Annotated in this window: 192 protein-coding genes, 4 tRNA genes and 8 pseudogenes (1 of these 204 only partly in view); 147 read left to right on the forward strand and 57 right to left on the reverse strand. The window is 64.4% G+C overall.

Going from position 1 to position 230686, the window contains the following annotated elements; translation table 11 throughout:
* Positions 1-12 precede the first annotated feature (12 nt).
* Both D3880_RS07625 and D3880_RS23325 read left to right on the forward strand, forming a co-directional pair.
* The gene (locus tag D3880_RS07625) at positions 13-1428 is read left to right on the forward strand and encodes an amino acid permease (protein WP_119892877.1); all 1416 of its coding nucleotides are present in this window, start codon (positions 13-15) and stop codon (positions 1426-1428) included.
* A gap of 275 nt (positions 1429-1703) precedes the next feature.
* The gene (locus D3880_RS23325; protein WP_162934956.1) at positions 1704-2087 is read left to right on the forward strand and encodes a VOC family protein; all 384 of its coding nucleotides are present in this window, start codon (positions 1704-1706) and stop codon (positions 2085-2087) included.
* On the opposite strand, the gene D3880_RS07635 is transcribed toward D3880_RS23325, so the two are convergent.
* Together D3880_RS07635 and D3880_RS07640 are read right to left on the reverse strand one after the other, a co-directional pair.
* A complete protein-coding gene (locus D3880_RS07635) occupies positions 2026-4458 on the reverse strand; it encodes a spermine/spermidine synthase domain-containing protein (RefSeq protein ID WP_119892879.1) in 2433 nt (810 codons plus the stop codon). The genes D3880_RS23325 and D3880_RS07635 overlap by 62 nt on opposite strands.
* A gap of 2 nt (positions 4459-4460) precedes the next feature.
* A complete protein-coding gene (locus D3880_RS07640; RefSeq protein ID WP_119892880.1) occupies positions 4461-5204 on the reverse strand; it encodes a protein-L-isoaspartate(D-aspartate) O-methyltransferase in 744 nt (247 codons plus the stop codon).
* A gap of 319 nt (positions 5205-5523) precedes the next feature.
* Here D3880_RS07640 and D3880_RS07645 point away from each other — a divergent pair, with 319 nt between their 5' ends.
* A complete protein-coding gene (locus D3880_RS07645) occupies positions 5524-5808 on the forward strand; it encodes a type II toxin-antitoxin system HigB family toxin (protein ID WP_119892881.1) in 285 nt (94 codons plus the stop codon).
* A gap of 8 nt (positions 5809-5816) precedes the next feature.
* Positions 5817-6218: a helix-turn-helix domain-containing protein gene (locus tag D3880_RS07650; protein ID WP_119892882.1), complete on the forward strand. Its 402-nt coding sequence runs from the start codon at positions 5817-5819 to the stop codon at positions 6216-6218.
* Between the two features lie 85 nt (positions 6219-6303).
* Here D3880_RS07650 and D3880_RS07655 read toward each other — a convergent pair whose 3' ends face one another.
* Positions 6304-7341 (reverse strand): metal-dependent hydrolase, encoded by a 1038-nt coding sequence (locus D3880_RS07655; RefSeq protein WP_119892883.1) that lies wholly within the window; start codon positions 7339-7341, stop codon positions 6304-6306.
* Positions 7342-7481: 140 nt separating this feature from the next.
* Between D3880_RS07655 and D3880_RS07660 the strand changes: the two genes are divergently transcribed.
* From D3880_RS07660 to D3880_RS07675, 4 genes are all read left to right on the forward strand, one after another.
* A complete protein-coding gene (locus D3880_RS07660; RefSeq protein ID WP_119892884.1) occupies positions 7482-7910 on the forward strand; it encodes an acyl-CoA thioesterase in 429 nt (142 codons plus the stop codon).
* A 55-nt stretch (positions 7911-7965) separates the two neighbouring features.
* A complete protein-coding gene (arfB, locus tag D3880_RS07665) occupies positions 7966-8379 on the forward strand; it encodes an alternative ribosome rescue aminoacyl-tRNA hydrolase ArfB (RefSeq protein WP_119892885.1) in 414 nt (137 codons plus the stop codon).
* 312 nt (positions 8380-8691) lie between these two features.
* Positions 8692-8961: a ubiquitin family protein gene (locus D3880_RS07670; RefSeq protein ID WP_119892886.1), complete on the forward strand. Its 270-nt coding sequence runs from the start codon at positions 8692-8694 to the stop codon at positions 8959-8961.
* Positions 8962-8974: 13 nt separating this feature from the next.
* Complete coding sequence (locus D3880_RS07675; RefSeq protein WP_119892887.1) at positions 8975-10093, forward strand: WD40/YVTN/BNR-like repeat-containing protein; 1119 nt, start codon at positions 8975-8977, stop codon at positions 10091-10093.
* A 242-nt stretch (positions 10094-10335) separates the two neighbouring features.
* On the opposite strand, the gene phnE is transcribed toward D3880_RS07675, so the two are convergent.
* Genes phnE through D3880_RS07695 form a run of 4 tightly spaced genes read right to left on the reverse strand, consistent with a single transcriptional unit; the run spans position 10336 to position 13566 of the window.
* Positions 10336-11103: a phosphonate ABC transporter, permease protein PhnE gene (phnE, locus tag D3880_RS07680; protein ID WP_119892888.1), complete on the reverse strand. Its 768-nt coding sequence runs from the start codon at positions 11101-11103 to the stop codon at positions 10336-10338.
* A complete protein-coding gene (locus D3880_RS07685; RefSeq protein WP_119892889.1) occupies positions 11100-11927 on the reverse strand; it encodes a PhnE/PtxC family ABC transporter permease in 828 nt (275 codons plus the stop codon). Before D3880_RS07685 ends, phnE begins: the two co-directional genes overlap by 4 nt.
* Positions 11921-12718 carry a phosphonate ABC transporter ATP-binding protein gene (locus D3880_RS07690; RefSeq protein WP_119892890.1) on the reverse strand — a complete coding sequence of 266 codons (798 nt, stop codon included), beginning with the start codon at positions 12716-12718 and terminating at the stop codon, positions 11921-11923. The genes D3880_RS07685 and D3880_RS07690 overlap by 7 nt, the downstream gene beginning before the upstream one ends.
* Positions 12715-13566, reverse strand: a complete 852-nt coding sequence (locus D3880_RS07695; RefSeq protein ID WP_119892891.1) for a putative selenate ABC transporter substrate-binding protein — start codon at positions 13564-13566, stop codon at positions 12715-12717. The genes D3880_RS07690 and D3880_RS07695 overlap by 4 nt, the downstream gene beginning before the upstream one ends.
* Before the next feature lie 130 nt (positions 13567-13696).
* Between D3880_RS07695 and selD the strand changes: the two genes are divergently transcribed.
* Positions 13697-14731: a selenide, water dikinase SelD gene (gene selD, locus D3880_RS07700; RefSeq protein ID WP_119892892.1), complete on the forward strand. Its 1035-nt coding sequence runs from the start codon at positions 13697-13699 to the stop codon at positions 14729-14731.
* Entirely contained in the window at positions 14731-15831 is a 1101-nt protein-coding gene (mnmH, locus tag D3880_RS07705; RefSeq protein ID WP_119892893.1) for a tRNA 2-selenouridine(34) synthase MnmH, read from the forward strand. Before selD ends, mnmH begins: the two co-directional genes overlap by 1 nt.
* Positions 15832-16031: 200 nt before the next feature.
* On the opposite strand, the gene D3880_RS07710 is transcribed toward mnmH, so the two are convergent.
* From D3880_RS07710 to phhA, 3 genes are all read right to left on the reverse strand, one after another.
* Positions 16032-16451, reverse strand: coding sequence for an anti-virulence regulator CigR family protein (locus D3880_RS07710; protein WP_119892894.1), 420 nt, complete (start codon positions 16449-16451; stop codon positions 16032-16034).
* A gap of 76 nt (positions 16452-16527) precedes the next feature.
* Positions 16528-16884 (reverse strand): 4a-hydroxytetrahydrobiopterin dehydratase, encoded by a 357-nt coding sequence (locus D3880_RS07715; RefSeq protein ID WP_119892895.1) that lies wholly within the window; start codon positions 16882-16884, stop codon positions 16528-16530.
* A gap of 111 nt (positions 16885-16995) precedes the next feature.
* Positions 16996-17781 (reverse strand): phenylalanine 4-monooxygenase, encoded by a 786-nt coding sequence (phhA, locus tag D3880_RS07720; RefSeq protein ID WP_119892896.1) that lies wholly within the window; start codon positions 17779-17781, stop codon positions 16996-16998.
* A 282-nt stretch (positions 17782-18063) separates the two neighbouring features.
* Here phhA and D3880_RS07725 point away from each other — a divergent pair, with 282 nt between their 5' ends.
* The 5 genes from D3880_RS07725 to D3880_RS07745 all read left to right on the forward strand — a co-directional run bounded on the left by D3880_RS07725 (position 18064) and on the right by D3880_RS07745 (position 23905).
* On the forward strand, positions 18064-19617 hold the full coding sequence (locus tag D3880_RS07725; RefSeq protein WP_119892897.1) for a sigma-54-dependent transcriptional regulator: 1554 nt from the start codon (positions 18064-18066) through the stop codon (positions 19615-19617).
* 173 nt (positions 19618-19790) lie between these two features.
* Positions 19791-20585, forward strand: coding sequence for a PP2C family protein-serine/threonine phosphatase (locus D3880_RS07730; protein WP_119892898.1), 795 nt, complete (start codon positions 19791-19793; stop codon positions 20583-20585).
* Positions 20586-20609: 24 nt separating this feature from the next.
* The gene (locus D3880_RS07735; protein ID WP_119892899.1) at positions 20610-22139 is read left to right on the forward strand and encodes a serine/threonine-protein kinase; all 1530 of its coding nucleotides are present in this window, start codon (positions 20610-20612) and stop codon (positions 22137-22139) included.
* Positions 22140-22256: 117 nt separating this feature from the next.
* The gene (locus D3880_RS07740) at positions 22257-23111 is read left to right on the forward strand and encodes an FHA domain-containing protein (protein WP_119892900.1); all 855 of its coding nucleotides are present in this window, start codon (positions 22257-22259) and stop codon (positions 23109-23111) included.
* 209 nt (positions 23112-23320) lie between these two features.
* The gene (locus D3880_RS07745; protein ID WP_119892901.1) at positions 23321-23905 is read left to right on the forward strand and encodes a hypothetical protein; all 585 of its coding nucleotides are present in this window, start codon (positions 23321-23323) and stop codon (positions 23903-23905) included.
* Between the two features lie 410 nt (positions 23906-24315).
* Here D3880_RS07745 and D3880_RS07750 read toward each other — a convergent pair whose 3' ends face one another.
* Together D3880_RS07750 and D3880_RS07760 are read right to left on the reverse strand one after the other, a co-directional pair.
* A complete protein-coding gene (locus D3880_RS07750; RefSeq protein WP_119892902.1) occupies positions 24316-24579 on the reverse strand; it encodes a DUF2790 domain-containing protein in 264 nt (87 codons plus the stop codon).
* Positions 24580-24984: 405 nt separating this feature from the next.
* Positions 24985-27141, reverse strand: a complete 2157-nt coding sequence (locus D3880_RS07760; RefSeq protein ID WP_119892904.1) for an FUSC family protein — start codon at positions 27139-27141, stop codon at positions 24985-24987.
* 299 nt (positions 27142-27440) lie between these two features.
* Between D3880_RS07760 and D3880_RS07765 the strand changes: the two genes are divergently transcribed.
* The 14 genes from D3880_RS07765 to D3880_RS07830 all read left to right on the forward strand — a co-directional run bounded on the left by D3880_RS07765 (position 27441) and on the right by D3880_RS07830 (position 44758).
* The gene (locus tag D3880_RS07765) at positions 27441-28388 is read left to right on the forward strand and encodes a LysR family transcriptional regulator (RefSeq protein ID WP_119892905.1); all 948 of its coding nucleotides are present in this window, start codon (positions 27441-27443) and stop codon (positions 28386-28388) included.
* 149 nt (positions 28389-28537) lie between these two features.
* The gene (gene acs / locus D3880_RS07770) at positions 28538-30493 is read left to right on the forward strand and encodes an acetate--CoA ligase (RefSeq protein WP_119892906.1); all 1956 of its coding nucleotides are present in this window, start codon (positions 28538-28540) and stop codon (positions 30491-30493) included.
* A gap of 825 nt (positions 30494-31318) precedes the next feature.
* The gene (locus tag D3880_RS07775) at positions 31319-32098 is read left to right on the forward strand and encodes an ABC transporter substrate-binding protein (RefSeq protein WP_119892907.1); all 780 of its coding nucleotides are present in this window, start codon (positions 31319-31321) and stop codon (positions 32096-32098) included.
* Positions 32099-32316: 218 nt separating this feature from the next.
* Complete coding sequence (locus D3880_RS07780; RefSeq protein WP_119892908.1) at positions 32317-33006, forward strand: ABC transporter permease; 690 nt, start codon at positions 32317-32319, stop codon at positions 33004-33006.
* 15 nt (positions 33007-33021) lie between these two features.
* On the forward strand, positions 33022-33720 hold the full coding sequence (locus tag D3880_RS07785) for an ABC transporter permease (RefSeq protein WP_119892909.1): 699 nt from the start codon (positions 33022-33024) through the stop codon (positions 33718-33720).
* A 15-nt stretch (positions 33721-33735) separates the two neighbouring features.
* Positions 33736-34500, forward strand: a complete 765-nt coding sequence (locus tag D3880_RS07790) for an ABC transporter ATP-binding protein (RefSeq protein ID WP_119892910.1) — start codon at positions 33736-33738, stop codon at positions 34498-34500.
* Positions 34501-34625: 125 nt separating this feature from the next.
* The gene (locus tag D3880_RS07795; protein WP_119892911.1) at positions 34626-35606 is read left to right on the forward strand and encodes a GlxA family transcriptional regulator; all 981 of its coding nucleotides are present in this window, start codon (positions 34626-34628) and stop codon (positions 35604-35606) included.
* A gap of 76 nt (positions 35607-35682) precedes the next feature.
* The gene (locus D3880_RS07800; RefSeq protein ID WP_119892912.1) at positions 35683-36180 is read left to right on the forward strand and encodes an Lrp/AsnC family transcriptional regulator; all 498 of its coding nucleotides are present in this window, start codon (positions 35683-35685) and stop codon (positions 36178-36180) included.
* Between the two features lie 126 nt (positions 36181-36306).
* Positions 36307-36837, forward strand: coding sequence for a peptidylprolyl isomerase (locus D3880_RS07805; RefSeq protein WP_162934957.1), 531 nt, complete (start codon positions 36307-36309; stop codon positions 36835-36837).
* 8 nt (positions 36838-36845) lie between these two features.
* The gene (locus tag D3880_RS07810) at positions 36846-38627 is read left to right on the forward strand and encodes an aminopeptidase P family protein (RefSeq protein ID WP_119892914.1); all 1782 of its coding nucleotides are present in this window, start codon (positions 36846-36848) and stop codon (positions 38625-38627) included.
* 163 nt (positions 38628-38790) lie between these two features.
* Entirely contained in the window at positions 38791-40083 is a 1293-nt protein-coding gene (locus D3880_RS07815) for a purine-cytosine permease family protein (protein ID WP_119892915.1), read from the forward strand.
* Positions 40084-40266: 183 nt separating this feature from the next.
* Positions 40267-40980: a TorF family putative porin gene (locus tag D3880_RS07820; protein ID WP_162934958.1), complete on the forward strand. Its 714-nt coding sequence runs from the start codon at positions 40267-40269 to the stop codon at positions 40978-40980.
* Between the two features lie 56 nt (positions 40981-41036).
* The gene (locus D3880_RS07825; RefSeq protein WP_177412160.1) at positions 41037-43082 is read left to right on the forward strand and encodes a hydantoinase/oxoprolinase family protein; all 2046 of its coding nucleotides are present in this window, start codon (positions 41037-41039) and stop codon (positions 43080-43082) included.
* 2 nt (positions 43083-43084) lie between these two features.
* Positions 43085-44758, forward strand: a complete 1674-nt coding sequence (locus tag D3880_RS07830) for a hydantoinase B/oxoprolinase family protein (protein WP_119892917.1) — start codon at positions 43085-43087, stop codon at positions 44756-44758.
* Between the two features lie 9 nt (positions 44759-44767).
* Here the strand turns inward: D3880_RS07830 and D3880_RS07835 are convergent, their stop codons facing one another.
* Entirely contained in the window at positions 44768-45328 is a 561-nt protein-coding gene (locus D3880_RS07835) for a sensor histidine kinase (protein WP_162934959.1), read from the reverse strand.
* A 545-nt stretch (positions 45329-45873) separates the two neighbouring features.
* Between D3880_RS07835 and D3880_RS07840 the strand changes: the two genes are divergently transcribed.
* The 13 genes from D3880_RS07840 (at position 45874) to D3880_RS07900 (ending at position 58516) form a co-directional block, all read left to right on the forward strand.
* The gene (locus D3880_RS07840) at positions 45874-47094 is read left to right on the forward strand and encodes an aspartate aminotransferase family protein (protein ID WP_119892918.1); all 1221 of its coding nucleotides are present in this window, start codon (positions 45874-45876) and stop codon (positions 47092-47094) included.
* 126 nt (positions 47095-47220) lie between these two features.
* Positions 47221-48243: an arginine/ornithine succinyltransferase subunit alpha gene (aruF, locus tag D3880_RS07845; protein WP_119892919.1), complete on the forward strand. Its 1023-nt coding sequence runs from the start codon at positions 47221-47223 to the stop codon at positions 48241-48243.
* Between the two features lie 106 nt (positions 48244-48349).
* Positions 48350-49372, forward strand: coding sequence for an arginine N-succinyltransferase (astA, locus tag D3880_RS07850; protein WP_119892920.1), 1023 nt, complete (start codon positions 48350-48352; stop codon positions 49370-49372).
* Entirely contained in the window at positions 49373-50836 is a 1464-nt protein-coding gene (astD, locus tag D3880_RS07855; RefSeq protein WP_119892921.1) for a succinylglutamate-semialdehyde dehydrogenase, read from the forward strand.
* Entirely contained in the window at positions 50833-52179 is a 1347-nt protein-coding gene (gene astB / locus D3880_RS07860) for an N-succinylarginine dihydrolase (RefSeq protein ID WP_119892922.1), read from the forward strand. The genes astD and astB overlap by 4 nt, the downstream gene beginning before the upstream one ends.
* 13 nt (positions 52180-52192) lie before the next feature.
* Positions 52193-52480, forward strand: a complete 288-nt coding sequence (locus D3880_RS07865) for a topoisomerase II (protein WP_119892923.1) — start codon at positions 52193-52195, stop codon at positions 52478-52480.
* A gap of 9 nt (positions 52481-52489) precedes the next feature.
* Positions 52490-53494 carry a succinylglutamate desuccinylase gene (astE, locus tag D3880_RS07870; RefSeq protein ID WP_119892924.1) on the forward strand — a complete coding sequence of 335 codons (1005 nt, stop codon included), beginning with the start codon at positions 52490-52492 and terminating at the stop codon, positions 53492-53494.
* Between the two features lie 199 nt (positions 53495-53693).
* Positions 53694-56318 carry an alanine--tRNA ligase gene (gene alaS / locus D3880_RS07875; RefSeq protein ID WP_119892925.1) on the forward strand — a complete coding sequence of 875 codons (2625 nt, stop codon included), beginning with the start codon at positions 53694-53696 and terminating at the stop codon, positions 56316-56318.
* A gap of 97 nt (positions 56319-56415) precedes the next feature.
* Complete coding sequence (locus tag D3880_RS07880; protein WP_119892926.1) at positions 56416-57651, forward strand: aspartate kinase; 1236 nt, start codon at positions 56416-56418, stop codon at positions 57649-57651.
* 192 nt (positions 57652-57843) lie between these two features.
* A complete protein-coding gene (gene csrA, locus D3880_RS07885; RefSeq protein WP_003085981.1) occupies positions 57844-58029 on the forward strand; it encodes a carbon storage regulator CsrA in 186 nt (61 codons plus the stop codon).
* A gap of 62 nt (positions 58030-58091) precedes the next feature.
* Positions 58092-58182 (forward strand) — tRNA-Ser (locus D3880_RS07890).
* A 106-nt stretch (positions 58183-58288) separates the two neighbouring features.
* Positions 58289-58365: transfer RNA gene (locus D3880_RS07895), tRNA-Arg, on the forward strand.
* A gap of 74 nt (positions 58366-58439) precedes the next feature.
* Positions 58440-58516 (forward strand) — tRNA-Arg (locus D3880_RS07900).
* Between the two features lie 48 nt (positions 58517-58564).
* Here the strand turns inward: D3880_RS07900 and D3880_RS07905 are convergent.
* A complete protein-coding gene (locus D3880_RS07905; RefSeq protein ID WP_119892927.1) occupies positions 58565-59098 on the reverse strand; it encodes a DUF4124 domain-containing protein in 534 nt (177 codons plus the stop codon).
* A gap of 304 nt (positions 59099-59402) precedes the next feature.
* Here D3880_RS07905 and mgtE point away from each other — a divergent pair, with 304 nt between their 5' ends.
* Positions 59403-60845, forward strand: a complete 1443-nt coding sequence (mgtE, locus tag D3880_RS07910; RefSeq protein ID WP_119892928.1) for a magnesium transporter — start codon at positions 59403-59405, stop codon at positions 60843-60845.
* An 80-nt stretch (positions 60846-60925) separates the two neighbouring features.
* On the opposite strand, the gene D3880_RS07915 is transcribed toward mgtE, so the two are convergent.
* Positions 60926-61252, reverse strand: a complete 327-nt coding sequence (locus tag D3880_RS07915; protein ID WP_119892929.1) for an Arc family DNA-binding protein — start codon at positions 61250-61252, stop codon at positions 60926-60928.
* A 352-nt stretch (positions 61253-61604) separates the two neighbouring features.
* Here D3880_RS07915 and phnN point away from each other — a divergent pair.
* Positions 61605-62179: pseudogene (gene phnN, locus D3880_RS07920) on the forward strand (phosphonate metabolism protein/1,5-bisphosphokinase (PRPP-forming) PhnN).
* Here phnN and D3880_RS07925 read toward each other — a convergent pair.
* Positions 62154-62636 carry a GNAT family N-acetyltransferase gene (locus D3880_RS07925; RefSeq protein WP_119892930.1) on the reverse strand — a complete coding sequence of 161 codons (483 nt, stop codon included), beginning with the start codon at positions 62634-62636 and terminating at the stop codon, positions 62154-62156. The pseudogene phnN and the gene D3880_RS07925 sit on opposite strands and share 26 nt — an antisense overlap.
* Before the next feature lie 126 nt (positions 62637-62762).
* Here D3880_RS07925 and D3880_RS07930 point away from each other — a divergent pair.
* Positions 62763-62839 (forward strand) — tRNA-Arg (locus D3880_RS07930).
* A 148-nt stretch (positions 62840-62987) separates the two neighbouring features.
* Here D3880_RS07930 and D3880_RS07935 read toward each other — a convergent pair.
* Positions 62988-63170, reverse strand: a pseudogene (locus tag D3880_RS07935) (OprD family outer membrane porin); the annotation flags it as partial.
* Positions 63171-63637: 467 nt separating this feature from the next.
* Between D3880_RS07935 and D3880_RS07940 the strand changes: the two are divergent.
* The 9 genes and pseudogenes from D3880_RS07940 (at position 63638) to D3880_RS07975 (ending at position 72776) form a co-directional block, all read left to right on the forward strand.
* Positions 63638-63859: a helix-turn-helix transcriptional regulator gene (locus D3880_RS07940; RefSeq protein WP_119892932.1), complete on the forward strand. Its 222-nt coding sequence runs from the start codon at positions 63638-63640 to the stop codon at positions 63857-63859.
* A 2-nt stretch (positions 63860-63861) separates the two neighbouring features.
* The gene (locus D3880_RS07945) at positions 63862-66192 is read left to right on the forward strand and encodes an AAA family ATPase (RefSeq protein ID WP_119892933.1); all 2331 of its coding nucleotides are present in this window, start codon (positions 63862-63864) and stop codon (positions 66190-66192) included.
* Positions 66193-66495: 303 nt separating this feature from the next.
* Positions 66496-67143: an HD domain-containing protein gene (locus tag D3880_RS07950; protein ID WP_218567603.1), complete on the forward strand. Its 648-nt coding sequence runs from the start codon at positions 66496-66498 to the stop codon at positions 67141-67143.
* A gap of 2 nt (positions 67144-67145) precedes the next feature.
* Entirely contained in the window at positions 67146-67631 is a 486-nt protein-coding gene (locus D3880_RS07955) for a hypothetical protein (protein ID WP_119892934.1), read from the forward strand.
* Between the two features lie 234 nt (positions 67632-67865).
* A pseudogene (locus tag D3880_RS23045) lies at positions 67866-67983 on the forward strand (hydrolase); the annotation flags it as partial.
* 426 nt (positions 67984-68409) lie between these two features.
* Positions 68410-69660 (forward strand): FAD-dependent oxidoreductase, encoded by a 1251-nt coding sequence (locus D3880_RS07965; RefSeq protein ID WP_119892935.1) that lies wholly within the window; start codon positions 68410-68412, stop codon positions 69658-69660.
* 846 nt (positions 69661-70506) lie between these two features.
* A pseudogene (locus tag D3880_RS23330) lies at positions 70507-70755 on the forward strand (methyl-accepting chemotaxis protein); the annotation flags it as partial.
* 201 nt (positions 70756-70956) lie between these two features.
* Positions 70957-71661 carry a methyl-accepting chemotaxis protein gene (locus D3880_RS23335; protein WP_420800862.1) on the forward strand — a complete coding sequence of 235 codons (705 nt, stop codon included), beginning with the start codon at positions 70957-70959 and terminating at the stop codon, positions 71659-71661.
* A 182-nt stretch (positions 71662-71843) separates the two neighbouring features.
* Positions 71844-72776: a LysR family transcriptional regulator gene (locus D3880_RS07975; protein ID WP_119892937.1), complete on the forward strand. Its 933-nt coding sequence runs from the start codon at positions 71844-71846 to the stop codon at positions 72774-72776.
* Here D3880_RS07975 and D3880_RS07980 read toward each other — a convergent pair.
* Together D3880_RS07980 and D3880_RS07985 are read right to left on the reverse strand one after the other, a co-directional pair.
* Positions 72764-73210, reverse strand: coding sequence for a GlcG/HbpS family heme-binding protein (locus tag D3880_RS07980; RefSeq protein ID WP_119892938.1), 447 nt, complete (start codon positions 73208-73210; stop codon positions 72764-72766). The genes D3880_RS07975 and D3880_RS07980 overlap by 13 nt on opposite strands.
* A 2-nt stretch (positions 73211-73212) precedes the next feature.
* A complete protein-coding gene (locus D3880_RS07985) occupies positions 73213-74562 on the reverse strand; it encodes a metal-dependent hydrolase family protein (RefSeq protein WP_119892939.1) in 1350 nt (449 codons plus the stop codon).
* Between the two features lie 270 nt (positions 74563-74832).
* Between D3880_RS07985 and D3880_RS07990 the strand changes: the two genes are divergently transcribed.
* On the forward strand, positions 74833-75210 hold the full coding sequence (locus D3880_RS07990; RefSeq protein WP_119892940.1) for a nuclear transport factor 2 family protein: 378 nt from the start codon (positions 74833-74835) through the stop codon (positions 75208-75210).
* Between the two features lie 80 nt (positions 75211-75290).
* Here D3880_RS07990 and D3880_RS07995 read toward each other — a convergent pair whose 3' ends face one another.
* On the reverse strand, positions 75291-76448 hold the full coding sequence (locus D3880_RS07995) for an alpha/beta hydrolase family protein (RefSeq protein WP_119892941.1): 1158 nt from the start codon (positions 76446-76448) through the stop codon (positions 75291-75293).
* Positions 76449-76717: 269 nt separating this feature from the next.
* Positions 76718-77632 (reverse strand): LysR family transcriptional regulator, encoded by a 915-nt coding sequence (locus D3880_RS08000; RefSeq protein ID WP_119892942.1) that lies wholly within the window; start codon positions 77630-77632, stop codon positions 76718-76720.
* A 331-nt stretch (positions 77633-77963) separates the two neighbouring features.
* On the opposite strand from D3880_RS08000, the gene D3880_RS08005 reads away from it, so the two are divergent.
* The 23 genes from D3880_RS08005 to D3880_RS08110 all read left to right on the forward strand — a co-directional run bounded on the left by D3880_RS08005 (position 77964) and on the right by D3880_RS08110 (position 101071).
* Complete coding sequence (locus D3880_RS08005; RefSeq protein WP_119892943.1) at positions 77964-78902, forward strand: VOC family protein; 939 nt, start codon at positions 77964-77966, stop codon at positions 78900-78902.
* Positions 78903-78916: 14 nt separating this feature from the next.
* Positions 78917-79279, forward strand: a complete 363-nt coding sequence (locus D3880_RS08010; RefSeq protein WP_119892944.1) for a Rieske (2Fe-2S) protein — start codon at positions 78917-78919, stop codon at positions 79277-79279.
* Between the two features lie 178 nt (positions 79280-79457).
* Entirely contained in the window at positions 79458-80582 is a 1125-nt protein-coding gene (locus tag D3880_RS08015) for an FAD-dependent oxidoreductase (protein WP_119892945.1), read from the forward strand.
* A gap of 131 nt (positions 80583-80713) precedes the next feature.
* Positions 80714-82411 carry a DUF1302 domain-containing protein gene (locus D3880_RS08020; RefSeq protein WP_119892946.1) on the forward strand — a complete coding sequence of 566 codons (1698 nt, stop codon included), beginning with the start codon at positions 80714-80716 and terminating at the stop codon, positions 82409-82411.
* Positions 82412-82423: 12 nt separating this feature from the next.
* A complete protein-coding gene (locus D3880_RS08025) occupies positions 82424-83788 on the forward strand; it encodes a DUF1329 domain-containing protein (RefSeq protein WP_119892947.1) in 1365 nt (454 codons plus the stop codon).
* A 72-nt stretch (positions 83789-83860) separates the two neighbouring features.
* Positions 83861-84964: a WD40/YVTN/BNR-like repeat-containing protein gene (locus D3880_RS08030; RefSeq protein ID WP_119892948.1), complete on the forward strand. Its 1104-nt coding sequence runs from the start codon at positions 83861-83863 to the stop codon at positions 84962-84964.
* Positions 84965-84968: 4 nt separating this feature from the next.
* The gene (locus tag D3880_RS08035; protein WP_119892949.1) at positions 84969-87446 is read left to right on the forward strand and encodes an efflux RND transporter permease subunit; all 2478 of its coding nucleotides are present in this window, start codon (positions 84969-84971) and stop codon (positions 87444-87446) included.
* A 46-nt stretch (positions 87447-87492) separates the two neighbouring features.
* On the forward strand, positions 87493-87624 hold the full coding sequence (locus tag D3880_RS23180; RefSeq protein WP_274381176.1) for a hypothetical protein: 132 nt from the start codon (positions 87493-87495) through the stop codon (positions 87622-87624).
* Positions 87614-88810, forward strand: a complete 1197-nt coding sequence (locus tag D3880_RS08040) for an MFS transporter (RefSeq protein WP_119892950.1) — start codon at positions 87614-87616, stop codon at positions 88808-88810. The genes D3880_RS23180 and D3880_RS08040 overlap by 11 nt, the downstream gene beginning before the upstream one ends.
* A 74-nt stretch (positions 88811-88884) precedes the next feature.
* Positions 88885-89928, forward strand: a complete 1044-nt coding sequence (locus D3880_RS08045) for an aromatic ring-hydroxylating oxygenase subunit alpha (protein WP_119892951.1) — start codon at positions 88885-88887, stop codon at positions 89926-89928.
* Complete coding sequence (locus D3880_RS08050) at positions 89928-90878, forward strand: PDR/VanB family oxidoreductase (RefSeq protein ID WP_119892952.1); 951 nt, start codon at positions 89928-89930, stop codon at positions 90876-90878. Before D3880_RS08045 ends, D3880_RS08050 begins: the two co-directional genes overlap by 1 nt.
* 10 nt (positions 90879-90888) lie before the next feature.
* Positions 90889-91479, forward strand: coding sequence for a malonic semialdehyde reductase (locus D3880_RS08055; RefSeq protein ID WP_119892953.1), 591 nt, complete (start codon positions 90889-90891; stop codon positions 91477-91479).
* Positions 91480-91499: 20 nt separating this feature from the next.
* Positions 91500-92576 (forward strand): aromatic ring-hydroxylating oxygenase subunit alpha, encoded by a 1077-nt coding sequence (locus D3880_RS08060; RefSeq protein WP_119892954.1) that lies wholly within the window; start codon positions 91500-91502, stop codon positions 92574-92576.
* A complete protein-coding gene (locus D3880_RS08065) occupies positions 92573-93346 on the forward strand; it encodes an SDR family NAD(P)-dependent oxidoreductase (RefSeq protein ID WP_119892955.1) in 774 nt (257 codons plus the stop codon). Before D3880_RS08060 ends, D3880_RS08065 begins: the two co-directional genes overlap by 4 nt.
* Positions 93347-93360: 14 nt before the next feature.
* Positions 93361-93942 (forward strand): cupin domain-containing protein, encoded by a 582-nt coding sequence (locus D3880_RS08070; protein ID WP_119892956.1) that lies wholly within the window; start codon positions 93361-93363, stop codon positions 93940-93942.
* Positions 93939-94922 carry a fumarylacetoacetate hydrolase family protein gene (locus D3880_RS08075; protein WP_119892957.1) on the forward strand — a complete coding sequence of 328 codons (984 nt, stop codon included), beginning with the start codon at positions 93939-93941 and terminating at the stop codon, positions 94920-94922. Before D3880_RS08070 ends, D3880_RS08075 begins: the two co-directional genes overlap by 4 nt.
* A gap of 10 nt (positions 94923-94932) precedes the next feature.
* Positions 94933-95937, forward strand: a complete 1005-nt coding sequence (locus D3880_RS08080; protein ID WP_119892958.1) for an NAD-dependent epimerase/dehydratase family protein — start codon at positions 94933-94935, stop codon at positions 95935-95937.
* Positions 95924-96709, forward strand: coding sequence for a cyclase family protein (locus tag D3880_RS08085; protein WP_177412161.1), 786 nt, complete (start codon positions 95924-95926; stop codon positions 96707-96709). The genes D3880_RS08080 and D3880_RS08085 overlap by 14 nt, the downstream gene beginning before the upstream one ends.
* Before the next feature lie 3 nt (positions 96710-96712).
* Positions 96713-97408 (forward strand): CoA transferase subunit A, encoded by a 696-nt coding sequence (locus tag D3880_RS08090; protein ID WP_119892960.1) that lies wholly within the window; start codon positions 96713-96715, stop codon positions 97406-97408.
* A 2-nt stretch (positions 97409-97410) separates the two neighbouring features.
* Positions 97411-98040 carry a CoA transferase subunit B gene (locus tag D3880_RS08095; RefSeq protein WP_119892961.1) on the forward strand — a complete coding sequence of 210 codons (630 nt, stop codon included), beginning with the start codon at positions 97411-97413 and terminating at the stop codon, positions 98038-98040.
* A gap of 166 nt (positions 98041-98206) precedes the next feature.
* Entirely contained in the window at positions 98207-99862 is a 1656-nt protein-coding gene (locus D3880_RS08100; RefSeq protein ID WP_119892962.1) for an arylsulfatase, read from the forward strand.
* Positions 99863-99921: 59 nt separating this feature from the next.
* On the forward strand, positions 99922-100773 hold the full coding sequence (locus D3880_RS08105) for a cache domain-containing protein (protein ID WP_119892963.1): 852 nt from the start codon (positions 99922-99924) through the stop codon (positions 100771-100773).
* A gap of 10 nt (positions 100774-100783) precedes the next feature.
* Complete coding sequence (locus tag D3880_RS08110; RefSeq protein ID WP_119892964.1) at positions 100784-101071, forward strand: DUF2218 domain-containing protein; 288 nt, start codon at positions 100784-100786, stop codon at positions 101069-101071.
* Positions 101072-101074: 3 nt separating this feature from the next.
* On the opposite strand, the gene D3880_RS08115 is transcribed toward D3880_RS08110, so the two are convergent.
* From D3880_RS08115 to pobA, 3 genes are all read right to left on the reverse strand, one after another.
* Entirely contained in the window at positions 101075-102532 is a 1458-nt protein-coding gene (locus D3880_RS08115; protein WP_119892965.1) for an MFS transporter, read from the reverse strand.
* 9 nt (positions 102533-102541) lie between these two features.
* Complete coding sequence (locus D3880_RS08120; RefSeq protein ID WP_119892966.1) at positions 102542-103267, reverse strand: hypothetical protein; 726 nt, start codon at positions 103265-103267, stop codon at positions 102542-102544.
* Positions 103268-103581: 314 nt separating this feature from the next.
* Positions 103582-104766 (reverse strand): 4-hydroxybenzoate 3-monooxygenase, encoded by a 1185-nt coding sequence (pobA, locus tag D3880_RS08125; protein ID WP_119892967.1) that lies wholly within the window; start codon positions 104764-104766, stop codon positions 103582-103584.
* A gap of 127 nt (positions 104767-104893) precedes the next feature.
* Here pobA and D3880_RS08130 point away from each other — a divergent pair, with 127 nt between their 5' ends.
* From D3880_RS08130 to D3880_RS08245, 25 genes and pseudogenes are all read left to right on the forward strand, one after another.
* The gene (locus D3880_RS08130) at positions 104894-105769 is read left to right on the forward strand and encodes a helix-turn-helix domain-containing protein (RefSeq protein ID WP_119895697.1); all 876 of its coding nucleotides are present in this window, start codon (positions 104894-104896) and stop codon (positions 105767-105769) included.
* 229 nt (positions 105770-105998) lie between these two features.
* Positions 105999-107111: a glycine oxidase ThiO gene (gene thiO, locus D3880_RS08135; protein WP_119892968.1), complete on the forward strand. Its 1113-nt coding sequence runs from the start codon at positions 105999-106001 to the stop codon at positions 107109-107111.
* Positions 107112-107922: 811 nt separating this feature from the next.
* On the forward strand, positions 107923-108915 hold the full coding sequence (moaA, locus tag D3880_RS08140) for a GTP 3',8-cyclase MoaA (RefSeq protein ID WP_119892969.1): 993 nt from the start codon (positions 107923-107925) through the stop codon (positions 108913-108915).
* 458 nt (positions 108916-109373) lie between these two features.
* On the forward strand, positions 109374-110333 hold the full coding sequence (gene mhpB, locus D3880_RS08145; protein ID WP_119892970.1) for a 3-carboxyethylcatechol 2,3-dioxygenase: 960 nt from the start codon (positions 109374-109376) through the stop codon (positions 110331-110333).
* 1 nt (position 110334) lies between these two features.
* Entirely contained in the window at positions 110335-111192 is an 858-nt protein-coding gene (locus tag D3880_RS08150; RefSeq protein WP_119892971.1) for an alpha/beta fold hydrolase, read from the forward strand.
* A 25-nt stretch (positions 111193-111217) separates the two neighbouring features.
* Positions 111218-112012 (forward strand): 2-keto-4-pentenoate hydratase, encoded by a 795-nt coding sequence (mhpD, locus tag D3880_RS08155; RefSeq protein WP_119892972.1) that lies wholly within the window; start codon positions 111218-111220, stop codon positions 112010-112012.
* 21 nt (positions 112013-112033) lie between these two features.
* The gene (locus D3880_RS08160; RefSeq protein WP_119892973.1) at positions 112034-112972 is read left to right on the forward strand and encodes an acetaldehyde dehydrogenase (acetylating); all 939 of its coding nucleotides are present in this window, start codon (positions 112034-112036) and stop codon (positions 112970-112972) included.
* Between the two features lie 11 nt (positions 112973-112983).
* The gene (dmpG, locus tag D3880_RS08165; RefSeq protein WP_119892974.1) at positions 112984-114012 is read left to right on the forward strand and encodes a 4-hydroxy-2-oxovalerate aldolase; all 1029 of its coding nucleotides are present in this window, start codon (positions 112984-112986) and stop codon (positions 114010-114012) included.
* 73 nt (positions 114013-114085) lie between these two features.
* Entirely contained in the window at positions 114086-114694 is a 609-nt protein-coding gene (locus D3880_RS08170) for an FMN-dependent NADH-azoreductase (RefSeq protein WP_162934960.1), read from the forward strand.
* Positions 114695-115870: 1176 nt separating this feature from the next.
* A pseudogene (locus D3880_RS23340) lies at positions 115871-115915 on the forward strand (hypothetical protein); the annotation flags it as partial.
* A 210-nt stretch (positions 115916-116125) separates the two neighbouring features.
* Positions 116126-116833 (forward strand): methyl-accepting chemotaxis protein, encoded by a 708-nt coding sequence (locus tag D3880_RS23345; protein ID WP_420800863.1) that lies wholly within the window; start codon positions 116126-116128, stop codon positions 116831-116833.
* Positions 116834-116954: 121 nt separating this feature from the next.
* The gene (locus tag D3880_RS08180) at positions 116955-118004 is read left to right on the forward strand and encodes a YCF48-related protein (protein WP_119892977.1); all 1050 of its coding nucleotides are present in this window, start codon (positions 116955-116957) and stop codon (positions 118002-118004) included.
* A 35-nt stretch (positions 118005-118039) separates the two neighbouring features.
* Positions 118040-120415, forward strand: a complete 2376-nt coding sequence (locus D3880_RS08185) for an efflux RND transporter permease subunit (protein WP_119892978.1) — start codon at positions 118040-118042, stop codon at positions 120413-120415.
* Between the two features lie 49 nt (positions 120416-120464).
* Positions 120465-122072 (forward strand): DUF1302 family protein, encoded by a 1608-nt coding sequence (locus tag D3880_RS08190; RefSeq protein ID WP_119892979.1) that lies wholly within the window; start codon positions 120465-120467, stop codon positions 122070-122072.
* 20 nt (positions 122073-122092) lie between these two features.
* Entirely contained in the window at positions 122093-123358 is a 1266-nt protein-coding gene (locus D3880_RS08195; protein WP_119892980.1) for a DUF1329 domain-containing protein, read from the forward strand.
* Between the two features lie 170 nt (positions 123359-123528).
* Positions 123529-124635: an alcohol dehydrogenase catalytic domain-containing protein gene (locus D3880_RS08200; protein WP_119892981.1), complete on the forward strand. Its 1107-nt coding sequence runs from the start codon at positions 123529-123531 to the stop codon at positions 124633-124635.
* Between the two features lie 87 nt (positions 124636-124722).
* Complete coding sequence (locus tag D3880_RS08205; protein WP_119892982.1) at positions 124723-125271, forward strand: cupin domain-containing protein; 549 nt, start codon at positions 124723-124725, stop codon at positions 125269-125271.
* A gap of 481 nt (positions 125272-125752) precedes the next feature.
* Positions 125753-126709: an AraC family transcriptional regulator gene (locus D3880_RS08210; RefSeq protein ID WP_238474419.1), complete on the forward strand. Its 957-nt coding sequence runs from the start codon at positions 125753-125755 to the stop codon at positions 126707-126709.
* 159 nt (positions 126710-126868) lie between these two features.
* Positions 126869-128203 carry an aromatic ring-hydroxylating dioxygenase subunit alpha gene (locus tag D3880_RS08215; RefSeq protein ID WP_119892984.1) on the forward strand — a complete coding sequence of 445 codons (1335 nt, stop codon included), beginning with the start codon at positions 126869-126871 and terminating at the stop codon, positions 128201-128203.
* 59 nt (positions 128204-128262) lie between these two features.
* On the forward strand, positions 128263-129126 hold the full coding sequence (locus D3880_RS08220) for an alpha/beta fold hydrolase (RefSeq protein ID WP_119892985.1): 864 nt from the start codon (positions 128263-128265) through the stop codon (positions 129124-129126).
* Positions 129123-130523, forward strand: a complete 1401-nt coding sequence (locus D3880_RS08225) for an amidase (RefSeq protein ID WP_119892986.1) — start codon at positions 129123-129125, stop codon at positions 130521-130523. Before D3880_RS08220 ends, D3880_RS08225 begins: the two co-directional genes overlap by 4 nt.
* Positions 130524-130688: 165 nt before the next feature.
* On the forward strand, positions 130689-131042 hold the full coding sequence (locus D3880_RS08230; protein ID WP_162934961.1) for a c-type cytochrome: 354 nt from the start codon (positions 130689-130691) through the stop codon (positions 131040-131042).
* 271 nt (positions 131043-131313) lie between these two features.
* Complete coding sequence (locus tag D3880_RS08235; protein WP_162934962.1) at positions 131314-132561, forward strand: alginate export family protein; 1248 nt, start codon at positions 131314-131316, stop codon at positions 132559-132561.
* A gap of 92 nt (positions 132562-132653) precedes the next feature.
* On the forward strand, positions 132654-133625 hold the full coding sequence (locus tag D3880_RS08240) for an XdhC family protein (RefSeq protein ID WP_119892989.1): 972 nt from the start codon (positions 132654-132656) through the stop codon (positions 133623-133625).
* Positions 133626-133768: 143 nt separating this feature from the next.
* Complete coding sequence (locus tag D3880_RS08245; RefSeq protein ID WP_119892990.1) at positions 133769-134344, forward strand: nucleotidyltransferase family protein; 576 nt, start codon at positions 133769-133771, stop codon at positions 134342-134344.
* Positions 134345-134422: 78 nt separating this feature from the next.
* Here D3880_RS08245 and D3880_RS08250 read toward each other — a convergent pair whose 3' ends face one another.
* From D3880_RS08250 to D3880_RS08270, 5 genes are all read right to left on the reverse strand, one after another.
* The gene (locus tag D3880_RS08250) at positions 134423-136600 is read right to left on the reverse strand and encodes a xanthine dehydrogenase family protein molybdopterin-binding subunit (RefSeq protein ID WP_119892991.1); all 2178 of its coding nucleotides are present in this window, start codon (positions 136598-136600) and stop codon (positions 134423-134425) included.
* On the reverse strand, positions 136597-137070 hold the full coding sequence (locus tag D3880_RS08255) for a (2Fe-2S)-binding protein (protein ID WP_119895698.1): 474 nt from the start codon (positions 137068-137070) through the stop codon (positions 136597-136599). Before D3880_RS08255 ends, D3880_RS08250 begins: the two co-directional genes overlap by 4 nt.
* 162 nt (positions 137071-137232) lie before the next feature.
* A complete protein-coding gene (locus D3880_RS08260; RefSeq protein WP_119892992.1) occupies positions 137233-138183 on the reverse strand; it encodes a PDR/VanB family oxidoreductase in 951 nt (316 codons plus the stop codon).
* A 216-nt stretch (positions 138184-138399) separates the two neighbouring features.
* The gene (locus D3880_RS08265) at positions 138400-138795 is read right to left on the reverse strand and encodes a hypothetical protein (protein WP_119892993.1); all 396 of its coding nucleotides are present in this window, start codon (positions 138793-138795) and stop codon (positions 138400-138402) included.
* A 2-nt stretch (positions 138796-138797) separates the two neighbouring features.
* On the reverse strand, positions 138798-139901 hold the full coding sequence (locus D3880_RS08270) for an aromatic ring-hydroxylating oxygenase subunit alpha (protein ID WP_119892994.1): 1104 nt from the start codon (positions 139899-139901) through the stop codon (positions 138798-138800).
* A gap of 505 nt (positions 139902-140406) precedes the next feature.
* On the opposite strand from D3880_RS08270, the gene D3880_RS08280 reads away from it, so the two are divergent.
* The 5 genes from D3880_RS08280 to D3880_RS08300 all read left to right on the forward strand — a co-directional run bounded on the left by D3880_RS08280 (position 140407) and on the right by D3880_RS08300 (position 145760).
* On the forward strand, positions 140407-141432 hold the full coding sequence (locus D3880_RS08280) for a ring-hydroxylating dioxygenase ferredoxin reductase family protein (protein WP_119892996.1): 1026 nt from the start codon (positions 140407-140409) through the stop codon (positions 141430-141432).
* 9 nt (positions 141433-141441) lie between these two features.
* A complete protein-coding gene (locus tag D3880_RS08285) occupies positions 141442-142767 on the forward strand; it encodes a zinc-binding metallopeptidase family protein (RefSeq protein WP_119892997.1) in 1326 nt (441 codons plus the stop codon).
* 116 nt (positions 142768-142883) lie between these two features.
* Positions 142884-144002 carry an S-(hydroxymethyl)glutathione dehydrogenase/class III alcohol dehydrogenase gene (locus D3880_RS08290; RefSeq protein ID WP_119892998.1) on the forward strand — a complete coding sequence of 373 codons (1119 nt, stop codon included), beginning with the start codon at positions 142884-142886 and terminating at the stop codon, positions 144000-144002.
* Positions 144003-144086: 84 nt separating this feature from the next.
* Entirely contained in the window at positions 144087-144470 is a 384-nt protein-coding gene (locus D3880_RS08295; RefSeq protein WP_119895699.1) for a VOC family protein, read from the forward strand.
* A gap of 219 nt (positions 144471-144689) precedes the next feature.
* On the forward strand, positions 144690-145760 hold the full coding sequence (locus D3880_RS08300) for an extracellular solute-binding protein (RefSeq protein ID WP_119892999.1): 1071 nt from the start codon (positions 144690-144692) through the stop codon (positions 145758-145760).
* An 84-nt stretch (positions 145761-145844) separates the two neighbouring features.
* Here D3880_RS08300 and D3880_RS08305 read toward each other — a convergent pair.
* From D3880_RS08305 to D3880_RS08350, 10 genes and pseudogenes are all read right to left on the reverse strand, one after another.
* Positions 145845-146231 (reverse strand): annotated as a pseudogene (locus tag D3880_RS08305) (IS21 family transposase); the annotation flags it as partial.
* A 112-nt stretch (positions 146232-146343) separates the two neighbouring features.
* A complete protein-coding gene (locus tag D3880_RS08310; RefSeq protein ID WP_218567604.1) occupies positions 146344-146691 on the reverse strand; it encodes a type I restriction-modification enzyme R subunit C-terminal domain-containing protein in 348 nt (115 codons plus the stop codon).
* Positions 146692-146698: 7 nt separating this feature from the next.
* The gene (locus D3880_RS22920; RefSeq protein ID WP_119893001.1) at positions 146699-148117 is read right to left on the reverse strand and encodes a site-specific integrase; all 1419 of its coding nucleotides are present in this window, start codon (positions 148115-148117) and stop codon (positions 146699-146701) included.
* Between the two features lie 1016 nt (positions 148118-149133).
* The gene (locus D3880_RS08320) at positions 149134-149601 is read right to left on the reverse strand and encodes an acyl-CoA thioesterase (protein ID WP_119893002.1); all 468 of its coding nucleotides are present in this window, start codon (positions 149599-149601) and stop codon (positions 149134-149136) included.
* A 26-nt stretch (positions 149602-149627) separates the two neighbouring features.
* Positions 149628-151019, reverse strand: coding sequence for a dihydrolipoyl dehydrogenase (gene lpdA, locus D3880_RS08325; RefSeq protein ID WP_119893003.1), 1392 nt, complete (start codon positions 151017-151019; stop codon positions 149628-149630).
* 7 nt (positions 151020-151026) lie between these two features.
* Positions 151027-152253 (reverse strand): pyruvate dehydrogenase complex dihydrolipoamide acetyltransferase, encoded by a 1227-nt coding sequence (locus D3880_RS08330; RefSeq protein ID WP_119893004.1) that lies wholly within the window; start codon positions 152251-152253, stop codon positions 151027-151029.
* Between the two features lies 1 nt (position 152254).
* Positions 152255-152740: a VOC family protein gene (locus D3880_RS08335; RefSeq protein WP_119893005.1), complete on the reverse strand. Its 486-nt coding sequence runs from the start codon at positions 152738-152740 to the stop codon at positions 152255-152257.
* Positions 152741-152758: 18 nt separating this feature from the next.
* Positions 152759-154948 (reverse strand): alpha-ketoacid dehydrogenase subunit alpha/beta, encoded by a 2190-nt coding sequence (locus tag D3880_RS08340; RefSeq protein ID WP_119893006.1) that lies wholly within the window; start codon positions 154946-154948, stop codon positions 152759-152761.
* 17 nt (positions 154949-154965) lie between these two features.
* Positions 154966-155787, reverse strand: a complete 822-nt coding sequence (locus D3880_RS08345) for an SDR family NAD(P)-dependent oxidoreductase (RefSeq protein WP_119893007.1) — start codon at positions 155785-155787, stop codon at positions 154966-154968.
* An 80-nt stretch (positions 155788-155867) separates the two neighbouring features.
* A complete protein-coding gene (locus D3880_RS08350; RefSeq protein ID WP_119893008.1) occupies positions 155868-156659 on the reverse strand; it encodes a shikimate dehydrogenase family protein in 792 nt (263 codons plus the stop codon).
* 189 nt (positions 156660-156848) lie between these two features.
* Between D3880_RS08350 and D3880_RS08355 the strand changes: the two genes are divergently transcribed.
* Both D3880_RS08355 and D3880_RS08360 read left to right on the forward strand, forming a co-directional pair.
* Positions 156849-157592, forward strand: coding sequence for an SDR family NAD(P)-dependent oxidoreductase (locus D3880_RS08355; protein ID WP_119893009.1), 744 nt, complete (start codon positions 156849-156851; stop codon positions 157590-157592).
* A gap of 57 nt (positions 157593-157649) precedes the next feature.
* A complete protein-coding gene (locus D3880_RS08360) occupies positions 157650-158393 on the forward strand; it encodes a FadR/GntR family transcriptional regulator (RefSeq protein ID WP_119893010.1) in 744 nt (247 codons plus the stop codon).
* Positions 158394-158484: 91 nt separating this feature from the next.
* Here the strand turns inward: D3880_RS08360 and D3880_RS08365 are convergent, their stop codons facing one another.
* Positions 158485-160278, reverse strand: a complete 1794-nt coding sequence (locus tag D3880_RS08365; protein WP_119893011.1) for an acyl-CoA dehydrogenase — start codon at positions 160276-160278, stop codon at positions 158485-158487.
* Between the two features lie 262 nt (positions 160279-160540).
* Between D3880_RS08365 and D3880_RS08370 the strand changes: the two genes are divergently transcribed.
* Complete coding sequence (locus D3880_RS08370; protein WP_119893012.1) at positions 160541-161683, forward strand: acyl-CoA dehydrogenase family protein; 1143 nt, start codon at positions 160541-160543, stop codon at positions 161681-161683.
* Positions 161684-162155: 472 nt separating this feature from the next.
* Here D3880_RS08370 and D3880_RS22870 read toward each other — a convergent pair whose 3' ends face one another.
* The 5 genes from D3880_RS22870 to D3880_RS08395 all read right to left on the reverse strand — a co-directional run bounded on the left by D3880_RS22870 (position 162156) and on the right by D3880_RS08395 (position 170249).
* Positions 162156-162350 carry a hypothetical protein gene (locus tag D3880_RS22870; RefSeq protein ID WP_177412163.1) on the reverse strand — a complete coding sequence of 65 codons (195 nt, stop codon included), beginning with the start codon at positions 162348-162350 and terminating at the stop codon, positions 162156-162158.
* A gap of 36 nt (positions 162351-162386) precedes the next feature.
* Positions 162387-164147, reverse strand: coding sequence for a DUF1254 domain-containing protein (locus D3880_RS08380; protein ID WP_162934963.1), 1761 nt, complete (start codon positions 164145-164147; stop codon positions 162387-162389).
* Positions 164148-164227: 80 nt separating this feature from the next.
* Entirely contained in the window at positions 164228-166636 is a 2409-nt protein-coding gene (locus tag D3880_RS08385; protein WP_119893014.1) for an arylsulfatase, read from the reverse strand.
* 314 nt (positions 166637-166950) lie between these two features.
* On the reverse strand, positions 166951-168321 hold the full coding sequence (locus D3880_RS08390) for a DUF1329 domain-containing protein (protein ID WP_119893015.1): 1371 nt from the start codon (positions 168319-168321) through the stop codon (positions 166951-166953).
* A gap of 17 nt (positions 168322-168338) precedes the next feature.
* Positions 168339-170249 carry a DUF1302 domain-containing protein gene (locus tag D3880_RS08395; protein WP_119893016.1) on the reverse strand — a complete coding sequence of 637 codons (1911 nt, stop codon included), beginning with the start codon at positions 170247-170249 and terminating at the stop codon, positions 168339-168341.
* Positions 170250-171347: 1098 nt separating this feature from the next.
* On the opposite strand from D3880_RS08395, the pseudogene D3880_RS23495 reads away from it, so the two are divergent.
* Together D3880_RS23495 and D3880_RS23355 are read left to right on the forward strand one after the other, a co-directional pair.
* Positions 171348-172586, forward strand: a pseudogene (locus D3880_RS23495) (tetratricopeptide repeat protein); the annotation flags it as partial.
* Between the two features lie 333 nt (positions 172587-172919).
* Positions 172920-173099 (forward strand): annotated as a pseudogene (locus tag D3880_RS23355) (response regulator transcription factor); the annotation flags it as partial.
* A gap of 155 nt (positions 173100-173254) precedes the next feature.
* Here D3880_RS23355 and D3880_RS08405 read toward each other — a convergent pair.
* The gene (locus tag D3880_RS08405; RefSeq protein ID WP_119893018.1) at positions 173255-175975 is read right to left on the reverse strand and encodes a winged helix-turn-helix domain-containing protein; all 2721 of its coding nucleotides are present in this window, start codon (positions 175973-175975) and stop codon (positions 173255-173257) included.
* Between the two features lie 253 nt (positions 175976-176228).
* Between D3880_RS08405 and D3880_RS08410 the strand changes: the two genes are divergently transcribed.
* From D3880_RS08410 to D3880_RS08445, 8 genes are all read left to right on the forward strand, one after another.
* Positions 176229-177356, forward strand: a complete 1128-nt coding sequence (locus tag D3880_RS08410; protein WP_119893019.1) for a CaiB/BaiF CoA transferase family protein — start codon at positions 176229-176231, stop codon at positions 177354-177356.
* 138 nt (positions 177357-177494) lie between these two features.
* A complete protein-coding gene (locus D3880_RS08415) occupies positions 177495-178682 on the forward strand; it encodes a lipid-transfer protein (RefSeq protein WP_119893020.1) in 1188 nt (395 codons plus the stop codon).
* 64 nt (positions 178683-178746) lie between these two features.
* Positions 178747-179187 (forward strand): MaoC family dehydratase N-terminal domain-containing protein, encoded by a 441-nt coding sequence (locus D3880_RS08420; protein ID WP_119893021.1) that lies wholly within the window; start codon positions 178747-178749, stop codon positions 179185-179187.
* Positions 179188-179197: 10 nt separating this feature from the next.
* Positions 179198-179617, forward strand: coding sequence for a MaoC family dehydratase (locus tag D3880_RS08425; protein WP_119893022.1), 420 nt, complete (start codon positions 179198-179200; stop codon positions 179615-179617).
* A gap of 33 nt (positions 179618-179650) precedes the next feature.
* Positions 179651-180481: an SDR family NAD(P)-dependent oxidoreductase gene (locus D3880_RS08430; RefSeq protein ID WP_119893023.1), complete on the forward strand. Its 831-nt coding sequence runs from the start codon at positions 179651-179653 to the stop codon at positions 180479-180481.
* Between the two features lie 17 nt (positions 180482-180498).
* A complete protein-coding gene (locus D3880_RS08435; protein ID WP_119893024.1) occupies positions 180499-181650 on the forward strand; it encodes an acyl-CoA dehydrogenase family protein in 1152 nt (383 codons plus the stop codon).
* 91 nt (positions 181651-181741) lie between these two features.
* Entirely contained in the window at positions 181742-182362 is a 621-nt protein-coding gene (locus D3880_RS08440; RefSeq protein ID WP_238474420.1) for a DUF2889 domain-containing protein, read from the forward strand.
* Positions 182363-182449: 87 nt separating this feature from the next.
* The gene (locus tag D3880_RS08445; RefSeq protein WP_119893026.1) at positions 182450-184018 is read left to right on the forward strand and encodes a long-chain-fatty-acid--CoA ligase; all 1569 of its coding nucleotides are present in this window, start codon (positions 182450-182452) and stop codon (positions 184016-184018) included.
* 306 nt (positions 184019-184324) lie between these two features.
* On the opposite strand, the gene D3880_RS08450 is transcribed toward D3880_RS08445, so the two are convergent.
* Positions 184325-185347 carry an acyl-CoA dehydrogenase family protein gene (locus D3880_RS08450; RefSeq protein WP_119893027.1) on the reverse strand — a complete coding sequence of 341 codons (1023 nt, stop codon included), beginning with the start codon at positions 185345-185347 and terminating at the stop codon, positions 184325-184327.
* Positions 185348-185499: 152 nt separating this feature from the next.
* Between D3880_RS08450 and D3880_RS08455 the strand changes: the two genes are divergently transcribed.
* On the forward strand, positions 185500-188271 hold the full coding sequence (locus D3880_RS08455; RefSeq protein WP_162934964.1) for a winged helix-turn-helix domain-containing protein: 2772 nt from the start codon (positions 185500-185502) through the stop codon (positions 188269-188271).
* A gap of 37 nt (positions 188272-188308) precedes the next feature.
* On the opposite strand, the gene D3880_RS08460 is transcribed toward D3880_RS08455, so the two are convergent.
* The 3 genes from D3880_RS08460 to D3880_RS08470 form a co-directional block, all read right to left on the reverse strand.
* Complete coding sequence (locus tag D3880_RS08460; protein WP_119893029.1) at positions 188309-189088, reverse strand: SDR family NAD(P)-dependent oxidoreductase; 780 nt, start codon at positions 189086-189088, stop codon at positions 188309-188311.
* A 1-nt stretch (position 189089) separates the two neighbouring features.
* Positions 189090-190274 carry an acetyl-CoA C-acyltransferase gene (locus tag D3880_RS08465; protein ID WP_119893030.1) on the reverse strand — a complete coding sequence of 395 codons (1185 nt, stop codon included), beginning with the start codon at positions 190272-190274 and terminating at the stop codon, positions 189090-189092.
* 207 nt (positions 190275-190481) lie between these two features.
* Positions 190482-192593: a 3-hydroxyacyl-CoA dehydrogenase NAD-binding domain-containing protein gene (locus D3880_RS08470; RefSeq protein ID WP_119893031.1), complete on the reverse strand. Its 2112-nt coding sequence runs from the start codon at positions 192591-192593 to the stop codon at positions 190482-190484.
* A gap of 440 nt (positions 192594-193033) precedes the next feature.
* On the opposite strand from D3880_RS08470, the gene D3880_RS08475 reads away from it, so the two are divergent.
* The 3 genes from D3880_RS08475 to D3880_RS08485 all read left to right on the forward strand — a co-directional run bounded on the left by D3880_RS08475 (position 193034) and on the right by D3880_RS08485 (position 198742).
* Positions 193034-194581 carry an arylsulfatase gene (locus D3880_RS08475; RefSeq protein ID WP_238474421.1) on the forward strand — a complete coding sequence of 516 codons (1548 nt, stop codon included), beginning with the start codon at positions 193034-193036 and terminating at the stop codon, positions 194579-194581.
* A 147-nt stretch (positions 194582-194728) separates the two neighbouring features.
* Positions 194729-197068, forward strand: a complete 2340-nt coding sequence (locus D3880_RS08480; protein WP_119893033.1) for an arylsulfatase — start codon at positions 194729-194731, stop codon at positions 197066-197068.
* Positions 197069-197293: 225 nt separating this feature from the next.
* The gene (locus D3880_RS08485) at positions 197294-198742 is read left to right on the forward strand and encodes a DUF1254 domain-containing protein (protein ID WP_218567605.1); all 1449 of its coding nucleotides are present in this window, start codon (positions 197294-197296) and stop codon (positions 198740-198742) included.
* Between the two features lie 306 nt (positions 198743-199048).
* On the opposite strand, the gene D3880_RS08490 is transcribed toward D3880_RS08485, so the two are convergent.
* The 5 genes from D3880_RS08490 to D3880_RS08510 all read right to left on the reverse strand — a co-directional run bounded on the left by D3880_RS08490 (position 199049) and on the right by D3880_RS08510 (position 203872).
* A complete protein-coding gene (locus D3880_RS08490; protein WP_119893034.1) occupies positions 199049-199645 on the reverse strand; it encodes a GNAT family N-acetyltransferase in 597 nt (198 codons plus the stop codon).
* Positions 199642-200709: an alpha/beta fold hydrolase gene (locus tag D3880_RS08495; RefSeq protein ID WP_238474422.1), complete on the reverse strand. Its 1068-nt coding sequence runs from the start codon at positions 200707-200709 to the stop codon at positions 199642-199644. The genes D3880_RS08490 and D3880_RS08495 overlap by 4 nt, the downstream gene beginning before the upstream one ends.
* A gap of 2 nt (positions 200710-200711) precedes the next feature.
* Complete coding sequence (locus tag D3880_RS08500; RefSeq protein ID WP_119893035.1) at positions 200712-201140, reverse strand: hypothetical protein; 429 nt, start codon at positions 201138-201140, stop codon at positions 200712-200714.
* Between the two features lie 14 nt (positions 201141-201154).
* Positions 201155-202450, reverse strand: coding sequence for an alpha/beta hydrolase (locus D3880_RS08505; RefSeq protein WP_119893036.1), 1296 nt, complete (start codon positions 202448-202450; stop codon positions 201155-201157).
* A gap of 561 nt (positions 202451-203011) precedes the next feature.
* The gene (locus tag D3880_RS08510) at positions 203012-203872 is read right to left on the reverse strand and encodes a LysR family transcriptional regulator (RefSeq protein WP_119893037.1); all 861 of its coding nucleotides are present in this window, start codon (positions 203870-203872) and stop codon (positions 203012-203014) included.
* A gap of 804 nt (positions 203873-204676) precedes the next feature.
* Between D3880_RS08510 and D3880_RS08515 the strand changes: the two genes are divergently transcribed.
* From D3880_RS08515 to D3880_RS23360, 19 genes are all read left to right on the forward strand, one after another.
* Complete coding sequence (locus D3880_RS08515) at positions 204677-206191, forward strand: FAD-dependent oxidoreductase (RefSeq protein ID WP_119893038.1); 1515 nt, start codon at positions 204677-204679, stop codon at positions 206189-206191.
* A gap of 41 nt (positions 206192-206232) precedes the next feature.
* Complete coding sequence (locus D3880_RS08520) at positions 206233-207105, forward strand: patatin-like phospholipase family protein (RefSeq protein WP_218567606.1); 873 nt, start codon at positions 206233-206235, stop codon at positions 207103-207105.
* Between the two features lie 606 nt (positions 207106-207711).
* On the forward strand, positions 207712-208638 hold the full coding sequence (gene pcaQ / locus D3880_RS08525; protein ID WP_119893040.1) for a pca operon transcription factor PcaQ: 927 nt from the start codon (positions 207712-207714) through the stop codon (positions 208636-208638).
* A 130-nt stretch (positions 208639-208768) separates the two neighbouring features.
* Positions 208769-209488, forward strand: coding sequence for a protocatechuate 3,4-dioxygenase subunit beta (gene pcaH / locus D3880_RS08530; RefSeq protein WP_119893041.1), 720 nt, complete (start codon positions 208769-208771; stop codon positions 209486-209488).
* A gap of 11 nt (positions 209489-209499) precedes the next feature.
* Positions 209500-210105, forward strand: coding sequence for a protocatechuate 3,4-dioxygenase subunit alpha (gene pcaG / locus D3880_RS08535; protein WP_119893042.1), 606 nt, complete (start codon positions 209500-209502; stop codon positions 210103-210105).
* Positions 210106-210125: 20 nt separating this feature from the next.
* Complete coding sequence (locus D3880_RS08540; RefSeq protein WP_119893043.1) at positions 210126-211082, forward strand: AEC family transporter; 957 nt, start codon at positions 210126-210128, stop codon at positions 211080-211082.
* 499 nt (positions 211083-211581) lie between these two features.
* Positions 211582-212424, forward strand: coding sequence for an IclR family transcriptional regulator domain-containing protein (locus D3880_RS08545; RefSeq protein ID WP_119893044.1), 843 nt, complete (start codon positions 211582-211584; stop codon positions 212422-212424).
* Positions 212425-212666: 242 nt separating this feature from the next.
* Complete coding sequence (locus D3880_RS08550; protein ID WP_119893045.1) at positions 212667-213623, forward strand: AraC family transcriptional regulator; 957 nt, start codon at positions 212667-212669, stop codon at positions 213621-213623.
* 238 nt (positions 213624-213861) lie between these two features.
* On the forward strand, positions 213862-215220 hold the full coding sequence (benA, locus tag D3880_RS08555) for a benzoate 1,2-dioxygenase large subunit (RefSeq protein ID WP_119893046.1): 1359 nt from the start codon (positions 213862-213864) through the stop codon (positions 215218-215220).
* Positions 215217-215705: a benzoate 1,2-dioxygenase small subunit gene (benB, locus tag D3880_RS08560; RefSeq protein ID WP_119893047.1), complete on the forward strand. Its 489-nt coding sequence runs from the start codon at positions 215217-215219 to the stop codon at positions 215703-215705. The genes benA and benB overlap by 4 nt, the downstream gene beginning before the upstream one ends.
* 57 nt (positions 215706-215762) lie before the next feature.
* Positions 215763-216776: a benzoate 1,2-dioxygenase electron transfer component BenC gene (benC, locus tag D3880_RS08565; RefSeq protein WP_119893048.1), complete on the forward strand. Its 1014-nt coding sequence runs from the start codon at positions 215763-215765 to the stop codon at positions 216774-216776.
* Positions 216777-216949: 173 nt separating this feature from the next.
* Complete coding sequence (locus tag D3880_RS08570; protein ID WP_119893049.1) at positions 216950-217726, forward strand: 1,6-dihydroxycyclohexa-2,4-diene-1-carboxylate dehydrogenase; 777 nt, start codon at positions 216950-216952, stop codon at positions 217724-217726.
* A 137-nt stretch (positions 217727-217863) separates the two neighbouring features.
* Positions 217864-219204, forward strand: coding sequence for an MFS transporter (locus D3880_RS08575; protein ID WP_119893050.1), 1341 nt, complete (start codon positions 217864-217866; stop codon positions 219202-219204).
* Between the two features lie 157 nt (positions 219205-219361).
* A complete protein-coding gene (locus D3880_RS08580) occupies positions 219362-220483 on the forward strand; it encodes a muconate cycloisomerase family protein (RefSeq protein ID WP_119893051.1) in 1122 nt (373 codons plus the stop codon).
* Between the two features lie 31 nt (positions 220484-220514).
* Positions 220515-220805, forward strand: coding sequence for a muconolactone Delta-isomerase (gene catC / locus D3880_RS08585; protein ID WP_119893052.1), 291 nt, complete (start codon positions 220515-220517; stop codon positions 220803-220805).
* A 29-nt stretch (positions 220806-220834) separates the two neighbouring features.
* Positions 220835-221773: a catechol 1,2-dioxygenase gene (gene catA, locus D3880_RS08590; RefSeq protein WP_119893053.1), complete on the forward strand. Its 939-nt coding sequence runs from the start codon at positions 220835-220837 to the stop codon at positions 221771-221773.
* A 248-nt stretch (positions 221774-222021) separates the two neighbouring features.
* Complete coding sequence (locus D3880_RS08595) at positions 222022-223242, forward strand: benzoate/H(+) symporter BenE family transporter (protein ID WP_119893054.1); 1221 nt, start codon at positions 222022-222024, stop codon at positions 223240-223242.
* Between the two features lie 258 nt (positions 223243-223500).
* Positions 223501-224739, forward strand: coding sequence for an OprD family porin (locus D3880_RS08600; RefSeq protein ID WP_119895702.1), 1239 nt, complete (start codon positions 223501-223503; stop codon positions 224737-224739).
* 435 nt (positions 224740-225174) lie between these two features.
* Entirely contained in the window at positions 225175-225624 is a 450-nt protein-coding gene (locus D3880_RS23360) for a methyl-accepting chemotaxis protein (RefSeq protein WP_420800864.1), read from the forward strand.
* Positions 225625-225850: 226 nt separating this feature from the next.
* Here the strand turns inward: D3880_RS23360 and D3880_RS08615 are convergent, their stop codons facing one another.
* Entirely contained in the window at positions 225851-226117 is a 267-nt protein-coding gene (locus D3880_RS08615) for a DUF2790 domain-containing protein (protein WP_119893055.1), read from the reverse strand.
* Between the two features lie 211 nt (positions 226118-226328).
* Between D3880_RS08615 and D3880_RS08620 the strand changes: the two genes are divergently transcribed.
* Entirely contained in the window at positions 226329-227261 is a 933-nt protein-coding gene (locus D3880_RS08620; protein WP_119893056.1) for a LysR family transcriptional regulator, read from the forward strand.
* Between the two features lie 184 nt (positions 227262-227445).
* Here D3880_RS08620 and D3880_RS08625 read toward each other — a convergent pair whose 3' ends face one another.
* Complete coding sequence (locus D3880_RS08625; RefSeq protein ID WP_119893057.1) at positions 227446-229350, reverse strand: DEAD/DEAH box helicase; 1905 nt, start codon at positions 229348-229350, stop codon at positions 227446-227448.
* A gap of 217 nt (positions 229351-229567) precedes the next feature.
* On the opposite strand from D3880_RS08625, the gene D3880_RS08630 reads away from it, so the two are divergent.
* Positions 229568-230434, forward strand: coding sequence for a CoA transferase subunit A (locus D3880_RS08630; protein WP_119893058.1), 867 nt, complete (start codon positions 229568-229570; stop codon positions 230432-230434).
* On the forward strand, positions 230431-230686 hold the start of the coding sequence (locus tag D3880_RS08635; RefSeq protein ID WP_119893059.1) for a CoA-transferase subunit beta. Its footprint extends 527 nt past the window's final position; only the first 256 of its 783 coding nucleotides appear in the window; its start codon is at positions 230431-230433; the stop codon falls past the right edge of the window. Before D3880_RS08630 ends, D3880_RS08635 begins: the two co-directional genes overlap by 4 nt.

A 230686-nucleotide genomic window follows, 5' to 3' on the forward strand; every position in this document is an offset into this window, starting at 1 on the left:
ACAGGTGACGTAATGACGCGTGAAATTCTGCACCAGGGCGAGCTCAAGCGCGGCCTGAAGAATCGCCATATCCAGTTGATCGCCTTGGGCGGGGCGATCGGCACCGGGCTGTTCCTCGGCTCGGCGGGGGTGCTCAAGTCGGCCGGGCCGTCGATGATCCTCGGCTACGCCATCGCCGGCTTCATCGCCTTCCTGATCATGCGCCAGCTCGGCGAGATGATCGTCGAGGAGCCGGTGGCCGGCTCCTTCAGCCACTTCGCCCACCAGTACTGGGGCGGCTACGCGGGCTTTCTCTCCGGCTGGAACTACTGGGTGCTCTACGTGCTGGTCGGCATGGCCGAACTGACGGCGGTGGGCAAGTACGTGCAGTTCTGGTGGCCGGAGATCCCCACCTGGGTCAGTGCGGCGGTGTTCTTCGTGCTGGTCAACGCGATCAACCTGACCAACGTCAAGGTGTTCGGCGAGACCGAGTTCTGGTTTGCGATCATCAAGGTGGTGGCGATCATCGGCATGATAGTGCTCGGCTGCTACCTGCTGGCCAGCGGCACCGGCGGACCGCAGGCCTCGGTCAGCAACCTGTGGAACCACGGCGGCTTCTTCCCCAACGGCGTCAGCGGCCTGCTGATGGCCATGGCCTTCATCATGTTCTCCTTCGGCGGCCTGGAGCTGGTCGGCATCACCGCCGCCGAGGCCAGCGAACCGAAGAAGGTGATCCCCAAGGCCATCAACCAGGTGGTCTACCGCATCCTGATCTTCTATGTCGGTGCCCTGGCCGTGCTGCTCTCGCTGTATCCCTGGGACCAGTTGCTGGCGACCATCGATGCCTCCGGCGACCCCTACAGCGGCAGCCCGTTCGTGCAGATCTTCTCGCTGATCGGCAGTGACACCGCGGCGCACATCCTCAACTTCGTGGTCCTCACCGCCGCGCTGTCGGTCTACAACAGCGGCGTCTACAGCAACAGCCGCATGCTCTACGGCTTGGCCGAGCAGGGCGATGCGCCGAAGGCGATGATGAAGCTGAACAAGCGCGACGTGCCGGTGCTGGCCATCGGCGTGTCGGCGCTGTTCACCCTGCTGTGCGTGGTGGTCAACTACGTGGCCCCGCAGGAGGCGCTGGAGCTGCTGATGGCGCTGGTGGTGTCGGCGCTGGTGATCAACTGGGCGATGATCAGCCTGGCCCACCTGAAGTTCCGCAAGGCCATGCAAGCCAAGGGCGTCGAGCCGTCGTTCAAGGCCTTCTGGTACCCGTTCAGCAACTACCTGTGCCTGGCCTGGGTGGCGCTGATCCTCGGCGTGATGCTGCTGATTCCGGGCATCCGCGTCTCGGTCTATGCCATTCCGTTCTGGCTGGCGTTCATCTGGGTCTGCTATCGCCTGCGTCTGGCCAGGGGCAGGAGTCGCTCGGTCAACCCTTCGGCGGCGGAGTGAGATCGCGCCTCTGCGCGCGCAGGGGCGCCTCAGAACCTGTTTCGGATCTCGCGAGCTAGAGCGAGACAAGGCAAAAACAGCCGAAGAAGCGCAGTTTACGAGTTGTAAATGAGCATTCTGAGGCTGTTTTTAACGCTGTATCGCCGACGCGCAGCAGATCCGAAACAGGTTCTCAGGGGCCGCGGATCAGCCGTGCAGGGCGGATGTCGCTGTGCGCATCTATCCCAGGGTTGTCCGACGAGTCAGGCCCCAAAGACACCTCGGCGGAGGCGCCCATGGTAGAAACTCAGGGTCTTACGCATATCAGCCTCGCGGTGCATGACCCGCAGAAGTCTGCCGATTTCTACGCCCAAGTATTCGGTGTTCGTGAGTACTACCGCGACGCCGAGCAAATCCAGGTTCAGGGGCCGGGTCCCTTCGATGTGTTGGCGTTCGAGCGGCAACCCGACCACGCCGGTCGCCGTGGCGGCATCACGCACTTTGGCTTTCGCCTCGACATCGAGGCGGACAGCGACGCGATGAACTGCGGCAAGCGGCATTCCACCAGATCATTCGTTTCACCTGGGTCTGTTGACGTTTCGCCCCGAACCGCCGCGATCAGGGAAACGCGACCGCCGCCGCGAGATACAGCAGCAACGCCAGCAGCAACACCACAGTGAATCCCAGGTGGATCGCCAGCAGGGTCGCCAGCACGGCCGCCACCACCGATACGCTGGCGTTGACGCCCCAGGCGATCGGCACCAGTGCTTCGGCGCGCGCGGAGACGCGCCCGAGTCCGAGCGGAAACGGCATGCCCATGGCGAACGCCAGCGGCGCGACCAGCGCGGCGCAGATGCCGAACCTGGCGAGGGTCGGCACCGGCGCCAGCAGCTGGAACAACGGGGGCAGGGCGATCAGGTAGAGCAGGGCGATCGCGCAGATCGCCAGGACCGGCCGCACCAGCGGATGAGCGGGCCCCACACCAGTACCAATGTCCGCCCGCCGCCGGCCGGAATACCGGCTGCCGAGGCCGGCGAAGATCAGGAACGCGCCGAGCGTTACCGCCACCGAATACAGCGGGTGGCTGAGGAACAGGGTGAACTTCTGGATGAAGGCGATTTCCACGAACATGAAGGCGACGCCGATGGCGGCGAAGTAGGCCACGACTCGCAGTTCGAACCTGGCCAAAGCCGCATTTCGAGAGCGCCGCTGGCGCCGCCGCGCCACCCACAGCGGCGCCAGGATCAGCAGCACGGCGGCCACGCCGGACTGCAGCAGCGTGGCGATCAGCACCGGATAGCCCCACTCCAGCATCGACAGGCTGCCCTGCGCCTTCAGCGCCAGCAGTTCCGGCAGCGAGCGCCACTTGAAGAAGTGGAAGAAATACGGCCGGTCATCCGTGGTGGGGCGCACATCGAACTTGTAGCGCGCCAGGAACTCCGCGCGCTCGCCGGATAGCAGGGCCTGCGCCGCGTCGAAGAACCAGGGCCGATCGAGCAGGTTGTAGCGGTTCGCCTCGGCCACGGTCATCCCGGGGTAGTAGGCCAGATCGAAGGAGCGCGCCCGGCAGAACGCCCGCAGCGCGGCGATGCCGGCGGCGCTGAAGTCCCTGTTGCTGACCAGCAGCGTCGCGGTCTTCCAGCCGCGGATCATGACGATGCGGCGCGCCGCGCTGGCCTGCCCGTCGCGCTCGATGGCCTCGGCCGCGGTGGCGAGCAGCCGGGGAATGTCGCGCGGCGGCAGGGTGACCCAGCGGGTGATGGCGAGCAGGCCGCCGGGCGCGAGATGGCGCAGGTACTCGGCGAAGGCATCCACCGTGTACAGGTAGTTCTCGGACAGCGCGTGCAGGCCGCCCGAGGCGGTGCCGAAGGAATCCAGCAGGGCGATCTGGATCAGGTCGTAAGGCTCGCTGCGCGAAGCCACCAGGCCGCGCGCCTCGCCGATCAGCACACGGACGTTGGGCGCGCTGTACGGTTTGCCGGAGAAGTCGGCGAAGCGGCGCTGGACCAGATCGATCACCTGCGGGTTCAGTTCGATGGCATCCACCGCGCTGGCGCCGTGGTAGATCGCCTGCAGCACATCGGCGCCGGCGCCGCTGCCCAGCACCAGCACGCGGGGTTGCCGCAGCAGGTGATAGGGCAGGGCCGAGGTCAGGTAGTCCAGGTAGGCGAGCGGCTCGCGGCGCCCGTCATGGCGGTTCAGCACGGAAAGGCCGTCGCCGTCGGTGAAGATGGCCAGTTGCGCGGGCAGTTCCTGCGTCGCGTTGAGGCTCAGGCCCGGCGCGTGGCGCAGGGGGATGGTCGGGCTGTCGACGACCGTGAGCAGGCCCAGCGGACTCCAAGTCTGGGCGATCGCGCGCGCGTCCTTGATGCGCAGCGTCTGGCTCAGTTCCTTGTACTCGGAGGGCGCCAGGGCGATCCAGCGCCCGGGCACGCCGGCCGGCAGCGCGACCGCCAGCGCCAGCAGCAACGGTACGAGCCAGCGCCTGCGCCCCGCGCAAGCCATGCCGGCCAGCGCACCGGCGGCGATGCCGCTGCCGCCCAGCAGCCGCAGCGCATCGACGGGCGTCAGGGCGAACAGCGCGGCGACGATCGCCAGGCTGCCCACGCCGGCGCCGAGAATGTCGAAGGCGTATATCCGGTGAATCTGTTCCTGAAAGCAGGTGAAGGTCAGGCAGATGCACAGCGCCGCGCAGAAGAACGGCACGAACAGCAGCAGGTAGATCCACAGCAGGCGCAGCGGTTGTCGCGCATCCCAGACGATCTCCAGCGGATTGAACGGAACCTGCTGGGCCAGGCTGAAGCAGGCGATCGCGCTCAGCCCGAACAGCACCGCGCCGCCGATGAACACGCCGTGGAAGCGCGGCGCCAGCACAGGCCGCGCCAGCGCCACGGCGGTGCCGGCCGCGCCGTAGCCGAGCAGCGCGACGCTGATCATCATGTAGGCGAAATGGTGCCACTGGATGATCGAAAGCAGCCGCAGCAGCAGCACCTCATAGCCGAGCGCGGAGGCCGACAGCAGCGCCAGGGCGAGCAACGGCGGCGAATGCATGCTCAACCGCCTCCGACCAGCGGCACGAAGCGCACAGGCAGCACCTGCCGGGTGGACAGGCTGCCATCGCCGGCCTTCTCGATCAGCAGCAGGTACTGGATCATGAACGGCGCGCCGACCGGGATCACCATCCGCCCGCCGGCCTTGAGCTGGGCGATCAGTGGCGGCGGCACATGGCTGGCGGCGGCGGTGACGAGGATGGCGTCGTAAGGCCCGTGCTCGGGCCAGCCGTGGTAGCCGTCGCCCAGCCGGGCCTGCACCTTCGCATATCCCAGCCGGCCCAGGCGCTCCCCGGCCTGCACTGCCAGCGGCTCGATGATCTCCATCGTGTAGACCGCCTGCGCCAGCTCGGCGAGGATCGCCGCCTGGTAACCCGAGCCGGTGCCGATCTCTAGCACCACGTCGCCGGGCCCGACCTGCGCCAGGTCGGTCATCAGGGCGACGATGTAGGGCTGGGAAATGGTCTGGCCGTAGCCGATCGGCAGCGGCCGGTTCTCGTAGGCGTAGGACTCCTCGTCGGGCGGGACGAACCTGTGGCGCGGCACCCTGGCCATCGCGGCCATTACCGGCGCGGCGAACTCGGCCCTGCCGGTTTCGTCGCGGGTGACCGACGACATGTCGGCGATCTCCCGCACCATGGCGTCGCGCAACGGCGCGAACGGGTCGTCGGCATGTAGGCCGGCGGATGCCAGCGCCAGGGCGATGGCAGGCGCCAGGATGCGCGTCAGGAGCGCCACCGGCTTCACGATGACTCCTCCGCCTGAGGAACAGTCGAATCGTATGGCCGGCGGGCTGGCTCGGCAAGTCGAGGGTGCCGGCGACCAGACGGCCACGACGAATGCCTGAGAGCCTGTCTACGATCTGCTGCGCGTCGGCCAAACTGCGTTGAAAACGGCTTCGGAATGCTCATTTACAACTCGTAAACTCCGCTTCCTCAGCCGTTTTCGCCTTGTTTGACTCTAGCTCGCGAGATCGTAAACAGGCTCTGAGAAAATATCGCAACTTGTAATACTGACGGCATCGCGACACCTTGGCTTCATAGCAAGTTGCGATAACAGGCTCACAATGCGCGTCATTACTCAGAAACGCATCCGGGAAGCCCAGCAGAAATGGCCACACTCGGCCAATGCACCGGAGGCCTGGTATCGCCTGATCCGACGCACAGGCCCGAGCGACTTCGCCGCCATGAAGCAGCTATTCCCCAGCATCGACAAGGTCGGCGACAAGCATGTGTTCGACATCGGCGGCAACAAGCTGCGCCTGATCGCAGTGGTGGACTACCAGTTCAAGAAGGTCTTCATTCGCGCCGTGCTCGATCACAAAGAGTACGACCGCAACCAATGGAAGTGAGGTGACAGATGAACGCAATCCTGAAGCAAGCGGCGGAGCACTGGCGCTATGTGGCGCCCCTGCTCACACCGGCACAGACCGAAACGGACTACGACACGCTGGTTACGGTCCTCGACGAACTGCTCGACGAGATCGGCGGCGCCGAAGGCCACCCGCTGGCAGCTCTGGCCGCACAGATGGGCGACCTGATCGGCGCCTACGACAGCGAACACTTCCCCATCCCGGACGCACCAGGGCATGAAGTACTGCGCTTCCTCATGCAGGAACACGGCCTGCGCCAGGAAGACCTGCCCGAGATCGGCCCGCAATCGGTTGTATCGGAGATCCTGGCAGGAAAGCGCCAGCTCAACGTGCGCCACATCCGCGCACTGACCGCCCGCTTCAACGTGCCGGCGGACGTGTTCTTCTAACCCCCGAGGCTCGCGGAAGGAGCAATCCGGTTAGGGTCTGTTGCCGTTTCGCTCCGGCCGCGACGGAGCGAAACGGCAACAGACCCTAGCGGCTTAGCTCTTGCGCCCACTGCGCCAGCGGCACCGGCTGGCGCTGATCCCAGATCCGCAGCCAGAGCTGGCGCAGATGCTCCAGATCGCCACGCTCGCTCGGCCAGCGCTCGACCCGCGGCGGCAGGCGCCACTCGCCCCCGCGTCGTTCGGCCATCACGAAGCGGAATGGATGGAAGCCGGTCATGCCCAGACGCAGGTCGGTGATCACCAGCTGCTCGCCGATGCGGTCGTAACGCAGGATGCCGTGGGTGAACCAGGCGAGCCGCCGGTGCTGCGGTGAGTCCACCAGCACCTTGGCCAGTTCGCTGCCGCGCGGAATGCGCTCAAGCCGTGGCGGCGCGCGGTCGAACCAACTCACCAGCGCCTCGTAGTAATAGTCACCTTCCAGTATCACCACCCGCCAGAGCAGGCTGTTGAACGGCGTCGGCGCGCTGAACAGCGCCTGCGGCCGGATCTGCTCGCGCGCCAGCACCTGCTCGACGCGCTGCTCGGCCATCCACTTGCCGGCCACGGTGAAGGCCAGGTACAGGCTGGACAGGGCCAGCGCCACGACTGGCAGCCGCCTGCGCTTGCCCCGCAGCCCACCGACCAGCCCGGCGCCCACTGCCACCAGCAGCGGCAGGGTATACAGCGGGTCGATGATGAAGATCGTCGACCAGGCCAGCGGCGGCGTACGCAGCGGCCAGAACAGCTGGGTGCCGTAGCTGGTGAAGCAATCCAGCAGCGGATGGGTGGCCAGCACCAGCCACAGGGTCAGCAGCAGCCTTTGCGTGGAATAGCCCGCATCGGGGTGCAGGCGCCGAACCAGCCAGGTGAGCAGCAGGGCCAGGCCGCTGAGCACCAGCAGCGAATGGCTGAAGCCGCGGTGATGGGTCATCCAGGCCACCGCGTCGCCATAGTCGATCACCACGTCGAGGTCCGGCTGGGTGCCGAGCAGCGCGCCGTAGAGCAGCGCCTTGCGCCCCTGCCAGCGGCCGAGCAGGGCGCCCTGGAGCGTGGCGCCGAGCGCCATCTGGGTGATCGAGTCCATGCCTGTCCCTTCCTGCGTTCGGGTGGCCAAGGTAACCAAAGCTCCCGCTCGACGCGGCAGAAAAATCTTCACCGGGGATTTCCGTTGCTGGCGTGCCCTGGATCTAGGCTTAAGATTCCCCCCTCTCGAGGAAGGCCGCCATGCTCGCCTACGACTTTCAAGTGGCCTGGGCCGATCTGGACTCCAACGGCCACGTCAAGAATTCCCGTTATCTGGACTACGTCTCGCAGGCGCGCTTCCTGTTCCTCGCCGAGTTCGGCTTCACCCCGCAGGCGTTCGCCGAGGTGAAGATGGGGCCGGTGGTGTTCGAGGACCGCGTGCAGTACCGCCGCGAGATGCGCCTGCTGCAGAAGTTCAGCGTGCAGGTGCGGGTCGGCGGGCTGTCGGAGGACGGCGCCAAGTTCATCATGGTCAACGACGTGGTCAATGAGAAGGGCGAGCTGTGCGCCAAGGTGACCTCCAATGCCGCCTGGTTCAGCCTGGAATCGCGCAAGATCACGCCGCCGCCGGCGGCATTGAAGAAGGCCATGGAGGACGCGCCGCGCACCGAGGATTTCCATTGGCTGTGAGCCGCTCGCGGGGCGCCGGGTTATGCTGGGCACCCCTGATAGCTTGCGTACCGCCATGCTGGTGATCTCCAACAGCGTCCATCTGCCCGACGACGAGGTCGAGCTGACCGCCATCCGCGCCCAGGGCGCCGGCGGGCAGAACGTCAACAAGGTGTCCAGCGCGGTGCACCTGCGCTTCGACAGCCAGGCCTCGTCGCTGCCGCCGTTCTACAAGGAACGCCTGCTGGCCCTGCGCGACAGCCGCATCACCGCCGACGGGGTGGTCATCATCAAGGCCCAGCAATACCGTACCCAGGAACAGAACCGCGCCGACGCCCTCGAGCGCCTGGCCGAACTGATCCGCAATGCCGGCAAGACCGAGAAGGCCCGGCGGCCGACCAAGCCGACCCTTGGCTCGAAGAAGCGCCGCCTGGAAGGCAAGACCAAGCGCGGGGCGATCAAGGCCGGGCGCGGCAAGGTGGAGTTCTGAGAGTCTGATTACGATCTGCTGTGCTTTTTGCTTTTATCCCCTCGCCCCTCTGGGGAGAGGGCTAGGGAGAGGGGCCGAGCGGTCAGGCCAACGTCTTTCCTGCCTGATTCCCCTCTCCCCCAACCCCTCTCCCATGAATGGGAGAGGGGAGCTAAAGCGGCGCCTCCGAATGAACAACCTACCGAGAGATCATCTAACTCGCGAGATCGCGAGTCGGTTCTGAGACGCGGGCGACCACCAGTCGCTCACCTGCCCAACTGTGGTCAGCGCTTCTAGACTGTAAGCGTCCATTTTCCTGCTGTGTTCCGAGCCATGTCCCATCTCGTCTTCGCCCCTGCCATCCAGCGGCATGTTGCGGTTCCCGATTGCGAGGTGACGGCGCCGACGGTGGCGGCCGCGCTGGAGCAGGTGTTCAGCGCCAAGCCGCAGCTGCGTGGTTATCTGCTCGACGACCAGGGCCATCTGCGCCGACATATCGCGGTGTTCGTCGATGGCCTGGCGATTCGCGATCGTCTCCATCTCAGCGACAGCATCGACGCCGCAACGGACATTTACGTGGTGCAGGCGCTGTCCGGCGGTTGAGGAGGTATTGCTTATGAGCGACCGACTACTGATAGCCACCCGCAAGGGCCTGTTCATCCTGCAGCGCAATAGCGGCGGGCAGTGGGAGCTGGCGCAGACGCACTTTCTCGGCGAGCCGGTGAGCATGGTGCTCGCCGACCCGCGCGATGGGGCGCTGTACGCCGCGCTCAACCTCGGCCATTTCGGCGTCAAACTCTGGCGCCGGCCGGCGGGGCAGGCGGACTGGCAGGCCTGCGCGGTGCCGGTCTATCCGCCACAGCCCGAGCCTCCCGAACCACCACCTGCACCCGTCGAGGGTCAGCCGCCGCCGGCGCCCTGGAACCTGCAGCAGCTGTGGATTCTGGAGCCTGGCGGTGCCGACCAGCCCGGCGTGCTGTGGGCCGGGACCATCCCCGGCGGGTTGTTCCGCTCCGCCGACGCTGGCGACAGCTGGAGCCTCAACCGGCCGCTGTGGGACCAGCCCACGCGCAGCCAGTGGTTCGGCGGTGGCTATGACTATCCCGGCATCCATTCGATCTGCGTCGATCCGCGCGACAGCCGGCACCTGAGCGTCGCCATCTCCTGCGGTGGCGTCTGGCAGAGCCATGACGGCGGTGCCAGCTGGAACTGCACCAGCAGCGGCATGTTCGCCGCCTACATGCCGCCGGAGCGGCGCGAGGAGGGCAGCGTTCAGGACCCGCATCGCATGGTGCATTGCCCGGCGCAGCCCGAGACGCTGTGGGTGCAGCACCACAACGGCATCTTCCGCTCCACCGACGGCGCCGAGCACTGGCAGGAGGTGCCGGCGCAGCCCTCCAGCTTCGGCTTCGCCGTGGTGGTCCATCCGCAGCAGGCGGATACCGCCTGGTTCGTGCCGGCGGTCAAGGACGAGTGCCGGGTGCCGGTGGACGCGCGCTTCCTGGTCAACCGCACCCGCGACGGTGGGCGCAGTTTCGAGGCGCTAACCAGTGGCCTGCCGGCGTCGCCGAGCTATGACCTGATCTACCGCCATGGACTGGACATCGACGCCAGCGGCGAGCGCCTGGCCATGGGTTCGACCACCGGCGGGCTATGGCTGTCGGAGAACGCGGGCGACAGCTGGCAGTGCCTGTCGGCACACCTGCCGCCGATCTATTGCGTGCGCTTTGGGTAGATTGGCCTTGCTCTTGTAGGTTGGGTTGAGCGCAGCGATACCCAACAGGGGCGCCGATGGGTATCGCTGCGCTCAACCGCATCCTACGTACCAGCTCCGTAGGGTGGAAAACCGCGCAGCGTTTTCCACCAGCGGACCGGTGGATGTTCAAAGCGACATCCACCCTACAACTAGGGAGAGGGCGAGCTGCCTCCCTCCCTCTCCCCCGGCCCCTCTCCCACAAGTGGGAGAGGGGAGCAAATTTACGCCCGCACCCAGCGCTGCCGCGCCCAGTTGCTCAGCGCATCGACGCCGAACACCAGCACCAGCATGGCGAGGATCACCGTGCTGGCCTGCGCCTCCTGGAACAGGCTGAGGCTGACGTAGAGCATCTGCCCGAGGCCGCCGGCGCCGACGAAGCCGAGCACGCTGGCCATGCGGATGTTGTTTTCCCAGCGATAGAGAATGTAGGCCAAGAGCTGCGGCCACAGGTTCGGCAAGCTGCCGTAGCAGAACGCGGCGATCTGGCTGCCGCCGTTCAGGCGGATGGCTTCGCCGGGCTCAGTCGGGGTGTTCTCCAGCGCCTCGGCGAACAGCCGACCGAGCACCCCGGCGGTGTGCAGGGCTAGGGCCAGGGTGCCGGCATTCGGGCCGAGGCCGGCGGCCAGCACCATCAGCGCCGCCCAGACCAGCTCGGGAATCGCCCGCAAGGCGTTGAGCAGCAGGCGCGCGGCACTCTGCGCCAGAGCGCCGAAGCGGCCGGCGGCGGGCAGCGCCAGGAGCAGGCCGAGCAACGCCGCCAGCAGTGTGCCGAGCGCGGACATCGCCAGGGTTTCCAGGGCGCCGCGGGCGATGGCGCGCAGATGCTCGGCGCTCAGGTCGGGACTGAGGAAGCGCCGCGCGTAGGCGCCCATCTGGCTCAGGCTGTCGGCGCCGAACACGCTGCCGAGGTCGATGGCCAGGTAGGCGAAGGAGGCCACCACGGCAGCGGCGATGGTCAGCAGCAACAGCAAATTGAGCAGGCGGTTCATGTCAGCCTCGCGCGCAGCAGGCGGCTGAGCAGATCGGCCAGCAGCACCAGGACGAGGAAGGTCAGCAGGATGCTGGCCACCTCGCCACCGGCGAACATGCGCAGCGACAGGTCGATCTGCTGGCCCAGCCCGCCGGCGCCGACGAAGCCCATCACCACCGAGGCGCGGATCGCGCATTCCCAGCGGTAGACGGTGTAGGAGAGCATCTCCGCCCCGGCATTCGGCAGGATGCCGTAGGCGAAGGCGGCCAGCCGGCCACCGCCGGCGAGCATCAGCGCCTGGGCTGGCCGACGATCCACCGACTCGCAGATCTCGGCGTAGGCCTTGCCGAGCATGCCGCTGTAGGTGATGGCGATGGCCAGCACCCCGGCGGTCGGGCCGAGGCCGACGGCACGCACGAACAGCAGCGCCCAGACGATCTCCGGCACGCTGCGCAGGAAGATCAGCAGCCCGCGCACCGGCCAGCGCAGCAGGCGCGCCCACCACACCGGCAGCCCGCCACGCGGCAGCGCCGACAGCGACAGCGCGCGGCTGACCAGCAAGCTGGCGGGCAGCGCCAGCAGCAGGGCGAGGGCCATGCCGGCGGTGGCGATCGCCAGGGTCTGCAGGGTGGCCTGCCACAGCAGCAGGAGAAACTCGGGGTCATGCGCCGGCGGCCAGAAGCCGGCGATGAAGCTGGCCATCCCGGCGGCGCTGTCGCCGTCGAGCAGCACGCCGAGGTCCAGTTCGCTGAGACGCACCCCCGGCCACAGCAGGGCCAGGGTCAGGGCCGTCAACAGCAGGCGCGGCAGGCTGGCGGGGTCGCGGGTCACGGCCTTCAGCATCGTGGAATCTGCACGCGCACGGTGATCGTCGGCGCTGGCGGCGACTCCAGCTGCTCGTTGGCGTAGAGCGCGTCGAGCAGCGCCTGGTCGACCTCGGCGGCCGGGCGGTCGAAGGCGATGCGGCCGTCGCGCAGGCCGATGATGCGCGGGAAGTGCGCCAGTGCCAGTTCCACCGCATGCAGGCTGGCGACCAGGGTGATGCGCTGTTCGCTGGCATGCCGGCAGAGGATGCCGAGGGTGTGCCCGGCCAGCACCGGGTCCATGGCCGACACCGGCTCGTCGGCCAGCAGCAATTGCGGCGCCTGGTACAGCACGCGGGCGATGCCGACGCGCTGCAACTGGCCGCCGGACAGTTGCTGGCACTGGGCGAACAACTTGTCGCCCAGGTCCAGTTTGCCCAGCGCCGTCTGCGCGCCGGCGAGGTCGAGCGGATGCAGCAGGTTCAGTAGGCCTTTCAACAGCCCCCACTGGCCGAGCTTGCCGGCCAGCACCGCGGTCACCACCCGCTGCCGGGCCGGCAGCGGTGGTGCCTGGTGGACCAGGCCAATGCATGCGCGCAGGCGCTGGCGCTGACGGCCGGAAAGCCGCCAGGGCTGGGCGCCGAGCACTTCCACGCTGCCGGTGGTCGGGCGCAGGCCGGTGGCTAGCAGTTGCAGCAAGCTGGTCTTGCCGGCGCCCGAGGGGCCGATGATGGCGACTCGTTCGCCGGCGGCGATGTGCAGATCGATGCCGCGCAGGGCGGTCGATCCGCTGGCATGGCTGAGGCTCGCCCGGGTCAAGCGCAGGGTCATTTCAACAGGCCGGCGGCGCGGGCGGCGTCCTCGATCCCCTGGTAGTTTTCCGGCTTGGTTTCGATGAAGCGGCTGGCGGCCTGCAGGTCGAGAATCGCCTTGTGCTCCGGGTTGGCCGGGTCGAGGGCGAGGAAGGCCTGCTTGATCTTCGCCGCCAGCGCCGGGTCGAGCGTCCCGCGCACCGTCCAGTTGTAGTCGTAGTAGGTCGGCGTGGTGGCGAATACATGCACCTTGTTCAGATCGACCTTGCCAGCGTCGACCAGCTTCTGCCAGACCGAGGCGTTGAGCACGCCGCCATCGACCTTGCCGGCCTGCACCCAGGCCAGCGTGGCGTCATGCGCGCCGGAGTAGGCCACGCGGCTGAAGAAATCCTCCGGCTTGATGTCGTCCTGCAACATGAAGTAGCGCGGCATCAGGCTGCCGGAGGTGGAGGAAATCGAGCCGAAGGCGAAGGTCTTGCCCTTCAGGTCCTGCAGGCTCTTGACCTTCGGGTCGGCGCTGATGAATTTGCTGGTGAACTTCTCGTCCTGCTCGCGTTGCACCAGGGGAATGGCGTTACCGGTTTTCAAACGCACCTGGACGAAGGTGAAACCGCCCAGCCAGGCCAGGTCCAGACGGTCGGTGGCCAGCGCCTCGACCACCGCCGGGTAGTCGGCCACCGGCACGAACTCGACCTTCATGCCCAGCTGTTGTTCCAGATAGGCGCCCAGCGGCTTGAACTTGCGCAGCAGTTCGGTGGGGGCCTCATCGGGGATGGCGCTAACCCTGAGCGTGTCGGCGGCGTGGGTGATGACTGCGGATAGAGACAGGGCAAAGCCGGCGGCGAGCGCCAAGGATCGTTTGAGCATGGGGGTTCTCCGGTTCAATAGCGGAAAAAGCTCGCGAATTATAGGTGTTTGCCCGCGCCGATGGGCAGGAAGGTGAGTCCGGCCGCGACTTTGTTAGAATCCGCCGCCATACCATCATGAGGACTGCCCGATGAGCGAGCCGATCCGTCTGACCCAGTACAGTCACGGCGCTGGCTGTGGCTGCAAGATTTCCCCCAAGGTACTCGACGTGATTCTCGCCGGCAGCGGCGCCCAGCAGCTCGATCCCAAGCTCTGGGTCGGCAACGCCTCGCGTGACGACGCCGCGGTCTACGCGCTGGACGAGGAGCGCGGGGTGGTGTCGACCACCGACTTCTTCATGCCGATCGTCGACGATCCCTACGACTTCGGCCGCATCGCCGCCACCAACGCCATCAGCGACATCTACGCCATGGGCGGCGAGCCGTTGCTGGCCATCGCCATCCTCGGCTGGCCGGTCAATGTGCTGGCCCCGGAAGTGGCGCGCGAGGTGATCGCCGGTGGTCGCGCGGTCTGTGAGGCGGCAGGTATTCCGCTGGCCGGCGGGCATTCGATCGACGCCCCCGAGCCGATCTTCGGCCTGGCCGTCACCGGGGTGGTGAACAAGCGTCACTTGAAGCGCAACGACACCGCCAAGGTCGGCGACCGCCTGTACCTGACCAAGCCGCTGGGCATCGGCATCCTCACCACCGCCGAGAAACAGGCCAAGCTGCGTGCGACAGACGTCGGTCTGGCACGCGACTGGATGTGCACCCTGAATAAGCCCGGCAGCCGCTTCGGCAAGCTGGCCGGGGTGACGGCGATGACCGACGTCACCGGCTTCGGCCTGCTCGGCCATCTGCTGGAGATGGCCGAGGGCAGCGGCCTCACCGCGCGCGTCGAGTACGCCCGGGTGCCACGCCTGCCGGGCGTCGAGCACTATCTGGCCGCGGGCTGCGTGCCCGGCGGCACCCATCGCAACTTCGACAGCTACGGCGACAAACTGGCGCCGCTGAGCGAGGAGCAGAAGCTGCTGCTGTGCGACCCGCAGACCAGCGGCGGCCTGCTGGTGGCGGTGAGCGCGGAGGGTGAGGGCGAGTTCCTGGCCCTGGCCGCCGAGCTGGGCCTGAGCCTCGAGCCAATCGGCCTGTTGCTCGAGCGCCAGCGCCATGCGGTCGAGGTGCTGTGATGCGTGACGACAGCGCCGACTACCGCGAACTGTTTCTGCGCGATGTGCCGATGATGGATGTGCGCGCGCCGGTGGAATTCGGCAAGGGCGCCTTCCCGCATACCGTCAACCTGCCGCTGATGGATGACCTGGAGCGGCAGAAGGTCGGCACCTGCTACAAGCAGCACGGTCAGCAGGCGGCCATCGCACTCGGCCACCGGCTGGTCAGCGGCGATCTCAAAGAGCAGCGCATCGCCGCCTGGACGGAGTTCGCCCGCCGCCATCCCGAGGGTTATCTGTACTGCTTCCGTGGCGGCCTGCGCTCGCAACTGGTGCAGGAGTGGCTGAAGAACGAGGCCGGCATCGCCTACCCGCGGGTGATCGGCGGCTACAAGGCGTTGCGTAACTTCCTGCTGGAAACCCTCGAGCAGGCTGTCGAGCAGTGCGCTTTCGTCCTGGTCGGCGGGCTGACCGGCTGCGGCAAGACCGATGTGGTCCTGCAACTGGCCAACGGCCTGGATCTGGAGGGCCACGCCAACCACCGCGGTTCCAGCTTCGGCAAGCGCGCCACCGCGCAGCCGGCGCAGATCGACTTCGAGAACCAGCTGGCCGTCGACATCCTCAAGAAGCGCGCGGCCGGTATCGAGCAGTTCGTACTGGAAGACGAAGGCCGCAGCATCGGCAGCTGCTCGGTGCCTTGGGAACTGTTCCAAGGCATGCGCGGTTATCCGCTGGTGTGGCTGGAGGACGGTTTCGAGGAGCGCGTCGAACGCATCCTGCGCGACTATGTGATCGGCCTGTATGGCGAATTTATCGCCGAGCATGGGCCGGAGCAGGGCTTCGCGCGCTTCGGCGAACGCCTGCAGCAAAGCCTGGCGAATATCGTCAAGCGCCTTGGTGGTGAGCGCTACCAGCGCCTCGCCGAACTGATGCAGCAAGCGCTCGACGAGCAGCAGCGCAGCGGCGCGGTGGAACTGCACCGCGGCTGGATCGAGGGGCTGCTGGCGGAATATTACGACCCGATGTACGCCTTCCAGCTCGAGAGCAAGGCCGAGCGCATCGAGTTCCGCGGCACCCAGGCCGAGGTGTTGGAGTACCTGCGCGACAGAACTCGCCGCTAAAGGCAGTTGTAGGGTGGATGTCGCTTTGTACATCCACCGCCGCGCCGGTGGAAAACGCTTCGCGGTTTTCCACCCTACCGGGCTTAAGTACGTAGGATGGGTTGAGCGCAGCAATACCCATCAGGCGGTGCCATGGGTATCGGCGCGGTACGCCTCAACCCATCCTGCGGGATTGACCGAGAAGGCCGCTCCAGGGCCGGTCAATCGAGCGCGTCGTGCAAGACCTCGTAGATGATCCCCGTGGCAATCGCCACCAGTACGACATCCGCGCCGGCCTGCTGCCATTCATAGCCATCGTAATGCGGCAGCTTGCCGAGCAGGCGGCTGTCGAAGCGTTTGGCGATGCCCGGTGGCAGCGGCTTGCCGCGTGCCAGGTTCTTCTGGATGCCCGGCGGCAGGCCCTGCACCGGGCCGATCAGGTCGCGGTTGTCGCCGAGGATGATGCGCACCTGGCCGATGTCGATGCTCGGCCCTCTGAGATCCACGCGGACGTCGTCATCGTACTGGGCGTTGCCGCCCTTATGCCCGGAGTTGCCGTGGTCGCCCTTGGGCGCGGCGCTGGCGGAGGCGGCAACCAGCAGGCTGCAGAGCAGGGTGGCGGTGAACGAGCGGTAACGCATGGAACTCTCCTGTGGGGATGCTTGCCCTCAGGTTAGCGAACTGCTGCCAGTAACGACAGGCGCCGCATCACAGCGCTCACTTGCGGCCCATCGAGTTGTTCGCCACTTCGTCGGTGCGCGCGGCCATGATCAGGTCGTTACGGTGCAGACCGTTGATGGCGTGGGTCCACCAGGTCACGCGGACCTTGCCCCACTCGGTGAGCAGCGCCGGGTGATGGCCCTCGGCTTCGGCGACGGCGCCGACCGCTATGGTGAAGCCCAGGGCGTGCTTGAAATTGCCGAACAGGTAAGTGCGTTCGAGCTGCATCACGCCGTCGCGGACTTCGATGTTCCACTCGGGAATCTGCTTGAGCAGTTCGGCCAGTTCGGTTTCGGATACGTGCGGGGCGTCGGCGCGGCAGGCTTCGCAGTGGGCTTGGCTAAGGGCGGTCATGGTCGGGCTCCGGAAAATGCTGGGATGATCAAAGCGTAGGGTGGAAAACCGCGCAGCGTTTTCCACGCGGTTTAATCAGAGGTGGATAAGCCGCAAGCGGCGTTATCCACCCTACGCGGCTTTGGGTGGGAACTTCGGCGCGTGCAGGCCGAGGCGCATGGCCTGCTGGACCAGGCCCATGATGTCCTCGTGGGCCAGCTCGAACAGGCGCTTGAGCTCGGGCAAGACGAAGTACAGTGGCTGCAGAATGTCGATGCGATAGGGCGTGCGCATCGCGTCGAGCGGATCGAAGGCCTGATGCTCGGGCTGATCCGACAGACTGTAGAGAGTCTCCTTCGGCGATGAGAGGATGCCGCCGCCGTAGATGCGCCGGCCCTGGGCGGTATCGACCAGACCGAATTCGATGGTCATCCAGTACAACCTAGCCAGGTAGACGCGCTCTTCCTTGCTGGCCTGAAGGCCGAGCTTGCCGTAGGTGTGGGTGAATTCGGCGAACCAGGGGTTGGTCAGCAGCGGGCAGTGGCCGAAGACCTCGTGGAACAGGTCGGGCTCCTGCAGGTAATCGAGTTCTTCCGGCCGGCGGATGAAGGTGGCCACCGGAAACTGCTTGCTGGCCAGCAGGGCGAAGAAGGTCTGGAACGGAATCAGCGCCGGCACCCGCACCACGCGCCAGCCGGTGGCTTGTTCGAGCACGCGGTTGAGTTCGCCGAGCTGCGGGATGCGCTCCAGGGGCAGGCCGAGCTGCTCGATGCCGTCCAGATATTCCTGACAGGCGCGCCCTTCGACCACCTTGAGCTGGCGACTGATCAGGGTGTGCCACACCTCATGCTCGGCTTGCGGGTAATGGATGAAGCCATCGGCATCGGGTTCGCGGGCGACATAGGGCGTGTTGTTCATCGCGCCTCCTCAAGCGGAGTTTTGTTGTTGTATTGACTGCTTGATAGCGCGAAAGCGTTGCCAATAGGAGTGCCTCTGGCAGCGCCGAGGGTCAGGAATACGGGTGTTTTCGTAAAGAAACAGTTACGAGATTCCGGCGCGCACCAGCCATCGCCTTGCTGGAGATAGGAGTTGTCACATATTCTTTACGAAAGAATCGGGCCGGCGGCTGAAAAGTCGGCCTGATGCGTCCCCTCTCCCGTGAATGGGAGAGGGGGTGAATCCACTTCCGAGTTGCCTGCCATGCGCATCAAAGTCCACTGCCAGAACCGCGTCGGCATCCTGCGCGACATCCTCAACCTGCTGGTCGACTACGGCATCAACGTCGCCCGCGGCGAGGTCGGCGGCGAGCAGGGCAATGCCATCTATCTGCACTGCCCGAACCTGATCAATCTGCAGTTCCAGGCCCTGCGGCCGAAGCTGGAAGCCATCCCCGGGGTGTTCGGGGTCAAGCGCGTCGGCCTGATGCCCAGCGAGCGCCGCCATTTGGAGCTGAACGCCTTGCTCGGCGCCCTGGACTTCCCGGTGCTGTCGATCGACATGGGCGGCTCGATCGTCGCTGCCAACCGCGCCGCCGCGCAGTTGCTCGGCGTGCGGGTCGACGAGGTGCCGGGGATTCCGTTGTCGCGCTACGCCGAGGACTTCGACCTGCCCGAACTGGTGCGCGCCAACAAGTCGCGGATCAACGGCCTGCGGGTCAAGGTCAAGGGTGACATCTTCCTCGCCGATATCGCCCCGCTGCAGACCGAGCATGACGAGAGCGACGCCCTGGCCGGCGCGGTGCTCACCCTGCATCGCGCCGATCGGGTCGGCGAGCGCATCTACCACGTGCGTAAGCAGGAACTGCGCGGCTTCGACAGCATCTTCCAAAGCTCCAAGGTCATGGCCGCGGTGGTGCGCGAGGCGCGGCGCATGGCGCCGCTGGATGCGCCGCTGCTGATCGAGGGCGAGACCGGCACCGGCAAGGAACTGTTGGCGCGTGCCTGCCACCTGGCCAGCCCGCGCGGCCAGTCGCCGTTCATGGCCTTGAACTGCGCCGGCCTGCCGGAATCCATGGCCGAGACCGAGTTGTTCGGCTACGGCCCCGGCGCCTTCGAGGGCGCGCGCCCGGAGGGCAAGCTCGGCCTGTTGGAGCTGACCGCCGGCGGCACGCTGTTCCTCGACGGCGTCGGCGAGATGAGCCCGCGCCTGCAGGCCAAACTGCTGCGCTTCCTGCAGGACGGCTGCTTCCGCCGGGTCGGCAGCGACGAGGAGGTGTACCTCGACGTGCGTGTGATCTGCGCGACCCAGGTCGACCTGTCCGAACTGTGCGCCAAGGGCGAATTCCGCCAGGACCTCTATCACCGTTTGAACGTACTCTCGCTGCATATCCCGCCGCTGCGCGAATGCCTGGATGGGCTGGGGCCGCTGGCCGAGCACTTCCTCGACTCGGCCAGCCGGCAGATCGGCTGTCCGCTGCCCAAGCTTGCGCCGCAAGCGTTCGAGCGCCTCAACCACTACCACTGGCCGGGCAACGTGCGGCAGCTGGAGAACGTGTTGTTCCAGGCGGTGTCGCTGTGCGAGGGCGGCACGGTCAAGGCCGAGCATATCCGCCTGCCGGACTACGGCGCGCCGCAGCCGCTCGGCGACTTCTCCCTGGAAGGCGGCCTGGACGCGATTCTCGGCCGCTTCGAGAAGGCCGTGCTCGAGCGCCTCTACGCCGAGCACCCGAGCAGTCGTCAGCTGGGCAAGCGCCTCGGCGTGTCGCACACCACCATCGCCAACAAATTGCGCCAGCATGGCTTGGGTAAGGAGTAGAGGCCCAAGCCTCGACTGCTTAACACTTCGTGCGGAAATCTATGCAGAACAATGACAGCGCCGGGCGGCAGTCGCATCATGCACCACTGCCGAAACAGCCGCTGCGGTGTGTTTCGTGCTTTTCATCGCAGGCATTAAAATGCCAATCTGCAGTACCAAAGGTTATAAAAAACATGCCAATGACGCTCACCGATGAGTTCATAGGGTACGCGGCGCAGACGGACACAGGCCGAGTGCGCCGGCACAACGAGGACGCCGTGCTCTGTTGTTCGGAGCTGAAGCTGTGGGCGGTCGCCGACGGCATGGGCGGCCACCAGTGTGGCGAGGTGGCCAGTGCCATCGCGCTGGAAACCCTGCGGGAAGCGACCGCGAGCGGAGCCGATCTGGTCGCCGCCATCCATGCGGCGAATGCCGCCATCCTCGCTGCGGCCGGGCAGGACTCCAACCGGCGCGGCATGGGCAGCGCAGTGGTTGCCGTCCGCTTTGCCGGGGCCGATTTCGAGCTGGCCTGGATCGGCGACAGTCGGGCCTATAGGGTCAGCGCCGACAGCATCGGGCAACTGACTCGGGATCACAGCTGGGTGCAGGCGATGGTCGATGCCGGTGAGATGAGCGCAGACGAAGCGCGCAGCCATCCGCGGCGGAACGTCATCACCCATTGCCTGGGTCGGGATGAACAGGCACTGGAGGTTGGCTTGGTGCAGGGGACCTTGGGGCCAGGTGAGCTGCTCCTATTGTGCAGTGACGGCTTGACCTGCGAGTTGACCGATCAGCAGATCCAGCAGCTCTGTGCGACCGTCAGCACCCTCGATGGGCTGGTGGCGCAGTTGATCGAGCGGGCTAACCAGCTGGGCGGCAAGGACAATATCTCCTGCATAGTGCTGGGCCGCGCAGTGCCGGAACAGCCGGTTGCCGAGGCTCGGCCGCGCAGTTTTCTCAGTAAGTTGTTGAACCTTCGCAAGCAATAACCACTCGACGCGCACTGACTCCCCATGAATGACAGGTTGCTTGAAATACCCGGCTATAGCGTGCACGGGCGGTTGGGTAAGGGCGGGATGGCCGAGGTCTATCTGGCGACCCAGGAGTCGCTGCACCGCAAGGTGGCGGTGAAGGTCTTGCGCAGCGCCGATGATGAGGCGTTCAGCAAACGCTTCATCAAGGAGGGGCATATCGTCGCCTCCTTGCATCACCCTTCGATCATCACCATCCACGACATCGACAAACTGGCCGATGGCCGTCACTACCTGGCCATGGAGTTTGTCGCCGGGGGCGATCTGGCCCAGCACAAGGGCGAGGTGTTCGAGCCGCAGCGCGCCCTGGCCATCGTCCGGCAGATTGCCAGCGGCCTCGCCGTGGTGCATGAGAAAGGTCTGGTGCATCGCGACATCAAGCCCGCGAACATCCTCTTCCGTGACGACGGCACGGTGGTGATCAGCGATTTCGGCATCGCCAAGGAACTGGAACTGGACAACGAACTCACCCAGTTCAACATCGCCGTCGGCAGCCCGGCCTACAGCAGCCCGGAGCAGGCGCAGTGCCAGCCGCTGGATGCGCGCAGCGATATCTACAGCCTGGGTGTCATCCTGCTGGAAATGCTCAGCGGGGCGAATCCCTATCGCGGCTCCAGCTACACCCAGACCGTGATGAACCATGTGCAGATGGAGCTGCCCAGCCTGCCGGCGCACCTGAGTCAGTACCAGAACTTGCTGGAGCGCATGCTGGCCAAGGACCCCGACGAGCGCTTTGCCGACTGCAGGGTGCTGCTGGCAAGCCTGGCCGAGCTGAGCGAGGCGGAGCTGGACCACACGCGCCTCGCCCCGGCGCTGAGCTTGGAGCGACCCGGCAAACAGCGGGCGGCCACTGGCGGGCGGAGCACGCCCGTGCGCCTGTTGTGGGCGCTGCTCGGGCTGCTGCTGGTCGGCGTTGCCGGCGGCGCGGGCTATTACGTCCATCAGCAGATGAAGATCGCCGACTTCCTCGCCCGCGGCGAACAGCGTCTGGCCGAAGGCAAGCTGCTCGAGCCGGCGCAGGATAATGCCGACTACTTCTTCCGCCAGGTGCTGCTGCTCGATGAGGCCAATGCCGACGCCGAGTCCGGTTTGCAACGGGTGCTCGAGGCGCGGGTCGCCGGCTACCTGCAGCTGGCCGAGCGAAGCATCGCCGAGGAGCGCCTGCTGCTGCCCGAGGACAACAGCGCGGTGTTCTATTACCGCCAGGTGCTGGGCTGGGTGCCGGGGCAAGAGCAGGCGTTGGCTGGGCTGCAGCGCGTGGCACAACACTACATCGACCAGAGCGAAGGCGCCTATGCCAGACGGGAATACGCCCTGGCGCTGGAATACATCAAGCATGGCCTGGAAGCGCAGCCCGACAACGAAGTGCTGCTCAAGCTTTACGATGACCATGAGCAACGCGTGCGCAAGGCCCGGGCGACGCGCCCCCGCGCAACGAACTCGTCGAGCAGCCAGGAGCAGAAGCAACCGAACGCCATCAAGCGCCTATGGAATCGTCTCTTCGATAATTGAGCGCGCGGTGCCGAGCGGCCGGTTGAGTGACCGCTGCCGGCGTAAGGTGCAGGTGGTGAGTAATAGGGTCACGGGTTGAATTGGCGTTGCGCAACTTTCTTAAGGTAGACACCGAGCATGCTTAGGATTCACTTCACGGACAATCGCCAGGCGCCCATCTGGCTGGTGGATGAACGCTTCACCATCGGCCAGGACAGCCGCAACAAATTGGTGCTGACGGATTCGGAGATCAGCCCTTTTCATGCCGAAATCCGCCAGGATCACGGCCTCTACTACCTGACCGACTGCGGGACCCAGGCCGGTACCTATGTCAACGATGAGCGCATCGGCGCGCGCTACCAACTGCGCTCGGACGACAAGGTGCGGCTCGGTTCGCTGGAGCTGCTGCTGGTCGACCCGGCGAAGAACAAGCCGAAGGCCGAGGCGCCCGCGCGCTGGTTCCTGCAGGTGATCAAGGGCGAGCATCAGGGCCACAAGTACCATGTGACCGGCTCGATGACCTTCGGCCGCTCCGTGAAGTGCGAGCTGTGCTTCAGCGACCTGGAGCTGTCGCGCCGACACTGCGAGTTCTTCCTCAAGGACGACGTGCTGGAGATCAAGGACCTGGCCTCCGCCAACGGCGTGTTCGTCAACCACCAGAAGCTCAGCACGGCCGTGTTGCTGCCCGGCGACCAGGTACGCATGGGCTCGGTGACCCTGCTGGTGATCGGACCCAAGGTCGAGGTGCCCCAGGTCGAAGATGAAGACGCCACCCTGTTCATGCGCGCCATCGACCTGCCCAAACCAGCCAAGCCTAAACCAGCTAGCCAGCCGGCAATCACCAATCCGTTGCGAGTGGCGGCGGCCAATGCCGCGCAGAAGCGTGACGAGCCGGCGGTGCAGGCGAAGCGACCGCTGAACAAGGCATGGCTGGGGCTGCTGGTTGTGGTAGCGGTGGCGGCTGTGGCCCTGACGGCGCAGGCCATGCTCTGAGCGGCGGCTTACGCCCTAATTTAGGCGTGCGCCCCAAGTGCGCCACCCGCATCGCCAATAAGCTGCGCCAGCATGGGCAGGGCAAGACCTGAGTCGCGCGCCGGCAGCTTAGGAAAGATGTTGATCTAAATGATAAGTATTATTAATATCTCTAAGACTTTAGTCCTAGGGGTCGCATTGCCATCCCTAATAAAAACAAGGTGAATGCAATGCTTAAAATGCTGCTCATATACAGCCATCTGCTCGCTACCTGCATCGCCCTCGGGACCATGCTGCAGGCCGATCACAAGCTCTGGCGCTGGCGCAAGGAGTTGCTCAACCGCGCGATGCGTGAGCAGCTAGCGGAAACCCAGCAGATCGTCACCCTGGCGCTGCTGTTTCTGTGGGGGACTGGCCTGCTGTTGGTGCTGATGGGCTATCTCGACGAAGGTATTGGCTATCTGCTCAATCAGAAACTCTGGGCCAAGGTCAGCGTGGTCACGCTGCTGAGCCTGAACGGCGCGTTGCTGCACAAAGCCGGTTTCCCTCTGTTGCAAAAAGCGCCTTTCGTCTTGTTGCCCGGCTCTGCCCGCGTCCGCCTTGGGCTCTTGGGCGCGCTGTCCATGAGTGGCTGGCTATTCGCCGCATTCCTGGGGGTGGCCCGCCCGTGGAATCATGTGATGCCTTATCAGCATGTGATGGGCGCCTTCGCCGCGCTCTTGCTGCTGGCCAGTGCCGTGGCGTTTGTCGTCGTTAGCACGGCGGGCGTTGAAGTTGAGGATGAGCAGGGCGATGGGTCTGCTGAGTCTTGTTAGACCATGGTGGAATGGCTGGCTCTGGCTGGCGGGCGTACAAAGGCTGCATCCAGCTCCTGCGTGGTTTCTGGATGACGTGTTTTCCCATTCCACTCTCCCGGAATGTTGCAGGCGGCCCAGCGGGCCGCCTTTTTTGTGGCTATGTCCCAGTTGCGTGCTGCAGCGCTGTGTAGGAGCCAGCTTGCTGGCAATCACTGCCGGACTGCGCAGCCCATCCTACCGATGAACTCCAGTCGTAATCCGGGGCGCCGCATTACCCGCCCTGCGGGCTGTCAGCACATTCCGAACGTGTAGGAGCGAATTCATTCGCGAAAGGGCTCATCCCTTGCTCGCGGATAAATCCGCTCCTCCAAAAAACACTGATCCATGCGACACGTAACTGGGACATAACCTTTTATGGACGGCCGTGCTTAGCCCTCGTGGCAGCCGTTGCCCCAGACCCGGTACTGGATGGTGTGGCGCTGGCCTTGCGAGTCGTCATAGGTCATGCGCGCCGGGACGACGCCGCAGTCCTTGGAGATGTCGGTGGTCGAGACCACGTGGGCGATATCCAATTTCATGCCGTAGGTGTAGGGCACCACGGCGGAGTCCTGTTGCGGGTCGCTGGCGGTCGCTTCTGCGGCAAGGGTGAGGGAGGAGAGGCTGGCCAGGGCCAGGATGGCTACAGCTTTCATTGCATACCTTCCTTATCTGCATCTCCAGCCGATGGCAGGCCGAAATCCAGGCGTATGTTGGCCTGGACGAAGACCGGCACCTTCATCGGGAGGGGATGGATGGGGTGGAAATCAGGGTTTCGGACGTGTTTCTTGGTGCGTTTTCAGCGCAGGGAAATGCTACGTCCCGGGGCCGCGCGGTTATATGGCTGGGCGACTGAAAGACTCTGTACTGGGAGGCAACAATCTCCCGGAAGGCCAGGAAATCCGGCCTGGAGGTTGGTGTTGGGCGCCGGGGCTGGCGATGGGCATCGCTGCGCTCGACCCATCCTACGATCCGTCTCGATGCCCCGCCGTAGGGTGGATGTCGCTTTTCACATCCGCCGCGCTGGTGGAGAACGCTGCGCGGTTTTCCACCCTACGGGCTCAGGTTTCGTATGACGGCAGCGGCGACTGCGGGTCGAGCAGCGAGGTACGGATGAAGTGCAGGTAGCTCAGCACGCGCCGCAGCGGCGAGCTGTCGAAATGCGCTGGGCGTGGTTCCGCGGTATGGCGGGTGCTGTGAATGGCATGTTCGACAGCGCCGAGGGCGCGCTGGCGGTTGGCGGCGCTGGGCTGGATGAACAGGCGGATCAGGGCGCGGCCCAGCGTGCGGATCGCCCGGCGCCAGGGCATGTTGGGCGCATAGCAGCGCTCGGCGGGCAGGGCGGCCTGCTCGCGGCGCAATTCGATGATCGCGTGGCCGATTTCCTGCACCAGAAACATCCAGCCCAGCAGTCGGCGCTGCACGTCCGGGCGGCCGGCGGCAAGCCCGTAGGCCTGGGTCAGCAGGTCGCGGGTGCTGCTCTCGAAGCTGGCGCTGAGGCCCTTCAGCGGGGCGCTGATGGCATCGGCCACGCGCAGGCGCAGCTGCGTTTCCAGGCGTTGCCACAGCCAGGGGCGGTTGGGTGGCAGGATCAGCGCGGTGGCGAGTATCGCCAGCCCCATCGCGAGGAGCTGCGCGAGGTATTCGTTGATGACCAGGGCGGCATCGTAACGGGTCAGGTTGGCCGGCAGCGAGGTCCAGGAAAACCACATCAGCAAGCCGACGCCGCAGCCGTTCCACTGTGGCCTTGCGAGCAGCCAGGCGCCCAGTGCGTAGATCGGCGCCAGTACGCAGCAGAGCAGGGGGAAGCCATCCAGCAGCGGCAGCACGCGGAAGGTCAGGCAGAAGCCCAGGGTGGCACCGATCAGGGTGCCCAGCGCCAGTTGCCGGGCTAGCCGTTGCGGATTCGGCGAGGTCGAGGCCAGGGCGCAGACCATGACCGCGGTGAGGGTGAAGGTGGGGCCGCTGGGCCAGTCGGTCGCGATCCACAGTGTCGCGCCGCAGACGACCATCAGTGTGCAGCGCAGCCCGGCCACCGCCGCCGCCAGCGCGTTCGCCCGCGGCGTGAAGCGCTCGTGCCACTGTTCGCGCGCATGCTTGTGGGCTGCCAGCGCGGCGTGGGTCTGGGCGTAGTTGTGCAGCTCTTCGGTGAAGCGAAAGAGCAGCTCGGCGGCGGTGTCGTAGTCCAGTTGCTCGGCCTCGCTGGGGGCACTGGCGAGCAGGCGCGCACGGCCGTCGCGAATACGTGGCAGCAGGGCCTGGCGGCCTTCGTCGAGCTGCCTGGCCAGCAGTGTGGCGGCGGCATCGTCGAGCAGGTGCTGCTGCCAGGGGGCGAGCAGCTCGCCGATCGGCAGCAGGCACGGCATGAGGTGTTCGAGTACCGATGCGGCGTGCTGCGTGCGCAGGCGTTCGAGCAGCCGCTGCAAGGCATGGAAGCGCGTGGTCATCTGCATGAACTCGCTGTTCAGGCGCGCCAGCCGGCCGCTGCGCAGACGCATCTGCGGGTCTTCGAAGCGGGTGGCGTCGCGCAGGCTTTCCAGGCCGACCGCCTCGGCGGCGAAGCGCGCGCTGGCATCCTCGAAGCGTGCGATCTTCAGGCTGCCGTCGAGCCCGGCGCTGGCCAGCCCGGCGAATTCGGCGAAGCGCCGGTCGAGTGCATGACGCAGCGCCGCGCCACTGCTCTGCGGCAGGATCAGCGCGCTGACCAGCCCGGAGCAGAGGATGCCCAGGCTGATCTCCAGCACCCGCCAGAGCGCCTGCATGAACGCCGCCTCCGGGTGCGGCGCGGCGGGGATGCCGATCATCGCCACGGTGTAGCCGGCGAGCAGGCAGGCATAGGCGCGGAAGTCGCGGTAGCGGGCCGCGCCGGCGGTACACAGGCCGACCCAGATGGCCACGCAGAGTAGGAACAGCACCGGCTCCTGGCCGAACAGGGCGATCATTGCGACCATCGCCACGAGCCCGATCAGGGTGCCGACGATGCGGTAGAAACTCTTCGCCAGCACCTGGCCGCTTTGCGGCTGCATGACGATGAAGACGCTGACCAATACCGTGCTCGGTTGCGGCAGCTCCAGGCGATAGGCCAACCACAGCGCGCCGAACGCGGCGAGCAAGGCTTTGCCGATGAAGGCCCAGGTAACGCCATCGCTTTGCGCCCATTCGGCCAGCGCACGGCGCAGTTCGCCCGACGAGGGCAGTGCGGGGAAAACCAGGTTCATGGGTTTATTCCGTGATCGGATGAGGGCGATGGAGATGGGGTGTTGGGCCGCCGGCGCGGAGATGGAGGCATGGGGTGGCCGGCCGGTTGGCCAGCGCAAGGAAGGTGCACGGTGGGCGAGGCACAGCTGCTAATCCTGGGATGGTGCGGGTGGCCGCAGGTGGGGCGGCGATTCTAGGAGGCGGCCGGGGCGAAGATAAGCTGACGGATTAGCGATTCATTGTTGTCTGAACAGGCAATAATTGAATGTTGCTGAATGTGTGAAAATTCGCGGCTTCTTCAGCTCGCTCCGGGAGCACGATGGACCTCTTGCACAACATGCGCACCTTTGTCTGTGTCGCCGAATGCGGCAGTTTCACCGCCGCCGCCCAGCGCATGGACCTCACCACCGCCTATGTGTCGCGCACGGTGGCCAAGCTCGAGGCGCGTTTGCACACGCGTTTGCTGCACCGCACCACGCGGCGCGTGGCGCTGACCGAGGCGGGCGAACGCTACCTGCAGCGCTGCCAGCAGATCCTCGGCTGCATCGAGGAGGCGGAGGCCGAGGCGGGCGAAGCGCACGCGCGGCCGGCCGGCACGCTGAAGGTGCATGCGATGACCGGGATCGGTCAGCACTACCTGATCAAGGCGATTGCCCAGTATGGCGACAAGTACCCCGAGGTCAGCTTCGACCTGACCCTGGCCAATCGCAGCACCGATATCCTCGACGAGGGTTACGACATCTCCGTGGTGCTCGCCGCCGAACTGCCGGACTCGGGCTTCGTCTCCAAGTCGCTGGGCCAGACCTTCAGCGTGCTCTGCGCTTCGCCGGCCTATGTCGACAAGCACGGTGCGCCGCACACCCCGGCGCAGCTCAACGAGCACCGCTGCCTGCGTTTGGTGAACGCGGCGATGTCGCTGGACAGGTGGCGGTTTGCAGGCCCCCAGGGCGAGGAAATGGTCAGCATCGGCAAGACCCCCTTCCAGGTGAATAACGCCGATGCGATGACCGAAAGCGTACGCGCCGGCATGGGCATCGGCGCCTTGCCGATCTATTCGGCAGCCAGCGGCCTGCGCGATGGCAGCCTGGTGCGCGTGCTGCCGGACTACAGCCTGCATCATCTGAACGTGTTCGCGCTGTACGCCTCGCGGCAGTACCTGGACGCCAAGATCAGGACCTGGGTGGAGTTCCTGCGTGACACCCTGCCAGCCATGCTGGCCGCCGATGCCCGCTGCATCGCCGAGCACAGTGGTCCGCTGCCTCGCTAGGGGCGGCGTACGCACGGTTGGGAAAAGTCGGGCTTATAAGCCCATAAGTTTGCCTGTGGGCTCGGTACTACCATGGTCGAATGGCCCTGGCGGGAGGCGGCGGATACAAAAGGTGGCATAGAACAACAACTGTCACCGAGGTTATTTCCATGAGTGCCGCTTCCCTGTATCCCGTCCGCCCCGAGGTCGCCGCCCAGACGCTGACCGACGAGGCCACCTACAAAGCCATGTACCAGCAGTCGGTGATCAACCCCGACGGCTTCTGGCGCGAACAGGCCAAGCGCATCGATTGGATCAAGCCGTTCAGCAAGGTCAAGCAGACCTCGTTCGACGATCACCACGTCGACATCAAGTGGTTCGCCGACGGCACCCTCAACGTCTCCGCCAACTGCCTCGACCGCCATCTGGCCGAGCGTGGCGACCAGGTGGCGATCATCTGGGAAGGCGACGACCCGTCCGAGCACAAGGAAATCACCTACCGCGAGTTGCACGAGCAGGTCTGCAAGTTCGCCAACGCCCTGCGCGGCCAGGACGTGCACCGCGGCGACGTGGTGACCATCTACATGCCGATGATTCCCGAAGCGGTGGTGGCCATGCTCGCCTGCACGCGCATCGGCGCGATCCATTCGGTGGTGTTCGGCGGCTTCTCGCCGGAAGCCCTGGCCGGGCGGATCATCGACTGCAAGTCCAAGGTGGTGATCACCGCCGACGAAGGCGTGCGCGGCGGCAAGAAGACCCCGCTGAAGGCCAACGTCGACGACGCCTTGACCAACCCGGAGACCAGCAGCGTGCAGAAGATCATCGTCTGCAAGCGCACCGGCAGTGAGATCAAGTGGCACCCGCACCGCGACGTCTGGTTCGAAGACCTCATGAAGGTCGCCGGTAGCCACTGCGCGCCCAAGGAAATGGGTGCCGAGGAGCCGCTGTTTATCCTCTATACGTCGGGGAGCACCGGCAAGCCCAAGGGCGTGTTGCACACCACCGGCGGCTATCTGGTGTACGCCTCGCTGACCCACGAGCGGGTATTCGACTACCGCCCGGGCGAAGTCTTCTGGTGCACCGCCGACATCGGCTGGGTCACCGGACATACCTATCTGATCTACGGACCGCTGGCCAACGGCGCGACCACCGTGATGTTCGAGGGCGTGCCGAACTACCCGGACGTCAGCCGCGTGTCCAAGATCGTCGACAAGCACCAGGTCAACATCCTCTACACCGCGCCGACCGCCATCCGCGCGATGATGGCCGAGGGCAAGGCCGCCGTGGCGGGCGCCGACGGCTCCAGCCTGCGCCTGCTCGGCTCGGTCGGCGAGCCGATCAACCCGGAAGCCTGGCAGTGGTATTACGAGGCCGTCGGCCAGTCGCGCTGCCCGATCGTCGACACCTGGTGGCAGACCGAAACCGGCGCCACCCTGATGAGCCCGCTGCCCGGCGCCCATGCGCTCAAGCCCGGCTCTGCGGCGCGGCCGTTCTTCGGTGTACAGCCGGCATTGGTGGACAACCTCGGCAATATCCTCGAGGGCGCCACCGAGGGCAATCTGGTGATCATCGACTCCTGGCCGGGCCAGGCGCGCACCCTGTACGGCGACCACGACCGCTTCGTCGACACCTACTTCAAGACCTTCAAGGGCATGTACTTCACTGGCGACGGCGCGCGCCGCGACGCGGACGGCTACTGGTGGATCACCGGTCGGGTCGACGACGTGCTCAACGTCTCCGGCCACCGCATGGGCACCGCCGAGATCGAGAGCGCCATGGTCGCCCACCCGAAAGTCGCCGAAGCGGCGGTGGTCGGCGTGCCGCACGACATCAAGGGCCAGGGTATCTACGTCTACGTCACCCTCAACGCCGGCGAGGAGTCCTCCGAGCAACTGCGTCAGGAACTGAAGAACTGGGTGCGCAAGGAAATCGGCCCGATCGCCTCGCCGGACGTGATCCAGTGGGCGCCCGGTCTGCCCAAGACCCGCTCGGGCAAGATCATGCGTCGTATCCTGCGCAAGATCGCCACCGCCGAATACGATGCACTCGGCGACATCTCTACGCTGGCCGATCCTGGCGTGGTGCAACACCTGATCGACACTCACCGCAGCATGCAGGCCGCCTGACCCAGCACCCGTACCCAGCGCCCCGCCTCGGCCACAAGCCGGGGCGGGGCGTTGTTCTTTCCGGCCGAAGCATCTGCGTAGGATGGGTCGAGCGAAGCGATACCCATCACCCACGCCGATGGGTATCGCAGGCTCAACCCATCCTACGAGCTGGCCGATCCTGGCGTGGTGCAACACCTGATCGACGCCCACCGCAACATGCAGGCCGCCTGACCCGGCACCCGCACCCAGCGCCCCGCCTCGGCCACAAGCCGAAGCGGGGGCGTTGTTCTTTCCGGTCGAAGCATCTGCGTAGGATGGGTCGAGCGAAGCGATACCCATCACCCACACCGATGGGTATCGCAGGCTCAACCCATCCTACGAGCTGCAAGCTGACTTTTATCGAGTGTCCGCCGCGGTAACCCTCGCGCGTAACAGCCGGCGCGGTTTTGGGGCAGTGGGGAACGCCGCGGGCCATGCGGTCGCGTTTGCGCGGTAACAAAAAAATCTAATTAAGCGTGGGAGAGCCCGTGGTGTCTGGGTTTTGCAATTTCAGGTGCGAATATTGCTATGTTATGCGGTTAAAAACTCTTTCTGGCTCTGCATCATTCCGTAGTCCTGTCAATACGCTCCCGCCTGCGCTCCGGCGCTTCTGTAATTAGTTGTCGCATTGAGGAAATATCGGCTTTGGGGCTGTCGCTAGAATGCCGCTCACTCAGCCGAAGCCTCTTGCAATCCACTCGCGACCCTGCAAAGCCCCTGCTGCTCTCTACAATTTATGCACGAACCGGGCGAATTCGTTGGTTGCCCGTCGCAAGCCCCACCTCATTCGCAGGAGTCAGAAAAATGAAGAAGATTGCACTTCTCGGCGCAATGGCGCTGTCGCTGTTGTCGGCGTTTGCCATGGCTGATGACGCCAAGCCCCTGCGTATCGGTATCGAAGCGGCTTACCCGCCGTTTGCCTTCAAGACCCCGGACGGCAATATCTCCGGTTTCGACTACGACATCGGCAATGCTCTGTGCGAAGAGATGAAGGTCAAGTGCGTGTGGATCGAGCAGGAGTTCGACGGCCTGATCCCGGCCCTCAAGGTGCGTAAGTTCGACGCCGTGCTGTCGTCGATGAACATCACCGAAGACCGCCTGAAGTCGGTGGACTTCAGTCAGAAGTACTACAACTCGCCGGTGCGTCTGGCGATGAAGGCCGGTACTGAGATCAAGGACCCGCTGGTCGATCTGAAAGGCAAGAAGGTCGGCGTGCAGCGCTCTTCCATCTATGACCGCTATGCCACCGACAACTTTGCCCCGGCGGGTGCCGAGGTCGTGCGTTACACCTCGCAGAACGAGATCTTCCTCGACCTGGCCGCCGGCCGGGTGGATGCCACCCTGGCGGACGCGGTGAACATCGACGACGGTTTCCTGAAAACCGATGGCGGTAAGGGTTTCGCCCTGGTCGGTCCGACCTTCAACGACAAGAAGTACTTCGGTGAAGGCGCCGGTATCGCCGTGCGCAAGGGCGACAAGGCGCTGGCCGATAAGATTTCCGCCGCCATCCAGGCGATCCGTGCCAATGGCAAATACAAGGCCGTGCAGGACAAGTATTTCAGCTTCGACATTTACGGCGAGTAAGAGTGGCTGTTCAGGTTCTCGCGAACTCGCGCCAGACAAGGCGCAACCTTGTAAGGCGCGATGCGCGGCAGATCCTGAGCAAATTCTAAGCGCCTCCTTGCTCCTTCGCGGGCAGGGGGGCGCAGAGCCGGAATGGGTGCGCCGCAGCGCTTCCCGCACCCCAGTCCTCTCTCGGATGGAGAGGGGTGCCCCTTTCCGTTTTCCCGAGGATTGATCTCATGCTCCAAGGCTACGGCTCGACCATTCTCGACGGTGCCTGGCTCACGTTGATGCTCGCCTTGTCCTCCATGGCCATGGCCATCGTCCTCGGCTTGCTTGGCGCGGCGTTCCGCCTGTCGCCGATCAAGTGGCTGGCGCTGCTCGGCGAAACCTACGCCACGGTGATCCGCGGCATTCCCGACCTGGTGCTGATCCTGCTGCTCTTCTATGGCGGCCAGGACATCCTCAACCGCGTGGCGCCGCTGCTCGGCTATGACGACTACATCGACCTCAACCCCTTCGCCGCCGGGGTGTTCACCCTCGGCTTCATCTTCGGTGCCTACCTGTCGGAAACCTTCCGCGGTGCCTTCATGGCCATTCCCAAGGGCCAGGCCGAGGCTGGTGCGGCCTACGGCATGAGCGGCCTGCAGGTGTTCTTCCGCATTCTCGTGCCGCAGATGATCCGCCTGGCGATTCCCGGTTTCACCAACAACTGGCTGGTGCTGACCAAGGCCACCGCGCTGATCTCGGTGGTCGGCCTGCAGGACATGATGTTCAAGGCCAAGAGCGCGGCCGACGCCACCCGCGAGCCGTTCACCTTCTATCTGGCGGTGGCGGCGCTGTATCTGGTGCTGACCAGCCTGTCCCTGCTGGCCCTGCGGTTCCTCGAAAAACGCTACTCGGCCGGCATCAAGATCGCCGAACTCTGAGCCAGGAGAACCCGCATGATTTTCGACTTCTCGGTGATCTGGCAAAGCCTGCCGCTGTACTTGGGCGGCGTGCTGGTGACCCTCAAGCTGCTCGCCATTTCCCTCGCCCTCGGCCTGGCCGCGGCCCTGCCGCTGGCGCTGATGCGCGTGTCGCGGCGGCCGCTGATCAACCTGCCGGCCTGGCTGTACACCTATGTGATCCGCGGCACGCCGATGCTGGTGCAGCTGTTTCTCATCTATTACGGCCTGGCCCAGTTTTCTGCGGTGCGCGACAGCCTGCTGTGGCCGTACCTGTCCAATGCCACCTTCTGCGCCTGCCTGGCCTTTGCCATCAACACCAGCGCCTACACCGCGGAGATCCTCGCCGGTAGCATCAAGGCCACCCCGCACGGCGAGATCGAGGCGGCCAAGGCGGTCGGCATGTCACGCTTCAAGCTGTACCGGCGCATCCTCATGCCCTCGGCGCTGCGTCGCGCGCTGCCGCAGTACAGCAACGAGGTGATCATGATGCTGCACACCACCAGCCTGGCGTCGATCGTCACCCTGATCGACATCACCGGCGCGGCGCGCACGGTCAACTCGCAGTTCTACCTGCCGTTCGAGGCCTTCATCACCGCCGGCGTCTTCTATCTCTGCCTGACCTTCATCCTGGTGCGCCTGTTCAAATCGGCCGAGCGCCACTGGCTGGCCTATCTGGCCCCCCGCAAGCACTGAGCGAGAGCTGAATCCATGTACAAACTCGAAGTTCAAGACCTGCACAAACGCTACGGCAGCCACGAAGTGCTCAAGGGCGTGTCGCTGGCGGCCAAGGCCGGCGACGTGATCAGCATCATCGGCTCCAGTGGCTCGGGCAAGAGCACCTTCCTGCGCTGCATCAACCTGCTGGAGCAGCCGCACGGCGGCAAGATCCTGCTCAACGGCGAGGAGCTCAAGCTGGTGGCCAACAAGGACGGCGGGCTCAAGGCCGCCGATGCCAAGCAGCTGCAGCGCATGCGCTCGCGCCTGTCGATGGTGTTCCAGCACTTCAACCTGTGGTCGCACATGAGCGCCCTGGACAACGTCATGGAAGCGCCGGTGCACGTGCTCGGCATGTCCAAGAAGGAAGCGCTGGAGAAGGCCGAGCACTACCTGGCCAAGGTCGGCGTGGCGCATCGCAAGGACGCCTACCCGGCGCACATGTCCGGCGGCGAGCAGCAGCGCGTGGCGATTGCCCGCGCCCTGGCGATGGAGCCGGAGGTGATGTTGTTCGACGAGCCGACCTCGGCGCTCGACCCGGAGCTGGTCGGCGAAGTGCTCAAGGTCATGCAGGACCTGGCCACCGAAGGCCGCACCATGGTGGTGGTGACCCACGAGATGGGCTTCGCCCGCGAGGTGTCGAACCAGCTGATGTTCCTGCACCAGGGCGTGGTCGAGGAGCGCGGTTGCCCTAAAGAGGTGCTGGCCAACCCGCAATCCGAGCGACTCAAGCAGTTCCTCTCCGGCAGCTTGAAGTAAGCGGTGGGAGCCTGAATGGGGCGGCTCGTTCAGGCGCTGGCGAGCAACCGTAACGCCGCAGGGCAGCAGGCGCTGCCGGCAAAATCGAACAGCAACCTCTGCTTCAGGACACTAAACTGCTCGCCATGACTGCCCATCGAATTGCTTTCCTGCTCTGGCCCAGTACCAAGCCTATGACTCTGGCCCTGGCCGAGGAAGCGTTGTGCGTCGCCCAGCGTGTGCACCCGGAAGTGAGCTACGAGCTGCGTTTCCTCCAGGCCGAACCGGTCGAGGAGGGCGCCTGGCGGCTGCCGGGCGAGCCCTGGGCGGGCAAGCTGGAAGGTTGCCAGAAGCTGTTTCTGCTCGCCGACGAGCCGCCGGCCAACCTGTCGCCGGCGCTGGCCAACGGCCTCAAGCAGCTGGTGCGCGCCGGCTGCGTGATCGGCGGGTTGTCCGCCGGGGTCTATCCGCTGGCCCAGCTGGGCCTGCTCGACGGTTATCGTGCCGCGGTGCACTGGCGCTGGCAGGACGACTTCGGCGAGCGCTTCCCCAAGGTCATCTGTACCAGCCACCTGTTCGACTGGGACCGCGAGCGCCTGACCGCCTGCGGCGGCCTGGCCGTGCTCGACCTGCTGCTCGCCGTGCTCGCCCGCGACCACGGCGCCGAGCTGGCCGGTGCGGTGTCCGAGGAGCTGGTGGTCGAGCGCATCCGCGAGGGCGGCGAGCGCCAGCGCATCCCGCTGCAGAATCGCCTCGGCTCCAGTCATCCGAAGCTGACCCAGGCGGTGCTGCTGATGGAGGCGAACATCGAGGAGCCGCTGACCACCGACGAGATCGCCCAGCACGTGTGCATGTCGCGCCGCCAGCTGGAGCGCATCTTCAAGCAGTACCTCAATCGCGTACCCAGCCAGTACTACCTCGAGCTGCGCCTGAACAAGGCGCGCCAGCTGCTGATGCAGACCAGCAAGTCGATCATCCAGATCGGCCTGTCCTGCGGCTTCTCCTCCGGGCCGCACTTCTCCAGCGCCTACCGCAACTTCTTCGGCGCCACCCCGCGCGAAGACCGCAACCAGCGCCGCAGCACCAGCCCGTTCGAGCTCAGCCCAGCGGTGGTCGAGCGCGGCTAGACGGGGATAGCACTGGCGCCGCAGGGCGCCAGACGGCTAGATTGGCGCTCCCGCAGCAACCGGCAAGCCGTGGACCATGAGCAACACGAAGAAAGTCAAACTCGACCGCATCAACCGGGCGATTCTGGAAAACCTGCAGAACAACGCGCGGATCAGCAACCTCGAGCTGGCCGAGAAGGTCAACCTCTCGCCGAGTGCCTGCCTGCAGCGCACCAAGGCCCTGGAGGATGCCGGCCTGATCCGGGCCTACATGGCCTCCATCGACCTCGACGCTATCTGCATCAACGTCATGGCCTACGTGATGTTCCGCCTGCGCGACCACGCCAGCCACCTGCGCGTGCAGTTCGAGCGCAGCATCGGCCAGCGCCGCGAGCTGGTGGACTGCCTCAAGGTCGACGGCGAGTACGACTACATCGCCCTGGCCACCTGCTCGACGGTGGGCGACTTCAATCTGCTGTGCGAGCAGCTGATCGAGGAAAACCCCAACATCCAGAAGATCACCAGCCACATCATCCTCGACAAGACCAAGTGGTTCGCCGGCTACCCGCTGGACAACCTGATCTGGCGCGAGTGAGCACCGCATAATCTGCGGCGCGGCGCGCCGATTGGCGCAGCATCTGCCGTTGCGGGCCGGCAACTTCGTCATCTCGGCAGCCGCGACTGACCGACAATGGGCCATCGTTCTGCGCGAGAGCCCGCCATGTCCACGACCCCGCACGTCCGTATCGACACCGCCCTCGGGGCCTTCACCGTCGAGCTGTATGCCGATCGCGCGCCGCTGACCGTCGCCAACTTCCTGGCTTACGTCGACAGCGGCCGCTATGCCGGCAGCAGCATCTTCCGCATCGTCAACCCGCACAACCAGCAGCCCGAAGACCCAGTGCGCATCAGCGTGATCCACGGGGGCACGCGCCCGCTGGCGGCCGGCAACCTGCCGATGATCGCCCTGGAAAGCACCGCGCAGACCGGCCTGCGTCATCGCCACGGGACCCTGTCGATGGGCCGCGACGGGCGGGACGACGCCGAGGGCGACTTCTTCGTGTGCATCGGCGACCAGCCGCATTTCGACCACGGCGGCGCGCGCCACCCGGATGGCGAGGGCTTTGCCGCCTTCGGCCAGGTGGTGGACGGTCTGGCGGTGGTCGAGGCGATCTTCGCCGCCGCCGGCCCCAGCGAATACCTGGCCCCGGACGCGGAAATCCACATCCACGCCGCCCAGCGGATCGAGTGAGAGACGCCATGCAGCAATTCAAGGCGGTCCGTCAGGCCCTGGCGGCCAAGCAGCTCGATGCGTTGCTGCTGCCGCGCAGCGATGCCTACCTCAATGAAGACCTGGCCCCGGCCGACGAGCGCCTGCGCTGGCTGACCGGCTTCACCGGCAGCCAGGGCCTGGCCGTGCTGACCCGTCATCGCGCGGCGCTGCTGGTCGATGGCCGCTACCACGAGCAGGCCGAGCAGGAGTGCGGTGGCGTGCTGGAGGTGCTCGGCGACGGCGACGACGCGCTGTTCGCCTGGCTGGCCAGTGCCTTTCCGCACGGCGGGGTGATCGGCTGCGATGCGACGCTACACAGCGCCGCCGAACTGGCGCGCTGGCAGGCGCGGGCGCGCGCGCTGCGGCTCGAACTGCACGCGCTGGCGAGCAATCCGCTGGATGCCTGCTGGCTGCAGCGCCCCTCCGCGCCGGCCAGTCCGGTGGTGCCGCAGTCGCTGGCGTGGGCCGGGCAGGGCGCGGCCGACAAGCTGGCGCAACTGACCGGCCGGCTGCGCGCCTCCGGCTGTTGCGCGCTGTGGCTACCGGCGCCGGACATGCTCGCCTGGCTGCTCAACGTGCGCGGCCAGGACATCGCCATCGCGCCGCTGCCGTTCAGCAGCGGCCTGCTGCACTGCGACGGCACGCTCGACTGGTTCATCGACGAGCAGCGCCTGCAGTTGCCCTGGGACTGGTTGCCGCCGAGCGTGGCCATTCATCCGCCGGAGGCCGCGCAGCAGCTCTGGCGCCTGCTCGCCGCGCGCGAGTGCCGGAAGATCTGGGTCGATCCGGCGCTGAGCACCGCGGCCAGCGTCAAGCAGCTGCGCGAGGCGGGCTGCGAGCTGCATGAGGCGGCGCACCCGCTGCCCTTGCTGCGCGCCTGCAAGCAGCCCGCCGAGCTGGCCGGCTGCCGCGAGGCGCACCGTCTCGACGGCCTGGCGCTGTGCCGCTTCCTCTACCAGTTCGACCAGCAGCGCGCGAGCTTCCTCGGCCAGAGCGAGCTGTTCGTCGCCGCCGAACTGGAAGGCCACCGGCAGCGCAGCGCCGATTATCGTGGGGCGAGCTTCGACACCATCGCCGCCACCGGCGCCAACGGCGCGATGCCGCATTACTTGCCCAAGCCTGGCGAGGCGGCGCGGCTGAGCCGCGGCCAGTTGCTGCTGATCGACTCCGGCGGCCAGTACCCGCAGGGCACCACCGACGTCACCCGCGTGCTGCCGTGTGGCACGCCGACCGCGCGCCAGCGCTTCCTCTATACCCTGGTGCTGCGCGCGCACATCGCCCTGGCCAGCAGCCGCTTTCCACGCGGCACCGGCGGCATGACTCTGGACACCATCGCCCGCCAGGTGATGTGGCGCGAGGGGCTGGACTACGATCACGGCACCGGTCACGGCGTCGGCAGCTACCTGCAGGTCCACGAGGGCCCGCAACGCATCGCCCGCCACGCCAGCGCGACGCCGCTGCAGCCGGGCATGGTCACCTCGATCGAGCCGGGCGTTTACCTGCCCGGCGAGTTGGGCATCCGCATCGAGAACCTCTACGAAGTGGTGGCCTGCGCCGAGCGGCCCGGCTACCTGGAATTCCGCGTGCTGACCCTGGCGCCGCTGGAGCCGACGCTGATCGACCGCAAGGCGCTGAATGCGGCGGAACTGGCCTGGCTGCAGGCCTATCACGTCCAGGTCTACCAGCGTCTGGCCGCCGATCTGGAGCCGGAGGTGGCCAGCTGGCTGGCGCGCCAGACCGGCGCCGCACAATCTTCGGCTCAGCGCTGAATTTCCAAAGGAAGTGCAGTTGGGTGACTGAAATGCGCAGTTTCATTTTCATGACACTGGCTACCATGGCCCTGCGTTCGCGAGCGCCTCATAACAACACCAATACACGGCTTTCGGCTTCCGCCCGGCGGGAGTACGGTGGCTTTGCCATGAGAGAGGCGAGATGAGTAAGCACACACACGACGAGTTGCTGGATGACTATTCGCGCCGGCCGATCCCCGAGGATCAGCGCGCATCCGGTCTGAGCATCGCACTGATCACCTTCGGGGTCGGCATCACCCTGCCGGTGTTCTGGCTGGGCGCCGATGTCACCCAGAAGGTCGGCTTCGGCCCGGCCTGCTGGATCTTCTTTTTGGTCTGCATCCTGCTCGGCGGGCTTTGCTACTTCACCGCCCTGGTCGGCAACCGCGCCCGCCTGAGCACCTACATGGTGCTGCATTTCTCCTTCGGCCGGCACGGCGCCAAGCTGCTCAACTTCATCGTCGCGGTGACCCTGCTGGGCTTCTATTCGGCCACCGTGGACATCTTCGGCAGCACCGTGCAGAGCGCGCTGCAGAGCAGCTTCGGCCTCGCCTCGCCGGCCTGGGTGCATGTGCTCTGGGGCAGCCTGCTGATGACCGCGACGGCGATCTTCGGTTTCCGCGGCATGGACAAGCTGTCGGTGTGGTCGGTGCCGCTGATGGGCGTGTTCATGCTCTACGTGCTGTACCTCGCCGTCGAGAAGGCCGCGCCGGGGCAGATCAGCGCCTTCGCCGGTAGCGGCGACAGCCTGGCGCTGGCGATTTCCAGCACCATCGGCATGGTCATCCTCACCCCGGTGCTGATGCCGGACTTCACCCGCTATGCGCGCACCGACAAGGACAGCCTGATCGCCACCCTCGGCATGAGCCTGGGCTTCCCGCTAGTGCTGCTGGCCGGCGGCCTGCCGTCGATCGTCACCGGCCAGTCGGAGATCGTGCCGATCATGGCCGCCCTCGGCCTGGTGCTGCCGGCGCTGTTCATCCTGGTGTTCTCCACCTGGACCACCAACACCGCCAACCTGTATTCCGCGGTGCTGACCCTGGCGACCTTCATCCGCACCCCGGACTGGCGCCTGGCCGTGGCCGGCAGCCTGATCGCGACGGGTTTGGCGCTGGCCGGCTTCATGACCCACTTCCTCGACTTCATCCTCGCGCTGTCGATCGTCACCCCGCCGATCGCCAGCATCTACCTGGTGGATTTCTTCTACATCCGCCGCCAGCGCTACGACGTCAGCGAACTCGACGCCCTGCCGGGCTTCGGCTGGGCCGCGCTGATCGCCTGGGCGCTGGCCAGTGCCATCGCCTGGCTGACCACCTACGAGGGCTGGACCCTCACGTCGCAGCCGACCATCGACTCGCTGCTGATCGCCGCGCTGGTCTACCCGCTGCTGGCGCGCCTGCTGGCGTCGCCGAAACGGGTGCTCGCCAACAGCTGATCGCTTCCCGTTGAACGCCTCCCACCTCCGGCCCGCTTGGGCTGGACGGGATCGTGCGCGCCGCATTTCCGCCGCGCCGCACACCGAACAACAGCTTCACCCCGAATCGCCGCCGCACCGCGGCGCGGTTCCCTGACTGCCGAACAACTCCAAGAACCACGCTCGAACATTGGGAGCAGAACATTGAAAAAGATTGCATCCGGCTTGATCGCCAGCGCGCTGTTCAGCGCCGTCGCCCATGCGGACATTTCCAGCACGCTGGCCTGGACCAGCGAGTACCAGGTCCGCGGCATCGGCTATTCCGGCGACAAGCCGGCCACCAGCCTGAGCCTCGACTGGTTCAACGACAAAGGCCTGTTCGCCGGGGTGTGGGGCACCAACACCGACGGCTTCGCCGACGATGACCCGTATGACGACGGCGCCAACTACGAGATCGACTACTACGCCGGCTACAACGGCCAACTCGACAACGGCGTGCGTTACGGGGTGATCGGCTACTGGTACCACTTCCCGAATACCAAGTACGACGTCGACTACGCGGAGCTGGGCGTCAGCGCCGGCTACGGCAACTTCAACGCCTACTACTACTTCTCCAACGACTTCGTGAATACCGCGCAGGACTCGCACTACGTGGCGGCGGATTACACCTTCAACCTGCCCTACGCGGTGGACCTGACCTTCACCGCCGGCCACTCCTTCGGCCAGTACTACCGCAACACCGACATGACCGGTGCGCACGAGTACAGCCACTGGCAGGTCGACCTCAAGCGCAGCTTCGGGCCGATCGACACCAAGCTGAGCTGGGTGGACACCGACCTGTCCGGCGACTTCCACAACGACGGCGAGTACCTGCGCAACGACGGTCGCCTGATCTTCGAAGTCGCGCACACCTTCTGATCCTTTTTCTGCCGCGCTCCGGCGCGGCGTTTGAGCCGTTTTGCCCGGAGGTTTCCATGGCTATCCGCGTCGCTACCGATATCGGTGGCACCTTCACCGACCTGGTGTACGTACAGGCCGGCACGGTCAGGGCCGTCAAGGCCGACACCACGCCGCCGCACTTCGAGCAGGGACTGCTGAATGCCGTGGCCAAGAGCGGCGTGCGCTATGCCGACATCGAATTCTTCGCCCACGGTTCCACCGTGGTGATCAACACCCTCACCGAGCGCAAGGGCGTGAAGACCGCCTTGCTGACCACCCGCGGTTTCCGCGACGTGCTGGAGATCGCCCGCGGCAACACCCCGGACATCTTCAACACCTACTACCGCAAGCCGCCGCCGTTCGTGCCGCGCCACCTGCGCCTGGAGGTCGGCGAACGCCTCGACTACCGCGGCGCGGTGCTGACCGCGCTGGACCTCGGCGAGCTGCCGGCGCAGCTCGATTACCTGCGTGGCGAGGGCGTCGAGGCCATCGCCATCTGCCTGCTGCACGCCTACCGCAATCCGGCCCACGAGGAACAGCTGGCCGCGGCCATCGCCGAGCTGTGGCCGGAGGTGGCGGTGATCGCCTCGCACCAGGTCAGCCGCAACTGGCGCGAGTACGAGCGCAGCAACTCGACAGTGCTGTCCGCCTACGTGATGCCGCCGACCCGCGCCTACCTGGACAACCTGCACCAGCACCTGGCGGCCCAGGGCCTCGGCCCGGCGCCATTCATCATGAAGTCCAATGGCGGCATCACGCCGATCCAGGCGGCCCAGGCCGACCCGATCAGCCTGGTCGAGTCCGGTCCGGTCGGCGGCATGCTCGGCGCGCAGGCCTACGGCCAACTGATTGGCGAAACCGAACTGCTGGCCCTGGACATCGGCGGGACCACGGCCAAGTGCTCGCTGATCCACGACGGCCAGGTGGAGATCAGCAACGACTACGTCATCGAGAAGACCCCGACCAGCGCCGGCTACCCGATCATGACCCCGGTGGTCGACATCGTCGAAATCGGCAACGGCGGCGGCAGCATCGCCTGGCTGGATGCCGCCGGCAGCCTGCGCGTCGGCCCGCACAGCGCCGGCTCGACGCCCGGTCCGGTGGCCTACGGGCGCGGCGGCACGGCGCCAACCACCACCGACGCCAACCTGTTCACCGGGCGGATCAACCCGGCAGGCTTTGCCGGCGGCGAGATCGAGCCGGATCAGGCCGGAGTCGAGCGCGCCTTCAGCGAGCTCGGCGCGCGCCTCGGGGTGAGCGGCAAGCAGTTGGCCCACGGCGTGCTGCAGATCGCCAACGCCAACATGGTCAACGCGCTCAAGCTGATCTCGGTGAACCGCGGCTACGACCCACGTGACTTCGCCCTGATGGCCTTCGGCGGCGGCGGTGCGCTGCACGCCACTGAGCTGGCCGCCGAGCTGGGCGTGCCCAAGGTGATCATCCCGCCGTTCGCCGGGGTGTTCTCGGCCTGGGGCATGCTCATGCTCGACGTGCGCCGTGACTGCATCCAGACCCACCTGCAACTGCTCGACGCCGCCGGCGTCGACGAGTTGGCCCGCGAGTTCCTACGCCTGCAGGACGCGTGCGCCGCGCAGTTTGCCGCCGACGGCTTCCGCGCCGAGCAGCTGCGCTTCGAGTGGCACATCGACGCGCGCTATCTCGGCCAGGAGCATACCGTGAAGGTGCTGGTCGACGAGCTGCTGCTGCCGGTGCTGCTGGAAAGCTTCCATGCCCGTCACCAGCAGAGCTACACCTTCCGCCTCGACGCCCCGGTGGAGGTGGTCAACCTGCACCTGGTGGCCTTCGGCGCGGTGCCCAAGTCGCCCATCGACCCGCTGGCCGCCAGCCCGTCGCCGTGTGCCGAGGCGGCGCTTCGCGGCACCCGGCTGGTCGAGTTCGAGGCGGATCAGCCGCTGGAGACGCCGATCTACGAGCGCGAATGGCTGCTCAGCGGCATGTGCTTCGACGGCCCGGCGATCATCGAGGAAGCCACCACCACCACCGTGGTGCGTCCCGGCGACCGAGTCGAGGTGGACGCCTACGGCGGTCTGCATATCCATATTCAGGTGCAGGGGGAGTGACCATGCACGCGGCCAATCTGTTCACCCGCGAAATCATCAAGAACGCCCTGGTGGCCATCGGCGAGGAGATGTTCATCGCCCTCAAGCGCACCAGCATGAGCCCGATCATCTACGAAGCGCTGGACTACGGCATCGGCGTCACCGACGCGCGCGGCCAGTTGATCTCCCAGGGCAACGGCATCCCCGGTTTCATCGGCACCCTCGACGGCGCGGTGCGCAGCGTGCTGGACAAGTTCGGCGACGACATCCGCCCCGGCGACGTGTTCATCACCAACGACCCCTATGGCGGCGGTGGCACCCACCTGTCCGACGTGTCGCTGATCATGCCGGTGTTCCACGACGGCCGGCTGCTGGCCTGGACCGCCAACAAGGCGCACTGGACCGAGGTCGGCGGCAAGGACCCGGGCAGCTTCAGCTCGGACGCCAGCGAGATCTACCAGGAAGGCCTGCAGTTCCCCACGGTGCGCATCTACGACGGCGGGCGCATCAACCAGGCGCTGGTCGACGTGCTGGCCGCCAACGTGCGCCTGCCGGAAATGACGCTCGGCGACCTGCACGCCGGTACCGCCGCGCTGCGCGTTGGCGAGCGCCGCTTGCTGGCGATCGTCGCCAAGTACGGCGTGGCGACCACCCTGGACGCCATCGAGCAGCTCCTCGATCACGGCGAAGCCATGGTCCTCGAGGCCTTCAAGGGCCTGCCCAAGGGCGTGTTCGAGGCCGACGACGTGATCGACGAGGACGGCCTGGGCAACGGCCCGTTCCATATCAAGGTGCGCCTGGAGATCAGCGACACGCGTTTCGTCGCGGATTTCAGCGGCTCCAGCCTGCAGGCGCCGGGACCGATCAACAACACCCTGGCCGGCCTGCACTCGGCGGTCCGTGAGGTGTTCATGGGCGTGGTGCGGCCGGGCATTCCGGCCAACGCCGGCTGCTTCCGCCCGATCGAGGTGATCTGTCCGCCGGGGACCATCTGCACCGCGCAGCGTCCGGCGCCGGTGTCGGCCTACTTCGAATCCATGGTCACCGCCGCCGACGTGATCCGCCGGGCCTTGGCCGAGGCGCTGCCCGACCGCCTGATCGCCGGGCAGATCGGCTCGGTGTGCTCGATGGTGCTCAACGGCCATCGCGCCGACAGCGGCGAGGAATACCTGCTGGTCCAGCCGCTGGTCGGCGGCTGGGGCGCGGGCCACGACAAGGACGGCGAAAGCGGTCAGTTCTGCGTCGGCAACGGGGAAACCAGCAATATTCCGGTGGAGATCACCGAGCGCTGCTACGACGTGCTGGTCGAGCGCTATGGCTTCCATCAGGACGCCGGTGGCGCCGGGCGCCAACGCGGTGGCCGTGGAGTGGCGCTGGAGTACCGCATCCTCTCGTCGAAGGCGTGGATCTCGACCTTCTTCGGCCGTGGCCAGACCGCGCCGTGGGGCATGGCCGGCGGGGGCGAGGGCTCGTGCAACTATGCCGAGGTGCTGCGTAGCGACGGCAGCAGGCAGCGTTTCAGCCGGGCCAACCGCGTGGAGCTACGGCAGGGCGATCTGCTGCGGCTGGTCACCGCCAACGGCGGCGGCTGGGGCGCGGCGGAGGAGCGCAGCCTGGAGGCGATCCGCGCCGACCTCAAGGCCGGCTACCTGACGCCGGAGCAGGCGCGCCGCGACTACCCGCAGTTCGCCGGCTGAGCGCGCCGCTCAGAGCTTGAACTGCGCCGTCAGCGTGGTGCCCTGGCCGGGTGACGAGTTGACGTGGAAGTGCCCGCCGAGGGCCTCGACGGCGAGGCCGAGGCGGGTGTTGCCCAAGCATTCGGCGAGCATGTCGTCCTTGGCGATGCCCGGTCCGGCATCGGCGACTTCCACGGTCAGCTGGCCGTTGCGGTAGTGCGCGCTGACCCGCTGGCCCTGGCCGCCGGCATGCCGGTAGGCGTTGGTCAGACCTTCCTGGACGAAACGGTAGATGCAGAACTTCAGCGGCAGCGGTGCATGGGCGGGCAGGGCGCCGAGCTCCAGGCGCACCTGGGTGCTGGTGCGTTGCTCGTGGCGCTGGGCGACCAGGTGCAGTTCCTCGTCGAGGGTGAGGTCGCCGATTTCCGGCAGCACCAGCCCGCGGGAGATGGCGCAAATCTCGCGCAGGGCGTCCGCGGCGGTGCTGCGCATCACCTCGTAGGTGCTGTCCTGGCCGTCGGTGACCGGCTCGCCGCGCGCCTTCTGCAGCTCGGCGAAGTCATCGAGCATCACCAGGATCAGGGTGAGCAACTGCGCCGACGGGGCGGGCGCTGCCTGGGCTGCTGCGCGGGCGCTGAGGGTTGCGAGGTCATGGGGGCGCTGCCGGACCGGGGTGTCGGGGGCGATTCACTGTGAGTGTCGAGGGGCATCCGCGCAACTCCTGTAAACGCCAGGCGGGGCCTGAGCGGCGGTCCGAACCAGAAATGCGGATTACCTGATTTCGTGTAGTGAATTAAAGCGCTTCGGCGACCGTGGATTCCTATGATTTCGTTCTACTACCAGGCCGTTTTCCTATCATTCGGATCGGCACGGCGGCGCGGGCGGGGCGTCTAGCGCCTGCATTCGTCGATTGGCGCCGGGCAAGGAAATTTCCCCCTCAAGTACCGCTCGCGGCCCGCTCAGCGTTTAAACTGCGCCTTTCCGACGCTTTTCGTCGCATCGACATAAGGCCCGGAAATTCGCGGGTTGGCCCTATAACAAGTTGTCGCATAGCGGTAATGCCCGCTTCTGATCAGTCCCTACAATCCTTTCAGTACTTGCCAGTCACGGCAGTGCGCTTTTCCAGGAGAGCTTCGATGTCCGTTCAGCACGATCCGGTGCAACGCGCCGATTTCGACCAGTACATGGTGCCCAACTATGCCCCCGCCGCCTTCATTCCGGTGCGCGGCCAGGGTTCGCGAGTATGGGATCAGAGCGGTCGCGAGCTGATCGACTTTGCCGGCGGCATCGCCGTCAACTCCCTGGGTCATGCGCACCCGGCACTGGTGCAGGCGCTGACCGAGCAGGCCAACGCCATCTGGCACGTGTCCAACGTGTTCACCAATGAGCCGGCGCTGCGCCTGGCCAAGAAGCTGGTCGAGTCCACCTTCGCCGAGCGCGTATTCCTCGCCAACTCCGGCGCCGAGGCCAACGAGGCGGCGTTCAAGCTGGCCCGTCGCTATGCCCACGACGTCTATGGCGCGGAGAAGTTCGAGATCATCGCCGCCAGCAACAGCTTCCACGGCCGTACCCTGTTCACCGTCAGCGTCGGCGGCCAGCCGAAGTATTCCGACGGCTTCGGGCCGAAGATTCAGGGCATCACCCATGTGCCGTTCAACGACCTGGAGGCGCTGAAGGCGGCGATCTCCGACAAGACCTGCGCCGTGGTCCTCGAGCCGGTGCAGGGTGAGGGCGGCGTGTTGCCGGCCGAGCAGGCCTACCTCGATGGCGTGCGCGCCCTCTGCGATCAGCACAATGCGCTGCTGGTGTTCGATGAAGTGCAGAGCGGCATGGGCCGCAGCGGCGAGCTGTTCGCCTATATGAACTACGGTGTGACCCCCGACATCCTGACCAGCGCCAAGAGCCTGGGCGGCGGTTTCCCGATCGGCGCCATGCTGACCACCAGCGTCATCGCCAAGCACCTGGCGGTCGGCACCCACGGCACCACCTATGGCGGCAACCCGCTGGCCAGCGCCGTGGCCGGCGCCGTGCTGGATGTGGTCAATACCCCGGAAGTGCTCGCCGGCGTCAAGGCCAAGCACCAGCGCTTCAAGACCCGTTTGCAGCAGATGGCCGCCAAGTACGGCATCTTCACTGAGGTGCGCGGCCTCGGTCTGCTGCTCGGTGCGCAATTGAGCGATGCCTGGAAGGGCAAGGCCAAGGACGTGCTTAACGCCGCGGAAAAAGAAGCGGTGATGGTGCTGCAGGCCGGCCCGGACGTGGTGCGTTTCGCCCCCAGCCTGGTGATCCCGGATGCCGATATCGACGAGGGCCTCGACCGTCTCGAGCGCGCCATCGCCAAGCTGACCCAGGAATGACGTAGGCGGCACAGGGACGTGCCGATGTAACCCCGAATTCTGTGTGCGCCATGTTCCTCAAGTCATGGCTTTCTCTGAGTGATTCAGCGTGTCTGGCTCAGAGCTTTTCTTCAAAGGAGTAACACCATGCTGGTGATGCGTCCCGCGCAAATGGCAGATCTGCAAGATGTACAGCGTCTCGCCGCGGACAGCCCGGTGGGTGTTACCTCGCTGCCCGATGATGTCGAGCGCCTGCGCGACAAGATCGCCGTCTCGGAGGCCTCCTTCGCCGCCGAGGTCAGCTTCAACGGCGAGGAAAGTTATTTCTTCGTCCTCGAGGACAGCGCCAGCGGCCGCCTGGTCGGCTGCTCCGGCATCGTCGCCTCGGCCGGCTTCTCCGAGCCGTTCTACAGCTTCCGCAACGAGACCTTCGTGCACGCCTCGCGCGAGCTGAAGATTCACAACAAGATTCACGTCCTCTCGCTGTGCCATGACCTCACCGGCAACAGCCTGCTGACCAGCTTCTATGTCGAGCGCCCGCTGGTGGACACCGCCTACGCCGAGCTCAATTCGCGTGGCCGCCTGCTGTTCGTCGCCAGCCACCCGGAGCGTTTCGCCGACGCGATGGTGGTGGAGATCGTCGGCACCAGCGACGAACGCGGCGACTCGGCGTTCTGGGATGCGGTCGGCCGCAACTTCTTCGATTTGAGCTACAGCGAGGCCGAGCGCCTCTCCGGGCTGAAGAGCCGCACCTTCCTCGCCGAGCTGATGCCGCATTACCCGATCTACGTGCCACTGCTGCCGGACGCCGCCCAGGAAGCCATGGGCCAGGTCCATCCGCGCGCGCAGATCACCTTCGACATCCTGATGCGCGAAGGCTTCGAGACCGATCATTACATCGACATCTTCGACGGTGGCCCGACCCTGCATGCGCGTATCTCGGGCATCCGCTCGATCGCCCAGAGCCGCGTGGTGCCGGTGCGCGTGGATGACGCCGAGGTCGGCCGCGGCGGCCGCTCGTACCTGGTTGCCAACGGCCAGCTGCAGGATTTCCGCGCCATCGTCCTCGAACTGGACTGGGTGCCGGGCAAGCCGGTCAGCCTGCCCGCCGAGGCGGTCGAGGCCCTGGGCGTCGGCGAAGGCGGCAGCGTTCGCCTGATTGCGGTTTAACAGTCCTTCTCCCGCCGGGAGAGGGTGGCCCGTCAGGGCCGGATGAGGGAAGGCCCTCACCGCCAGCCTTCTCCCCGTGGAGGGAAGGGTGAATTTTGGAGGATCTATGATCGTTCGTCCCGTGCGTAGCGCCGATTTGCCGGCCCTGCTCGAACTGGCCCGCAGCACCGGCGCCGGTCTGACCACCCTGCCGGCCAACGAGGAGCGCCTCGCGCACCGTGTCGGCTGGGCGGAAAAGACCTTCCGCGGCGAGGTCGAGCGCGCCGACGCCGATTACCTGTTCGTGCTGGAAGACGACGACGGCAAGGTCGTCGGGATCTCCGCGGTGGCCGGCGCCGTCGGCCTGCGCGAGCCCTGGTACAACTACCGGGTCGGCCTGGTGGTCAGCGCCTCGCAGGAGCTGAAGATCCACCGCGAGGTTCCCACCCTGTTCCTCGCCAACGACCTCACCGGCAATTCCGAGCTGTGTTCGCTGTTCCTGCATGGCGATCACCGCAGCGGCCTCAACGGCCGTCTGCTGTCGAAGGCGCGCATGCTGTTCATCGCCGAGTTCCGCCAGCTGTTCGGCGACAAGGTGATCGCCGAGATGCGCGGCATGTCCGATGCCAACGGCCGCTCGCCATTCTGGGAGAGCCTCGGCCGGCACTTCTTCAAGATGGAATTTTCCCAGGCCGACTACCTCACCGGGGTCGGCAACAAGGCGTTCATCGCCGAACTGATGCCGAAGTTCCCGCTGTACACCTGTTTCCTCTCGGAGGAGGCGCGCAACACCATCGGCCGCGTGCACCCGGACACCGAGCCGGCGCTGGCGATGCTCAAGGGCGAGGGTTTCAGCTACCAGGGCTATGTCGACATCTTCGACGCCGGCCCGGCCATCGAAGTGGAAACTGACAAGATCCGCGCCGTGCGCGACAGCCAGACCCTGATCCTGGCGGTCGGCACCCCCGGCGACGACGCCCCCACCGTTCTGATCCACAACCGCAAACGCGAAGACTGTCGCATCGCCGCGGCGCCGGCCCGCATGGCGGCCGGCACCCTGGTGGTCGACGCCCAGGTCGCCAAACGTCTGCAACTGCGCGCCGGTGATCGGGTGCGCGCCGTCGCGCTGTCGGCCAAGGAGAGTATGTAAATGAGCAGCCATTACATCGCCGGTAACTGGGTGGCGGGGCAGGGCGAGGCCCTGGAATCGCTGAATCCGGTCACCCAGGCCGTGGTCTGGAGCGGTCGGGGCGCCAGCGCGGCGCAGGTCGAGACCGCCGTCGAGGCCGCTCGCGTGGCTTTCCCGGCTTGGGCCAAGCGTAGGTTGGACGAGCGCGTCCTCGTGCTCGAGCAGTTCGCCGCCAGCCTCAAGGCGCACGCCGACGAGTTGGCGCGGGCCATCGGCGAGGAAACCGGTAAGCCTCTGTGGGAAGCCGCCACCGAAGTGACCAGCATGGTCAACAAGGTTGCCATCTCGGTGCAGAGCTATCGCGAGCGCACCGGCGAGAAGAGTGGCCCGCTGGCCGACGCCACCGCCGTGCTGCGCCACAAGCCGCACGGCGTGGTGGCGGTGTTCGGCCCCTACAACTTCCCCGGCCATCTGCCCAACGGGCATATCGTGCCGGCGCTGCTGGCCGGCAATGCGGTGATCTTCAAGCCCAGCGAGTTGACGCCCAAGGTCGCCGAGTTGACGGTGAAATGCTGGATCGAAGCCGGTCTGCCGGCCGGCGTGCTCAACCTGGTGCAGGGTGCGCGCGAGACCGGCGTGGCCCTGGCCGGCAATCCGGGTATCGACGGCCTGTTCTTCACCGGCTCGAGCCGCACCGGCAACCTGCTGCACAGCCAGTTCGCCGGCCGCCCGGACAAGATCCTGGCGCTGGAAATGGGCGGCAACAACCCGCTGATCGTCGACCGGTTGCAGGATGTCGATGCGGCGGTCTACACCATCATCCAATCGGCGTTCATCTCCGCCGGCCAGCGCTGTACCTGTGCGCGGCGCCTGCTGGTGCCGCAGGGTGCCTGGGGCGATGCCCTGCTGGCGCGCCTGGTGGCGGTCAGCGCGAGCATCAAGGTCGGTGCCTTCGACGAGCAGCCGGCGCCGTTCATGGGCTCGGTGATTTCCCTGGCGGCCGCCGAGCACCTGCTCCAGGCCCAGCGCAAGTTGATCGTCCAGGGCGCCACGCCGCTGCTGGAAATGACTCAGCCGCTGGCCAATGCCGCGCTGCTGACCCCGGGCATCCTCGATGTAACCAGCGTCGCCGAGCGCCCGGACGAGGAATTCTTCGGCCCGCTGCTGCAGGTGATCCGCTACGCCGACTTCGCCGATGCCATCGCCGAGGCCAACAACACCCAGTACGGCCTGGCCGCCGGCCTGTTGTCGGATTCGCGCGACCGCTACCAGCAGTTCTGGCTGGAAAGCCGCGCCGGCATCGTCAACTGGAACAAGCAGCTGACCGGTGCCGCCAGTTCGGCGCCGTTCGGTGGCGTCGGCGCCTCCGGCAACCACCGCGCCAGCGCCTATTACGCGGCGGACTATTGCGCCTATCCGGTTGCCTCGCTGGAAAGCGATAGTCTCAGCCTGCCTGCCACCCTGACTCCGGGAGTTAGCCTGTGAAAGCCTATGAAGTGAATTTCGACGGTCTGGTCGGGCCAACTCACAACTACGGTGGCCTGTCCTACGGCAACGTCGCCTCGCAGTCCAACAGCCAGGTGGCCTCCAACCCCAAGGAAGCGGCCAAGCAGGGGCTGGCGAAGATGAAGGCGCTGATGGACATGGGCTTCAAGCAGGGCGTGCTCGCTCCGCAGGAGCGCCCGGATGTCATCGCGCTGCGCAGCCTGGGCTTCTCCGGCACCGACGCGCAGGTGATCGAGCGGGCCGCCAAGGAAGCTGCACCGCTGCTGGCGGCCTGCAGCTCGGCCTCCAGCATGTGGACGGCGAACGCCTGCACCGTCAGCCCCAGCGCCGACACCGCGGATGGCCGCGTGCATTTCACCGCCGCCAACCTCAACTGCAAGTTCCACCGCAGCATCGAACACCCGACCACCAGCCGCGTGCTCGGCGCCATGTTCGCCAGCGAGCAGCACTTCGCCCATCACGCCGCGCTGCCGGCGGTGAGCCAGTTCGGCGACGAGGGCGCGGCCAACCACACGCGCTTCTGCAAGGGCTACGGTGAGGCCGGCGTGGAGTTCTTCGTCTTCGGTCGCAGCGCCTTCGACAGCCGCTTCCCGGCGCCGCAGCGCTATCCCGCGCGGCAGACCCTGGAAGCCTGCCAGGCGGTCGCCCGTCTGCACGGCCTGGGCGAGGAGGGCGTGGTCTACGCCCAGCAGAACCCGGCGGTGATCGACCAGGGCGTGTTCCACAACGATGTGATCGCGGTCGGCAACGGCGAGGTGCTGTTCCACCACGAGGATGCCTTCCTCAATACCGAGCACGTGCTGGCCGAACTGCATACCAAGTTGAGTCAGCGTGGCGGCCATTTCCGCGCCCTGTGCGTGCCGCGCGCGGCGGTCAGCGTCGAGGATGCGGTAGGTTCCTACCTGTTCAACAGCCAGCTGCTGTCGCGCGCCGACGGCTCGATGCTGCTGATCGTGCCGGAAGAGTGCCGCAACAACGAGCGGGTCTGGGCCTACCTGTCGCAACTGACCGCCGACGACGGGCCGATCCGCGAGGTCAAGGTCTTCGACCTCAAGCAGAGCATGCAAAACGGCGGCGGCCCGGCCTGCCTGCGCCTGCGCGTGGCGCTCAAGGATCATGAGCTGGCGGCGGTCAATCCCGGCGTGATCATGACCCAGACGCTGCACGACCGCCTCAATCAGTGGGTCGACAAGCATTACCGCGACCGCCTCAGCGAGAGCGATCTGGGCGACCCGCAACTGCTGATTGAATGCCGTACGGCATTGGACGAGCTGACCCAGATCCTTAAACTGGGCTCGGTTTACCCTTTCCAACTCAATTGAGAGTACCCCTACCATGTCCGATGCCCTGCAACTGATCCTCGAAGACACCGACGGCACCCAGCTGGAAACTTCCTGCACCCGCTTTGCCGTCATGTGGCAGGGCAAAGAGGTATGGATTCAGCAGGATGGCCGCGGCCAGCTGATCATCGGCGTCGACGTCGAAGAAGGCGACACCGAATACGCCAACCTGCTGCTGCGCCCGCTGGCGACCAATCTGGTTAGCCTGCAGCTGGAAATGGAGCCGGCCGACGCCGGTGACGACGACCATGAGCATGGTCCGGATTGCAATCACGACCATTGAGGTAGCGCGATGTTAGCCCTCGGCAAGCTGCTTGAACTGACCCTGGCCGGCCATGAGCCGGCCGCGAAAATTCAGCTCACCAGCGAGGGCGCGCGGTTGCGCTGGCTGGCCGAGGGTGCTCTGGAAGTGACGCCGCCGGCCACCGCCGACAGCGGCCTGGACCTGTTGTTGTCGGCCGGCATCCATGGCAACGAAACGGCGCCGATCGAGCTGCTTGAGCGGCTGGTGCAAGGCATTGCCCGCGGCGAGTTGAAGCCGCAGACGCGCATTCTCTTCCTGCTCGGCAATCCCGAAGCCATGCGCCGTGGCGAACGCTACATGGAGCAGGACATCAATCGGCTGTTCAACGGCAAGCACGAGCAAACCAGCGGTTTCGAAGCCTTGCGCGCCGCCGAACTGGAGCGCCTGGCCGCGACCTTCTTCAGCAAACCCGAACGCACACGCCTGCATTACGATCTGCACACCGCGATTCGCGGCTCGAAGATTGAGCAGTTCGCCCTTTACCCCTGGGCCGAGGGGCGCACCCATTCGGCTCGCGAACTGGCCCGCCTGCGCGCCGCCGGGATCGAGGCGGTGCTGCTGCAGAATAAGGGTTCGATCACCTTCAGTTCCTACACCTACGCCAAGCTCGGCGCCGAGGCCTTTACCCTGGAGCTGGGCAAGGCGCGGCCGTTCGGGCAGAACCAGGGGGTCAACCTCGACCTGCTGGAAAGCCGTCTGCGCAGCCTGATCAGTGGCGAAGAGCCGGAAGTGGACGCAGCCTTGGATGGCCTGCAGCTGTTCGCGGTGGCGCGTGAGGTGATCAAGCGCAGCGACGAGTTTCGTCTGCACCTGCCCGCCGATATCGAAAACTTCAGCGAACTGCCGCAGGGTTACCTGCTGGCCGAGGACATCGCCGGCACCCGCTGGATAGTCGAGGAAGCGGATGCGCGGATCATCTTCCCCAATCCCAAGGTCAAGAACGGCCTGCGCGCCGCCATTCTGATCGTGCCGGGCAGCCTGCCGGCGGCTTAGGCTGGGCTGGACTGCAACTTAGCGTCCGCCGGCGCTCGCCACTAAATCCCGGCTTTGCTGGGTTCCCCGCCGGTGCAGGGCGATCAATAGACGCTTTCTAGCCCTTTTTCCCTGCAAACAGGCTGTCTACGCTGCGCAAGGCCGATATAATGCGGCCCTTTGCCGGCGATCCGTGGCCGCAGTTTCCGTGGAAGAATCTATGAAAAGCGCTGAAATCCGTGAAGCCTTCCTCCGCTTCTTCGAAGAGAAGGGGCACACCCGCGTAGCCTCCAGCTCGCTGATCCCGGGCAACGATCCGACCCTGCTGTTCACCAACGCCGGGATGAACCAGTTCAAGGACTGCTTCCTCGGCCTGGAAAAGCGCGCCTACACCCGCGCCACCACCAGCCAGAAATGCGTACGCGCCGGCGGCAAGCACAACGACCTGGAAAACGTCGGCTACACCGCCCGTCACCACACCTTCTTCGAAATGCTGGGCAACTTCAGCTTCGGCGACTACTTCAAGCGCGATGCCATCCACTACGCCTGGGAATTTCTCACTTCGGACAAGTGGCTGAGTCTGCCGAAAGAAAAGCTGTGGGTCACCGTCTACGCCACGGACGACGAGGCTTATGAGATCTGGAACAAGGAAGTCGGCGTGCCGGCCGAGCGCATGATCCGCATCGGCGACAACAAGGGCGCGCCGTACGCTTCCGATAACTTCTGGGCCATGGGCGATACCGGCCCGTGCGGCCCGTGCACCGAGATCTTCTTCGACCACGGCGAGCACATCTGGGGCGGCCCACCCGGCTCGCCGGAAGAAGACGGCGACCGCTACATCGAGATCTGGAACAACGTGTTCATGCAGTTCAACCGCACCGCGGACGGTGTGCTGCACCCGCTGCCGGCACCGAGCGTGGACACCGGCATGGGTCTCGAGCGCATCAGCGCCGTGCTCCAGCACGTCAACTCGAACTACGAGATCGACCTGTTCCAGAGCCTGCTCGACGCCTCCGCCACGGCCATCGGCTGCGCCAACGAGGCCCAGGCTTCGCTGAAGGTAGTGGCCGATCACATCCGCTCCTGCGGTTTCCTGATTGCCGACGGCGTCACTCCGTCCAACGAAGGCCGTGGCTATGTGCTGCGCCGCATCATCCGCCGCGCCTGCCGTCACGGTAACAAGCTGGGGGCCAAGGGCGCCTTCTTCCACAAGATCGTCGCCGCCCTGGTCGCCGAGATGGGCGAAGCCTTCACTGAGCTGAAGCAGCAGCAGGCGCATATCGAGCGCGTGCTGAAGACCGAGGAAGAGCAGTTCGCCAAGACCCTGGAGCAGGGCCTGAAGATCCTCGAGCAGGATCTGGTCGGCCTAAAGGGCAAGATGATCCCCGGCGAGACGGTGTTCAAGCTGTACGACACCTATGGCTTCCCCTACGACCTGACCGGCGACATCGCCCGCGAGCGCGGCCTGACCCTCGACGAGTCCGGCTTCGAGCGCGAAATGGCGGCGCAGCGCGAGCGTGCACGTTCTGCCAGCGCCTTCGGTCTGGACTACAACAGCCTGGTCAAGGTCGAGGGCGAAACCCGCTTCCTCGGCTACGAAGGCACCAGCGGCAGCGGGCGAATCATTGCCCTGTTCGCCGACGGCCAGGCCGTCGACACCCTGAATGAAGGCGAGGAGGGCGTGGTGGTGCTCGACCAGACGCCGTTCTACGCCGAATCTGGCGGCCAGGTCGGCGACTGCGGTTATCTGGAGGGCGCCGGCGTGCGCTTCGACGTGCGCGACACCACTAAGGCCGGTGGTGCCTATCTGCACCACGGCGTGGTCGCCGAGGGCAGCCTGAGCGTCGGCGCCGAGCTGAAGGCCGAGGTTGACGCCTCGGTGCGTCAGGCTACCGCGCTCAATCACTCTGCCACCCACCTGCTGCACGCCGCGCTGCGCCAAGTGCTCGGCGAGCATGTGCAGCAGAAGGGCTCGCTGGTCGACAGCCAGCGCCTGCGCTTCGACTTCAGCCACTTCGAGGCGATCAAGCCCGAGCAGCTGAAGGCGCTGGAAGACATCGTCAACGCCGAGATCCGCAAGAACAGCATTGTGGAGACCGAAGAGACCGACATCGAGAGTGCCAAGAAGAAAGGCGCCATGGCGCTGTTCGGCGAGAAGTACGGCGATCAGGTGCGCGTGTTGAGCATGGGCGGCGATTTTTCCGTCGAGCTGTGTGGCGGTACCCACGTTTCCCGCACCGGCGACATCGCGCTGCTCAAGATCACCAGCGAAGGTGGCGTGGCCGCCGGCGTGCGACGCATCGAAGCGGTGACCGGCGCCGCAGCGCTGGCCTACCTGAATAATGCGGAAGAACAGCTGAAAGAGGCGGCGGTGCTGGTCAAGGGCAGCCGCGACAACCTGCTGGACAAGCTCTCCGCCGTGCTGGAGCGCAACCGCCAGTTGGAAAAAGAGCTGGAACAACTGAAGGCCAAGGCCGCCAGCGCCGCGGGCGATGATCTGGCCGGCGCGGCGGTGGAGGTCAAGGGCGCGAAAGTCCTGGCCGCGCGCCTCGACGGCCTGGACGGCAAAGCGCTGATGGCATTGGTCGATCAGCTGAAGAACAAGCTCGGCCGCGCGGTGATCCTGCTCGGCGGCGTGCAGGACGACAAGGTCGTGCTGGTCGCCGGCGTCACCCAGGACCTGACCGGTCAGCTGAAAGCCGGCGAGCTGATGAAGCAGGCCGCTGCGGCGGTTGGCGGCAAGGGTGGCGGTCGTCCGGACATGGCCCAGGGCGGCGGTACCGATGCTGCTGCCGTGGATGCTGCGCTGGCGCTGGCCGTGCCCTTCGCCGAACAAGGGCTGTAAGCCAGGTGCCCAGGCCTGCCGCACGCCCGGTGGGCCTTGGCAGCCTGAAGCGTTAACTGTTTAATGGGCGCCCTTCACGGGCTGAGGCGGCTTTGAAATGGCTTTGATCGTACAGAAATTTGGGGGCACCTCCGTCGGCACCGTCGAGCGTATCGAGCAGGTGGCCGAGAAGGTGAAAAAATTCCGCGAAGGCGGTGACGACATCGTCGTCGTCGTCTCCGCCATGAGCGGCGAGACCAACCGCTTGATCGGGCTGGCCACACAGATCAGCGATCAGCCGGTGCCGCGCGAGCTGGACGTGATGGTTTCCACCGGCGAGCAGGTGACCATCGCCTTGCTGGCCATGGCGCTGATCAAGCGCGGTGTGCCGGCGGTGTCCTACACCGGCAACCAGGTGCGCATTCTCACCGACAGCGCGCACAACAAGGCGCGTATCCTGCAGATCGACGACCAGAAGCTGCGTGCCGACCTCAAGGCCGGTCGTGTCGTGGTGGTGGCCGGTTTTCAGGGCGTCGACGAGCACGGCAACATCACCACCCTCGGTCGCGGCGGCTCGGATACCACCGGCGTGGCCCTGGCGGCGGCGCTGAAGGCCGATGAATGCCAGATCTATACCGACGTCGACGGCGTCTACACTACCGACCCGCGTGTGGTGCCCAAGGCCCAGCGCCTGGACAAGATCACCTTCGAGGAAATGCTGGAAATGGCCAGCCTCGGCTCCAAGGTGCTGCAGATCCGCTCGGTGGAGTTCGCCGGCAAATACAACGTCCCGCTGCGCGTGCTGCACAGCTTCCAAGAGGGGCCGGGCACCCTCATTACCATTGATGAAGAGGAATCCATGGAACAGCCGATCATCTCCGGCATCGCCTTCAACCGCGACGAAGCCAAGCTGACCATCCGTGGCGTGCCGGACACTCCCGGCGTGGCCTTCAAGATCCTCGGGCCGATCAGTGCCGCGAACATCGAGGTGGACATGATCGTGCAGAATGTTGCGCACGATAACACCACCGACTTCACCTTCACCGTGCATCGCAACGACTACAAGAATGCGCTGCAAGTACTGGAGCAGACCGCTCGCGAAATTTCGGCGCGTGAGGTCATTGGCGACGAAAACATCGCCAAGGTATCCATCGTTGGTGTCGGTATGCGCTCCCACGCAGGCGTAGCCAGCCGGATGTTCGAGGCGCTGGCCAAGGAAACCATCAATATCCAGATGATTTCCACCTCCGAAATCAAGGTTTCCGTGGTGATCGAGGAGAAGTATCTCGAGTTGGCGGTGCGCGCCTTGCACACAGCCTTCGAGTTGGATGCTCCCGCTCGTCAGGGCGAGTAAGGCTGGTAATCCGAAAGGCGCGCTCACTCCGCGCCTTTCGTCATTTTGGCCGTAGGGGTGGAACTTTCTTTCTGCTCACACTAGTCAATACTGGGGTGAAGGTCGTGGCTACTTGAGAAACGTGACGGCCGTCACCATCTTATTTTTGCAGACTGTTTGTTGTCCTGAACTGTTATCCCTGAGGAGAAAGGAATGCTGATTCTGACTCGCCGGGTCGGAGAGACCCTGATGGTGGGTGACGATGTCACGGTCACCGTGTTGGGCGTGAAAGGTAATCAGGTGCGCATCGGGGTCAACGCTCCGAAGGAGGTAGCCGTGCACCGCGAAGAGATTTACCAGCGCATCCAAAAAGAGAAAGACCAAGAACCAAACCACTAATTTTTCTCAAATTTTTGGCTTTGCAAACGGGGAAAACATGGTTATCATGCGCCCCGTGTTGCGGAGAGGTGGCCGAGTGGCCGAAGGCGCTCCCCTGCTAAGGGAGTACACCTCAAAAGGGTGTCGGGGGTTCGAATCCCCCCTTCTCCGCCATATTTGCATTGCAGAGTCTGGTGTTTTTAGAGTCCGATAAGTTATTGAAAGTAATCGGATTTAACTTGAATGCCACGAAAAGATCTCTATAATGCGCACGCTCAGCGCACTCATAGCTCAGCTGGATAGAGTACTCGGCTACGAACCGAGCGGTCGGAGGTTCGAATCCTCCTGAGTGCGCCATATACAAGTTGATTTTTAGTGATAAAAATCGATGTGTTTCAACCAGTGGTGATCTGGTTTACCAAGCGCCATACGCACTCATAGCTCAGCTGGATAGAGTACTCGGCTACGAACCGAGCGGTCGGAGGTTCGAATCCTCCTGAGTGCGCCATACCGAAAGGGCCTGCAGAAATGCAGGCCCTTTTTTGTTTTCGGCGTTTTAGCGTTTTCCACGTACGCAACCGTTTTCGTCGAAGCTGACCTGTTGGCTGCGGCCTTGTTTGCCGCCGTATTGGTAGCGTAGTTGCCCGTTCTGGCTGCTGACCTTGTCGGGTTTGCCGAGTGTGCTTTCGACGTCGGTGCGTGTCATGCCCGCGCGTACTTCCTTGCGAATCATCGCCTGGCGCCTGGTGCTGCCGGTAACGCGATTGCCGCAGCCGTCCTGATGTTCCGCGACCACCACTAGCTCTCCGTTTCGCCCCGTCTTTGCCGCTTTTCCAGTGCGACTGCTCTTGGCTACCTGTGCCAAAGGCGTGGGTGTGCCGCTGCCGGGAGTGGGGTTGTGGGCGTCCTGCAGTTGCAGTGATTGATCGGTTGGGCAGCCTTGCAGGGTGTAGGTGATCTTGCCGTTGGCGTCTTCGCAGCGAAACACAGTCGCAGCCAGGGTGGGCAGGGTGGGGGTTATGAGGGATGCGCAGAGCAGGGTTGCGCAAAATACTGTGCGTGATTGTCCAATCAAAATGACGTCCTCCATGACGATCGTCGGCAAGCTTAGCGAGTGCTTTCCCGAGTGCGAGGAGGTGTCTTGTAGATTGCGACCGGCGTCGCAGCTAGAAGATTCAGAGAGGCTGAGCTTTACCACGCAAATGCTTGTTCTTGCCAAGATTTCGCCACGTACAACGGCCGGGGCAGTGTTATCATTTCCCTCGTCAGCCCCGTCGGGGCTTGTTGGGCACCACCATGGACTTACCCAGTAGTTACTTAAATCTTCGATTGTCCAATCACGTACTGACTGATTGACCCCTCTGGTGTGCGCCGCCGTTGGGGTGGAGCGCGCCATGACTGAAGTTGAAGCCAAAAAGCCGCAAGAAAGTCTGCAGGATCGCCTAGCCCAGGTCGTTGACCTGCTGCATCGGCACAAGCTGGTCGAAGACCTGACCCACCGTCAGGAAGGCCTGCATCATGAGCGGGTGGAAAATCTGGTCCACCGGCAGAATCTCGCCGAGCTGCAGCGCAAGCTCGATGAACTGCACACCGCCGACATCGCCCATATTCTCGAAGCCTTGCCGCTGAATGACCGCCTGACCGTTTGGCAGATGGTCAAAGCCGAGCGCGACGGCGACATTCTCCTCGAAGTTTCCGATGCGGTGCGTGAAACCCTGATCGCCGACATGGACGATCACGAGATTCTGGCCGCAGCCAAGGAGATGGATGCGGACGAGTTGGCCGACCTGGCGCCAGAGTTGCCGCGTGATGTGGTCCATGAGTTGATGGAGTCGCTCGACGCCCAGCAGCGCGAGCGCGTGCGTTCGGCACTGTCCTACGAGGAGGACGAGGTTGGCGCGCTGATGGACTTCGAGATGGTTACCATTCGCGAGGATGTCAGTCTCGAAGTGGTGTTGCGCTACCTGCGCCGTCTGAAGGAGCTGCCGGGGCATACTGATAAGCTGTTCGTGGTCGATTACGACGGCATCCTCAAGGGTGTGCTGCCGATCAAGCGTCTGCTGGTCAACGATCCGGACAAAGACGTGTTGGAAGTGATGGCCAGTGATCCGGTGAGCTTCCAGCCCGATGAGGACGCCTACGATGCGGCTCAGGCGTTCGAGCGCTACGACTTGATTTCCGCGCCGGTGGTGGACAAGAGCGGCAAGCTGATCGGTCGTCTGACCATCGATGAGATGGTCGACCTGATCCGCGAGGAAAGCGAAAACGAAGTGCTGAACATGGCCGGTCTGCGCGAGGAGGAAGATATCTTCGCCTCGGTGTGGAAATCGGTACGCAACCGCTGGTCGTGGTTGGCGATCAATCTGATTACGGCCTTCATCGCTTCGCGGGTGATTGGTCTGTTCGAGGGCTCGATCGAGAAGCTGGTGGCATTGGCGGCGCTGATGCCGATCGTGGCGGGGATTGGAGGCAACTCAGGAAACCAAACCATCACCATGATTGTGCGCGCCATGGCTTTGGATCAAGTAAGCACCAGCAATACTGCGCGACTGCTGCGCAAAGAGCTGGGTGTATCGCTGATCAATGGTCTGATTTGGGGTGGGGTAATCGGTGGGGTGGCCTATTGGCTATATGGCAACTGGTCGCTGGGTGTGGTCATGACCGGTGCGATGATCCTGAATTTGCTGCTATCGGCCATGATGGGAGTGTTGATCCCGATGACTCTGCTGCGCATGGGGCGAGATCCGGCCATGGGCTCGAGCGTGATGATCACGGCGATGACCGACAGTGGCGGTTTCTTCATCTTCCTGGGCTTGGCCACGGTGTTTTTGCTCTGAACAACAAAAAAGCCGCCTGCGGGCGGCTTTTTATGCAATCAAAAAGCCGGCTCATTGCCGGCTTTCTGTTCGAGAAGTTTTCAGGCTTCTTCGGCGTTCATTTCCACATCATGGGCGATCAGTGCGACCAGTGCGTTCTGCTGGCGACGCGACAGTTGGCGGAAACGCTGCAGCAATTCGCGCTCATGCAGGGACAGTTCCGGACGATCCAGGCGCATGCTCAGATCATCGTCCAGGGCCCCCTCCTGCAGCATGCTTTGCTCCAGGCGGGCGATGATTTCGGAGTTCATGCTGCGATGATGATTGCGGGCCACATCGGCAATACGCTCGCGCATGCCATCGGGTAGGCGGACCACAAATTTGTCAGCCGTGCGGCTGGAATAGCTAGCCTGTTTCATAGGGCGCATACATTAAACCGGTTAGTTCAAGGGAACGATGCTGGCATTAAGCTGCATGATTGTCACCGGTTCGACAACCTTTCGCGCTAACCGTTCAACCAGCATTGCAATTTGTCGTCTATAGGCATTCATTTATTTGACGCCAATTACATGACAGAGTTTGAACTGATTGAAGGCTTTTTGCCAGTAACAATTGTCTGAAATGCGTGCTATTGAGCAAACGGTCAAATTGAGCATAGATGGCCTTCGGGAAATGCACTCTAGAGCGGTCTCTGAGCGCCTGCTGCAGCCTGGCGGGATCTTGGAGAAAGGGAAGGTGGGCTCATGCTGTGCAACAGGCACAGTTTGCTAGGTGGGGTCGATGAGCGGCAGGTTGATTTATCTGATGGGGCCTTCGGGCGCAGGTAAGGACAGTCTGCTGCTGGCAGCGCGCGAGCTGTTACTGGCACGAGGTTGCCTGATCGCGCGCAGGGTGATTACGCGTTCGGCCGCGGCAGCTGGTGAGGAGGCTCTGGCGGTCAGTCCCCGGGAGTTTGCCGATCTCGAGCGGCAGGGCGCGTTCGCGCTGAGCTGGCGGGCCAATGGTTTAGCGTATGGGATTCCGCTGCAGATCAACGAATGGTTGGCAGCCGGGCAAGATGTATTGGTCAACGGCTCCCGGGCTTATCTGGACGAGGTGCGGCGGTGCTATCCAGATTTGCTGGCCATTCTGCTGACGGTCAACAGGGCCGTGCTACGTCACCGCCTGCTGGCGCGTGGGCGGGAAACGTCAGCTGAAATCGAGGCACGGCTGCGCGCAATGATTTGTTCCAGGTGACCCAGGCCGAAGAGCCGGGGCCCATCCAGCTGGACAATTCCGGCCCGCTCTCGCAGAGCGTCGAGCGTTTGCTCACGCTACTCGAGTCCCCGGTCAGGGCAACGTCAACGCCAGGCTGATGCCGTGGGGCTGAAAGCCCATCGCCCGGTAGAACTGGTGGGCATCGGCGCGGTCCTGATGCGTGGACAGCGCCAGCTTGTAACACCCCCAGGCACGAGCCCGCTCGGCGGCTTTCTCGATCAACGCCTGGCCGATACCCAGACCGCGCTGCTGATGGTCCACCACCATGTCTTCGAGCACGGCCGAGCGGGCGAAATCGTGGGCAAGGTGCTCGATCAGGTTGAGGGTGCAGGTGCCGAGCAAGTGTCCCTGACGCTCCGCCACCAGTACCTCACGAGAGGCCGGCAGCTCGGCGAGACGCAGGGCCAGAAGGGGGGTATCGGGGCAGGGGTCATTGGCGCCAAGCTGTTGCAACAATTTGGCTAGCCCGGGCGCATCGGCGGCGCAGGCCGCGCGTACGCTGAAGCTGGCGAAAGGCGAATCGGGCAGGTTGCTGGCTGGATCGGCTTGGGGCATGGCGGCGCTCCTGTTGAGTGGTATCGAGTATGGTCAAGCGCGATGGCGATGGCATGACAAAAGTCGTTGTGATCGCTAACATGCCGCCCGGTCATGTTGTCGCAATAACCTTTGCGGCGGATGAATGTCCCAGTAGCTCAATTGGATAGAGCATCCCCCTCCTAAGGGGAAGGTTGGTGGTTCGAACCCACTCTGGGACGCCATATAGATCAATGCCTTAGCAAATTATTGTTTGCGTATCTCTGCAGGATTGATCGTTAGGTCCCCACTTCAGTCCCCGCTTTTCTCGATGCTCAACTAGAACCTCGAAACACACCGCTGTAGAAGGCATCAGCACCCAGCTGACATGCCGGAGCCTTCGCTATCACCGCGATTGAGGAACGGGTAGTCGCTATCTCCGATGAGCGCCTGGTAGGCGGCGCCGAGGCTGTGGCCGGAAACGCTGTAGGAGAACAGGCTTCTGAAGGCGCGGTTGTCCTCTCCCCCCTTGGTCACGCTGTTGCCGTAGTAGACATGGTCATCGGCGCGGCTGGAAGCCGCGCTTGAGCAGTGGGGCCGTTACCTGGACAGGCTGAAAGCTGGCAAGACTATTGAGGCCGGGAATATCGTGCTGTTGTCTAAGCGGAAGGGCTAACGGTAGCTGCTTGGACGGCACGAGGCGCGTGCAGAGTTCATTGTTTTGCGGGGTAGCTGTTCGACAGGTTGCTGCCGCTGGTATAGCCAGGGAGTTGCCCGATAACGTAGTGCCGCTGAGTCGTAGCTACGTTCGAGACGTTATAAAACCCCTCGTCAAAAGGACATGTGCCACTTGATCGACGGATCTGTCGTAAGTGATTGATATACATGTAGAAACAAAGGGAAATTAGCTTTTAACTCGTCGTAGCCACACAGCGCTATTGCAACGCATGGTTAGAGTGCCGGCATCTGGTGCAGCCAGTCCACTACCCGCTCTGAGGGGCGAGGTTTTTCGTGCAAATCGATGCCATTAGGAAGAATCACTCATGACCTCCAAAGCCACTCGCAACAGTGACACCTCTTCGAACCTGCCCATTCCTGGTGCCTTCGCCACATCTGAACAGCTCTGCAATCGACTTCAAATTTCCCGCACCACTTGGTGGCGCTGGTCGAAAGCACCTGGCTTTCCTGCGCCGATCCGCTTCGGTCGTTCGGTCCGCTGGCCAACTGAAGCCATCGAAGCTTTCCTGGCCAAGCAGGGAGTCTAACCATGATGATTAAACAACCCTGGCATGCAGCGGGGTGTTCTGCCGTGCCTAGTGTTAACCAGGTAACGCTGACCGAGGCCACTCGTTTCCTCGCTGCTCTGGATTCAACCGCAAGCGTATGGGCTTTCCAGACCTTCGACGATAGCCCTGCCAAGCGCCCTGAGCTGGCCGCTACGCGACACGGCACCCTTGAGCAGTGCGCACCCTGGCTGGCTAAGATGAATGCACGTGGCGCCGGGGTTTTTGTCACCATCAACGAAACGGATGGGCAAGGCCGCAAGACTTCAAATGTCTGTCGCGTGCGCGCTCTGTTTGCCGACTTCGACAACCCTGTACCGGGCACCCTTGAGCGCCTGCGCACAGATTCCTTGCCGCCTTCGATTATCGTCGAGTCAAGTGCCGGCAAGTTGCACGCCTATTGGTTGGTCGAGAGCCTGCCACCTGGCGACTTCAAGGCGCGACAGCAGAGCATTGCTCGGCACTGGGGAAGTGACCCCAAGGTATGCGACCTGCCGCGCGTGATGCGCCTGCCCGGCTTCCTGCATTGCAAGGGTGACCCGCAGCCTGTCCGGTTGATGGAGGTCACGGGCAAGCGGTACGCCCAGGAGCTGGCTGACCGCTACGTGCCAGCAGCACCGAATACCCAGGAGAGGACGCAGGCGCAACTGGCGGCCGAAGCTCAGCGATATGCCGTGGCTGCGCTGGAAAGTGCCTGCGATGCCGTTGCCAGGGCCAAAGACGGCACCCGTAACGACACGCTTAACCGCGAAGCCTTCGGCATTGCGCAGTTGGTGGCCGGTGGAGAGCTTCCCGAGGCCTCGGCGCGTGATGGCTTGCTGGCCGCCGCTCAGTTTGCCGGCCTGGGGCAATCCGAAGTGCTACGAACCCTAGAAAGCGCCTTTGATGCGGGCACAAACTACCCGCGTACCGTGCCTGAGCCGAAGGACGCCCAGCAGGAAGCTCCGCCCGGGGGAACTGACCCGCGAGATGCCAAGCAATCGGCCCGCCCGGCGTTGGTCGAAGTTCCTCTCGATGACGTTATGAGCGCCAGCCTTGAACCAGTGCGTCACGCCATCAAACCGTGGATGCCGCGCCGCCATGTAACCCTGTTTGGTGGGCACGGTGGGGTTGGTAAATCGAGCCTTGCGTTGGCTATTGGCGCGCATGTCGCCTGCGGCCTGCCGTTTGCTGACCTGGAAGTCGAGCAGTCGCCCGTACTATTCGTCAGTCTGGAAGATGAGGCCAGCATTGTGCGTCTTCGCCTGCGTCATATTATCGAGGCGTACCAGCTACCCGCAGAACGTGTGCTTGCCAATATGCGCTTGCTGGACGGAACACTAGCTTTCGCTGCCCTGATGACCGAGGGCGAAAGCTTTAGCGCTCCAGCGATCTTTACCCCGGCTTTTCGCGAGCTGACGAGTCAATCCGAGGGAGCAGGGCTGATCGTTATCGACAATGCTTCCGACGCGTTCGACGCCAACGAGAACAGCCGTCGCACGGTGCGAGCTTTTGTGCGCGGCTTGGCTGCCATTGCACGCAAATACGATGCTGCTGTTGCTCTGCTGGCGCATATCGACAAGAGCGCCGCGAAGGATGGGGCGCGTGGCAATAGTTATAGCGGTAGTACGGCATGGCATAACAGTGCCCGGTCGCGTCTGGCTTTACTGGAGCAAGATGGGCGAATTCTACTGATGCACGAGAAAGCCAACCTGAGCGCGCGTGCCGAACCGCTGGCTTTGACGTTCGTAGACGGGGTACCTGTCCCCGAATCTGGCGTACAGAGTGGCGGGCTGAACTCTGAGAACTTTGACCACGCTGAGATTATCCGCGCAATGAAGGCCGCGCACGAAGCAGGAATCCTTGTACCGGGCAGTCTATCCGCTGGCGCACATTCAGCCATGAAGGCGTTGGAGCCACTGCCTGAGTACGCCAAGACCTTTCGGGGCAGGATTGGGGGGCAGCGTGCGGCGCGTGCACTCACTGCGTTGCTCCGTAACGGTCGTATTCGGCGCATCGAATTCAAGACGCCGCACCGGAAGACGCGCGAGCGTCTGGAGCTGGTCGAGCTGTCAGCAGAGGCCTCCAATCCGTTTGAGTCTGCGCTAGCCGTGCGCGCGGAAAGTGCGCCGCGCCACCCCCCATACACCCCCCAGCGCACTGGCGCAGCGCCTCGGAAGGCTTGCGCTGATGCGCCGAACATGACCAGCGCTGCGCCGAACGTGACCGGCGCAATTGGCGCAAAGGAGTGCGTCCGTGATTTGGTCGGAGCAACGGCATCTGCGCCAGTCGCTGCCGCTGAACAGCCTGAGGATTACAGCGATGATTACTTTTAGTCGTGGCCACCCTAGACAATCTGCGCGAGGTCAGCCTTGCTTGTTGGAGTCGGTGTGGCGCGGGGCTGACTGGAGTTGATTAGCACGAGTGTCGGGGGAAATAGACGTGATCTCACCTGAGGGGGCTTAAAGCTCGCGAAAAGCAGCATACTTCTGGCTTAAATTCCCTCCACTTCAATTCCATGCTCAGCCAGGCGAAGCACTATGAACTGGGAACTGGCTGCCAACAAAGTCGAACTCTTAAAGGCTCTGGCGACTTGATTACCTGGGCAAGAGGCCAATGACCGGGGCGCGATCAACTGAATGCGCGACTATTCCTGCATCGCTGAAGCTCCGCAGCACATATTACTGATCAAGGAGTGGCTGATGAGCCCGAACTTTCTCCCCTCGAACCGCATTGCTGAAGCTGTGGAGCTGGCAATAACGCTACAAGGCGAGCAGACCCGAAAGGCTACGGGCATTCCCTACCTTTCTCACCTGCTGGGCGTCGCGAGCCTGGTGATGGAACACAGTGGTGATGAAGAGCAGACCATTGCCGCACTGCTACATGACGCAATCGAGGACGCCGGCGCATACGCCGAAGCGGTGATTCGAGAGCAGTTCGGCGAGAGGGTCGTTCGCATCGTACTTGCCTGCACCGATGGCGTGCCGGATGAACAGGGCGAGAAGGGGGACTGGCAAATCCGCAAGCAGAACTATCTCGCACACCTGGCCGAGGCCCCTGTTGAGGTACTGCTGGTGTCCGGTTGCGACAAACTGCACAACGCCCGGGCGATTGTGAGTGACCTGTACACCCACGGCCCTGCGATGTTCTCCCGTTTCAAGGCGGGTCAGGCCGGAACCTTGTGGTACTACGAACAGCTGGCAGGGGCTTTCCAGGCTCACTTGCCCGGTTCGCTCGCCGACGAGTTGGCGCGAACTGTCGCCGACCTGAAGCGTTTGGCCTCCTAGCCATGGGAAGGGCCGAGCCAGGCTCGAACCCTTTACTCAAACGATTGGATGAGTGGCGGCCGGGCTGCTGGTGCGCCGCCGTTATCCAGCTGTGCGCGGCGTTCGAGCATGAGGGGAAGGGAGGACGTTCGCGCTATCCAGCCCAGTGGGCCTATTTCCTTTGGGCGCCCACCGATACTGCTATTCCTCAGGCGCTTCCGGATGGCTGGGGAATCAGCCTGGAACCACCATGGGAGGAGATTGCTGCTGATCTGGCTGGCGCTGCTGTCTTTGTCATGCCCGAGCGCGAAGTGGACTGGCCCACTCTCTTGGATATTCTGCGGGTATGCGGGGATCCCGCTCCGTGGCTGTTCCAGGTAATCAGGCAGGTGCAGCGCACCAAACGACGAATGCGACAGCGGCTGTTTCTCGAGCTCTACGGCGAGGGTGACAACTACGCCTTCGAGAAATTCATACGAAGCACCCTGGCGAAACCGAAGAAGCCTTGAGCTATCGGGCCCAATTGCCATAGCCGCGAACCGAAACCGTCAGTGGTCGCGCACCGAAACCGAGACCGTTGATAGCGGTGAACCGAGACCGAGACTGAGACTGAGACTGAGACTATCGTGGCTGGGCGCGAGGCATCCGACAGGGGCGCCCCATGACGCTCCGAGAAAACGTTGCTCGGTATTTTCACCGGCTGGTGCAGGTGCCGCGCGACGAGATATTCGGGGCAGCTTGCGCCAACCATCCCCGCCACCAGCTTCGAGACCGACCCCAACGCCCCGCTGGGGCCTCGAGCTGAAAAATCTGTTCCCGGATGCCCCCCACATCGCTCGTCCCGGTTGGATCAACTTTTGGTTGGGGAGCGGAATTTGAACTGGCGGACTTTACCGTCAAGTCCTGACCTGAAACGACGCCAATGCTTGCTCCTGGCCGATTACAACCGGTCGGAAACCCATATACGGACAATGATCGGTTGACTCAGATGTGGCTCGGACCAGCAACTTGGTGGAGGTGGCTTCGAACGGCCAGGAGCAAGACCTGTTGCCTCCCCTGAGCGTCATTTGTACAAAATCCGTTTTCGTAGCCATGAGCAGAAGAACGTGGGTGTTCACAGTTCAAGCAACAAATCCAGATACCTGGCATCGCGCTTGGAGATACCTGATAGCGAAGGATGCGATTGGCGCGGCCATTGACCGAGTGATTAAGGTTGGCCTCGCAGCGCACCTGGTGTGCCCCACGGGGAGGGTGCGAATAACAAGAACTCGCAAAAGGTATCTGTAGATGAGCGACTCCACCTTCGCAACGGCCACCCACAAGCCGGCCAGCTTCGGCGTCAAAGGCAAACGCGTGGCCATCATCGGCGCCGGCCCGGGCGGCATCGCCGCTGGCGTGGCCCTGCACCGCGCTGGTTTCTCCGTGAAAGTCTTCGAGCGCAATCCCGAGCTGCGTCCACTGGGTGGGGCGATCATCCTCAATGCCACCGGCATCGTTATCCTGCGCAGCCTCGGCGTGCAGGTGGACGACATCTTCGCTGCCGGCGTACCTGAGTTCCGCCGCTACGATGGCCGGGTGCGGGTCAATTTCGATATCGACATGGACTTGATGCGCCAGGCCGGTGTCAGCGGCTGGCAGTCTGGGATGATGCGCTCCGAGCTGTACGAGCGCCTGCTGGCTGCGGCGCCCGCGGAGATGATTGCCACTCACCACACCTTCAGCCATTACGCCGAAGCGAACGGCGCCAGCATCGTGCATTTCGCCGAAGGTCAGCAGTACGAGTGCGACCTGGTGATCGGTGCCGATGGCATCCAGTCCAAGGTCCGCGAGCAGCTATGGGGAGCCTCCGAGCTCAAGCACCTGGGCATCGCCGTGTGGCTGGGCTGGTGCGAGTTGGACGGCCCCGAGCGCAAGAAGATCGTCATTCACCATGACCATGCTTATCAGATGGGGTACGCGCCGCTGCGCTTCCAGGGCAAGGACTGCTTCGAGTGGTGGTTCGTCGAGAAGTGTGCGGAGAATCAGATCGAGCCGGCCGATCCTGCCACCTATGTGCGCGAGCGGATCCAGCATTTCACCTACCCGGTGCCGCAGATCCTCGACGCCACCGATACCGCGCACAACCTGTTCCGCTGGGTGGTGAAGTACCGCGAGCCGCTCAAAGAGTGGTCGCGCGGGCGCGCCACGTTGCTCGGCGACGCCGCCCACCCGACCTCGCCCTATGCCGCCTACGGCGCAGGCATGGCCATCGAGGATGGTTTCTTCCTCGCCAAGTACCTGGCTGGGTGCGACCTCAGCGACCTGTCGGCCTTGCAGGCCGGCCTGCAGCGCTATGACGCGCAACGCGTCGATTACACCAATCAGACCACCGCTTTCGCCCGTTTCCTCGGCCGCCTGTACCACGGTGTGCCGGCGCCGCTGAACCGCTTGCGCGACCTGTTCCTCGATCATTCCAGCCTGCCGGCGAAGATGATCAGCAAGGGCGTGACCAGCGAGGCGCAAGCCCTGCTGCGCGCGGTACTCGACCCGGCGGTTTGAGCCCGGCGGGCATTGAACGATGCTGTCGCCGCCCCGTGCGGCGTTCGCGCCATGCTGAGTGAGGAGGTTGGAGTGTCGCTACTGAGTCGCGTGCTGGGTAATCTGTCAGTCGGCGCCAAGTTGTCGCTGGGCTTCGGCCTGGTGCTGCTGTTCACCCTGGGGGTGGCGGCCACCGCCTTTCATTCCCTTGGCGTATTGCAGCAGCGCAGCGAGCAGCTGCGCGTGGAGGCGTCGATCCAGGCGCTGATCCTGCAAGCCCGCATCGCCGAAAAGGAGTTTGCCCTGGGTCTGGCGCCGCCGGCGCAGGCCCAAGTGCGCGAAACCATCGATGCGCTCACTCGGCAACTCGACGGCGAGCGAGCCGATCGCGCCGCCATGCGCAGCGCCGCCAGCGCGTACCTCGAGCAGTTCCTGGGGTATGCCGACTCGCTGCGTCGCGCCCGCGAGGCGCGCCTGCGCATGCAGGCCCTGGCGCAGGCGGCGGGCGACAGCTTCACCCTGGTGTTCCTCGATCAGCTGGATGCGCTAAATGCCCAACTGGAACAGGGCAGCGCGCCGAGCAGTGAGCAGATGATCCAGCTCGAACAGAGCGCCGCCCTGCGCGACAAGCTGGCCAAGCTGCGCGACAGCGAGCTGTACTACTCGCTGGATGGCGAGGAGCGCTACCGCAACGACTGGGAGATGAGCATCAGCGACGTGCTCGCCGCCATGGAGACCCTGACACTCAATCTGGGCAGTCAGGAACAGGAGTCGTTGCAGGGGGCGCGCAGCGCATTGGCCGACTATCGCAAGGCGTTCGAGGAGTTTGCCGAGAGCCGCGCGCAGAGCGCCGCTAGCAGTGCGGCGATGAACACCGAAAGCCGGCGGGTCAGCGATCTGCTGGCCCGCGCCGATCAGCAGCAGCAACAGGCGATCAGCGCCGATAGCCGCACGGCCAATCGTCAGCTCGGGCTGATTACCCTGCTGGCGCTGGGCCTGGGGATCGGTGCCAGCCTGCTGATCCGTCACTTGATCCTGCAGCCGCTGCGCCAGGCGGTCGCCTTGGCGCAGCGGGTGGCGGCGGGGGACCTCAGGGATGCGCAGACGGCGGCAGGGCGGCGCGACGAGTTGGGGCAATTGCTGGGCACAGTGCGCAGCATGCTCGGCAGTTTGCGTGGTCTGGTCGGGCGCATCGGCAGCGGTGTCGCTTCGCTCAATGGCACGGCCGGCAGCTTGGTCGAGGTGATCGAGCGCAGCAGTCGCGGCGTCGAGCAGCAGCGTCAGGAAACCGAGCTGGCGGCGACGGCCATGCAGCAGATGAGCGCGACCGCGCTGGAGGTCGCTCGCAACGCCGGCGCAGCCAGCTCTGCGGTGGCCCAGGCCGACGGCCAGGCGCGCGAGGGCGATGAACTGGTGCGCCTGGCGGGCGACAAGATCGACCGCCTGGCCGTGGAAATGACCGGCTGTGTCGGCGCCATGCAGTCGATGCTGGCGGAGAGCGCGGCGATTGGTGGCGTGCTCGATGTGATCAAGGCGGTGGCTGAGCAGACCAACCTGCTGGCGCTGAACGCCGCCATCGAGGCCGCGCGCGCCGGCGAGCACGGTCGCGGTTTCGCCGTGGTCGCCGACGAGGTGCGTGGCCTGGCGCAGCGCACGCAGCGTTCCACCGCGGAAATCGAAGGGCTGATCGGCCGCCTGCGGCTGGTCGCCCAGCAAGCCGCCGAGCGCTTGCAGGGCAGCCACGCGCTGACCGATGAAACGGTGGTCCTGGCCGCTCAAGCGTCGCAGGCGCTGGCGCGGATTACCTGCGCGGTGTCCAGCATCGAGCAGATGAACCAGCAGATTGCCGCGGCCGCCGAACAGCAGAGCGCGGTGGCCGAACAGGTCAGCCAGAGCATGACGCGGGTACGCGCAGTGGCTGAGGACAGCGCGCGGGAAAGCCTGCAGCTGCAAGGCTCGACCGCCGAACTGAAGCTGGTCGGCGGTGAGCTGAATGCGGCGGTCGGACACTTCCGCACCTAAGCACCGGTCAATGGCTCTGCGGTGATGGTGCGTCAACGTAATGGTGGATAAGCAGAGCGTTATCCACCCTACAAAGCCTGAAGCTCGGCGTAGGGTGGAAAACTGCGCAGCATTTTCCACCGCTGGCTAGGGATGGCTCACGAGCCGTTGAACAGGTTCTAGGTATCAGGAGCAGATTCTTCATGCGTTACCGCCGTCTCGATCTCAACCTGCTGGTAGCCCTCGACGCCTTGCTCAGCGAATGCAGCGTCAGCCGCGCCGCCGAGCGTTTGCACCTCGGTCAGTCGGCCACCAGCTCGGCGCTCGGGCGGTTGCGCGAGCACTTCAACGATCCCTTGCTGGTGCCGGTCGGCCGGCGCTTGGAGCCCACCGCTTTAGGCCTGGAGTTGTTGCCCAAGGTGCGCGCGGCACTGGCGCTGACCCGCGAGATCGTCGATGCACCGGTGCGTTTCGAGCCGGCCAGTTGCACCCGGCAGTTCACTCTGGTGGCCTCGGACTATGTGGCGGCGGTGCTGTTGCCGGTAGTCAGCCGGGCGCTGGCGCGGGTCGCGCCGGGGGTGCGCCTGAGCCTGCGCGACCTGCCCACGCCACGCGATGGCGATGTGGTCAGCGAGGCGCTGGATTATCGGCGCAGCGATTGCGTGATCGTCCCGCAGCGCCGGCTCAATCCGGCCTATCCGCAGGTGCCACTGCTCGGCGACCAGTTGTGCTGCATCGTCTGCGCCGGGCAGACGCAATTCGCCGAAGGCCTGAGTCTGGCGGCCTACTGCGCTGCCGAGCACGTGGTGCGCGAGTTCGCCGATGGCCGCAACCTGGCCATGGATGCCGTGCACCTGCGCGAGTTGGGCATTGAACGGCGGGTCAGCGTGGCGCTGGAAAGCTTTGCCCTGATGCCGGAGTTCATCGTCGGCAGCGCGCGGGTCGCCACGGTGTTCCGCCGCCAGGCCGAACGCTTCGCGCAGCGTTATCCGCTGCGCATCCACCCCACGCCGCTGGCCTTTCCCGATGCGGTGCAGGTGTTGCAGTGGCATCCCTATCAGGACCGCGACCCGACTCTGGCCTGGTTTCGCGGCCTGTTGCTGGAGCAGGCCGCGCAGCTCGCTCAGGCCGGCTGAGGGTCGCCGTTATCGGCGATCAGGCCGACTTCGCCGATGGCCAGCAGGGCGCAGCGTTCGTCGTTGTCCGAGGTGTCGCCGCTGAGGCCGATGGCGCCGAGCAGCGCGCCCTCGGCCGTACGGATCAGCACGCCGCCGGCCACCGGAATCACTTCGCCGGCGGTGAGGCTGTTGATGGCATCGAAGAACGCCGGCATGGCCTGGGCGCGGCGCGCCAGTTCACGGCCGCCGAAGCCCATGCCCAGGCAGCCACGAGCCTTGCCGGTCGCGATCTGCGGGCGCAGGAAGCTGGCCTGTTCGTCGCGCAATACCGCCAGCGGATGCCCGACGGCATCCAGCACGGCGGCGGCCATGGGTTTCAGACCCAGTTCGCGGGCGGCGCGGATGGCGGCGCTGGCAATCTGGGTGGCAGTAGCGAGGTCGAGTCGTTGCATGGTCACAGGCTCCATTTTCCCAGTTGGGTGGCGCGGTCGCGGGTGTAGAGGTCGGTCCATTTCAATGAGTTGAAGTCGGACACCTGCTTGGGGTTGTACGGGCTGCGTTCCAGCTTCACCGGCTGGCCGGCCTTGTACACTGCCTTGAGGCGCGAGCGATCCTGGAGGATGCGGATGTCGTCCAGTGGCGAGCCATCGAGTAGGAGGAAGTCGGCCTGCTTACCCACTTCCAGGGTGCCGAGGGTTTCGCCGCGCGGCATGCAGCGCGCGCCGACGGCGGTGGCGGCATGCAGGGCTTCGGCTGGGGTGAAACCGAGGCGGGTTACCAGCAGCTCCAGCTCACGGGCATGCCACTCGCCATAGGGGGTGACGGCAAAGCCGCTGTCGCTGCCGCAGGCGAACGGGATGCCGGCGGCTTTGGCGCGCTTGAGCACAGCACTGCCGACGTCCAGGGTGCGGGCACAGTAGCCAGCGTAACCGGTGCTGATCGCCGGGTCGTGGGGCTGGCAGAAGTCCACGGTGTTCTGCGGGAAGGTCATGGTCGGCGCGAGTATAGTGCCGGCTTCGAGCAGCGCCTCGATGCAGGCGTCGTCCATATAGAAGGCGTGGAACACCAGGTCGACGCCGGCCTTGGCCGCGTACATCACCGCTTCACGACCGTAGGCGTGGGTCGCCACCTTGCAGCCGAGGCGATGGGCTTCCTCGACCATCTCATGGGTTTCCTCGGCGGTGAAGGCGGCGATGATCTCGCCGTTGGGGCGGCGATGGGTGCCGTCCATGGCGATCTTGATCAGGTCGACGCCATCCTTGGCCTGCTTGCGGATTTCCGCCAGGGCTTCGCTGCGGCTGGTGACCAGGCGCGCGGTGAAATATTCCGGGGCGCCGACGCGACTGGGGAACCAGTCGTTGAGGCTCTGCCGGTTGGTGATCACCCGGCTGCTGGCGGCAATGCGCGGACCGTCGAACAGGCCGGCGGCGATCGCGTTGCGTACCGAGATACTAAGCTGCCCGCTGTCGCCGGGGCAGACCATGCTGGTGACGCCGGCGGCGAGCACGTGCTGGGCGAAGAACATGCCGCGCAGGGCGCGGAATTCGTCGCTGGTCCAGATATCGATGTCTTCCTCGCTCTGTGCGTTGCCGAAGGCCAGGTGCGTGTGCACGTCGATCAGGCCGGGCATGACGAAATGGTCGCCGGCATCCACCACACTGTCGCCAGGTTGCGGCGCAGGGGCCGAGGCGCGTGGACCGACATAGCTGAACAAGCCGTTTTCGACGATCAGGGTCTGTTGCTGGCGGGTGGCGAGGCCGGTGCCGTCGAACAGGGTTTGGCAGTGCAGGTGCAGGGCGCTCATGGGTTTTCGCTGTGCTGATGGTGGTGCGAAGCGAGGCTAGGAGGTGGGCGGGTGAGCGACCAACAGATTGCATCGATGGCCAGCCATTGATGCTGTCGATAGCTGCGGCAGGGCCCGTGGTTCGTGGCCCGCGGCGCAATGCCCACGGCGCCGTGGCGGGTATCGCGAGTGGCGATGGCTGGCATCGGTACTGACGATTTTTGGCCGCTGCGCTGGCGCGTCTATGGTGCGCCGTCGCCATTCCGGCGACTGCTCACAAGGAGATCGAGGATGGCTGCACATACCGAATTGCTGGCGCTGGAACAGGAGCGCCGCCGCGCGCTGGTGGAGGAAGACCACGGCCGCGTCGCCGAGCTGTTTGCCGATGACCTGGTGTACGTGCACACCACCGGCCTGGTGCAAGGCAAGGCCGACTACCTGGACTATGCGTGCAGTGCCGTGCAGTACCTGGCCATCGAGCGCGGCGAGCTGCAGGTGCGTTTCTATGGCGAGGCGCTGGCGGTGATGACCGGGCCGCAGTGCAACACCCTGCAGAAGCGCGGCGGCGATCAGGCGGTGTGTGCCGAAGGCTTCGCCACCCAGGTCTGGGTGCGCGGCGCGCAGGGTTGGCAGATCAGTTCGTTTCACGCCACGCGCGCGGCGAGCTAACCGCGCTCTGCGCAGCAAACAGCCAAACGCCGAACAGCCTGCGCGGCTGTTCGGCGTTTGCTGGCACGGTTATCGGTTGCTCAGGCGGTGCGTCCGCCGAGGGTCTCGGCGATCCAGTCGGCGATGTAGTGGCCGGCGTTGATGCTGTTGTCGAAGCTGGAGTGCTGCACGCCGCCTTCGCGCTCGGTGAAGATCTTCAGCTCGCGCTTGGGGCTGTTGACCAGTTGCTCGTAGGTGCGCTCGGCCCACTTCAGGGGGATCTGCGAGTCCTTCGAGCCGTGGGTGACCAGGAACGGCACCTTGATCCGGTCCAGTACGCCGTTCAGGTGCACGTTCTCGGCGATAGTCATGAATTCGTCGACGTCCTTGGCGCCCCAGACCCAGCACACGTGGGCCCAGTAGTGTGGCACCGGGAAGCTGCCTTCCTTCTCCAGACGGCGTTTCTGCACGTCGCGCCAGTCGTGGTTGGCACCCCACACCACGCCGCAGGCGAAGCGCGGCTCGAAGGCCACGGCGCGCGGGCAGTAGTAGCCGCCTAGGGATACGCCTTCCAGGCCGATGCGCTTGGCGTCGACGTCGCTGCGGGTTTCCAGCCAGTCGACCACGCGGCTGGCCCAGTGCTCGCTGTCGTAGCGGGCGATCAGGTTGTGCAGGCGCAGGGCCTCGCCGGTGCCGGGCTGGTCGATGATCAGCGAGGACACGCCGCGTTTGGCCAGCCAGGCGGGCAGGCCGACGCGGTACTTCATTTCCTTGGTCGAATCGAGGCCGTTGACCTGCACCAGGATCGGCGCCGGGCCGTCCACGCCCTCGGCGCGCACCAGCAGGCCGGAGATGTGTTTGCCCTCGTAGGGGATTTCCACCCGCTCGCAGTTTTCCCGGGACAGTTCGATGCCGCGGGCGAAGGTCTGCAGGAAGCGCTGATACAGCTCTTCGCGCCCGGCGGCACCGTGGGCCTGTAGGCGTTCGCAGGTGAGGTAGTAGGTGGCGGCGCGGTTGTACTTCTCGCCGGCGGAGAGCAGGCGGCCGGCGGCTTCGTCTTCCTCGGCCAGCCCACAGAGCTTGTCGGCCATCTGCGCCCAGGTTTCTCGGAAGGCCTTGCTGCCGGCCGCGTCGGGTTGTTTGGCTGCGTCCTGCAGGGGGGCGCACATTTCCTCGATTTCACCCATGCGGGCGCCCATCTCGATGGCGAGGTCGACCGAGAGGTTCCAGACGTAGTTGGTGGGGAAGTAACGGAACATTCTTATTGTCCTTTTCGTGGTGGCAGGCTGGCGCCGCGACCCGGGCAGGCAAAGCCCACGAGCGCCGTTTGCCGAGCACGTTAAGGAGGGGGCAGCTATTTGGCCAATCGTGAGTCGGGATGCAAGGTATCGCGAAACGAGATGGCCGGAGGGGGTAGGTCGGGTTGAGTGCAGCGAAGCCCAGCGTGAGTTGGCCGCGAGTTCTTCCCGTTGGGGTTTGGCGCTGCGCGCCTCAACCCAGCCTACCGGTGTTGTTGTCAGGCTGGCGCTCAGCGCTGCTCCAGGTCGTTGATGAACTCGCTGATGCGTTCGCGCAGCCAGCGGTGCATCGGGTCGCCGTCCATGGTGCGGTGCCAGAGCATGAACTCGCGCATCACCGGGATCTTCACTGGCGGCTGGAGAATCCGCAGCGGCAGGTGCGCGGCGTACAGGCGGGCCAGGCGCCGGTGCATGGTGGCGATGCGCTGGGTGCCGACGATCAGTTGCGGCAGGGTGTTGAAGTCGTTGGTGATCACTTCCAGGCGGCGATTGAAGCCGTACTGGTTCATGAACCAGTCCTCGATGCTCATGTGCCGGTTGCGGCCGAAGCCGACCGAGACATGGCCCATGCCCATGTACTGCTCCAGGGTCAGGCTGTCACCGACCAGCGGGTTGGCGTCCCACACCACGCACACGTGCTCCTCCTCGAACAGCAGCTGCGAGGGGTGGCCATCGAGGATGTAGCGCTCGGGCACGATCATCAGGTCGACTTCGCCGCGCGCCAGCAAATCGGTGGTGAAGTCGTTGGGACCGATCATCTCGAAGGTGATGTGCGGCGCTTCCTGGTGGATCTTCTGGATGACCCGGGCGAACAGCACGCTGATCAGGTAGTCCGAAGTCACCAGGCGGAAATGCCGCTTGCTGCTGGTGGGGTCGAACACCGGTTTGGCGGTGATCGACGACTGGATCGTCAGCAGCACTTCGCGCACCGGCGCGGCCAGTTCCAGGGCATAGGGGGTGGGCTGCATCTTGCGCCCGACCTGCACCAGCAGCTCGTCTTCGAAGTAGCTGCGCAGGCGGCCCAGCACGCCGCTGGTGGCGGACTGGGTCATGTGCAGGCGTTCGGCGGCGCGGGTGATGTTCTGCTCTTCGAGCAGTACATCGAGCGCCACCAGGAGATTGAGATCCAGGTGGTTGAAGCGCATGGCAGTCTCGAGTCTTGTATTTATTTTAGCGATACCTTCCGGCCTAAGCATCACCGCGTCAACCCCAAGGCGGGTTGTTGCCGACCGATGAACGCCCGCTTTCTCTGGCACGCTCCCTGCGCATTCAGGTATCGCGTTTGCCGATAGGTCGCATCCTGACAAGCGATTAGTCAGAGGTTTGCCGGCGCGGCAATCTCGCCTTCAGTCGGTTGCCCGTGAGGCGTTTGCCGACTCCACCACCGGATACCCGAGCCGCTCTGCCAGGCGCTTTGCGCTGACAGAACCCCTGGCGTCGGGCCGTCCGCAGAATAATTTCAACGGAGTGGTAAGCATGAACATCATTGGCCTTGACGCCCTGATCTTTGGCGTCGATGACATTCAAGCCTGCACCGATTGCCTGCGTGACTACGGCTTGCAGCCGGTCGATGTGGACAGCCGGGGCGGGCGCTTCGAAGCCCTCGACGGCACCGCGGTGGTCATCCGCCGCGCCGACGATCCGCAGCTGCCGGCCGCTATCGGCCCGGCACCGTCGATCCGTGAAACCATCTATGGCGTGGCCAGCGCCGCTGACCTCGACGCCATCGCCGACGAACTGGGCCGCGATCGCCCGGTGACCCGCGATGCCAATGGCGCGGTGCACAGCGTCGACGACATGGGCTTCGCCATCGCCTTTCAGGTCAGCGTGCGTCGTGACTTCAGCGCACCGGCCGACCTGAGCAACGCGCCGGGCCACGCGCCGCAGCGCCCGCTCAACCAGCCGGGCATCACTCTGGACATGCCGGCGGTGCCGCGCACCCTGTCGCACGTGGTGTATTTCGTGCCGGACGCGGCCAAGGCCGAAGACTTTTACAAGCGCCTGGGTTTCGTGACCACCGACACCTTTATCGGTGCCGGCCCGTTCATGCGCCCGGCCGGCTCCGACGACCACCACTGCCTGTTCATGATCCAGACCCCGCCTCACATGAAGGGCTGCGAGCACTTCACCTTCCACATGGGCAGCGGCACCGAAGTGCTGCTGGCCGGGCGGCGCTTCGAGCAGAAAGGCTGGACCAGCTTCTGGGGCCCGGGTCGTCACCTCTTTGGTTCCAACTGGTTCTGGTACTTCAACAGCCCGCTGGGCTGCCACATCGAATACGACGCCGACATGGACAAGCACGACGACGCCTGGGCGGCGCGCACTGCGCCGCTGTCGGCGGATAACTCGCAGCTGTTCCTGTTCACCTCCAAGGAAAAGTGGGCCCCGGGTGGTCCGCCGCCGAAGCAGGCCTGAGTGCAGGTTCCGCCGTGAGTCACGCCGCTATCGCGCTGTTCCTTCTGGATGAACTGGTCGAGGGGCATGCCCGTGGGTTCGATCCGCTGCAGGCGGGGAAGGACAGCGTGTTTGCCCTGCGCCACGGCAGCGAGGTGCGGGTGTACCGCAACAGCTGCCCGCATATGGATGTGCGCCTGGAGTACCGCAAGGACCGTTTTCTATCTGCCGATGGCAGCCGGATCGTCTGTTACGCCCACGGTGCGCAGTTCCTTCCGGACAGCGGCCTGTGCGTCTACGGGCCCTGTCTGGGCGAGCGCCTGAGCGCTCTGCGATGGCGCCTGGAAGGCGGCTGGCTGGTGCTGGAAGCGGGCCAGTTGGTGGTGTGCGCGGAGTAGGTGAGGTATCGCGTTTGACGATACATCGCATCCCTACAAGCGATTAGTCAAACCCCTGCTTTGCCGGGAAAGTGAATGCAACGCGGCAGCAGCTGGATCAGTAAACGCCCGGAAACGAGGCCTGAATCGTTCCGGCAAGACGCTAGCCCGAATCACAAGAACAAGAAGTGAGACAGCCATGAATGCAGTGAACAAGGTTCTTATCGTGGGTGGTGGTATCGGTGGCCTGTGCGCCACCATCGCCCTGCGTCGCAAGGGTATCGAGGTCGACCTGGTCGAGCTCAAGGCCGAGTGGACGGTGTACGGCGTCGGCATCATCCAGCAGAGCAACGTGGTCCGCGAGATGGCCAAGCTAGGCGTACTCGACGGCTACCTGGACGCCGCCTTCGCCTTCGAGGATGTGACCATCAACACCACCGCCGGCCAGCAGCTGGCGCGTATTCCAGGTCAGCGCCTGGCCGGCCCCGAGTACCCGGCCAACGTCGGCATCTCGCGCCTGGCCCTGCATCAGGTGCTCAGTGAAACCGCCATCGCCCTCGGCGCCTCGGTACGCCTCGGCCTCAGCGTGGAAACGCTGACCGAAGAGGGCGAGGGCGTCGATGTGCTGTTCACCGATGGCAGCCGCGGCCGCTACGACCTGGTGGTCGGCGCCGACGGCCTGTTCTCCAAGGTGCGTGGCCTGCTGTTCGGCGACAAGTACCAGCCGCGTTTCACCGGCCAATCGGTGTGGCGCTACAACTTCCCGCGCGCCGCCGAGATCGACCACCTGGCCAACTTCCAGGGGCCTGCCGGGAATGCCGGCCTGGTGCCGCTCGCCGATGACCTGATGTACATGTTCGTCACCTCCCATGAGCCGGGCAATCCGTGGATGGACACCGCCAGCCTGGCGGCGGAGATGCGCCAGCGCCTGAGCGGTTTCAGCGGGCTGATCGGCGAGCTGCGCGAGCAGATCACCGACAGCAGCCAGGTGGTCTACAAGCCGCTGGAAGTGGTGTTCGTCAGCGAGCCCTGGTACCGCGGCCGCGTGCTGCTGATCGGTGACGCCGCGCATGCCACCACCCCGCACCTGGGTCAGGGCGCCGGCATGGCCATCGAGGATGCCGTGGTGCTCGGCGAGGAGCTGACCGCCGGCGGCAGCGTCGAGCAGCAGCTCGAACGCTTCATGGCGCGCCGCTACGAGCGTTGCAAGTTCATCAGCGATAGCTCGGTGCTGGCCGGCGACAAGGAAATCGCCCACGACCACAGCTTCGACCGCATCGGGTTGGTCAAGCAGATGCTGGCGCGAACAGCCGAGCCAGTCTGAGCCATGCGGCCGCGCTGTGCGGCTGCCGCATAACCCGTTTAACCCATTCCTTCCGATGGCTGGCAATCGACCGGCCCCGGAAGGAGCTGGACCCACTGCAGTTACCACTACAACAACAAGAGGTTAACGCGATGGTTATTCGTACGACTGCGGCGCTTAAGCGCCGCCAGGTCTGCCGTCCTGCACCCTTCGCTTTAAGCATGGCGGCCGCTCTGGTGCTGGGCGCTCCGGCCGTCCAGGCGTTCCAGATCGACACCGGCGACTCCGATTTCAGCCTGCGCTGGGACAACACGGTGAAGTACAGCGCCGCCTGGCGGGTCGAAGACCAGAGCAGCAAGCTCACCGAAGGGCGGGTGGCGCTCAATCAGGACGATGGTGATCGCAACTTCGACAAGGGGCTGATCTCCAACCGCCTGGACCTACTCTCCGAGCTGGACCTGTCCTACCGTAACATCGGCGCGCGACTCAGTGGCGCCGGTTGGTACGACACCGTGTACCAGGACGACACCGACAACGACGATCCGACGCGCGCCAACCAGCGCTCGGTGGCTTTCGACGAGTTCACCGACGACACCCGCCATCTGCATGGCGGCGACGGCGAGCTGCTGGATGCCTTCGTCTATTGGAATGGCGAACTGGCCGATCGTGCGCTGTCGGTACGCGCCGGTCGGCATGGCCTGATCTGGGGGGAAAGCCTGTTCTTCGGTGCCAATGGCATCGCCGGCGGCATGGCTCCTGTCGACGTGGTTAAGGCGCTCTCGGTGCCTAATACCCAGTTCAAAGAAATCACCCGGCCGATCAATCAGCTGTCCGGCACCTATCAGTTGACCGACGATTTGTCTCTCGGCGCCTTCTATCAACTGGAGTGGGAAGAGACTCGCCTGCCAGGTGCCGGAAGCTACTTCTCGGTCAGCGACACCATCGGTGAAGGCAATGAGCGTCTGATTGTCGGCGCGCCGTTCCCGGCGTTCCTCGGTGGCAACCCAAGTAGCCCGGCGGCGTTCTTCCACGGCAATGACAAAGAAGCCAAGAGCTCGGGGCAGGGTGGCCTGCAGCTGCGCTACACCGCAGACACGGTGGAGTACGGCCTTTATGCCATCCAGTACCACGATAAGGGTCCCAAGCTGTATCTGCGGCCGAATTCCACCGGACCCGAGTTCAGCACCGGCAAGATCGGTGAGTACTACTGGGTTTATCCGGAGAACATCCGCGCGTTGGGCGCCAGCTTTGCTACCACCGTCGAGGAGTACAGCTTCGCCGGTGAGGCGTCGATGCGCTGGAACATGCCGCTGGTATCCAACGGCCAAACGGTATTACCCGGTGTCGAAGCAGACAACGACGACGACCCGCTTTATGCCGTCGGCCGTACCGCCCACGTCAACCTCAACGTCTTGGCCTCGCTCGGTCCGTCGTTCATCTCCAAGGAAGCCAGCCTGGTTGGTGAAATAGCCTGGAACCGCTTGCTACATGTGACCAAGAACCAGGCGGCCCTGGACCCGGGAGCTAGCGATGACGGCGTGGGCTTCAAGCTGGTGTACAGCCCGACCTATCGCCAGGTTTTTCCCGGCGTGGATATCAGCGTGCCACTCGGCCTCAGCTACTTCCCGCTGGGCAAATCCGCGGTGATCAGCAGCTTCGGTCCGGATCGTGGCGGCGACATGAACATCGGTGTCACTGCCACCTACCTGGATCGGGTGACCCTGGGCCTGACCTACACCCACTTCTACGGTCCAGAGGACACCAACCTCAACGCGGCCAACCAGTTCAACTTCAAGCAGTCGCTGAAAGACCGGGACTACCTGGCTTTCTCCGTCAAGACCACGTTTTAAGAGGACTTGCGCATGACCACTCAGTTCACTCTCAAGGCCTTGTGCTTCGCCCTGCTGGCTGTCGCTGCCCCGCTGGCCGTAGCCTCCACCGCCGAGCAAGCTGCCACACTGGGCAAAACTCTGACCCCATTCGGTGCCGAGAAAGCCGGCAATGCCGACGGCAGCATCCCGGCCTGGGATGGCGGCTACACCAAGGTCGATCCGGCCTACAAGCCGGGCGGCAAGCGCAGCGATCCGTTCGCTGCGGACAAGCCGCTGTTCAGCATCACCGCGCAGAACCTGGCGCAGTACGCCGACAAGCTCAGCGATGGCGCCAAGGAGATGTTCAAGCGTTTCCCGGACAGCTACCGCATCGATGTCTATCCGACCCGCCGCACGGCCGCCGCGCCGCAGTGGGTGTACGACAACACCCTGCAGAACGCGACGCGCGCCAAACTGGTGGACAGCAGTGCCGGGCCGGTGCCGCAGGGCGCCTATGGCGGCATCCCGTTCCCGATTCCGCAGAACGGCGCCGAGGCCATGTGGAACCATGTGCTCAACTGGCGCGGTACGTCGCTGTCCATGCATTTCCGCCACTACCTGATGACCGCCGACGGCAGCCAGGTGATGACCACCGACGGCCAGGCGATCCAGGAGATGCCCTACTACTACCCGGACGGTTCGCCGGAGAAGTTCGAGGGCGACTACTGGCTGTTCCGCCTGCTCAACGTCGGTCCGCCGATCCGCGCCGGCGAGCAGATCATGGGGCGCACCAATATCAACGGCGACAAGTCCCAGGCGCACGTCTATCTGGCTGGCCAGCGGCGCGTGCGCAAGCTGCCCAATGCCTGCTGCGACACGCCGACACCGGCCACCGCCGGGGTCATGTCGTTCGACGAGCTGAGCGTGTTCCAGGGCCGCATGGACCGCTTCAACTGGAAACTGGTGGGCAAGCAGGAGATGTACATCCCCTACAACACCAACAAGGTGCAGGCCGCCGCTAAGCCGGAAGACCTGTTCGCCAAGCACCACATGAATCCCGACTACGTGCGCTGGGAGCTGCACCGCGTCTGGGTGGTGGAAGCCAACTTGGCCCCGGGCAAGCGCCACCAGTTGCCGAAGGGTCGCTACTACCTCGACGAGGACACCTGGCAAGCCATGCTCGGCGACCGCTGGGCCGCCAACGGCCAACTGGCCAAGACCCTCTGGTCGCTGCCGGCCGTGCTGCCCGACCTGCCGGCTCAGGCGAGCTTGTCAGCGGGTTTCTATGACCTGACCTCCGGTGCCTGGTTTGTCCAGAACCTCTACACCGGCAAGGACAGTCAGTACGGCATGGTCGATCGCTACAAGGCCTCGGAGTTCTCGCCGGCGGCCATGGCCGGGCGCGGCGTGCGCTGAGACGGCGGCAAGCGTGGAGGGCCGACGCAGTCTGGCGGCCCTCCTGTTTCAAGCGATTTTCCGAGGTAGGCAATGAACAGAATCACTCAGGCGGGCCGTTTGCTCTTGGCCCTGGCCTTGCCCTTTAGCGCAACCTGGTGCCTGGCCGAGTCGGCCGCCGTGGGTTCGCCGCTGCGTACCCCGGCGATGCAGGTGGCGCCGAGTCAGAAGGCGGTGCTGATCGACCTGGCGCGCGCCGGCGAGCGCCTGGTGGCGGTGGGCGAGCGCGGCCTTGTGTTGCTCTCCGATGACAACGGGCAGAGCTGGCGGCAGGCCGTGGTGCCAGTGTCGGTCAGCCTGAGTGCGGTGCAGTTCGTCGATGCGCAGACGGGTTGGGCGGTCGGCCACGCCGGCGTGGTGCTGGCCACCCGCGATGGCGGCGAGCACTGGACGCTGCAACTGGATGGCCTGCGCGCCGCGCAGATCGAGCTGGACGCGGCCAAGGCCGAGCAGGCCACGGCGGCCGATCAGGACAGTGCCGAGGCCCGTGTGCAAAGCGCCGAACGCCTGCTCGCCGATGGCGCGGACAAGCCGTTCCTCGCCCTGGACTTCGTCGACGCCCGGCGCGGCCTGATCGTCGGTGCCTATGGCCTGGTGCTGCAGACCCGCGATGGCGGCGCCACCTGGCAGTCGCTGATGGGGCAGATTGCCAATCCGATGGGCATGCACCTGTATGCCATCGGCCATCAGGGTTCGCGCTGGTTTCTGGCGGGCGAGCAAGGCTTCCTGGCGCGTTCGGATGACGACGGCGCTTCCTTCGCCCAACTGGACAGTCCCTACGAGGGCAGCTTCTTCACCCTGCAGAGCCGCGCTGACGGCGCCCTGCTGGTTGGCGGGCTGAAGGGCCACGCCTTTATCACCAGTGACGCCGGTGCGAGCTTTCAGCGCCTGCCGGTGCCCATGCCGGTTTCTTTCAGCGATGCCATCCGCCTGGCCGACGGTCAGGTGTTACTGGCCAACCAGAGCGGCGCGCTGTTTCGCAGCAGCGTGCAGAGCGAGGCCGCGTTGCTGCCGTTGGGCAAGCCCCTGGGCAAGCCCGTTTCAAGCCTGATCGAGGCCGCCGACGGCAGCCTGATCGTCGCCGGTTTCACCGGGCTGCTGCGCGTGCCGCAGCCAGCCACTGCCGTTTCGGAGTGAGGTTATGAAGTCCTCTAGCCGTTCTTTCTCGTCCACCGCAGGCACCCTGGGCGACTTCGATCCGCGCTCCGGCTCGCTGGTTGAACGCGCGCTGTTCAACCATCGCCTGTGGGTGCTGCTGCTGTGCCTGGCGACCACGCTGTTTCTCGGCTACCAGTCCAGCCGCATCGAGCTGAACGCCAGCTTCGAGAAGATGATTCCGACCCAGCACCCCTACATCGCCAACTACCTGGAGCAGCAGAAGGAGCTGACCGGGCTGGGCAATGCGCTGCGCATCGCGGTGGTCAACAAACAGGGCGATATCTACGACGCCGCCTACCTGAAAACCCTGCAGGAACTGAGCGACCAGATCTACCTGCTGCCCGGGGTCGACCGCGCGTTCATGAAGTCGCTGTGGACCCCGGCCACGCGCTGGGTGGCGGTGACCGAGGACGGCCTGGATGGCGGCCCGGTGATTCCCGATGACTACGACGCCAGCCCCTCCAGCCTCGGCGCGTTGAAGCGCAACGTGCAGCTGTCCAACGAGATCGGCCAACTGGTGGCCTTCGACCAGACCTCGAGCATCATCTACGTGCCGCTGCTCGAGCGGACGCCCGATGGCCAGCCGCTGAACTACGCCGCGCTGTCGGAGCAACTGGAGTCGCTGCGCGGCCAGTACCAGAGCGAGCAGATCGACATCCGCATCACCGGCTTCGCCAAGAAGGTCGGCGACCTGATCGCCGGCCTGAAGCAGATCCTGCTGTTCTTCGCCGTGGCCATCCTGATCACCACCGCGGTGCTCTACTGGTACACCCGCTGTGTGCGCAGCACCGTGCTGGTGGTGTTCTGTTCGCTGGTGGCGGTGGTCTGGCAGCTTGGGCTGCTGCCGTTGCTCGGCTACGAGCTGGACCCCTATTCGGTGCTGGTGCCGTTCCTGGTGTTCGCCATCGGCATGAGCCACGGTGCGCAGAAGATGAACGGCATCATGCAGGACATCGGCCGCGGCATGCACCGTGTGGTCGCCGCGCGCTTCACCTTCCGTCGCCTGTTCCTCGCCGGGCTCACCGCGCTGCTCTGCGATGCGGTGGGCTTCGCCGTGCTGATGATCATCCAGATCCAGGTGATCCAAGACCTGGCGGTGATCGCCAGCATCGGCGTGGCCGTGTTGATCTTCACCAACCTGATCCTGCTGCCGGTACTGCTCTCCTATGTCGGGGTCAGCGGCCGCGCCGCGCAACTCAGCCTGAAGAGCGAGCAGGCCGAACATGCCGGCCAGCGCCGCCACGCCTTCTGGCGTTTCCTCGACCTGTTCACCCGGCGTCGCTGGGCCGCGCTGTGCATCGCCCTGAGCCTGGCCCTGGCCGCGTTAGGTTTTATCGTCAGTTTGCAGCTAAACATCGGCGACCTCGATGCCGGGGCGCCCGAGCTGCGCGCCGACTCGCGCTACAACCAGGACGACGCCTACCTCACCCGTCACTACGGGGCGAGCAGCGATCTGTTCGCGGTGATGATCAAGACCCCGCCGAGTGCCTGCGCGCGCTACGACATCCTGAGCAAGGTCGATGCCCTCGACTGGCAGCTGCGCGCCTTGCCGGGCGTCGATTCGACGAACTCGCTGGCGCTGCTCAACCGCCGTGTGCTGGTCGGTCTCAGCGAAGGCAACCCGAAGTGGTACGAGCTGCAGAACAACCAGGCGGTGCTCAACATGATCACCGCCAGCGCGCCGCGCGGCCTGTACAACGAAGACTGCAGCCTACTGACCCTGTACGCCTACCTCACCGACCACAAGGCACAAACCCTGACCCGCCTGGTCGAGCACGTCGAACAGTTCGCCGCGGCGAACAACACCGACGAGGTGCAGTTCCTGCTCGCCGCCGGCAACGCGGGCATCGAAGCGGCGACCAACATCGTGGTCAAGCAGTCCAACCGCGAGATGCTGTTCTGGGTCTATGGCGCGGTGATCCTGCTCTGCCTGATCACCTTCCGCTCCTGGCGCGCCACGCTGTGTGCGGTGATTCCGCTGATGCTCACCTCGATCCTCTGCGAAGCGCTGATGGTCTGGCTGAACATCGGCGTCAAGGTCGCCACCTTGCCGGTGATCGCCCTCGGCGTGGGCATCGGCGTCGACTACGCGCTGTACGTGATGAGCATCCTGCTCGGCCACATGCGCCAGGGCGTAAGCCTGTCCGAGGCGTACTACCGGGCGCTGGTGTCGACCGGCAAGGTGGTGATGCTCACCGGCGTGACCCTGGCGATCGGCGTCGGCACCTGGATCCTCTCGCCGATCAAGTTCCAGGCCGACATGGGCGTGCTGCTGGCCTTCATGTTCGTCTGGAACATGGTCGGCGCGCTGGTCCTGCTGCCGGCGCTGGCCTACTTCCTGTTGCCGGTTAGCAAAGCGTCTGCCGCCGGGCAGCCGGCCAACCTGATGCATAGCGCGACGAGCAGCGCCGAACGCCCGCAGTTGTCGACAGCTACCCCGCTGCACCGTAGCGCAGGGTGAGACGGTCACGCCCATGGTCCATTCCACACAACAAGAAGAGATCGCCATGTTCAGTCTGAACGCCGCTCTGCAGGTCCTCTGGCAGGAATTCCATACCGGCCTCGCCGATTTCGGCGCGAGCTTCTGCGGTTTGCCGAAGGCTGGCAGTGCCGCCGCGGAGGTGCGCGATGAGCGTTGAGCACGTTGCCCGCCAGGCCGGATTGCCGCAGTCATTGCTGCTGTTGCTCGGCAGCTGCCTGCCAGTACTCGGAGCGGTACTGCTGGCACCGGTGCTGCCGCGCATGCAGGAGCACTTTGCCGACACCGCCGGTGCCGCCGTGTTGGTGCCAATCGCCCTGACCCTGCCGGCGCTGGTGATTGCCCTGGTGGCGCCGTTCGCCGGGATGATTGCCGACCGCCTCGGGCGCAAGCCGCTGCTGCTCGGCGCCATGCTGCTCTACAGCCTGTGCGGCCTGCTGCCACTGTGGCTGGACTCGCTGCACGCCATCGTCATCAGCCGCGCCGGCATCGGTCTGGCCGAGGCGGCGATCATGACCGGCTGCACCACGCTGATGGGCGACTACTACAACGGCGCACGCCGCGAGCGGCTGTTCGCCCTGCAGATGGTCGCCACCTCACTGTCGGCGGCGGTGTTCATGGCGGTCGGCGGTCTGCTCGGCGAGAACGGCTGGCGCACGCCGTTCGTCCTGTATGCGGTGGGCCTGCTGTTCCTGCCGCTGATGGCCAAATTGCTCTGGGAGCCGCACGGCGATAGCGCGCCGCGCGCCGTCACCCCGGAGTCCAACGCGTTTCCGTGGCGCGGCCTGGCGCCGCTCTATCTGCTCACCGTGCTGGCCGGCGTCAGCCTGTTCGTGGTGCCGGTGCAGGCCGGCTACCTGCTCAACCTGCTGCACGTCGATGCGCCGCAGCAGATCGGCATGACCATGGGCGCCAATCAGCTGGGCGTACTGGCCGGCGCCCTTGGTTTTCGTCTGCTCAGCGGTATGCCGGCACACCGGCAGATGATTGTGGCCTTTGTCCTCGCCGGCCTGGGCGGCCTGTTGATGGCGCTGGCCGGCAGTCATGCCCTGGTAGTTATCGCGGTGCTGATCAACGGCCTGGGCATCGGCCTGATGTTGCCGACTTTGATCACCTGGATCATGGCGCAGGTCGACTTTCCGCAGCGCGGCCGCGCGGCGGGGGGCTTCACTGCGGCGATCTTCGCCGGCGAGTTCGTCAGCCCGCTGGTGGTGCTGGCGATTACCGGTGGTGCCAATGAGCAACTGCCCACGGCGCTGCTGGGAGTGGCGCTGCTGCAGTTGCTGGTGGCGCTGCTGTGCCTTGGCCTGCGCGCTATGCGAGGCGTGGTTCAGGCGGTTCACTAAGCATCGCGCAATGACATGACGGCCCCGTCGATAAGAGGGCCAAGCACTCGATGAGAAGACCAGAGGAAGCGACCATGACCTTTCTGCGTAATGCCTGGTACCCCGCGGCGTGGGATACCGAGGTTCCGATAGGCGAACTGTTCAACCGCACCTTACTCAATGAGTCGGTATTGCTGTTTCGCGACAGCAGCGGCGTCGCCAAGGCTATTTCAAACCGCTGCCCGCACCGTTTCGCGCCCTTGCATATGGGCACCCTGCGAGGCGATTCGGTGCAATGCGCTTATCACGGCCTGTGTTTTGACGGCAGTGGTACCTGCACCCACAACCCCCATGGTGACAGCGCGATTCCACGGGCCGCCAAGGTCAAGGCCTATCCCCTGGTCGAACGTCACAGCCTGCTGTGGATCTGGATGGGCGATGTCGCCGCAGTCGATGCGCAGTTGATCCCGGATTTCAGCTGCATGGACAGTGAACAGTGGTATGCCGGTAAACGCTACCTGCACGCTAAGGCCAACTACGTACTGGAAACGGACAACATCATGGACCTCAGCCATATCGAGTTCCTGCACCCCAGTACGTTGGGTGGTGATGGCGTCAAAAGCGCGCTCACCAGCGTGCAGGAGGAAGGCGACACCGTCTGGTCCAACCGCCAGACCGTTGCCGAGATCATGCCGGAGTTCCTCTATAACGCCTGGAAAATTCCGCTTAACACCCCGGTGGACCGTTGGATCGATGTGCGCTGGGACGCACCGGCCAGCATGTTGCTGTTCTCCGGCGCAGTGGCCACTGGGCGGCCGCGCGAGGAGGGTGTGTCGACGCCGATTCCGCACCTGTTTACGCCAGAAACCGCAACCACCACCCACTACTGGTATGCGATGTGTTTTCCCAAGGCGATGGGGGAGTTTGGCGAGACCTTGGCAGAGGAACAGGCTGACGCGATCACGCAGCCATTCAGGCATGAAGATCTACCCATGCTTGAGGCCCAACAGCAAATGATGGGCGATGCGAATTTCTGGGATCTGAAACCCGTCCTGCTAGTCGGTGATGCAGGTGCCATTCGTGCACGTCGTGTGCTCGACCGGTTGATTGCTGCAGAACAGCCGGTGGGGAATAAGTAATGATCGATGTAATCGTCACCAGCAAATGCCGCGAAGCCGAAGGCATTTGCAGTTTTGAACTGACCGCCGCCGACCAGCGTCCGCTGCCGGCATTCAGTGCGGGATCGCATGTCGACGTGCACCTGCCGGGGGGGCTGGTACGCCAGTATTCCCTGTGCAACCACCCCGAGGAGCGTCACCGCTACCTGCTCGGCGTGCTGCTTGACCCGGCATCGCGTGGCGGCTCGCAAGCCATGCATGAGCAAGTCGAGGAGGGCAGCCGGCTGCGTATCAGCGAGCCGCGCAACCTGTTCCCGCTGGTCCATGAGGCGGCTTACAGCATGCTCTTCGCCGGTGGTATCGGCATCACGCCGATCCTCTGCATGGCCGAGCGTTTGGCCCAGATCGGTGCTGCCTTCGAGCTGCACTACTGTGGCCGCTCGGCAGAGCGCATGGCTTTTATCGAGCGTATCCGCAGCTCGGCGTTTGCCGACTGCGTGCACGTCCATATCGACGATGGCGAGGCTGGCCAGCACCTCGAAGCAGCTCGGGTTTTATCCGCGCCGTCCAGTGATAGCCACCTGTATGTCTGTGGTCCAAACGGCTTTATGGAGCATGTGCTGGGTACCGCGCGCGAGCAGGGTTGGGCCGATGCGCAACTGCATCGCGAGTACTTCGCCGCCGCTGCTGCGACCACTGAGGCGGGCGGTTTTGAGGTGCAACTGGCCAGCTCCGGCCAGTGCTTCCAGGTGCCGGCCGAGCGCAGCGTGGCAGAGGTGCTACTGGAGGCCGGTATCGACATTCCGCTGTCTTGCGAGCAGGGCATCTGTGGCACCTGCATTACCCGCGTATTGGAAGGCGAGCCCGAGCATCACGACATGTTCATGACCGATGCCGAGAAGGCCCGCAACGACCAGTTCACTCCTTGCTGCTCGCGTGCCAAGAGCGCGCGGCTGGTTCTCGATCTCTGAGGTTTTTTGGATGAATCAATCGCTACCCGCTGCCGCCATTGCGCAGCTGTTCCTCGATGCCCGTTCGCACAATGGCTGGCTCGATCAGCCGGTGCCGGACGCGCAGCTGCAGCAGCTCTACGCCACCCTCAAGCAGGGCCCGACCAGCAACAACTGCTGCCCGGCGCGGTTCGTGTTTGTGCGCAGCGCTGAGGCCAAGCAGCAGTTGCTACCGGCGCTCAAGGGTCACAACGGCGAGAAGATGCTGCAGGCCCCGGTGACCGCTATCGTCGCCTTCGACAGCCGTTTCTTCGAGCTGCTGCCCGAGTTGTTCCCAATCTACGACGCCGCCGCACCCTATCGCGACAACCCACAAGCCGCACACCTCGCCGCCCTGCGCAACGGCAGCCTGCAGGGCGCCTACCTGATGCTCGCCGCCCGTGCCCTGGGTCTGGATTGCGGGCCGATGTCCGGCTTCGACAATGCACAGGTGGACGCCACGTTCTTCCCGGATGGTCGCTGGAAAAGCAACTTCCTGTGCAGCCTCGGTTATGGCGATGTCAGCAAATTGCGCCCGGCCGGACCGCGTCTGCCGTTCGATCAAGCCTGCCGTCTGGCCTAAGGCCGGACCTGGAGTAAGTCATGAGTGGACAACCGATCAAATCTTTCGATCCGCAAGCTGAGCAACCGGTCGCGAGCTTTCCACTGGATCAGTGGTATGTCGCCGGTTTCGCCTGGGAGCTCACCGAGAAACCGCTGGCGCGGACGCTGCTGAATCAGCCGCTGGTGTTGTTCCGTACTGCCGCTGGTGAAGTGGCGGCACTGGAAGACCGCTGCTGTCACCGCGCCTTGCCGCTGTCGCTTGGCATCCTGGAAGCGGATGGCCTGCGCTGTGGCTACCACGGCCTGTTGTTCGGCCCCAGCGGTCGGTGCCTGGAGATTCCCGGGCAGCTCAAGGTACCGGGCAAGGCCCGTGTGCGTGCGTTCACCGTGCGCGAGCGGGATCAGATCCTGTGGATCTGGTTTGGCCGCGACGAACAGGCGCCGCCGAGTGAAGAGCCACCTGCCTATCCGCACCACAGCAGCGGGCAGTATCTGTTCGGCGGTGACGTCTATCACTACGACGCGCCCTGGCAACTGATTCACGACAACCTGCTGGATCTCAGTCATCTGGGCTACGTGCACCTGCGCACCATCGGCGGTAACGCGCGTATCCACATGAATGCGCAGATGCAGGTCAGCGGCGACGAGTCATCGGTCAAGGTGGTGCGCTACATGCTCGACTCCGAACCGCCGCCCACCTACAGCGCTGCATTTCCGTTCAAAGAGCGCATCGACCGTTGGCAGGAAATCGAATTCAACCTGTCGCACTTGAAGATCTGGACCGGCGCGGTCGATGCCGGCAGCGAAGCGGTGGATGACCCGCAGCGTGGTGGTTTCCACATGCGCGGCTTCCACGGCATCACCCCGGAAACCGCCACCAGTTGCCACTACTTCTGGAGCATGGCCACCAACCCGGTTTCCAACCCCGATGAGACCCTGCGTACGGTGCTGGATCAGACCAAGCAGACCTTCGATGAGGACAAGCAAATCATCGAGGCGCAGTACGCCAACATGTTGCGCTTTGGCGAGCAGCCTATGGTGGATATCCACGTCGATGTGGGGCCCAACCGTGCGCGGCGAATCATCGAGCGTTTGCTCAAGGATTATCAGCGGTGAGTGCATTGTTCTCCCTCGCCGGCCAGGTCGCGCTGATCACCGGCGCGACCCGTGGCATCGGCCTGGCCATCGCCCGTGAATACGGCCGCGCCGGCGCGCGTCTGGCGCTCAGCAGCGAGAACGCCGACGACTGCCGGCAGGTGGTGGCCGCGCTGGCCGAGGAGGGCATCGTGGCCTGCGCGGTGCCCGCCGACCTCAGCCAGCAGAGCGAGGTCGAGGGCCTGGCCCGTGCGCTGCTGGCGCAGTTCGGGCGCATCGATGTCCTGGTGTGCAATGCCGGCGTGGCGCCGCATATGGGTCCGCTGGCCAGCGCCAGTGCGGCGCAGTGGGAACTGACCATGACCGTCAACTTGCGCAGTGCGGTCTGGTTGACCAATGCCCTGCTGCCGACGATGGCCGAGCAGGGCGGCGGCAGCGTGGTGCTGATGGCCAGCATCGCCGGTGTGCGTGGCAACCAGGGGCTGGGCTTGTACGGCCTGTCCAAGGCGGCGCTGGCGCAACTGGCGCGCAACCTGGCGGTGGAGTGGGGGCCTCGCAATGTGCGGGTCAACGCCATCAGCCCCGGGGTGATCCACACCGAATTCGCCCGCCCGCTGACCGACAATCCAGCGGTGATGGACAAGCGCCTGGCCCTGACGCCGCTGCGCCGCGTCGGCGTGCCAGAGGAAGTCGCCGCCCTGGCCCTGCTGCTGGCCGCACCCGGCGGCGCCTTCATTACCGGACAGAACCTGGTCGTCGATGGTGGCACCACCATCGGCGACGGCAATTGAGCGAGGAGTCGCACATGCAACAACTTCCCGGCTTCAAACGCGTGGTCACCGGGCATGATGCCCAGGGCCAGGCAGTGGTCGCACAGAGCGGGCCGACGCCGAACAACTTCCCGCTCAAGGCGGTGCCTGGCACGGTGTTCTACGAGGTGTGGAACAGCGTCGGCAGCCCGGCCGTGCTGGACAACGGCGACGACCCGACCAGCCAGCCGCTGCAGTTGAGTCCGGCGCCGCTGGGCAGCGTGATCCGCGTGGTGGATATCCCGCCGGACAGCGTGCAGAACCAGGTCAGCGCCGCCGATGCCGCAGCCGCCTTCGCCGAAATTGGTCAGGCCCATGCCGGCACCGGCCAGGCCGACTCCAAACACAAGCTGATGCACCGCACCGAAACCCTCGACTACGGCGTAGTCACCGAGGGCGAGGTGTGGCTGGTGCTGGACGGCGAAGAGGTGCAGCTCAAGCGCGGCGACATCGTCGTGCAGCGTGGCACCAACCATGCCTGGAGCAACCGTACCGAACAGATGGCGCGCATGGTCTTCATCCTCCTCGACGGCCAATACGCCGGCGACCTGGCCGCTTTACACGGAGCTCACCCATGAAGTTGGCAACCCTGAACAACGGCAGCCGCGACGGCCGCCTGCTGGTGGTCTCGCGCGACTTGACGCGTGCGCTGGACGCCGGGCATATCGCCGCGACCCTGCAGCTGGCCGTCGAGAGCTGGACCAGCGTCGAGCCGAAGCTGCAGGCGCTCTACCGCGATTTGAACGCGGGCAGCGCCGATGGTGCGTTCGTCTTCGATCCGGCTGCGGCCATGGCCCCGTTGCCGCGCGCCTACCAGTGGCTGGATGGCTCGGCCTTCCTCAGCCACGGCGCGCTGATGCAGAAGGCCTTTCACCTGGAGCCGATCGACGGAGCGGACACCACGCCGCTGATGTACCAGGGCGCCGGTGACGATTTCCTCGGCTCGCGTGACGATATCCCGTTGCCCAGCGAGAGCCAGGGAATCGACTTCGAAGGCGAGTTCGCCGTACTGGTCGACGCGGTGCCGATGGGCTGCGCGGCCGAGCAGGCCGCTGGGCACATCAAGCTGATCCTGCAGGTCAACGACGTCAGCCTGCGCGCCCTGGCGCCGCGCGAGATGAAGACCGGCTTCGGCTTTCTGCAGGCCAAGCCCGCATCCAGTTTCGCCGCCGTGGCGGTGACTCCGGACGAACTGGGCGACGCCTGGCGCGAGGGCCGCGTGCACCTGCCGCTGCAGGTGGAATGGAACGGCGAGTGGTTCGGCCATCCGCACGGCGGGGCGATGAACTTCAGCTTCCCGCAGCTGATCGCCCATGCCGCGCTGACCCGTCGCCTGGGCGCTGGCACCCTGATCGGTTCCGGCACCGTGTCCAACGCTGATCGCCGTGTCGGTTCGGCCTGCATCGCCGAGCGCCGTGCCATCGAGATGATCGAACACGGCGCGCCGCAGACCGGTTTCATGCGCTTCGGTGATCGTGTGCGCATGGAGGTGCTGGGCAGCGACGGGCAGTCGCTGTTCGGTGCCATCGACCAACGCGTCGTGCCGGCCGCCGGCTGAGGAGAACGCCATGCGCGTGATGGTCACAGGTGCCAATGGTTTTGTCGGGCGTGCCCTGGTCCAGCGTCTACTCGACGCCGGCGAGTTGCGTGGGCGGCCGATCAGCGCGTTGATGCTGCTGGACAAGGATTTTTCGGGCTTTCCTGAAGACAAGCGCCTGCGTCGGCATTACGGCAGCGTCACCGACGCCGCCTTGCTGCGCCGGGTGCTGGCCGATGGCATCGACGTGGTCTTCCACCTGGTGAGCATCCCCGGTGGCGCCGCCGAGGAGCAGTACGCGCTCGGCTACCAGGTCAACCTGCTGGCCAGCCTGGAGTTGCTCGACCAACTGCGTGGCCTGCCCGGCGCACCGGTGCTGGTGTATGCCAGCAGCGTGGCGGTGTATGGCGGCGCGCTGCCGGCGCGGATGGATGAAAGCGCGGCGCTGCGCCCCGAGTTGTCCTACGGCGCGCACAAATTGATGGTGGAAGCCGCCCTCAGCGACTTGGCGCGGCGCGGCGAGGTGGATGGTCGCGCCGTACGTCTGCCCGGCATCGTCGCCCGCCCGCGTGAACCCAATGGCCTGCGCTCGGCGTTCATGAGCGATCTGCTGCGCGCCTTCGCCGGTGGCGAGCCCTATCGCTGCCCGGTATCGCCGCAGGCCAGCGCCTGGTGGATGTCGGCGCGTTGCTGCGTGGACAACCTGCTACTGGCCGCCGAGCTGAACGGCGCCGCGCTCGGCGCCCAGCGGGTCTGGCAATTGCCGCTGCTGCAGTTGTCGATCGCCCAGGTCGTCGATGCCCTGGCCGCGGCCTACGGCCAGGAGCGCCGCGGGCTGATCAGCTTCGCTCCGGATACCAGGCTGGAGGCGCTGTTCGGCTGCTTCCCACCGATGAAAACACCCCAGGCCCGCGCGCTCGGTTTCCGCCACGACGGCTCGGCCGCGGCCCTGGTGCGCAATTCTCTCAACCCTTTGTCCCCGGCGCGGCGTGCGCCGGTGGCCGCTGCAGGAGTGACTGCCGATGCAAATGACTAAACGCCGCCTGGTGGACCTGTCCGTCACCCTGGACAACAACCCCTACACCGATCCTCCGCCGCTGTTGCCGAAGATCGACTACATGGACCACCAGCAGGGCTGGTCGGAGATGGCGGCGATGTTTCCTGGCCTGTCCAAGGACCAGTTGCCCGGTGATGAATCCTGGGCCGCCGAGCGCCTGCAGATCACCACCCACAGCGGCACGCACATGGACGCGCCGTGGCACTACGCCTCGACCACCGATGGCGGCAAGCCGGCCTTCGGTATCGACGAACTGCCGCTGGACTGGTGCCTGCAGCCCGGGGTCAAGCTGGACTTCCGTCACTTGGCGGACGGCCATGTGGTCACCGCCGCTGAGGTGGAAGCTGAGCTGGCGCGTATCGGTCATGCGCTGCAGCCGCTGGACATCGTGCTGGTCAACACCCGCGCCGGCGCGCTGTTCGGCCAGCCGGGCTACCTGGATGCCGGCGTCGGTATCGGCCGCGAAGCGACCCTGTACCTGCTGGAGCGTGGCGTGCGGGTGGTCGGCACCGATGCCTGGAGCTGGGATGCGCCGTTCAAGTACACCCGCGAACGCTTCGCCGCCAGTGGCGATGCCTCGATCATCTGGGAAGGGCACAAGGCCGGACGTGACATCGGCTATGGGCAGATGGAGAAGTTGGCCAACCTCGACAGCCTGCCGGCCAACGGTTTCCTGGTCTCCTGCTTCCCCTACAAGATCAAGCATGCCTCGGCCGGCTTCGTCCGCGCCGTGGCGATCTTCGAGGAGTAATTCGTGGATAAAGTCTTTCCCAGCGCCTCCGCCGCCCTTGCCGGTCAGGTCGAGGACGGCATGACCCTGGCCGTTGGCGGCTTCGGCCTGTGCGGCATTCCCGAAGCGCTGATCGCCGCCCTGCGCGACAGCGGCAAGAGCGGCCTCACCGCGATCAGCAACAACGCCGGGGTCGATGGCTTCGGCCTCGGCCAGCTGTTGGCAACCCGGCAGATCCGCAAGATGATTTCTTCCTACGTCGGCGAGAACAAGGAGTTCGAGCGCCAGTACCTGGCCGGTGAACTGGAACTGGAGTTCACCCCGCAGGGCACCCTGGCCGAGAAGCTGCGCGCCGGCGGCGCGGGCATCCCGGCGTTCTTCACCAAGACCGGCTACGGCACCCTGGTCGCCGAAGGCAAGGAGACCCGCCAGTTCGACGGCGAGTGGTATGTGCTGGAAAAGTCGCTGACCGCCGACGTCGCCCTGGTCAAGGCGTGGAAGGCCGACAAGGCCGGCAATCTGTTGTTCAACAAGACCGCACGCAACTTCAACCCGCTGGCCGCCATGGCCGGGCGGATGTGCATCGCCGAAGTCGAGGAAATCGTCGAGATCGGCGAACTGGATGCCGACCAGATCCATCTGCCGGGCATCTACGTACAGCGCCTGGTGCACAACCCGGAACCGGAGAAACGCATCGAACAACGTACGGTGAGGAGCTGAAAATGGCCTGGAGCCGTGACCAAATGGCGCAACGCGCCGCGCAGGAATTGCAGGATGGCTTCTACGTCAACCTCGGCATCGGTCTGCCGACCCTGGTGGCGAACTACATTCCCGAGGGCATGGACGTCTGGCTGCAAAGCGAGAACGGCCTGCTCGGCATCGGTCCTTTTCCACGAAAAGAGGACGTCGATGCCGATCTGATCAATGCCGGCAAGCAGACCATCAGCACGCTGCCCGGCAGCAGCTTCTTCAACAGCGCCGAGTCCTTCGCGATGATTCGCGGCGGCCATATCAACCTGTCGATCCTCGGCGCCATGCAGGTGTCGGCAGGCGGCGATCTGGCCAACTGGATGATCCCCGGCAAGATGGTCAAGGGCATGGGCGGCGCCATGGACCTGGTGGCTGGGGTCAAGCACGTGGTGGTGCTGATGGAACATTGCGCCAAGGACGGAGCGGCGAAGATTCTCGAGCGCTGCGACCTGCCGCTGACCGGTGTCGGCGTGGTCGACCGGATCATCACCGACATGGCCGTGCTGGATGTCACGGCCAGCGGCCTCCAACTGATCGAGCTGGCGCCGGGGGTATCCCTGGCCGAGCTGCGCGATGCCACCGGCTGCCCGGTGCTCGCCTGATGGTTTTGCCCACGCGAGTCGCCACACTCTGGGTCTCGAAAGGTGCGTGGGCGTTTTATGCCCAGGCACCGCAGGCGCTGTGCGCAGCGCTTGCGGTGTCGGCGTTGTCACTGATCACATCGCCCAGCGACTGCGTAGCGCGCAGCGACTAACAAGCGAGGTCGTAATGAACTTCAAGCGTCTCCCTTCTGCCCTGGTGCTTGGCCTGCTGCTGGCCGGGCATGCCGTGGCCGCTACGCCTGAGCCGCGGCCGAACATCCTGCTGATCCTCGCCGATGACCTGGGCTATTCCGACCTCGGCGCTTTCGGTGGCGAAATCAGCACCCCGCGTCTGGACCAGTTGGCCAAGGACGGGGTGCAGCTGACTGGCATGTACGGTGCACCGACCTGCTCGCCGACGCGCGCAATGCTGATGTCTGGCACTGACAATCACCTGGCGGGCCTGGGCAGTATGGCCGAAGGGTTGCAACCGTTTCAGCGTGGCAAGCCGGGTTACGAGGGCTTCCTCAATCAACGCAGTTACTCGATTGCCGAGCTGCTCCGCGACGGCGGTTATCACACCCTGATGGCGGGCAAATGGCACCTGGGGCTGGCGCCCGATCAGGGGCCGGACCAGCGTGGCTTCGAACAGTCCTTCACCCTGCTCGAGGGCGGGGCGGCGCACTTCAAGCCTGCCCGCGTAGCGCCGAGCAAGCTCGAGCAAGTGCACTACCGCGAGAACGGCCTGCCGGTGGAGGTACCGGACGATTTCTACTCCACCGATTTTTACACCGACAAGCTGATCAGCTACCTGCAGAACACGCCGAAGGATGGCAAACCATTCTTCGCCTATGCCGCCTATACCTCGCCGCATTGGCCATTGCAGGCGCCCGAAAGCTACCTGCAGAAGTACCAGGGCCGTTACGACCAGGGCTACGACAGCGTGCGCCTGGCGCGCATCGCGCGGATGAAGAAGCTGGGCTTGCTGGCGGCGGACTTCCAGCCTGCGCAACCGCTGCCGGCCAATCCCAAGCTGCCGCAATGGGAACAGTTGAGCCCCGAGCAGCAGAAGCTCGAGGCGCGCAAGATGGAAATCTATGCGGCGATGGTCGACAACCTCGACCACAACATCGGGCGTTTGCTCGACTACCTGCGCAAGAGCGGGCAGTACGACAACACTCTGATCGTGTTCATGTCCGACAACGGTGCCGCCGGCGAAAACCATGCGCAGTTCTACCCGGTCGCGGCGAACACCGATAACAGCTACGCCAACCTTGGCCGGCGCGGCTCGCAGATCGACTACGGCCTGCGCTGGGCGGAAGTCAGCGCGGCGCCGCTGCACCTGTTCAAGGGGACTACCGCGGAGGGCGGTATCAGCGTGCCAGCGCTGATGCGCCTGCCCAAGGCGCTGCAGCGTCAGGGGCTGGAGCCGGGCGTAGCGCGCGTCGACGATCTGGCGCCGACCTTCCTGGCGCTGGCCGGCCTGCCACTGCCTGCCGTCGCGGGCAAACACCCGATCACCGGCCGGTCGCTCCTGCCTCTGCTGGCCGGGCAGGGCAGTCCGCATGCCGCCGCGCCGCTGGCCGGCGAGTTGTTCGGCAATAGCTACTACCGCGAGGGCAACCTCAAGCTGCTCGGCGTGCGTCCGCAGGTCGGCTTTGGCGATGCGCCACAGCCCCTGCAATGGCAGCTGTTTGACCTGTCCACCGACCGCGGCGAGCGCCACGACCTGGCTGCCGAGCAGCCGCAGACCGTGCAGCGTCTCAGGCAGGCCTGGCAGGACTACGCACAACGCGTTGGCGTGGTCTTCCCGCCGGCGGCGAAGACGGCGTCCGTGCCTTGATCCACCACCTTCGACCGAGCGCCCGTGCTCGGTCGCAGCTTTTCTGGAGCTAGCCGAACATGCGCATTCCGTATCTTTTGGGTTCTGTTCTAACCCTGTTGCTGGCCTTCAGCCAGCCCAGCCGTGCGGCTGCGCCAGATAGCGCCGACACCGCGCAGGCCAAGCACCTGCTGCAGAGTGCCGTCGAGTATTACCGGGTGCAGGGCGATGCCGCCTTCGCCGCCTTCAGCCGGCAGGGTGAGTTCATTGATGGCGAGCACTACGTCTTCGTCGTCGACACCCGTGGCACCATGCTCGCCAGTGGCGGCACCTCGGCGGTGCTGATCGGCCGGGACGTTTCCGCAGTCCTTGAGCCGGAGTTGCGCACCGCCTTTGCCCAGGCGCTGGCCAGCGACGAAGGCCAGGTCCAGACCGCCGAGTACCGCTGGATGAATGCCCGCGACAGCCGCGTCGAGCGCAAGCAGGTGTACTACCAGCGGGTCGGCGAACGCATCATCGCGGTCGGCCACTACCTGCCGCGCGCCGCCCCGGAACAGGCGCAGAACCTGTTGAACCGCGCCGTTGCGGCGTTTAGCAAAGACCCGCAGGGCACCCTCCATTCGATCAACCAACTCTCCGCGGATTTTCGCGAGGATGACCTGTACGTCTTCGTTGTCGATCTGGACAACCGGCGTTACGTCGCCCACGGCTACAACCTGCGGCTGCTGGGCGTGGATTTCGCCACTATCCAGGATCCGGAAGGCAAGCCGGTCGGCGCGCCGATCCTGGCGCTGATGAGCACCGCCGCGAGCGGCGGCTACGACTACCATTGGAAGAACCCGGTGACCGCCAAGGTCGAGGGCAAGCACGCCTTGCTGCGCAAGGTCGGGCACTACCTGCTCGCGGTGGGTTATTACCGCGAGACGAAATGAGGAGCGTGTGATGACGGTGTATGACGCCTATGTGAACTGTGCCAATCCGGCCCGGCTGATGACCCGGCTGTGCCGGCACTGGGGCCACAAGTTCACGGTCGAGTTGGACGAAGGACGCGGCGCGGTGGAGTTTCCCAACGGCCGCTGTGAGTTCGTCAGCGAGGTCGGCCTGCTGCAGGTCAGCCTGCGCATGCCGGAGGACAACCAGGCGCGCATGCAGCAGGTGGTCGCCGAGCATCTGCAGCGCATGGCCGGCGACGAGCCGCTGGTTATCGAATGGCGCGTGCGGCTGGAGTAGCGTTCAGGCCGGCGGGTTGAGTTGGCGGCTGAGCGTGCGGTCTTCCAGACGCAGGGCGATCAGCAGTGGCAGCAACGCAAGGCCGGCGTCGATCAGCAGCAGGTGACGGAAGGCATTGTGCAGCGCTTCGCGATCCAGAGTCGGCAGGGCCACGCCCGCTTCGGATAACGCGCAACTGGGGCAATCCGGCAGCAGACGCCATAGCAGGCTGGATAGCAGCGCCGCACCCAGCGCCCCACCCAGACCACGGAACAGACCACAGACGCCGGTGGCCACCCCCAGGTGGCTGCTCGGCGCCGCGCTTTGCACCGCCACCAGCGCGGTGGGGAACTGCAGGCCGAGTGCAGCACCGCACATCAGCAAGATGAGCAGCGCCACCGGTCCCGCCAGGTTCGGCAGCAGCGCCAGCAGCACCAGGCTGAGCGGCATCAGCAAGGTGCCGCACAGGATCATCGGTTTGTAACGTTGCAGGCGCGCACTCAGGCTGCCAGCGATGTAGGCGCCGAGCGGCGCGCCGAACGCCACCGCCATCAGTTGGCTGGCGCTGGTGCCGGCGCCTCCAGCGCTATGGGCCTGCAGCGGAATCAGCACGGCCAGGCCGACCCCCTGGAAGTTGGCGAAGAACAGCAGCAGCCAGCCCGAGCGCACCGGAGCCAGGCGCAGCAGGCCCGGTGGGATCAGCGGCTCGGCACTGCGCGATTGCTGCCAGGCGAATAGCGCCAGGCCCGTCACGCCGAGCAGGAGGGACAGACCGTTCGGCGCCAGCAGCCACTGGGGCTGCTGGCCGAGGCGGGTGACCAGCACCAGCAGGCTGCCCAGGCCGAGAATCAGCAGGGCGCTGCCGAGGTAGTCGATGCGTGCATCGCGGCGCTTCTCCACCAGCCCGGCGAGACGTCGCTGGCAGAGGAACCAGGCCAGCGCGCCGAGCGGCAGGTTGATCCAGAACACCCAGCGCCATGACCATTGGCTGCTCAGCAAGCCGCCCAGCGATGGGCCGATCAGACTGGCCAGCGCGAACATGCCGCTGAACCAGGCCTGATAGCGTCCGCGTTCGGCGGGGGCGATGAGGTCTCCGATCAACGCCTGGATGGTCGCCAGCAGGCCGCCGGCGCCGATGCCTTGCAGGACCCGCCCCGCCACCAGTTGCGCCATGTCTTGCGCCAGGCCGCAGAGCAGCGAGGCGAGCACGAACAGCCCGATGGCAAGCGCCAACAAGCGCCGTCTGCCGAGCAGGTCGCCGAGCTTGCCGAAGATCGGTGTGGTCACGGTCATGGCCAGCAGGTAGCCGGACACCACCCAGGCCAGCAGCTCGCTGCCCGGCAGGTGCTGGGCGATGTCGGGCAGGGTCACGGCGACGATGGTCTGGTCGAGCGCGGCGAGGAACAGGCCGAGCATCAAGCCGACCAGGACGCTGCGCAGCTGCGTGGGACTGAGGGGTGGGGCGGCCGGGATGCTGGTCATGAACTGTCCTTACTCTGCATCGAGTTTGGCCAGGCCATCGGTGACCTGGCCAAGGTAGTAGGCGGCGCTGCTAGGTACCCAATCGAGATCATGCTGGAGCAGGCGCGGGCGGATGAAGTCGTATTTGCGCTTGAGCTTGGCCAGCTCATTGACCTGTTGCGGCCATTGCCGCTGCAGCTCGTTGAAACCCTGGAGGATCTGCTGATCCAGTTGCGGGAAAGTGTTGTCATCGACGCTCACCACATACACCGCGAGCGAGCCGAAGGTGCGCGTCTCATAGAGCAGCAAAAGACGCTCAACGTTCAGGCTCAGGCGATGCAGATCGAGCTGCTGCGCTTCGCCGGGCAGTGCGGCGGCATAGCGCTTGGCGGCTTGCTGATCGAGACGGGTTTGGGCCTCCAGCAGCGGGTTGATCCAGTTGGGGTAGAGCTGGGCCTCGCTGGCTGGCTGACGTTCCAACTCGGCAATCTGGCGGCCCATGTCCGCCGCAGCGGTGCTCAGCACGGGGTCCTGCTCCTCGGTCAGCAGCTGTTGCAACTGCTGCAGGTCCTGGCGATAGCGTTCGGCATGTTTGGGGTCGCTGCCGTCCTGGTTGGGGTTGTAGTAGACCAGCAGGTTGCTGCAGACACTGAAAGCCTCGCTGCGGATGGCTTGCAGCCGCGCGCCGGGCAGGCTGGCCGAGGCCAGGTTGGCGCTCAGCAGCAGCAACAGCAGGCAGAGCGAACGGATAGGCATGGCGGCATTCCTTTGTTGTTGTTTTGGCTCATGCTGTGGCGCCGTGCCGGACCCGCAAGGTGCGGGCCCGGTGCCGTTCTGGTCGCGGCGGATAGCTGCGACAGTTCGGCGGGCGCAGGAGGAGAACAACGGCAGCCTTGTGGGCAGCGCGTCGACAGCCAGGGCTCTTGGCGGAGTACCTTAGGCAGTGGGCCGGCGGCTCGGCAATCCGGCGCAGCGAACAGGGTTCGATTAGCGCCCAGAAAGCGTCGTGACGGGCTCACAGGCTGTGAAAAAACGCCTGGGGCTGTCCCGCCTCTAGGCGCCGGAGAACACTATTCGATGGGCTCGTAAGGGAGACCGACGTAGTTTTCCGCAATGGTTTTGCGCCCTGCTTCGGAGCCGACGAAGTAGTCCAGTTCGGTCTGCTGCATGCGCTGGCTGAAGGCATCGGTATCGGGGAACTTGTGCAGCATCGAGGTCATCCACCAGGAGAAGCGCTCGGCCTTCCAGATGCGTTTCAGGCACACCGCGGAATAGCGCTCGAGCAGATCGTGACGGCCCTGGCGATAGACCTTGAGGAGGATGCGATACAGCGTGCTGACGTCGCTGGCCGCCAGGTTCAGGCCCTTGGCGCCGGTGGGCGGGACGATGTGCGCGGCGTCGCCGACCAGGAACAGGTGGCCGTACTGCATGGGCTCGACCACGTAGCTGCGCAGCGGGGCGATGCTCTTTTCGATCGACGGACCGGTGATCAGGCGGGCGGCGGTTTCGTCCGGCAAGCGGCTTTTCAGCTCGTTCCAGAAGCGCTCATCGGACCAGTTCTCGACCTGCTCCTCGGCGCCCACCTGCACGTAGTAACGAGTGCGCGTCGGCGAACGCATGCTGCACAGGGCGAAGCCGCGCTCGTGGTTGGCGTAGATCAGTTCCTCGTTGACCGGCGGTGTGTCGGCCAGCACCCCCAGCCAGCCGAACGGATAGACCCGTTCGAACTCGGTGAGCACGCCCTGCGGGATCGATTGGCGTGCCACGCCATGGAAGCCATCGCAGCCGGCGATATGGTCGCAATCGAGGCGCACGCTTTCGCCATTGAGGGTGAAGGTGACGTGCGGCTGCTCGCCCTTGAGCTCGTGCAGCTGGGCATCGGGCACGCTGTAGAAGGTGGTGGCGCCGCTGGCTTGGCGGGCCACCATCAAATCGCGGGTGACCTCGGTCTGGCCGTAGATCATCACGGTCTTGCCGCCCGTCAGTTCCTTCAGGTCGAGGCGTTCGCGGCGGCCGTCGAAGGCCAGCTCGAAACCGTCATGCACCAATCCTTCACGGTCCATGCGCGCGCTGACACCGGCTGCGCGCAGCAAGTCGACCATGCCTTGTTCGAGCACTCCGGCGCGGATGCGGCCGAGTACGTAGTCGGGGCTCTGGCGTTCGATGACGACGTTGTCGATGCCGGCATTACTGAGCAGCTGGCCGAGCAAAAGGCCGGAAGGGCCGGCGCCGATGATGGCGACTTGAGTTTTCATTGTTAGAGTCCTCATGGACGCGGAGGGGAGCGCGCCGCAATGCCTGGACCTGTATTTTTGGTGGATGACCTTTGTGCTTGAAGGCAAAATCCGCGTGTTTAGTTGGATTTTTCGAGGCTTTGGCGATATGGCTGCAAGGTCGAGCAATAGCGTGCCGGTATTCAAGCTGTACGGCGAGACAGCCTGGCCGACGCCGGATCTGATCCATTGCGAGTCGATTGCCGAGCGCAGTCGCCTGCACGACTGGCTGATCAGGCCGCACCGCCATACCGATCTGGTGCAGCTCCTGTATGTGCAGCGCGGCGAGGCCTGGCTGGAAGTCGAGGGCGTAGCCAACTATATCGACGCGCCGGCGCTACAGGTGGTGCCGGCACTGGCCATCCATGGTTTTCGCTTCTCGCCGGATGTGCAGGGCCACGTGCTGAGCCTGGCAATGCCGCTGGTTGAGCAACTCGCCGCCGAATTCGCCCCCGACTTGCTGCGGCAGGCCGGCTGCTACCTGGTCGGTGCCGATCGGCCGCGGCTCGATACGCTGTTCGCCTCCATCGCCGATGAGTATCAGCAGCAGGAGTCCGGCCGCGACCAGATGCTCACGGCGCTGATCACCACGCTGCTGATCTGGGGCGGCCGCCGCGTGCGCCTGCATGGTCAGGCCGATGCCGGTGAGCAGGCGCCGGGGCGCGAACACCTGCGCGCCTTCACGCGCCTGCTCGAGGCACATTTCCGTGAGCACTGGCCAATCGAACGCTACGCCAACCAGCTCGGCATCAGCGCCGCCCACCTGAATGCCCTGTGCCGCCGATTCGCCGGTATGTCGGCATTGCAGCTGATCAACCAGCGCTTGTTGCTCGAGGCGCGCCGCTGCCTGGTCTACACCGCCATGACCATCGCCGAGGTATCCGACAGCATGGGCTTTTCCGAGCCGGCGTACTTTTCGCGATTCTTCAAGAAGGGACTGGGCGTGTCGCCGAAGGAGTTTCGTGCTGGCAGAACGGATAGGTAGCAGTGTTTCTGCGTCGTGCTACCTGAGTGTTCTTCAGAGTTTCCCTAGGGCTGTAGAACATCTCGATGTGATCGAATAGGTCGCGTCTAGCTCCTTCCGGCTGTCGTGGATTTTGCGCCTGATCTGACTCGAGGAAAGTTCTACTTCTGACGAGCACTAATTTATGGGGGGCGATCAATTCAACCCTTTACAGGCGAGACTCCTCGCCTGAGTCGAGTTCGGTGGGTTTGTGGCTAAGACACTGATTGTTGGTGGTGGTGTTATCGGGCTGTTGTCTGCGCAGCTATTGGCGGCACAGGGGGAGGAGGTGCTGTTGGTTGAGCGGCAGCAGTTGGGCGCCGAGTCGTCTTGGGCGGGTGGTGGAATTGTTTCTCTACTCTACCCTTGGCGTTACAGTCCAGCCGTGTGTGCCTTGGCTCACTGGTCGCAAGCTTTTTACCCCGCATGGGGGGAGCGGCTAAGAGACTCGACCGGTATTGATCCAGAGGTTCGTGCTACGGGGTTGTTCTGGCTGGATTTGGAGGATGAGCAACAAGCCTTGGATTGGGCGCGTGAGCAAGGGCGCAAATTGACGCCGGTCAATATAGAGAAAGTCGCCCAGAATGTTCCTGCGTTGGGGGAGGGTTTTCGACGAGCACTTCACATGCCAGGGGTTGCCAATGTGCGTAACCCTCGGTTGCTGCGAGCTTTGAGGGCTACGTTGGCTGAGAGTGCGAATGTGACGGTGCTTGAGAATACCGAGGTTAGTGGTTTTCTTCTGCAAGCTGGGTGTGTTCTGGGGGTCAATACATCGCACGGTGAACTGCGTGCTGAGCGTGCTGAGCGTGCTGAGCGTGTGGTGCTGGCGTCTGGAGCCTGGAGCGGTGAGTTGCTGACCACGCTTGGGCTTGAGTTGCCGGTTGAGCCGATCAAGGGGCAGATGATTCTCTACAAGTGTGCCGAGGATTATCTGTCGACCATGATCTTGGCGAGAGGCCGTTACGCAATTCCGCGCAAGGACGGGCACATATTGGTCGGCAGCACCCTAGAGCATGCGGGCTTCGACAAGGCGCCAACAAATACTGCACTGGCTAGCCTCAAGGCGTCGGTGCAGGAATTGTTGCCAGCCCTGGCGGGTGCCGAAGTGGTGGGCCACTGGGCTGGACTGCGTCCGGGATCGCCAGAGGGCATTCCTTTTATTGGCGAGGTGGCCGAGTTCCCGGGGTTATGGCTGAACTGTGGTCACTACCGCAATGGCCTGTTGTTGGCCCCTGCCTCGTGTCAGTTGCTTACGGATCTAATGCTTGGGCATACCCCCATTGTTGAGCCAACGCCTTATGCCCCGGCAGGACGCTTGGGTTGAACCCTCTGCGGCAATTGTCAGGTTAGGGTTCAGAAATTGCGTGCGATTCCGGTGAAGCTAACAGCAGCTCACCGCTATCCTCCAGAATGAACCTGAAGGCATTGAAGCTGCTGCTCAGATGGGTACGCTGTGCTCGAGCCTGCCAATGAGGTCAAGGGCATGCTCGAGTGGTGCCTGTCTCGGAGCAAGGCCTCCCAGTGCCGGTAGCATTCCACGCCATTCGCAATCTGGTCTGGTGCACCAGGTTGATGTTCGGACCCCTTCCTGCTTTTCGACCTTCTGGGATACAGAGCTCTCCTGAGACGGTGGCTCTGATATTGGGGGCCTACATGGCCTTGAGCCGTGGAACAGTCAATTATGAGGCCTTGATTTCAGACTGGTCCGGAGGCCGTTTGCGACTAAGTAATACGACCTTACCTTGGTCCCACTCTTTCTCATCATGCAGGCAATCCAGCATAGGCCGGGGATGTCTACCGGAGCGGGGGTAGTCCACCTCATCCTGGCCGCGCTCGTACCGGTGGCCGTCACCTGCATCGAGATTTGCCAGGCGCGGCAGCTTTCGACCCGATTATGGCGTTATCGGGATAAAGCTGTGTTTCGTTGGAGCGATACGCCCATGCCCGGTCCTTAAGATTTGTAGAGCCTTGGGTCGTAAGCGGGTGTTCTACCGTGCATGGCTGCCACGGCGGGGGGCAATTCCCGTCTGGCGCCGCAGGTGTTCAAGACACATTGCATTGGGGCGCTGCTTCGCGGGCGCTGTCGCAATCACAGGGTTGGGCAGCGAGTCGGTCTGGTAGCCGGGGGATGCGTAATGGATAGCACTCTGCAGGACGGATTCGGCCGCAGTGTCGATTACCTGCGTATGTCGGTAACTGATCGCTGCGACTTTCGCTGTGTGTACTGTATGGCAGAAGACATGACGTTTCTGCCTCGCCAGCAGGTGCTCAGGCTGGATGAGTTGTACCGATTGGCGGCGCTTTTTGTCGGCAATGGGGTAAGAAAGATTCGCCTCACCGGTGGGGAGCCGCTGGTGCGTAAGGGCATCGTCAGCCTCTGTGAAAGGATTGCTGCCCTGCCGGGGCTTCAAGAGTTGGTGATGACCAGCAACGGCTCGCAACTGGTGAAGATGGCGCAGCCGCTTGCCGATGCCGGAGTCAGGCGACTCAACATCAGCCTCGATAGTCTCGACCCAATGCGCTTTTGCGCCATCACCCGGAATGGCGACCTGGCCCAGGTTTTGGCCGGCATCAGTGCGGCCGCTGCGGCCGGCTTTGCCCGTATCAAGCTGAATACCGTGGTGATGCAGGGGCGCAATGCCGATGAGGTGCTCGATCTGGTTGACTATGCCGTCAATCGTGGGCTGGACATCAGTTTCATCGAGGAAATGCCGCTGGGGGAGGTCGGCCGTTCGCGCGGAGAAAGCTACTGCTCCAGTGACTGGGTGCGCGAGCGCATCGCACAGCGCTATAGCCTTTTCGATAGCGCCGAGCAGAGTGGCGGGCCGGCCCGTTATGTGCGCCTCCAGGGATTTCCCGAAAGCCGCATCGGCTTCATATCGCCGCATAGCCACAACTTCTGCGCCAGCTGCAATCGGGTGCGCCTGACGGTGGAGGGACGTCTGCTGCTGTGCCTGGGGCATGAGCATTCCATCGATCTGCGCGCCTTGCTGCGTCGCTACCCGGAAACCGACCAGCCCTTGCTCAGCGCCATTCACGCCGCCCTGCTGCGCAAGCCCCAGCGCCATGAATTCAGTTCGAGCGGAGAAGTGCAGGTACTGCGCTTCATGAATGCCACGGGTGGTTAGTCGCGTGTTCTGACGCTGGCTGAATGGGCGAAGTTCATCGAGCTTGAGCGGTGTGAACGTCGCTTCCGAAGCCTTGCGCTGGTAATCATCTGCCCAGGGACTGCGCGGTGCGCGGCTGGTGGACAAGGGCTGCGAGTGCGGTCGATTCATTCGTGGCGCTATTGGGATAACGCCGTGTCGCATTGGAGTGCCCCGACCAGGTCGGATTTCTATGATCGGGCATCACGGTGAAGCGCCGATGGCACTGCACTGTTCAAGACAACCTCGGAGGAAGGGTGGCCGATCCGGCTTCGGATCCGGATGCCTGCCGGCACGGCACTCTCTCCAGCAGGGTTGATTAGCGATGCCTGATAGGGAGTTGCCTGTCCCATGAAAGAAACGCCGTACCAAGTCCTCCAGGCTTGCGTTGTGTCGGCTGCAGTCCGGGTGACGTTCGGCCTGTACGGTGGGGGTGTGAAATGAGTGCCTTGCTGCAATGTCTGTCGCACACCCCGCTAGTGGGCCACGTAGACCCTGCGTCGGATGTGTTGGCGGAGGTCGATGCAACAGTCGCGGCTGCGCGTGCGCGCATCGATCGCTTTAATCCCGAGTTGGTGATCCTGTTCGCTCCGGATCACTACAACGGTTTCTTCTATGACCTGATGCCGTCGTTCTGTATCGGTGCTGCTGCCCATGCGATCGGCGATTTCGGCACGCTGGCCGGTCCGCTGCCGGTGCCGAAGGCGCTGGCTGAAGCCTGCGCCGAAGCGGTGCTGACGGCCGGCGTGGATGTGGCGCTGTCATATCGCATGCAGGTCGACCATGGTTTCGCCCAGCCGCTGGAGTTGCTGCTGGGTGGTCTTGGTGTTTGCCCGGTGATCCCGGTCTTCATCAATTCGGTGGCGATTCCGCTGCCGAGCTTCCAGCGTGCCCGCCTGCTCGGCGAGGCCATTGGGCACTTTGCCCGGACGCTGAATAAACGGGTCCTGTTCCTCGGTTCCGGCGGGCTGTCGCATCAGCCGCCGGTACCGGAACTGGCTAAAGTCGATGCCCGCATGGCCGACCGGCTGATGGGCAGTGGCCGCAATCTGCCGGCCGATGAACGCCAGGCGCGGCAGCAGCGAGTGATCCTCGCGGCGCAGCGCTTTGTCGAAGACCAGCACACGCTGCATCCGCTGAACCCGGAGTGGGATCAGCACTTCCTCGATCTGCTCATCGGCGGCCGCCTGGTCGAACTGGACTGCCTGGGCAATGCCGAGCTGTCCACCCTGGCCGGCAAATCGAGTCACGAGGTGAAGACTTGGGTCGCGGCCTTCGCCGCGCTCTCGGCCTTCGGTCCCTACCAGGCCAGTGATCGCTACTACCGTCCTATCCCCGAGTGGATCGCCGGTTTCGGCTCGCTCAGCGCCCGACCCCAATCCGCGTTCAAGGAGTCATGAGATGACCGCACTGACTGAAGCCTCCACTAGCCGCTTCGCCCGAATCCGCGAAGGGGAGCTGGAACTGAACATCCATTACAACGATTGCGGGCAGGGCACCGAGACCGTTGTGATGCTGCACGGCTCTGGTCCCGGAGCCAGTGGATGGGCCAACTTCAACCGCAATATCGAGCCGCTGGTGGTCGCCGGCTTCCGCGTGATCCTGTTGGACTGCCCGGGCTGGAGCAAAAGTGACTCCATCGTCTGCGAGGGTTCCCGTTCGGACCTCAATGCTCGCGTACTCAAGGGCTTGATGGACCCGCTCGACCTTGATCGCGTGCATATCCTTGGCAACTCCATGGGCGGTCACAGCGCCGTGGCCTTCGCCCTGTCCTGGCCGGAGCGGGTCGGCAGGCTGGTCCTCATGGGGGGTGGTACCGGCGGCGCCAGCCCCTTCGTGCCGATGCCCACCGAGGGCATCAAGCTGCTTCAGGGGCTGTACCGCGAACCCACCATCGACAACTTGAAGAAGATGATGAACGTCTTCGTCTTCGACCCCAGCGACCTCACCGAAGAATTGTTCCAGGCCCGTCTGGACAACATGCTAGCGCGCCGCGATCACCTGGATAACTTCGTCAAGAGCCTGGCCATTAACCCCAAACAGTTCCCCGACTTCAGCCCGCGCCTCGCCGAAATCAAGGCCGAAACCCTGGTGATCTGGGGCCGCAACGACCGCTTCGTACCCATGGACACCGGCCTGCGCCTGGTGGCTGGTATCCCTAATTCCGAACTCCACGTATTCAACAACTGCGGCCACTGGGCGCAGTGGGAACACGCCGACAAATTCAACCGCATGGTGCTGGATTTCCTCAGCCATTGATCGAGCTACGGCTCCGAGGTGATTCATGAGCGTTACCCAACAGACTCTGGAACAACTGGCCGTCGCATTGCGTAACGCCGAGGCCAATAGATCGGCTATCGGTCCTCTGCGCGAGTGGATCGGTGAAGACAACGCCGAGGCCGCCTATGCCATCCAGCGTATCAACGTGGTTCATGGCGCGGCCTCCGGTCGTCGTGTAGTGGGTCGTAAAATCGGCTTGACCAATCCCAAGGTGCAGGCGCAGCTCGGCGTGGACCAGCCGGACTTCGGCACCCTGTTCGCCGACATGTGCTACGGCGACAACGAGGTGATTCCGGTGAGCCGAGTGCTGCAACCGAAGATCGAGGCGGAGATCGCCCTGATCCTCGAACAGGATCTGCCGCGCGCCGATACCAGCTTCGCCGATGTTCTGGCCGCCACCGGCTGGGTGCTGCCGGCGCTGGAAATCGTCGGTAGCCGCGTCCAGGGCTGGAACATCCACTTCGTCGACACTGTGGCCGACAACGCTTCTAGCGGTTGCTACGTGCTCGGAGGCCCGGCCCGTCGCTTGGACGGACTGGACCTGCGCCAGGCGGCCATGCGCATGACGCGCAACGGCGAGGAAGTTTCCTCCGGCAGCGGCGCCGAATGCCTGGGCCACCCGCTCAATGCGGCGGTGTGGCTGGCACGCACCATGGCGCGCCTGGGCGAGCCCTTGCGCGCGGGCGACATCATCCTCACCGGCGCCCTCGGTCCGATGGCGCCCGTCGCTGCCAGTGACCGTTTCGAGGCGGTGATCGATGGCATTGGCCAGGTGGCCGTCCAATTCAGCGCCGACTGATTGCAGAGAGAGCCTTTTTCCATGAGCAAGAAACTCAAAGTCGCCATCATCGGTTCCGGCAACATCGGTACCGACTTGATGATCAAGGTGCTGCGCAATGCGCGGCACCTGGAAATGGGCGCCATGGTCGGTATCGACCCGGCGTCCGACGGTCTGGCCCGCGCAGCACGACTGGGCGTGGCCACTACCCATGAAGGCGTGGAGGGCCTGACCCGCTTGCCGATCTTCTCCGAGATCGACTTCGTCTTCGATGCCACTTCGGCTTCCGCTCACGTGAAGAACGACGCCTTGCTGCGGGGCCACAAGCCCGGTCTTCGCGTGATCGACCTGACCCCGGCCGCCATCGGTCCGTATTGCGTGCCGGTGGTCAACCTGGAGCAGAACCTCAAGCAGCTCAACGTCAACATGGTCACCTGCGGCGGCCAGGCGACGATTCCGATGGTCGCGGCGGTATCGCGCGTGGCCAAGGTGCACTACGCCGAGATCATCGCCTCGATCGCCAGCAAGTCCGCCGGCCCCGGCACCCGCGCCAATATCGACGAGTTCACCGAGACCACCTCGAAGGCCATCGAGGTGATCGGCGGCGCTGGCAAGGGCAAGGCGATCATCATCATGAACCCGGCCGAGCCGCCGCTGATGATGCGCGACACTGTATTCGTGCTGTCCGAGGCCGCCGACCAGGCCAAAGTCGAAGCTTCGATCGAGGAGATGGCCGCTGCCGTACAAGCCTATGTGCCGGGTTATCGCCTGAAACAGAAGGTGCAGTTCGACGTCATTCCCGAATCCGCTCCCTTGAATATCCCCGGCCACGGTCGCTTCTCCGGGCTGAAGACTTCGGTGTTCCTCGAAGTGGAAGGCGCCGCCCACTACCTGCCGAGCTATGCCGGCAACCTCGACATCATGACCTCCGCCGCGCTGGCCACCGCCGAGCGCATGGCGCTCTCCATGATCAACGGCTGAGGAGTTCGCACATGAACGGCAAGAAGCTCTATATCTCCGACGTAACTCTGCGCGATGGCAGCCATGCCATCCGCCACCAGTATTCGCTCGACAACGTGCGGGCCATTGCCCGCGCCCTGGACCAGGCAAAAGTCGATTCCATTGAAGTCACCCACGGCGACGGTTTGCAGGGTTCGTCCTTCAACTACGGTTTCGGCGCCCATACCGATCTCGAATGGATCGAAGCCGCCGCCGACGTGATCGAGCACGCCACCATTACCGTGTTGCTGCTGCCCGGCATCGGCACCGTGCATGACCTCAAGGCCGCCTATGACGCCGGAGCCCGTTGCGTGCGCGTGGCGACCCATTGCACCGAAGCGGATGTGTCGAAGCAGCACATCGAGTACGCACGCGAGCTCGGTATGGACACCGTCGGCTTCCTGATGATGAGCCACATGATCCCGGCCGAAGAGCTGGCCCGGCAGGGCAAACTGATGGAGAGCTACGGCGCACAGTGCATCTACATGGCCGACTCGGGTGGTGCGATGAACATGCAGGACATCCGTGACCGTATGCGTGCCTTCAAGGCGGTGCTCAAGCCTGAAACCCAGACCGGCATGCATGCCCACCACAACCTCAGCCTCGGCGTGGCCAACTCGATTACGGCGGTGGAGGAGGGCTGCGACCGCATCGACGCCAGCCTCGCTGGCATGGGCGCCGGTGCCGGCAACGCGCCGCTGGAAGTGTTCATCGCCGCCGCCGAGCGCCTCGGCTGGAACCACGGCACCGACCTTTACCGGCTGATGGACGCCGCCGACGACCTGGTGCGGCCGCTGCAGGATCGCCCGGTGCGGGTCGACCGCGAAACCCTAGGCCTGGGTTATGCCGGCGTCTACTCCAGCTTCCTGCGCCACGCCGAAGCCGCCGCCGCCAAGTACGGGCTGAAGACCCTGGACATCCTCGTCGAACTGGGGCGGCGGCGGATGGTCGGCGGCCAGGAAGACATGATTGTCGACGTGGCGCTGGACCTGTTGAACGAGGCGGATGTGCTGCCGACCTGAGATGTGCAGAGGCATTGCGCTGGGCGAGCTCCTTGCGGTTGCCCGGCGCCATGTCGTTGAAAGGAGCAACCCAATGACAACCCTGCTGCTGATCGACTCCAGTGCTCGTCAGGCCGACTCGCACACCCGATCTCTGAGTCGCTATTTCAGTGCGAGCTGGAACCGGAGGTTCCCCGGCTCGCGAGTGATCTCCCGCGACCTGGTGGAGAGCGAGCTGCCGCATCTCGATGACGAAACGATCAAGGCTTTCTACGGTCTGGCTGAAAAGGGCCGGGAACGGACGCTCGGCGTCAGCAAGTCCGATGAGCTGATCGACGAGGTGATGCAGGCGGATGTGATCTGCCTGGCCAGCCCGATGTACAACTTCTCGGTTCCGGCCTTGCTGAAGGCCTGGATCGACCTGGTGGTGCGTGGCGGCAAGACCTACCGCAAGGTCGCCGATGGCCGCCTCGAAGGCATGTGCCCTGGCAAGACCGTCGTCGTGCTGAGCAGCAGCGGCGGAGTGTTTTCCGCGAGTGACATGGACCATCTGTGCCCTTACCTGGACGTGGTGCTGGGCTTCATGGGCATTACGGATGTCGAGCACATCAAGCTCGAAGGCATGGCTCTCAGCGAGACAGACCACAATGAGTCCCGCGCGGCTGCCCACAGGGCGATCGACGCGTTCATCGACGCGCTGTAACACCCTCGACAGACTTCCAGTTCTCACTAACCGCAGGCAAAGCCTGGACGTCGAGTCGTGGCTGACATTTACCTTTGCAACCCGCAACGGACACAGACGACACCTGCAGCCCTGGCGCGCGGGTGAACGGCCGAACACGCTCGCTCGGGAGTACTCATGCTGGCCAACCTGTCGATGAAGAACAAGCTGCTGCTGACCATCCTGCCCCTGACATTACTGGTCTACCTGTGCACCGTGCTGCTGGTCTATCAGTCGAGCAAAGCCTCTACCGAAGACCTGGCAGAAGTGGCTGCCGAGGCGATCGTTCGCCAACAGGCAGCCGAGATAACCGCGTACTTTGATGGCTCCCTGCATGCCGCTCGGTTGACCGCGGACATGCTCGCCGGAGCACTGGTCGAAGGGCAGCTGCCGGACAATGGAGCTGTCGATCGGATGCTTGAGTCCCTATTGCATAACAACCCGCAGATGAGTGCCGCCTGGTGGCTGCCGCCGCGTGCCGTGGACAGTGGGGCATTACTCTGGCTGCGCGGCGCTGCTGGTGTGCAGCCGGCTCCGGTGGAGCAGCGCGGAGCCTTTCTGGGGGCGGTGGGATTGGATGTGCAGGAGCGTGAAAGCATTTCTTCGCCGCGGCTCCTGCCAGGCACCGACTCAACAAGGCTGGTGATTGTGCTACGAGTCCCGGTGCGCCTGAATGGCCGGATCGTGGGCAATCTGGGCCTCGGTCTCGATGCCGATCAGCTGCAGCAACGGGTGGCGAAACTGCGCCCGTTGGGTGCGGGGCTTGCCGCTCTGACCGCCCATGACACCAGGTTGGTGGCTCATCCAGACCCTGCTCGAGTGGGGCGGCTGGAGGCTGAGACCGAGGCGGACTTTCTCGGTGAGCACCTGCCGACCATGATGGATGCCGTGCAAAACGGTAAGCCCCTGAATCTGCGCTTCGTTTCACCGGCGATGGGCGAAGAAGTATTCGTGCTCGCGGTTCCGGTCGCCATCGGTGATACCGGCACGCCCTGGTCGTTCGGTATCGCGCTCCCCACCACAGCTCTGTTGGGTGGCGTCAAGGCGCTCGCGCTGAAGCTGCTGTTGCTAGGTGGTTTCTCGGTGGTTTTGCTGGGCGGTGTGATTCTGCTGTTAGGACAGGCGCTGGCCAGACCCCTGAATGCAGTGGTGCAGGCCATGGGGCAGCTGGCGGCGGGTGAAGCTGACCTCAGTTCGCGCCTACCTGTCAGGGGGCGTGATGAGCTGGCCAGCTTGGCGAACGCATTCAACGGTTTCCTCGGCACCATGTCCGACCTGGTTCTGGAGATCAAGGAAACCAGCCAGGGCCTGCAGGGCACATCCGAGGAGCTTCAACGGGAAAGCCAGGCTTCCGGAAGGGGGGTGGACGCTCAGCGCGACCAGGTAAGCCAGCTGGCCGCCGCGATGCAGCAGATGGCCGCCACGGTCGAGGAGGTGGCTGGCAATGCGGGGCTGGCGGCCCAGGCTACTCGCGAGGGTGATCTGGCTGTGGCACAGGGGCAGGCGACCGTGGCCAACCTGAGTGCTGCCATTGCCGAGGATGCGAAGTTGCTCGAGCAGATCACCTTGTTGACCGAACAGCTGGACGAGGCAAGCCAGGCCATCGGCACCGTGGTGGGGGTGATCCGGGATATCGCTGATCAGACCAACCTGCTGGCGCTCAATGCCGCGATCGAGTCGGCGCGAGCTGGCGAGCAGGGACGTGGCTTCGCGGTGGTTGCGGACGAGGTGCGAGCCCTGGCGCGACGTACGCACAGTTCCACTGAGGATGTCTGCAAAAGCATCTCGATGATCCAGGAGCGTACCAGCACCGTGGTGGGCATGGTGGAGAGGAGCCGCGACACGTCTCGGGCCAATGTCGCCAGTGCCCACGAGGCCAGCGAGGCATTGCACCGGATCACCCGGATGATCGGGCAGGTACGCGATATGAGCCAGCAGATCGCGACGGCGACCGAGCAGCAGTCCGCAACGAGCGAGGAGCTTTCCCGCAGCCTGGTGGTGATCGCGGATTCCGCTGAAAGCGCTTCGCGCAGTGCGGGCCAGGTACGCCAGCGCAGCCAGGATCTGCAGGCGTCCGCGGGGCGGCTGAGTGCCCTGGTGAGTCGATTCAAGATCAATTAGCTGCGTCCGGGGGACAACCCGAGCGGTACCGGGATAGTTCACCTTCGACCGCGTACATAGAGTTGAGCTGTCTGCGACGTCAGACGACAAAAACAAGACGAAGTCCATTGCAGGTCGCTCAATGTCAAAGCTGCTCAACATCGATCCATCAACGTCTCGCCTGGTGTATCGATCGGGCGTCGGGAAAGCCGCCCTGAAGGCGCTGGTAGCGCTTTTGCCCTGGTCGATCATTGCGGGTCTGTTGTGGGCAGGGCTGTTCATCAAACCGCAGCCGGTCGGCACTACGGTGACCCCTCCGCTGCTGGAGCGCCGCGATCACTTCTATGGCCTGGCATTGTCTCCCGGCGGCGAGATCTGGGCCGGTGGCTCAGCTGGCAAGATACTGTCGATCTCCGCCGATGGCCGGATCAAGCGCCTGCCTACACCTACCGACCATACCCTGCAGGACATCGCCATCTGGGATGCCAGCCACGCTGTGGCGGTGGGCAATGATGGCGTCGTGCTGTTCAGTGAGGATGGCGGCCGCCACTGGCGCGCGGCAGCCAATGTGCCTCGCTCGCAAGTCGCCAATAAGCTCAATCGGGTACGTATTGCCGCTAACGGCGTGGCCGTCGCCACCGGCGAGATGGGCGCGCTGCTGCTCAGTCGCGACTACGGAAAGACCTGGCAACGCCTGCGTGAAGAGGAGGACGTGGCCTGGAACGACGTGGCGATTCTCGAGGGTCGTCGCCTGGTGGTAGTGGGCGAGTTCGGTCGCGTATTGCTAAGCGATGACTTCGGCGGCAACTGGCAAGAGCTCGAGGCACCGGTGTCGGGTTCACTCATGGCAGTGAGTTTTCGTGACGCCAGCCATGGCGTGGCGGTTGGCCTTGAAGGTGTCTTGCTGGTCACACGGGACGGCGGCCGACAGTGGGAAAGCATCGACCTGGGTATCCATGAGCACTTGTTCGATGTGTTGTGGGATCCGGCACAGGGACGTTGGTTCGCCAGCGGCGCGCTAGGACGTTGGGTCAGTGCTGGTGAAGCGGCCGACGACTGGCAGAGCGGCACCCTGGATGAGCGCAGCCTGACCTGGCATACGCGCGCGCTGGCGGTCGGGTCGAGTCTCTGGCTGGCCGGAGCCGACATCGGTCGTTGGGACGGCCGGCAGTGGTCGCCTCTGAAACCTTGAAGTCTTCCCTGACCCACTTCATTCGAGAAAACCTCATGATCGAACGTATAGCCGAATTTTGTATCCGTCGGCGTGCCTGGGTGGTCGGCGGCCTGTTCTCGCTGACACTGATCCTCAGCTGGTTCGCCCTGCACATCGAAGTCCGCACGGTGTTCGAGGACATGCTGCCGTCGCACCATGAATATGTGCAGACCCACGAGAAATTCAAGGACACCTTTGGCGGCTCGAACCTGGTCACCATCATGTTCGAGGTTGAGCAGGGCGACATCTTCCAAACCGCCGTGCTCGACAAGGTGCGCACAGTCACTCTGGGGCTGCGTGAGGTGTCGGCGGTCAACCAGTATCAGATCGTTTCGCTGGCTTCCCGAAAACTCAAAGAGGTGCGCGCTTCAACCGCGGGGATCGAAAGCCGGCCACTGATGTGGCCCGACCTGCCGGCAGATGCCAAGGCAATGGCCGAGCTCAAGCAATCGGTGTTGCGCAATCCGCTGGTATACGGCCCCTATGTCTCGAAGGACTTGCAAGCGACCCTGGTCACCGTCGACTTCATTGATCAGCAGGTCGACTACGCCACGGTGTTCGAGGAGATCCGCAGCCTGATCGGCAAGGTCGACGACGGCAGCGTGAAGATTCGCGTCGTGGGCGACCCGATCCTCTACGGCTGGGTCAGCCACTATCTGCCAGAGACGCTGCAACTGGTCCTTGCTGCTCTCGCAGTCACCCTGGTGATGTTGTTCATCCTGCTGCGTACCTGGAGGGGGGTGTCCCTGCCGCTGCTCGCCGGCGCAGTCAGTGCGATCTGGGCGCTGGGTATCTGCCGGTTGCTGAACATCCACTTTGAACCCCTGGTGATTGTGGTCGCGATGCTGATCACCTCACGGGCGGTTTCGCATTCGGTGCAGATCGTCAATCGCTACGACGACGAACTCGAACTGTTGCCGGTCGATGGCGACACCTCGCGCATCGCAGCCCGGGTAGCGCTGGCTGACCTATTCCGCCCGGGCATGCTTGGTGTGATCGCCGATGCGGCGTGCATGGCGGTGGTCGCCCTGAGCCCGATTCCGATGCTGCAGAAGCTGACGGTGCTTTCGGTGGTGTGGGTTTCGACGCTGACCGTCAGCGCGGTGATTCTCACCCCGGTGCTACTGTCGTTCATCCGCTATCCCCATGGCACCGCCCACCCGATCAATTGCCAGCCAGCGATGCGCAAGGTGCTCGACTTCTGTGTGTGGATCAGCCTGTCGCGCGCGCGCTTCCTTGTTCTTGGGGGCAGCCTGTTGGTGGTGGTCGCCGCCGCGTTTTACTCCTTGAACCTGAAGATCGGCGACGCCAATCCAGGCTCGCCGATTCTCTGGCCCGAATCGCCCTACAATCGCGACTCCGCGGCAATCAATGCACGCTTCGAGGGCGTCGATCGGATGTTCGTGGTGCTTGGCGACGACAATCGCCCTGGGCTGATCAAAGGCAATGAAGCCTTGCAGGCAATGAACAGCTTCCAGCGTTTCATCGAAGCGCAACCGGAAGTGGGCGGCTCGCTCTCCATCGCCGATGTCCTGCCCCAGGTCAACAGCAGCCTGCGTGAAGGCAATCCGCGCTACCTGGAGCTGGCCGATGGGGAAGGGGTCAACGGCAGTCTGATGGCAATGCTCGACTCGGTCTCCGAACCTGGGGACATCTCGCGCTTCGCTGACGATCAGTACGCCAATGGCTCGGTGACGCTCATGTTCCGCGATCGCCAAGGCGAGACCATCCGTACCGCCGTGGCGCGGATCAAGGAGTTCATTGCCGGGCATCCGCTCCAGGAAGGCCACTGGCAGTTGGCGGGTGGCCTGGTGGGCGTGATGGCGGCGGTCAACGAGATAATCCTGTCCAGCCAGATCGAGGCCATTGCCCTGGCCCTGCTGGTCCTTGCGGTGCTCTGCACACTGGTCTACCGCTCCTCGATGGCCGGCCTGGTGTTCATGGTGCCAGTGATCATCTCCAACATGCTGACCTTCGCTTTCATGACCTGGAAGGGCATCGGCATGAACATCAATACCGTGCCGGTGGCGGCGCTCGGCATTGGCCTGGGTGTGGACTACGCGTTCTACATTGCCGATCGCATCAAGGAAGAGATCGCCGCTGGCAGCACGCCCGAGCGCGCTATTCAGCAGTCCCTGCATTCGGCCGGCATGGGGGTCATCGTCACCGCCAGCGTGCTGATTCTCGCCACCCTGCTGTGGTGGCTGTCGTCGCTGCGATTCCAAGCCGAAATGGGACTTCTGATGGCCATCTGGCTGAGCGTTTCGGCGTTCTCCGCGCTGTTCGTCATGCCATCGCTGATCTACGTGTTCCGCCCGCGCTTCATTTTCGGTGATCTACACCGAATGCCTGCTGCTGGCCAGTCGCTGCCCTCGTCGCAACTGGCCTGAGACGAGCCAAAACAACAAGAAAGCCAGTCACCACCTGGGGAGAGTTCTCGTGAATAACTACAGCATCCAGGGGGCCCGCTCGCGTGCCCTGCACTACAAACTCGCTCTGGCTTTCAGCCTGGGCTCGGCCGCCACGCCGCTGCTCGCCGAGGATAGCCTCAAGTTCGATGGCTACCTGCGCGAGGAGCTTTCGTGGAACACCAAGAACTGGGAAGACACACCGGGCTATAACGACAAGGGCAAGCTGTCGATGGCTCGCAGCACCGCACGCCTCAACCTGGATTGGCAAGCCACGGACAGCGTTTCGGTAGTCGCCAAGCTGCGCGCCGTCCGCGAGGTCGAAACCGACTTCCTCGAACATCTGGAGGAGATGGGCGCCAACAATCACCGAGAGGCTGACGGTCGCGGCGACATCATGGATCTCTACAACAGGGCCGAGATCCGTGAGCTCTACGTCGATTTTCCGGTGGGCGAGCGCACATCCTTCCGTATCGGCAAGCAGCAGCTGGCCTGGGGCGAGACCGACTTCTTCGCCGCCAACGACCTGGTGCACGGTTTCGACTTCACCTGGCGCAACTTCCTTGAGCCGGCCAACGAGGAACTGCGTAAGACCAACAACATCATCAAGATGAACATCGATGTGCCGGAGCTGGAAGGCGGTCTGGAGGCCTTCATCCGTCCGGGGCTGGACCGCACGCAAGACATCGGCACCGAACTCGACATCTACGGCGGACGCTGGTCGGGCAACCCCTTTTCCGGCGTCGATTTCCGCAATATCGACCCGTACAACTTCGAGAACGACGAAGGGGATTACAAGGATGTCACGGGTGGCCTGCGCTGGAGCGGTCTGTACGGTGACATCAACTATTCCGTTTCTTACCTGAAGACCTTCTACAACTCGCCGATCCTCAACGCCTCGGACAACCTCGCGCTGTTCGGCCTGCCGAACGTGCCGTCCGGCGCTGAGACCCATGGCACCGACCAGACCCGCGGGGCCGCCGGCGAGGTCATCTACCCGATCGTCGACATCTTTGGCTTCACCGCCAGCGGTTACTCGGAAACCGCCGACGCGGTGTTCAGCACCGAGATGGCGTACATCAAGGACGCGCCGTACCAGATAACCCTGAACAACCCGACCCTGCTGAGCCAGTTCATCGCTCCCGGCTTCGACGGCTTCGCCCGTAAGGATGTCGTCGCGCTGATGTTGCGCATGGACAAGAACATCGCCGCCACCCAGACCTGGCTGGGCACCGAGAAGCCGATGTTCTTCTCCGTGCAACTGTTCGATAAATGGGTGCAGAACTTCGACGAGGATGACGGGCTGCTCTACAGCGTTGGCTGGGGCGGCAAGGTCAAGGAGCACTCGGTGCTGGCGACCACCATATTCGACCTCAGCTACGACAGCGGACGGATCCGCCCGCAACTGGTGGTCGGCGCTGACCTGAGCAATGGCGGCGGCTTCGCCGTGCCGTCGGTGACCGTCGAGCTTTCCAGCAAGTGGCGCTGGAAGGTCGAGTACGACGCCTTCTGGGACGACGCCCACCGCGATGCCTCGAAGTGCGTGCCCGGACAGATGAATAACTGCGACAGCACCACCCTGTTCGGGGTCTTCCACGACCGCGACCAGGTCTACACCAGCCTGACCTACCTGTTCTGACCCCCACCGGAGACCTCACCATGAGCGCATCCCGTTTTGCCCTGCGGCGCACCCTGGCCGCCAGCCTCATTGCCGCCTGCAGCGTCTCGTTCCCGGCTTTCGCGGCAGAACTGCCGGCCGGCACCGTGATTTCCGCGGACAACATCGAGCAGATCAAGAACGACACGTTCGAAGGACACAGCATTGCCAGCCTGCTGACCGAGAAGATGGAGTGGCGTATCCGCAACAGCGGCTGGAAGCTGCCCCTGGCAACGTCGCAGGCCATCGAGCTCGACCCGCGCTGGGTCGAGGCCTCCCAGGCCAATGAAGGCAAGGCGACGATCAACAAGGAGGCCTGCCGGGTGGATGGCTGGGGGGCAGGGCAACCATTCCCGAAAATCGACATGCAGGATCCGCAGGCGGCGGAGAAGCTCATCTGGAACTGGCACCTTGGGCAGCTGGTGGGGGACGTCTCCCAGGCACCACTGTTCGTCCAGTTGCTGATCGACGGCAAGAAGGGCGTCCATGCCGAGCCCGTCGCGGAGTTCACCCGCTACAGGATGAATGGGCGCTTGAGCGGCGCCAGTACGGTCGAGGGCGATGGCAGCGAGCGTGGCCGCCAGTTGCTCTACTTCAAGTCGCCGTCGGACATGAAGGGCTTGGGGACCTACACCGTCATGTACGAGTCCAACAAGGTCAACGATGTATGGGCCTACATTCCAGCCGTGCGCCGGGTTCGGCGGCTTTCCGGTGGCGCCTGGATGGACCCGGTCGGTTCCTCCGACCAACTGCAGGACGACCTGGATAGCTTTAATGCGCGGCCTTGCTGGTATCCGCAGTACAAGCTGCTGGGCAAGCGCTGGGTTCTCGCCGTGGCCAATGCCAAGACCGGACAGTGGAACCCGAAGGGCGAAACATTCGCGCAGAAGTATCCGGGCCTGGAAGACCAGCCGCCGTACTGGAACATGAACGGCGACAACTTCGAGCCGCGCGAGGTTTACGTGATCGAGGCTACGACGCCTTCGGTCCACCCCTACAGCAAGAAAGTGCTGTACATGGACGTCAAGTACCCGCGCTTCTACTACGCCGAAGCCTATGACCGCAAAGGCGAATTCTGGAAATTCATCGAGACCCATTCCTACCTCAACAAGAGCGAGGGCGATGTCCGTACCGCAGGCATCGCGGTCATTGATTTCAAGCGCAATCACGCCACGGTTTCGCTGATCGATACGGCGACCTGGAAAACCAACTTCGATGCCAAGGCCAGCGACTTCTCGCTGCAGACCCTGCAGTCCGTGGGCCGCTGACCAGAGCGGCCAACAAGCGCCGTGCCCGCGAGCGACGTGCCCTCCACCGATGAGGCTGATCTCTCCGGGGGCGAGCGCGTCCATGTGGTCGCGTAGGGCGATCGCAACAACCAATGACACGGTTCAGGGGCCCGCATGGCGTGAGGTCCCGCGAATCGGAGGAGCCTGATATGTCCATGATGAGAGCTGCACGTCTGCACGAGATTGGCGGAAAATTCACGTTCGACGAAGTCCCTATGCCTGTTCCTGGTGAGCACGATGTGTTGGTCAAGGTCGAGGCCAGCGGGGTGATTCCCAACCTGAAGAACGTCACCACGCATTTCCCCGAGTGGTACCCCTTCCTGCCGCTCCCGGCGCTGCCGGCGATCTTCGGCCTGGATACCGCTGGCACCGTCGCAGCAGTCGGCGCTTCGGTCACCTCGTTTAAACCCGGCGATCGCGTCTACGTGAACCCTGGCGTCGGCTGCGGCGAGTGCCGCTACTGCCGAGAAGGCGAGGCGCCACGTTGTGATGCCTACACTTTCCTGGGTTACTTCGGGTTCGGCGCGGGTTCACAGGCGGTCTTCAAGAAATACCCCTTTGCCGGCTACGGGCAGTACATGACGGCGCCTGTCACCAATCTTGTGCGCCTGCCGCAGTGTCTGAGCTTTCCGCAGGCCACCCGATTTGGCTATCTGGGCACCGCCTACTCGGCTATCCGCAAGTCGGCGCTGCGACCTGGCCAGAGCATCTTGATCCTCGGCGCCTCCGGAACCCTGGGCGTGGGTGCGACGCTGCTGGCGTTGGCCTTCGGCGCGGCGCGTATCGTGGTGGCTGCGCGTGACGAAGGTGCCCTGGCGAAGCTTCGAGAGCTGGATCCGCAGCGCATCCATACCGTGCGTCTCGGCGCGCAGGAAGCGCATCGGCAGGTTCTCGACAAGGTGCCCGGCGGCGTTGACGTCATGCTCGATACTCTGGGGGCAAAGGCTCCGGCCGAACTGTCGGTCGATGCCATGAAAGCAGTCGCCCGCGGCGGTCGGATCATCCAGATCGGCGGTGTGGCCGGGCCGATTCCGATCGATCCGCATCCATTCATGTGCGCGCAGTTGCAGTACATCGGTTCACTCTGGTTTACCACCGCGGAAGGGGACGAGATGGCCAGCATGATCGAGTCGGGCACGGTCGACTTGTCTCTGCTTGAAGAGCGGGCTTATCCGCTCGAACGCCTCAACGAGGCGCTCGACGACATCCAGTCGCAGGCGAACGGTTTCACCAATTTCCATATCCTTCACGCCTGATACCCGAGACCTTCACCGCGCCGGCGCAGCCTACTGTTGCCAGCTGGCGTGGTGCAGGCCGTATCAGCTTTCGGAAGCGTTCAGACAATGACAACAACACGTATCGTGACCGGCCATGACAGCTCCGGTAGTTCGACAATCATCAGCAGCGGCTCACTGGCCGGCGCTGAGGAGTTCACCCACTCGCCAGGTTTCTCCGCAGCGGTCGTCTGGCAAACTTCTCCAGTTCCGGATATCGCCGACCGTCCCAAGCTCTCGGAACATCCAGCGCGCTCGGTCATCCCCGCGCCGGGCGGCACCACAGCATTGCTGGTGACTTTTCCTCCCGACAGCCTGTTTGCCTCGCCCGATTTCGATCCTGCCGCGGCAGCCGGCGAACTCTGTGAGCGCCTGCCTGGGCTTGGCGAGCTTTTCGAGGCTGACAATCCTGGTTTCCATCGCACCGACTCAATCGACTATGGCATCGTGCTCGAAGGCGAGATCACGCTCGAACTGGATCAGCAGAGTCACCACCTGAGGCAGGGCGACATCGTGGTGCAAGGGGGCACGCGCCATGCCTGGCGAAACCCCGGCAGCAAGCCGGCGCGACTGCTGTTCGTACTGGTCGGCGCCAATCGGCCGGAACGGTCGGGCTGATCACACTACAGCCCGACTGCCATACATACCTTGGAAAAGGGCTGGCAGGGTTCTCGGCGCTCCATGGATATCGTTGTGGACTTTCCTGTGGTCATGATCTGCAGAGATTTCGCAAAGACGAGCGGCGCCGAGAAGGGGCATGTTTCTTGCCCTGTACAGTCAGCGGCTCGATTTCGCAGGGTAAGTGTTACCTAATCGACCAACTCCAGACCCTGTGGCTATTCAGTTGCTGATTTTCATCACAAGTCGTACCGGCATGTTCCCTTTCTCCCCGAGAGAAATGGCGAATAGCCGAAGCGATCTGGCGCTCGGTTGGCAACCTGTGCACGCGTATCCGTGAGCGGAGCCAGGGATTCATGCCACGGCCAGTCGTATGCCTTGTGCCGGCCTGAATGACGATCTGCCTTTTCATCAACTACGGCAGAGGGATAACGCGATGGATAATCTGGTTTTTTCTGCGATCACACCTCCTGAAGTCGTCTTGTCGCGATTCGAACTATGCCGCACGCATGATCTCGAAGAGGCCCGGCGCTGGGGCGATCGCATTTTCTGCGGCCACCGCCTGCGCAGTCTGGACGGCAACGGTCCGGTGAACGCCCGTCTGTATTACCGACCTGTCGGTGGTATCGGTATCGGGCGCTTGACCTTCGGCAGCCATGTCACCATCGAACCCGACGTGCTCGATTCGTTTGCCCTGATCCAGATGCCGATCTGCGGCCAGGAAATGATCGAGTATGGCAATGAGCGGGTGCTGTCCACGCCGAAGCTGGGTTCGATCCTCAATGCCGAGTCGCGATTCAGGATCAACCATGGCCCGCGTACCGAGAAACTGATGGTCCGAGTCGACCGCAGCCTGCTCGAGCGGCACTGCCAGCAGCACCTGGGGCGTACCTTGCGCAAGGGCGTCGAGTTCCAAACTGCGATGCCGCTGGACACTCCGGAAGGGCTGCGCTGGATGCGCATGATCGGTTGGCTCTACGACAGCCTGTCGAACGACGATGAGCTGCCGCCGCTGCTCGTCGGGCAGTTCGAGAGCACCCTGGTTACGATGCTGCTCGCCTGCCAGCCGCACACCTATAGTGAGGAGCTGTGTGCAGACCCGCGTGCCTCCATCGCCCCGGCGTTCGTGAAACGGGTGGAGCGGTACATCGAGGAACACGCCCACGAGCCGATTTCCATTGTCGACATGGCCGAGTACGCGGGCGTCAGCAGCCGCTCGTTGTTCACCGGGTTCAGGCGCTTCCGCAATACCTCGCCGATGCTGTACCTCAAGGAGGTCAGGCTGCGTTACGTCCAGGAGGAGCTGCAGCGACAGAGCACCGGCTCCACCACCGTGACCGCCGTGGCCTATCGCTGGGGTTTCAGCCACCTCGGCCACTTCACCACTGACTACAAGCGCCGTTTCGGCGAAAGCCCCTCGGAAACCCTGGCGCGCTAAGCGCACCGGACAGGGATGTCCTCCAACGCGCATTTCCTGCGCTAGTGGGATAAGGCGCTCGGTACCGGGAGCGTCAATCCGGACACCACTTCCTAGGATGACTGACAAGCGAGCCGCAGTGCGACGCCATTGTCCCGTCAGCCTTTTGGGAGTTCCCTCATGTCCGAGCAGCCCATCATTCGCCGTCGCCAGGTCACCACTGGCATCAGCGATTCCCGCGTCAACAACGCCAAGACCCAGAGCCAGTACCAGCCCTACAAGGACGCCGCCTGGGGCTTCATCAACCACTGGTACCCGGCACTGTTCAGCCATGAGCTGGCTGAGGACCAGGTCGAGGGCATCCAGATCTGCGGCATTCCGATTGTCCTGCGCCGGGTCGATGGGCGCGTATTCGCACTCAAGGACCAGTGTCTGCACCGTGGCGTGCGCCTCTCGGAGAAGCCCACCTGCTTCAACAAAAGCACCATCTCCTGCTGGTACCACGGCTTCACCTTCGACCTCGAGAGCGGCAGGCTGGCAACCATCGTCGCCAACCCGGATGACAAGCTGATCGGCACCACGGGCATCACCACCTATCCGGTGCATGAGGTCAACGGCATGATCTTCGTCTTCGTTCGCGAGGATGACTTCCCGGATGCGGATGTGCCGCCGCTGGAGCAGGACCTCCCGTTCCGCTTCCCGGAGCGCAGCGAACAGTTCCCCCATCCGATGTGGCCGGTCTCGCCCAGCGTGCTGGACCAGAATGCCATGGTTCTGGGTATGCACCGCACAGGTTTCGGCAACTGGCGGATTGCCTGCGAGAACGGTTTCGACAACGCGCACATCCTGGTGCACAAGGACAATACCATCGTCCACGCAATGGATTGGGTGCTGCCTCTGGGCTGGGTACCCACCAGCGACGACTGCATTGAGGTGGTTGAGGAGGAGCACGGGCCCAAAGGCATGATGCAGTGGCTCTTCACTGACAAATGGGCGCCGGTGGTGGAGAACCAGGAGCTCGGCCTCAAGGTGGAGGGCGTCAACGGTCGTGCCTACCGTACCTCCGTGGTTATGCCAGGGGTGCTAATGGTCGAGAACTGGCCGGGCGAGCGCATGGCCCAGTACGAATGGTACGTGCCAATCACCGACGATACCCATGAGTATTGGGAGGTCATCGTGCAGGTGTGCGACACCCCGGAGGAGCGCCAGAAGTACCAGTACCGTTATGACCACGTGTACAAGCCGCTGTGCCTGCACGGTTTCAACGATTGCGACATATACGCCCGCGAGGCGATGCAGAACTTCTACGCCGATGGCACTGGCTGGAATGACGAGCAGCTGGTTTCCACCGACGTCTCGCCGATCACCTGGCGCAAGCTGGCCTCGCGCTGGAATCGGGGCATTGCCAAGCCCGGTCGCGGCGTAAAGGGGGCGGTCAAGGACTCCAGCCTGATTTTCAAGGACACCGCCGACGGCAGGCGTCCAGGGTACAAGGTGAAGAAAATCGAAGACTGATTTTTGATCCTTCCGGCGCGGCTCCGTCGCGCCGGACATCCCTTGGCATGGAGACTCCGATGAACGACGAAGCTATTCCATCCAGCAGTTTTGTCACGGTCGATGGCGTGCGCTTGCACTATCACCTGGTCGATGGCCCGGACGACCGCCTGCCAGTGATCTTTACCCATGGTGGCGGACCCGGCAGCACGGCCTGGAGCAATTTCCGGCAAAGTGCTGCGGCGTTCGCCGAGCACTACCCCTGCTACTTCCTCGACTTCCCGCAGTTCGGCGGGTCCGACATGGTGCCGGTCGAAGGACCAGTGTTCAGCTGGCACGCGCGCAAGCTGCTGGGCTTTATGGATGCCCTGGGCATTCGCCAGGCTCATCTGGTCAATCAGTCCTTTGGTGGGTGCGTAGCGGTTCGTTTCGCCGCGGACCACCCCGAACGGGTCGGTCGATTGCTGATGATCGGTTCGCAACCGGTGGCGCGCGGTGTCCTGCAGCCGCTGCCGCTCTTCAGCAAGCATGCAGCCAGCTTGATGTCCGATTACTTCTTCGCAGACGGTGGTCCGAGCCTCGAGAAGATGCGCGCGCTGATCTGCCGCTATGAGTTGCACGATGACGCTAGGATCGACGAAGCAAGCCTGCGTCTGCGTTATGAGGCCAGCTGCAACCCTGCCTTCCACGAACTGCTCAAGCGGCCTGGCGCGTTCGGTGAATGGGAAAGCCTGGTACCCCTGTTTGCCGAGGTGAAGGCTCCGACCCTTATTGTCTGGGGGCTACACGACTGGTTCGGCGGCATCGATGTGCCGATGCTGATGCTCAACCAGTTCGCCGACGCTCGTCTGCATGTCATGGGCAATGCTGCCCACCATCTGCAGACTGAGTATCCGGCCGAGTTCAATGCGCTTGCCTTGACCTTCATCGGGGGCCAGCGATGACCGACGAGCTGCACTACCTGGAGATGTACGAGCTGTCCCTGCTCATACGCTCTGGAAAGGTGTCCCCGGTGGACGTTACCGAAACTCTGCTGGCGCGGATCGACAAGCTCGATGGTCAGTTGCACGGCTATGCACGGGTCACCCCGGAGCTGGCCATGGAGCAGGCCCGCGAAGCCGAGAGGGAGTTGATGCGTGGCGTATGCCGCAGCCCGTTGCACGGCATTCCGATTGCGCTGAAGGATCTGTTTCACACGGCGGGGATTCCCACCTCGGCGGGCATGCCGATCCATCGAGATTTCATCCCGCAGGAGGACGCCACAGTGGTCGCCCGACTGCGAGAAGCCGGTAGCGTACTGCTCGGCAAGCTGAACATGACCGAAGGTGCTTTCGCCATCCATCATCCGAACATACCGACGCCGCAGAACCCCTGGCATGCGGAACATTGGGCCGGCGCCTCGTCCAGTGGAAGCGGTGTGGCGACTGCAGCGGGCCTGTGTTACGCGGCGCTCGGCACCGATACGGGGGGATCGATCCGGTTTCCTTGTGCGGCCAATGGCCTGACAGGCCTCAAGCCAACTTGGGGACGTGTCAGTCGACACGGCTGTTTCGAGCTCGCGGCCAGCCTCGATCATGTCGGTCCGATGGCGCGCAGTGCGCGGGATGTGCTGTTCCTTCTGTCGACCATCGCGGGTCATGACCCGAAGGATCCGACCTCCCTGCCGGGTATCTGCCTGGAGGTCCCGGGGATCGACGACAGCTTCCACAAGCTGCGCGTCGGAGTCGATGAAGCCTGGCTCAGCGACGGTGTGGACGTGGCCACTCAGCATGCGCTGCAACGGGTGTTGGCCATTGTTCGCAGCGGTGGCGGCACGCTGCACCGCATACGGATGCCGGATACCCATGCGGTGACCCGCAACTGGGAGGCGCACTGCGGCGTCCAGGCAGCGGTTGCACATGCCGAAACCTATCCAGGACTGGCGTATGCCTACGGTCCGGCGTTGAGTCGCCTGATTGACCAGGGCAGGGCCATGAGCGCAATGGAGTACCAGCGTGTACTGCTCGATGCGCAATGCTTCAGCGGTGAGCTGGAAGCCGTACTGGGTGATGTCGACCTGCTGATCGCCCCGGTCCAACCGCTAGCCGCCCCGACCCACAGGCAACTCGAATCTCTCGCCCTGGACCCAGAGGCGAACCGACGCCTGATCCAGTTTACCGCGCCGTTCAATGTCAGCGGCCACCCTTGTCTCAGCCTGCCATGCGGCTTTACCGAAGCGGGCTTGCCGGTGGGCTGCCAGTTCATTGCCGGTAAGGGGAGGGAGGCAATCCTCTGCCGAGCCGGTATGGCACTGCAGAAAGTCACTGACTGGCACAAGGCTCGACCGGCGTGTCGTGGATGATCCGTGCCGGTTGGGGTGGATTTTCTGCGCTGGTGGGATAAGTCGCTCGGTCCCGGGAGCGTCAGCACAACCTGTGCTTCTTAGGATGAGTTGCAAGAGCGGCGCAGCCTCTGACGTCTTTAAAGGAGAGACAAGATGGGAAGAGGAACGATTTTGTGGATGTGCATGTTCATTGCCTCCACCTTTTTATTGATAGAACCCAGCATGGCGCAAGATGCTAAGTCCGGCAGCGCAGTCTTCAAGCAACGTTGTGCGGCATGTCACGCCATAGAGCCTGGAGTGAGCTCGGCAATGGGGCCGAGTCTTGTTGGGGTAGTAGGCAGGAAGTCCGGAAGTTTATCGGGGTTTGCCTATTCAAATGCCATGAAGAATAGCGGAGTGGTTTGGGGGGAGGCTGAGCTGGAGCTATTTATCCAGAATCCGCAGAAGTTTGTTAAAGGCACGAAAATGTATGCGCCAGGCATTTCCGATGCCGGCGTGCGTGCCGATCTGATCACTTATCTGGGTAGCCTTGAGTAGCACTTGATAAACCAGGTATTGCGCAAGGTATGGGAAGGATCGTTGGTCTGGCTCTTATCGCTTCTTTTCCGAAGTAACTAAGAATTCGCAATAAAAGAATATCCCCGGATCGGTTTCGGCTGGTCGGAGATAGAGCTCACGCCTGCACGTAGTGATGGGTGTGCGTACTTCTCTTCGTAAAAAATACAATAATAGCGAGGCAGTTATGTGTCTGGTTCCCAGGAATAAAGTTGGTGCTATTCTGCTTTCGATCATGCCGTGTGGAAGTGCGTTGGCATTTGAAAGTGTCGAGTTGGGAGGCGTCCAGTTCACCCCGAAGCTGGAACTTGGCGCTGCATATATCAACAACACGGATCAGGCTTTCGGCGCTGACGTCAGTTTCTTCGGCCTGCCGGTTGAACGTGATGGCAGTCGCTTCGAGTACTTCGCCAAGCCGAGCCTGGTGTTTGCTGGCCCCTTGGGCGGCCTGGGCTCTTTCTATGGGGGCGTCAGCGCTGTGGCCAGCTTTACGCGCGGCGACAGTGATGGTGCGGGCTTCACTCCCGATGATCCGGAGTCGAGCGATATCGACGAGGCCTACCTCGGCTGGAAGAGTGGCACGGTGTTCTCCGGACTGGGCGAAGATGCCATCAAGCTCAGTTTCGGCCGACAGGCCTTCATGATCGGCAATGGCTTCCTGATCGGCGAGGGCCATCTGGATCAGGGTAACGACGCCGGTTACTGGCTGGCCCCCTACAAGGCATTCGACAGCACAATCCTGGCCCAGCTGGACACCGGCAAAGTGCACGTCGACCTCTTCGATCTCTCCGCGCGGATGGACCTCGACGTCATCGACTTCAAGGAAAAGGTCCGTGTTCGGGGTGGAAACTTCGAATGGCGCGACGAAACCTACGGCACCCTCGGGTTCACTGCGTTCCACACCCTGGATGCGGACAACCCGCTACGCGATGGCATGAATGTATACGACGTGCGAGCTTCCGGCAGCCCGATCCAGTCGTTGCCACAAGTCGCACTGGCGGCGGAGTACGTCTGGCAACGCGGGGGCGATGCGGACAAGAAGAGTGAAGCCTGGTACGTGCAGGGCAGTTACAGCTTCCAGGATGCGCCCTGGACACCTGTGCTGACCTACCGCCATGCGGTCTTCTCCGATGACTACGACTCCTTGCTGTATGGCTATGGCGGCGACTGGGGCACCTGGTTCCAGGGCGAAATCGTTGGCGAGTCGATGCTGTTCAACGTCAACCAGAAGGTCGACATGCTGAAGTTGACGGCATACCCAACCGAGGCCCTCGCAGTTGGGGCGATCGCTTACGACTTCAGCTACGACAAGGCGCCGGCAGGTGTTACCAGCAAGGATTTCGCCAAGGAGTTGAACCTGCATGTCGATTGGCTGATGACGTCCAATGTCACGGTCGGCGCGCTTTACGGGATTGCCCGGCCAGAGGAGGGCGCCAAGCAGACCTTCGGTGACGATGAAACCTCGCATCTCTTCGAGACCTACATAAACATCAAGTTCTGAACTGCCCGGAATCGCAACCGGACTGGACGTTTCGCTCCCAGGAGCGAAACGTCCTTTGCATTGCGAGGAAACTCTTGTAGGAGGGCTTGCCAATGCAACACCTCGATCTGCTGGTAGTGCGCAAGGCCCTGGAATGGTCCACGGCCGGCCAGCGCGTGTGGCTGTGCACGGTACTCGCCACCTACGGCTCGGCGCCCCGCGCGCCGGGGTCGCTGCTGGCGGCCAATGCGTCCGGCCACTGGATCGGCTCGCTGTCCGGCGGTTGCGTGGAGGACGACTTCCTCGAACGCCTGGCCGCCGGCGCCTTCCCCGAGCCGACCCAGCTGGTGCGCTACGGTGACGGCAGCGACGTGCGCTCGCAAATCCGCCTGCCCTGCGGCGGCGTGCTGGAGGTGCTGGTGGAAAACCTGCCGGCCGACTGCGAGGTCCAGGCCCACCTGCGCGAGCTGGAAAGCGCCCTGGCCGGCCAGCGCCGGTTGATCCGCGAGCTGGTCCTGCCCCAGGGTTCGCGCCGGCTGCTGCCGGACCGCGAGCAGGGTCCGCGGGTGGAGCGCGAGGGCGATGTTCTGCGCCTGCGCGTCGGCGCCGCCCAGCGCCTGCTGCTGGCGGGGTATTCCAGCGTCGCCCAGGTGTGCGCCGAATTCGGCCAGAGCCTGGGCTTCGAAGTGGTGCTCTGCGACCCCCGTGACGAGGTGCTGCAGGGCGTCGAGCTGCCCGGGGTGGAAGTCCGCCGCGAGCTGCCTTCGGAGTACATCCGCCTGGGCGGCTGCCATGCCGACACCGCCGTGGTCGCCCTGACCCATGACCCGAAGATCGACGACCTGGCGATGCTCGAGGCCGTACGTACCGACGCCTTCTACATCGGCGTAATGGGTTCCACGGCCACCAGTGCCAAGCGCATGGAGCGCTTGCGCCGGGTTGGCGGCCTGAACGAGGAGGAGCTCGCCCGCATCATCGCCCCCATCGGCCTCAGCCTGGGCAGCAAGACCCCCTCCGAAATCGCCCTGGCGGTGCTGGCGGATATCCTGCGGGTGCGTAATGGGATTGCCCGCGAGCGGGTTTGACGCCGACTCCCCATCCCATCATTGTGGGAGCGAATTCATTCGCGAATGGGCGGCGCAGCTGCCCTAACGGACTGGACCGGCAGGCTTGCGGCCTGCTTCGCGAATGAATTCGCTCCCACTGCATTCCTGACCCAGGCCGAACCATGTCTCATGTCGCCGCACTGATCCTCGCCGCCGGCTTCGGCACCCGCTTCGGTAGCGACAAGCGCCGCGCCACCCTGGCCGACGGCCGCACCCTGCTGGCGGCCAGCCTGGAGCGGGTCCGTGAGGTCTTCGACGAAGTACACCTGGTGCTGCGCCCGGAGGACGATCCGGTAGCGCTGGGCGTGCCGGCGGGCTGCAGCATCATCCGTTGCACTGACGCGGGACAGGGCATGGGCCATAGCCTGGCGGCCGGGGTGCGGGAACTGGCGCAGAGCCCGGCCGACGCCATCGCCGTGCTGCTGGGCGACATGCCCTGGATCGCCGAAGCCAGCCTGCGTGCCCTGGTCGGCGAGGCAGCACCTGGGCGCATCGTCTTTCCTGTCCATCAGGGCGAACGTGGCCATCCGGTACTGTTCGGGCGGGATTTCTGGTCGGAGCTGCAGGCGCTCACCGGTGACGAAGGCGCCCGCCGGGTGCTGCGTGCCAATGCAGCAGACTGGGTAGCGGTGGGGGTGGACGACTCTGGCGTGCGGCTCGATGTCGACCGGCCAGAGACATTGTCATCAAGGCGTTGAGTCGCAACCCTGCGGAGGGGGGCGCCTTACCGATGTCGACGCTCATGGTCGTGGCGTCGACATCGGCCCCTCGTTTCCTTACACCGACACGGATGCGCTTACCGGTGTGTCCCTGATGCGTTGGCCTGTGGCCGCGAAGATGGCGTTGCACAGGGCTGGTGCCACCGGCGGACAGGCGATTTCACCCACCCCGTATGGACCTTCCTCGCTGTCGACCAGATGCACCACGACCTCGGGTGAAGCATCCATGCGCAGCACCGGGTAACTATCGAAGTTGCTCTGTTCGACTCGCCCCTGATCGAAGCTGATCCGCCCATACAGTGCATTGCTCAAGGCGAAGATGACCCCACCCTCCACTTGCGCCTTGACCCCGTCCGGATTGACCACCCGACCGCAATCGAGCGCCACCGTGATTTTCTGCACTCGCAGATGGCCTTTTTCCATTCTGACCTCGGCGACAGCGGCAATCCTGGTGTCGACATAGCTGTGAACCGCGAGGCCCCGTCCCGTTCCTGACGGCACGGGCTCCTGGAAGCCCCCGGCCTTGGCTGCAAGCTTCAGTACATGAACCAGCCTGGGGTCCTTGTCCACCATGTTCAGACGGAACGTCATGGGGTCGACTTTCGCCCGGTGTGCCAATTCGTCGATGAAGCATTCAACGGCGAAGCAGTTGCTCACTTCTCCGGGTGCACGCATCCAGGAAACCGTCGGCCCGGTCTTCGGGGTGTGGATGTCCAGCCGGAAGTTCTCGATTTCGTAGGGCAGGGTAATTGCACCACCGACTGACAGCGCGTCATAACCCCCGGCGTTCCAGGACGAGAATTCGGTATTGTCGAGGATGGACTGGCTGACGATTCTGTGGCCCCACGACGTGATCACTCCGGACGGCGCCAGAATGGCCGAAAGTCTGTTGAACGCCATTGGGCGATATTCGCCACCCTGGATGTCGTCTTCACGCGTCCAGATATTCTGGATGGGGGCGCCCAGGTGACGTGCCGCTTTCAGGATGTGGGCGGTTTCCGCCACGAAGTCGCTTTTCGGACTGGCCCGCCTGCCGAAACCACCGCCGCAATGCAGCGTGTTCAGCTTCACCTTTTCCTTGGGGAGACCCAGGATTTCAGCGGCGACCTTGTGGTCCATGCTCTGGTACATGGTGCCAACCCAGATCTCACAGCCATCGCCCTGCCATTGCATCGTGCAGTTCAGCGGCTCCATCGGAGCGTGTGCCATATAGGGCATGGTGTAATCCGCCAGATAACTGCGCCCTGAATCGTTCAGCAGCTCATCCGTGCGCCCGCGCTCGAGGGCCGCTAGTCCGGGCTTGGCCAGCGCCTGGCGATACTCCGCCTCCATGGTTTTCGACGACAGGCTCGCCCGCGGTCCGAGGTCCCATTCGACCTGCAGGAGTGCCCGCGCCTTTTTCGCGGACCAGAAGTTATCGGCGATGACCGCGACCCCGCTGGGAACCTGCAGGCAGGCCTTGACGCCGGGTACCTTCTTGCTTGCCGAGTCGTCGACCCGGATGGCCTTTCCGCCAAGGACCGGAGGGCGTGCGACCACCGCGGTCAGCATGCCAGGCAGGCGGAAGTCGATGCCGAAGATCGGTTGTCCGGTGATCTTGTCCTTGCCTTCGATACGCGGCATCGATTGGCCGATCAGTCGGAAGGAATCAGGCGACTTCAGCCGAATTTCGGTAGCCGCCGGCATGGGTAGTTTCGCGGCCTCCACAACGAACTCGCCATAGGCTGCCTTGCGGCCATCGGCTGCCAGAACGTAGCCGTTTGCGGTGGTGCATTGGTCTTCGTTGAGCTTCCACGCCTTGGCCGCTGCCCGCACGATCAGCAGCCGTGCCACAGCGCCGGCCATGCGCATGGGTTCGAACAGATATCGCGTGCTGGAGCTCTGCGCGATCATCTGGATCCCGGGCCCGAACACGTCGGGTGCCAACTGGAAGTCATCGCTGGCGGGCGCATGCCGGGCGGTTACCCTGGACCAGTCGGCATCCAGTTCTTCGGCCAGGACCTGGGCCAGGCAGGTATGGATACCCTGACCGATCTCCGATTGCCCGACGATCACGACGATCTGGCCATCGGCGGATATCTCGATGAATGCGTTTGGTTTGAAGGTGGGCTCTGCATTGTTGCCGAGCAGTCCCGAAATCGCCTCGGGACACTTCACGGCAATGGCCAGGCCGGCAGCGATGGCGCCCGCGGATACGATGAAGGTGCGGCGGGTGAGGAGACGGGAGTTGTTCATGCCTTGCCTCCTGCGCGCAGCTGCGCCGCGGCTGCCTTGATCGCCTGCCTGATGCGCGGATAGGTACCACAGCGGCAGAGGTTACCCGACATTGCGGAGTCGATCTCCTCATCGGATGGATCGGGCGTCTCGGCGATCAGGATGGCGGCCGACATGATCTGGCCGGGTTGGCAGTAGCCGCACTGGGCGACCTGGAGTTCGAGCCACGCCTTGTCGAGTGCTTCGAGTTGCTTACCCCCCAGTCCTTCGATCGTGGTGATGCTGGAGCCCGCCACGGCCGAGATCGGGGTGATGCAGGCCCGCATCGGCGCTCCGTCTACGTGGACGGTACACGCGCCGCACATGCCGACTCCGCAACCGAATTTCGTGCCCCGCATGTTCAGTGAGTCTCGCAAGACCCACAGCAATGGCATCTGTTCATCCACGGGGGTCAGCTCTATCGACTGACCGTTCAAGGTAGCCTTCATGATTTTCTCCTCACTCATATGTCTTTTTGTAATTAAAGGAGTGAACGTTTTTATCTAATAGGCATATCGTGTCATATCCAGCGTTACTACTTTCTCCCGGTCACCGCCAGTGCTGAATCAGCCCGCCGGACCATCGGTTGTGGCCTGATCGCCCCGATCGGACGTTCAAAGATCCAGTTCGAGCAGTGGCGACTTCGATCGTGAGCAACAAGGTGTGAACTGGTTGTTCAAGGCCTTTTCATCGTCGCTCAGATAGAAATCGAGGTGATCCGGTTCGCCTGCGAGCACGCGTGTGACGCAAACCCCGCATACACCCTGCTTGCATGAGGTCGGCACTTCGACGCCGGCGGCTAGCAATGCGTCGACCACGGTCTGGTCAGGCAGTACATCGATGACCTGGCCGCTGCTCGACAGCTTGACCTGGAAGGAGCCAGGCTCGCTCGCTCGGGGCGTGCTCCCCGTCGCGAAGAACTCACGGTGGACGCAGCGATCATCCCAGCCGGCTGCTTTTGCCGTTTCCAGGACGACAGTAATGAAGCCTGCCGGCCCGCATACATACAGGTGCTTACCCGGCGCCGGATGCGCAAGCAGCTTGGCAAGGTCGACACGCGCCGAGGGGCCAGCATCGTCGAAATACAGGTGTACCCTGGTCGCGAGGTCCCCCAGGGCGAGGCGCTCGCGGAAGGCCATGCGCGAGGCATCGCGCGCGCAGTAGTGCATCTCGAAGGATGCGCCCTTGGCCTTGAGCTCCTTGGCCATGCACAGAATCGGAGTAACGCCGATACCGCCAGCCAGCAGCAACGAATGCTCTGCATCGGCGATCAGTGGAAAATGATTCCTGGGTTCGCTGATTTCCAGCAATTCGCCCTCTTCGAGCCCATGCATGGCAACCGAGCCCCCACGCGAATTCGCATCGCGCAGGACAGCGATCAGGTAGCGCTGCGTATCGGCCGGCGGATTGCACAGCGAGTACTGGCGAGTGATTCCGTTTTTGAGGTGGACATCGATGTGCGCGCCCGCAGAAAACACCGGCAGATCACCACCGTCTGGTCGTGAGAGTTCGAACGCGCAGATATCGGTCGCTGCTTCATATTTACGGACAACTTTGACTTGCATACGGCACCTCAAAACAGGGGCGAACCAGATTGCTGTTGGTCGACGGCAAGTCATTCGAGGACCTGTCGAACATGCGTCACAATCGGCTCCAATTTTCAGCTTCAGCGGGTTGCACGGCCCTGCGAGGGCGGACTGTTGCTTGCTCGCAGGACGACAGTTGATGGTGGATGGAGAACGGAGAACGTTACGACTCCATTGAATGACCTTGCAGGAAACTCAGGCGTGCAACTCGCTGAGTTCAGTTTCGAAGCGCTTTATCAACGCCGGCATGTCTTTATCCAGCGTCCATTCGCTCAGCCGAACCTCCGGCGGTGCCTCGGTATAGAGGTCCCAGTCCACGCTCAGCCTGTGTGCAGCGTCGGCATGCGAGAAGAGGGTGGCGAAGACGTCCCGCTCTTCTTCGGTCTTGAACATGACGTGGGCGATTGCAGCGTATTTCTCCTGCGACGCGGGGTCGTGCTCGCCAATTCGTTCGATCCAGACCATCTCGGGCTGCACCTTCAATATTTTCGAAGCCAGCCCAATACCCAGGGGGAGATGAACATCCCGGTGGTAGGTGTAATCGAATGCTCTGTTTTTCGGGCGCGGATACAAGAAGGAAAGAACGTGCATGCTCAAATCTCCTGGGCAATTGATTTGGCTTGCCGCTCTTTGTTTATGAGGGTGTCCAGTATCTTGCGGCCTTCCAGTTGAAGGCGGTCGCCATTGAACGAAGCGTGAGGTACGGAAAGCACGTCCAGATCACCAATCGTGGCTTGCTGTGCCTCGAGCAGGACGATGTCCTGCTTGAAAACGTTCCTGGTCTCCTCCGCGAGATGGGACAGGGTGCCTTCGTCTCCGTAGTTGATGCCTACCGTGTAGAAGTAGTGCGATGAGTGCGCGGTTTCCGGCGTGGCCGCGTGGAAGTCATGAAACTCCACGGGTTGCGCATCCGGCTGCCCAGCCGGCCGCAGATAGATATGGAACGAGGTGTAGCAGGGCGCCTGCCAACTGACTTCCATGGTGAAGTCCAGCGGACCCGTCCAGGATTCGATGTTTCGCGCCTGCGCCATCATGATGCGCCAGAGCGGCGCGCCCTCGTCACCCAGGCTGTCTGCGTGGGTTCGGAAATGAATCGAGCGCTCCTTGACCTCATATGTCAGCCCGCGGTCAATCGGCTCGCTGCCGGGACGGGCGTTGCGGTAGAAGCGAACCTCCTCGCCGCCGAAGGATTCTGGGTGTACGAACTCGGCGTGGGTGATATCGAACAGGTTGTCGTTCAGCAGTCGATAGTTGGCGCGCATCGATTCGAACATGCCACTGCAGCTGCGCATCCCTGGCTGTGCATCGATCAGCGAAAGGTTCTTGGGAATGGTGCTTTCATCCTCTGAAAGCTCCTGGTCCCCCATCCAGATCCAGATATAGCCGTGCCGCTCCAGAACCGGAAAACTCTGTACCTTCGCTTTCGGCGAGATTGCATCCTGCCCCGGAACATGAGTGCAGCGCCCGTCGCTACCGAAGCGGGCACCGTGGTAACGGCATTGAACGGTTTCACCGACAACATGCCCGAGCGACAACGGCGCTTGACGGTGGATGCAGGCGTCCCGTACCGCCGCATAGCGACCGCTTTCGGTTCTGAACAGCGCAATTTTTTGGCCCAGGATGGTGCGGGCAACTATGTTCCCACCGGCCAACTCGTTAGACGTGGCGGCTACATACCACGAGTTGTTCAAGTACATGTCGGCTCTCCTCTTCTTATTCATATTCAACGCCAAGCAACGCATCGTTCGGCAGTCGGCGGCGCAGCGCCGCTCACCTCGATCACCTGTCCTATCGGGCAGCTGATGTCGATGCGAACCGGCGGAAGGCGGCCCGGCGATGGTTGCGCTCATGGTCCGATCATAGGAATCGCCGTCACGCATCAGCACTCCCATGGGTTACGGACTTATCCCGATAGCGCAACAAATCCGGAGTGAGGGGAGGGCTTTGCATGCTGGCCGAGCTCCGGGCTCGGAAAGTCAGTGCGATTGATGGGGGGCGGAAGGAGGGCGAGCTGGAAATGGTGCGCCCGCTGGAGCTTGTGGCGCTTTGTCTTGGCTCGTTTCGATTGAGGATTCTGCGCTGCCGGGATAAGTCCGTAGCCCATGGGAGTGCTGACACCAGGCAGCGATTCCTAAGATCGACCCAAGAGCGTAACCGCCGGGGGAGTGCATTCCGCCGGTAACCGATTGGAGTCGCCAGGCTATGAAAGAACAAATGCATCAGGTCACCCTGAACTTCGCTGACGGCGTCAGCCGTAGCTTCAGCGTTACCTCCCAGAACAGCATTCTCGATGCCGCATTGCAGGCGGAAATCCCGCTGTTGTATCAGTGCCGGTCAGGTAGTTGTTCCAGTTGCATTGCGCAATTGTCCGAAGGGGACGCTGTGACGCGTCAAGGGGCCAGCTCCACGCTCCTGGCCAGCGAGTACGCCGCAGGGCAGCGTCTGCTGTGCCTTTGCCAAGCGCAGTCGGACTGCACCTTCGAACTTGGCTACGGTAGCGAGGTCGGCTCCAGTACGGCGCGCGAAGTGAATGTCTTCGTTGACTCGGTCGAGCGCATCGCCAGCAACGTGATGCGGCTGGTCGTGGAGCTGGCGGATGGTGATTGGTTGGACTTCCGCCCTGGCCAGTTCATGCAGATCGACGTGCCCGGTTACGGCGCGGTACGCAGCTACTCGCCGTCGAGCACTGCTGTTGACCTGCCCAAGATGGAATTCCTGGTGCGCCTGCTGCCGGGTGGTGCCATGTCCGGCTACCTCGAGGAGCGGGCCGCTAGCGAGGACGTATTGACCTTGAGTGGCCCGTACGGGGCGTTCTTCCTGCGCGAGGAAAAACGCCGTGCACCGCACATCTTCGTCGCCGGTGGCACCGGACTGGCGCCGATCCTTTCGATGATTGATGCGCTGCGTCAAGGCAGTGGGCGTAAGCCGCCGATGCTGCTCAGCTTTGGCTGCGCAGTGCCGGACGCCCTGTTCTGCCTGGACGGGATTGAGCTGCGCCAGCAATGGCTGCCGAGCCTTGAAGCGCGCATTTGCGTCGACCGAGAGCCGCGTGAGGGCCTGCTCCACGGAAGTCCGGTGAGTGCTTTGCGCGAGGGCGACGTCAGCGCCGAAACGGTTGCTTACCTGTGCGGCCCCCAACCCATGATCAATGCCGCCACCGCTCGCTTGATCGAACTAGGGGCCGACCCCGCGAACATCTTCGCTGAACAGTTTGTGCCCAGTAATTGAGGAGCAACCATGCAAGCCACCACCCCCGTCGCGTTCTCTGCAGAGCAGATGAAATGGTACGAGCAAGCCTGTGCCAAGATCGATCCGCAGCGCCTGCAGAATCTGCTGTATGCCATCACCGACATCCATAGCCCGACCGGTGCAGCGCGCGCCGCTAGTGAGTACATGGCCAAGCACCTGGACAGCATTGGTATGAGCTCGCGCTTACAGCCGATGAGCTTCACCAGCGGCAACGTGCTGGCCGAGCTGTGTGGTAGTGGCGGCGGTGCCAGCGTGTTGCTCTATGCGCCGATCGACACCCATCTGGAGCTGGACGAGGCCGAGAAGCTCCTCACCGGCGAGGCCGACGAAGTGGATATGCAGCCCTCGGCGCAGATGATTGACGACTGGGTATTCGGCCTGGGCGCTTCCAATCCGAAAGGCATGGTCGCGACCCTTACCGAAGTGGCGACCGCCTTGATCGAGGCCGAAGTGCCGCTCGTTGGCGACCTGCTGGTGGGCATGGCCGACGGTGGTATGCCAGTGGACGTTTCGGCGCGCCAGCACGCTGGCATGTCTAACGGTGTGACGCACCTGATCAATCGTGGCGGCTCGCCGGATTTCGCCATCGTCATGAAACCGTGGAACTGGGTCTACCATGAAGAGCCGGGCATGGGTTGGTTCAAGCTACGCGTGCACGGCACCCTCGGTTATGCCGGCGTGCCGCGCGGGACGCCGGGTTTCCGCAGCTCGGTGGTGCCGGCTGCGACGGTCATCCAGGAACTGGAGAAGTGGATCATCGACTACGCCGAGCGCAACACCTCGGGGCAGATCAAGCCCCACGGTTGGATCTCCGGTGTGCGCGGCGGCAACCCTGAGCGTCCGGCCTTCCCATCTGCAGTTACCGAGATTTTCTTCGACGTGCGCATCAACCCTCGCACCAGCCCAGCTGCGGTCAGGGCACAGTTCGCGGAGTTTGTCCGTGATCTGCAGGTACAGCGTCCTGAGTTGGTTCTCGACTGGGAAATGTATGGTTCCGTCGCCGGCGGCACTACCGATCCGCAGAACTGGATCGTTCAGTCTTGCCGGCGTGGCTGGGAACACATCGAGCGCCGCCAGCATGGCGAGTCCGACTTGCTCGGAGGCCAGACCGACGGCGCCGCGTTGCGCCGGCTGGGTATACCAACCGCTCGAATCGGTTGGCCGTGGCCGGCCCAGGGAGCGCCGCTGCCGGTCGCTGAAGGCCTCGGTGGCATGGGGGCAACCTACATCCCGGACCTGATCCCCTGCGCGAAGAAGATCATGTACGCACTGATCGATACCTTGACCCGGCCGCGCCACGAACTGGGGCTCTGAGTCCCGATCGAGGTTTCCGATAACCCCTCCCTCCGCTTACCCCAGTGCCTGTACGGCCCGGTGCTTCGCGCCGGTGAGCTGGAGGAAAGTAATGCTTGCAATGAGGAATACAGAGAATGATCAAATCGCGTGCCGCCGTTGCGTTCGCAGCCAACCAACCGTTGCAGATAGTCGAGGTGGACGTGGCGCCGCCCAAGGCCGGCGAAGTGCTGGTGCGCATCGTTGCCACCGGCGTTTGCCACACCGATGCCTACACCCTGTCCGGCGCTGATTCGGAAGGCGTATTCCCCTGCATCCTCGGTCACGAGGGCGGCGGCATTGTCGAGGCCGTCGGTGAGGGCGTCACCTCATTGGCCGTCGGTGATCACGTGATCCCGCTGTACACCGCCGAATGCGGCGAATGCAAATTCTGTAAATCCGGCAAGACCAACCTGTGCAGCTCGGTACGGGCTACCCAGGGTAAGGGCCTGATGCCGGATGGCACCTCACGTTTCTCCTATAACGGCCAACCGATCTACCACTACATGGGCTGCTCGACCTTCTCCGAGTTCACCGTGCTGCCGGAAGTCTCCCTGGCGAAGATTCCCAAGGACGCGCCGCTGGAGAAGGTCTGCTTGCTCGGTTGCGGCGTCACGACCGGCATCGGCGCCGTGCTCAACACCGCCAAGGTGGAGGAGGGCGCCACCGTGGCCATCTTCGGCCTGGGCGGCATCGGCCTCGCAGCGATCATCGGGGCGAGCATGGCCAAGGCCAGCCGAATCATTGCCATCGACATCAACCCGGCCAAGTTCGAAATCGCCAGACAGCTGGGCGCCACCGACTTCATCAATCCCAAGGAGCACAGCAAGCCGATCCAAGAAGTCATCGTCGAGTTGACCGATGGCGGCGTGGACTACTCCTTCGAGTGCGTCGGCAACGTCCAGTTGATGCGCGCCGCACTGGAGAGTTGCCACAAGGGCTGGGGCGAGTCGGTGATCATCGGTGTTGCCGGCGCCGGCCAGGAAATCAGCACCCGGCCATTCCAGCTGGTCACCGGCCGCGTCTGGCGCGGTTCCGCCTTCGGCGGCGTGAAGGGCCGCAGCGAGTTGCCGAACTATGTGGAGAAGGCGCAGAAGGGCGAGATCCCGCTGGACACCTTCATCACTCACACCATGGGGCTGGAAAGCATCAACGAAGCCTTCGACCTGATGCACGAAGGCAAGAGCATCCGCACTGTTATTCACTTCGATCGCTAAGCGAGCAAACCCAGCATGGCCGCCAGGGTGCAGTACGCCCTGGCGGAATGAATGCGCCTGTATTCAACCAAGGAGAGCTACAAGATGAGCATCTTTACTCACGTGACAGTCGGTACCAATGACCTGCAAAAAGCCCGCAGCTTCTACGATGAAGTGCTCGGCAAGCTGGGTCATAAACGCATCGCGGACCTGGGTGACAACGGTTCGATCTGGGGTGAGAACGCGCCGTCGTTCTTCGTCCTCAAGCCTGCCGACGGCGCGCCCGCCAGCGTCGGTAACGGCGTCACCATCAGTTTCGAGGCGCCGAATCGTGCCGCGATCGACGCGTTCCATGCCGCAGCACTGGCGGCAGGTGGCAAGGACGAGGGTGCCCCGGGCCCGCGTGGTTGGGCGCCGAACGCCTATGCAGCCTATGCCCGTGACCTCGATGGCAACAAGCTGGCCGTTTACTGCTTCAAGGCAGCCTGAGGCTGACGCGAGGCCAGCACCAGCTGGCCTCGCCAATCCCCAGGCGCGCGTGAGCTCGCAATAGTGACTTTTGGCTAAAGGGGTACCTTGGAATTTCATCTCAAGAAGTCGACAGGGTATTGCTGGCGTAGGCACCAGTCGCTGTGCAGGCGGACCACCTCTGCATGACCTCCTCTGTAGTTTCTGGCGCAGGTTTCAACCTTCGATCGGAGATAGTCGATGGCTTACCTTGTTTGGTTGATCGCATTGAGTGTCGTAATCCTCCCGGTTCAGGCGCAGGAGGTTTTGCGGTTCAAGGCCTGGAAGGACTATATCGACCCTGCCGTGCTGGAAAACTTCCAGCAAGAAACCGGTATCAGGGTCGATTACCAGACATTTACTACCGCAGAGGAACTCGATCAGGCCCTGGTGCGCGGCGAACATATCGACGTGCTGGTGCCGTCGCATTTTCAGCTTGCTGGCCTGATTGCCAACAAGCGCTTACAAGCGCTGGATTTTCGCCAGTTACCACACTACGCCAGCGTCGACCCGGAGTTGTTGGCGATGCTGGCGGCACTCAACTCGGCCAATCGCTATGTGGTGCCTTACCTATGGGGAACCGTTGGCCTGGCAGTCAATCCGCGACTTGCCGAGCCCGCGTTTGGTCGCGCCTTGCCCAATAGCTGGAGTCTACTGTTCGATGAACGCGACAGCGCTAGTCTCGAGGGGTGTGGGATCGGTTGGCTTGACGCTCCCGAAGAGACGCTGTCGCTATGGCTGAACTACAGGGGCAAGAACCTCGGACGTAGTAGTGAGGGGCAGATTTCGCGTGCTGGCAGGTCGCTGCTGGAGTTGGGGCGTAGGACAAGATCACTTGATAATGAACGCTATATCGAGGATCTCTCCAGCGGTCGGTTATGCGTGGCCATGGCGTGGGTAGGGCATGCCTTGACGGCCGCCAAAGCCAATCCTTCGCTGCAATTCCTAATTCCCCAGGAAGGGGCTTTGGTGTTTATCGATAGCTTGGCGATCCCTGCCAATGCACCGCATCCCGAACTGGCCTATCGCTTTATCGACTACCTGCTGCAGCCAGAAAACTCAGTGCGCAACTCACTCGCGACACAGTTCTACTCGCCGTTGTCGAGTGGAGCGCCGGAGTTGGTGAAGCTGGCTAAGGAACAACCGATGTTGGTACCTGACCAGAGGGAGCGGCGTCGCCTTTACTTTCTAGAAAAGCTTTCAGTAGAACAGAAGCAGGCGGTAGATCGCCTTTGGCAGGGCGTGAAGCAGTCTCGAACAGCAGTTCCATGACTGTGAAACTGGTGATGCATTTTGCCGAGTTGCTGATCGGCGGCATTTACCGGCGCTTGCAGGTGTCGCACCCGAAGCTGTGTGCCAGTCGAACTGAAACGCCTCGCCAAGCGCAAAGGTCAACGGCACAAAAGCGTGCAGCGCCTTACCCTGCTCACCGCGCCACGCACGGATAAACGCGGTGAGCTGACTGTAGCCACCGTCGTAACCCTCGGCCTTGATCTGTTCAAACAACGCCTTGGCACTTCGGCGATGGTGCTTGGCCCGCAGCGAATCGGCTTTAAGCGCCTGCGCCAGCGTTGCGTGAAAAGCACTGAGCTTGTTGAAGACCGCGCGGCGTTGATACACCGGCTGCTTTGCTTCCGGTGCTCTGACCCACTTGCGTATCGCGTTGCGTGCTAAACCGGTGCGCTTGGTTATCTCATGCAGCGACAGCTTGTCGCGAAAATACATCCGCCGAATTCTGCCCATCATTTCCATACTGATCACCCTGTGTTCTCCTGCTCAAAAGTTGAGCAGGAGTAGTTGAACACCTGGGTCAGTTTTCGATCGGCAGAACAGCCTCTACTGGGTCAGTTTTCGGTCAGCGGCAACACGCGGACGCCACCCCCATCAAGCCTTGCGCATTCATGTCGGTGAAAGGCGGCTCGAACAACCGCGACGGCTCCATCACTCCGGTCTGGATCAGCTCCTGGATGATCAGCTCGATGAACTCAATCTGGTTCGGGGTGGCGGTACTGCCGTGGATGAAGTCGCTGAAGGCCTGCATGGCTGCTTCACAATCCAGGCCGACCAGAGAGCGGATGAGGATGCCGAGGCCGTGGTTCTTTTCCTTCGCCTCGTCGATCAGGGCCGGTGAGCCACCGGCATCGATCAGCATCCTTTCCAGCTCGACCAAATCATCCAGTGTCAGCGCCTGGTTGCGCCGCAAGCGCTGTCTATTGCATCTGTGGCAGTTTTCGCCTGCGCAAAACGACCTTGCCTCCGTCCCACTCTTTTTCATCATGCAGGCAATCCAGATAGCGTCCCCAAAGCTCCAGTGCAGCATGTTTTTCGGGTAGGTAGCTGTACCGATCATAGTGAACCGATTGCACATCGCTGCGGCCGTGAGAAAGTAGCCAGCTGCGTGTTTCTTTCGAAATTCCAAGTGAGGCCATTAGCGTCTCGGCCGTAACTCGCACGTTTGCATAGCTGAAATAGCTCGTTCGTGCTGAGTTGCTCAGTGCTTTGCCTGCCTCGCTGAATCGCTTGCCGGCGGTGTCCGGGCGAATGCAGCGGCGGCCTATGCAAAAGGGGCCAGGGCCGATTTTGTCATCGAAGAGGGGTTGCAGGATCGCTTTGATTCGCTCGGTGAGCGGTAGTAGGTGGTCCCAGGCTTGCCCTTTTTTACCCTTGCTGTCGGTTAAGTGAAGGAGATTATCAGCGGTTTCCTCCCACTTGACGCGCAGGAGTTGCTCCATTCGTTGGCCGCCAAGATAGATCAGAGCCTTGCAGATGGCCAATTCTCGCGGAGGCAGGGTGTCCAGATACCGCAGCAGTTCGCCGAGCTCCTCCGGGGTTAGCGAGTCCGTGTTGCCGCCGCGGGTATTGGCCAGAGTGGGAACCTTGGCTGCCGGGTTGACACCGATGTTGAAGATCTTCGAGTCGCTCACATCTCTATCCAGCGACAGATGTGCCTTACCGCCATAACTGAATGCGGCTTTCAAATACCGATGGACGCTCGCCGCGGTCGAACGCATACCGGTGCTCGCGCTAGCCTTACCCTTATTGCCAATCCCGCGCCCTCGCGGTTTACGAGAGAGGAGGGAACTCATCACCAGGTGAATCTCCTCGCCTGTGATGCTTTTTGCGGGGCGGAACATCAAGTCCGGATGATGCTCAATCACATGTGTTTGGAACAGTCTTTCAACTTCTCCTGCCTTGACCTTGCCTCGCGCTTTGAGGTCTTGGACGTAGGCTTCAAGCAATTCTTTGAATGTGCCTTCTTTGGAAGCGAGCTTTTCGGTGTAAGCTTGGGCTAGTCGATTCTTCTCGGCTGCGGCGCTCTGCGTCGCGATGTAGGCCTTCACATCACCGTGTTCTGAGGCTAGCCCTGCCAGGTCGGCAGCTTTGTCTCGCAATTCAGTCAGCGTGAGGCCAAGAGATCTAGCTGTGGTCTTGTACTGCCCAACTGAAATCATCAAGTCACGGCCATTGAGCCGGTAACGGTAGTAACCGTTGATGACGCCGTTCTCTCTGCGCTTGAAAAGCAAGCTGCCACGTGACCTGCCGGGCAAGCTTTCTGTCAGCTTCTCCCCAGGCTGCATCCCGCGCAGCTTCTGATCGTTGACGCTCTTGTCCGCAGTATTCCCTGCCATTGATTTGGTCCCCACTACGGTCCCCACATGTCATGACACTGCAAGCTACATGGTGAGGCGTCATGTGACAAGGTTGGTGATGAAGTCCTTATAAAGTAAGGGATTATTGAAGGTGTTGAAAAAGTGGAGTACGTAGGGAAGCAAAAAAGATACCCCCTCCTAAGGGGAAGGTTGGTGGTTCGAACCCACTCTGGGACGCCAAAAAATCAATGACTTATCGATTTTTTGTTTCTTTTTAGCTTTCAGTCTTCCAGATTTTCCCCGTTCGTTTCCCGTTTTTTTGGACTTGCCCCTATCAAACCGGACACCGGCACCCCGTTAAGTTGAGGTTCCTGCCAGGCGCCTGAACTCTCGTGGTGAGCGGTATTTCAGGGCGCTCGTTCAGTGATCAACCTAGAACACTCCTGCTACGACCTTTCGTTCAACCAGAGCGGCAAGGTCTAGCTGTTTGGCACGTTTAACGACATCTCCGCTGTATGGCGCCGATAGCCTGAACAGCCTCGCCAACATCGATCTGCCCGGCCCACGGTTTCGCTTCCCTGCCGGTTGACACCGTGCACCTGAGCGCTGGCGTCGAATTACAAGAACTATGGCGGTCACTGGCGATTCCTGCAGGAGCCGCGACGGTACTTTGCACTCACGAGATTCGCCAGCCGTTCGGTGGACTTGTCCGGGAGTGCCGGGTTCCGGCGAAGGGAATCGAACCGCTACAGAAGCAAAGGGCTCTGTGGGAGATATCGAGCCCACCATACAAGGTGCCATACAACGTACTCGTTGCTGGCTAAGTCGCCGTAGTACAGGCGAGCTGACGCCAGCGGGTGGACCTGAACCTGAAAGCAGCTATCTACCTGTCGCGAGTAATACCTCACTGCCACCAGCTTGCCGCTCACGCTTCCCTAGATAAGGGTGCTTGCTAGCGCCATCCACGCTTGCCAGGGCACGGGACCTTCGGCGTGCGGGTCAATAAGGCATGCAATAGTTCCATACGGTCCTTGACGCGCCGATCCGCTGACTCCTTACCCCTGGGATGGCAACAATTCGGCCCCGTCGCGATCGACGATCAGACGCCTTAGTTCGTCGGAGACGGCGACCTTTTCCCCTGTCGCGTTGATCATCCAGACACAGATGGCGTGGCCATGGCCGACCCGGGAGCCGTTCCAGGCAGCGAACTCCATGCGGAAGCTGGTTCTGCGGACCCAGGCGACGCGGCCGGTGATCAGGATCTTCTCACCGTGTTCGAGCGAGCGGTCGTAGGTGAAACCGAGTTCCTTGATCACCGGGCCTGGAGCTTCCCGGGTGAAGCGTGGTACGCCCAGAGATTCGAGATAGGCATTGCGGGTTTCTTCGCACCAGCCCAGGTAGGCGAGGTTGTTTGCGTGGCCGAAAGGGTCGATGTCCGCCCAGCGCACTTCGAAATGCTTGCCAAAGGCCCAGCCCGGCTCGACGCCGTACTGCGCCCGGGAGTCGTTGTTCAGATCATTCATGCTTGTTCCTCGCCTCTCGGCATTCTTTAGATATGCAGCGCCCGCTCGTAGGCGGCCAGTACCGCTTCGTGCATGGCCTCCGACTGGGTCGGGTGGGGGAAGATAGTGCTCATCAGTTCCGCTTCGGTGGTCTCCAGTTCCAGGCCGACGGTGTAGCCCTGAATCATCTCGGTGACTTCCTCGCCGACCATGTGCGCACCGAGCAGCTCGCCGCTGTCCGCATCGAACACTACCTTGGTGAAGCCACCCGTTGCCCCCAGCGCGATGGCCTTGCCGTTGGCGGCGAACGGGAACTTGCCGACGCGCACCTCGCGCCCGCTGGCGCGTGCCTGGGCTTCGGTTAGGCCGACGCTGGCGACCTGTGGATGGCTGTAAGTGCAGGCCGGTACGCGGTTGCTGTCCAGTGGATGCGGATCGAGACCGGCAATCCTCTCGACGCAGATCAGCGCCTCATGGCTGGCCTTGTGCGCCAGCCACGGCGGACCGGCGACGTCGCCGATGGCGTAGACGCCCGGCTCGCCGGTGGCGCCGTAGTGGTCGGTGAGGATATGGGTCTTCTCCACCTTGACCGCGGTGCCTTCCAGGCCGAGGTCCTCGACGTTGCCGACGATGCCGGCGGCGCTGAGGATTACATCGACTTCCAGGACAGCTGCGCCTGCGCCTTCCAGTTCCACCTGCCAGCCGCCCGCCAGGCGACGCTGCGATTTCAGCCGGCTGCCGGTATGCAGGGCGATGCCGTCCTTGCGCAGCGCGTCGGCGACATGGGCGGAAATCTCCTCGTCTTCCACCGGCAGGATGCGTTCGGCCATCTCGACCACGCTGACCTCGCAGCCCAGCGCACGGTAGAAGCTGGCGAATTCGATGCCGATGGCGCCGGCGCCGATCACCAGCAGGCGCCGGGGCAGGGCAGGCGGTTGCAGGGCCTCACGGTACGACCAGAGGCTGACGCCGTCCGGCTCGAGCCCCGGCAGTTGCCGCGCCCGCGCGCCGGTTGCGAGGATGATGTGCGGCGCCGCCAGCGTCAGCGTGTCGCTGGCGCGGGTCACCCGCAGGCTGTGCCGGCCCGCCAGGCGGGCATGGCCGTTGATCACGGTGACGCCGTTCTTCTTCATCAGATGCTCGACGCCGCGCTGCAACTGGGCCGCAACCGTCCGCGAACGCGCGACCATGACGGGCAGGTCGACCTGCGGGGCGCCGACGTTGACGCCGAAGCGCGCGGCATCGCGCACCAGGCGCAGCACATCGGCCGAGCGCAGCAGGGCCTTGGTGGGAATGCAGCCCCAGTTCAGGCAGATGCCGCCGAGCTGGGCCTTCTCCACCAGCGCCGTGCGCATACCCAGTTGGGCGGCGCGGATCGCCGCCACATAGCCACCCGGGCCGCCGCCGACGACGATCAGATCGAATTCCTGTGTATTCATTGCCGCCTCAGACCAGTATCGCCAACGGGTTTTCGATGATGCGCTTGAAGGCCGCCAACCACTGTGCGGCGAGTGCGCCGTCGATGGCGCGGTGGTCGGCCGACAGGGTCACGCTCATCGCCGGCGCCACCACCAGCGCGCCATCCTCGACCAGCGGGCGTAGCGAAGTGGCGCCAACGGCGAGAATCGCCGCATGGGGCGGATTGATGATCGCGGAGAACTCCTCGATGCCGTACATGCCGAGGTTGCTGATGGTGAAGCTGCCGCCCTGGTAGTCGGCGGGAGCCAGGCGGCCGCTGCGGGCGCGCTCGGCCAGCCCGGCGACCTCGCTGCCGATGCGCGACAGCGACTTGCTGCCGGCATCGCGCACCACCGGGGTGATCAGCCCGTTGTCGGTGGCCACCGCCACGGCGATGTCGGCCCGGTTGTACTGACGCAAGGCGCTATCGGTCCAGCTGACGTTCATCGCCGGCACTTCCTGCAGCGCCGCGGCGACCGCCTTGACGATGAAGTCGTTGACCGAGATCTTGCGCGGCGCGCTGGCGTTGACCTGGGCGCGCAGCTCGTTGAGCCGGTCCATCCGGCATTCCACCTTGAGGTAGAAGTGCGGCACGCTGGCCTTGCTCTCGGTCAGGCGGCGGGCGATGGTGCGGCGCATGTTCGAGTGCGGGATTTCCTCGTAATCGCCTGTGCCGCTGCCGGCCGCCGGGACGACCGGTGCAGGCGTGGGCGCCGGTGCGGCGGGTGCCGGGCGGGTGCTTTCCACATCGCGCTTGACGATGCGCCCGTGCGGGCCGCTGCCCTGCAGGGTGGCGAGGTCTATGCCCTGTTCCCGGGCCAGGCGCCGCGCCAACGGGCTGGCCTTGATCCGCTCGCCAGCGGCAACCAAGGGAGTTGCCTGGGCTGTCGAGGCGACTGTGGCTGCCGGTGCTGCGGCCTGTGCTGCAGGGACAGCAGCGGTAGCCAGCAGCGCCGCGATATCGACGCCGTTCTCGCCAGGCGCATACAGCACGGCGATGGGGGCGCCCACGGCAACGTCCTCCCCGGCCGGGCTGAGGATCTTGCCGAGCACGCCGGCTTCATCGGCCTCGAAGTCGACCAGGGCCTTGTCGGTCTCGATGCTGGCGAGCAGGTCGCCGACCGCGATGGCCTCGCCTTCCTGCTTCAGCCATTCGTTGAGCACGGCCGAGGTGCCGTTGGCGGCGATCTCCGGCATGCGGATGAGTTTTGCCATGTCAGCTCGCTCCGTTGATGAGGTCGGGACGGTAGTCGCCGATGTGTTGGTACTGCACCAGTTCGAGGACGTTGCCCTCGGGGTCGCGGCAGAACGCCAGGTACACGCCGGGCCGCACTTCGACGCGCTGCGGGCCGGTCATGAACTCGATGCCGGCGCGCTGCAGATCGGCGATCGCGGCGTCGATGTCGTCGAGAATGAAGGTCAGGTAGGTCGCGTTCGGTCGGTCGAGAATCCAGTCGCCGGGTGCCGCGGCGCCGGTCGGCGTGGTCCGCGCCAGCAGCTTGATGCGTTCGCCCCGGTTGGTTTGCAGGCGCACCACGGTGTAGGGCTCGGGGCACAGCGCGGCGGCACTGGCCTTGTCGGCCGGCACCAGGAACTCGCTGACGAAGCGCAGGCCCAGCACGCCTTCATAGAAGGCGCGCTGCCTGGCCAGGTCGCGACAGGCGATGCCGACTTCCAGGGGGACGGTCATGTGGATGGTCATTCGCTGCTCCCTGGCCGCTCAGGCGGCGCCCTTGTCGCGCATGATGCGGTGCAGGCCGACGACCACCTCTTCGGTGCGCGCGCAGGCCGCGCGCTCCAGCACCTTGGAGATGCTCGGCGAGGCTTCGCTGCCGGATACGCGCTGCACCGGCTGGTCGAGCCAGTCGAAGCAGCGGCGCTGGATCTCGTCTGCCAGCCAGCCACCGTACGAGGTGCCGACCGAGCCCTGTTCGACGATCAGCACGTTGTTGGTCTTGCGGATGCTTGCCTCGATGGTTTCCCAGTCGAGACTGGCGCGGTCGAGCCAGCGTAGGTCCACCACTTCGGCGTCGACGCCGCTGTGTTCGGCGGCTTCGAGGGCGTGGGCGACCATCGACAGGTAGGTCAGCACCGTCACCTCCTTGCCGCTGCGGCGGATCGCCGCCTTGCCGAACGGGATCTGGTAGTCGAGATCCTCGACTGGTGCCAGGCCCGACGAGCCGTACAGGTCGACGTGCTCGATCACCAGCACCGGGTCCTTGAGCGCCAGCGCGGCGTTCATCAGGCCGATGTAGTCGAACGGCGTGGAGGGCGCGACGATCCGCCAGCCGGGGCTGGTGGCGAAGATGCCCGCCGGGTCCATGGAGTGCTGCGAGCCATAACCGCTGCCCATGGCCACCTTGGTGCGCAGCACGAACGGCACCTCGATGTCGCCGCCGAACATGTGCCGGGCCTTGCCGATCTGGTTGAACACCTGGTCAGCCGCGACCCACATGAAGTCGGGGTACATGAACTCCACCACCGGGCGGTAGCGGCCGTCCATCGCCAGGCCGCCGCCGAGGCCGGCGAAGGCGTTCTCGCTGATCGGCGTGCCCAGCACGCGATCCGGGAAACGCTCCTTCAGGCCACGGGTGGCGCCGTTGGTGCCGCCTTTCAGGCGATGCACGTCCTCGCCCATGATCACCACGCCGGGGTCGGTCTCCATGCGCCGGGCCATCACATCGGCCACCGCGTCGATGAACTTGCGCTTCTCCAGCTTGCCCTGGAAGCCGGTTTCCTCCGCGGTACGCGCGCCCTGCAGTTCGCTCAGGTCGCCGCGCACGCCGACGTTGCAGAAGTCCGCGCTGGGCCACAGCTCGGGGCGAATCCGTCGCTTGCCGACCCGGGCACCGCTATCGGCTTCGGTCAGCGCAGCGGCAGCGCGCTGCATGGCCGCTTGCGCGCGGCCGCGCAGGGCGGCGATCTGCTCGGCATCGATCAGCCCCAGCGCCTGCATGCGCCGGCCCAGGTGATCGAGTGGATCGCGCTCGCGCCAGGCCTGCTCCTCGTCCTTGCTGCGGTAGCCGAACGCGCTGCCGGGGAAGGCGCCGTTCTGGTGGAAGAAGCGGTACACGTCGACCTCGATGATGGTCGGCCCCTTGCCGGCGCGCATGTGCGCCAGTGCTTCCTGCATCGCCAGATAGACGGCCAGCGGGTCCATGCCGTCGACCCGCCAGCTGGGGATGTTGAACGCCGCGCCGCGCGCGGAGAGGCGCGGTTCGGCGGTGGCTTCCTCAACCGTGGTCGATACCGCGTAGCGATTGTTCTCGATGAAGAAGCACAGCGGCAACTGCCAGGCGGCGGCGAGGTTCATGCTTTCCAGCACCGAGCCGATGTTCACCGCGCCATCGCCGAAGTAGGTCACCGCCACGGCATCGCTGCCGGCGTGCTTGTGCGCCCAGGCCGCGCCGGCCGCCAGCGGCACGCCGCCGCCGACGATGGCGTTGGTGCCCAGCACGCCGGCGTCCTGCCAGCGCAGGTGCATGGAGCCGCCGCGCCCTTGGCAGAAGCCCTGGGCCAGGCCGAGGATCTCGCCCAGCGTGCGTTGCAGCAGGTTCTCGACCTCGGTGCTCAGCGGTGCCTTGGGATCGATCCCGGTCGGGTTCAGATAGCCGAGGGCCTTGGCGAGGAACTGATGGTGTCCACGGTGGGAGCCGTTGATCTGGTCGGCGGCGACCAGCGGCACGATGGAGCCGGCCGCGCCGCCTTCCTGGCCGATGCTGGAGTGCGCCGGGCCATGGACCAGGCCCTCGGAGGCCAGTTCCAGCACGCTTTCCTCGAAGGCGCGGATCAGGTGCATGTGCGCCAGCAGCGTGCCGAGCACGGCCGGGTCGGCGTCTTTCCAGTCTTGTTCGGTGGCGCGCAGTTCCACCCACGCGGCGGCGGGCGCCAGCGCAATACGTTCTGCCATGGTCTCGATCTCGGGGGTCAGATGTAGCCGTAAGCCGTCCAGCCGCCGTCGGCGACTAGGGTCTGGCCATTGATGAAGGCGGCCGCATCGGCCGCGAGGAACAGGGCGACGCCGGCGATTTCTTCCGGTTGCGCCAGGCGCCCGGCCGGCGTGCGCGCGGTCAGCGCGTCCAGGTCCATGCGTCCGTCGCGCACCAGCTGGTCGACCAGGGCGGTCTGCACATAACCGGGGGCGATGGCGTTGACCCGCACGCCGGCCCTGGCCCATTCGATGGCCAGCACCTTGGTCAGCATCACCACCGCGGCCTTGCTGCCGCAGTAGGCGGCGCGCTCCGGGGCGGCGCTCAGGCCGTACATCGAGGCGGTGTTGAGGATCACGCCGCCGCCTTGGGTGACCATGCGCCGACCGGCCGCCTGCGCGCAGTAGAAGACGCCGTTCAGGTTGATATCGATCGCCCGGCGCCAGTCTTCCGCGCTCAGTTCGAGGGTCGGACGGTTCATGGCGATGCCGGCATTGTTCAGCAGCACGTCGATCCGCCCGAAGCTCTCCACCGTGCGCTGCATCGCGTCCTCGACCACCTGCGGATCGGTGATCGAGCCGGCAATGGCTTCCAGCTGGATGCCGGGATGGGTTTCACCCAGCTCGCCGCGAACCTGCTCCAGCGCGCTGGCGTTGATGTCGAACAGCGCCAGGTGGGCGCCATTGGCGGCGAAGGCTTTGGCCATCGCGAGGCCGATGCCGCTGGCCGCACCGGTGACGAAGACCGTCTTGCCTGCCAGTTCCGGATAGCGCTGCGCCGTGTTGGGCACCTTTACTTGTGCGGTGGTCTGTTGAGTCATTCCGCTGTCCAGCCCTTGATTGTCGGATGTTGTTCTAGGGTCTTGCGGCGTCGCTCAGGGCGGGGCCGCAGTCTTTTTGCTCAGGCCAGGCCGAAGAAACGCGCCATCTGCTCGATCTGCGCATCGATCATGTGGCGACCCAGGTGTACCGGGTGACCATGCGCGGCTGCGGCGAGCAGCAATGGGGTCATGTCCGGGTTCATCACTACCTCGGCGACCAGCGCGCCGGTGGGCAGCCGGTCCAGCGCGAACGGCAGGTCGTCGCCGGGCTTGAGGCCCAGCGAGGTGGCGTTTACCGCCAGCGTGTAGTGCGTCGGCATCGAACCGGCAACCTCGGCCTGCAACTGCGGGTGATGGGCGCGAAGCTCCTCCACCAACTGCCGAGCACGCGCCTCGGTACGGTTGTAGATGCCGATCGCCGCCGCACCATGGCTGGCCAGCGCATGGGCAATGGCCTTGGCCGCGCCGCCGGCGCCAGCGAGATAAACGCGCTGGCCACGAATGGCATGGCCCTGGGCGAGCAGCCCCTGGGCGAAGCCCTCGCCGTCGAGGTTGCCGCCGATCAGCGCGCCGCGCTCATGGTCGATGCGCAGCACGTTGACCGCGCCGCTCTGCCGCGCCGCCGCGCTCAGCTCGGTGCAATGGGGCAGCACGGCTTCCTTGTACGGGATGGTCACCACCAGGCCGGCCAGATTGCGGTTCGCCGCCAGGCCAGCGACGAAGCCGGCGAACTGCTCAGGGCGGACATGCAGGGGCACCAGCACAGCGTTGCAGCCCAGCTGCTGCATATACGCATTGAAGCGCTCCGGGGTGCGCACGTGCTCGATGGGGTCGGCGACGATGCCGACCAGGCGGGTCTTTCCGTTGATCATGCTGCCCTCGTTGCCGATCGGGTCGGGGGGTGATGGTGTTCCGTCAGCATGTAGGACAAATCATCTTTACTTGTCTGACATGTTGCCGCACATTATGGGCGGCAGCTGAGGTTGTCAACATCCTTTCATAGCTTGTCAGACAAGTAGGTGTGACGAGTTTCCTGTGCCGCCATTACCAGAGGGAAAACAATGATTGCTTTCGACGGCAAAACCGTACTGATCACCGGCGCCGCCAGCGGCATCGGCCGTGCCTGTGCGCGGATGCTGCGACGCGCAGGTGCCGACCTGGCGCTAGCGGACATCAATGAGGCCGCGCTGGAAGTGCTGCAGGCCGAGCTGCGCGCAGCCGGTGGGGAAGGCCGCATCAGCTGCCACCTGCTGGATATCGGCGACGAAGCGTCCTGCATTCGTACCGGCGATGCGGTGGCCGAGCGCCATGGGCGTATCGACCACCTGATCCACGCCGCCGGCATCTATCCGTGCGAGTGGGTGCGCGACATGCAGGATGCCGACTGGCAGAAAGTCATGCGCGTCAACCTCGATGGCACCTTCTATATCTGCCGAGCGGTAATGCCGTACCTGAGCGATGACAGCTCCATCGTCAATCTGTCGTCCGTGGCCGGCCATCGCGGTAGCCCCTCGCATGCCCATTACTCGGCGTCGAAGGGGGCGGTGAGCAGCTTCAGCAAGAGCCTGGCCCTCGAACTGGCGCCCAGGACCCGAGTCAACCTGGTGGCGCCCGGCATCATCGAAACGCCGATGACCACTGACCTGATGCAGAGCAAGGGCAAGATGCTGATGGACAACACCCCGTTGCGTCGCTTCGGCACCGCGGAAGAGGTAGCCGGTTGCATCCTGTTCCTCTGCTCGCCGCTGGCCAGCTTCGTGACCGGCGAAACCCTGCACGTCAACGGCGGCCTGTACATGGTGTAGGAATATCGGCCACGATCTCTCTTTACCGGACACCCCCCAATTCCAAGGTTTACTCAGATGACCGTTGCACAGAAAACGCCGAAGCGGGCCGTAGCCACAGCGGAGCAGCCGCGCCAGTCGGTGACGGCTGCGATCGTCGACTGGCTGAACCGACAGATCGAGACCGAGCAGCTCAAGCCGGGCGACAAGCTGCCCAGTGAAAGCGCGCTTCAGGCCCAGTTCTCAGTCGGCCGCTCGGCGGTACGCGAGGCGCTGTCGCAGCTCAAGTCCGAAGGCATAGTCACTGCCGAGCAGGGCCGCGGCGTCTTCGTCAACGCCCCGGCCGCCCGCCAGGCCCTGCGCCTGCCGGGCGCCTCGCTGGACGACAGCGAAAGCCTGGCGCACATCCTCGAGCTGCTGGCGACCTTCGAGTCGGCCGCCGCACGCTACGCGGCGCTGCGCCGCACGCCGGACGACCTCAAACATATTAAGCGAGCCCTGGTGGGTATGGAGTACGCGGTGCTCAACGACGAGTTGGGCGAGGAGGAGGATTTCGCCTTCCATCAGGCCATCGTCGAAGCCACCAAGAACCCGCATTTCAAGGCGCTCAACGACTATCTGGAGCAGCACGCCCGCCGGCTGATCCGCCAGGCGCGCAGCAATACCGCGAAGAACTATGCGGAGCTGATCCAGGACGTGCAGAACGAGCACCAGGCGATCTTCGCGGCTATCGAGGCGGGTAATGCGGAGGCGGCGAGCGAGGCGGCGGAAACCCATCTGCGCAACGCGGCAAAACGTCTGAACATGTACGTCCAGGTATAAAGCCGCGGACTTTCGGCAGGCGTCTGGAGGGGGCGTGGGCAGCACCGCTGCACGGCCGTGAGGCCCCGTCGCCAGAACGGGGCCATGCGGCTCAGAACTGCTCCTCGTCGAACGCCAGCGCGGCATCACCACCGTTGAGCACGGTATGCGCCAGACCACCGGCGCGGGGCAGCAGGTGCTCGGCGTAGAACTGCGCGGTGAGCAGCTTGGCGCGGTAGAACGGATCGTCGCTGCCGGCACGTAGGCGCTGTTGCGCGACCAGCGCCGAGCGGGCCAGCTGCCAGCCGCCGGCGACGATGCCGAACAGTTCGAGGAAGGGCACCGCGCCCACCGACACCTGGCGCACCTGCGTCGCGTACTCCCGGACGATGAACGCCACCGCCTGCTCCAGGGCGGCGACGCCTTGGCCCAGAACGCGGCCGATGGCTTGCAGGTTCGCATCGCCGTCATTCAGCAGCTGCTGCTCCACCGCATGCATGCGCTCGATCACCAGGGCGATGGTGCGGCCGTCCTCGCGGGCGATCTTGCGGCCGATCAGGTCGGCGGCCTGGATGCCGGTGGTGCCTTCGTAAATGGTGGTGATCCGCGCATCGCGCAGGTGCTGGGCGGCACCGGTTTCCTCGATGAAGCCCATGCCGCCGTGGATCTGCACGCCGAGCGAGGCGATGTCGATGGCGTTCTCGGTGCTCCAGCCCTTGACCACCGGGATCATCAGGTCGACGAAGGCCTGGCTGCGCTGACGCTGTTCGGCGTCGGCATGGCGCTGGGCAAAATCCATCGCCGTGGCGACTTCGCAGGCCAGCGCACGCATGGCTTCGGTGCGTGACTTCATCGACAGCAGCATACGCCGTACGTCCGGATGACGGATGATCGCCACCTTGTCGCGGCTCTTCACCCCCAGTTCGCCGCCTTGCACGCGATCACGGGCGTAGGCGAGGGCGCGCTGGTAGGCGCGCTCGGACAGGCCGATGCCTTCGATGCCGACCGAGAAACGCGCGGCGTTCATCATGATGAACATGTATTCCAGGCCGCGGTTTTCTTCGCCGACCAGCCAGCCAGTGGCGCCGCCTTGGTCGCCGAAGGCCAATACCGCGGTCGGGCTGGCATGGATGCCGAGCTTGTGTTCGATCGACACGCAACGCACATCGTTGCGCGCGCCGAGGCTGCCGTCGGCATTGACCAGGAACTTCGGCACGACGAACAGCGAGATGCCTTTCACGCCATCCGGCGCGCCCGGCACACGGGCCAGCACCAGGTGGACGATGTTATCGGTGAGGTCGTGCTCGCCGTAGGTGATGAAAATCTTCTGCCCAAATACGCGGTAGGTGCCGTCGCCCTGCGGCTCGGCGCGGCTGCGAACGGCAGCCAGGTCGGAGCCGGCCTGGGGTTCGGTGAGGTTCATCGAGCCGGTCCACTCACCGCTGACCATCTTCGGCAGGTAGGTTTCCTTGAGGTGCGCGGAGCCGCGCAGTTCGATGGCTTCGATGGCGCCACGGGTCAGCATCGGGCACAGTCCGAAGGACACGTTGGCGCCATTCCACATTTCCTCGACCAGCGCCGAAACCAGGCGCGGCAGGCCCTGGCCGCCGAATTCCGGTTCGCAGGACAAGGCGTTCCAGCCGCCTTCGACAAACTGCTCGTAGGCTTTCTTCCAGCCAGTCGGGGTGCTGACTTCGCCGTCGTTCCAGCGCGCGCCTTCATGGTCGCCGCTGATGTTGAGCGGCGACAGCACGCCGCTGGCGAACTTGCCGGCTTCGCCGAGAATCGCCTCGACCAGCTCTGGACTCATCTCTTCGCAGTCGGGCAAACCGCTGACCTGGTCCAGATGACCCAGCTCGTTGAGGACGAATTGCATGTCACGCAGCGGGGCGGTGTATTCACTCATCGGAAAGTCTCTGTCGATTAGTCGTGGGGGTAGCTAGCGACGATTGTGCGAGGCGCATCTGCAAGAGGGCGGTAGTTAACCAGATTGTCTGGCCTGCCTCTCCCACCCTATTGGAAGGGCATCTATTGGCAGACCCCAGCCTTTCGGCTCCTGAGCCAACTCCACGGGAGTGGTCCGGCTGGCAGCGCTTTTACCTAAGGTAGCGGGCAGATGGTCGCCCTGTGGGGCGGGCCTGTTCCACCCGTCTCCAGAGGATTCCACCATGATCCCCCGCACCTTGTTTGACCACGAACATGAAGAGTTCCGCAGTACCGTCCGCCGCTTCCTGGCCGACGAGTGCATGCCCTTCCACGAGCAGTGGGAAGAGGACCGCCGCGTCCCGCGCGAAATATGGAGGAAAGCCGGCGAACTGGGCATGCTCAACGCCACCACGCCGGAAGCCTATGGCGGCTTGGGCCTCAACCATCTGTTCACGATGATCACGGTGGAGGAGATAGCCTTCGCCAATGTCACCGGCCTGAACGGCTTTGGCATTCAGGACATCTGTGCCGGCTACATTGCCAACTTCGGTACCGAAGAGCAGAAGCTGCAATGGCTGCCGAAAATGGCGAGTGGTGAGGTGATTGCTGCCTTGGCGATGACCGAGCCGAACACCGGTTCCGATCTGCAGGCGATTAAAACCCGGGCCGTGCTGAATGGTGATGAATATGTCATCAACGGCGCCAAGACCTTCATCTCCAATGGCACCAACTGTGACCTCATTGTGCTGGTGGCGAAGACTGGCAACAGCGGCAAGGGCTCCCAGGATATTTCGCTAATCCTGGTCGAGGCGGATAACGCAGGTGTGAGCAAATCGAAACCGTTGCGCAAAGTCGGTCTGCATGCCCAGGACACCACCATGCTGTTCTTCGAGAACGTGCGTGTCCCCGTGTGCAACGTGCTCGGCGGCGAGCCTGGGAAGGGCTTCTACCAGATGATGAAAGAGCTGGCGTGGGAGCGACTGTCCATTGCCATCGCCAGCATCTCAGGTGCCCAGGCGGTGCTCGACCATACAGTCGACTACACCCAAGGCCGCACCGTATTCGGCAAGCCGATCATCGAGTTCCAGAATTCGCGCTTCAAGCTCGCCGATCTGAAAACCGAGATCACCATCGGCCAGACCTATGTCGACCGCTGCATGGAGCTCTGCCTGGAGCACAAACTGACCACCGAAGCCGCGGCCGCGGCCAAGATGTGGTGCTCGGACCTGTACTCCAAGGTGGTCGATGCCTGCCTGCAGCTGCATGGCGGCAACGGCTATATGCTCGAGTACCCGGTGGCGCGCCATTACATCGACAGCCGCATCACCCGCATCTACGGCGGCGCCAACGACATCATGCGCGAGCTGATCGCCCGCACCCTGTGATCTGTCGGGGCCGTTCGGCCCCGGCGACGAAGGAGGGCGATGGTGGGGCTGGTCTCCACCTCGCCCAGACTCCGCAGGCGGGGCACGCCATTGCCCCGTCCCACCCTAACATCAATGCCTTCACGTCCCAGCCGTTAGCATTGGTCCAGACGGCGAAGCCACGACGCAGGGAATGACTGCTCCGGGAGGCCGGCAGCGGTAGCAGGCGGCGCAATAGCGGAATCAGGCTGTTCGGGTGCAGCGGCGCATCGCTCACGCGTCCCCAGCGGTCGATCCCACGAAACACGGGCCCCTGCTTCAGTCCGGCCGCTTCCACTCAGTCCCAGGTAGCTGTCAACGGGCATAACTGCGACAACGCCGGCACCTTGTAGGTGGTGCCCAAAGCGTGGCGATCGCCCTTGCTGCGTGGCAAGAAGTAAGTCATACCTTCGCCCGGCACAAGGCGCAGACGCTCGACCTGCACACTGATCAGCTAGCCGCGCCAGAAGCCCAGCAGGATCAGTGCACGATCGCTGCGATGGCGCAGTTCGTCCGCGCGATCGCCGCGCTCCCGAGCAGCCGCAATCGCCGAGCCGAGCCAGTCGTCGACCTGCGCCAGTCGGCTCAGTTGCAATGGCTCGGCCTGGTTCTCGACCGAGGGGTGCACGGTCTGGATGCCCTTGAGCACCTTGCGCCCCAGCCTTCGTGCCCCTCATCGCCTCGGTCAGCCGGGCGTCACCGCCGGCGGCGCCCAGGTCTGGTCGATGACCGGCTGCTTCGGGCCATAGGTCCGCAGCACCATATGGAAAGCCCCCTGATGCGGCGACGGCAGCCAGTTCGCGCGTGCAACCGGATCGCTTGGAGCATCGGGCTGGATATGGACGGTGAAGCTGCCATCGGTGTCCTTGGCCAGCCCTGAGGTGCGGTCGCCGACGGAGTAGCGCATGACGTCGTTGGCGACGAAGTTGTTGTCGGGACCGTACATCGTCATCGACCAGAATTCGTTGACCGGTGGCATGTCGTCGGCCTTGAATCGCATGGTGTAGCGACGTCCGCCTACCAGTGGCTGGCCCTTGATATCGGTGAATGCCGGCAGGTAAACCGCTTCGGTGGCATCGTTGGAGATGATGCCGCCCAGGCACTGGCCGGCGGCGCGGACGATGAAATCGCCGTGCAACCCGGCCCTGCCGAAGCTCTTGGGAGGGTACATCCAGCCATTCACCAGCTTGGATTTGTAGGCGCCGGTCATGAGCATCTCGTTGAGCATCGGGCGCGCCGTCGCCGCCGCGCGCGCCAAGCCGCGTCTGGTTGGTTCGGGCAGCTGGTCGATGCTGTCGGCACTGAAATCCGGGCCGATGCCAATCTCGCGGAACAGCTGCACCAGGTCGGGGTCGCGGTCCTTCGGCAGCGGGTTCTCGGCCCAGGCGGTGTTGATCGTCTTCCAGTCGCCCAGCGGGTCTTGCTTCGTATCGTACGGTTTGAACACGTCGCGCCCTTGCGGAACCTTCGGGTTGCGCTGGCCCCACAGCTCCAGCGGGATCATGCGGTACTGGTCCTGCAGCTTGTTGACCACCAGCGCGTCCTTGGCATCGTTCACCAGCGTGCGGCCGAACACCAGCGCGAAGCGCGTCGGCGACTGGAACGAATCCTTGATGCCCGACGGAAGCTTGCCGTTCCAACCCGGCGGCAGGATCGCGTAGGCGCCTGCCGCACTGCCCGTGCTGCGTTTGCCGACATAGGCGAAGTTGTCCGAGTACATGTCGGCGATCTCGAAAGTGAAATAACGATCGCCCATGTCCGGATGCGACAGCACCACCGGCCCTTGGCGCAGGTCCAGCCAGCCCCAGGAATACAGCGTGTCCTGGTTGGGCGAGCCACCGGAGGTGTAGTTGATGTGGTTGGACAGCACCTTCTTGTGATGGAAGTGGTTCAGCGAGGCATAGAAACTGGAGTCGGGCACGTTGGTCCAGTCGTAACGCAGCTGGCTCAGGTACACCAGCGGGAACGCATAGACATAGGCCTGCGTGCCGAGCGTGTAGGCGTATTCCTCGCGCCAGTCGTTTCCTGCGGCGGTAGCAGAGGCGGCATGGCCTTCGCCCGATGCCGCCGGCGTCGCCGCTGTGGGTGCAGCACCGGCTTGCGCCATGACCGCGCCGCCGTACAGTGCCACGGCCGCCGAGCTACCCAGGGTGATGAATTCGCGTCGTGTCGTGTCAGCCATCCCTAATCTCCTGTTCATTGATCCATCTGTCGTCACTGGACGCCCGGAATCCAGGCCACGCCCTCCGGGGCTGGCCCCTGCGCCGCCGTGACAGCTTCTGCCTGCGGCGCCTTGTTCGTGGAGGAAGCCGGCGACGACGGCGACGGTGTTGGCGAGCACGCCGACAGCACTGCGACGATCATCGCCGCCGGGAACCAATGCCCCGAATAAACGCACTTCTTTACCCGCAACTCCCTGTCGTTGTGCGGCCTCCGCCGCGAACATCGGATCGAATCCCGGCGGACTGCGTCGATGCTGCGCCCCGACGGTTCCGTGCCTCTACCGTCAGCGGAAAGACCGGCGGCTCATTTCGCCGCCTGGGCCCCGGCCGCGGGCTTCAGCTCGACTACCAGCTTGTTGATCGTGCCTGGGAACTTGAAGGGCGGCGTATAGGACAACTCGACCGGCGTACCCGAGTCCTCGCCGATGTCCTGGCCTTCGAAGGTCGAATACTTGAACGGCGTGGTCTTCTCAATGTGGCCCTCGCCGATCTTCTTGCCGTTGGCGTACAGCGTGAGCGTGCCGCCCTTGCCCATGCCGCCGCCGTCGTACTTGAAGTCCATCGCCAGGGTCACCGTGCCGGCCGGCACCGTTCCGGTCGAGACGATGCGGTAGTGGTCGAAGTCGATATGGTTGTGCGCGCCGACCAGCTTGCCCTGCTGCAGATAGAAGGCCCAGCCGGCCGTGAAGCCGCCCTGCGTGGAGATCATGCCGCTCGCGCCTTCCTGCGGGATTTCGACTTCCGCAGTGATCGTGAACGACTTGTTCTTCAGGTCCGGCGCCGCGCCTTCCGGCAGGGCGACAAGCGGCGTGTCGTAGACGAAAGACTTGCGGCCCGCGGCCAAGCTGGGCCGGCCGGTGATCTGGTCCGACATGCGCTCCGGTCCTCGCGGGTCGAGCGGCAACACGCTCAGGCGCGAGGCCTCCGCCCACCACAGATCCTGCAGCGCCTTCAGCTTGTCCGGGTGCTGTGCCGCGAGATCGTTTGCCTGGGTGAAATCCTTGTTGAGGTTGTAGAGCTCCCACTTGGTCTTGTCGATATCGAGCTTCGCGCGCTCGGCTTCCCACGGCACGAAGGACATCGACGAGGCCATCCAGCCGTTCTGGTAGATGCCGCGATTGACGAACATCTCGAACAACTGCTTGGTGCGGCGGCCGGGCGCTTTCGCATCCTCGAAGGTATAGAGCATGCTGATGCCGTCGAGCGGCTTCTGCGGTGTGCCATTGAGGGCGTCGGGCGCCTGAATGCCGGCGGTTTCGAGAATCGTCGGCATGACGTCGGAGATGTGGTGGAACTGGCTGCGCACGCCACCCTTGTCCTTGATCCGCGCCGGCCAGGAGATGATCACCGGGTTGCGCGTGCCGCCGAAGTGTGAGGCCACCTGCTTGGTCCACTGGAAGGGCGTGTCCATCGCGTGCGCCCAACCGGCGGGGAAGTGGTTGAAGTGCTTCGGCCCGCCCAGCTCGTCGATGACCGCGAGGTTCTGCTTCCAGTCTGGCAGCACGCCATTGAAGCCCGCTATCTCGTTCAGCGTGCCCCCTGGGCCACCCTCGGCCGAGGAACCGTTGTCGCCGACGATGTAGATGATGAGCGTGTTGTCGGCATCGGGGAGCTTCGCGACCGCATCGAGCACGCGCCCCATTTCATGGTCGACATGCGCGCCATAGCCGGCAAAGATTTCCATCATGCGCGCGTAGAGCCGCTTCTGATCCGCGTTGAGTGAATCCCAGGCTGGCAGGTCCTTCGGCCGCGCCGTGAGGGTGGCATTCGCGGGCACCACGCCCAGCTTCTTTTGCCGCGCGAGGGTCTCCTCGCGGTAGCTGTCCCAGCCTTCGTCGAACTTGCCTTTGAACTTGTCGATCCACTCTTTCGGCGCATGGTGCGGTGCATGCGTCGCGGCGGGTGCGACGTAGGCGAAGAACGGTCGTCCGGGGTCGATCGCCTTCACCTTGCCGATCCAGGCGATCGCCTTGTCGGCAATGTCGGTGGACAGGTGGTAGTTCGGGTCGCTCGAGCGCGGCACGCGGCTGTGGTTCTCGTACAGCACCGGCTCCCACTGGCTGGTGTCGCCGGCATTGAAACCGTAGAAATAGTCGAAGCCGAGTCCGGTCGCCCAGCGATCGAAGGGACCGACTTCGCTGGTCTCCCAGGTCGGCGTGTTGTGGTTCTTGCCGATCCACGCGGTGGCGTAGCCGTTCTGGCGGAGGATTTCCGCCACCGTGCCGGCGCTCTTCGGGATCATGCTGGTATAGCCGTCATACCCGGTCGCGAGTTCGGTGATGATCCCGGTGGCCGCCACGTGATTATCGCGCCCGGTGAGCAAGGCGGCGCGCGTCGGCGAGCAGAGCGCGGTCGTGTGGAAGCGGTTGAAACGCAGGCCCTGCGCGGCCAGTTTCTCCATGCTTGGGGACGGCACGCCGCCGCCGAAGACGCTGAACTGGCCGAACCCGACGTCGTCGAGCAGGACCAGCACGATGTTGGGCGCACCTTTGGGCGGACGCGTGATCTGCGGGAAGGTGGCGGCGTCGGAGTCCTGGAAAGTGCGCCCGACATTGCCTTTGAACTGGAAGTCCGGTGGCGGCAGCGAGACCGTGCCCGCGGCGGGCGCGGCGGGCGCGGCGGGCTGCGCGCTTGCGACCTGGACCAGAGCGACGAAGGAAAATGCGGCGGCAATCCCAGTGAGAACAGTTGGAAGGAGTTTTGCTGTGCTCATGAATTCTCCATTTCTGCGCAAGACCCGGACAGGGGCTCGAAAAAACAGAGTAGACCCTCCCGCTCGCCCAGGAGCGGTCGTCCGTGGCGTGGACAACGGTCGTCGAACGCCGCTCTTAGCGGATTCACTGTACGGCTGTACTTGGTCGTTTTCAGCCTTTAACGAACGACAGTTCGCGCGTGCTCATTAGGGCGGCGTATCAATGCCTGGCGATTACCCGAACGATTCATCGCTGTTGCAGGCACTCATAACGACAAAGGCCCGACCTTTTCAGGTCGGGCCTTTGTTCGCGCTGCCGGAGCAGTGGGGGTGGGTTAGCGAATTCCCGCGTTGCGCAAGGCGGCTGGTGTGTAGTCGTTCATCTTGGTCTGGCCACCGTATTGCGTGGCCTTCTTCGATTCGTTGACCATACCCAGCACGTTGTAGCGGCCTGCAATCAGGTCATAGATGCCGATCATCGTGTTCATTGGCGTCTGATGCTGATAGTCGTTCATGGCATAGCCTTCACCCACCCGCCACAGCTGGCCACGGCCGTCGTAGTGATCGACCTCGGCCAACTGCCAGGTGTCTTCGTCGAAGTACATGTCGCGCTTGGCGTAGATGTGCCGCTCACCGGACTTCAGGGTGGCGACCACGTGCCAGACGCGGTGCAGCTCGTAACGGGCCAGGTCCTGGTTGATGTGCCCGGGCTTGATGATCTCGTCGTACTTCAGCTTCGGCGAGGCCAGGCGGTAGTTGTTGTAGGGGATGTACAGCTCCTTCTTGCCGACCAGTTTCCAGTCGTAGCGATCCGGTGCGCCATTCATCAGGTCGGTGTTGTCGGCGGTGCGCATGCCGTCGGAGCCTGAGCCCGGGCCGTCGTAGGCGATCTGCGGAGCGCGGCGCACGCGACGTTGGCCGGCGTTGTAGACCCAGGCCAGGCGCGGCTCCTTGACCTGGTCGATGGTCTCGTGGACCAGGATCACGTTACCCGCCAGGCGCGAGGGAGCGGTGATGCGCTGCTTGTAGAGATACAGGAGGTTTTCGGCCTGGGATGGATCGATGCCGTCCATGAGCTGCGGATAGCTCAGCTCGTCCTCGTACTCGACGATGGTGTGGGAGCCGTTGGTCTGTGGAGCCGCCTGGGCTGCCTGGCGAATGGTGTTGCCGCCGCGGTAACGGTTGGTGTGGTTCCAGTACACCTCGACGCCGTTTTTCGGCAGCGGGAAGGGGATGTAGCGGGTGTCGGTAAAGTTGGCCAGGCCGTTGCCGCCATCGGTCAGCTCGGTGCTCACCGCACCCTTCTTCACGGCATCGTAGACGGCCTGCGGCATGCTGGCGGTGCGGTGACTCTGGTACACCGGGATCTTGTAGCTGTCCGCGTAGCGCTTGAACATCGCCAGCTGGCCGGGGGTCAGCTTGTCCTTGTGCTGCTCGGCGTTCGCCGCGGTGATGGTGAACAGCGGCTTCTCGCCGGCGAACGGATCGCCCAGGAAGCCGTTGGCATCCACCGGCGCGGCGCCGGACTTGAGGCCGCCGTCCCAGGCCTGGATGCTGTCATCGGCATTGCCTTCCTTCTGTGCGCCGAGCGGCGTCAGGGTGGTGCCCAACTTATCCGCTTCCTGCTGGGAAACGGCGGCCATCACGCTGGAGGCCAGCAGGCTCAGCGCCAGGACGCCGGTTTTCAAGAGAGTATTGGTTTTCATGCTGTGGTTTCTCCGCGTCAAAAGTTCACACCAAAACTGAGCGCGACGAAGTCGCGATCGGTGTTGGTGTTGAAGTCGCCGCCGAAAAAGTCCGTGTAGCTGAGGCTGGCGGTGTACGTGCTCTTGTAGTCGGCATCCAGGCCGACGCTGATTGCCTTGCTGCCTTCCTCGAAGTTCGGCCCGTAGCCTTCCACGTCATGCGACCAGGCCAGGTTCGGCGCCAGGTTGATGCCGGCGAAGACGTTCGAGTAGTCCAGTCGGGCGCGGGCGCGGTAGCCCCAGGAGTCGGTGGTGTAAAAACCGTCGTCGTTGCATTCCTGCTGCGGGTTGCTGGGCCGGGTTACGCCATTGGGCTGACCTGGCACCTGACCGGCAGACCCCAGGCATACCGCATTGTTGATGCCGGGGAACTGCCCCCCGCCAAAGCTCGGACTGCGTCCGAAGCGCAGGTCGGTACCGTCGCTCTTGCCCAGGCCGTTGATGCGGTTGTAGCCCGCCTCGCCGACCAGGGTCAGGCGGCTGGCGCCCCAGATCTGATCGATGAAATGGGTGGCGGTCAGCTGCGCCTGGAGCACCGGCATGCGCTCGTAGCCGGCGATGTTGGCGCCCGGAGCATTCAGCGCATGACCGGTGGTGATGACCGGCGACATGGCCACCCCTGCCACTTGCTGGTTCAGTGCCGCCAGGTTGAGGTCGGGGGTATTGATCTGCAGCGGCATGTTTGGCCGGTAGCTGACTTCGCCACCCAGCGAAGTGCCGCCGACGTTGGTCTGAAAGCTCACGCCGTAGAGGCGGATATCTTCGGGGTAGTCGATGAAATAACGTGCCCCGCGGATCCGCGCGATGGCGTTGAGGCTTGCGGCTGTCGTTGCTCCGGGGATAAAGGTGGCGACCGTGGTCCGCTTCAGGCTCAGGAACGGGCTGCGGCTGTGATAGTTCATCACATAGGCGCCGAACTCGGTGTCGTTGAGTTCCGGCACGAACCAGCGCAGGGCCACGCCATACTGCCCGCTATCACCCGGCTCGTTGTCTTCGAGGCGCGGGATATAGGCGTCCTGAGTGCCGGCGCGAATGCCGCCCGCCAAGGCAGCGTCACTGACTGCCGGATTGGCCGATTGCGAGACGCCAGGGGCCAGATCGAGACCGGTCACAACCAGACGGTCGTTGCAGCCCTTCGGCACGCCGTCGTTGCCGAAGAAGGTGCCGCAGTTATCAACGACGCTGTTGTCCCACTCCAGCTGGTAGAAGGCCTCGGCGTTGAGGTTGTCGGTCAGGCCCTGGGAGACATAGAGCATATTGACCGGGATCAGGCCTTCTTTGACCTCGGCGCCGGGGCGGCGCAGGGCGGCGACGTCGATCGGGTTGATCGAGTTGATGCTGTTGCCGATGAAGGTGCTCTCGCCCCAGCTCACCACCTGCTTGCCCAGGCGGACGTTGCCCGGCAGGTCGCCGAGGTTGTAGTTGTGGTAGACGAAGGCGTCGAGGAACTCGGCGCCGGAGGACTTGGCCAGGTCGTCGCGGCCGCTGTCGTCGATGTCGTAGAACAGGCGGTGCTCGTCCTTGAGTTCGAAGTCGTACCAGTACTTGCCGCGCACGAAGGCGCCGGAGTCGCCGTACTTCAGTTCGAGGTCATGCACGCCCTTGAAGATCTTCGAGAAGGTCTCGCCTTTCTTGAAGTTCAGGCGGTTGTCGTCGACGGTCCGGGCGGAGGAGTTGCCACGCACCCCTTGCGAGTTGAAGTTGGAGATGAAGTCCGGATCGCCGCCACGCACCGCCCAGCTGGCGCCCACGGACAGCGATGAGTCGAATTGCCCCTCGATTTCCCCGATATTGAAGCTAACGGCGTGAGCCTGTGCACTCACGCCCAAGGCGACGGCTGCAGCCAGCAGGTGCGGCTGGAAGATTCCGCGCTTTGTTGTTGTTGTCATGCGGCGCTCCAAGTTTTGGATCAGATAGAGCGGCCATCCTATGCAGCTGCTGGAAAAGCCTGAATTGTCCGATCAGGCATTTCGCGAGTTACCCAAAAGCTCTATTTCGACCACTGTCGCTGCCCGCTTTTCAGGGGTTCCGCATGTCGTTGGCGGGTGCCGGCGGCAACGGTGTTGCCGAAGGTAACAATCCTCCGCAGGCGCTCGGCACGCGGGTGTCGGCAGCTTTATGGCGTGCAAATACCTCGAATGACGGATGGGGTGAGTGCGGTCGCGCGCGAATAATTGCTCGCACTTGTTCCAGGCCGGCCCCTTGTCCGTGGCCGAGAGGGTTTCATGACACAGTGCCTTTCGACGGCGATCCAGATTTCTCACGATGCGGATAGCGACCTGCCGAGGCAGCCCTTCGCCTACCTGTCTCGGGAGCGGCTGATCGGCGAACTGCTCGCGCGTCCTCAGCGCCTGCGCTTGCTTTGCGCGCCGGCCGGCTACGGCAAGACGCTGCTGCTCAACGCCTGTCTGCGTCGGCCGACCAGCGGGGTTCGTCATGTCTGGCTCGATCTCGCCGGGCGGTCTTTGACGCTGGAGCAATTCTGCGCCCTGCTGGTGGCGCGATTGGGCGACGAGGCCGCTCATTGCCAGGATGCCCGAGCCTTGCTGGAGTACCTGGCGCGGGGGAGAGAAATCTGGCTGGTCCTGGATGATTTTTCGGCTGAAAGCTGTAGCGAGCTCGATGACTGGCTCGATCAGCTGCTGCGCTCGGCGGCGCCGGTTCAGCTATGGGTCAGCTGTCGCCAGCGACCGGCCTGGCGGCTGGGGCGCTTGCTGGCGGAGGGCGAGCTGCTCGAGCTGGACGCTGCGCAGTTGGCGTTCAGTCGCGACGAGTTCGAGGCGGTGGTCGAGCTGCTCGAACCCGGTATCGCCCCGGCCTCGCGCACGAGGCTCTGGCGCCAGACCCGCGGCTGGTGCGCAGGCGTTCGTCTGTTGCTGAGCGCTCCGGCTGGCCACGAGCGTGCCGGCACCGCGTGGGTCCGCGCTTACCTCGGCGACGAAGTGCTGGCGCGCCTGCCAGCGGACGAATGCCAGTTGCTGATCAGAATGGCCTACTTGCCCCGGGTCTCGGCAGGGTTCTGCGCCCAACTCTGGCCTGAGCTGGACGCGGGCGATCTTTTCCTGCGCCTGTTGCAGACGCAGTCGTTCTTCCTGCCGCTCGAGGGTACTGGTGCGCAGTGGTATTGCATGCTGCCGGCGGTCGCCATGGCCCTACGCCAGGAGCTCGGAACGGCCGAGCTGAATCGCCTGCGACTCGATGCCTGCCGCCTGCTCTACGCCAATGGTTTTATCGACGAGGCCATCGAGCTGACATTGCATGCCGGTCAGGTGGACATGGCGGCCTGCTACATGGAGCGCCTGACGCTGGACTGGTTGTTTGTTGCGCGGAACCTGCATACCTGGCTGGATTGGCGCTCGTATCTGCCGCTGCAGCTGCTGGAGAGTACGCCGCACCTGATCTACATGAATGCCCGGGCGCTGCTGAGCACCTGGCGCCTGGATGAGGCGCAGGCGTGTATCGCGCGGCTGGCCGGTAAATATCCGCAGCCCAGGGCGCAGGTCAACGTGCGCATGATGGCCAACTGGCAAGCACTGCAAGGAACCCTCCAGGGGCTGCACGGTAACGCCGCGGGAGCCCGCGAGCATTGCGCGTCGGCTTTGCAGTACCTTGAAGTGCGCGACTGGCAGTCGTCCTTCCTCTGCTATTCGACGCTTTCCCGCGTGGCGATGGCCGAAGGCGAGCCCGGGCAGGCCCAGCGCTGGCAGCAGGCGTCGCTGAGGCTGGCCCGACGCCAGGGTTGTCTCGCCAGTGAGGTATTGATCAATGCCGACCGGATTCGCCAGCTGATTCTCGGCGACGAACTGGAGCTGGCCGGGTTGATGCTCGGTGAGTGCTTCGACCTGATCACCGCCGACAGCACCCATCACGGCCTGCTGCTGGGGCGGATGCAGATGCTGGAAGGTGAGCTGTATTTGCTGCGTGGTGATCTGGAGGCCTGCGAAAGAGCGTTGCAGGCGGGGCTGGAAAATGCCCTGGCGAGTGCCGATCCCTATGCGTTGCATGCGTGGGTGGGGCTGGCGGAAGTGGCGGCCTGCCGTGGCGATTTCGACCAGGCCCGCTTCCAGCTCTGCCGGGCGGAGCGGCATATGCAGTGCGCGCGGGTGGAGGACGGCTGCTATCAATTGCTGCTCGACTACCAGCAGCTGCGACTGCTGGCCCGCCAGGGCGCCTGGGAGCGCATGCTGGCGCTGGCCGCCGAGGCGGCGCTGCTGGGTGACTCCCCGCGCTTGCCGCCCTTGCATTCCCCCTCGCTGCCGCAGCGCCTCCAGCTGCTGCTGGCGTTGGCCGAGTGGGGAACCGGGCAGGGGCGCGCTGCGGCGAAGCGTCTGGGTGCGTTGCTGGCGGACTGCGAGCGGTTATGCTTCCGTGGCCTGATCGGCGAGGCCCGGGTGGCCCTGGCGCGGGTGGAGCAGGACCTGGGTGGAGAGCCCAGCGTCCACATCGGTCCTGCATCGCGCCCGTTGGGCAATACCAGTCTGCTGTATGGTCGCCGCCCTTCGGGTGGTGTCGCGCCGCTGGCGAACCGGCAGCAGGGCAGCGATGGGCTCATCACCTCGCGGGAGTTTTCCGTATTGGAGTTGGTGGCTCAAGGGCTATCCAATCAGGAAATCAGCGATCGGCTGTTCATATCGCTGAGCACGGTCAAGGCCCACACGGTGAGCATCAACCACAAGCTCGGCGTCAAGCGGCGGACCCAGGCGGTGATGCGTGCGAAGTCGATGGGCATGCTGGCCTGAGAACCTGTCTACGATCTGCTGCGCGTCGGTCAACCTGCGTTGAAAACGGCTTCGGAATGCTCATTTACAACTCGTAAACTCCGCTTCCTCAGCCGTTTCCGCCTTGTTTGACTCTAGCTCGCGAGATCGTAAACAGGCTCTGACAGTGGGCGGCCTCAGTCGAGCAGGCCGTAAGCCCGGGCGATGGCGAGGACTTCGGTACGGTTATTCGCCCCCAATTTCACGCTGATATTGCGCAAGTGGCTCTTCACCGTGTGTTCGGAGAGGCACATCTGCTCGGCGATGGCGCGGTTACGGTTGCCGGCCGCCAGCAGGCGGATCACGTCAATTTCGCGGGTGGTCAGCTGCAAATCGGCTTTGCCGGCCGTCTCCGTCCCGTACTGCGTTTCATAGCGGTGCAACAGATCGGCGATGAAGCTCGGCGAGATGTCCAGGCCGCTGCACAGGGCCTGGAAGGAAACCGCCCAGCGCCGCATCAGGGTTTCCAGCGCCGCTCCTTCGTCGAGGAAGGTACGGAGGAACCCCTCGTGGCTGGCCAGCTGCAAGGCCGTGGTCAGGGTATTAAGTGCATCCTTCTGCCGACCTGAACCAGCCTGTGCCAGCGCCAGCAGCAGGCGCAGCTTCAAGGCCCGGCGATGGTGCTGATGCCGTAGCGCGACCTCGATGGCCGGGCGCAGGGCGGCAACGGCCTCGCGATGCTGGCCGCGGGCGATCTGCAGGCGCTGGCGAGCGATGAAGGGGGTATCGATATCGCAGCTGTACGACGCCAGCTCCTGCCGCTCCCAGCCGCCGGACAGCTCAGCGGCGTGCAGGGCCTGGGCCGCGATATCCAGGCGGTTTTCCAGCGTGGCGACGCGGGTGCGTTCCAGCCAGGCGGCGCAGAGGATGCGTATGGAGCCGCTGCGCCGCCCCAGTTGTTCCAGCTCGGCCAGGTGGTGCAGCCAGGCATCGCGGTTGCCCTGCTGCAAGGCGATGCGTGCCGGTAGCACCAGGCGAGTGATCAGCGCGTCAGCTCCGGCGATATCCAGCGCGTCAGACGGAATGTCGGCGAGGAGGCGACCGGCCGCGACGAGCTCGTCGCTTTCGTAAAGCACCAGGGCCCGCATGATATCCAGTGCCAACTTGCCGGCCCCCCACCTGCTGCTCTGGCTGGGCGCTTGAACCTGGCGGGCAGCCTCCAGGCGCGCAGAAGCATCGCGCAGATGTCCCTGGATCAGCTCGAGCATGCTTTCGATGTAGGTCGCGATGCCGGCCAGCAGGGCCATGCCGCCCTGCGAGTCCTGGTGGACCATCAAGGTCAGCAGGCGGCGCGCTTCCTCGTAGCGACCGGCATGGACCAGGCAGTAGGCCAGTGGCGTGGCCACCATGCCGTACTGCAGGGCGTCCTGCGGCGATAGTCGCTCGATCTGGGTTAGGCCAACGGCCAGTGCGGCCTCCGGCTGGTCGGTGAGTGCCAGCAGGAGGCAGCGGATGGAATCGATTTCCAGGCCGGCCGGGTGGCGCTCGACGACCCGCATGGCGTCCTGATAGCGGCGGTCGAGCAGCAGCGTCCAGGCGTGGCTCAGCACTAGGCGAGGGTAGGCATCCAGAACATTCGCGGGAATGCGTTCGAGCCAGCGCAACAGCAGGCGCAGCCGGCCGGCATCGACCAGCGTGTCGAGCTGGCGGTCCAGCAGTTCCGCGCCAGCCGCCCAGTCTGTCGCCTGCAGGTGCTGCTCGATGGCTGCCAAGGGGCGCTCAGTCTTGAGATACCACTGCGCGGCACGTCTGTGCAGGTGTTCGGCCTGCCCGGGAAGCTGACGCTCCAGGGCGTGAGACAGGAACTCGCGGAACAGCCGGTGATAGCGGTACCAGTGACGCTGCGGGTCAGTTGGCTGGATGAACAGGTTGGCACGTTCGAGCTGTTCGATCAGCCCCTGGCTGTTGCGGCGTCCGAGGAGCTCGTCACAGAGCGGGGCGCAGAAGTCGTTGAGGATGCTGGTTTGCAGCAGGAAATTGCGGCGCTCCTCGCTCTGGCTCGCGAGGATGTCCTCGGCCAGGTAGTCGGCCAGCTCCATGCTGGAGCCGGAGAGCGAGCGGATGAAGGAGGCCCGGTCGCGGCGGCCCTGCAAGGACAGGGTGGCCAGGTAGAGGGCGGTGATCCAACCTTCGGTGCTGTGCTGCAAGCAAGCGATTTCGCTGTCGTCCAGCTCCAAGCCGCAGGTCTCGCGGAGGTAGGTGGCGGTCTCCTCGGGGGTGAAGCGTAACGCGGCGGTGCCAATCTCAAGCACCTGGCCCTGGGCACGCAGCCGACCCAGGCTGATGTCCGGAATGGTTCTGGAGGCGATCACCAGCGTGCCGCATGCGGGTAGCGCCTCGAGCAGACGCAGGACGAACCCCAGTGCCGCAGGGGTGTCGAGCGACTCGAAGTCGTCCAGCAGGATCGAGAATGGCTCATCTAGGCTGCTCAGGTGATTGAGCACCGCGGACTCGTCGCCGCTGGCTTGGCCGGGAGCCTGCAGACTGGCCTGCAGGTGGGCCGCCAGGCGACGCGGCTGGTTATCGGCCGGGTCCAGGTTCAGCCAGAGCACATGGCGTCCCCGCGATAGACAGCGTTCGCGGTAGAGCCGCAGCAGGGTGGTCTTGCCGAAGCCGGCAGAGGCGCTGACCAGGATGAGGCGCGCGGCATCGGCGTCATCCAGGCGCTGCAGCAAGGCCTGGCGGGGCAGGGGGCTGGTCACTGCCCTAGGCACGCTGAACTTGGCGGGATGAATAGGCAGCCCCGGCAGGCTGGCATCGGCATTTTCGGCGAGGTCCGACCATCCCTGGTGATCCGGTATCTCCGCGACAGTGGGAATCAGGCTCAGGCGCGCCAGCAGGTCTGGGCGGTTGGACATGGATCTCTCCGGCAGGCAGAAGTAGCCGCGCTGCAATGATGACGCCGGCCAGCCGACCGGTCGTTCCTTGTAGATGCTGCGTGCATATTGCCATGCCCACAAAGGGTGAGAAGCCCCGTCGTGCGTTCCCACTGGTGAAAAAGGGGTGAGTCTCGCTCGTTCGAGCGATTGTCCGTGCGGCGCCGCTGGCTAGCCTGTCGTTGCGCTGGCCGCTCGGGCCACCGCTGACATTCCACGATGAGAGAGGCAGGCGATGGCAGGACCACTGGCGGGCGTGAAGGTAGTTGAGATGAATGCGATAGGCCCGGCGCCGTTCGCAGTGATGTTGCTCGCCGACATGGGCGCCGAGGTGATCCGCATCGACCGGCAGGTCTCCGGCTTCCTCAACGGCGACGGCAGCGTGATCGGCCGTGGCCGGCGCAGCCTCGCCATCGACCCGAAGAAACCCGGCGCCAGCGAGGTGCTGCTCAAGCTGATCGACGGCGCCGACGTGCTGATCGAAGGTTTCCGCCCCGGCGTCATGGAGCGCCTGGGCCTGGGCCCCGACGTCTGCCTCGCGCGCAATCCGAAGCTGGTCTACGGCCGCATGACCGGCTGGGGCCAGACCGGCCCGCTGGCCCCCGTCGCCGGCCACGACCTCAACTACATCGCCCTGACCGGTGCACTGCATGGCATGGGTTATGCCGACCGCGCGCCGACCCCGCCGCTGCACCTGGCCGGCGACATGGGCGGCGGCGCCATGTTCCTGGTCACCGGCGTGCTCGCCGCCCTGTACGAGGCGCAGCGCTCCGGTCAGGGCCAGGTGGTGGACGCGGCGATCACCGACGGCACCGCGCTGCTCTCCACCATGTTCTACGAACTCAAGCAGCGCGGCGAATGGCGCGGCCGTGGCGAGAACCTGTTCGACGGCGGCGCGCACTTCTACGGCTGCTACACCTGCGCCGACGGCAAGTTCGTCTCCCTCGGCCCGGTGGAGCCGCAGTTCTACCAGTTGCTGTTGCAACTCTGCGAGATCGACGAGCCGGCCTTCCAGGCGCAGTGGGATCGCAAGGAGTGGCCGGCGCTGCGCGCAAGGCTCGAGCAGATTGTCCTCACCCGCAGCCGCGACCAGTGGTGCGCCTTGCTGGAGGGAACCGACGTGTGCTTCGCGCCGGTGCTGGATTTCGACGAGGCGCCGAATCACCCGCACAACCAGGCGCGCGGCACATTCATGGAAACCGACGGCGTGATCCACCCGGCGCCGGCGCCGCGCCTGAGCCGCACCCCGAGCGCCGCCGGCAAGTTGGTGCAGAGCGGCGAGCACAGCCTGGAGATCCTCCGCGAGCTGGGCCTGGACGCCGGGCAAATCGGCGCATTGCGCAGCGCGGGCGCCATCGCCTGAGGCGGCCGGGGTGGGGCCCCCACCCCCTGTCCACTCCCCAAGGGCGGGATACAGCCGGGGCGGGGTGCGCAACCATCGAATCATGAGCGCGCGGGTCGACAGGCGACCGCAGCCTTGTAGCTAACAGTGGAGAAGACGATGTCGCAGAAAACCTATGTTGCCGGTGTCGGCATGATTCAGTTCGCCAAACCTGGCGCCAGCAAGTCCTACATCGAAATGGGCGCCGAGGCCGTGCGCCTGGCGCTGAAGGATGCGGGCGTGGATTTCAAGCTGATCCAGCAGGCCTACGCCGGCTACGTCTATGGCGACTCCACCTGCGGCCAGTCGGCGCTGTACGAAGTCGGCATGACCGGCATCCCGGTGATCAACGTCAACAACAACTGTGCCAGTGGCTCGACCGCCCTGTTCCTGGCACGCCAGGCGGTGGAAAGTGGCGCGGTCGATTGCGCGCTGGCGTTTGGTTTCGAGCAGATGCAGCCGGGTGCACTGAAGAGCATCTGGGACGATCGCGAGCCCACCATGGGCAAATCCTACCGCGCCGCCACCGAAGTCTTCCCGGAAGGTGTCGGCATGCCGGGCGCGCTGATGCTCTTCGGCGGCGCTGGCAAGGAGCACATGGAGAAGTACGGCACCCAGATGAGCACCTTCGCCGCCATCCGCGCCAAGGCCAGCCGCCACGCGGCGAACAATCCGCTGGCGGTATTCAAGAAAGTCGTCACCACCGAAGACGTGATGGCCGATCAGGTGGTCTGGGAAGGCGTGATGACCCGCCTGATGGCCTGCCCGCCGACCTGCGGCGGTGCCGCGGCGATCATCGTCTCCGAGCGTTTCGCCAAGAAGCACGGCCTGCGCACCGACGTGGCCATCCTCGCCCAGGCGATGGCTTCCGACACCCCGGAAGCCTTCGAGCCGCCGTCGATGATCAGCGTGGTCGGCACCGGCATGACCCGCCTGGCCTCCCAGGAAGTTTATGAGAAAGCCGGCGTCGGTCCGGAAGATATCCGCGTCTGCGAACTGCACGACTGCTTCGCCCACAACGAGCTGCTGACCTACGAAGGTCTGGGTTTCTGCAAGGTTGGCGAAGGCGAGAAGTTCGTCCTCGACGGCAATAACACCTATGGCGGCCAGGTGGTGATCAACCCGTCCGGCGGCCTGCTCTCCAAGGGCCACCCGCTGGGCGCCACCGGCCTGGCGCAGTGCTACGAGCTGTCCCATCAGCTGCGTGGCAGCGCCGAAGCCCGCCAGGTCGAAGGTCTGCAGCATGCGCTGCAACACAACCTGGGCCTGGGCGGCGTTGGCGTCGTGACCCTCTACGGGCGCGGCTGACAGCGCAAGTACGCGCGCCCAGTGGGACGCGCGATTCCCCGGATAAACGACAGGAAACACTGACATGGCAGACAAGAGTCTGATCGGTCGCTCCACCGGACTGACCACCTGCGAAGTGGAGAAGGGCCGTCTACGCTTCTTCGCCAAGGCGATCGGCGAGACCGATCCCATCTACACCGACGAAGCGGCGGCCATGGCCGCCGGCTATCCGTCCCTGCCGGTGCCACCGACTTTCCTGATGTGCCTGGAAAGCGAAGGGCGCAATGCGCAGGCGATCGTCGAAGAGGTCATGGGCTTCGACCTCGGGCGCATCCTGCATGCCGAACAGGAGTTCAGCTATCACCGCATGGCCTTCGCCGGCGACGTGCTGAGCTTCGATACCCATATCGCCGATGTGTACGAGAAGAAGGGCGGCGCGCTGCAATTCGTCGTCCAGCAGACCCGCGTCATCAACCAGAAAGGCGAGCACATCGCCGACATCCGCTCGTCGCTCGTCCAGCGTTGAGGAACTAGCCATGACTATCCCGCAATACAGCGATGTGCAGGTCGGCGACGAGCTGCCCCTGATGAAGCTCCGCCCGATCGATCGCACCATGCTGGCGCTGTACGCCGGCGCCTCGGGCGATCACAACCAGATCCACATCGACACCGACTTCGCCCGCAAGGCGCGCATGCCCGACGTGTTCGCCCACGGCATGTTGTCGGCCGCCTACCTCGGTCACCTGCTCACCCACTGGGTGCCGCAGCGGCAGATCCGCAAGCTGGCGGTGCGCTTCACCGGCATCACCCAGCTCGGCCATATCCCGCACCTGACCGGGCGTATCGCCGAGAAGTTCGAGGAGAACGGCGAGCAGCGCGTGCGCCTCGATATCCAGTGCGCCAACCAGTACGGCGAGCCCAAGCTGGTTGGCGAAGCCGTGGTCGCCTTGGCCTGACATCCCATCCAACAAGAATCTAGGAACAGCACAATGAAAAAGCTCGAAGGTAAAGTCGCCCTGGTCACCGGCTCCGGCCGCGGCATCGGCCGCAGCGTGGCCCTGAAACTGGCCGCCGATGGCGCCCGCGTGGTGGTCAACGATCTGGACGCCGCTCCCGCCGAAGAAGTGGTTGCGGAAATCCGCGCCGCCGGTGGCGAGGCCGTGGCCTGCGTCGGCAGCGTGACCGCTGTCGACTTCGCCGATCGCTTCGTCAAGACCGCGGTGGACAACTACGGCGGCATCGACATCATCGTCAACAATGCCGGCTATACCTGGGACAACGTGATCCAGAAGATGAGCGACGAGCAGTGGTACGCCATCATCGACTGCCACCTGACCGCACCGTTCCGCATCCTGCGCGCCGCCTACCCGGTGATCAGCGCCGCCGCCAAGGCCGAGGCCGCCGAAGGCCGTGTGGTGCATCGCAAGGTGGTCAACATTTCCTCCATCGCTGCCGCCGGCAACGCCGGGCAGACCAACTACTCCACCGCCAAGTCGGGCATCCTCGGCATGACTAAGACCCTCTCCAAGGAGTGGGGCCGCCACAAGGTCAACGTCAACGCCGTGGCCTTCGGTCATATCGAGACCCGAATGACCCAGGCCCTGGCTGGTGACGCCAGCAAGACCGTCAACATCGAGGGTCGCGAGATCAAGGTCGGTATCCAGCAAGCCGCCATGGACGCCAGCAAGATGGCCTGCCCGCTGGGTCGCCCGGGTACTCCGGACGAAGCCGCCGGCGCCGTGTATATGTTCTGCATCCCCGAGTCCGACTTCGTCTCCGGCCAGGTCCTGGTCTGCGGTGGCGGTGTGGGCACTGTCTGACCTGAGAGGAATCCGACATGCAATTGGACAACTACCGTTCCCCCTGGATGAACGAAGAGCTCTCCGCCTTCGGCGACAGCATCCGCCGCTTCGTGCGTGAGCGCATGGCGCCGCATGAGGATGAATGGCGTGCGCAGCATCAGGGCGATCGCGAGACCTGGCTGGCCTGCGGCGAGATGGGCATGATCCTGCCGGACGTTCCGTCCGAGTATGGCGGCGCCGACGGCACCCCGGCGCACTACGCCGTGGTGCTGCAGGAGCTGGCCTATGGCGGCTCGGCCAGTATCGCGCTGAGCATCAACCATATCGTCGGCCACTACATCCTGGCCGGCGGCACCGAGGCGCAGAAGCAGCAGTGGCTGCCGAAGATCGCCTCGGGCGAGGTGATCTGCTCCATCGCCATGACCGAACCGGGCACCGGCTCCGACCTGCAGGGCGTGCGTACCCGCGCGGTGAAGAAGGGTGACAAGTACGTCATCAGCGGCTCGAAGACCTTCATCAGCAACGGTCAGTTGAGCGACATGGTGGTGGTGGTCGCCAAGACCGACCTGGAGGCCAAGGGCTCGAAGGGAATTTCGTTGTTCATCGTCGATACCAAAACGCCGGGCTTCATCCGCGGCAAGTGCCTGGACAAGATCGGCATGCCGGGGCAGGACACTTCGGAGATGTTCTTCGACGAGTGCGAGGTACCGGCCGACTGTCTGCTCGGCGGCGCCGAAGGGCGGGGCTTCTACCAGCTGATGCAGCAACTGCCCTACGAGCGCGCGGAAATTGGCATCCAGGCCGTGGCGCACATGGAGCGCGCCCTGGCCCTGACCGTGGAGTACACCAAGGAGCGCAAGGCCTTCGGCAAGGCGATCCTGGACTTCCAGAACACCCGTTTCCAGCTCGCCGATGTGAAGGCCACGGTGGTCGCCTCGCGCACCTTCGTCGACCTGATCATCCAGCGCTGGGTCGACGGCACTCTGGACACCACCCTGGCGTCCATGGGCAAGTTCTGGCTGACCGACCGGCAGGGTGAAGTCATGGACCGTTGCCTGCAGTTCTTCGGCGGCTTCGGCTACATGAACGAGTACCCCATCGCCCGCATGTTCGCCGACGCCCGCGTCGCGCGCATCTACGGCGGTGCCAACGAGATCCAGCGCGAGCTGGTCGGCCGTTCGCTGTAACGATGGATCAGGGCGGCGCTCAGCCACGAGAGCGCCGCCCAACCCGCCAGGGAAGGCCTTTCAACCCGCAGACCGTCACCGGCCTGCCTGATTGCTTCAAGAGAAGACTGCGATGGCGGAATACGCATCGGAAAACCAGCAGCGGCGCCTGCTGCACACCCGCCAGGTCACCTGCACGGGTTACCTGCGCGAGGATGGCCTGTTCGAGTTCGAAGGGCGGCTGCGCGATACCAAGTCGTATGACACCACGCTGTTGTTCAGCAGCATTCCTGCCAACGAGCCGGTGCACCAGATGCTGATCGTCATGACCGTCGACCAGGACCTGCTGATCCACGACCTGAAGGCTGTCACCGAGGCCGGCCCGACGCCATTCTGCAGCCAGATAAACGGCGCCTATGCGGCCTTGAAGGGGCTGCGCATAGGTTCAGGCTTCAAGAAACGGCTGCTCGAACGCGTGGGTGGCGAGCAGGGCTGTACCCACCTGACCGAACTGCTCGGCCCGATGGCGACTACCGTTTACCAGACAGTTTCCATGCTCGCCTATGGCAGCCGGCGGGAGCAGGCGGCAGTCGACCGGGCCGGCGAGTTCGCAGGCAACCAATGGGTGATCGGCACCTGCCATGGCTACCGCAGCGATGGCGAAGCCGTGAAAAGACTACTGGCCCGCAGCCGAACGGCCGAAGCGTTGCCGCTGGCTGTGGCCGTTGATTGAAGGCCCCGTACGGGGCATGAGTGACCTGGCGTTGCATGCAGCCTGCACAGCGCGCAGCCGCCAATGACAACAAGAGTGGAGGTTCAGATGTACATCACCCAAGGTTTACACCGCCACATGCAGCAGCGCCCTCATGCGACAGCCATTCGCGAGCTGGGCCGCAGCGTGACGTTTGCCGAACTGGGGCAGCGCGTTGCCCGACTGGCCGGTGCGCTGAAAGGCTTGGGCATGGCCAGCGGCGATTGCGTCGCCATGCTCTCGCGCAACTCGCAGCGCTACATCGAGTACAGCCTGGGCGTGCCCTGGGGCGATGGCGTGCTGAATCCGGTCAATACACGCTGGAGTGTTGCCGAGATTGTCTACTCGCTGGACGACTCGCAATCGACCATGCTGATCGTCGACGACACCTTCAAGGCGATGGGTGAGGCGATCTTCGAACAGGCCAAGACACTCCGCCACATGATCTATGCCGGCGACGGCGAGACTCCGGATGGCATGCTCAACTACGAGGCGCTGCTGGCCGCGGCCGAGCCGGTGGAGGACGTACGCCGCAGCGGCGATGCGCTCCTCGGTGTCTTCTATACCGGCGGTACCACCGGCTTCCCCAAGGGCGTGATGATCAGTCACAACAACCTGGCCTTCGCCGGCCTGGCGGGGCTGACCCGGGGCTTTTACGGCAGCGACTCGGTATTCCTGCATGCCATGCCGATGTTCCACCTGGCCGATTTCTCGGCGATGTACGGTCAGCTGGTCACCGGCGGCGTACACGTCGTACTGCCGGCGTTCAGCGGCGAAGCCGCCTTGCAGGCCGTCATCGACGAGCAGGTCACGGACGTCATGCTGGCACCGACCATGATCCAGATGATACTCGACGCCCGCGCCGCCAATCCGGTGTTGGCCGGGGTCGAACTGGCCTCGATCCGCAACATCATCTACGGTGCTTCGCCGATCTCGCCGGTGCTGCTCGACCGCGCCTGTGAGGCCTTCACTTCGGCCCGTTTCTTTCAGGGCTATGGCATGACCGAGTTGACCACCGGTGGCACCATGCTCGACCCCGAGTACCACTGCGAGGCGCACCACCACAGCGGCAAGATGTATTCCGCCGGCCGTGCGATGAACTGCGTCGAGCTGCGGATCGTTGATGCCGAGGATCGCGAAGTGCCGCGCGGCAGCGTGGGCGAGATCGTCGTGCGCGGGCCGAACGTCATGCTCGGCTATCTGAACAAGCCGGAGGCCACCGCCGAGGTGCTGCGCGACGGCTGGATGCACACCGGCGACGGCGGCTACATGGACGCGGAGGGCTTCGTCTACATCGTCGACCGCCTGAAGGACATGATTGTCAGTGGCGGCGAGAACATCTACTCCGCCGAGGTGGAGAACGCCATTTCCAGCCATCCGGCCGTGGCCCAGTGCGCGGTCATCGGCATTCCGTCGGACAAGTGGGGCGAGACCGTGCATGCAGTCGTCGTGCTGAAGCCGGATTGCAGCAGCAGCGACGAGGAAATCGTCGCCCACTGCCGCGAGCGCATCGCCGGCTACAAGTGTCCGCGCAGCGTCGAGTTCCGTGGCGCCCTGCCGCTCTCGGGCGTGGGCAAGATCCTCAAGAACGAACTGCGCAAGCCCTTCTGGGAAAACCACTCGCGCAATATCGCGTGACTGCCGGGGAGCGGATCGCCATGGGCCTTCCAGGGACCATGGCAATCCGCTTTCCTGCGTCGATTTTCCTGGGGCTTTCCGATTGCCGCTCGATGGGGCAGTGAAGGGCCAGCCTGGCTGGCCTATGGCCTATGGCCGATACGGCAGAGAAGGGACGTGGTGCTCAGAACCTGTTTACGATCTCGCGAGCTAGGGTCAGACAAGGCGAAATCGGGCGAAGAAGCGCAGTTTACGTGTTGTAAATGAGCATTCTGAGCCCGATTTCAACGCCGTATAACCGACGCGCAGCAGATCGTAAACAGGTTCTCAGACCTGAAGCAACGCATTGGCGATCGCCTGTACGTCGGCGTCATGCTCCGCCTGATAGGGCGTCATGGCGAGCGAGCGATGCGACGGGTCTATGCGTGCCGCCAGCTGATCGACCTTCGCCAGGGTCTTGCTGCTGAGCAGACTGGCCATGCGGACGTTGGCCTGAGCAGCCTGGCCTTCTTCCAGGCGCTGCAGTCCGGCGAGGATCATCTGCCGGGCGGCCATGACGGCGGTGGCCATTTCGGCCAGGTGCAGCGCCAGGAGGGAATGGATGGCGCCGGGCGTGAGCTCGCGTGCCTGCTCGACGACAAGGTCGAGCACCTGTTGCGCTTTTGCCACGCAAATCAGTCCTTCGAACAGTTTACGAAGGTCCTGCAGGCGGGCGATCGTAGTCGCGTCGCCAAGCCTCCGATCCACGGGCAGAACGGTCTGCGTGATCTGCATGTGGGAAAGGAGAGGCGAGGTATTTCCGGAAGAGTGCGCATGGCAGATATCGACTCGGTCCGCTTGGCGGTCCAGCAGAAAGCAGTCCAGCCCCCCTTTGCCGTCGTCCGCGCTGCAGATCACCAGGTCTGCGCGGGAGACATTACGCAGCCGTTCGACGGTGCCATCAAGGATGAAGCCGTCCAACTGGCGGGTGGTGCTCAGACCTGGGCCAAGGGCGAAGCCGACGATGCGGCGGCCTTCGAGGACATCTTGCAGATAGTCGTCAGCCGGGGTGTCCCGGGCCGCCAGCAGTGGCGCCGCCAGCAGGTTCGCCAGTACGGTCCCGGCCAGTTCGTCACTGCCTCTGACCAGTTCCTCGAACAGATGAGCCAGGCTGCTCCAGCCCAACCCCAGGCCCCCCAGCTCCGTTGCCACCGCCCCGCTGGGCAGGCCGAACTCGGCGACGCTCTCCAGCAGCTCGAGGAGCTGGGAGTTAGCCAGCGCGCCCAGGGGCTGGATTTCCGAGCTGACGAAGGCCCGCATGCTCTGAACAAGCAGCGTCTGCTGCGAGGTGAGATGGAGTGGCGTGCGCATTCTGGTGCAATCCGAGAGTGGAGGTGTAGTCAGGCTAATGCATCCTCCTGGCAAGCCCACCCCTCCTGTGGAGGGGATGATCCCCCGCCGGGGGTGCGCCCGCAGCCCCACCCCCGGGTTGGGTCATCTGCGTATCGCTCCGCAGGGAGGGAGTGGCATTTGCGGCAATGCGCTTTAATCGAAGAACAGACAGTTCCCGTCGAGGCAGCGCATATACGGAGACGGATGTTGTGGAGTCAGGAATGCAGATGAACCGATCCCCCCTGTTGATTAGCACCAAGTTCACGCCGCCAAGGATAGGTAGCCACAGCATCCTGCGTGAGCAGTTGCTGGAGCGCCTGAACGATGCGCGCAATAGCCGCCTGTTCCTGGTGACGGGCGGCGCGGGTTTCGGCAAGACGACGCTGGTGGCGCAATGGCGGCAGTCGCTGATCCAGAGCGGTGCGACGGTGGCCTGGTTGTCGCTGTCTGCGGACGAAAACCAGTTGGAGCCGTTCTGCGCAAACCTGGTGGGCGCATTACAGCAGGCGGGAGTGACGCTGGAAGGCGCGATGTTGCTCGGCGAAGAGGTGTCGGAAGACGAGCGGAGGATCTTCCTGTCGCTGCTGGTCAACAGCCTGGCCAGGGTCACTGGCGATCTTTACCTGATCGTCGACGACTTCCAGCACGCGACCAATCCGCGCATCGGCCAGTTGATGCAGGGGCTCATCGAACGGGCTCCGCAGAACCTGCACATCACCTTGGCCAGCCGGGCGGCGCCCGCGCTGCTGCTCGGGCGCTGGCGGGCGATGGGCGAGCTCTGCGAGATCGATGGCGCGGAGCTGTCATTTAGCTTCCGCGAAGCCTATGCCTATCTTCGCAGCCACCTCGATCCAGGCATCGATGTGGATGTCGCGCGCGCGTTGCACGACAAGACCGACGGCTGGCCCATCGGCCTGCAGCTTTTGGCGATTTCCCTGAAGGCGAATCCGCGCCGCAAGCTCAGCGTTTCTGCCTTGCAGCCGAACCGCCAGGAACTGGGAGCCTATCTCGCGGAGGATGTCCTGGCCGAGTTACCGCCGGCGCTATTGAACTTCCTGCAGAAGATTTCCATCCTGCTGCGTTTCAACGCAACGGTGGCCACGCAAGTCACCGGGGTGGTCGACGCCGAGGCACAGATTCAGGCGATCGAAGCGCGTAACCTGTTCCTGCAGCCGGTGGAGGGGCCGGGTGAACTGCAGTGGTTCCGTCTGCACCCGATGTTTTCGGAGTTCCTCGCCGAGCAGCTAGTGGCCTCGGGGTACGACACCCGCGCCTTGCACCTGCGGGCGACCCGCTGGTTCGAGGAGGCCGGCCTGGTGGGGGAGGCGGCGCGCCACGCCCTGCTGACGGAGGATGTCGACTATCTGGTCGACCTGCTGGAACGAATCAGGCCACCGCTCAAGAGCATCAGTCACCTGAGCGAGTTCATGCGCTGGCTCGATCGGGTGCCACTGGAGAAGCTAATCCGGCATCCCGAACTGTTCCTGATCGGCATCTGGAGCAACGTGCTGACCCTGCGTACCGACAAGGCCGAGCGCTGGCTCGAGGTACTGGAGAAGGCCCGGACGACTCCTCCCAGGGGCACTGAGCTGTCCTTGCTCAAGGCGGCGATCGCCAACCAGCGCGATGATGCGAGCGAATGCCGGCAATGGCTCGAACCGCTGGCGGAGCAGCCCCTGGGCAATCCGTTTCTCGAGCAGGTGTTTGCCAGCCTGTACATCGGCTGTCTTGGGACCATGGGCCTATATAACGATGTGCGCCGCTACTTCAATTCCCCGCAGGCGCGACCGCTGCGGGGCAGCGTGCATGAGATGGCCCTGATCGCCGTCAATTCGGTGGCCCAGGTGGCGCTGTTCGAGGGCAACGTGCTGGAGGTCGTGCGCCTCGGGACCGATCTCTTGACTGAAGCGGAGAGCGCCCATGGGCGCCGCTCGGTGAGTGCCTGCAACTGTGCGGCGGTGTTGGCGGCGGCCTACTACGAGCTCGACCGGATCGACGATGCCCGCGAAGTGCTCGCCAATCGCCTGGATATCCTGCGTTTCTCCGTTCCCGAGCTGATGATCAACGCCGCCTTGTGCTTCGCGCGACTGCAGTACCTGCAGGAGTCGCCGCGCAGCGCGCTGGAATTCCTCAGGCAGCGCGAGGAGCATTTCCGTCTCCTCGGCTTCGATCGGGGGGTGGCGAACATGCTGGCCGAGCAGGTGCGCCTGGTGCTCGCCGACGGCGACTGGCGCCACGCCGAAAGCCTGCAAGTGGCGCTCGACGACCTGCACAAGCGGCATCAGGAACCAGGCCCGCGCAGCGCGGAAATCACGGTGCTGGCGACGTTTTCGCTGGCTCGCGTAGCCATGTCCAGACGCCAACCAGAACTGGCCCTGCAGGTGCTGGCGGGGCTGGACGCATTGATCGGGGAGTATCAGCGGGGCATCTGGCGGGTACGCCTGGAGCTGCTGCGCTGCCTGGCGCTCGATCAGTTGGGTAGGGATATCGAGGCCACTGAGTCGCTGCGCAACGCCGTATTCAGCGGCTATCGCCTGGGCCTGTTGAGGACCTTTTTCGACGAGGGCAAGGTCTTGTCGGGGCTGCTTCAGGGCCTCGAGTGCGCGGATAACCCGGAGCTGGATGCCTACCTCGATCAGTTGAAGCAGAGTGCGGGCATGGCGACGGTGGACAGCGATGTCGCCACGCACGTCGCCATCGATGGCGACCTGTCGCTGACCAAGCGCGAGCTGGAAATTCTGGCATTGCTGGAACAGTCGATGTCCAACAAGCGCATCGCCCTGGCGCTCAACCTCAGCCTGCAGACGGTCAAGTGGAACCTGCGCAACATCTTCGCCAAGCTGGGCGTTTCCAGTCGCTACGACGCGATCATCATCGCCCGCAAGCGCATGAAGCGCTCCTGAAGGCCCGCGCCCCGGGACAACCCGGAGCGCGGGTGCCTTAGAGCGGGTTGACCAGATGCCCGCCGTCGACCGCCAGCACGGCGCCGCTCATGAACGCACCGGCCTCGCTGGCGAGCAGCAGCAGCGGGCCATCCAGCTCGTCGTTCTGGCCCAGGCGACGCATCGGTACGTTGCTGCGGATGTAGGCCTGGCCTTTTTCGGTGTCGAAGAACGCGTCATTGATCTCGGTCTTGAAGTAGCCCGGGGCGATGGCGTTGACGCGGATGCCCAGACGCGCCCATTCCAGGGCCAGGGACTTGGTCAGTTGCACCACGCCGGCCTTGGCGGTGCAGTAGTGGCTGAGAGTGGGGCCGACGCGCAGGCCGAGGATCGAAGCGATGTTGACGATGCTGCCACCGCGCTCGGCCTTGCTCAGCCGCTGGGCGGCGCACTGGGCGACGCGCCAGACGCCGTCCAGGTTGGTGGCGAGCATGGCGCGCCAGTGCTCTTCGCTGAGCGTCAGGGCGGGCTCATTGTGACCGATGCCGGCGTTGTTGATGACCACATCGACGACGCCGAAGGCCGCCTCGGCGGCGTCGAAGGCGGCCTCGACACTGTCCCGACAGGTCACGTCCATCGGCACGGCCAGCACATTACCGCCTTGCTGACGAATGTCTGCGGCCAACTGCTCCAGGCGTTCGATCCGGCGTGCGCCAATCACCACTTGCGCGCCGGCGTCGCTGAGAAGGCGCGCGAAATGCGCGCCGAAACCGCTGGAGGCACCCGTGATCAGCGCAGTCTTGCCGGCGAGGGAGAAGCGTTTGGTGAGCTGGTCCATATCAGAACACCTCGAACAGGCCGGCCGCGCCCATGCCGCCGCCGACACACATGGTGATCACCACGTACTTCACGCCGCGGCGTTTGCCTTCCAGCAGCGCGTGGCCGACCATGCGCGCGCCGCTCATGCCGTAGGGGTGGCCGATGGCGATGGCGCCTCCGTTGACGTTGAGCTTGGCCGGGTCGATGCCCAGCTTCTCGGCGCAATAGAGCACCTGGCAGGCGAAGGCTTCGTTGAGTTCCCACAGGCCGATGTCGTCGACCTTCAGGCCGTGCTGCTTGAGCAGCTTGGGCACCGCCAGTACCGGGCCGATGCCCATCTCTTCCGGCGCCAGGCCGGCCACGGCGATGCCGCGATAGGCGCCCAGCGGTTGCAGGTTGCGTTGCTCGGCCAGGCGGCCATCCATCAGCACGCAGGCGCTGGCGCCGTCGGACAGCCGGCTGGCGTTGCCGGCGGTGATGCAGCCGCCGTCGAGCACCGGCTTGAGCCGGGTCAGGTCGTCGAGGGTGGTCTGCGGGCGGTTGCCTTCGTCCAGGTGCAGGGTGACTTCCTCGTAGCTGACCGCGCCGCTGGCCTTGTCGACAACCCGTTTGGTTGCGGTGACCGGCACGATTTCGCCCTCGAACAAGCCGGCAGCCTGGGCCGCGGCGGTGCGCTGCTGGGACTGCAGCGCATAGGCGTCCTGCGCCTCGCGGCTGATGCCGTAGCGGCTGGCGACCAACTCGGCGGTCTGCAGCATCGGCATGTAGGCGTGTTCGGCGTGGCGCAGCACCAACTCGTCGGGCTGGCTGTTGACCCATTCCATATGGTGGCTCTGTACCAGGCTGATCTGCTCCTGGCCGGCGCCGATGGTGACCTGCATGCCGTCGACCATGATCTGTTTGGCGGCGGTGGCGATCGCCATCAGCCCCGAGGCGCACTGGCGGTCGAGGGTCTGGCCACTCACCGACAGCGGCAGCCCTGCGGCCAGCCCGCTCAGGCGGCCGAGGTTGCAGCCGGCGGTGCCAGCGGGCATGGCGGTGCCCATCACCAGGTCGTCGATTTCCGCCGCTTCGATTCCGGCGCGCTCGACGGCGGCGCGGATCGCATGGCTGGCCATGCTCGGCGACTTGAGGTTGTTGAAGGCGCCGCGGAACGCCTTGGCGATCGGTGTGCGGGCAGTGGCGAGGATGACGGCTTCTTTCATCTGGGGTGGTTCCTGGTTGGGGTGTGCTCCGCGTAGCTGTGCGGCGGAGTCCTCGGTGTGCTTTTCATCCCCTCTCCCCTTTGGGGATAGGGTTAGGGAGAGGGGCGGGCGTTCAGGTCGGCACCTGTTCGCGCCCTTTGCCCTCTCCCCCGGCCCCTCTCCCATGAATGGGAGAGGGGAGTCGTTACGGGAGAGGGCTCTATTGGCTCAGATCTTCTCGATCCTGATCTTGCCGGCGGCGACCAGGCGCTCCAACAACGGGGCCGGCTGTAACCACAGCTCGCCGTAGGCGCCGAGCTCGTCGTGGTAGCGGCGGATGCCGGCAAGTACGTTGTCCAGGCCGAGGGTCTCCGCGTAGTGCATCGGCCCGCCGTGGTGCGCCGGGAAGCCGTAGCCGTTGATGTACACCAGATCGATGTCGCTGCTGCGCAGGGCGATGCCCTCGTCGAGCAGCTGGATGCCTTCGTTGATCAGGCTGAACAGGCAGCGCTCGAGGATTTCCTGATCGGAGATGTCACGGCGGGTGATGCCCAGTTCGCCGGCCACGCGCTCGGCGAGCGCGGTCACCGTCGGGTCGTCGAGGCGCTCGCGGCCTTCGTAGCGGTAGAAGCCGGCGCCGGTCTTCTGCCCGTAGCGGCCGAGGGCGTACAGCTCGTCGCCAAGTTTGCAGTAGCTCGGGTCGTGGCCGATCACCTCACGGCGCGATTCGTGGATCAGGTAGCCGATGTCGATGCCGGCAAGGTCCTGCACGGCGAGCATGCCCATCGCCAAGCCATGCTCGGTGAGCACCCGGTCGATCTGCGCTGGGCTGGCGCCTTCGAGCAGCAGGCGGTGGGCCTCGCGCGAGTAGGGCTCGAACATGCGGTTGCCGATGAAGCCGAAGCACACGCCGGAGACCACCGGGATCTTGCCGATGCGGCGCGCCAGCTTGAGCGTGGTGGCCAGCACATCCGGCGCGGTCTTGGCGGCGCGCACCACTTCCAGCAGGCGCATGACGTTGGCCGGGCTGAAGAAGTGCAGGCCGATGACGTCCTGCGGGCGGGCGGTGACGGCGGCGATGGCGTCGACATCCAGGGTCGAGGTGTTGCTGGCGAGGATCGCACCCGGCTTGCACACCCGGTCGAGGATGCGGAACACGTTCTGCTTGATCTCCAGGTTCTCGAACACTGCCTCGATCACTAGGTCGGCGTCGGCCAGGTCGGCGTAGTCGACGGTGCCCTGCAGCAGCGTCATGCGCTGCTCTAGCTGGGCTTCACTGAGCTTGCCGCGTTTGACGCTGATTGCGTAGTTCTGGCGAATCTGCGTCAGGCCGCGGTCCAGCGCTTCCGCCTTGAGTTCGAGGAGGGTCACCGGGATGCCGGCATTGGCGAAGTTCATGGCGATGCCGCCACCCATGGTGCCGGCACCGATCACCGCGACCTTGTTGATCGGCCGCAGCACGGTGCTGGCATCGACGCCGGGAATCTTGCCGGCTTCGCGTTCGGCGAAGAACACATGACGCTGTGCTGCTGATTGCGCGGAGCCCTCGGCCTGCTTGAAAAGTGCCTGCTCCCTGAGCAGGCCCTCGGCGAGCGGCAGCAGGCAGGCTGACTCGACGGCGGCTAGAACCAGTCGTGGCGCCAGGCGGTTCTTCCAGCGCGGTTCATGCTCGGCACGGTAGCTTTGGAAGAAGTCGTCCGACAGGTCGACGGCCGGGTTCGGGTAGCGTTCGGCCGGCCGCGCGGGGGAGCCTGTGGCGAGCAGCTCCCGGGCGTAGGCGCGGGCGTCATCGAGCAGACCTTCGGCGCTGTCGGTGACGCGGTCGAGCAGACCGAGCATCAGTGCGTGCTCAGCACTGACCTGTTGGCCGGAAATCATCATGTTGAGCGCCGACTCGGCGCCGATCAGGCGTGGCAGGCGCTGGGTACCGCCGGCCCCAGGCAGCAGGCCGAGATGGATTTCCGGCAGGCCGAGGCGCGTGCCCGGTTCGCCGACCCGGTAGCCACAGGCCAGCGCCAGTTCCATGCCGCCGCCCAACGCCACGCCGCCGATGGCCGCAACCACCGGTTTCTCCAACTGGCTGAGACGCAGCAGCAGGTCGGGCAGAAAGGGCGCGGCGTAGGCGATGTCTTTGCCGAACTCGCTGATGTCGGCGCCGGCGCTGAACAGGCCGGTGGCTCCGTAGAGGATTAGCGCACTCACCGCGGGATCGGCCGCTGCACGTTCACAGGCTTCCAGCAGCGCGGCTCGAAGGGGCTGACCGAGGGCGTTGACCGGCGGGCTGGCGAGGCCGATCAGGGCCAGTCCATCTTCGAGGCGGTAGTGGATCAGATCGCTCATGGGGATTCCTTGTGGCGCGTGTGAAGTTATCGAAGAGACCTCGCTCCCTCTCCAGGCAAGAAGGGGGAGCCAGGTTTCCTGCTGACGAACAGGTACGGTTGTCGGGTTGCCCTCGCTGGCGATCCACTGCTGCCACGTGCGACTCGGCGATCAGCAGGTCAGCCATGTCGTTCTGGAACAACGAAAAAGGAGGCCTCTGTGCAATTGCAGCGAGCGGCAGGCAGGCGCAGTGAACCGTAAACCTCAGCCCGTGAATCCCCTCCTGGGGAGTGGGGCTGGCCCTTTCCCGGATGGGGGTGTGGGCATGGCCGCAGCCGATCGAGGAGTGGGGGTGGGCTGGCCGGAAGGAGTGGGGGCGAAATAGGAAGTGGCGAGTAGCATCCGGGCGGAGGGCAACTTCGCCCGCCGTCAATGCAGAGTGGAGAGCTGACGAGATGAAGATGCTGAACACATGGTTGGGTAGTCTGATCGCTGCGATCTGTATGCCAATGCTGGCCCTGGCCGCCGACAAGCCGAACATCCTGGTGATCTTCGGCGACGACATCGGCTACTTCAACGTCAGCGCCTACAACCAGGGCATGATGGGCTACGAGACGCCGAACATCGACCGCATCGCCCAAGAGGGTGCGCTGTTCACCCACGCCTACGGCGAGCAATCCTGCACCGCCGGCCGCGCCGCCTTCATCCTCGGCGAGCACCCGTTCCGCACCGGCCTCTTGACCATCGGCATGCCCGGTTCCCAGCACGGTATTCCGGATTGGGCGCCGACCCTCGGCGACGTGATGAAGCAGCAGGGCTACACCACCGGCCAGTTCGGCAAGAACCACCTCGGCGACCGCGACAAGCACCTACCGACCAACCACGGTTTCGACGAGTTTTTCGGCAACCTCTACCACGTGAACGCCGAGGAAGAGCCGGAGACCTACTACTACCCGAAGGACCCGGAATTTCGCAAGAAGTACGGCCCGCGCGGGGTGATCCACTCCTACGCCGACGGCAAGATCGAGGACACTGGCCCGCTGACCCGCAAGCGCATGGAAACCATCGACCAGGAGTTCGTCGATGCCACCGCGAACTTCATCGACAAGGCGCACAAGGCCGACAAGCCGTTCTTCGCCTGGTTCAACAGCACGCGCATGCACGTCTGGACCCACTTGAAGAAAGAGTCCGAAGGCAAGACCGGCATCGGCCTGTATCCGGACGGCATGGTCGAGCACGACGGCCAGGTCGGCCAGTTGCTGAAGAAGCTGGATGACCTCGGCATCGCCGACAACACCATCATCGTCTACACCACCGACAACGGTGCGCAGAAGGTCAGCTGGCCGGACGGCGGCAGCTCGCCGTTCAATGGCGAGAAGGGCACTTCCAACGAGGGCGGCCATCGTGTGCCGCTGCTGGTGAAGTGGCCGGCCGTGCTCAAGCCGGGCAGCCGTTTCAACAACCTGATCGCCCACAACGACTGGATGCCGACTCTGGCGGCGGCCGCCGGCAACCCGAACCTGGTCGCCGAGATGGCCAAGGGCACCACGGCCAACGGCAAGCAGTGGCGCGTGCACCTGGACGGCTACGACTTCCTGCCGTTCTTCAAGGGCGAAACCAAGGGCAGCCCACGCGAGGAGTACTTCTATTTCGGTCAAGGAGGCGAGCTGAATGCCCTACGCTGGAACGACTGGAAAATCGCCTTCGCCAGCTTTGAAGGCTCCATCTCCCGCTCATCGCGCACGGTCACCAACTGGCCGAGCATCACTAACCTGAAGGCCGATCCCTTCGAAACCGCGCGTAAGGATTCGGGGTTGTCCGCGCGCTGGGCCGCCGACCAGATGTGGCTGTTCGTGCCGGTGCAGGCCGAAATCGGGAAGTTCATGGCGACGCTGGCGCCGTACCCCTTCCAGGAGGGCCAGAACCTCAATCCGGCCAACATCAATTACCAGAGCCTGGCGCTCAGGAAGGCGCTGACGGGCCTGCAGAAACCGTCCACCGGGCAGTGATCCCCGGACCTCCAAGCGCCGTGTTCGTCGCGACGCTCGTGCTCTCGGCATGGAGGAGGGGAGATCACTGTCAGGACACCAAGAACAACAAGACCCGCAACTCGTGATTCCCGGCTCAAGGCCAGGCACACGGAAACAGGAGCAAATATGTTCATTCCGAAGAAGGCGCGCGCCCTTGGCTGGCTGCTGGGGCTGTGCGCCCTGGCGATCCAGGCGCATGCCGAGACGATACTGCCGAAGCCGGACTACCACTTCCCGGGGTATGTCGGGCGCACCAAGCTGGACAGCGATCCACCGAAGTACCCGCCGCTCGAGCGGCCACCGCAAGGCGCGCCCAACGTCCTGGTGATCCTGCTCGACGACGTCGGCTTCGGCCAGTTCGACGTCTTCGGTGGCGGGGTGCCTTCGCCGAGCCTCGACAGGCTGGCCGCCGACGGCGTGCGCTTCAACCGCTTCCACACCAGCGCGCTGTGCTCGCCGACCCGCGCCGCGCTGCTCACCGGACGCACGCCCCATCAGGCCAACACCGGGGTGATCTCCGAACTCGGCATCGGCTACGACGGCTATACCGGCATCCTGCCGAAAAGTACCGGCACCATCGCCGAGATCCTCCGCCAGAACGGCTACGCCACCGCGCAGATCGGCAAGAACCACAATACGCCGCCGTGGGAAACCAGCGAAGTCGGTCCCTTCGACCGCTGGCCAACGGGCTTGGGATTTGACTATTTCTATGGCTTCAACGGCGGCGATACCAGCCAGTTCGAACCGATCCTCTACGAAGGCCACAGCCTAGTACCGCGCTCGCAGGACCCGAACTATCACCTGACCACCGACCTTTCCGACCACGCCATCAATTGGGTCAACAAGGCCAAGGCCATCGATCCGCAGCGGCCGTTCTTCCTCTATGTCGCCCCCGGCGCCGCCCACTCGCCGCATCAGCCGCCGGCCGACTGGCGCGACAAGTACAAGGGCCAGTTCGACATGGGCTGGGACAAGTACCGTGAGCTGACCCTGGAGCGCCAGAAGAAACTCGGCGTGGTACCGGCCAATACCCAGCTGACGCCGCGCCCGGCCGATCTGCCGGCCTGGGATACGTTGCAGCCCGAACAGCAGCGCCTGTACTCGCGGATGATGGAACTGTTCGCTGCTTTCAGTGCGCATGCCGACTACGAGATGGGCCGGATCATCGACGCCGTGCGCCAGCTGCCCGATGGCGACAACACCCTGATCATCTATGTGGTCGGTGACAACGGCGCCTCCGCCGAAGGCGGGCTGGACGGCCGCACCAACGAGTTCTCGATCTTCAACGGTGTGCAGGAAACCTGGCAGAGCAATCTCAAGGTCATCGACGAACTGGGCGGGCCGAAGCACTTCAACCACTTCCCTTCAGCCTGGGCGCATGCCATGAACACGCCGTTCCAGTGGACCAAGCAGGTTGCCTCGCACTTCGGCGGTACGCGCAACCCGCTGGTCATCTCCTGGCCGGCGCAGATCAAGGACAAGGGCGGGCTGCGCAGCCAGTTCGCCTACGTCACCGACATCACGCCGACCATCCTCGAGGCCGCCGGCATCGAGGCGCCAAGCGTACTCAATGGCGTGCCGCAGAAGCCCATGGACGGCATCAGCATGCTGTATGCCTTCAACGACGCGAAGGCCAAGGAGCGTCGTCGAGGCCAGGTGTTCGAGCTGTTCCGCAACCGTGGCATCTACCAGGACGGCTGGTTCGCCTCCTCGGTGGGTTCCAAGCCATGGAACCCGGACCGAGACGAGTTCGACGTGGATAAGACCACCTGGGAGCTGTACAACATCGACGAGGACTTCAGTCAGGCCCATGACCTCGCCGCGCAGCATCCGGAGAAGGTCAAGCAGATGGAGCAGTTGTGGTGGGCCGAGGCGCAGAAGGCCAATATCCTGCCGCTGAACTGGGACGGCATAAAACGCTTCAACGCCGAGTTGATGGGCCGTCCGAGTCTGGCCGCCGGCCGCAAGCAGTTCGTCTACAACGGCCCGCTGGCGGCATTGCCCGAAGGCAACGCGCCGGGACTGCACAACCGCTCGTTCTCAGTGATCGCGGAGGTGGAGTTGCCGGAGAAGGCCAATGGCATGCTCTTCACCCAAGGCGGTTCCACGGGTGGCTGGGGCTTCTTCCTCAAGGACGGACGACTGAGCGCCGTGCACAACTTCCTGGGCATGGATAGCTATCGGGTGGACAGCGAGTCTGCGCTGCCGGCCGGCAAGGCCACGTTGAAGATGGACTTCAACTACGACGGTAACGCCAAGGATCGCGGCAAGGGCGGCAGCTTGCGTCTGTCAGCCAATGGCAAGGTCATCGCCGAAGGACGGGTGGAACGCACCGTGCCGTTTATCTACTCGCTCTATGAAGGCCAGGACATCGGCCTCGATTCCGGCTCCGCGGTATCGACCGACTACACGCCGCCGTTCGCCTTCGCAGGCCGACTGAACCGGCTGACGGTGGATCTTCGTTGAGCCTTCACTGAATCATCAGGGCCTGGTCTCGCCTGGCTCGTGCAGGCTTTGGCGGGTAGGGAAAGGCTGGATACACCATTTGGAGACAGGGTGAATCGTCGCTCGCTTCGCTCACCGGCCAGGTAAAAGCTACGCTTTCACCTGGCCCTTAATTTGACCATTAGGGCTCATGCCAGGACGCTCGGGCACAGAGTCTTGCTTCCCACCGAAAGAGGATAAGCACCCATGCTGAAGAAATGGCTCGCAACCTTTAATGCCGTGGCGATCCTTGCGATCGGCATTCTCCCCGTGGCCGTTGCTCAAGACCAGGGCACGCCTGCGGTGATGAACCAGCCGGCACCGGCTCAGGCGCTTTCCGAGGAGGAGGCCTATGCCATCGCCAAGGATGCCTACGTCTACGCCTACCCGCTGCTGTTGACGCACATCACGCTGCAGAAGTTGAGCAACTTCGCCGAACCGACCGGGTCGGTCCGTGGCCCGGCCAACCAGTTTCATCACGCCCGCGCGTTCCCGGTTCCCAGCAACAAGACCGTTATCCGCTCGAACGTCGACACCCTCTACTCGGCTGCCGTGCTCGACCTGAAGGACGAACCGATCGTCCTTTCGGTTCCGGCCACCGACCACTACTTCCATCTGCCGATGCTCAGCCTGTGGACCGATGTGTTCGCCGTGCCCGGCACCCGTACCACCGGCAAGAACACCGCGCGCGACTTCCTCGTGGTCGGGCCGCAATGGAACGGCAGCGTGCCGGCCGGCCTGGCGACGATCAAGAGCCCCACCCGCTATGCGTGGATCATCGGCCGCACCCAGACCAACGGCGTCGCCGACTACGCCAACGTGCACAAGCTCCAGGATTCCTTCAAGCTGATGCCGCTCTCCGCCTGGGGCAAGGGCGCGTACGTGCCGCCCAAAGGCCAGGTCGACCCGACCATCGACATGAAGACGCCGCCGCCGGCGCAATTGGACAAGATGGACGCGGCGGCCTTCTTCGGCCGCTTCGCCGAGCTGTTGAAGGACAACCCGCCGAACCCAGTCGACTACCCGATGGTGCACCGTCTCGAACGGGTGGGGTTCACCGTCGGCCAGAGCTTCGACCTCGCGGCGGCGCCGGCGAACATCCGCCAGGCGCTTGAGCGCGGTTATGCCGACGGCCGGGCGCTGGTGCTGGCCGAGGGCAAGAAGGAAGCCGGCATCGGCGGCAAGGGCTGGGTCTACACCACGCGCAGCGGCACCTACGGCGCGGACTATCTGTACCGCGCCGCCATCGCCCAATGCTGCGTTGGCGAAAACCTGCCGCAGGACGCAATCTATCCCTCGCTGGCGAGCGACAGCGAAGGCCGGCCACTCGACGGCAACAACCAATACGTGCTGCACTTCGAGAAGGGCAAGCTGCCGCCGGTGGATGCCTTCTGGTCGGTGACGGCCTATGACATCGAGGGCTACTTCATTCCGAACCCGCTGCAGCGCCTGGCGCTCGGCGACCGCGACAAGCTCGTCACCAACGCCGACGGTTCGCTTGATCTGTATATCCAGGCGGACTCGCCAGGGCAGGACAAGGAAGCCAACTGGCTGCCGGTCGGCAAGGCGCCGTTCACCCTCCTGCTGCGCCTCTACTCGCCGCGCGAGGACATCATCGACGGCGTCTGGACGCCGCCAGCAGTTGCCCGCCAGTAATCCTATCTGTGCCGGGGCTGGACACTGCCTTCACCACAAGGCGTGTTCATGACCCCGGCCAGGTCGTGTTCTTCCGAATTTTTCAGGCGCGAGTCCTCCGCTGCGTCATACGGCTCAGGTGCTTGGGATTGCCAAGTGCTTGCCCGGACAGTGCAACGATCCGCTAGGAGGTTGCGAGGCTGGCGGAAGGAGGAGTGCGCCTATCCGAGCGTCACCGCTCTCGGCCGCCTGGAAGGTTTGTGGATTGGACAGGATATGCATCGAGGCTCGTCCACTCGGGTGGAGTGGGCGAGCCTCGGCACAGGTTCAGCCGTGCAGGGCGTCGGACATGCCGCGTTCGTGGGCATGCTGGCGCATCTCGGCGACCTCCAGGCTCAGCAGGGCCAGGTCGTGGGTGTGGCCGTCGAGGTCCTTGACGTGATTGCGCAGCACGGATTCGGGCTGGAAGCCCAGCCGCTCGAACGCGGCGATGGCCGAGCTCTGGTCCACGGTCATCTGCACCGTCAGTTTTTCCAGGCCCATGCCGAGGGCCAGTTTGAAGCTTTCCTGAATCAGCGCGCGTCCCAGGCCGCGGCCTTGCCAGGATGGTCGTACCAGAACCCGCAGATCGCCGACATGGGCTGACCAGGACAGGGCGTCGCTGACCACCGCGGAACAGCCGATCATCTCGCCGTCCACGAAGGCGGCCAGGCTGGTGACCCCGTTACCCAGCGCAGACAGCCAGGCGACGATGACCTTGGGGTGGCCGAGGTCGCGGGGGACGAAGAGCCGGTCGTGAGCCGGCACTGCCTGGATGAAGGCATTGAGTGCCAGCCCGTCATCCGGGTGCAGCAGGCGAATCTCGATGCTTCTGTCGTCGATCGACAACGTGCGTGGGTATTTGCGTTGGGCATTCTGTTTCATACGGAGCGTTTCCCTAACCATTGATCAAGTGCCGGCCACATCCGTTTCATGGCTGCCGGTCCCGCCACCAGGCTCACATGGCCTCCTGGCAGAACCAGTTCTTCCTTGTCGAGCGAGGCGGTTTTTTCCAGGAGCGGGCGGGCGGCAGCGGGGGGCACCAGGGTGTCATGCTGGGCAACGACGCTCAGCAGGGGGACCTTGATCCGTCCGAGATCGACCGGCTGCCCGCCGATGCGCAGGGTTCCGTTGCTGAGGCTGTTCTTCCACAGGAGCTCCTTGACGGTCTGGCGGTAGTAGTCGCCAGCCAGGGGCAGGGTGTCGTTGCCCCAGCCGGTCATCATGCGGTAGCCCCTGACGTAGTTCTCGTCCCACATGTTGTCCCAGAGTCGGAGCCGGCCGGCGACGCGCCCGGCCGGCCTGAGCATGTCGAAGCCATTGATGATCATCTGTCCCGGAATGATGCCAAGGCGTTCCACCAGCTCGTCGACATCGAAGTGCTCGGGGTGGGTCATGTTGCGGTGCCAGGGAATCTGCGACCAGTCGACGGGGGGCGTGAAGCACACCAGATTCTTTAAGGGCCCGTCCGGGTTCAGCGCGGCGTAGATGCTCGAGAGAATGCCGGCCATGCAGTAGCCGATCAGGGTCACTTCATCCGTGCCGGAGTCTGCCTGGACGCGGCGAATGCAATCCGGGATGAAGTCGAGCACGTAGTTCTCGATCGTCAGGTGCCGTTCCGCCTGCGTAGGCGGGTTCCAGTCCACTACATAGACGTCGTGACCACGGTGCAGCAGGAATTCGATCAGGCTTTGTCCCTTGGCCAGGTCGAACAGGTAGGCCTTGTTGGTGGTCGCCATGATCAGCAGCAGGGGTACCCGGTACACCTCATCCGCGACGGCATGATAGTGATACAGGCTGAGCGTGCCGCGACGATGCAGCAGCGTTTTCGGGCTGGTCCCCGTTTCGGGACGTGGGGAGGAAATGTACTCGAGCCCTTTCAGGCGCCGCTGCACCATCCGCCGGACTTCTGTACCTATCTGCTTCGCCAGAGCGCAGTCGAAGGGCATGCTCACGTCTCCTTCCGGCCACGGCGACCAGGGGTAGCGGCTTTGGGCTTCTTCGCCCGTGTTCGGGCCTCGTTCAGGGCTTGTGCCGGGGCAATTTCGATGGGGATGCGGGTGCGCGGCGGCCGGGGCAGCAACGCCTCATGGGTCATGTCCGGCAACAGCCGTTCGAGTTTTTCTTCCACACGCTGCACGGCAGCCGCCAGCTCGGTGACTTCCGTGCGGCTGGGCAGATCCAGGCGCTCGAAGAAGCAGGCCAGCGATTTATCCAGGGTGTACTGAACGCTTAGCGCAACCTGGTTGAAGCGGTTGAGCGCTTCGGCGAATTCCTCCGACTCCATTTTTCGGGCGGCGAACTGGTTGATGCCACTCTCGAGTTTGGTCAGGGTGTCGCGACAGAATTGCAGTGGGTCGGGGAATTTTGCAGTGGCCATGACGGACTCCGGATTCAAGGGTTCGTGGGGTAGGTCTGTTCCGCGACCAGTTTTTCGAAGCGATTGGTGAGGCCTTGGCGCATCGCGCTCGACGGGGCTAGCCAAGGTCTCAGCATCCAGTGCGAGGCGGAGACCAGCCGGGGGGACAACTGGCGCAACAGGGCATCCCGCCAACCGTGGCTCGCGGTCAGAGTGGCCAGCAGGGTCGTGCCGATCTCGCCGAAGGATGTCCTGGACGACTGGTCACTGATTTCCAGCGTGCGATCGGCGGCGGGCTCACCGGCGAATGCACGCGCCAAGGCTGTGCCGGTCCGGTGCAGGGCGTCACGGCCCGCGCCGATCACAGCGTCGAAGTTGAGGAAGCCATGGAACTCGCCCGGATAGTGCAGCAACTCCACCTGCACCTTGGCGGCGCGCAGGCGGTTGGCGTAGTCGAGGCCGTCGTCGCGAATCGGGTCGAAGCCGGCGCTGATGACCAGCGCCGGCGGCAGGTCGTCGAGAACCGGGTTGCGCCGTGGAGACAGCCAGGGATCCGTGGGGTCCAGCGACTCGGTGGCACTGGCGGTCACCTCGCGGATCAGGCCGAGCAGATGATCGCTGATGAAATAGCCTTCCGCGTTTTCCGCCAGCGAGGGGAATTCCTGCACCAGATCGGTTGCCGGGTAGGCGAGTACCTGCAGGGCGAGTTTGGGGCCCTTGCTGCGCACCCACTCCTGGGCCACCGCCGCGCAGATGTTGCCACCTGCGGAGTCACCACCAATGGCCAGTCGGCTGCTGTCGATGCCCAGTTCGGCACCGTTCTGCGCAATCCATTTCAAGGCGGCGAGAAAGTCTTCGCGGCCGGCGTTCAGGTCGTGCTCCGGAGCCAGGCGATAGCGCACGGCAACGCTGATGCAGTCGGCGGCAGCGGTGATGTTGCGGCAGATGGACTCCCCCGTGTCGAGGTCGCCCACGATGAAACCACCACCGTGGCACCAGACGAAGGCCGGCAGCAGCTGCTCGGACTGGCGTGGTTTGAAGACCCTCAGCGTGATCGGACCGGCCGGGCCTTCGATCTCCACTTCGCTGACTGCGGCTACCGGGACCTGGCGGCCCAGTGCGAGCGCGCACAGCCGCCACAGTCGACGGGACTGCGACAGCGAATAGTTTTCGACAGGCCGCAGGCGCGTCGCCAGATTGACCAGTCGCAGCAGGTTCCTTGCGTCCCGATCCAGAGCGGTGGCGCGACGGAGGCGCGGCATGCCCTCGCTGGAGAGGGGCATGTCGAGCGGGCTGGCCGACGGTTCGGGTTGACTGGCGTGTGCTTTCAAGTGGGCGTCCGTGTGAGCAGTAGTTATTACTGCTTTCACGATACTTACCCTTGTGCACGTCAACCCCCCTCCTGTGAGGCGGGGCCGGCGCCCACTCTCATCTGGGGCGCTCTAAGGTGGGGGCGGGAGTTTCCGGTTAGAGCATTGAAACGAGGCGTTACTGGTCCTGTGCGTTGTCGTTTCCGCCTGACTCGTCAGGCAATACGCCATGTTTAATTGGCCAATTGAGATGCAGTACCGGCCTATGCCTTTTGGGAACAGGCATGGTGGCTGGAACTTCAGCGGTGAGTGCCAAGTGTAGTGGACGCAGAAGCTATAGAAGCGCAATGCGCCGCTTCCTCTGGCGTGGTAACCGATTTATCCCGACGGTGATGCTATCGGTTTGCCGACTCTGACTGGTGGCGTAAAAGGTATCGAGCAGCGCTTGCTGTCGCTGCTTGGGTGATACGGCGGTGGAGGGGAGGGCGTCGAGAAACAGGACATCTTGCTGATGAACAGCAAATTTCCCACCCGGTACACAGGGGACTCCAGACTGTCCGCCCGGGTTCTGGCAACAGCGGTTTACGCACGCTGATGCAGAATCTCTGCCGTGACCTCACGCACGATCTTCAGGACAAGTCCCAGCGTCTCCGGCGGCGGATCGGCCGGATACACCAGATAAGCCGGCAACAGGAAGTCCGGAGCACCAGGGTGCCGGTGCAGTCGCCTTGCAGTCAGCTCATTTTTGACCAGGCGCAGCGGGAAATACCCGGAGCCGCCGTAGGCCAGGATGTGGGTGAGGCCCAGCCAGCCGATATTGGCGCTCAACCCTGGGCCGAGGAAGTCGGGGAAGGCGGCACTGTGCTTGCTGGCGAATTCCGGGCCCCAGTCGATATACACATAGTTCTCACCAGGTGGGTCGGGGGAGTCGTCACTGGTAGTCACGTAGACTAGCTGCTCGTCGAGCAGCGGTTCAACCACCAGCCCCGGCCGGCTTTGCGGCGTGTACATCACCCCAATGTTGGTGCGCCCCTCGACCAGTCCCTGGATGAGTTCATCTTCGAAGGCCATTTCGGCGCGTATGGCAATGTCTGGTACCGCACTGCGGATTCGCGGCAGGCAGACAAACAGCAGGTCGTCCCACAGCCCGAAACGTCCGCCGATGGTCACCGAAGCCCGAAAGCCCATGGCCACGCCGATATCGTGACGGGCTCGCTCTACGGTGCGCACGAGCGTCGTTGCGTAGGGTTGAAAGGAACGACCTGCGGGGGTAAGAGCGGTGCCGGCCTTGTTGCGCACAAACAGGCTGCAGCCGAGTTGCTCCTCCAGCGCGGCGATTCTGGCACTAACGGTCGATTGCGTGACGAACAGCCGCGAGGCGGCATTGCGGAAATTTCCTGCGGCGATGACCGTCAGAAAGGTTCGGGCAAGTTCAGTATCCATAAGCTGCTGTCCCCTTCAGTCGGTGGCCAGGTCGGAGCACCATCTGCCCCGGCGGCGTTGCTTGCGACGTCGATAACAACCCCGCTGTTCGACCAGCCAACTGCAGGAGAGTCGCGGCTTTCTGGTCTATTGTCGAGCGCCTTGCGGTGCCGGCGCTGCAGCTCGGTACACCGGATAGCTCGCGACAAGACCCGGAGTGAAGTAAGTGCTGGGGGCGACAGCCATCCGCCTGGGCGGGTCCCAGTCGCCCGTTCAAGCAGCGATGTCGCCAGTCGTCAAATTAATTCGATGTTGTCGATATCATCGACCACAATTTATCGTTATTCAAATGCATACGGAAGGCGTAGCGTCGGGGGTGATATCCGGAATTGGCTCCTGCCGTGGTGGTCAAAATGCATCTGCTGGGTTCAGAGGATCGACAATCGCTGCGCAGCATCGCGTTTGTGCTGATGGGCTCCCTGCTGGTCGTTGGCCTGTTGCTCGTTGTCGCGGTCACTGCCGGCTGACAGCAAGCGAGTTGCCGAAATCATTGTCCGTGACCTCTATGGGTACAAACGGGCGTTGACGATGGACGCCGGGATCGGGCCGGATGGTCGCTTCAGCTAAGCTGAAGCCCTGGGCTTCCGCGAAGTAGGTACTGCATAAGCTTGACAGGATCCTGCGTTCGTCGAGGTGGTCGCGTGGCGGCGTGGAGTGCCCGGGGCATCTTGCGGCACCCTGTCCGTGCCGGATGCATGCAGGTCGTGCGGTTCGTGCAAAGCGGCTGCAGGGCAAGCGGATTTCCCACACTGAAGGAGTCGCGTAATGGCTCAAATCGACACCCCCTCCTCCGCTCCTGATCTGGCCAAAGGTGTGCCCTTGGCCAGTGTGCCGGCCTCTGGCGTGCTCGCTGGCCACGTCGATGGAAGCCCCGTCCTGCTGGTGCGAATGGGTGATGGTCTCCATGCAGTCAGCGGGCTCTGTACCCACTACGGTGCGCCGCTGGCCGATGGCCTGGTGGTCGATGACGAGATCCGCTGCCCCTGGCACCACGCATGCTTCAGTCTGCGCACGGGCGCCGCGCTGCGAGCGCCCGCCTTCGCAGCGCTGGCGACGTGGCGTGTGGAGATCATCGGCGAGACCGTGTTCGTGCGCACCAGGGAAACCGCCACGCGACCTTCGCCACCGCGTGCACCGCACAACCAGCCCGGACGCATCGTGATCATCGGTGGCGGCGCCGCGGGATTCGCAGCGGCCGAACGCCTGCGCGAGCTGGGCTATTCCGGCACCTTGTCGATGCTCAGCGCCGATGCTTCGGCCCCCTACGACCGGCCCAATCTCTCCAAGGACTACCTGGCCGGGACCGCACCGGAAGACTGGATTCCACTGAGGGGGCCGAAGTTCTACGCCGATCGCCAGATCGACCTGCGCCTAGGCTGCGACGTCACCGCGATCGATATCGGTGCACGGCAGGTGCTGACCGGATCAGGCGAGCGGCTGGCCTATGACGTCTTACTCATCGCCACCGGTGCGGAACCGCGGCAGTTGCCCGTGCGGGGTTTCGACCGGCCCAACGTGTTCATGCTTCGCTCGCTGGCCGATGCCCGGGCCATTGTCGAGGCAAGCAAGGGCGCGGCTTCGGTGGCTCTAGTCGGCGCCGGCTTCATCGGCATGGAGGCAGCGGCGGCCCTGCGTACGCGCGGACTCCAGGTGCAGGTGGTGGCACCCGAGGACGTACCGATGGAGCGAGTGCTCGGTCGCGAAGTGGGCAGCTTCATAACCGGTCTGCACCAGGAGAAGGGGGTGGTGTTCCACCTTCGGTCGGTGGCCAAAGACTTCGATGGCAAGCTGCTCACACTGGGTGATGGCACCCGGGTTGCCGCGGACCTGCTGATCGTGGGCGTAGGTGTCGCGCCGCGAACGGAATTCGCAGCCACGGCCGGACTGGCGGTACAGGACGGCATCTTGGTCGATCCCTACCTGCAGACCTCGGTCGCCGGTCACTTCGCCGCCGGAGATGTCGCGCGCTATCCGTACGGTGCGGACCTGATTCGTGTCGAGCACTGGGTACATGCGCAGCGGCAGGGCCAGGCTGCCGCGGCCAATATGCTGGGCGCCGGACAGGCGTTCACGGATGTGCCGTACTTCTGGACCCACCACTACGGCTTGGATCTTCGCTACACCGGATCCGCGAATGGTTGGGACGAAGTTCGGATCGATGGCACCTTGTCGAAACAGGATTTCACGGCGAGGTATTTTCGCGCGGGGACACTGGTCGCAGCCGCATCGGTCGGGCGTGATCTGGAGAACCTGTCCATCGAGGCGACGTTGCAGCGCTGACGGCGTCCCTGCGGGGGCGGACGAGTCGTGGGATGGTTGGCATGAATCAGCATAAAACCCGGAAGACCGCGTTCGTGCTGGCAGGCGGCGGCAGCCTCGGTGCCGTGCAGGTTGGCATGCTCAAGGCGCTGAACCGAGCGCACATCACCCCCGACCTGGTCGTCGGCGCGTCGGTGGGCGCGATCAACGGCGCCTATTATGCCGCAGACCCCGACGAAATCGGCATCGCACGCCTAGAGCACATCTGGCTAGGGTTGCGCCGCCCGGATATCTTCCCGTTCTCGGCGCTCAGCACCGTCCTGGGCCTGCTCGGCCAGCGCGACCACCTAGCGCTACCCCGCCACTTGCGCGCGCTCATCGAGGCGCAGCTCCCCTTCCGGCAGTTGGAAGACGCCGCATTACCCTGTCACGTCGTCGCCACGGACGCTCTCGATGGTACGGAGGTCATCCTGTCCACGGGAGACGCCACGCCAGCGCTGCTCGCCAGCACGGCCATCCCGGCAGTGTTTCCAGCGGTGTCCATCGCGGGCCGGCCGTTGATGGACGGCGGTATCGCCAGCAATACCCCGATTTCCGCGGCAGTTGCGCTGGGGGCAACTCGGGTGGTGATCCTGCCGACCGGAACGCCGTGCGTCCTGCGAGCACTGCCACGGGGTGCGCTGGCCACCGCGCTGCATGCAATCAACCTGCTCGCCATGCGCCAGCTGCTGGCGGACGTTGATCGCTTCGCCGGTCGGTGTGAACTGATCGTCGTGCCGCCGTTGTGCCCGCTGGCCGTCCACTCCTACGACTTCTCGCAAACCGGTGAGCTCATCCGTCGTGCGGAGACAGCTACCGGCCACTGGCTGAAGGACGGCATGCCGGGCAAGGATCCCCGTTGGGCATTGGCACCGCACCGCCATCGCGCGGGCTGAATCGTCTCAACTGGAGTGGGCAAAAAGGCAGCCGAGTCCACAGCCCAACCATACCGGCCTATGCCCGCCACCCCAGCGACTACTAGGTTCTCGGACATAATTGCCCCAAGTAGGCACTGGCCTGCCGGGCATAGCTCGCTACCGCCCATTGACCCAGGGCCTCGGGAGTTTATGACCCTGGTGCGCCAAGGCGAGCTGGTGCCGCCGTTGGCTAAGGGCGCCACGACGCAACGACGTGAGCAGCTGACGACCGCCCTAGGTCCGCTCTTGGCCGTTCTCTGCTGGTCGTCACTACGGCGAGTGCTGGTCAAGTCGAATGCAAACGGTTGGTCAGGACGAATGCAAATGACTGGTCAGTGGCAATGCGTCGGGCGGATTTTGCAGCTGGCAAGGCTCAGCAGTTATTCAATCCTGGCCAGTTTGTGCTCGAACATCTCTAGGATGGGTTGAGCGAAGCGATGCCCATCGGCTTTGACGCCGCTACCGCATGGGTATCGCAGGCTCAACCCATCCTACCGTCTGTAGCCCGCGATCATCGATACTGACACTTTTGGTTATGGCTGAACCTGTGCCACAGTGGCCCATCGACCACCGCGACGCCTGCCCATGAACATCGACCACCGCATTAAATTCCGCCATCTGCTGTGCTTTCTCGAAGTGGCGCGCCAGCGCAGCTTCGCCAAGGCCGCCGACCTGGTGGCGGTCAGCCAGCCGGCGATTTCCAAGACCATCGGCGAGCTGGAGGAGCTGCTCGGCGCGCGGTTGTTCGAGCGCAGTAAGGCCGGGGTCAGCCTGACGCCGGCCGGCGACACCTTCCTGCGCTACGCCGGGCCCTGCGTGCAGGCGCTGCGCGACGGGGTCAACACGCTGCGCGACCACGACCCGCAGGGCGGTCTGCTGCGGGTCGGCGCGCTGTCGACGGTGGAGAGCCTGCTGCTGCCCGAGGCGGTGTTGCGCCTGCAGCGCGAACACGCGGTGACGGTCAGCGTGGTCACCGGCTCCAGCGCGCACCTGCTGGCGCAGCTCAAGGTCGGCGAGCTGGACCTGGTGGTCGGGCGCATGACCGACAGCCCGGAAATCCACGGCCTGGCCTTCGAGCACCTGTACAGCGAGGCGATGACCCTGGTGGTGCGTCCCGACCATCCGCTGCTGCAGGGCGACCTGGGCGACCTGCGCCGGCTGGCCGACTACCCGCTGGTGCTGCCGCTCGCCGGCACCACCATCCGCAAGTACGCCGATAGCTTCTTCGTCCAGTGGGGCATTCCGCTTACCGCGCAGCGCCTGGAGACCCTGTCGCCGGCGCTGAGCCGCCGCTATGTGGCGAGCAGCGAGGCGATCTGGGTGGCGCCGCGCGACGCGGTGCGCCTGGATATCCGCGCCGGCGAGCTGGTCGAGTTGGCCCTGGGCATTCAGGAACCCGGCGGTTCGGTGGGCATCTGCACCAACGTGGCCTTGCCGCTGCCGTTGGCCGGGCAGTGGTTCTGCACGGTGCTGCGCGAGGTGGCGGAGGAGTACGCCAACGGCGATACATAACCCTATGGTTATGTAAGGCGGGTGCCTTTTCATTGGCCGTGGATGGCCTGTTGTCTGAGACTGCACGGAACCAAGCCCGACGCCGATGTGCACCGGGACGACTCCACAAGTTCAACAACAGGAGCCTGACATGCACGACGCTGAATCCCGTCGCTTCGTCATCCGCGACCGCAACTGGCACCCCAAGGCCTTCACCCCCGACTACAAGACCTCCATCGCCCGCTCGCCGCGCCAGGCGCTGGTGAGCATTCCGCAGTCGGTGTCGGAAACCAGCGGCCCGGATTTCTCCCACCTGAAAATGGGCGAGCACGACAACGACCTGCTGCTCAACTTCGACAACGGCGGCCTGCCGGTCGGCGAGCGGATCATCGTCAGCGGCCGGGTCATGGACCAGTACGGCAAGCCGATCCCGCACACCCTGGTGGAGATGTGGCAGGCCAACGCCGGCGGCCGCTACCGGCACAAGAACGACCGCTACCTGGCGCCGCTCGACCCCAACTTCGGCGGCGTCGGCCGCGCCTTGACCGACCGCGATGGCAACTACAGCTTCCGCACCATCAAGCCTGGCCCGTACCCCTGGCGCAACGGCCCGAACGACTGGCGGCCGGCGCATATCCACTTCTCCATCAGCGGTCCGTCGATCGCCACCCGCTTGATCACCCAGCTGTATTTCGAGGGCGATCCGCTGATTCCAATGTGCCCGATCGTCAAGTCGATCGCCAACCCGGATGCGGTGCAGAGCCTGATCGCCAAGCTCGACATGGGCATGGCCAATCCGATGGATTGCCTGGCCTATCGCTTCGACATCGTCCTGCGTGGCCAGCGCCAGACCCATTTCGAGAACCAGTGAGGAGCGCCGACATGCCTATCGAACTACTGCCGGAAACCCCTTCGCAAACCGCCGGCCCCTACGTGCACATCGGCCTGGCCCTGGCCGCCGCCGGCAACCCGAGCCGCCCGCAGGAAATCTGCAACCAGATGGCCCAGCCCGGCGCGCCCGGCGAGCACATCCTGCTGACCGGCAACGTCTACGACGGCAACGGCCACCTGGTCCGCGACTCCTTCCTGGAGTTCTGGCAGGCCGACCACGAGGGCGTCTATGACGAGGCCTTCGACCTGGAGAAAGCGTTCAACAGCTTCGGCCGCACCGCCACCACCTTCGACGCCGGCGAGTGGACGCTGCACACCATCAAACCGGGGGTGGTGAACAACGCGGCCGGCGTGCCGATGGCGCCGCACATCAACGTCAGCCTGTTCGCCCGGGGGATCAACATCCACCTGCAGACGCGCCTGTACTTCGACGACGAAGCCGAAGCCAACGCTAAGGACCCGGTGCTCAACCTGATCGAACAGCCGCAACGACGGCAGACCCTGGTGGCCACGCGCTGCGAGGTCGACGGCAAGAGCGCCTACCGCTTTGACATTCATATCCAAGGCGAAGGGGAGACGGTGTTCTTTGACTTCTAAGTCTCGGTAGCCCGACTGCCATGCTGCAGATTCTCAGCATCACCGCGCCGATCTTCGTCCTCATCGCCATTGGCTTCATCTCGTCGCGCGCCGGCATGGTCAGCCGCGAGCAGATCGCCGGGATGGGCAAGTTCGTCATCAGCCTGGCGCTGCCGGCGCTGGTGATCAAGGCGCTGACCGAACGCCCGCTGCATCAGGTGTTCGACCGCAACTATCTGCTGGCCTACGGCCTCGCCTCGCTGGCGGTGTTCTGGCTGGGCTTCGCCTTCTCGCGCTGGGTGCGCAAGGACAGCCTGAGCGGCAGCGCGCTCAGCGGCCTGGGCATGTCGATGTCGAACAGCGGCTTCATCGGCTACCCGATAGTCGCCATGGTGCTCGGCCCGACCGCGGCGGTGGGCCTGGCGCTGGGCATGATGGTGGAGAATCTGCTGATGCTGCCGATGGCCCTGGCCCTGGCGGAAGCCGGCGACCAGCGTGGCGCGGGTGTCGGCCGGGCGCTGCTGGGCACCTTCAAGCGCCTGGCGCGCAACCCGATCATCATCGCCATCAGCCTCGGCCTGCTCCTGTCGCTGCTGGAAATCCGCCTGCCGGCGGTGCCGCGCAAGGCCATCGAGATGCTGGCGATGGCCTCGGCGCCGGTGGCGCTGTTCGTCATCGGTGGCAATCTCGATGGCCTCAAGGTCGGCGGTCTGTTCGCCGATGTCGCGCAGCTGAGTATCGGCAAGCTGTTGCTGCACCCGCTGGCGGTACTGTTGTGTCTGCTGGTGCTACCGGTGCAGGACCCGGCCCTGCGCGTCGCCGCGGTGCTGTTCGCCAGCGCGCCGATGATGAGCATCTACCCGATCATCGGCCAGCGCTACGGCCTGGAAGGCCGCTGCGCCGCCGCGCTGGTGGCGAGCACGGTGCTGTCGTTTCTGAGCATCAGTGTGTTTATTGGGGGCTGCACTGACGGTTCGGCGTGTCACCCGCGGCCGTAGGATGGGTTGAGCGCAGCGATACCCATCTGTCCGCCCACGGCCCATGCCGAAACCCCATCGCGACCCGAACTGCCGCTCGTTGGGTATCGCTTCGCTCAACGCCAACCTACGACCTGTAGTCCGGATGCAGTCCGGGGTGATCGCGGCATGGTCATTCCCGGATTGCATCCGGGCTACGAAGATAACCAGCCCCGCACGTATGGCGTAGGGGTGGGCAATAAAACCAGGCCCCGCACGCGCGGATAGCGCGCCGGAGTGTCTGGCACCTGAGAGGGGGAGTGCGGTTTCGCCTTGTGGGCGAAGCCGCGCCGGGCATGCCGCGAGTACCTGACCAGTGACTTGTCAGGCGTTGCACCATGAGTGCAATGCCCGTTGTGCGGGATGCCGCAGGCCGCGCCACGGTAGAACCCTGCCGCGGTGAGGTCAATTGCGATTATCGAACTTCGGTTCGATAATCGGTCGAGATTTGCCGTTTCCACGCCACAGGAACACCACAACAATGAGCGAAGAGCAGCGCCTTAACCCCGTGCCCCTGGCCCCGCCGATCATCGCCTCGCCGGCCAAGCGCATTGAGGCCTTCACCGGCGACCCCAACTTCATGACCTCGCTGGCGCGCGGCCTGGCGGTGATCCATGCGTTCCAGGAGCGCAAGCGCCACCTGACCATCGCCCAGATCAGCCACCGCACCGAGATTCCCCGCGCCGCCGTGCGCCGCTGCCTGCACACGCTGATGAAGCTCGGCTACGTCACCACCGACGGGCGCACCTACTCGCTGCTGCCCAAGGTGCTGACCCTCGGTCACGCCTACCTGTCGTCGACGCCGCTGGCGGTCACCGCCCAGCCGATCCTCGACCGTCTCAGCGAGCAGCTGCACGAGGCCTGCTCGATGGCCACCCTGGAGGGCGACGAGATCCTCTACATCGCCCGTTCGGCGACGCCGCAGCGGCTGATCTCGGTGGACCTCAGCGTCGGCAGCCGCCTGCCGGCCTACTGCACCTCGATGGGCCGCATCCTCCTGGCCGCGCTGGACGATGCCGCGCTGGAGGATTACCTCGCCCATGCCGACCTGCAGGTGAAGACCAGCCGCACCGTGCATACCCCGGAGGGCCTGCGTGCAAGCATTGCCGAGATCCGTCGCCAGGGCTGGGTGATCATCGATCAGGAGCTGGAGGTCGGCCTGCGTTCGGTGGCGGTGCCGGTGCGCGATTCCGCCGGCCAAGTGCTGGCGGCGCTGAACGTCGGCACCCATGCCGGGCGAGTCGGCCGTCAGGAGCTGGAAAGCCGCTTCCTGCCGGTGCTGCTGGAGGCCAGCCGGGAGCTGAGCACGCGGCTGTTCACCTGAACCGGACGCAAATGTGTGCGCTGATCGAACGCTGATGCCAAGGTCGAATTGCTTCTGCCAAGGCTTGCTCCGTAGTGTGCGAGCGGCTCGGGCCGCCTACCCGAAGCCGGCTGCTGGGTGACCGTTTATCTCGTTCATCTTCAGCCGAGCTATTAGTCACATAAGATCGAAGCGTGATGAGCCGCGACGCGTGCCCTGGGCGTGACGTCGTTGCCGACCATAACTACAAGAGTGCCTTGCCGATGGATAGTCGCCTGCTGAGCGAACGCAGTAGCGTGTTCGAGCGCGCCGATCCCTATGCGGTGTCCGACTACGTGAACCAACACGTTGGAGCGCATGGCATCCGCTTGCCCGCGGTCGGTCACCCACAGGCCAGTCTCAGCCATCGCCAGTTCGCCAGCCTCGACCTCTGCCGCATCAGCTACGGCGGCGCGGTGCGCGTCACCTCGCCGGCGCTGGAAACCATCTACCACCTGCAGATTTTGCTGCGCGGTCATTGCCTGTGGCGCGGCTACAAGCAGGAGCACTATTTCGCGCCAGGCGAGCTGCTGCTGATCAACCCGGACGATCCGGTCGACCTGACCTACTCGGACGACTGCGAGAAGTTCATCCTCAAGCTGCCCACCGCGCTGCTCGAGTCCATCTGCGACGAGCAGCGCTGGCAGCGGCCGGGGCAGGGCGTGCGCTTCCTGGAGAATCGCTACCAGCTGCAGGAGCTCGAGGGCTTCACCGGCCTGCTCGCCATGGTCTGCCAGGAAGCAGAAAGTGGCGTGCCGCTGCCGCGCGTGCAGGAGCACTACGCGCAAATCGTCGGCAGCAAGCTGCTGACCCTGATGAAGACCAATGTCAGCCGCGAAAGTCTGAGCGGGCAGGCCGCGAGCTTCGAGCGCATCCTCGACTACATCGAGCACAACCTGAAGCAGGACATCTGCAGCGAATTCCTCGCTCAGCAGGCGAGCATGAGCCTGCGCTCGCTCTACGCGCTGTTCGAGCGCCACGTCGGCACTACACCCAAGCACTACATCCGTCAGAAAAAACTCGAGCGCGTGCGCGCCTGTCTCGGCGACCCGAGCTGCAGCGTGCGCAATATCACCGAGCTGGCGCTGGACTACGGCTTCCTGCACCTCGGGCGCTTCTCCGAAAGCTACCGCCTGCAGTTCGGCGAGCTGCCGTCCGATACCCTCAAGCGCCGCGGTTGATCCACCCCGCACATCCGTGCGCGCCCACGGGTTCCCTTGTAGGAGCGAATTCATTCGCGATCCGGTCCGGCAGCGCCGTCGGCGTCCTTCGCGAATGAATTCGCTCCTACAGGTCTTCCCTGACGATTGCCACCGCACTGCACAAAACGGATAGCGATCTGCACAAAGCGGATATTGCCACCGCATTCCCAGCCATAACCTGAGCCTCGACTGAACAATAACAACGGAGGCCCTGGCCATGTCCCTGGGATCTGATTTCCTGCATTCCCTGCTTGAGGAAGATAAGGAGAAGGGCGTCTACCGCTGCAAGCGGGAGATGTTCACCGACCCGCGTCTGTTCGAACTCGAGATGAAGCACATCTTTGAGGGCAACTGGGTCTACCTCGCTCACGAAAGCCAAATTCCCAACAAGAACGACTACCTGACCACCATGATGGGCCGGCAGTCGATCTTCATCGCGCGCAACAAGGACGGCGAGCTGAATGCCTTCCTCAACGCCTGCAGCCACCGCGGCGCGCAGCTGTGCCGGCACAAGTCCGGCAACAAGTCGTCCTACACCTGCCCGTTCCACGGCTGGACCTTCAACAACAGCGGCAAGCTGCTCAAGGTCAAGGACCCGGCCGAAGCCGGCTACCCGTCGAGCTTCAACTGCGAAGGCTCGCATGACCTGACCCGCGTCGCCCGTTTCGAGTCCTACCGCGGCTTCCTGTTCGGCAGTCTGAATGCCGACGTGAAGCCGCTGGTCGAGCACCTCGGCGAGTCGGCGAAGATCATCGACATGATCGTCGACCAGTCGCCGGAAGGCCTGGAAGTGCTGCGCGGCTCGTCCTCCTACATCTACGAGGGCAACTGGAAGCTGACCGCCGAGAACGGCGCCGACGGCTACCACGTCAGCTCGGTGCACTGGAACTACGCCGCCACCCAGAACCAGCGCAAGCAGCGCGAGGCCGGCGAAGAGATCAAGACCATGAGCGCCGGCAGCTGGGCCAAGAACGGCGGTGGTTTCTACTCCTTCGACCACGGCCACCTGTTGCTTTGGACCCGCTGGGCCAACCCCGAGGACCGTCCGGCCTATGAGCGCCGCGACGAACTGGCCCGCGACTTCGGCCAGGCCCGCGCCGACTGGATGATCGAGAACTCGCGCAACCTGTGCCTGTACCCGAACGTCTACCTGATGGACCAGTTCAGCTCGCAGATCCGCATCGCCCGGCCGATCGCCGTCGACAAGACCGAGATCACCATCTACTGCATCGCACCCAAGGGCGAGAGCGCCGAGGCCCGGGCCAAGCGCATCCGCCAGTACGAGGACTTCTTCAACGTCAGCGGCATGGCCACCCCGGACGACCTGGAGGAATTCCGTTCCTGCCAGCTCGGCTACCAGGGCAGCCGCGGCTGGAACGACATGTCGCGCGGCGCCGCCCACTGGGTGGAAGGTGCCGACGAGGCGGCGCAGGAAATCGACCTGCACCCGCACCTCTCCGGCGTGCGTACCGAGGACGAGGGTCTGTTCGTGCTGCAGCACCAGTACTGGCAGCAGACCATGCTCAAGGCCGCCGCCAGCGAAGCGCAACTGATCCCCGTGGAGGCCGTGCAATGAGCATCTCTTACGACGCCGTGCGCGACTTCCTCTACCGCGAAGCGCGCTACCTGGATGACAGCGAGTGGGACAGCTGGCTGGAGCTGTACGCCGCCGATGCCACCTTCTGGATGCCGTCCTGGGATGACAACGACACCCTCACCGAAGACCCGCAGACGGAAATCTCGCTGATCTGGTACGGCAACCGTGGCGGCCTGGAAGACCGCGTGTTCCGCATCAAGACCGAGCGCTCCAGCGCGACCATGCCGGACACCCGCACCTCGCACAACATCAGCAACATCGAGCTGCTCGAAGCCGCCGACGGCCTGTGCCAGGTGCGCTTCAACTGGCACACGCTGAGCTTCCGCTACAAGACCGTCGACAGTTACTTCGGCACCAGCTTCTACACCCTCGATGTGCGCGGCGACAGCCCGCTGATCAAGGCCAAGAAGGTGGTTCTCAAGAACGACTATGTCCGCCAAGTCATCGACATCTACCACATCTGAAAAACACGGCATGACCCAGCGCAGTAGCTTCATGTCGCGTTTTTACCGAGGTGCACCATGAGTCACAAGATCGCACTGAATTTCGAAGACGGCGTTACCCGTTTCATCGACGCCGCCGCTGGCGAAACCGTCGCCGACGCCGCCTACCGCCAGGGCATCAACATCCCGCTGGACTGCCGTGACGGCGCCTGCGGCACCTGCAAGTGCTTCGCCGAAGCCGGCCGTTACGACCTCGGCCAGGACTACATCGAGGATGCGCTGAGCGAGGAAGAGGCGGAGCAGGGCTATGTGCTGACCTGCCAGATGCGTGCGCAGAGCGACTGCGTGGTGCGCGTGCCGGCGTCGTCGGATGTGTGCAAGACCCAGCAGGCCAGCTTCGAGGCCAGCATCAGCGCGGTGCGGCAGCTGTCCGACAGCACCATCGCGCTGTCGATCCAGGATGAGTCGCTTTCCCAGCTGGCGTTCCTGCCGGGTCAGTACGTCAACCTCAAGGTGCCGGGCAGCGAGCAGAGCCGCGCCTATTCGTTCAGCTCGCTGCAGAAGGACGGCGAAGTCAGCTTCCTGATCCGCAACGTGCCGGGCGGGCTGATGAGCAGCTTCCTCAGCGGCCTGGCCAAGGCCGGCGACGCCATGACCCTGGCCGGCCCGCTGGGCAGCTTCTACCTGCGCGAGATCAAGCGCCCGCTGCTGCTGCTCGCCGGCGGCACCGGTCTGGCGCCGTTCACCGCGATGCTCGAGAAGATCGCCGAGCAGGGCAGCGAACACCCGCTGCACCTGATCTACGGCGTGACCAACGACTTCGACCTGGTGGAGGTGGACAGGCTCGAGGCCTTCGCCGCGCGCATCCCCAACTTCACCTTCAGCGCCTGCGTGGCCAACCCGGACAGCAGCTATCCGCAGAAGGGCTACGTCACCCAGCACATCGCGCCCAAGCACCTGAATGACGGCGACGTCGACGTCTACCTGTGCGGCCCGCCGCCGATGGTCGAGGCGGTCAGCCAGTACATCCGCGAGCAGGGCATCGCGCCTGCGAATTTCTACTACGAGAAGTTCGCGGCCAGCGCGGCCTGATTTTCTCCCCTCGCCCATTTATGGGAGAGGGGCCGGGGGAGAGGGAAGGGTAGCGGCACAAGCCTTGCCCTCTCCCCAACCCTCTCCTGCAAGCGGGAGAGGGAGCCAAAAGCGGTTTAAGCGTGAGTCCCTCTGGGCCGTGTATTGGCCGGCCCATTTTTTTCGAGGCTGCGATGAACATGAGATTCGAAAGCAAGGTCGCCCTGGTCACCGGCGCCGCCCAAGGCATCGGTCGCCGCGTCGCCGAGCGGCTGCTCGCCGAAGGCGCGCAGGTGGTGGCGGTGGACCGCTCCGAACTGGTCCACGAACTGCTGGACGCGCGAGCACACGACGGCAAGGTCCTGACCCTGACCGCCGATCTCGAGCAATACGCCGACTGCGAGCGCGTCATGGCCGCGGCGGTGAAGGGCTTCGGCCGTCTGGACATCCTGATCAACAATGTCGGCGGGACCATCTGGGCCAAGCCGTTCGAGCACTACCGCGAACAGGAGATCGAGGCCGAAGTGCGTCGTTCGCTGTTCCCCACCCTGTGGTGCTGCCACGCCGCGCTGCCGCACATGCTGGCGCAGGGCGGCGGCGCCATCGTCAACGTCTCCTCGATCGCCACCCGCAGCCTCAATCGCGTGCCCTACGGCGCGGCCAAGGGCGGCGTCAACGCGCTGACCGCCTGCCTGGCGTTCGAGAACGCCGAGCGCGGCATCCGCGTCAACGCCACCGCGCCGGGCGGTACCGAAGCGCCACCCCGGCGCATCCCGCGCAACGTTGCCGAGCAGAGCGCCGAGGAGCAGGTCTGGTACCAGCAGATCGTTGACCAAACCCTGTCCAGCAGCCTGATGAAGCGCTACGGCAGCATCGACGAGCAGGTCGGCGCGATCCTGTTCCTGGCTTCCGACGAAGCCTCCTACATCACCGGCGTGACCCTTCCCGTAGGTGGTGGCGATCTGGGATGAGTGGCGATTCGTAGGATGGGTTGAGCGCAGCGATACCCATCAACACCGCGGCGATGGGTATCGCCTATGGCTCAACCCATCCTACGGAATTCCGGTTTATGCGGTTTCACAACAAAAACAAAAGAGAGACAGATGCCATGCGAAAAATCGACGTACACGAGGTCATCGACAACGCGCGCTTCAGCCGTTTCCACTGGATGGTGATGTGCTGGTGCGCACTGCTGCTGATCTTCGACGGCTATGACCTGTTCATCTACGGCGTGGTCCTGCCGGTGCTGATGAAGGAGTGGGGCATGACCCCGCTGCAGGCCGGCGCCCTCGGTAGCTACGCGCTGTTCGGCATGATGTTCGGCGCCCTGGCGTTCGGCAGCCTGGCCGACAAGATCGGCCGCAAGAAGGGCATCGCCATCTGCTTCGCGCTGTTTTCCGGCGCCACCATCATCAACGGCTTCGCCAGCAACCCCACCGAGTTCGGCATTTGCCGCTTCCTCGCCGGCCTCGGCTGCGGCGGCCTGATGCCCAATGCGGTGGCGTTGATGAACGAATACGCGCCGAAGAAACTGCGCAGCACCCTGGTCGCCATCATGTTCAGCGGCTACTCGCTGGGCGGCATGCTGTCCGCCGGCGTGGGCATCTACATGCTGCCGCGCTTCGGCTGGGAGGCGATGTTCTTCGCCGCCGCCGTGCCGCTGCTGCTGTTGCCGCTGATCCTCTACTTCCTGCCCGAGTCGGTCGGCTTCCTGGTGCGCCAGGGGCGGTCCGCGCAGGCCCGCGCCATCCTCAATCGCGTCGATGACAGCCGTGCGCTGCAGGCCGACGACGTGCTGGAGATGAGCGAAACCAAGGGCAAGGGTGTCGCCGTGCTGGAGCTGTTCCGCGATGGTCGCGCGGTGCGCACCCTGTCGATCTGGGTGGCCTTCTTCTGCTGCCTGCTGATGGTCTACGCGCTCAGCTCCTGGCTGCCGAAACTGATGGCCAACGCCGGCTACAGCCTGGGTTCGAGCCTGTCGTTCCTGCTCGCGCTGAACTTCGGCGGCATGTTCGGCGCCATCTTCGGCGGCTGGCTGGGCGACCGCTTCAACCTGATCAAGGTGATGGTCGGCTTCTTCGTCGCCGCCGCCGCGTCGATCAGCCTGCTCGGCGTGAACAGCCCGATGCCGGTGCTCTACCTGCTGATCTTCGTCGCCGGCGCTACCACCATCGGCACGCAGATCCTCCTCTACGCCGGTGCCGCGCAGCTCTACGGCCTGTCGATCCGCTCCACCGGCCTCGGCTGGGCTTCGGGCATCGGCCGCAACGGCGCCATCGTCGGCCCGCTGCTGGGCGGCGCGCTGATGGGCATCAACCTGCCGCTGCAACTCAACTTCATGGCCTTCGCCGTCCCCGGCGTCGCCGCCGCCCTCGCCATGCTGGTGTACAGCCTCAACGAGCGCCGCAGCCAGGCGGTGACTGCGCCGCTGATGGCGGCCAAGGCCTGAGCTGATGCGGCGCAGGAGCGCTTTGTTCCCTCTCCCGCGTGCGGGAGAGGGCTAGGGAGAGGGTAGGGCCGGCGACTCGTAGCTGCCTGCCACCCTCTCCCCCGGCCCCTCTCCCGCAAGCGGGAGAGGGGAGTTACTGAACAACTGGAAGAACACAATGAGCCAAGTCCTGATCGAAAGCCTGTCGGCGACCATCGTCGACCTGCCGACCATCCGCCCGCACAAGCTGGCGATGCACACCATGCAGAACCAGACCCTGGTGATCATCCGCCTGCGCTGCTCGGACGGCGTCGAGGGCATCGGCGAATCGACCACCATCGGCGGTCTGGCCTACGGCAACGAGAGCCCGGAGAGCATCAAGACCAACCTCGATGCGCACTTCGCGCCGCTGCTGGTCGGCCAGGACGCGGCCAACATCAACGCCGCCATGCTGCGCCTGGACAAGGTGATCAAGGGCAACACCTTCGCCAAGTCCGGGGTCGAGAGCGCGTTGCTCGACGCCCAGGGCAAGCGCCTCGGCCTGCCGGTCAGCGAACTGCTCGGCGGGCGCGTGCGCGACAGCCTGGAAGTGGCCTGGACCCTGGCCTCCGGCGACACCGCGCGGGACATCGCCGAGGCCGAGCAGATGCTCGACTGCCGCCGCCACCGCATCTTCAAGCTGAAGATCGGCGCCAACCCGGTCAGCCACGACCTGGCCCACGTCATCGCGATCAAGAAGGCCCTCGGCGAGCGCGCCAGCGTGCGCGTCGACGTCAACCAGTACTGGGACGAATCCCAGGCGCTGCGCGCCTGCCAGGTGCTCGGCGACAACGGCATCGACCTGATCGAGCAGCCGATTTCGCGGATCAACCGCGCCGGCCAGGTGCGCCTCAACCAGCGCAGCCCGGCGCCGATCATGGCCGACGAATCCATCGAGTCGGTGGAGGACGCCTTCAGCCTGGCCGCCGACGGCGCGGCCTCGATCTTCGCCCTGAAGATCGCCAAGAACGGCGGCCCGCGCGCCGTGCTGCGCACCGCACAGATCGCCGAGGCGGCCGGCATCGCCCTGTACGGCGGGACCATGCTCGAAGGCGCGATCGGCACCCTGGCCTCGGCCCATGCCTTCATCACCCTCAAGCAGTTGACCTGGGCCACCGAGCTGTTCGGCCCGCTGTTGCTCACCGAGGAAATCGTCAGCGAGCCGCCGGTCTACCGCGACTTCGCGCTGCACGTGCCGCGCACCCCGGGCCTCGGCCTGAGCCTCGACGAAGAGCGCCTGGCGCGCTTCGCCCGCCGATAACAGAACAAAACAGAACGGAGGAGAGAACCCCATGCTGTTCCACGTGAAGATGACCGTGAAGTTGCCGCTCGACATGGACCCGGCCAAGGCCGCGCAGCTCAAGGCCGACGAGAAGGAACTGGCCCAGCGCCTGCAACGCGAGGGCAGCTGGCGCCACCTGTGGCGCATCGCCGGGCACTACGCCAACTACAGCGTGTTCGACCTGCCCAGCGTGGAGGCGCTGCACGACACCCTGCTGCAGCTGCCGCTGTTCCCCTACATGGACATCGAGGTCGACGGCCTGTGCCGCCATCCCTCGTCGATCCACAGCGACGACCGCTGAAACCATCCCAAGAACAAGAGGTACCGATCATGACCGTGAAGATTTCCCAGACTGCCGAACTCCAGAAGTTCTTCGAAGAAGCCGCCGGCTTCGGCAACGACCAGGGCAGCCCGCGCCTGAAGCAGATCATCCTGCGCATCCTGGGCGACAGCGCGAAGATCATCGAAGACCTGCAGATCACTGACGACGAATTCTGGAAGGCGGTCGACTACCTGAACCGCCTCGGTGGTCGCAACGAAGCCGGCCTGCTGGTCGCCGGTCTGGGTATCGAGCACTTTATCGACTTGCTGCAGGACGCCAAGGACGCCCAGTCCGGCCTCACCGGCGGCACCCCGCGCACCATCGAGGGCCCGCTGTACGTGGCCGGCGCGCCGATCTGTCAGGGCGAAGCGCGCCTGGATGACGGCAGCGAGGAGGGCGTCGCCACGCTGATGTTCCTCCAGGGCCAGGTGTTCGACCCGCAGGGCCAGCCGCTGGCCGGCGCCACCGTCGATCTGTGGCACGCCAACACCCAGGGCAACTACTCGTTCTTCGACCAGAGCCAGTCCGAGTACAACCTGCGCCGGCGCATCGTCACCGACGCCGAAGGCCGCTATCGCGCGCGCAGCATCGTGCCGAGCGGTTACGGCTGCTCGCCGGACGGCCCGACCCAGGAGTGCCTGGACCTGCTCGGCCGTCATGGCCAGCGTCCGGCGCACATCCACTTCTTCATCTCCGCGCCGGGTCACCGTCACCTGACCACGCAGATCAACCTGTCGGGCGACCAGTACCTGTGGGACGACTTCGCCTATGCCACCCGCGATGGCCTGGTCGGCGAGGTGAAATTCGTCGAGGACGCCGCGGCGGCCCAGGCGCGCGGAGTGAGCGGGCGCTTCGCCGAGCTGGAGTTCAGCTTCCAACTGCAAAGCGCGCCGGTGGCCGCCGCCGAACAGCGCAGCCAGCGTCCGCGGGCGTTGCAGGAGGCGTGAGGAGGAAGGTGAGCACGGAGCTGCCGGCTCCCGCACGTCCGTCCCCTCTCCCGTTTACGGGAGAGGGCTAGGGAGAGGGTAGGGCAGGCAGCTCCGTGCTGTCGGCTGCCCTCTCCCCCGGCCCCTCTCCCATGAATGGGAGAGGGGAGCTTAAGGCCGAGGCCAGTTGAGAGCATCCGCCTTCCCCATAACAAGAGCGAACCGGACCGCGCGTCACGGCTGGCCTGATGCGTCTTGCGCGAGGTGACATGAAAACCTTGTTCAGCGATTTCTCCCTGTCCGCCCTGGTCGCCGGGCTGATCGCCACGCTGATCTCCTACGCCGGGCCGCTGGTGATCATCTTCCAGGCGGCGGACAGCGCCCATCTGCCGCAGGAGATGCTGTCGTCCTGGATCTGGGCGATCTCCATCGGCAGCGGCGTGCTCGGCCTGGTCCTCAGCCTGCGCTACCGCGTGCCGGTGGTGATCGCCTGGTCGATTCCCGGCTCGGCGCTGCTGGTCTCGCTGCTGCCGGAGATCGGCCTGAACCAGGCGATCGGCGCCTACCTGGTGGCCAGCCTGATCCTCCTGCTGATCGGCGTCAGCGGTGCCTTCGACCGCATCATCGCGCGTCTGCCGGGCTCCATCGCCGCCGGCATGCAGGCCGGCATCCTGTTCAGCTTCGGCGCCGCGCTGTTCCGCGCGCTGCCGGCCAAGCCGCTGCTGGTGCTGGCGATGTTCGTCGCTTATGTGGCGATGCGCCGCTTCAACCCGCGTTACGCGGTGATGGCGGTGCTGCTGGTCGGCGTGCTGGTTACCGTGCTCGGCGGCGAGTTCCGTGGCGAGGCGCTGGTGTTCGGTCTGGCCACGCCGCAGTGGGTGATGCCCGAGTTCAGCCTGCACGCCACCCTCAACCTGGCCCTGCCGCTGGTGCTGGTGGCGCTCACCGGGCAGTTCATGCCGGGCATGGCGGTGCTGCGCAACGCCGGTTACCAGACGCCGGCCAGCCCCATCGTCAGCGCCAGCGCGCTGGGCAGTGCGCTGCTGGCGCCGTTCGGCTGCCACGGGCTGAACCTGGCGGCGGTCACCGCCAGCCTGTGCACCGGCCGCGAAGCCCATGAAGACCCGAGCAAGCGCTACGTCGCCGCGCTGTCCGGCAGCGTGCTGTACCTGGCGTTCGGCATCGGCGGCGCGACCCTGGTGTCGCTGTTCGCCGCCTTTCCCGCCGAGCTGATCGCCGCGCTGGCCGGCCTGGCGCTGTTCGGTGCGATCAGCGAGGCGTTGGCGCGCAGCGCGGCGCAACCGGCCGAGCGTGACGCCGGGCTGTTCACCTTCCTGGTCACCGCCTCAGGCGTGTCCTTTCTCGGGCTGTCGGCGGCGTTCTGGGGCTTGGTGTTCGGGTTGCTCGCGCATGTGCTGCTGCGGGCGCGGCTGTCCAGAGCGGCGAAACAGCAGTGGCCGACGGCGGCAAAGGAGGGCGTGAGTAGGTAGGCGAACGCCGAGGCTTGGGAGTTCGCAGAACCACCCCCTCTCCCATTCATGGGAGAGGGCTGGGGAGAGGGAAAGGCAGGCAACTTCGGGCTGCCGGCCACCCTCTCCCCCAACCCCTCTCCCACAAGCGGGAGAGGGGAGTTACACACCCCGACGCGTGCACTGCGGCGACGCCAGATTCCGCCGTCGGGGAAGTTTTGTCCCTATAAAAACAAGAGCGACGACATGAAAAAAAGCAATGCGTGCATCACCCGTGTCATGGCTTCCAGCGGTCTGGCGGTCGGTATGTTCCACCTTCCGGCAGTGGCGGGCGAAGGCTTCATCGAGGGTTCCAGCGCGACCTTGCAGGCGCGCAACTACTACTTCAGTCGCGACTATTCGGACATGGTCGGCGCCAACCAGCAGTCGAGGGCGGAGGAGTGGGCCCAGGGCTTCATCCTCAACTTCAAGTCCGGCTACACGCCGGGGGTGGTCGGCTTCGGCGTCGATGCCATCGGCCTGCTCGGCATCAAGCTCGACAGCAGCCCCGACCGCGTCAACACCGGCCTGCTGCCGGTCAAGGACGATGGCCGCGCCGCCGACGAATACAGCCGCCTCGGCGCGACCTTCAAGGCCAAGCTGTCGAACACCGAACTCAAGGTCGGCGAACTGCAGCCGAACCTGCCGGTGCTGACCTTCAGCGACATCCGCCTGCTGCCGCCGAGCTACCAGGGCGTCGCCGTCAGCTCCAGCGAGATCGCCGGGCTGACCCTGCAGGGCGGCCACCTGAACTCCACCAGCCTGCGCAACGAGGCCGGCGACGAGAAGATGATCGCCATGCTCGGCCACCTGCCGCAGCGCCGGGCCGACAGCGACGCCTTCAACTACGCCGGCGGCGACTACGCCTTCAATGAAAAGCGCACCAGCGCCAGCCTCTGGTACGGCCAGCTGGAGGACATCTACCACCAGGGCTTCCTCGGCCTCAAGCACAGCCAGCCGCTCGGCGACTGGGTGCTCGGCGCCAACCTCGGCTACTTCGACGCCAAGGAAGATGGCGACCAGTTGCTGGGCAAGATCGACAACCAGGCGTTCTACTCGCTGCTGTCGGCCAAGCGTGGCGGTCATACCTTCTACGTCGGCTACCAGGCGATCTACGGCGACAGCTCCTTCCCGCGCGTGTTCGCCAACATCAGCCCGTTGGGCAACGAGGTGCCGACCTACGAGTTCGCCTTCGCCGACGAACGTTCCTGGCAGGCGCGCTACGACTACGACTTCAGCGCCATCGGCCTGCCTGGCCTGACCACCACCCTGCGCTACATCACCGGTGACAACGTCGACACCGGCAAGGGCTTCGAGGGCAAGGACCGCGAGCGTGACCTCGACATCGGCTACGCGGTGCAGAGCGGCGCCTTGAAAGGGCTGGGGGTGCGCGTGCGCAACGTCACCGCGCGTTCCAACTACCGCAGTGACATCGACGAGAACCGCCTGATCTTCACCTACACCTGGGCGCTGTTCTGAACAAGGAGAACGACCATGACGCGAAGGCATTGGGCCGCCCTGCTGCAGGGCCTGGCCGGGCTGGGGGTGCTGAGCCTGGCCTGGCAGCAGGCGGGGCAGGGCGTGCTGCTCGCCGGGGTGCTGCTGGGCCTGCTGCTGGCCGGCCTGCTCTATCACCTCCAGCCGGTCAGAGTGCTGGAGGTGCCCGTCGAGGTGAGGGGCGAACCGCTCGAGGTGGCGCCGCCGGCGCCACCACCGGTGCTGCCAGAGCCACCGCGTGCGGAGCCGGACCGCCAGTTGCAGGCGACGCTGGGCGAGCTGGCCGAGGCGATCGGGCAAACCGAGCAAGACATGCGCTTCGCCGATCAGCTGGCGCGCACTGCGGGAGGCAAGGTCGCCGCCAGCGCAGAGAGCATCCAGGCCTCGGCCGGCATCCTCGGCGACCTGGATAGCTCGATGGCGCACATCGCCCAGGCGTTCGACGAGCTGGGCGGCCAGTCGGTGCGCATCGGCGCGCTGGTCGGCAGCATCCAGGACATCGCCCGGCAGACCAACCTGCTGGCCCTCAACGCCGCCATCGAGGCGGCGCGGGCGGGTGAGCATGGGCGCGGCTTCGCGGTGGTCGCCGACGAAGTGCGCAACCTGTCCAAGCGCGCCGCCGATTCCAGCGCGCAGATCCGGCAGATCGCCGAGGGCCTGGAAAAGTCCGCGGAAGAGGCGCGCTTAGGCATCGACCAGCTCGGCGCGTCGACCCGCCTGGGCCTGGAGAAATCCGCGGTCGCCCTGCAGGCCATGGACGACATGCGCGGTGCGGCGGCGGCCCGCTTGGAAATCGTCGAGCGCATCATGCTGCGTCTGGGTAGTCAGCGGGAGTTGGCGCTGAGCGCCGGGCGACTGGCCGAATGACTCCGCGCGCAGGCAGAGCCTGTTTACGATCTTGCGAGCTAGAGCCAGACAAGGCGCAACGACCAACGGGAGTAACAGCCGAGGAAGCGGAGTTTACGAGCTGTAAATGAGCATGACTCGCTTCACTCGCCCTACGGGCCGCGCTAAAGCGCGTTAGCAGCAAGCTGCTTTCCTAGGCTGTTTTTAACGCCGTATGGCCGACGCGCAGCAGATCGTGGACAGGCTCTTACAGGGCGCCCCAACAATTACCCATCACCTGATAATCGAGGCGTCGGGTCTCGCCCTTGCTGTCGAGGTAGATCATGGTGGCGGGCACCACTTCGCAGCTGTCGGGTTGTGGCGTGATGGAGATGACCTTCTGGATATCCAGCGCCATTCCGTATTCGTACTGGGTGGCTGGGGGCTCAGTGTTCGGGGTGCTTGGCTCGTCGCTTGCGGCCATGGCCGTGGCGGCGAGCAAGGCCATGGACAGGCAGGCCAGTTTGCTGATCATTTTTTCGATCCTCTCGGCTAATTCCTGAGGTGAAAGTCTATTCCTCGGTAATCGGCAATAAAGAGGCGCTCGGGTGATTCACCGTTACATGCGGCGTAACAGTGCTGGCCGGACGTTCAGGCGCCTGTCGCGTCCATAGAGCCTATTCACGTTCTCGCGATCAGGCTCTTACCCTGGCCGGAAAACCTCCTCCCTCCAGTAAAGGCCACCTATGGATCTGCTGCATGGCATGCGTGTCTTCGTCCGGGTCATCGAGGCCGGCAGCTTCACCGCCGCCGCGCAACTGCTCGAGCTGTCCACCGCTCAGGTGTCACGGCTGGTCTCTGATCTGGAAGCGCACCTGCAGGCGCGTCTGCTGCAGCGCACCACCCGGCGGCTGATGCTCACCGAGTCCGGCGAGCGTTTTCTGCTGCGCTGCCGGCAGATCCTCGGCGAAGTGGAAGAGGCCAGAGTGGAAGCCCGCGGCGCGCATCTGCAGCCCAGCGGCCGGCTGCGGGTGCACAGCATGAACGGCCTGGGCATCCTCATCACGCCTTTGATCGCCCGCTACAACGCGCTGTATCCGGACGTGGCCTTCGAGCTGACCCTGTCGCAGCACAACCCCGACCCGCTGGAGGAGGGCCATGACGTGGTGATCTCCATCGGCGAGGCGCTGCCCGATTCGCAGCTGGTCGCCCAGTCGATCGGCGCGTTGTACAGCGTGGTCTGCGCCTCGCCCGACTACCTCCAGCGGCATGGCGTGCCGGCGCGGCCGGCGGAGCTACAGGCGCACCGCTGCCTGCACCTGGTCGAACCCCTGGACAAGGAGGAGTGGCTGTTCCGCGACGATCAGGACGAGCATCTGGTGCTGCCGAGCAAGGCGTTCCACACCAACGTCGCCGAGTCGATGGCCAAGGCCTCGCAGGCGGGCATGGGCGTCAGTCTGTTGCCGTTCTACACCGCGACCGAGCCGTTGCGGGACGGCAAGCTGTTGCGCCTGCTAGCGGACTATCGGCTGCGCGAGCGGCACATCTATGCGCTGTATCCGTCGCGGCGCTTTCTCGATGCCAAGGTGCGCACCTGGGTGGATTTCCTCAAGCGTGAGTTGCCCAGGGTATTCGCCAAGCACGAGCGGGTGCTGAGCGATCCCCGCCACTGGGCCTGAGAGCCTGTTTACGATCTGCTGCGCGTCGGCCATACGGCGTTAAAAATGCCCTCGGGTGCTCATTTACAGCCCGTAAACTCCGCGCCCTCGGCCATTTTGACCAGCCGGAGGCTGTTACTAACGTAGCGCCTTGTCTGGCTCTAGCTCGCGAGATCGTAAACAGGCTCTGAGCCGCCGGCCGCGCTCAGCGCCCGGCCAGCACCTGGGTCGCGCCCTGGACCTTCTGGGTGTACCACAGCACCCGGCTGACGCCGCGGGTGATCGCCACGTAGGCCAGGCGCAGGCTCTCGTCTTGCATCGCCTGGTCGTAGCTGTTGCGGAAGAATCCCGAATGGGCATAGAGCGCATTGCGCAGCGGGTGTGGTTCGGGCGGCGCGCAGTCGTCGAGGATGATCGCCACCTCGGCCTGCAGGCCCTTGGCGCGGTGGATGGTGTAGGTCTTGACCGGCAGCTTGCGCTCGAGCCCGGCCTGGATCGCCTGCAGCGCGGCGTTGCGCCGGCTCAAGACCAGCACGGCGGTGCGCTCGCTGCTGCCGCGTGCCGCGACCTGCGCGCATTGCACCTCGATTTCCTTGAGCAGTTCCGGCAGGCGCGCCTTGAGATCGAAGCGCGGTACCAGCTTCACGCCGTGGTCGCCCGGTTGCGTGGCCTTGTGCGCCTGGCTGGCCTTGGCCTGCTTGAACGCCACGCCGGCCAGCACCCTTTCGCCGTCGCGAATCACCGGCTCGATGGAGCGGTAATTGGTCGCCAGCATCAGCACCGCGCTCTTGTTCTTGCCTTTGCTCGGGAAGTGCCGGTCGAAGTCCATGAACAGCTCCGGCGAGCTGCCGCGCCAGCCGTAGATGGACTGCCAGTCGTCGCCGATGGCCATCAGGCTAACCGCCTCGCCCTGGCGCGCCAGGCGCCGATGCACGGCCTGCAGCCACTGGACGATTTGCGGCGAGATGTCCTGGAACTCGTCGATCAGCAGGTGCGCGAACGGCGCCAGGGCCTCGGGCGCAATCGCGGCCGTAGCGTCGCCAAGCCGCTCGCCGAGTTGGCGGAAGGCCGCGTTGAAGGTCATCAGGCCCTGCTCGCGCAACAGCGCCTCGAAGTGCCTCCAGAACTGCACCAGGGCCTCGGCGAACAGGCGCTCACGGGGCGAGCAGGCCAGCGCCTGGGGCTGCAGCTGGTCGATGCGGATGCCGATGCTTTCCATGAAGCCGGCCTGGACGTGGAAGGCCTCGAACAGTGGCAGTGCGCTGAACTCGCCCGCCAGCTTGAAGGCATCCAGCGGCGCCTTGGGGATGCGCTTGGCCTCGGCGGCCAGCGGCGGCAGGCCCAGCAGGCTGTGGACCCGCTCGCGGAACTCCGCCTCGGCGGCGTAGCAGCGCTGGTAGGCCTGTTGCAGCAGGCGCTGCTGGGCCGGGCGCAGGCGGCTGGCGAGCAGGGGATTGTCCGGCTCCTCGCCGCCGTCCAGCTGCTCGAACCAGCGCGGGTTGTCCAGCACCGCGCGGGCCAGGGTGGCCATGGCCGAGTGGAAGGTGCGCACGCACTGGCGCGCCAGGTCGGCATCGAAGGGGTAGTCCCAGAACGCCAGGACCTTGAGCAATTGCTCGCGCAACTGGGCGCAGGAGGCGTTGGTGAAGGAGATCACCGTCAGCTGCTGCGGGGCGATGCCCAGGTGGCAGAGCATGAACACCACGCGCAGCACCAGGGTGGTCGACTTGCCCGAGCCGGCCCCGGCGAAGATGCGGGTGAGCGGCTGGCCACCGAGGATCATCGCCCACTGCTCGTCGGACGGCGCACCGATCAGGCCGGCGGCCACCGCCTTGCCGACCCGTGCGCGCATGGCCGCGACCTGCGCGGCGTCGATCTGCAGCGCGGCGCCGTAGATGCCGTCTGCGCCGGTCTGGCGCGGCCGGGGCGGGCCGTTCGCGGCTTTCTTCGCACCGGCCTTGCCAGCGCCGGCCTTCTTCGCCCGTGCCTTGGCTTTGCTCGGCGGTCCGGCGGCGCTGCGTTCGGCCCGCAGGTAGGCGGTGGTACGCGGGAAGTAACGCGCCAGCGCTCCGGACAGGAGGGCCTTGTAGCGCCGGACGGCAGACAGCATGCAGTGGTTCCAACGGAAAGCTATGTAGATGAATCATAAGCGCTTTCGGCATGGGCATGGGGCCATCGCCCGGCAGCGGAGCTCGCGCGAGGGGTTGGTGATTTTGTTCGATAAACGCACAGATAGTCGATTATCGGATTGTTTGCGCGGGGCGTGCTGATTAAGGTTTGTCCAACGGCGCTGCCATTGCGCCTCGGACAACAAGACGAGAACTCCCATGGCTGAACTCCTGACCCTGCGCGAAGCCGTCGAGCGCTTCGTGAATGACGGCGACACAGTCGCCCTCGAAGGCTTCACCCACCTGATTCCCACTGCCGCGTCCCACGAATTGATCCGCCAGGGCAAGAAAGACCTGTGCCTGGTGCGCATGACCCCCGACCTGGTCTATGACCTGCTGATCGGCGCCGGCTGTGCCAAGAAGCTGATCTTCTCCTGGGGCGGCAACCCCGGCGTCGGTTCGCTGCATCGCCTGCGCGACGCGGTCGAGAAGGACTGGCCGCACGCCCTTGAGATCGAAGAGCACAGCCACGCCGACCTGGCCAACTCCTACGTCGCCGGCGCCTCCGGCCTGCCGTTCGCGGTGCTGCGCGCCTACGCCGGCTCCGACCTGCCGAAGGTCAACCCGCTGCTGAAGACCGTGACCTGCCCGTTCACCGGCGAAGTGCTGGCCGCGGTGCCCTCGGTGCGCCCGGACGTCACCGTGATCCACGCGCAGAAGGCCGACCGCAAGGGCAACGTGTTGCTCTGGGGCATCCTCGGCGTGCAGAAGGAGGCGGCCCTGGCGGCCAAGCGCTGCATCGTCACCGTGGAGGAGATAGTCGATGACCTGAATGCGCCGATGAACGCCTGCGTGCTGCCGACCTGGGCGCTGACCGCCGTCTGCCACGTCCCCGGCGGCGCGCACCCGTCCTACGCCCACGGCTACTACGAGCGCGACAACCGCTTCTACCAGGCCTGGGACCCGATCGCCCGCGACCGCGACACCTTCACCGCGTGGATCGACGAGTACATCCGCGGCACCGAGGATTTCGCCGCCTTTCAAGAAAAGATCGGGCAAGCCAAGATCGCGGAGGCCAACCAATGAGCGCTTACACCACCAATGAAATGATGACCGTGGCCGCCGCCCGCCGCCTGAAGAATGGCGCGGTCTGCTTCGTCGGCATCGGTCTGCCGTCCAAGGCCGCCAACCTGGCACGCCTGACCTCGTCGCCGGACGTGGTGCTGATCTACGAATCGGGCCCGATCGGCGCCAAGCCGAGCGTGCTGCCGCTGTCCATCGGCGATGGCGAACTGGCCGAAACCGCCGACACCGTGGTGCCGACCGGCGAAATCTTCC

Origin of the sequence: Pseudomonas cavernae (assembly GCF_003595175.1) — a bacterium.
GTDB classification, from domain to species: Bacteria; Pseudomonadota; Gammaproteobacteria; order Pseudomonadales; family Pseudomonadaceae; genus Aquipseudomonas; species Aquipseudomonas cavernae.

Bases quoted from the DNA above. Each gene is read 5' to 3' on its own strand.
- D3880_RS08360 (WP_119893010.1), top strand. From the start codon at position 157,650: ATGACCGTTGCACAGAAAACGCCGAAGCGGGCCGTAGCCACAGCGGAG.
- moaA (WP_119892969.1), top strand. From the start codon at position 107,923: ATGGATAGCACTCTGCAGGACGGATTCGGCCGCAGTGTCGATTACCTG.
- D3880_RS08295 (WP_119895699.1), top strand. From the start codon at position 144,087: ATGAGCATCTTTACTCACGTGACAGTCGGTACCAATGACCTGCAAAAA.
- pobA (WP_119892967.1), bottom strand. From the start codon at position 104,766: ATGAAAACTCAAGTCGCCATCATCGGCGCCGGCCCTTCCGGCCTTTTG.
- D3880_RS08335 (WP_119893005.1), bottom strand. From the start codon at position 152,740: ATGACCATCCACATGACCGTCCCCCTGGAAGTCGGCATCGCCTGTCGC.
- D3880_RS08180 (WP_119892977.1), top strand. From the start codon at position 116,955: ATGTCAAAGCTGCTCAACATCGATCCATCAACGTCTCGCCTGGTGTAT.
- D3880_RS08520 (WP_218567606.1), top strand. From the start codon at position 206,233: ATGAATCAGCATAAAACCCGGAAGACCGCGTTCGTGCTGGCAGGCGGC.
- D3880_RS08330 (WP_119893004.1), bottom strand. From the start codon at position 152,253: ATGGCAAAACTCATCCGCATGCCGGAGATCGCCGCCAACGGCACCTCG.
- D3880_RS08015 (WP_119892945.1), top strand. From the start codon at position 79,458: ATGAATGCAGTGAACAAGGTTCTTATCGTGGGTGGTGGTATCGGTGGC.
- D3880_RS07695 (WP_119892891.1), bottom strand. From the start codon at position 13,566: ATGCTCAAACGATCCTTGGCGCTCGCCGCCGGCTTTGCCCTGTCTCTA.
- D3880_RS08380 (WP_162934963.1), bottom strand. From the start codon at position 164,147: ATGTTCGCGGCGGAGGCCGCACAACGACAGGGAGTTGCGGGTAAAGAA.
- D3880_RS07650 (WP_119892882.1), top strand. From the start codon at position 5,817: ATGAACGCAATCCTGAAGCAAGCGGCGGAGCACTGGCGCTATGTGGCG.
- aruF (WP_119892919.1), top strand. From the start codon at position 47,221: ATGCTGGTGATGCGTCCCGCGCAAATGGCAGATCTGCAAGATGTACAG.
- D3880_RS07825 (WP_177412160.1), top strand. From the start codon at position 41,037: ATGGCTATCCGCGTCGCTACCGATATCGGTGGCACCTTCACCGACCTG.
- D3880_RS07805 (WP_162934957.1), top strand. From the start codon at position 36,307: ATGTCCACGACCCCGCACGTCCGTATCGACACCGCCCTCGGGGCCTTC.
- D3880_RS08085 (WP_177412161.1), top strand. From the start codon at position 95,924: ATGCAAATGACTAAACGCCGCCTGGTGGACCTGTCCGTCACCCTGGAC.
- D3880_RS08480 (WP_119893033.1), top strand. From the start codon at position 194,729: ATGTTCATTCCGAAGAAGGCGCGCGCCCTTGGCTGGCTGCTGGGGCTG.
- D3880_RS08420 (WP_119893021.1), top strand. From the start codon at position 178,747: ATGGCAGACAAGAGTCTGATCGGTCGCTCCACCGGACTGACCACCTGC.
- D3880_RS08515 (WP_119893038.1), top strand. From the start codon at position 204,677: ATGGCTCAAATCGACACCCCCTCCTCCGCTCCTGATCTGGCCAAAGGT.
- D3880_RS07675 (WP_119892887.1), top strand. From the start codon at position 8,975: ATGAGCGACCGACTACTGATAGCCACCCGCAAGGGCCTGTTCATCCTG.
- D3880_RS08170 (WP_162934960.1), top strand. From the start codon at position 114,086: ATGACAACCCTGCTGCTGATCGACTCCAGTGCTCGTCAGGCCGACTCG.
- D3880_RS08450 (WP_119893027.1), bottom strand. From the start codon at position 185,347: ATGCGCACGCCACTCCATCTCACCTCGCAGCAGACGCTGCTTGTTCAG.
- D3880_RS07985 (WP_119892939.1), bottom strand. From the start codon at position 74,562: ATGAGCGCCCTGCACCTGCACTGCCAAACCCTGTTCGACGGCACCGGC.
- mhpD (WP_119892972.1), top strand. From the start codon at position 111,218: ATGAGCGTTACCCAACAGACTCTGGAACAACTGGCCGTCGCATTGCGT.
- D3880_RS08445 (WP_119893026.1), top strand. From the start codon at position 182,450: ATGTACATCACCCAAGGTTTACACCGCCACATGCAGCAGCGCCCTCAT.
- lpdA (WP_119893003.1), bottom strand. From the start codon at position 151,019: ATGAATACACAGGAATTCGATCTGATCGTCGTCGGCGGCGGCCCGGGT.
- D3880_RS08260 (WP_119892992.1), bottom strand. From the start codon at position 138,183: ATGCAAGTCAAAGTTGTCCGTAAATATGAAGCAGCGACCGATATCTGC.
- D3880_RS07730 (WP_119892898.1), top strand. From the start codon at position 19,791: ATGCCAATGACGCTCACCGATGAGTTCATAGGGTACGCGGCGCAGACG.
- D3880_RS08115 (WP_119892965.1), bottom strand. From the start codon at position 102,532: ATGACCAGCATCCCGGCCGCCCCACCCCTCAGTCCCACGCAGCTGCGC.
- D3880_RS08100 (WP_119892962.1), top strand. From the start codon at position 98,207: ATGAACTTCAAGCGTCTCCCTTCTGCCCTGGTGCTTGGCCTGCTGCTG.
- D3880_RS08245 (WP_119892990.1), top strand. From the start codon at position 133,769: ATGTCTCATGTCGCCGCACTGATCCTCGCCGCCGGCTTCGGCACCCGC.
- alaS (WP_119892925.1), top strand. From the start codon at position 53,694: ATGAAAAGCGCTGAAATCCGTGAAGCCTTCCTCCGCTTCTTCGAAGAG.
- D3880_RS08395 (WP_119893016.1), bottom strand. From the start codon at position 170,249: ATGACAACAACAACAAAGCGCGGAATCTTCCAGCCGCACCTGCTGGCT.
- D3880_RS08290 (WP_119892998.1), top strand. From the start codon at position 142,884: ATGATCAAATCGCGTGCCGCCGTTGCGTTCGCAGCCAACCAACCGTTG.
- D3880_RS07945 (WP_119892933.1), top strand. From the start codon at position 63,862: ATGATGATTAAACAACCCTGGCATGCAGCGGGGTGTTCTGCCGTGCCT.
- D3880_RS08285 (WP_119892997.1), top strand. From the start codon at position 141,442: ATGCAAGCCACCACCCCCGTCGCGTTCTCTGCAGAGCAGATGAAATGG.
- csrA (WP_003085981.1), top strand. From the start codon at position 57,844: ATGCTGATTCTGACTCGCCGGGTCGGAGAGACCCTGATGGTGGGTGAC.
- astE (WP_119892924.1), top strand. From the start codon at position 52,490: ATGTTAGCCCTCGGCAAGCTGCTTGAACTGACCCTGGCCGGCCATGAG.
- D3880_RS08270 (WP_119892994.1), bottom strand. From the start codon at position 139,901: ATGTACTTGAACAACTCGTGGTATGTAGCCGCCACGTCTAACGAGTTG.
- D3880_RS08475 (WP_238474421.1), top strand. From the start codon at position 193,034: ATGCTGAACACATGGTTGGGTAGTCTGATCGCTGCGATCTGTATGCCA.
- D3880_RS08430 (WP_119893023.1), top strand. From the start codon at position 179,651: ATGAAAAAGCTCGAAGGTAAAGTCGCCCTGGTCACCGGCTCCGGCCGC.
- D3880_RS07915 (WP_119892929.1), bottom strand. From the start codon at position 61,252: ATGCGCCCTATGAAACAGGCTAGCTATTCCAGCCGCACGGCTGACAAA.
- D3880_RS08570 (WP_119893049.1), top strand. From the start codon at position 216,950: ATGAACATGAGATTCGAAAGCAAGGTCGCCCTGGTCACCGGCGCCGCC.
- D3880_RS08120 (WP_119892966.1), bottom strand. From the start codon at position 103,267: ATGCCTATCCGTTCGCTCTGCCTGCTGTTGCTGCTGCTGAGCGCCAAC.
- D3880_RS08615 (WP_119893055.1), bottom strand. From the start codon at position 226,117: ATGATCAGCAAACTGGCCTGCCTGTCCATGGCCTTGCTCGCCGCCACG.
- pcaH (WP_119893041.1), top strand. From the start codon at position 208,769: ATGCACGACGCTGAATCCCGTCGCTTCGTCATCCGCGACCGCAACTGG.
- D3880_RS08490 (WP_119893034.1), bottom strand. From the start codon at position 199,645: ATGAAACAGAATGCCCAACGCAAATACCCACGCACGTTGTCGATCGAC.
- D3880_RS08350 (WP_119893008.1), bottom strand. From the start codon at position 156,659: ATGATCAACGGAAAGACCCGCCTGGTCGGCATCGTCGCCGACCCCATC.
- D3880_RS08020 (WP_119892946.1), top strand. From the start codon at position 80,714: ATGGTTATTCGTACGACTGCGGCGCTTAAGCGCCGCCAGGTCTGCCGT.
- D3880_RS08280 (WP_119892996.1), top strand. From the start codon at position 140,407: ATGAAAGAACAAATGCATCAGGTCACCCTGAACTTCGCTGACGGCGTC.
- acs (WP_119892906.1), top strand. From the start codon at position 28,538: ATGAGTGCCGCTTCCCTGTATCCCGTCCGCCCCGAGGTCGCCGCCCAG.
- D3880_RS07925 (WP_119892930.1), bottom strand. From the start codon at position 62,636: ATGCCCCAAGCCGATCCAGCCAGCAACCTGCCCGATTCGCCTTTCGCC.
- D3880_RS08345 (WP_119893007.1), bottom strand. From the start codon at position 155,787: ATGACTCAACAGACCACCGCACAAGTAAAGGTGCCCAACACGGCGCAG.
- D3880_RS07710 (WP_119892894.1), bottom strand. From the start codon at position 16,451: ATGCGTTACCGCTCGTTCACCGCCACCCTGCTCTGCAGCCTGCTGGTT.
- D3880_RS08025 (WP_119892947.1), top strand. From the start codon at position 82,424: ATGACCACTCAGTTCACTCTCAAGGCCTTGTGCTTCGCCCTGCTGGCT.
- D3880_RS08045 (WP_119892951.1), top strand. From the start codon at position 88,885: ATGACCTTTCTGCGTAATGCCTGGTACCCCGCGGCGTGGGATACCGAG.
- D3880_RS08265 (WP_119892993.1), bottom strand. From the start codon at position 138,795: ATGCACGTTCTTTCCTTCTTGTATCCGCGCCCGAAAAACAGAGCATTC.
- D3880_RS08495 (WP_238474422.1), bottom strand. From the start codon at position 200,709: ATGCCCTTCGACTGCGCTCTGGCGAAGCAGATAGGTACAGAAGTCCGG.
- D3880_RS08110 (WP_119892964.1), top strand. From the start codon at position 100,784: ATGACGGTGTATGACGCCTATGTGAACTGTGCCAATCCGGCCCGGCTG.
- D3880_RS07760 (WP_119892904.1), bottom strand. From the start codon at position 27,141: ATGAACCTGGTTTTCCCCGCACTGCCCTCGTCGGGCGAACTGCGCCGT.
- D3880_RS07980 (WP_119892938.1), bottom strand. From the start codon at position 73,210: ATGCAACGACTCGACCTCGCTACTGCCACCCAGATTGCCAGCGCCGCC.
- D3880_RS08030 (WP_119892948.1), top strand. From the start codon at position 83,861: ATGAACAGAATCACTCAGGCGGGCCGTTTGCTCTTGGCCCTGGCCTTG.
- D3880_RS08250 (WP_119892991.1), bottom strand. From the start codon at position 136,600: ATGAACAACTCCCGTCTCCTCACCCGCCGCACCTTCATCGTATCCGCG.
- D3880_RS07975 (WP_119892937.1), top strand. From the start codon at position 71,844: ATGCGTTACCGCCGTCTCGATCTCAACCTGCTGGTAGCCCTCGACGCC.
- benA (WP_119893046.1), top strand. From the start codon at position 213,862: ATGTCCCTGGGATCTGATTTCCTGCATTCCCTGCTTGAGGAAGATAAG.
- D3880_RS07625 (WP_119892877.1), top strand. From the start codon at position 13: ATGACGCGTGAAATTCTGCACCAGGGCGAGCTCAAGCGCGGCCTGAAG.
- D3880_RS08405 (WP_119893018.1), bottom strand. From the start codon at position 175,975: ATGTCCAACCGCCCAGACCTGCTGGCGCGCCTGAGCCTGATTCCCACT.
- D3880_RS08370 (WP_119893012.1), top strand. From the start codon at position 160,541: ATGATCCCCCGCACCTTGTTTGACCACGAACATGAAGAGTTCCGCAGT.
- D3880_RS08130 (WP_119895697.1), top strand. From the start codon at position 104,894: ATGGCTGCAAGGTCGAGCAATAGCGTGCCGGTATTCAAGCTGTACGGC.
- D3880_RS08625 (WP_119893057.1), bottom strand. From the start codon at position 229,350: ATGCTGTCTGCCGTCCGGCGCTACAAGGCCCTCCTGTCCGGAGCGCTG.
- pcaG (WP_119893042.1), top strand. From the start codon at position 209,500: ATGCCTATCGAACTACTGCCGGAAACCCCTTCGCAAACCGCCGGCCCC.
- D3880_RS08550 (WP_119893045.1), top strand. From the start codon at position 212,667: ATGGATAGTCGCCTGCTGAGCGAACGCAGTAGCGTGTTCGAGCGCGCC.
- D3880_RS08225 (WP_119892986.1), top strand. From the start codon at position 129,123: ATGACCGACGAGCTGCACTACCTGGAGATGTACGAGCTGTCCCTGCTC.
- D3880_RS07745 (WP_119892901.1), top strand. From the start codon at position 23,321: ATGCTTAAAATGCTGCTCATATACAGCCATCTGCTCGCTACCTGCATC.
- D3880_RS08075 (WP_119892957.1), top strand. From the start codon at position 93,939: ATGAAGTTGGCAACCCTGAACAACGGCAGCCGCGACGGCCGCCTGCTG.
- D3880_RS23335 (WP_420800862.1), top strand. From the start codon at position 70,957: ATGAGCGCGACCGCGCTGGAGGTCGCTCGCAACGCCGGCGCAGCCAGC.
- catA (WP_119893053.1), top strand. From the start codon at position 220,835: ATGACCGTGAAGATTTCCCAGACTGCCGAACTCCAGAAGTTCTTCGAA.
- D3880_RS07735 (WP_119892899.1), top strand. From the start codon at position 20,610: ATGAATGACAGGTTGCTTGAAATACCCGGCTATAGCGTGCACGGGCGG.
- benC (WP_119893048.1), top strand. From the start codon at position 215,763: ATGAGTCACAAGATCGCACTGAATTTCGAAGACGGCGTTACCCGTTTC.
- D3880_RS08470 (WP_119893031.1), bottom strand. From the start codon at position 192,593: ATGAGCGATCTGATCCACTACCGCCTCGAAGATGGACTGGCCCTGATC.
- D3880_RS07840 (WP_119892918.1), top strand. From the start codon at position 45,874: ATGTCCGTTCAGCACGATCCGGTGCAACGCGCCGATTTCGACCAGTAC.
- D3880_RS07670 (WP_119892886.1), top strand. From the start codon at position 8,692: ATGTCCCATCTCGTCTTCGCCCCTGCCATCCAGCGGCATGTTGCGGTT.
- catC (WP_119893052.1), top strand. From the start codon at position 220,515: ATGCTGTTCCACGTGAAGATGACCGTGAAGTTGCCGCTCGACATGGAC.
- D3880_RS08510 (WP_119893037.1), bottom strand. From the start codon at position 203,872: ATGGATACTGAACTTGCCCGAACCTTTCTGACGGTCATCGCCGCAGGA.
- mhpB (WP_119892970.1), top strand. From the start codon at position 109,374: ATGAGTGCCTTGCTGCAATGTCTGTCGCACACCCCGCTAGTGGGCCAC.
- D3880_RS07750 (WP_119892902.1), bottom strand. From the start codon at position 24,579: ATGAAAGCTGTAGCCATCCTGGCCCTGGCCAGCCTCTCCTCCCTCACC.
- benB (WP_119893047.1), top strand. From the start codon at position 215,217: ATGAGCATCTCTTACGACGCCGTGCGCGACTTCCTCTACCGCGAAGCG.
- D3880_RS08385 (WP_119893014.1), bottom strand. From the start codon at position 166,636: ATGAGCACAGCAAAACTCCTTCCAACTGTTCTCACTGGGATTGCCGCC.
- arfB (WP_119892885.1), top strand. From the start codon at position 7,966: ATGCTGGTGATCTCCAACAGCGTCCATCTGCCCGACGACGAGGTCGAG.
- D3880_RS07795 (WP_119892911.1), top strand. From the start codon at position 34,626: ATGACTGCCCATCGAATTGCTTTCCTGCTCTGGCCCAGTACCAAGCCT.
- D3880_RS08320 (WP_119893002.1), bottom strand. From the start codon at position 149,601: ATGAATGATCTGAACAACGACTCCCGGGCGCAGTACGGCGTCGAGCCG.
- D3880_RS07830 (WP_119892917.1), top strand. From the start codon at position 43,085: ATGCACGCGGCCAATCTGTTCACCCGCGAAATCATCAAGAACGCCCTG.
- D3880_RS07790 (WP_119892910.1), top strand. From the start codon at position 33,736: ATGTACAAACTCGAAGTTCAAGACCTGCACAAACGCTACGGCAGCCAC.
- D3880_RS08040 (WP_119892950.1), top strand. From the start codon at position 87,614: ATGAGCGTTGAGCACGTTGCCCGCCAGGCCGGATTGCCGCAGTCATTG.
- D3880_RS23345 (WP_420800863.1), top strand. From the start codon at position 116,126: ATGGCCGCCACGGTCGAGGAGGTGGCTGGCAATGCGGGGCTGGCGGCC.
- D3880_RS08485 (WP_218567605.1), top strand. From the start codon at position 197,294: ATGCTGAAGAAATGGCTCGCAACCTTTAATGCCGTGGCGATCCTTGCG.
- pcaQ (WP_119893040.1), top strand. From the start codon at position 207,712: ATGAACATCGACCACCGCATTAAATTCCGCCATCTGCTGTGCTTTCTC.
- D3880_RS08355 (WP_119893009.1), top strand. From the start codon at position 156,849: ATGATTGCTTTCGACGGCAAAACCGTACTGATCACCGGCGCCGCCAGC.
- D3880_RS08575 (WP_119893050.1), top strand. From the start codon at position 217,864: ATGCGAAAAATCGACGTACACGAGGTCATCGACAACGCGCGCTTCAGC.
- D3880_RS08035 (WP_119892949.1), top strand. From the start codon at position 84,969: ATGAAGTCCTCTAGCCGTTCTTTCTCGTCCACCGCAGGCACCCTGGGC.
- D3880_RS08215 (WP_119892984.1), top strand. From the start codon at position 126,869: ATGTCCGAGCAGCCCATCATTCGCCGTCGCCAGGTCACCACTGGCATC.
- D3880_RS07800 (WP_119892912.1), top strand. From the start codon at position 35,683: ATGAGCAACACGAAGAAAGTCAAACTCGACCGCATCAACCGGGCGATT.
- D3880_RS07865 (WP_119892923.1), top strand. From the start codon at position 52,193: ATGTCCGATGCCCTGCAACTGATCCTCGAAGACACCGACGGCACCCAG.
- selD (WP_119892892.1), top strand. From the start codon at position 13,697: ATGAGCGAGCCGATCCGTCTGACCCAGTACAGTCACGGCGCTGGCTGT.
- D3880_RS08300 (WP_119892999.1), top strand. From the start codon at position 144,690: ATGGCTTACCTTGTTTGGTTGATCGCATTGAGTGTCGTAATCCTCCCG.
- D3880_RS07785 (WP_119892909.1), top strand. From the start codon at position 33,022: ATGATTTTCGACTTCTCGGTGATCTGGCAAAGCCTGCCGCTGTACTTG.
- D3880_RS07725 (WP_119892897.1), top strand. From the start codon at position 18,064: ATGCGCATCAAAGTCCACTGCCAGAACCGCGTCGGCATCCTGCGCGAC.
- D3880_RS08070 (WP_119892956.1), top strand. From the start codon at position 93,361: ATGCAACAACTTCCCGGCTTCAAACGCGTGGTCACCGGGCATGATGCC.
- D3880_RS08390 (WP_119893015.1), bottom strand. From the start codon at position 168,321: ATGAAAACCAATACTCTCTTGAAAACCGGCGTCCTGGCGCTGAGCCTG.
- D3880_RS07775 (WP_119892907.1), top strand. From the start codon at position 31,319: ATGAAGAAGATTGCACTTCTCGGCGCAATGGCGCTGTCGCTGTTGTCG.
- mnmH (WP_119892893.1), top strand. From the start codon at position 14,731: ATGCGTGACGACAGCGCCGACTACCGCGAACTGTTTCTGCGCGATGTG.
- D3880_RS08055 (WP_119892953.1), top strand. From the start codon at position 90,889: ATGAATCAATCGCTACCCGCTGCCGCCATTGCGCAGCTGTTCCTCGAT.
- D3880_RS08080 (WP_119892958.1), top strand. From the start codon at position 94,933: ATGCGCGTGATGGTCACAGGTGCCAATGGTTTTGTCGGGCGTGCCCTG.
- D3880_RS08500 (WP_119893035.1), bottom strand. From the start codon at position 201,140: ATGGCCACTGCAAAATTCCCCGACCCACTGCAATTCTGTCGCGACACC.
- D3880_RS08205 (WP_119892982.1), top strand. From the start codon at position 124,723: ATGACAACAACACGTATCGTGACCGGCCATGACAGCTCCGGTAGTTCG.
- D3880_RS08410 (WP_119893019.1), top strand. From the start codon at position 176,229: ATGGCAGGACCACTGGCGGGCGTGAAGGTAGTTGAGATGAATGCGATA.
- D3880_RS08580 (WP_119893051.1), top strand. From the start codon at position 219,362: ATGAGCCAAGTCCTGATCGAAAGCCTGTCGGCGACCATCGTCGACCTG.
- D3880_RS23180 (WP_274381176.1), top strand. From the start codon at position 87,493: ATGTTCAGTCTGAACGCCGCTCTGCAGGTCCTCTGGCAGGAATTCCAT.
- D3880_RS07990 (WP_119892940.1), top strand. From the start codon at position 74,833: ATGGCTGCACATACCGAATTGCTGGCGCTGGAACAGGAGCGCCGCCGC.
- D3880_RS07740 (WP_119892900.1), top strand. From the start codon at position 22,257: ATGCTTAGGATTCACTTCACGGACAATCGCCAGGCGCCCATCTGGCTG.
- phhA (WP_119892896.1), bottom strand. From the start codon at position 17,781: ATGAACAACACGCCCTATGTCGCCCGCGAACCCGATGCCGATGGCTTC.
- D3880_RS07940 (WP_119892932.1), top strand. From the start codon at position 63,638: ATGACCTCCAAAGCCACTCGCAACAGTGACACCTCTTCGAACCTGCCC.
- D3880_RS08415 (WP_119893020.1), top strand. From the start codon at position 177,495: ATGTCGCAGAAAACCTATGTTGCCGGTGTCGGCATGATTCAGTTCGCC.
- mgtE (WP_119892928.1), top strand. From the start codon at position 59,403: ATGACTGAAGTTGAAGCCAAAAAGCCGCAAGAAAGTCTGCAGGATCGC.
- D3880_RS07955 (WP_119892934.1), top strand. From the start codon at position 67,146: ATGGGAAGGGCCGAGCCAGGCTCGAACCCTTTACTCAAACGATTGGAT.
- D3880_RS08630 (WP_119893058.1), top strand. From the start codon at position 229,568: ATGGCTGAACTCCTGACCCTGCGCGAAGCCGTCGAGCGCTTCGTGAAT.
- dmpG (WP_119892974.1), top strand. From the start codon at position 112,984: ATGAACGGCAAGAAGCTCTATATCTCCGACGTAACTCTGCGCGATGGC.
- D3880_RS07645 (WP_119892881.1), top strand. From the start codon at position 5,524: ATGCGCGTCATTACTCAGAAACGCATCCGGGAAGCCCAGCAGAAATGG.
- D3880_RS08425 (WP_119893022.1), top strand. From the start codon at position 179,198: ATGACTATCCCGCAATACAGCGATGTGCAGGTCGGCGACGAGCTGCCC.
- astD (WP_119892921.1), top strand. From the start codon at position 49,373: ATGAGCAGCCATTACATCGCCGGTAACTGGGTGGCGGGGCAGGGCGAG.
- D3880_RS08340 (WP_119893006.1), bottom strand. From the start codon at position 154,948: ATGGCAGAACGTATTGCGCTGGCGCCCGCCGCCGCGTGGGTGGAACTG.
- D3880_RS22920 (WP_119893001.1), bottom strand. From the start codon at position 148,117: ATGGCAGGGAATACTGCGGACAAGAGCGTCAACGATCAGAAGCTGCGC.
- D3880_RS08365 (WP_119893011.1), bottom strand. From the start codon at position 160,278: ATGAGTGAATACACCGCCCCGCTGCGTGACATGCAATTCGTCCTCAAC.
- astA (WP_119892920.1), top strand. From the start codon at position 48,350: ATGATCGTTCGTCCCGTGCGTAGCGCCGATTTGCCGGCCCTGCTCGAA.
- D3880_RS08105 (WP_119892963.1), top strand. From the start codon at position 99,922: ATGCGCATTCCGTATCTTTTGGGTTCTGTTCTAACCCTGTTGCTGGCC.
- D3880_RS07995 (WP_119892941.1), bottom strand. From the start codon at position 76,448: ATGTTCCGTTACTTCCCCACCAACTACGTCTGGAACCTCTCGGTCGAC.
- D3880_RS08200 (WP_119892981.1), top strand. From the start codon at position 123,529: ATGTCCATGATGAGAGCTGCACGTCTGCACGAGATTGGCGGAAAATTC.
- D3880_RS07880 (WP_119892926.1), top strand. From the start codon at position 56,416: ATGGCTTTGATCGTACAGAAATTTGGGGGCACCTCCGTCGGCACCGTC.
- D3880_RS08240 (WP_119892989.1), top strand. From the start codon at position 132,654: ATGCAACACCTCGATCTGCTGGTAGTGCGCAAGGCCCTGGAATGGTCC.
- phnE (WP_119892888.1), bottom strand. From the start codon at position 11,103: ATGAACCGCCTGCTCAATTTGCTGTTGCTGCTGACCATCGCCGCTGCC.
- D3880_RS07965 (WP_119892935.1), top strand. From the start codon at position 68,410: ATGAGCGACTCCACCTTCGCAACGGCCACCCACAAGCCGGCCAGCTTC.
- D3880_RS08060 (WP_119892954.1), top strand. From the start codon at position 91,500: ATGAGTGGACAACCGATCAAATCTTTCGATCCGCAAGCTGAGCAACCG.
- D3880_RS08150 (WP_119892971.1), top strand. From the start codon at position 110,335: ATGACCGCACTGACTGAAGCCTCCACTAGCCGCTTCGCCCGAATCCGC.
- D3880_RS07660 (WP_119892884.1), top strand. From the start codon at position 7,482: ATGCTCGCCTACGACTTTCAAGTGGCCTGGGCCGATCTGGACTCCAAC.
- D3880_RS07815 (WP_119892915.1), top strand. From the start codon at position 38,791: ATGAGTAAGCACACACACGACGAGTTGCTGGATGACTATTCGCGCCGG.
- D3880_RS08000 (WP_119892942.1), bottom strand. From the start codon at position 77,632: ATGCGCTTCAACCACCTGGATCTCAATCTCCTGGTGGCGCTCGATGTA.
- D3880_RS08160 (WP_119892973.1), top strand. From the start codon at position 112,034: ATGAGCAAGAAACTCAAAGTCGCCATCATCGGTTCCGGCAACATCGGT.
- D3880_RS08620 (WP_119893056.1), top strand. From the start codon at position 226,329: ATGGATCTGCTGCATGGCATGCGTGTCTTCGTCCGGGTCATCGAGGCC.
- D3880_RS23325 (WP_162934956.1), top strand. From the start codon at position 1,704: ATGGTAGAAACTCAGGGTCTTACGCATATCAGCCTCGCGGTGCATGAC.
- D3880_RS08595 (WP_119893054.1), top strand. From the start codon at position 222,022: ATGAAAACCTTGTTCAGCGATTTCTCCCTGTCCGCCCTGGTCGCCGGG.
- D3880_RS07690 (WP_119892890.1), bottom strand. From the start codon at position 12,718: ATGACCCTGCGCTTGACCCGGGCGAGCCTCAGCCATGCCAGCGGATCG.
- D3880_RS07715 (WP_119892895.1), bottom strand. From the start codon at position 16,884: ATGACCGCCCTTAGCCAAGCCCACTGCGAAGCCTGCCGCGCCGACGCC.
- D3880_RS07685 (WP_119892889.1), bottom strand. From the start codon at position 11,927: ATGCTGAAGGCCGTGACCCGCGACCCCGCCAGCCTGCCGCGCCTGCTG.
- D3880_RS07950 (WP_218567603.1), top strand. From the start codon at position 66,496: ATGCGCGACTATTCCTGCATCGCTGAAGCTCCGCAGCACATATTACTG.
- D3880_RS08195 (WP_119892980.1), top strand. From the start codon at position 122,093: ATGAGCGCATCCCGTTTTGCCCTGCGGCGCACCCTGGCCGCCAGCCTC.
- D3880_RS07765 (WP_119892905.1), top strand. From the start codon at position 27,441: ATGGACCTCTTGCACAACATGCGCACCTTTGTCTGTGTCGCCGAATGC.
- D3880_RS07655 (WP_119892883.1), bottom strand. From the start codon at position 7,341: ATGGACTCGATCACCCAGATGGCGCTCGGCGCCACGCTCCAGGGCGCC.
- D3880_RS08435 (WP_119893024.1), top strand. From the start codon at position 180,499: ATGCAATTGGACAACTACCGTTCCCCCTGGATGAACGAAGAGCTCTCC.
- D3880_RS08220 (WP_119892985.1), top strand. From the start codon at position 128,263: ATGAACGACGAAGCTATTCCATCCAGCAGTTTTGTCACGGTCGATGGC.
- D3880_RS08050 (WP_119892952.1), top strand. From the start codon at position 89,928: ATGATCGATGTAATCGTCACCAGCAAATGCCGCGAAGCCGAAGGCATT.
- D3880_RS08465 (WP_119893030.1), bottom strand. From the start codon at position 190,274: ATGAAAGAAGCCGTCATCCTCGCCACTGCCCGCACACCGATCGCCAAG.
- D3880_RS08005 (WP_119892943.1), top strand. From the start codon at position 77,964: ATGAACATCATTGGCCTTGACGCCCTGATCTTTGGCGTCGATGACATT.
- D3880_RS08230 (WP_162934961.1), top strand. From the start codon at position 130,689: ATGTTCATTGCCTCCACCTTTTTATTGATAGAACCCAGCATGGCGCAA.
- D3880_RS08545 (WP_119893044.1), top strand. From the start codon at position 211,582: ATGAGCGAAGAGCAGCGCCTTAACCCCGTGCCCCTGGCCCCGCCGATC.
- D3880_RS08460 (WP_119893029.1), bottom strand. From the start codon at position 189,088: ATGGACCAGCTCACCAAACGCTTCTCCCTCGCCGGCAAGACTGCGCTG.
- D3880_RS07780 (WP_119892908.1), top strand. From the start codon at position 32,317: ATGCTCCAAGGCTACGGCTCGACCATTCTCGACGGTGCCTGGCTCACG.
- D3880_RS07905 (WP_119892927.1), bottom strand. From the start codon at position 59,098: ATGGAGGACGTCATTTTGATTGGACAATCACGCACAGTATTTTGCGCA.
- D3880_RS08185 (WP_119892978.1), top strand. From the start codon at position 118,040: ATGATCGAACGTATAGCCGAATTTTGTATCCGTCGGCGTGCCTGGGTG.
- D3880_RS08600 (WP_119895702.1), top strand. From the start codon at position 223,501: ATGGCTTCCAGCGGTCTGGCGGTCGGTATGTTCCACCTTCCGGCAGTG.
- D3880_RS23360 (WP_420800864.1), top strand. From the start codon at position 225,175: ATGGCGCACATCGCCCAGGCGTTCGACGAGCTGGGCGGCCAGTCGGTG.
- D3880_RS07635 (WP_119892879.1), bottom strand. From the start codon at position 4,458: ATGCATTCGCCGCCGTTGCTCGCCCTGGCGCTGCTGTCGGCCTCCGCG.
- D3880_RS08095 (WP_119892961.1), top strand. From the start codon at position 97,411: ATGGCCTGGAGCCGTGACCAAATGGCGCAACGCGCCGCGCAGGAATTG.
- D3880_RS07810 (WP_119892914.1), top strand. From the start codon at position 36,846: ATGCAGCAATTCAAGGCGGTCCGTCAGGCCCTGGCGGCCAAGCAGCTC.
- D3880_RS08540 (WP_119893043.1), top strand. From the start codon at position 210,126: ATGCTGCAGATTCTCAGCATCACCGCGCCGATCTTCGTCCTCATCGCC.